Source organism: Streptomyces spinoverrucosus, assembly GCF_015712165.1.
GTDB classification, from domain to species: domain Bacteria; phylum Actinomycetota; class Actinomycetes; order Streptomycetales; family Streptomycetaceae; genus Streptomyces; species Streptomyces spinoverrucosus_A.
The window spans coordinates 852700-1083385 of the sequence record NZ_JADPZX010000001.1 but is presented as its reverse complement, the minus strand read 5'-3'; the positions used below and the strand labels follow the sequence as shown (position 1 = coordinate 1083385).

At 71.1% G+C, this 230686-nt stretch carries 193 protein-coding genes, 1 tRNA gene and 12 pseudogenes (2 of these 206 running past the window's edge); 100 read left to right on the top strand and 106 right to left on the bottom strand.

The annotated features are described in order from the left end of the window. Positions 1-446 carry the start of a thiamine pyrophosphate-requiring protein gene (locus I2W78_RS04950; RefSeq protein WP_196457289.1) on the bottom strand. 1348 nt of this gene lie to the left of the window's left edge, so 446 of the gene's 1794 nt are visible here — the first part of the coding sequence; its start codon is at positions 444-446; the stop codon falls past the left edge of the window. 245 nt (positions 447-691) lie between these two features. Here I2W78_RS04950 and I2W78_RS04945 point away from each other — a divergent pair, with 245 nt between their 5' ends. From I2W78_RS04945 to I2W78_RS04930, 4 genes are all read left to right on the top strand, one after another. After that, positions 692-1498 carry an RNA polymerase sigma factor SigF gene (locus tag I2W78_RS04945; RefSeq protein WP_196457287.1) on the top strand — a complete coding sequence of 269 codons (807 nt, stop codon included), beginning with the start codon at positions 692-694 and terminating at the stop codon, positions 1496-1498. A gap of 138 nt (positions 1499-1636) precedes the next feature. Then, on the top strand, positions 1637-2230 hold the full coding sequence (locus tag I2W78_RS04940) for a hypothetical protein (protein WP_196457285.1): 594 nt from the start codon (positions 1637-1639) through the stop codon (positions 2228-2230). Between the two features lie 135 nt (positions 2231-2365). After that, entirely contained in the window at positions 2366-3613 is a 1248-nt protein-coding gene (locus I2W78_RS04935; RefSeq protein WP_196457283.1) for an aminotransferase class I/II-fold pyridoxal phosphate-dependent enzyme, read from the top strand. Next, positions 3610-4698, top strand: a complete 1089-nt coding sequence (locus tag I2W78_RS04930; RefSeq protein ID WP_196457281.1) for an MBL fold metallo-hydrolase — start codon at positions 3610-3612, stop codon at positions 4696-4698. The genes I2W78_RS04935 and I2W78_RS04930 overlap by 4 nt, the downstream gene beginning before the upstream one ends. A gap of 55 nt (positions 4699-4753) precedes the next feature. Here the strand turns inward: I2W78_RS04930 and I2W78_RS04925 are convergent, their stop codons facing one another. Both I2W78_RS04925 and I2W78_RS04920 read right to left on the bottom strand, forming a co-directional pair. Then, positions 4754-5374 carry a DedA family protein gene (locus tag I2W78_RS04925; protein ID WP_196457279.1) on the bottom strand — a complete coding sequence of 207 codons (621 nt, stop codon included), beginning with the start codon at positions 5372-5374 and terminating at the stop codon, positions 4754-4756. Beyond that, positions 5371-6144, bottom strand: coding sequence for an MBL fold metallo-hydrolase (locus I2W78_RS04920; protein WP_196457277.1), 774 nt, complete (start codon positions 6142-6144; stop codon positions 5371-5373). Before I2W78_RS04920 ends, I2W78_RS04925 begins: the two co-directional genes overlap by 4 nt. Before the next feature lie 81 nt (positions 6145-6225). Here I2W78_RS04920 and I2W78_RS04915 point away from each other — a divergent pair, with 81 nt between their 5' ends. The 6 genes and pseudogenes from I2W78_RS04915 (at position 6226) to dnaK (ending at position 13226) form a co-directional block, all read left to right on the top strand. Continuing rightward, entirely contained in the window at positions 6226-6627 is a 402-nt protein-coding gene (locus tag I2W78_RS04915) for a hypothetical protein (RefSeq protein WP_196457275.1), read from the top strand. A 98-nt stretch (positions 6628-6725) separates the two neighbouring features. After that, complete coding sequence (locus tag I2W78_RS04910) at positions 6726-8870, top strand: phage holin family protein (protein ID WP_196457273.1); 2145 nt, start codon at positions 6726-6728, stop codon at positions 8868-8870. Positions 8871-8954: 84 nt separating this feature from the next. Further along, the gene (locus I2W78_RS04905; protein ID WP_196457271.1) at positions 8955-10355 is read left to right on the top strand and encodes an amino acid permease; all 1401 of its coding nucleotides are present in this window, start codon (positions 8955-8957) and stop codon (positions 10353-10355) included. 113 nt (positions 10356-10468) lie between these two features. Beyond that, a pseudogene (locus tag I2W78_RS04900) lies at positions 10469-10660 on the top strand (DUF2201 family putative metallopeptidase); the annotation flags it as partial. Between the two features lie 73 nt (positions 10661-10733). Beyond that, the gene (locus tag I2W78_RS04895; RefSeq protein WP_196457269.1) at positions 10734-11159 is read left to right on the top strand and encodes an OsmC family protein; all 426 of its coding nucleotides are present in this window, start codon (positions 10734-10736) and stop codon (positions 11157-11159) included. Positions 11160-11360: 201 nt separating this feature from the next. Next, positions 11361-13226 carry a molecular chaperone DnaK gene (dnaK, locus tag I2W78_RS04890; protein ID WP_196457267.1) on the top strand — a complete coding sequence of 622 codons (1866 nt, stop codon included), beginning with the start codon at positions 11361-11363 and terminating at the stop codon, positions 13224-13226. Positions 13227-13266: 40 nt separating this feature from the next. Here the strand turns inward: dnaK and I2W78_RS04885 are convergent, their stop codons facing one another. From I2W78_RS04885 to I2W78_RS04875, 3 genes are all read right to left on the bottom strand, one after another. Further along, positions 13267-14067, bottom strand: coding sequence for an SAM-dependent methyltransferase (locus I2W78_RS04885; RefSeq protein ID WP_196457265.1), 801 nt, complete (start codon positions 14065-14067; stop codon positions 13267-13269). Positions 14068-14115: 48 nt separating this feature from the next. Further along, the gene (locus I2W78_RS04880) at positions 14116-14982 is read right to left on the bottom strand and encodes a helix-turn-helix domain-containing protein (RefSeq protein WP_196457263.1); all 867 of its coding nucleotides are present in this window, start codon (positions 14980-14982) and stop codon (positions 14116-14118) included. Between the two features lie 65 nt (positions 14983-15047). Next, positions 15048-15866 carry a helix-turn-helix domain-containing protein gene (locus I2W78_RS04875; RefSeq protein WP_196457261.1) on the bottom strand — a complete coding sequence of 273 codons (819 nt, stop codon included), beginning with the start codon at positions 15864-15866 and terminating at the stop codon, positions 15048-15050. Positions 15867-16060: 194 nt separating this feature from the next. Between I2W78_RS04875 and I2W78_RS04870 the strand changes: the two genes are divergently transcribed. The 6 genes and pseudogenes from I2W78_RS04870 (at position 16061) to I2W78_RS40145 (ending at position 21404) form a co-directional block, all read left to right on the top strand. Further along, a complete protein-coding gene (locus I2W78_RS04870; protein ID WP_196457259.1) occupies positions 16061-16366 on the top strand; it encodes a 4a-hydroxytetrahydrobiopterin dehydratase in 306 nt (101 codons plus the stop codon). A gap of 7 nt (positions 16367-16373) precedes the next feature. Then, complete coding sequence (locus I2W78_RS04865) at positions 16374-17117, top strand: class I SAM-dependent methyltransferase (RefSeq protein ID WP_196457257.1); 744 nt, start codon at positions 16374-16376, stop codon at positions 17115-17117. Positions 17118-17243: 126 nt separating this feature from the next. Further along, positions 17244-17882: pseudogene (locus tag I2W78_RS04855) on the top strand (helix-turn-helix transcriptional regulator); the annotation flags it as partial. 39 nt (positions 17883-17921) lie between these two features. Further along, positions 17922-19799, top strand: coding sequence for a rhamnogalacturonan lyase (locus tag I2W78_RS04850; protein ID WP_196457253.1), 1878 nt, complete (start codon positions 17922-17924; stop codon positions 19797-19799). A gap of 408 nt (positions 19800-20207) precedes the next feature. Then, positions 20208-20726: an FG-GAP repeat domain-containing protein gene (locus tag I2W78_RS04845; protein ID WP_196464418.1), complete on the top strand. Its 519-nt coding sequence runs from the start codon at positions 20208-20210 to the stop codon at positions 20724-20726. Continuing rightward, positions 20639-21404: pseudogene (locus tag I2W78_RS40145) on the top strand (IS5 family transposase). Before I2W78_RS04845 ends, I2W78_RS40145 begins: the two are co-directional and overlap by 88 nt. An 82-nt stretch (positions 21405-21486) precedes the next feature. Here the strand turns inward: I2W78_RS40145 and I2W78_RS04835 are convergent. From I2W78_RS04835 to I2W78_RS04825, 4 genes and pseudogenes are all read right to left on the bottom strand, one after another. Continuing rightward, positions 21487-22233: a phosphotransferase family protein gene (locus I2W78_RS04835; RefSeq protein ID WP_196457251.1), complete on the bottom strand. Its 747-nt coding sequence runs from the start codon at positions 22231-22233 to the stop codon at positions 21487-21489. A 104-nt stretch (positions 22234-22337) separates the two neighbouring features. After that, a pseudogene (locus I2W78_RS40140) lies at positions 22338-22610 on the bottom strand (hypothetical protein); the annotation flags it as partial. A 95-nt stretch (positions 22611-22705) separates the two neighbouring features. Further along, positions 22706-25357 (bottom strand): cellulose binding domain-containing protein, encoded by a 2652-nt coding sequence (locus I2W78_RS04830; RefSeq protein ID WP_196457249.1) that lies wholly within the window; start codon positions 25355-25357, stop codon positions 22706-22708. A 126-nt stretch (positions 25358-25483) separates the two neighbouring features. Next, the gene (locus tag I2W78_RS04825) at positions 25484-28399 is read right to left on the bottom strand and encodes a glycoside hydrolase family 48 protein (RefSeq protein ID WP_196457247.1); all 2916 of its coding nucleotides are present in this window, start codon (positions 28397-28399) and stop codon (positions 25484-25486) included. 255 nt (positions 28400-28654) lie between these two features. On the opposite strand from I2W78_RS04825, the gene I2W78_RS04820 reads away from it, so the two are divergent. Further along, positions 28655-30148, top strand: coding sequence for a cellulase family glycosylhydrolase (locus I2W78_RS04820; protein ID WP_196457245.1), 1494 nt, complete (start codon positions 28655-28657; stop codon positions 30146-30148). 31 nt (positions 30149-30179) lie between these two features. After that, entirely contained in the window at positions 30180-31904 is a 1725-nt protein-coding gene (locus I2W78_RS04815; protein ID WP_196457243.1) for a glycoside hydrolase family 6 protein, read from the top strand. Between the two features lie 20 nt (positions 31905-31924). Here the strand turns inward: I2W78_RS04815 and I2W78_RS04810 are convergent, their stop codons facing one another. After that, a complete protein-coding gene (locus tag I2W78_RS04810) occupies positions 31925-32698 on the bottom strand; it encodes a phytanoyl-CoA dioxygenase family protein (protein ID WP_374222634.1) in 774 nt (257 codons plus the stop codon). Between the two features lie 136 nt (positions 32699-32834). On the opposite strand from I2W78_RS04810, the gene I2W78_RS04805 reads away from it, so the two are divergent. After that, positions 32835-33740 carry a methyltransferase gene (locus I2W78_RS04805; RefSeq protein ID WP_196457239.1) on the top strand — a complete coding sequence of 302 codons (906 nt, stop codon included), beginning with the start codon at positions 32835-32837 and terminating at the stop codon, positions 33738-33740. A gap of 10 nt (positions 33741-33750) precedes the next feature. Here the strand turns inward: I2W78_RS04805 and I2W78_RS40135 are convergent, their stop codons facing one another. Beyond that, complete coding sequence (locus tag I2W78_RS40135) at positions 33751-34326, bottom strand: hypothetical protein (protein WP_230885326.1); 576 nt, start codon at positions 34324-34326, stop codon at positions 33751-33753. 238 nt (positions 34327-34564) lie between these two features. After that, a pseudogene (locus I2W78_RS40130) lies at positions 34565-34948 on the bottom strand (glycosyltransferase family 39 protein); the annotation flags it as partial. Positions 34949-35168: 220 nt separating this feature from the next. Between I2W78_RS40130 and I2W78_RS04795 the strand changes: the two are divergent. After that, entirely contained in the window at positions 35169-35549 is a 381-nt protein-coding gene (locus I2W78_RS04795) for a WD40 repeat domain-containing protein (protein WP_307783598.1), read from the top strand. A gap of 129 nt (positions 35550-35678) precedes the next feature. On the opposite strand, the gene I2W78_RS04790 is transcribed toward I2W78_RS04795, so the two are convergent. The 3 genes from I2W78_RS04790 to I2W78_RS04780 all read right to left on the bottom strand — a co-directional run bounded on the left by I2W78_RS04790 (position 35679) and on the right by I2W78_RS04780 (position 39557). Beyond that, positions 35679-36515 carry an aldo/keto reductase gene (locus tag I2W78_RS04790; protein WP_196457237.1) on the bottom strand — a complete coding sequence of 279 codons (837 nt, stop codon included), beginning with the start codon at positions 36513-36515 and terminating at the stop codon, positions 35679-35681. Positions 36516-36633: 118 nt separating this feature from the next. Then, a complete protein-coding gene (locus I2W78_RS04785; protein ID WP_196457235.1) occupies positions 36634-38460 on the bottom strand; it encodes an AMP-dependent synthetase/ligase in 1827 nt (608 codons plus the stop codon). Between the two features lie 233 nt (positions 38461-38693). After that, complete coding sequence (locus tag I2W78_RS04780) at positions 38694-39557, bottom strand: LysR substrate-binding domain-containing protein (protein ID WP_196457233.1); 864 nt, start codon at positions 39555-39557, stop codon at positions 38694-38696. A 173-nt stretch (positions 39558-39730) separates the two neighbouring features. On the opposite strand from I2W78_RS04780, the gene I2W78_RS04775 reads away from it, so the two are divergent. Further along, positions 39731-40744, top strand: a complete 1014-nt coding sequence (locus tag I2W78_RS04775; protein WP_196464416.1) for a bile acid:sodium symporter family protein — start codon at positions 39731-39733, stop codon at positions 40742-40744. Here the strand turns inward: I2W78_RS04775 and I2W78_RS04770 are convergent. The 3 genes from I2W78_RS04770 to I2W78_RS04760 all read right to left on the bottom strand — a co-directional run bounded on the left by I2W78_RS04770 (position 40680) and on the right by I2W78_RS04760 (position 44731). Beyond that, positions 40680-41909 carry a DUF4185 domain-containing protein gene (locus tag I2W78_RS04770; protein ID WP_196457231.1) on the bottom strand — a complete coding sequence of 410 codons (1230 nt, stop codon included), beginning with the start codon at positions 41907-41909 and terminating at the stop codon, positions 40680-40682. The two genes, I2W78_RS04775 and I2W78_RS04770, sit on opposite strands and share 65 nt — an antisense overlap. A gap of 11 nt (positions 41910-41920) precedes the next feature. Further along, the gene (locus I2W78_RS04765; RefSeq protein ID WP_196457230.1) at positions 41921-43795 is read right to left on the bottom strand and encodes a sialidase family protein; all 1875 of its coding nucleotides are present in this window, start codon (positions 43793-43795) and stop codon (positions 41921-41923) included. 138 nt (positions 43796-43933) lie between these two features. Beyond that, positions 43934-44731, bottom strand: coding sequence for a quinone oxidoreductase family protein (locus I2W78_RS04760; protein WP_196457228.1), 798 nt, complete (start codon positions 44729-44731; stop codon positions 43934-43936). Between the two features lie 87 nt (positions 44732-44818). Here I2W78_RS04760 and I2W78_RS04755 point away from each other — a divergent pair, with 87 nt between their 5' ends. After that, positions 44819-45253 (top strand): MarR family winged helix-turn-helix transcriptional regulator, encoded by a 435-nt coding sequence (locus tag I2W78_RS04755; protein WP_196457226.1) that lies wholly within the window; start codon positions 44819-44821, stop codon positions 45251-45253. 87 nt (positions 45254-45340) lie between these two features. On the opposite strand, the gene fdhD is transcribed toward I2W78_RS04755, so the two are convergent. From fdhD to I2W78_RS04730, 5 genes are read right to left on the bottom strand one after another with little or no spacing between them, the layout of a single operon-like run. Beyond that, positions 45341-46189, bottom strand: a complete 849-nt coding sequence (fdhD, locus tag I2W78_RS04750; protein WP_196457224.1) for a formate dehydrogenase accessory sulfurtransferase FdhD — start codon at positions 46187-46189, stop codon at positions 45341-45343. Positions 46190-46196: 7 nt separating this feature from the next. Next, positions 46197-47057, bottom strand: a complete 861-nt coding sequence (locus I2W78_RS04745) for a 2Fe-2S iron-sulfur cluster-binding protein (RefSeq protein ID WP_196457222.1) — start codon at positions 47055-47057, stop codon at positions 46197-46199. Further along, positions 47054-48871, bottom strand: coding sequence for an NADH-ubiquinone oxidoreductase-F iron-sulfur binding region domain-containing protein (locus tag I2W78_RS04740; protein WP_196457220.1), 1818 nt, complete (start codon positions 48869-48871; stop codon positions 47054-47056). The genes I2W78_RS04745 and I2W78_RS04740 overlap by 4 nt, the downstream gene beginning before the upstream one ends. Positions 48872-48876: 5 nt before the next feature. Next, a complete protein-coding gene (locus tag I2W78_RS04735; protein ID WP_196457218.1) occupies positions 48877-50796 on the bottom strand; it encodes a molybdopterin oxidoreductase family protein in 1920 nt (639 codons plus the stop codon). Continuing rightward, complete coding sequence (locus I2W78_RS04730; RefSeq protein WP_196457217.1) at positions 50793-51764, bottom strand: 2-dehydropantoate 2-reductase; 972 nt, start codon at positions 51762-51764, stop codon at positions 50793-50795. The genes I2W78_RS04735 and I2W78_RS04730 overlap by 4 nt, the downstream gene beginning before the upstream one ends. Positions 51765-51967: 203 nt before the next feature. On the opposite strand from I2W78_RS04730, the gene I2W78_RS04725 reads away from it, so the two are divergent. The 4 genes from I2W78_RS04725 to I2W78_RS04715 all read left to right on the top strand — a co-directional run bounded on the left by I2W78_RS04725 (position 51968) and on the right by I2W78_RS04715 (position 55323). Next, complete coding sequence (locus I2W78_RS04725; protein WP_196457216.1) at positions 51968-53335, top strand: OFA family MFS transporter; 1368 nt, start codon at positions 51968-51970, stop codon at positions 53333-53335. Beyond that, the gene (locus I2W78_RS41040; protein ID WP_269066319.1) at positions 53304-53438 is read left to right on the top strand and encodes an MFS transporter small subunit; all 135 of its coding nucleotides are present in this window, start codon (positions 53304-53306) and stop codon (positions 53436-53438) included. Before I2W78_RS04725 ends, I2W78_RS41040 begins: the two co-directional genes overlap by 32 nt. 112 nt (positions 53439-53550) lie before the next feature. Then, entirely contained in the window at positions 53551-54489 is a 939-nt protein-coding gene (locus I2W78_RS04720; RefSeq protein ID WP_196457215.1) for a beta-ketoacyl-ACP synthase III, read from the top strand. 156 nt (positions 54490-54645) lie between these two features. Next, positions 54646-55323, top strand: coding sequence for a GntR family transcriptional regulator (locus tag I2W78_RS04715; RefSeq protein ID WP_196457214.1), 678 nt, complete (start codon positions 54646-54648; stop codon positions 55321-55323). Between the two features lie 69 nt (positions 55324-55392). Here I2W78_RS04715 and I2W78_RS04710 read toward each other — a convergent pair whose 3' ends face one another. Further along, complete coding sequence (locus I2W78_RS04710) at positions 55393-55809, bottom strand: PaaI family thioesterase (RefSeq protein WP_196457213.1); 417 nt, start codon at positions 55807-55809, stop codon at positions 55393-55395. A gap of 261 nt (positions 55810-56070) precedes the next feature. Here I2W78_RS04710 and I2W78_RS04705 point away from each other — a divergent pair, with 261 nt between their 5' ends. The 15 genes and pseudogenes from I2W78_RS04705 to I2W78_RS04635 all read left to right on the top strand — a co-directional run bounded on the left by I2W78_RS04705 (position 56071) and on the right by I2W78_RS04635 (position 76871). After that, positions 56071-57252, top strand: a complete 1182-nt coding sequence (locus I2W78_RS04705) for an ROK family transcriptional regulator (protein WP_196457212.1) — start codon at positions 56071-56073, stop codon at positions 57250-57252. 89 nt (positions 57253-57341) lie between these two features. After that, positions 57342-58859, top strand: coding sequence for a sugar ABC transporter ATP-binding protein (locus I2W78_RS04700; RefSeq protein ID WP_196457210.1), 1518 nt, complete (start codon positions 57342-57344; stop codon positions 58857-58859). Beyond that, a complete protein-coding gene (locus I2W78_RS04695; protein WP_196457208.1) occupies positions 58856-59875 on the top strand; it encodes an ABC transporter permease in 1020 nt (339 codons plus the stop codon). Before I2W78_RS04700 ends, I2W78_RS04695 begins: the two co-directional genes overlap by 4 nt. Positions 59876-59892: 17 nt before the next feature. Then, entirely contained in the window at positions 59893-60936 is a 1044-nt protein-coding gene (locus I2W78_RS04690; RefSeq protein WP_196457207.1) for a substrate-binding domain-containing protein, read from the top strand. 217 nt (positions 60937-61153) lie between these two features. Next, entirely contained in the window at positions 61154-62386 is a 1233-nt protein-coding gene (locus tag I2W78_RS04685) for a Gfo/Idh/MocA family protein (protein ID WP_374222633.1), read from the top strand. A 12-nt stretch (positions 62387-62398) separates the two neighbouring features. Then, complete coding sequence (locus tag I2W78_RS04680; RefSeq protein WP_196457206.1) at positions 62399-63397, top strand: sugar phosphate isomerase/epimerase family protein; 999 nt, start codon at positions 62399-62401, stop codon at positions 63395-63397. 284 nt (positions 63398-63681) lie between these two features. Next, positions 63682-67404 (top strand): ThuA domain-containing protein, encoded by a 3723-nt coding sequence (locus I2W78_RS04675; RefSeq protein ID WP_196457205.1) that lies wholly within the window; start codon positions 63682-63684, stop codon positions 67402-67404. An 84-nt stretch (positions 67405-67488) separates the two neighbouring features. Beyond that, positions 67489-68644, top strand: a pseudogene (locus tag I2W78_RS04670) (inositol-3-phosphate synthase); the annotation flags it as partial. 478 nt (positions 68645-69122) lie between these two features. After that, a complete protein-coding gene (locus I2W78_RS04665) occupies positions 69123-70352 on the top strand; it encodes an SCO3242 family prenyltransferase (protein ID WP_196457204.1) in 1230 nt (409 codons plus the stop codon). Then, on the top strand, positions 70349-71323 hold the full coding sequence (locus I2W78_RS04660; RefSeq protein WP_196457203.1) for a sugar phosphate isomerase/epimerase family protein: 975 nt from the start codon (positions 70349-70351) through the stop codon (positions 71321-71323). Before I2W78_RS04665 ends, I2W78_RS04660 begins: the two co-directional genes overlap by 4 nt. Then, positions 71320-72129 carry an EboA domain-containing protein gene (locus I2W78_RS04655; protein WP_374222632.1) on the top strand — a complete coding sequence of 270 codons (810 nt, stop codon included), beginning with the start codon at positions 71320-71322 and terminating at the stop codon, positions 72127-72129. The genes I2W78_RS04660 and I2W78_RS04655 overlap by 4 nt, the downstream gene beginning before the upstream one ends. Continuing rightward, positions 72129-72977: a TatD family hydrolase gene (locus I2W78_RS04650; RefSeq protein WP_196457202.1), complete on the top strand. Its 849-nt coding sequence runs from the start codon at positions 72129-72131 to the stop codon at positions 72975-72977. Before I2W78_RS04655 ends, I2W78_RS04650 begins: the two co-directional genes overlap by 1 nt. 3 nt (positions 72978-72980) lie before the next feature. Next, positions 72981-74150, top strand: coding sequence for a metabolite traffic protein EboE (eboE, locus tag I2W78_RS04645; RefSeq protein ID WP_196457201.1), 1170 nt, complete (start codon positions 72981-72983; stop codon positions 74148-74150). Continuing rightward, positions 74147-75541 (top strand): nucleotide pyrophosphatase/phosphodiesterase family protein, encoded by a 1395-nt coding sequence (locus I2W78_RS04640; RefSeq protein ID WP_196457199.1) that lies wholly within the window; start codon positions 74147-74149, stop codon positions 75539-75541. The genes eboE and I2W78_RS04640 overlap by 4 nt, the downstream gene beginning before the upstream one ends. Before the next feature lie 124 nt (positions 75542-75665). Then, a complete protein-coding gene (locus I2W78_RS04635; RefSeq protein WP_196457197.1) occupies positions 75666-76871 on the top strand; it encodes a sugar phosphate isomerase/epimerase family protein in 1206 nt (401 codons plus the stop codon). 95 nt (positions 76872-76966) lie between these two features. Here I2W78_RS04635 and I2W78_RS04630 read toward each other — a convergent pair whose 3' ends face one another. The 4 genes from I2W78_RS04630 to I2W78_RS04615 all read right to left on the bottom strand — a co-directional run bounded on the left by I2W78_RS04630 (position 76967) and on the right by I2W78_RS04615 (position 83550). Beyond that, on the bottom strand, positions 76967-78352 hold the full coding sequence (locus I2W78_RS04630; RefSeq protein ID WP_196457195.1) for an OFA family MFS transporter: 1386 nt from the start codon (positions 78350-78352) through the stop codon (positions 76967-76969). Between the two features lie 124 nt (positions 78353-78476). Further along, the gene (locus tag I2W78_RS04625; RefSeq protein ID WP_196464413.1) at positions 78477-80621 is read right to left on the bottom strand and encodes an acetate--CoA ligase family protein; all 2145 of its coding nucleotides are present in this window, start codon (positions 80619-80621) and stop codon (positions 78477-78479) included. 4 nt (positions 80622-80625) lie between these two features. Then, positions 80626-81858, bottom strand: coding sequence for a formyl-CoA transferase (gene frc, locus I2W78_RS04620; RefSeq protein WP_196457193.1), 1233 nt, complete (start codon positions 81856-81858; stop codon positions 80626-80628). A gap of 9 nt (positions 81859-81867) precedes the next feature. Continuing rightward, positions 81868-83550 (bottom strand): thiamine pyrophosphate-binding protein, encoded by a 1683-nt coding sequence (locus I2W78_RS04615; protein ID WP_196457191.1) that lies wholly within the window; start codon positions 83548-83550, stop codon positions 81868-81870. A gap of 176 nt (positions 83551-83726) precedes the next feature. Here I2W78_RS04615 and sucC point away from each other — a divergent pair, with 176 nt between their 5' ends. From sucC to I2W78_RS04595, 4 genes are all read left to right on the top strand, one after another. Continuing rightward, the gene (gene sucC, locus I2W78_RS04610) at positions 83727-84857 is read left to right on the top strand and encodes an ADP-forming succinate--CoA ligase subunit beta (protein WP_196457190.1); all 1131 of its coding nucleotides are present in this window, start codon (positions 83727-83729) and stop codon (positions 84855-84857) included. A 10-nt stretch (positions 84858-84867) separates the two neighbouring features. Further along, positions 84868-85752 (top strand): succinate--CoA ligase subunit alpha, encoded by an 885-nt coding sequence (sucD, locus tag I2W78_RS04605; protein WP_196457189.1) that lies wholly within the window; start codon positions 84868-84870, stop codon positions 85750-85752. Between the two features lie 176 nt (positions 85753-85928). Beyond that, positions 85929-87470, top strand: coding sequence for an aldehyde dehydrogenase family protein (locus tag I2W78_RS04600; protein WP_196457188.1), 1542 nt, complete (start codon positions 85929-85931; stop codon positions 87468-87470). A 168-nt stretch (positions 87471-87638) separates the two neighbouring features. After that, positions 87639-87723, top strand: a tRNA-Leu gene (locus I2W78_RS04595). Between the two features lie 210 nt (positions 87724-87933). Here I2W78_RS04595 and I2W78_RS04590 read toward each other — a convergent pair. Both I2W78_RS04590 and I2W78_RS04585 read right to left on the bottom strand, forming a co-directional pair. Further along, a complete protein-coding gene (locus I2W78_RS04590) occupies positions 87934-89586 on the bottom strand; it encodes a phosphodiester glycosidase family protein (protein ID WP_196457187.1) in 1653 nt (550 codons plus the stop codon). A gap of 452 nt (positions 89587-90038) precedes the next feature. Then, positions 90039-91109 (bottom strand): glycerophosphodiester phosphodiesterase family protein, encoded by a 1071-nt coding sequence (locus tag I2W78_RS04585; protein ID WP_196457186.1) that lies wholly within the window; start codon positions 91107-91109, stop codon positions 90039-90041. Between the two features lie 218 nt (positions 91110-91327). Here I2W78_RS04585 and I2W78_RS04580 point away from each other — a divergent pair, with 218 nt between their 5' ends. Further along, positions 91328-92053, top strand: coding sequence for a nucleotidyltransferase domain-containing protein (locus tag I2W78_RS04580; RefSeq protein ID WP_196457185.1), 726 nt, complete (start codon positions 91328-91330; stop codon positions 92051-92053). 54 nt (positions 92054-92107) lie between these two features. On the opposite strand, the gene I2W78_RS04575 is transcribed toward I2W78_RS04580, so the two are convergent. Continuing rightward, positions 92108-93919 (bottom strand): coagulation factor 5/8 type domain-containing protein, encoded by a 1812-nt coding sequence (locus I2W78_RS04575; protein ID WP_196457183.1) that lies wholly within the window; start codon positions 93917-93919, stop codon positions 92108-92110. Between the two features lie 246 nt (positions 93920-94165). On the opposite strand from I2W78_RS04575, the gene I2W78_RS04570 reads away from it, so the two are divergent. From I2W78_RS04570 to I2W78_RS04545, 6 genes are all read left to right on the top strand, one after another. Continuing rightward, the gene (locus I2W78_RS04570) at positions 94166-95485 is read left to right on the top strand and encodes an ABC transporter substrate-binding protein (protein ID WP_196457181.1); all 1320 of its coding nucleotides are present in this window, start codon (positions 94166-94168) and stop codon (positions 95483-95485) included. A gap of 5 nt (positions 95486-95490) precedes the next feature. Further along, positions 95491-96477: a carbohydrate ABC transporter permease gene (locus I2W78_RS04565; protein ID WP_196457179.1), complete on the top strand. Its 987-nt coding sequence runs from the start codon at positions 95491-95493 to the stop codon at positions 96475-96477. Positions 96478-96488: 11 nt separating this feature from the next. After that, entirely contained in the window at positions 96489-97328 is an 840-nt protein-coding gene (locus I2W78_RS04560; protein WP_196464412.1) for a carbohydrate ABC transporter permease, read from the top strand. Between the two features lie 23 nt (positions 97329-97351). Next, positions 97352-98716, top strand: coding sequence for a GH1 family beta-glucosidase (locus I2W78_RS04555; protein ID WP_307783597.1), 1365 nt, complete (start codon positions 97352-97354; stop codon positions 98714-98716). A 242-nt stretch (positions 98717-98958) separates the two neighbouring features. Next, positions 98959-99585, top strand: a complete 627-nt coding sequence (locus tag I2W78_RS04550) for a hypothetical protein (RefSeq protein ID WP_196457175.1) — start codon at positions 98959-98961, stop codon at positions 99583-99585. 187 nt (positions 99586-99772) lie between these two features. Continuing rightward, a complete protein-coding gene (locus I2W78_RS04545; protein ID WP_307783596.1) occupies positions 99773-100222 on the top strand; it encodes a Fic family protein in 450 nt (149 codons plus the stop codon). A gap of 405 nt (positions 100223-100627) precedes the next feature. Here I2W78_RS04545 and I2W78_RS04540 read toward each other — a convergent pair. The 7 genes and pseudogenes from I2W78_RS04540 to I2W78_RS04510 form a co-directional block, all read right to left on the bottom strand. Beyond that, positions 100628-101497 (bottom strand): annotated as a pseudogene (locus I2W78_RS04540) (RNA repair domain-containing protein); the annotation flags it as partial. A gap of 482 nt (positions 101498-101979) precedes the next feature. Beyond that, a complete protein-coding gene (locus tag I2W78_RS04535) occupies positions 101980-104142 on the bottom strand; it encodes a UvrD-helicase domain-containing protein (RefSeq protein WP_196457170.1) in 2163 nt (720 codons plus the stop codon). A gap of 49 nt (positions 104143-104191) precedes the next feature. After that, on the bottom strand, positions 104192-105736 hold the full coding sequence (locus I2W78_RS04530) for a serine/threonine-protein kinase (protein WP_230885851.1): 1545 nt from the start codon (positions 105734-105736) through the stop codon (positions 104192-104194). 369 nt (positions 105737-106105) lie between these two features. Then, entirely contained in the window at positions 106106-106819 is a 714-nt protein-coding gene (locus I2W78_RS04525; RefSeq protein ID WP_196457166.1) for a restriction endonuclease, read from the bottom strand. Positions 106820-106862: 43 nt separating this feature from the next. After that, positions 106863-107541 (bottom strand): annotated as a pseudogene (locus I2W78_RS41580) (restriction endonuclease). Continuing rightward, positions 107541-107753 (bottom strand): hypothetical protein, encoded by a 213-nt coding sequence (locus tag I2W78_RS04515; RefSeq protein ID WP_196457164.1) that lies wholly within the window; start codon positions 107751-107753, stop codon positions 107541-107543. Before I2W78_RS04515 ends, I2W78_RS41580 begins: the two are co-directional and overlap by 1 nt. A 476-nt stretch (positions 107754-108229) precedes the next feature. Further along, entirely contained in the window at positions 108230-108640 is a 411-nt protein-coding gene (locus tag I2W78_RS04510) for a MerR family transcriptional regulator (protein ID WP_196457162.1), read from the bottom strand. 397 nt (positions 108641-109037) lie between these two features. Here I2W78_RS04510 and I2W78_RS04505 point away from each other — a divergent pair, with 397 nt between their 5' ends. The 3 genes from I2W78_RS04505 (at position 109038) to I2W78_RS04495 (ending at position 111168) form a co-directional block, all read left to right on the top strand. Next, entirely contained in the window at positions 109038-110546 is a 1509-nt protein-coding gene (locus I2W78_RS04505; protein WP_196457160.1) for a SulP family inorganic anion transporter, read from the top strand. Between the two features lie 131 nt (positions 110547-110677). Then, a complete protein-coding gene (locus I2W78_RS04500) occupies positions 110678-110842 on the top strand; it encodes a hypothetical protein (protein ID WP_196457158.1) in 165 nt (54 codons plus the stop codon). A 29-nt stretch (positions 110843-110871) separates the two neighbouring features. After that, entirely contained in the window at positions 110872-111168 is a 297-nt protein-coding gene (locus I2W78_RS04495; protein ID WP_196457156.1) for a hypothetical protein, read from the top strand. Between the two features lie 375 nt (positions 111169-111543). Here the strand turns inward: I2W78_RS04495 and I2W78_RS04490 are convergent, their stop codons facing one another. From I2W78_RS04490 to I2W78_RS04455, 8 genes are all read right to left on the bottom strand, one after another. Next, a complete protein-coding gene (locus tag I2W78_RS04490) occupies positions 111544-112407 on the bottom strand; it encodes a cytochrome c biogenesis CcdA family protein (protein WP_196457154.1) in 864 nt (287 codons plus the stop codon). A gap of 13 nt (positions 112408-112420) precedes the next feature. After that, a complete protein-coding gene (locus I2W78_RS04485) occupies positions 112421-113005 on the bottom strand; it encodes a redoxin family protein (RefSeq protein ID WP_196457152.1) in 585 nt (194 codons plus the stop codon). Between the two features lie 88 nt (positions 113006-113093). Then, positions 113094-113810, bottom strand: a complete 717-nt coding sequence (locus tag I2W78_RS04480; RefSeq protein ID WP_230885324.1) for a Crp/Fnr family transcriptional regulator — start codon at positions 113808-113810, stop codon at positions 113094-113096. 185 nt (positions 113811-113995) lie between these two features. Beyond that, positions 113996-114481, bottom strand: coding sequence for a hypothetical protein (locus I2W78_RS04475; RefSeq protein ID WP_196457148.1), 486 nt, complete (start codon positions 114479-114481; stop codon positions 113996-113998). Between the two features lie 114 nt (positions 114482-114595). Continuing rightward, on the bottom strand, positions 114596-115387 hold the full coding sequence (locus I2W78_RS04470) for a class I SAM-dependent methyltransferase (RefSeq protein WP_196457146.1): 792 nt from the start codon (positions 115385-115387) through the stop codon (positions 114596-114598). Beyond that, on the bottom strand, positions 115384-116952 hold the full coding sequence (locus I2W78_RS04465) for a radical SAM protein (RefSeq protein ID WP_196457145.1): 1569 nt from the start codon (positions 116950-116952) through the stop codon (positions 115384-115386). The genes I2W78_RS04470 and I2W78_RS04465 overlap by 4 nt, the downstream gene beginning before the upstream one ends. Before the next feature lie 31 nt (positions 116953-116983). After that, positions 116984-117292, bottom strand: coding sequence for a hypothetical protein (locus I2W78_RS04460; RefSeq protein ID WP_196457143.1), 309 nt, complete (start codon positions 117290-117292; stop codon positions 116984-116986). After that, positions 117276-117734, bottom strand: a complete 459-nt coding sequence (locus I2W78_RS04455; protein ID WP_196457141.1) for a MauE/DoxX family redox-associated membrane protein — start codon at positions 117732-117734, stop codon at positions 117276-117278. The genes I2W78_RS04460 and I2W78_RS04455 overlap by 17 nt, the downstream gene beginning before the upstream one ends. A 114-nt stretch (positions 117735-117848) precedes the next feature. Between I2W78_RS04455 and I2W78_RS04450 the strand changes: the two genes are divergently transcribed. From I2W78_RS04450 to I2W78_RS40120, 3 genes and pseudogenes are all read left to right on the top strand, one after another. After that, positions 117849-118892 (top strand): DUF3179 domain-containing protein, encoded by a 1044-nt coding sequence (locus I2W78_RS04450; protein ID WP_307783593.1) that lies wholly within the window; start codon positions 117849-117851, stop codon positions 118890-118892. Next, a pseudogene (locus I2W78_RS40125) lies at positions 118889-119365 on the top strand (NAD-binding protein); the annotation flags it as partial. The gene I2W78_RS04450 and the pseudogene I2W78_RS40125, both read left to right, overlap by 4 nt. 115 nt (positions 119366-119480) lie before the next feature. Then, positions 119481-120068, top strand: a complete 588-nt coding sequence (locus I2W78_RS40120) for a hypothetical protein (protein WP_307783592.1) — start codon at positions 119481-119483, stop codon at positions 120066-120068. A 351-nt stretch (positions 120069-120419) separates the two neighbouring features. Here the strand turns inward: I2W78_RS40120 and I2W78_RS04440 are convergent, their stop codons facing one another. After that, positions 120420-120989: an SRPBCC family protein gene (locus I2W78_RS04440; RefSeq protein ID WP_196457139.1), complete on the bottom strand. Its 570-nt coding sequence runs from the start codon at positions 120987-120989 to the stop codon at positions 120420-120422. Between the two features lie 150 nt (positions 120990-121139). Here I2W78_RS04440 and I2W78_RS04435 point away from each other — a divergent pair, with 150 nt between their 5' ends. Next, complete coding sequence (locus I2W78_RS04435; protein ID WP_196457137.1) at positions 121140-121919, top strand: CDP-alcohol phosphatidyltransferase family protein; 780 nt, start codon at positions 121140-121142, stop codon at positions 121917-121919. On the opposite strand, the gene I2W78_RS04430 is transcribed toward I2W78_RS04435, so the two are convergent. Beyond that, the gene (locus tag I2W78_RS04430) at positions 121811-122125 is read right to left on the bottom strand and encodes a DUF427 domain-containing protein (RefSeq protein WP_196457135.1); all 315 of its coding nucleotides are present in this window, start codon (positions 122123-122125) and stop codon (positions 121811-121813) included. The two genes, I2W78_RS04435 and I2W78_RS04430, sit on opposite strands and share 109 nt — an antisense overlap. 73 nt (positions 122126-122198) lie before the next feature. Next, on the bottom strand, positions 122199-122624 hold the full coding sequence (locus I2W78_RS04425; RefSeq protein WP_196457133.1) for a heavy metal-responsive transcriptional regulator: 426 nt from the start codon (positions 122622-122624) through the stop codon (positions 122199-122201). Positions 122625-122711: 87 nt separating this feature from the next. On the opposite strand from I2W78_RS04425, the gene I2W78_RS04420 reads away from it, so the two are divergent. Then, positions 122712-123047 (top strand): thioredoxin family protein, encoded by a 336-nt coding sequence (locus I2W78_RS04420; RefSeq protein WP_196457131.1) that lies wholly within the window; start codon positions 122712-122714, stop codon positions 123045-123047. 68 nt (positions 123048-123115) lie between these two features. Here the strand turns inward: I2W78_RS04420 and I2W78_RS04415 are convergent, their stop codons facing one another. The 6 genes from I2W78_RS04415 to I2W78_RS04395 form a co-directional block, all read right to left on the bottom strand. Beyond that, positions 123116-123613, bottom strand: a complete 498-nt coding sequence (locus tag I2W78_RS04415) for a hypothetical protein (protein WP_196457129.1) — start codon at positions 123611-123613, stop codon at positions 123116-123118. Between the two features lies 1 nt (position 123614). Then, positions 123615-125792 (bottom strand): site-specific integrase, encoded by a 2178-nt coding sequence (locus I2W78_RS04410; protein ID WP_196457127.1) that lies wholly within the window; start codon positions 125790-125792, stop codon positions 123615-123617. Next, a complete protein-coding gene (locus I2W78_RS40115; protein WP_230885323.1) occupies positions 125789-125956 on the bottom strand; it encodes a hypothetical protein in 168 nt (55 codons plus the stop codon). The genes I2W78_RS04410 and I2W78_RS40115 overlap by 4 nt, the downstream gene beginning before the upstream one ends. After that, positions 125953-127068, bottom strand: a complete 1116-nt coding sequence (locus I2W78_RS04405) for a hypothetical protein (protein ID WP_230885322.1) — start codon at positions 127066-127068, stop codon at positions 125953-125955. The genes I2W78_RS40115 and I2W78_RS04405 overlap by 4 nt, the downstream gene beginning before the upstream one ends. After that, positions 127068-128453, bottom strand: a complete 1386-nt coding sequence (locus I2W78_RS04400) for a site-specific integrase (protein ID WP_196464409.1) — start codon at positions 128451-128453, stop codon at positions 127068-127070. The genes I2W78_RS04405 and I2W78_RS04400 overlap by 1 nt, the downstream gene beginning before the upstream one ends. 162 nt (positions 128454-128615) lie before the next feature. Continuing rightward, on the bottom strand, positions 128616-129059 hold the full coding sequence (locus I2W78_RS04395) for an ATP-binding protein (RefSeq protein WP_230885320.1): 444 nt from the start codon (positions 129057-129059) through the stop codon (positions 128616-128618). Positions 129060-129175: 116 nt separating this feature from the next. Here I2W78_RS04395 and I2W78_RS04390 point away from each other — a divergent pair, with 116 nt between their 5' ends. Further along, positions 129176-130033 (top strand): helix-turn-helix domain-containing protein, encoded by an 858-nt coding sequence (locus I2W78_RS04390; protein ID WP_374222716.1) that lies wholly within the window; start codon positions 129176-129178, stop codon positions 130031-130033. Further along, a complete protein-coding gene (locus I2W78_RS04385; protein WP_196457125.1) occupies positions 130030-130236 on the top strand; it encodes a DUF397 domain-containing protein in 207 nt (68 codons plus the stop codon). Before I2W78_RS04390 ends, I2W78_RS04385 begins: the two co-directional genes overlap by 4 nt. A gap of 56 nt (positions 130237-130292) precedes the next feature. Here I2W78_RS04385 and I2W78_RS04380 read toward each other — a convergent pair. After that, positions 130293-131244, bottom strand: a pseudogene (locus I2W78_RS04380) (type I restriction endonuclease subunit R); the annotation flags it as partial. A gap of 107 nt (positions 131245-131351) precedes the next feature. Here I2W78_RS04380 and I2W78_RS04375 point away from each other — a divergent pair. Continuing rightward, positions 131352-131690, top strand: a complete 339-nt coding sequence (locus I2W78_RS04375; protein ID WP_196457123.1) for a hypothetical protein — start codon at positions 131352-131354, stop codon at positions 131688-131690. Between the two features lie 90 nt (positions 131691-131780). Continuing rightward, on the top strand, positions 131781-132350 hold the full coding sequence (locus I2W78_RS04370; protein WP_230885319.1) for a hypothetical protein: 570 nt from the start codon (positions 131781-131783) through the stop codon (positions 132348-132350). A 359-nt stretch (positions 132351-132709) separates the two neighbouring features. Here I2W78_RS04370 and I2W78_RS04365 read toward each other — a convergent pair whose 3' ends face one another. Then, positions 132710-133609, bottom strand: a complete 900-nt coding sequence (locus I2W78_RS04365; protein WP_307783591.1) for a CDP-alcohol phosphatidyltransferase family protein — start codon at positions 133607-133609, stop codon at positions 132710-132712. A 109-nt stretch (positions 133610-133718) separates the two neighbouring features. Here I2W78_RS04365 and I2W78_RS04360 point away from each other — a divergent pair, with 109 nt between their 5' ends. From I2W78_RS04360 to I2W78_RS04340, 5 genes and pseudogenes are all read left to right on the top strand, one after another. Continuing rightward, positions 133719-134699, top strand: coding sequence for a zinc-dependent alcohol dehydrogenase (locus tag I2W78_RS04360; protein ID WP_196457121.1), 981 nt, complete (start codon positions 133719-133721; stop codon positions 134697-134699). 105 nt (positions 134700-134804) lie between these two features. Beyond that, the gene (locus tag I2W78_RS04355) at positions 134805-135203 is read left to right on the top strand and encodes a 6-pyruvoyl trahydropterin synthase family protein (RefSeq protein WP_196457120.1); all 399 of its coding nucleotides are present in this window, start codon (positions 134805-134807) and stop codon (positions 135201-135203) included. Positions 135204-135226: 23 nt separating this feature from the next. Continuing rightward, positions 135227-136435 (top strand): glycosyltransferase family 4 protein, encoded by a 1209-nt coding sequence (locus tag I2W78_RS04350; protein ID WP_230885842.1) that lies wholly within the window; start codon positions 135227-135229, stop codon positions 136433-136435. Beyond that, a complete protein-coding gene (locus tag I2W78_RS04345) occupies positions 136432-137457 on the top strand; it encodes a class I SAM-dependent methyltransferase (RefSeq protein WP_196457118.1) in 1026 nt (341 codons plus the stop codon). The genes I2W78_RS04350 and I2W78_RS04345 overlap by 4 nt, the downstream gene beginning before the upstream one ends. After that, a pseudogene (locus I2W78_RS04340) lies at positions 137454-138374 on the top strand (lysylphosphatidylglycerol synthase transmembrane domain-containing protein); the annotation flags it as partial. The gene I2W78_RS04345 and the pseudogene I2W78_RS04340, both read left to right, overlap by 4 nt. A gap of 68 nt (positions 138375-138442) precedes the next feature. Here I2W78_RS04340 and I2W78_RS40110 read toward each other — a convergent pair. Next, positions 138443-139195, bottom strand: a complete 753-nt coding sequence (locus I2W78_RS40110) for a creatininase family protein (protein ID WP_307783590.1) — start codon at positions 139193-139195, stop codon at positions 138443-138445. A 38-nt stretch (positions 139196-139233) separates the two neighbouring features. Between I2W78_RS40110 and ribA the strand changes: the two genes are divergently transcribed. From ribA to I2W78_RS04320, 4 genes are all read left to right on the top strand, one after another. After that, on the top strand, positions 139234-139893 hold the full coding sequence (gene ribA, locus I2W78_RS04335) for a GTP cyclohydrolase II (protein WP_196457114.1): 660 nt from the start codon (positions 139234-139236) through the stop codon (positions 139891-139893). A gap of 63 nt (positions 139894-139956) precedes the next feature. Then, entirely contained in the window at positions 139957-141102 is a 1146-nt protein-coding gene (locus I2W78_RS04330; protein WP_196457112.1) for an NAD(P)/FAD-dependent oxidoreductase, read from the top strand. Further along, positions 141099-142160, top strand: coding sequence for a saccharopine dehydrogenase (locus I2W78_RS04325; RefSeq protein ID WP_196457110.1), 1062 nt, complete (start codon positions 141099-141101; stop codon positions 142158-142160). Before I2W78_RS04330 ends, I2W78_RS04325 begins: the two co-directional genes overlap by 4 nt. Beyond that, complete coding sequence (locus I2W78_RS04320) at positions 142153-143301, top strand: saccharopine dehydrogenase family protein (protein ID WP_196457108.1); 1149 nt, start codon at positions 142153-142155, stop codon at positions 143299-143301. Before I2W78_RS04325 ends, I2W78_RS04320 begins: the two co-directional genes overlap by 8 nt. On the opposite strand, the gene I2W78_RS04315 is transcribed toward I2W78_RS04320, so the two are convergent. The 3 genes from I2W78_RS04315 to I2W78_RS04305 all read right to left on the bottom strand — a co-directional run bounded on the left by I2W78_RS04315 (position 143288) and on the right by I2W78_RS04305 (position 146503). Beyond that, positions 143288-144523, bottom strand: a complete 1236-nt coding sequence (locus tag I2W78_RS04315) for a serine hydrolase domain-containing protein (protein WP_196457106.1) — start codon at positions 144521-144523, stop codon at positions 143288-143290. The genes I2W78_RS04320 and I2W78_RS04315 overlap by 14 nt on opposite strands. Before the next feature lie 67 nt (positions 144524-144590). After that, positions 144591-145937: an MFS transporter gene (locus tag I2W78_RS04310; protein ID WP_307783588.1), complete on the bottom strand. Its 1347-nt coding sequence runs from the start codon at positions 145935-145937 to the stop codon at positions 144591-144593. Beyond that, the gene (locus I2W78_RS04305) at positions 145934-146503 is read right to left on the bottom strand and encodes a TetR/AcrR family transcriptional regulator (RefSeq protein WP_196457104.1); all 570 of its coding nucleotides are present in this window, start codon (positions 146501-146503) and stop codon (positions 145934-145936) included. Before I2W78_RS04305 ends, I2W78_RS04310 begins: the two co-directional genes overlap by 4 nt. A 112-nt stretch (positions 146504-146615) precedes the next feature. Here I2W78_RS04305 and I2W78_RS04300 point away from each other — a divergent pair, with 112 nt between their 5' ends. Then, complete coding sequence (locus I2W78_RS04300) at positions 146616-147152, top strand: hypothetical protein (RefSeq protein WP_196457102.1); 537 nt, start codon at positions 146616-146618, stop codon at positions 147150-147152. Positions 147153-147178: 26 nt separating this feature from the next. Here the strand turns inward: I2W78_RS04300 and I2W78_RS04295 are convergent, their stop codons facing one another. The 3 genes from I2W78_RS04295 to I2W78_RS04285 form a co-directional block, all read right to left on the bottom strand. Beyond that, a complete protein-coding gene (locus tag I2W78_RS04295) occupies positions 147179-148693 on the bottom strand; it encodes an MFS transporter (RefSeq protein WP_196457100.1) in 1515 nt (504 codons plus the stop codon). A gap of 183 nt (positions 148694-148876) precedes the next feature. Then, the gene (locus I2W78_RS04290; RefSeq protein WP_196457098.1) at positions 148877-150223 is read right to left on the bottom strand and encodes an MFS transporter; all 1347 of its coding nucleotides are present in this window, start codon (positions 150221-150223) and stop codon (positions 148877-148879) included. A gap of 165 nt (positions 150224-150388) precedes the next feature. Next, the gene (locus I2W78_RS04285) at positions 150389-151054 is read right to left on the bottom strand and encodes a TetR/AcrR family transcriptional regulator (protein WP_196457096.1); all 666 of its coding nucleotides are present in this window, start codon (positions 151052-151054) and stop codon (positions 150389-150391) included. Between the two features lie 144 nt (positions 151055-151198). On the opposite strand from I2W78_RS04285, the gene I2W78_RS04280 reads away from it, so the two are divergent. Beyond that, the gene (locus I2W78_RS04280) at positions 151199-152074 is read left to right on the top strand and encodes a shikimate dehydrogenase (RefSeq protein ID WP_196464403.1); all 876 of its coding nucleotides are present in this window, start codon (positions 151199-151201) and stop codon (positions 152072-152074) included. 35 nt (positions 152075-152109) lie between these two features. Beyond that, entirely contained in the window at positions 152110-153891 is a 1782-nt protein-coding gene (locus tag I2W78_RS04275; protein WP_196464402.1) for a bifunctional sugar phosphate isomerase/epimerase/4-hydroxyphenylpyruvate dioxygenase family protein, read from the top strand. Here I2W78_RS04275 and I2W78_RS04270 read toward each other — a convergent pair. From I2W78_RS04270 to tkt, 8 genes are read right to left on the bottom strand one after another with little or no spacing between them, the layout of a single operon-like run. Next, entirely contained in the window at positions 153878-155341 is a 1464-nt protein-coding gene (locus tag I2W78_RS04270) for a membrane-associated oxidoreductase (protein WP_196457094.1), read from the bottom strand. The two genes, I2W78_RS04275 and I2W78_RS04270, sit on opposite strands and share 14 nt — an antisense overlap. A 34-nt stretch (positions 155342-155375) precedes the next feature. After that, positions 155376-155975, bottom strand: a complete 600-nt coding sequence (locus I2W78_RS04265; protein ID WP_196457092.1) for a histidine phosphatase family protein — start codon at positions 155973-155975, stop codon at positions 155376-155378. 7 nt (positions 155976-155982) lie between these two features. Then, the gene (gene gnd / locus I2W78_RS04260) at positions 155983-156864 is read right to left on the bottom strand and encodes a phosphogluconate dehydrogenase (NAD(+)-dependent, decarboxylating) (RefSeq protein WP_196457090.1); all 882 of its coding nucleotides are present in this window, start codon (positions 156862-156864) and stop codon (positions 155983-155985) included. A 6-nt stretch (positions 156865-156870) separates the two neighbouring features. Next, a complete protein-coding gene (pgi, locus tag I2W78_RS04255) occupies positions 156871-158511 on the bottom strand; it encodes a glucose-6-phosphate isomerase (protein WP_196457088.1) in 1641 nt (546 codons plus the stop codon). Continuing rightward, entirely contained in the window at positions 158504-159439 is a 936-nt protein-coding gene (gene opcA, locus I2W78_RS04250) for a glucose-6-phosphate dehydrogenase assembly protein OpcA (protein ID WP_196457086.1), read from the bottom strand. Before opcA ends, pgi begins: the two co-directional genes overlap by 8 nt. Next, positions 159436-161019: a glucose-6-phosphate dehydrogenase gene (gene zwf, locus I2W78_RS04245; protein ID WP_230885317.1), complete on the bottom strand. Its 1584-nt coding sequence runs from the start codon at positions 161017-161019 to the stop codon at positions 159436-159438. Before zwf ends, opcA begins: the two co-directional genes overlap by 4 nt. Then, positions 161016-162161, bottom strand: a complete 1146-nt coding sequence (gene tal / locus I2W78_RS04240; RefSeq protein ID WP_196457084.1) for a transaldolase — start codon at positions 162159-162161, stop codon at positions 161016-161018. The genes zwf and tal overlap by 4 nt, the downstream gene beginning before the upstream one ends. A 19-nt stretch (positions 162162-162180) precedes the next feature. Continuing rightward, positions 162181-164265: a transketolase gene (tkt, locus tag I2W78_RS04235; RefSeq protein WP_196457082.1), complete on the bottom strand. Its 2085-nt coding sequence runs from the start codon at positions 164263-164265 to the stop codon at positions 162181-162183. A gap of 160 nt (positions 164266-164425) precedes the next feature. On the opposite strand from tkt, the gene I2W78_RS04230 reads away from it, so the two are divergent. Further along, positions 164426-165322 carry a helix-turn-helix domain-containing protein gene (locus I2W78_RS04230; protein ID WP_196457080.1) on the top strand — a complete coding sequence of 299 codons (897 nt, stop codon included), beginning with the start codon at positions 164426-164428 and terminating at the stop codon, positions 165320-165322. A gap of 55 nt (positions 165323-165377) precedes the next feature. Here I2W78_RS04230 and I2W78_RS04225 read toward each other — a convergent pair whose 3' ends face one another. From I2W78_RS04225 to I2W78_RS04210, 4 genes are all read right to left on the bottom strand, one after another. Continuing rightward, on the bottom strand, positions 165378-166775 hold the full coding sequence (locus tag I2W78_RS04225; protein ID WP_196457079.1) for a glycoside hydrolase family 16 protein: 1398 nt from the start codon (positions 166773-166775) through the stop codon (positions 165378-165380). Between the two features lie 358 nt (positions 166776-167133). Continuing rightward, entirely contained in the window at positions 167134-168492 is a 1359-nt protein-coding gene (locus I2W78_RS04220; protein WP_196457077.1) for an alpha/beta fold hydrolase, read from the bottom strand. Further along, a complete protein-coding gene (locus I2W78_RS04215; RefSeq protein ID WP_196457075.1) occupies positions 168489-169832 on the bottom strand; it encodes an MFS transporter in 1344 nt (447 codons plus the stop codon). The genes I2W78_RS04220 and I2W78_RS04215 overlap by 4 nt, the downstream gene beginning before the upstream one ends. A gap of 80 nt (positions 169833-169912) precedes the next feature. After that, positions 169913-170398 carry a MarR family winged helix-turn-helix transcriptional regulator gene (locus tag I2W78_RS04210; RefSeq protein ID WP_230885316.1) on the bottom strand — a complete coding sequence of 162 codons (486 nt, stop codon included), beginning with the start codon at positions 170396-170398 and terminating at the stop codon, positions 169913-169915. A 109-nt stretch (positions 170399-170507) separates the two neighbouring features. On the opposite strand from I2W78_RS04210, the pseudogene I2W78_RS04205 reads away from it, so the two are divergent. From I2W78_RS04205 to I2W78_RS04190, 4 genes and pseudogenes are all read left to right on the top strand, one after another. Continuing rightward, positions 170508-171424: pseudogene (locus I2W78_RS04205) on the top strand (SDR family NAD(P)-dependent oxidoreductase). Next, positions 171424-172299, top strand: a complete 876-nt coding sequence (locus I2W78_RS04200) for an amidohydrolase family protein (RefSeq protein ID WP_196457073.1) — start codon at positions 171424-171426, stop codon at positions 172297-172299. Before I2W78_RS04205 ends, I2W78_RS04200 begins: the two are co-directional and overlap by 1 nt. Before the next feature lie 12 nt (positions 172300-172311). Further along, positions 172312-173817: an acyl-CoA synthetase gene (locus I2W78_RS04195; protein WP_196457071.1), complete on the top strand. Its 1506-nt coding sequence runs from the start codon at positions 172312-172314 to the stop codon at positions 173815-173817. A gap of 11 nt (positions 173818-173828) precedes the next feature. Further along, positions 173829-174284, top strand: a complete 456-nt coding sequence (locus tag I2W78_RS04190) for a MaoC family dehydratase (protein ID WP_196457069.1) — start codon at positions 173829-173831, stop codon at positions 174282-174284. Positions 174285-174323: 39 nt separating this feature from the next. Here I2W78_RS04190 and I2W78_RS04185 read toward each other — a convergent pair whose 3' ends face one another. The 8 genes from I2W78_RS04185 to I2W78_RS04150 are packed head-to-tail and all read right to left on the bottom strand — an operon-like array spanning position 174324 to position 185836. Continuing rightward, on the bottom strand, positions 174324-175142 hold the full coding sequence (locus I2W78_RS04185) for a PaaX family transcriptional regulator (protein ID WP_307783587.1): 819 nt from the start codon (positions 175140-175142) through the stop codon (positions 174324-174326). Between the two features lie 44 nt (positions 175143-175186). Further along, entirely contained in the window at positions 175187-176854 is a 1668-nt protein-coding gene (locus I2W78_RS04180) for a PHP domain-containing protein (protein WP_196457067.1), read from the bottom strand. A gap of 17 nt (positions 176855-176871) precedes the next feature. Beyond that, positions 176872-178713, bottom strand: coding sequence for a LamG-like jellyroll fold domain-containing protein (locus I2W78_RS04175; RefSeq protein ID WP_196457065.1), 1842 nt, complete (start codon positions 178711-178713; stop codon positions 176872-176874). A 35-nt stretch (positions 178714-178748) separates the two neighbouring features. Next, positions 178749-181661, bottom strand: coding sequence for a glycoside hydrolase family 2 TIM barrel-domain containing protein (locus I2W78_RS04170; RefSeq protein ID WP_196457063.1), 2913 nt, complete (start codon positions 181659-181661; stop codon positions 178749-178751). Further along, positions 181658-182500 carry a carbohydrate ABC transporter permease gene (locus I2W78_RS04165; RefSeq protein WP_196457061.1) on the bottom strand — a complete coding sequence of 281 codons (843 nt, stop codon included), beginning with the start codon at positions 182498-182500 and terminating at the stop codon, positions 181658-181660. Before I2W78_RS04165 ends, I2W78_RS04170 begins: the two co-directional genes overlap by 4 nt. Positions 182501-182515: 15 nt before the next feature. Continuing rightward, positions 182516-183478, bottom strand: a complete 963-nt coding sequence (locus I2W78_RS04160; RefSeq protein ID WP_196457060.1) for a carbohydrate ABC transporter permease — start codon at positions 183476-183478, stop codon at positions 182516-182518. Next, positions 183478-184764: an extracellular solute-binding protein gene (locus tag I2W78_RS04155; RefSeq protein WP_196457058.1), complete on the bottom strand. Its 1287-nt coding sequence runs from the start codon at positions 184762-184764 to the stop codon at positions 183478-183480. The genes I2W78_RS04160 and I2W78_RS04155 overlap by 1 nt, the downstream gene beginning before the upstream one ends. Before the next feature lie 52 nt (positions 184765-184816). After that, positions 184817-185836: a carbohydrate kinase family protein gene (locus tag I2W78_RS04150; RefSeq protein WP_196457056.1), complete on the bottom strand. Its 1020-nt coding sequence runs from the start codon at positions 185834-185836 to the stop codon at positions 184817-184819. Between the two features lie 139 nt (positions 185837-185975). Here I2W78_RS04150 and I2W78_RS04145 point away from each other — a divergent pair, with 139 nt between their 5' ends. The 5 genes from I2W78_RS04145 to I2W78_RS04125 all read left to right on the top strand — a co-directional run bounded on the left by I2W78_RS04145 (position 185976) and on the right by I2W78_RS04125 (position 193451). Then, the gene (locus I2W78_RS04145; protein WP_196464398.1) at positions 185976-186740 is read left to right on the top strand and encodes a DeoR/GlpR family DNA-binding transcription regulator; all 765 of its coding nucleotides are present in this window, start codon (positions 185976-185978) and stop codon (positions 186738-186740) included. Further along, a complete protein-coding gene (locus I2W78_RS04140) occupies positions 186737-188077 on the top strand; it encodes a 6-phospho-beta-glucosidase (RefSeq protein WP_196457054.1) in 1341 nt (446 codons plus the stop codon). Before I2W78_RS04145 ends, I2W78_RS04140 begins: the two co-directional genes overlap by 4 nt. 21 nt (positions 188078-188098) lie before the next feature. Further along, complete coding sequence (locus I2W78_RS04135; protein WP_196457052.1) at positions 188099-191140, top strand: alpha-mannosidase; 3042 nt, start codon at positions 188099-188101, stop codon at positions 191138-191140. A gap of 3 nt (positions 191141-191143) precedes the next feature. Beyond that, positions 191144-192394, top strand: coding sequence for an alpha-L-fucosidase (locus I2W78_RS04130; RefSeq protein WP_196457050.1), 1251 nt, complete (start codon positions 191144-191146; stop codon positions 192392-192394). A gap of 340 nt (positions 192395-192734) precedes the next feature. Further along, the gene (locus I2W78_RS04125) at positions 192735-193451 is read left to right on the top strand and encodes a sulfotransferase family protein (protein ID WP_307783586.1); all 717 of its coding nucleotides are present in this window, start codon (positions 192735-192737) and stop codon (positions 193449-193451) included. A 116-nt stretch (positions 193452-193567) separates the two neighbouring features. Here I2W78_RS04125 and I2W78_RS04120 read toward each other — a convergent pair whose 3' ends face one another. Next, entirely contained in the window at positions 193568-194692 is a 1125-nt protein-coding gene (locus tag I2W78_RS04120; RefSeq protein WP_196457048.1) for an ATP-grasp domain-containing protein, read from the bottom strand. A gap of 296 nt (positions 194693-194988) precedes the next feature. Between I2W78_RS04120 and I2W78_RS04115 the strand changes: the two genes are divergently transcribed. Next, a complete protein-coding gene (locus I2W78_RS04115; protein ID WP_196457046.1) occupies positions 194989-195849 on the top strand; it encodes a metallophosphoesterase family protein in 861 nt (286 codons plus the stop codon). Next, on the top strand, positions 195846-196526 hold the full coding sequence (locus I2W78_RS04110; RefSeq protein ID WP_196457044.1) for a 4'-phosphopantetheinyl transferase family protein: 681 nt from the start codon (positions 195846-195848) through the stop codon (positions 196524-196526). Before I2W78_RS04115 ends, I2W78_RS04110 begins: the two co-directional genes overlap by 4 nt. Positions 196527-196549: 23 nt before the next feature. Here the strand turns inward: I2W78_RS04110 and I2W78_RS04105 are convergent, their stop codons facing one another. The 3 genes from I2W78_RS04105 to I2W78_RS04095 all read right to left on the bottom strand — a co-directional run bounded on the left by I2W78_RS04105 (position 196550) and on the right by I2W78_RS04095 (position 198147). Beyond that, positions 196550-196786: a hypothetical protein gene (locus tag I2W78_RS04105; RefSeq protein ID WP_196457042.1), complete on the bottom strand. Its 237-nt coding sequence runs from the start codon at positions 196784-196786 to the stop codon at positions 196550-196552. Positions 196787-196927: 141 nt separating this feature from the next. After that, positions 196928-197458, bottom strand: coding sequence for a toxin-antitoxin system, toxin component (locus tag I2W78_RS04100; RefSeq protein ID WP_196464397.1), 531 nt, complete (start codon positions 197456-197458; stop codon positions 196928-196930). Between the two features lie 32 nt (positions 197459-197490). Further along, positions 197491-198147: a helix-turn-helix domain-containing protein gene (locus tag I2W78_RS04095; RefSeq protein ID WP_196457040.1), complete on the bottom strand. Its 657-nt coding sequence runs from the start codon at positions 198145-198147 to the stop codon at positions 197491-197493. 238 nt (positions 198148-198385) lie between these two features. Between I2W78_RS04095 and I2W78_RS04090 the strand changes: the two genes are divergently transcribed. From I2W78_RS04090 to I2W78_RS04060, 7 genes are all read left to right on the top strand, one after another. Further along, positions 198386-199060, top strand: a complete 675-nt coding sequence (locus I2W78_RS04090; RefSeq protein ID WP_196457038.1) for an MmyB family transcriptional regulator — start codon at positions 198386-198388, stop codon at positions 199058-199060. Positions 199061-199189: 129 nt separating this feature from the next. Then, complete coding sequence (locus I2W78_RS04085; protein WP_196457036.1) at positions 199190-200188, top strand: LacI family DNA-binding transcriptional regulator; 999 nt, start codon at positions 199190-199192, stop codon at positions 200186-200188. A gap of 110 nt (positions 200189-200298) precedes the next feature. Beyond that, on the top strand, positions 200299-201648 hold the full coding sequence (locus I2W78_RS04080) for an ABC transporter substrate-binding protein (RefSeq protein WP_196457034.1): 1350 nt from the start codon (positions 200299-200301) through the stop codon (positions 201646-201648). Between the two features lie 6 nt (positions 201649-201654). Next, positions 201655-202608 carry a carbohydrate ABC transporter permease gene (locus I2W78_RS04075; protein ID WP_196457032.1) on the top strand — a complete coding sequence of 318 codons (954 nt, stop codon included), beginning with the start codon at positions 201655-201657 and terminating at the stop codon, positions 202606-202608. Beyond that, the gene (locus I2W78_RS04070; RefSeq protein ID WP_196457030.1) at positions 202605-203468 is read left to right on the top strand and encodes a carbohydrate ABC transporter permease; all 864 of its coding nucleotides are present in this window, start codon (positions 202605-202607) and stop codon (positions 203466-203468) included. Before I2W78_RS04075 ends, I2W78_RS04070 begins: the two co-directional genes overlap by 4 nt. Positions 203469-203502: 34 nt before the next feature. Continuing rightward, the gene (locus I2W78_RS04065) at positions 203503-205077 is read left to right on the top strand and encodes a glycoside hydrolase family 13 protein (RefSeq protein ID WP_196457028.1); all 1575 of its coding nucleotides are present in this window, start codon (positions 203503-203505) and stop codon (positions 205075-205077) included. 48 nt (positions 205078-205125) lie between these two features. Continuing rightward, positions 205126-207291: a discoidin domain-containing protein gene (locus I2W78_RS04060; RefSeq protein ID WP_196457026.1), complete on the top strand. Its 2166-nt coding sequence runs from the start codon at positions 205126-205128 to the stop codon at positions 207289-207291. Here the strand turns inward: I2W78_RS04060 and I2W78_RS04055 are convergent. The 4 genes from I2W78_RS04055 to I2W78_RS04040 are packed head-to-tail and all read right to left on the bottom strand — an operon-like array spanning position 207263 to position 210613. Continuing rightward, complete coding sequence (locus I2W78_RS04055; protein ID WP_196457024.1) at positions 207263-208078, bottom strand: ABC transporter ATP-binding protein; 816 nt, start codon at positions 208076-208078, stop codon at positions 207263-207265. The genes I2W78_RS04060 and I2W78_RS04055 overlap by 29 nt on opposite strands. A gap of 20 nt (positions 208079-208098) precedes the next feature. Further along, a complete protein-coding gene (locus I2W78_RS04050) occupies positions 208099-208878 on the bottom strand; it encodes an ABC transporter permease (protein WP_196457022.1) in 780 nt (259 codons plus the stop codon). After that, positions 208875-209648 carry an ABC transporter permease gene (locus I2W78_RS04045; protein ID WP_196457020.1) on the bottom strand — a complete coding sequence of 258 codons (774 nt, stop codon included), beginning with the start codon at positions 209646-209648 and terminating at the stop codon, positions 208875-208877. Before I2W78_RS04045 ends, I2W78_RS04050 begins: the two co-directional genes overlap by 4 nt. Next, on the bottom strand, positions 209645-210613 hold the full coding sequence (locus I2W78_RS04040; protein ID WP_196457018.1) for an ABC transporter substrate-binding protein: 969 nt from the start codon (positions 210611-210613) through the stop codon (positions 209645-209647). Before I2W78_RS04040 ends, I2W78_RS04045 begins: the two co-directional genes overlap by 4 nt. Before the next feature lie 167 nt (positions 210614-210780). Between I2W78_RS04040 and I2W78_RS04035 the strand changes: the two genes are divergently transcribed. Both I2W78_RS04035 and I2W78_RS04030 read left to right on the top strand, forming a co-directional pair. Beyond that, complete coding sequence (locus tag I2W78_RS04035) at positions 210781-211608, top strand: IclR family transcriptional regulator domain-containing protein (protein WP_196457016.1); 828 nt, start codon at positions 210781-210783, stop codon at positions 211606-211608. A 141-nt stretch (positions 211609-211749) separates the two neighbouring features. Then, a complete protein-coding gene (locus I2W78_RS04030) occupies positions 211750-213801 on the top strand; it encodes a phosphocholine-specific phospholipase C (RefSeq protein ID WP_196457014.1) in 2052 nt (683 codons plus the stop codon). 19 nt (positions 213802-213820) lie between these two features. On the opposite strand, the gene I2W78_RS04025 is transcribed toward I2W78_RS04030, so the two are convergent. Beyond that, positions 213821-214714, bottom strand: a complete 894-nt coding sequence (locus I2W78_RS04025) for a hypothetical protein (RefSeq protein WP_196457011.1) — start codon at positions 214712-214714, stop codon at positions 213821-213823. Beyond that, positions 214711-215505 (bottom strand): phosphatase PAP2 family protein, encoded by a 795-nt coding sequence (locus I2W78_RS04020; protein ID WP_196457009.1) that lies wholly within the window; start codon positions 215503-215505, stop codon positions 214711-214713. The genes I2W78_RS04025 and I2W78_RS04020 overlap by 4 nt, the downstream gene beginning before the upstream one ends. A 169-nt stretch (positions 215506-215674) precedes the next feature. On the opposite strand from I2W78_RS04020, the gene I2W78_RS04015 reads away from it, so the two are divergent. Then, a complete protein-coding gene (locus tag I2W78_RS04015; RefSeq protein WP_196457007.1) occupies positions 215675-216289 on the top strand; it encodes a TetR/AcrR family transcriptional regulator in 615 nt (204 codons plus the stop codon). A 146-nt stretch (positions 216290-216435) separates the two neighbouring features. On the opposite strand, the gene I2W78_RS04010 is transcribed toward I2W78_RS04015, so the two are convergent. The 3 genes from I2W78_RS04010 to I2W78_RS04000 form a co-directional block, all read right to left on the bottom strand. Continuing rightward, positions 216436-217506, bottom strand: coding sequence for a DUF2510 domain-containing protein (locus tag I2W78_RS04010; RefSeq protein WP_196457005.1), 1071 nt, complete (start codon positions 217504-217506; stop codon positions 216436-216438). Between the two features lie 85 nt (positions 217507-217591). Beyond that, positions 217592-218746, bottom strand: coding sequence for an anhydro-N-acetylmuramic acid kinase (locus I2W78_RS04005; RefSeq protein WP_196457003.1), 1155 nt, complete (start codon positions 218744-218746; stop codon positions 217592-217594). A 4-nt stretch (positions 218747-218750) separates the two neighbouring features. Further along, positions 218751-220040 carry an MFS transporter gene (locus tag I2W78_RS04000; RefSeq protein ID WP_196457001.1) on the bottom strand — a complete coding sequence of 430 codons (1290 nt, stop codon included), beginning with the start codon at positions 220038-220040 and terminating at the stop codon, positions 218751-218753. A gap of 197 nt (positions 220041-220237) precedes the next feature. Between I2W78_RS04000 and I2W78_RS03995 the strand changes: the two genes are divergently transcribed. After that, the gene (locus I2W78_RS03995; RefSeq protein ID WP_196456999.1) at positions 220238-222913 is read left to right on the top strand and encodes an ATP-binding protein; all 2676 of its coding nucleotides are present in this window, start codon (positions 220238-220240) and stop codon (positions 222911-222913) included. A 6-nt stretch (positions 222914-222919) separates the two neighbouring features. On the opposite strand, the gene I2W78_RS03990 is transcribed toward I2W78_RS03995, so the two are convergent. The 8 genes from I2W78_RS03990 to I2W78_RS03955 form a co-directional block, all read right to left on the bottom strand. Further along, the gene (locus I2W78_RS03990; RefSeq protein WP_196456997.1) at positions 222920-223711 is read right to left on the bottom strand and encodes an SDR family NAD(P)-dependent oxidoreductase; all 792 of its coding nucleotides are present in this window, start codon (positions 223709-223711) and stop codon (positions 222920-222922) included. Between the two features lie 70 nt (positions 223712-223781). Then, complete coding sequence (gene pcaDC / locus I2W78_RS03985) at positions 223782-224906, bottom strand: bifunctional 3-oxoadipate enol-lactonase/4-carboxymuconolactone decarboxylase PcaDC (protein ID WP_196456995.1); 1125 nt, start codon at positions 224904-224906, stop codon at positions 223782-223784. After that, positions 224903-226198: a 3-carboxy-cis,cis-muconate cycloisomerase gene (gene pcaB, locus I2W78_RS03980; RefSeq protein ID WP_196456994.1), complete on the bottom strand. Its 1296-nt coding sequence runs from the start codon at positions 226196-226198 to the stop codon at positions 224903-224905. Before pcaB ends, pcaDC begins: the two co-directional genes overlap by 4 nt. Continuing rightward, positions 226195-226800: a protocatechuate 3,4-dioxygenase subunit alpha gene (gene pcaG / locus I2W78_RS03975; RefSeq protein WP_196456993.1), complete on the bottom strand. Its 606-nt coding sequence runs from the start codon at positions 226798-226800 to the stop codon at positions 226195-226197. Before pcaG ends, pcaB begins: the two co-directional genes overlap by 4 nt. A 5-nt stretch (positions 226801-226805) precedes the next feature. Beyond that, positions 226806-227579 carry a protocatechuate 3,4-dioxygenase subunit beta gene (gene pcaH / locus I2W78_RS03970; protein WP_196456991.1) on the bottom strand — a complete coding sequence of 258 codons (774 nt, stop codon included), beginning with the start codon at positions 227577-227579 and terminating at the stop codon, positions 226806-226808. A 22-nt stretch (positions 227580-227601) separates the two neighbouring features. Further along, on the bottom strand, positions 227602-228804 hold the full coding sequence (locus I2W78_RS03965) for a thiolase family protein (protein ID WP_196456989.1): 1203 nt from the start codon (positions 228802-228804) through the stop codon (positions 227602-227604). Beyond that, on the bottom strand, positions 228801-229448 hold the full coding sequence (locus I2W78_RS03960; protein WP_196456987.1) for a CoA transferase subunit B: 648 nt from the start codon (positions 229446-229448) through the stop codon (positions 228801-228803). Before I2W78_RS03960 ends, I2W78_RS03965 begins: the two co-directional genes overlap by 4 nt. Continuing rightward, on the bottom strand, positions 229448-230203 hold the full coding sequence (locus I2W78_RS03955; RefSeq protein ID WP_196456985.1) for a CoA transferase subunit A: 756 nt from the start codon (positions 230201-230203) through the stop codon (positions 229448-229450). The genes I2W78_RS03960 and I2W78_RS03955 overlap by 1 nt, the downstream gene beginning before the upstream one ends. 191 nt (positions 230204-230394) lie before the next feature. Between I2W78_RS03955 and I2W78_RS03950 the strand changes: the two genes are divergently transcribed. Next, positions 230395-230686, top strand: partial view of a MarR family winged helix-turn-helix transcriptional regulator gene (locus I2W78_RS03950; RefSeq protein WP_196456983.1) — the 5' portion only. It continues 191 nt past the right edge of the window; the window shows 292 of its 483 coding nt (coding positions 1-292); the start codon lies at positions 230395-230397; its stop codon lies beyond the right edge, outside the window.

Genomic DNA, 230686 nt, shown 5'->3' with positions numbered 1-230686 from the left:
GTGCGGATCGCCCGGTCCAGCACGTTCGGCAGCTGCTCGGGCACCGTCACCGTCTCCAGGAAGTCCGAGGCGACGTCCTTGAACAGCGAGTGCAGGTCCACCTCCTGCTGGTACGAGCCGCCCATCGCCGTACGGTGCGTCTGGCCGACGATCGCCAGCACCGGCACATGGTCGAGCTTGGCGTCGTACAGCCCGTTGAGCAGGTGGATCGCGCCCGGTCCCGACGTGGCCGCGCACACCCCGAGGCGGCCGCTGAACTTGGCGTAGCCGACCGCCTGGAACGCGGACATCTCCTCGTGCCGGGACTGGATGAAGCGCGGCTGGTCCTCGGCGCGGCCCCAGGCGGCGAGCAGGCCGTTGATCCCGTCGCCGGGGTAGCCGAAGACGTGCTCCACCCCCCATTCGCGCAACCGCTGCAGAACGTGGTCGGAGACCTTGGTGCTCATGGAGTGACCTCCAGGACGTGACGACATGGGCAGCTCCCGCTACGAGTCACCCTCCGCGCAACCGGAAAACCCGGTACGGGCGTTTGCGCCCAGGGGCCCGGGGCAGGCGCGACACAGTGCTTCGGACAGGAGGCACGTCCGTGGGAGCGGCCCGACCGGCCCCGCGTGCGTCCGTCCAGGACCGTGTACGCGCTCCCACGGTGACCGTCCAACGCACAGCATTTCCAAGGGAGTTGCGACGCATCATGCGAACCGCCCCAGAGAGCGCTAAGCACCACCCCCACGACGACGCCCCCGACACCGCCGCCGCCTTCCGCCGCCTCGCCGAACTGCCCGCCGGACCAGAGCGCGACGCGCTGCGCGACGAGCTCGTCGAGGCCTGGCTGCCCATGGCGGAACGGCTGGCCGGACGGTTCCGCAGCCGGGGCGAGAACTACGAGGACCTGCGTCAGGTCGCGGCCCTCGGGCTGGTCAAGGCCGTCGACCGGTACGACCCCGCGCGCGGGCACGCGTTCGAGAGCTATGCCGTGCCCACGGTCACCGGTGAGATCAAGCGGCACTTCCGGGACCACATGTGGACGTTGCACGTGCCGCGCCGGGTGCAGGATCTGCGCAATCGGGTGCGGGTCGCCGTCCAGGAGCTGTCGGCGGGCGTACAGGGTGCCTCGGGGCGGCAGCCGAGTGTGGCCGAGATCGCCGAGCACGCCGACATGAGCGAGGAGGACGTGCGGGCCGGGCTGGAGGCGCTGGAGAGTTTCAGCGCGTTGTCGCTGGACGCGGAGCTGCCGGGCAGTGAGGACGGGTACTCGCTCGGTGACGCGCTCGGGGCGGCCGATCCGGCGCTGGACACGGTCGTGGACCGGGAGGCGGTGAAGCCTCGGCTGGCCGCGTTGCCGGAGCGGGAGCGGGCGATTCTGTACATGCGGTTCTTCCGGGACATGACGCAGAGTCGGATCGCCGAGCAGTTGGGGATCTCGCAGATGCATGTGTCGCGGTTGATCAGTCGGTCGTGTGATCGGGTGCGGGAGGAAGTGATGCGGGGGGCCGCCTGAACGGCGTTGTTCACCTGGTTGGGTGCGTGGTTCCCGCTAATGGGGTCCGGGCGCGGGCGGCTGTGGTGGTCGCGGGCTGTGATGGCTGTGGGGGGTGCGGGCCTCGTGCCCCCCTCGTCGGTCTAAGGAGCTCGTCTCATGCGCCGCAGCGCCCGTGTCCTGTCCGTGGTTGTTCTGGCGGGGGCCGCTCTGGGTGGGGCCGTGCCCCTGGCGGCGGCGGATCCGGCCGCGGAGGTGTCTCCCTCCGCCGTTCAGGCCGGCGGCACCGTCACCGTCGCCGTCGTCTGTGATCCCATCACCGGGGCCGCGCCCGAGGTGATCGACGCGACCTCCAAGGCGTTCGCCGAGGGCACGGTGAAGTTGCGGCTGGTGTTCGGGAAGGAAGACCCGGCGACCGGGCCCGCGTATCGGGGGACTGCCGTCATCGCGGCCGCCGGCCAGGACTCGGCGTGGACCGTCGACGGGACCTGCCCGGGGGCGGCCGGTGCGAAGGGGAAGGCGTGGAGCGCGACCCTCACCGCCGCGCCCGTGGCGAGCAGCGGCACGACGACGTGCGTCGAGCCGAAGCAGTGGTGCGGTGGCCCCGTGGTCGAGCACGGAGTGCACGCCGGGTCGGGCGGGGCCTTCGGCGTGTCCGTGCCCGCACTGGTCGCCGGTGGGCTGCTGATCGCGGGAGCGCTCGGTGCCGCCGGGTACCGGCTGTGGCGCAGGGACACGCCGGGGGACGCCTGAGGCGGGGCCCGGCTGGGTACGCAGAGCGCGAGAGCACGACCGGCACCGAACGACGCACCGTCCGACGACCCCACTCGGCTGCGGGGCGACTCGACACGGCACCGGCACGGCACCAGGGACTGCGCGGAGGTACGTATGCGGCGGACGGCACCGGAAGGCCACGGCCCCGTCCGCTACGGGCCGCCCCTCCCCGACGACGGACTGCCCGTGCTGCCGGAGCTGTCCGCCGTGCTTGCCGCCGCCGCGGGCCGTGCCGCCAGTGAGCCGGTGGGCGGCGGTGCCGGGCTGCTGGACGCGGCCTGCGGGTATTGGGAGCGGCGGGGGCTGGACACGGGCCCCGAGCACGTCGTGGCCGCTCCCGGGGCGCCCGCCCTGCTGCTCGCGCTGACCGCCGCGCTCGGCGGTGACGTCCTCGTGCCACGGCCCTGCGCCGCCTGGTGGGCGCCGTACGCACGCCTGCTCGGCCGGCCGGTGTTCCATGTGGCGACGCCCGCCGAGTGCGGGGGCGTACCGGATCCGTACGCCCTGCTGGAGACCGTGCGCCGGGTGCGCGCCGAGGGCGGGGATCCACGGCTGCTGGTGCTGTCGGTCGCCGACGACCCGACGGCCACGGTGGCGCCCCCCGAGCTGCTGCACGAGACCGTCGAGGCCGCCACCGGCGAGGGACTGCACCTGGTCAGCGACGAGACCTGGCGCGACACCCTGCACGCCCCGCACGACACGGTGCTGCTCAGCCCGGCCGAGATGCTGCCCGACCGGGTCACCGTCGTCACCGACCTGGCCGGGGCACTGCTGCCGCCCGGCTGGCCCGCCGCCGTCGCCCGCTTCCCCGCGGGCGAGGCCGGGAACGGGCTGCACGCGCGCGTACTGGATGTGCTCACCGCGCTCGGCGCCCGCGTCGCAGGACCGGTCGCCGCCGCGGCCGGCTACGCGCTGGGCGAGCCCGAACCGCTCGGCGGCCATGTGGACGCCGTCGTACGCCTGCACACGCGCGTGGCCGAGGCCGCGCACCACGCCGTGGTCGCCGCGGGCGCCCTCGCCCGGCCGCCGCGGGCCGGCCGGCATCTGTACGTCGACCTCGGCCCGCTGCGATCCGGGCTCGCCGCGCACGACGTGGGGGACGCTCAGGAACTGGAGGACTTCCTCGCCGCCCGGCTCGGTATGCCGGCACCGGGCGGCCACCGCTTCGGCGACGACCTGGCCGCACTGCGCGTACGGCTGTCCACGGGCCCACTGCTGGGCGGCACGGACGCCGAGCGCGCGGAATGCCTCGATTCACCCGCGCCGTTGGAACTGCCACACGTGCAACGTGCGTTGATCAACCTGAAGTCGGTCCTCGACGATCTCCGTGACGACGCTCAGCGATGGGAGCCTCCTCGATGACGCAGCAGTCCGAGTCGACCACGAGCATGCCCACCCAGGAGTCCGACGATCCGGCGTCCAGGCCGGCGGCGGCATCGGCCATGTCGCCGCTCGCGCCCCCGTTCCCCCCACTCGCCGAGCCCCGCCCGCTGGGCGAGCGGCGCGTGTGGCCCCGCACCTTCCACGACCGGCTGACCGCCCCGCTGCCCGGCATGAAGGCCCTCGCCCGGTTCGCTCGCGAGGGCGCTGTCCGACCCGGCCGCGAGGGCCTCGCCGACATCCCCCGGCTGCCGTTCGAGCCCGGCCCGCTGCCCCGCGTCGACGCCCGCACGGTCGCCGTCACCTGGGCGGGACACGCCAGTTGGGTGCTGCGTATCGGCGGGCTCACGGTGCTCACCGACCCGGTCTGGTCCCGCCGCATCCTGGGCACGCCGGCCCGGATCACGCCGGTCGGGGTCGCCTGGAGCGAACTGCCGCGGATCGACGCGGTGGTCATCAGCCACAACCACTACGACCACCTGGACGCCCCCACGTTGCGCCGGCTCCCGCGCGACACACCGATGTTCGTCCCGGCCGGTCTCGCCGCCTGGTTCCGCCGCCGCCGCTTCACCCGCGTCACCGAGCTGGACTGGTGGGAGGCGGCCGAACTGGACGGCGTCCGCTTCGACTTCGTCCCCGCCCACCACTGGTCCAAGCGCACCCTGACCGACACCTGCCGCACCCTGTGGGGCGGTTGGGTGCTGACCGACCCCGACGGCAGGCGGGTCTACTTCGCGGGCGACACGGGATACGGCCACTGGTTCACCCGCATCGGCCGCCGCTACCCCGGCATCGACCTCGCCCTGATGCCGATCGGCGCCTACGACCCACGCTGGTGGCTCAGCGACGTCCACTGCGACCCGGAGGAGGCGGTGAGGGCCGTACAGGACCTGGGTGCGCACCGGATGGCACCCATGCACTGGGCGACGTTCGTCCTGTCGGCGGAACCGGTCCTGGAACCCCTCACGCGGGTGCGGACAGCTTGGGAGAAGGCGGGCCTGGAGCGGGAGGACCTGTGGGATCTGCCGGTGGGATCCTCAAGGGTCCTGGACAGCAACGTCCCCTGAGGGGCGCGGGGAACTGCGCGCCAAGCCACGATGGACAGGCAGCCCGCGACGCACATCACCTGGCAGCCCGAACCCGCCGCCACACACTCGGCACCGCACTGATGACCAGCGTCAGCCCCACCACCGCCACCACCCCCTCCCACGGCTCCGGAAACAGCGAGCCACCCAGAATCCCGATCAGCTGATACGTCACCGCCCACGCCAGACACGCCGGCAGATTCCCCCGGGCGAACCGCCGCATCGGCCACTTCGCCAGCAGACACGCCAGCATCACCGGCAACCGCCCCGCCGGCACCAGCCGGGACAGCACCAGCACGGCGACCCCGTGCGCGGCAAGCTTCTCCTGCGCCCGCTCCAGCCGATCCTCCGGCGCCCGCGCCCGAATCGCCTCCAGCCAGCGCGACCCGTTCCTCGACTTCAGCCCGCGCCGCCCCAGCCAGTACAGCGCGGCGTCGCCGAGGAACGCCGCCAGCGACGCCGTCACGAACACCAGCGCCAGCGAGAACGGCGCCGTCTGGTGAAAGGCCACCACGGCCGCCGAACTCACCAGCGCCCCCGTCGGCACGACCGGCACCAGCGCCCCGATCAGCACCAGCAGGAACAGCGAGGGATAGCCGATCGCCTGCTGCGTGGACTCCGTCGGCACGGGCGTCGTGGCGGCCGCGAGCCAGCTCACCGGGCGACCTCCAGGCGCACACTCTCCCCGTGGCCGAGCAGATGCACCGCCACCTGCGGCGCCCACCGCGCCGCGAGGCGCACGAACTCGGCGCCGGGCCCGTGGAACTCGTGCGGGCGTACGGCGTCCATGCCGATCGGCCAGTACGTACCGAAGTGCACCGGCACCGCACTGCGCGGCGCCAGCCGGGCCAGCGCCTCGGCGGCCAGCTTCGGGTCCAGGTGCCCGTGGCCGAGGTAGGGCCCCCAGCCGCCGACCGGCAGCAGCGCCACGTCGACCGGCCCGACGTCCGCCGCCATCGTGTCGAACAGCCCGGTGTCCCCGGCGAAGTACGTGCGGGCCTCGCCCTCGATGACATAGCCGAGGGCGGGGGAGCGGTGCGGGCCGACCGGCAGCCGCCGACCGTCGTGCCGCGCGGGCACGGCCCGCACGGTCAGATCGGCCACTCGGGTGGTGTCGCCGGGGGCCATCTCGGTCACGCGTAGATGGGCGAGCCGGCGCAGCGCCGGTACGGCCCGGGGTGCGCCCCGGGGTACGAGCAGGCGCGTGCCCGGCGCGAGCCGGGCCAGCGACGGCACATGCAGGTGGTCGGCGTGCAGGTGGGAGACCAGGGCGACATCCGCGCGCCACGCGCCGGACGGGGGGAGCGCGCCGCGGCGGCGGCGCAGATGGGCGAGCCTGCGGACGAACAGGGGATCGGTGAGCACGCGTATGTTCGAGTCCGCGACCGTGCAGGTGGCGTGCCCCCACCAGGTGATCTCCACCGGCACCTTTTGCCTCCTTCACGCGACTCCCCGAAGCCTACGGGCAGGAGTAGGGTCGGCGGCGAAACCCGGAGGTGAGGGGGCGCCATGGGAGCATTGCGCGTCACGGCGATCGCCAGTCTGACGCCGCTGGAGGAACTGGACGCGGACCCCTTTCTGGTCGACTCCCGCAGCCAGCACGCGATGTGCGCGCGGTGGGCCGCGGAGCGGGGGTACGTCGTCGCCCGGCAACTGCTGGTGTGCGGGCTGCGCGCCGACCACGGCGCCCTGTGGGACGGCGTACGGCCCGGACGTGATGTCTTCGTGGCGCCGAGCCGCCGGGTGCTGGAGAGCGCCCTGTCGAACGTCGAGGAGTTCACGGCGGAGTGCGCCCGGCGGGGGGTGCGGGTCGAGACGGTGGGGCGGGCCGAGCCGTCCTACGACGCCCAGATGAAGGCGCAGGTGCATCGACGGCTGTCCATGCCGACGGCCGGGTACGACGGGCGCTGACGGTCCGTCGTACCGGGTATCCGGGGACGAATCGGTTCCGGCGCGCGTTGTGACACTGTGGACGCAGGCCCGCTCCGGCGCGGGCCGGGACGTGAGGTGTGCGGGGCGTGCTTGCAGGGCGTTGGCGGCGGGTCGTCAGCCAGGTGGGGCGGAGCGTCACGGTGTGGGCCGTCAGCACGGTCACCATGCTCGTGCTCGCCGGGATCCTGCCCGACTTCCAGTTGCAGAGCGCCGACGGCGACAGCGCCACCACCATCGCCGTGACCGCCGCGTTCGCGGCCGGCGCCTTCGGTGTGCTGTCCGCCGTGGTCTGGCCGCTGCTCGTACGGCTCCTGCTGCTGGTGCCCGCGCTGGTGCTCGGGCTGCTGGTGTTCTTCCTCAACGGCGCGCTGCTCCTCGTCGCCCTGCGCCTGAACCCCGCCGAACGCGGCGCCGTCGACCCGGAGACCGCGGTGGTGGTCGCCGCCGCGATGTCCGCCGTCGCCTCCGCGACCGGCGCCGCCCTCGCCGTCCGTGACGACGACGCCTACCGGCGTCGCCTGTACCGCCTCGCCGACCGGCGCCGCCGCGCCCTGCCGCCCGGCCCGGTGACCCCGGGCACCGTCTTCGTCCAGCTCGACGGCGTCGGGCACGACGTGCTGACGGCCGCCGTCGGCAAGGGGCTGATGCCGACCGTCGCCCGCTGGCTCGGCCACGCGGCGGCCGACGGCCACGGCGGCCCCACCCACCGCCTCACCCCCTGGCGCACCGACTGGTCCAGTCAGACCGGCGCCAGCCAGCTCGGCATCCTGCACGGCAGCACCTTCGACATCCCCGCCTTCCGCTGGTACGAGAAGGACACCCAGGAGGTGATGGTCAGCAACCGGCCGACCAGCGCCGCCGAACTCCAGCGGCGCGCCGTCGAACGCACCGGCGAGGGCGGACTGCTCACCGTCGACGGCGCCAGCCGCGGCAACCTGTTCAGCGGCGGCGCCGACGAACAGGCCCTCGTGCTGTCCATCGCCACCCGGCGGCGCAGCCGCGAGACCCGCTCCCGCGCCGGCTACTTCGCCTACTTCTCCGACCCGGCCAACGCCGTGCGCACCGCCCTGTCCTTCGTCGCCGAGGCCGGCCGCGAGATCTGCCAGTCCACGCGGGCCCGCCTGCACAAGGTCCGCCCCCGGGTCTCGCGCGGCGGCCTCTACCCGTTCGTGCGCGCCTTCGCGACCGTCGTCGAACGGGACGTCGTCGTCGCCGCGGTGATGGGCGACCTGCTCGCCGGGCGCACCGCCGTCTACGCCGACCTGGTGGCGTACGACGAGGTGGCGCACCACTCCGGGCCGATGAGCCGCGACGCCGAGAAGGTCCTCGGGCGCCTCGACCGGGCGCTCGCGCTGATCGAGAAGGTCGCCGAGCACGCCCCCCGCCCGTACCGGATCGTCGTCCTGTCCGACCACGGCCAGAGCCCCGGCGAGACCTTCCGCGCCCGCTACGGCCTCACCCTCGGCGACCTGGTCCGGGCCGGCAGCGGGCTGCCCGTGCCTCGCCGGGCCGGGCGCACCCGCAGCGGCGCGGAGGCCCGCGCGGCCGTCCGGGCCGCGCTGCGCAGGCCGGTGGAGGAGGAGCACGAGCAGCGCCGCCCGTCGCGCCGCTCGGAGCCGATCGTGCTGGCCTCCGGCAATCTCGGCCTGATCTCCTTCCCGGACGTGCGCCACCGGATGAGCAGGGAGGAGATCGACGCCCGCCACCCGGCGCTGCTGCCGACCCTCGCCAACCACCCCGGCATCGGCTTCCTCCTCGTCCGCAGCAAGGAGCACGGCGGGGTGGTGCTCGCAGCCAACGGCGCCGAGGTCCCGGTGGACGAGCTCGACGACGATCACTCCGGGCCGCTCGCCGGATTCGGGCCCGGCGCGGCGGCGGCCGTGCGCCGCACGCACTCCTTCCCGCACACCGCCGACATCATGGTCAACTCCTTCCACGACCCGGCCGACGGCGAGGTGCTCGCCTTCGAGGAGCAGATCGGCTCGCACGGCGGCCTCGGCGGCTGCCAGGGCCGTCCCTTCCTGCTGTCGCCCCTCGCCCTGTCCGCGCCGGTGGCCGACGGGGCGGAACTGGTCGGCGCGGAGGGTGTCCACCGGGTGCTGCGCCGCTGGCTGCGAGAGTGCAACGGGCCTCAGGTGCCGCTGGACGATTCCCGGCTCACGGTCCGCGACGGCACAGCTTTTACGGCGCCGGACCAGGCCACACAGGACAAAATCGTGTGATTTGGAGCGGTGCCGGGCCATGCCCGACCATATGCGCCGTCCCGGCGATCCCGGGCATCAGTTCGACGAGAGGCGCACCACCCCATGCACGTCACCGGAACCGTCCCCCAGTCGGCTCCGGCCCCGCAGGAGACCCCCGCCGCCCCCGACCCGGGGAGCAACGGCAAGCACGCCCGCCGCTTCGGGCTGCCCGTCGCCACCGCGCTGGTCATGGGCAACATCATCGGCGGCGGCATCTTCCTGCTCCCGGCCTCCGTCGCCCCCTACGGCACCGTCAGCCTGGTCGCCTTCGGCGTGCTGACCGTCGGTGCCATCGCCCTCGCCCTGGTCTTCGGGCGGCTCGCCGAGCGCGACCCGCGCACCGGCGGGCCCTACGTCTACGCCCGCGCCGCCTTCGGCGACTTCGCCGGGTTCCTCGCCGCCTGGGCCTACTGGATCACCACCTGGGTGTCCAACGCGGCGCTCGCCGTCGCCGCCGTCGGCTACCTCGACGTCCTGATCCCGGTGAACGACCACCGCTGGACCGCCTGTCTCGCCGCGCTGGTCATCCAGTGGCTGCCGGCCCTCGCCAACTTCGCGGGCACCCGCTACGTCGGTGCCGTCCAGCTGGTCTCGACCGTGCTGAAGTTCGCGCCGCTGCTGCTCGTCGCGGTCGGCGGGCTGTTCTTCTTCGACGCCGACAACCTCGGCCCGTTCCACACCGGCGACGGCAGCGCGATCGGCGCGGTCTCGGCCTCCGCCGCGATCCTGCTCTTCTCCTACCTCGGCGTCGAGTCCGCGGCCGTCAGCGCCGGGGAGGTCGAGAACCCGCGCCGCAACGTCGCACGGGCCACCGTCATCGGCACCGCGGGCGCCGCGCTGGTCTACCTGCTGGGCACGCTCGCGGTCTTCGGCACGGTCGCGCACGACGAGCTGGTGAACTCCACCGCGCCCTTCTCCGACGCCGTGAACGCCATGTTCGGCGGCGGCTGGGGCGGCTGGGCGGTCGCGCTCGCCGCGCTGGTCTCCATGACCGGCTGCCTCAACGGCTGGACGCTGCTCAGCGCCCAGACCCCGCACGCGGCCGCGAAGGACGGCCTGTTCCCGGCGGCGTTCGCCCGCAAGAAGCGCGGCGTGCCCACCTTCGGCGTCGGCGTGACGGTCGTCCTCGCCTCCCTGCTGACCGTCTACAACTACACGTTCGGCTCGGCGAAGGTCTTCGAGGTCCTGGTCCTGGTCACGACGTTCACGGCGACGGTCCCGTATCTGCTGGCGACGGCTGCCCAGTTGTTCCACCTCGTCGCGGGCCGACGGGAACTGGTCGACCGCGGACGCCTGGTCCGGGACGCGCTGGTCGCCTCAGTGGCAGCCGCCTTCTCGATGTGGCTGGTAGCGGGAGCAGGCTACGCGGCGGTGTACCAGGGAGTCCTGTTCCTGTTCGCAGGGGTACTGGTCTACGCCGTGATGACAGCAGGCCTCAAGGGGCGCGGGGAACTGCGCGAGTAACCCCCACGCACCCGCTGACGAAGAACAAAAGCTGCACCGGGAGGCGATCGTCCGTGACGAGCCGTACTGCCTGTTCCTGGACCCGCCGGATCGGCGCCTACGCACTCCCCGAGGGCTCCATCGTGCTGCAGCCCGGGATCGACCTGCTGCACCGGGCGGAGGACTTCCCGCCGGGCGCGCCGGTGCTGGTGATCACCGACGGCTGGTGCGATGTGCTGCGGGTACGGCGTGAGCACGCCTACCTGATTCCCCAAGGTGCCCGACTGCCGTTCACCGCGCGTGGACCGGTGTTCCGCGTGCGGTGAGCCGGAATGTGATCGGATAGGGGCCGAGAGCCCGGAAACGGGGTCGCATCGAGAGCATGCGAAAGGAACAACCGTGGCAACCACGCGCTCCGCACACACCGTCTGGGAAGGCAACCTGCTCGAGGGCAACGGCGTCGTCACCTTCGACTCCTCCGGCATCGGCCAGCAGCCGGTGTCGTGGCCGTCGCGCGCCGAGCAGGCGAACGGCAAGACCAGCCCCGAGGAGCTGATCGCCGCCGCCCACTCCAGCTGCTTCTCCATGGCGCTGTCGCACGGTCTGACCGGTGCCGGCAACCCGCCCACCAAGCTCGTCACCTCGGCCGACGTGACCTTCCAGCCCGGTGAGGGCATCACCGGCATCCACATCACCGTCGAGGGCACGGTCCCCGGCCTGGACAACGACGCGTTCGTCGCCGCCGCCGAGGGCGCCAAGGCCAACTGCCCGGTCAGCCAGGCACTGAAGGCCGTCCCGATCACCCTGTCGGCGAAGCTCACCTGATCCGAGCGGAACCTGACACAGGCCGTCCCTCCGGGGGCGGCCTGAACGTTGTGCGCCGTGGCGTGCCCGCCGGCGAGCCCAGAGCCGACTGACCGGGCCCTGCCCGGGTATGTACCCGTATGACCACACGGCCCCATTGACAAGAGCCCACTCAAGTTTTGTGCTGGACTTCAAGAGGCTCCCTGGCGGAAGGGGACAGCGATGGCACGCGCGGTCGGTATCGATCTCGGGACCACGAACTCGGTGGTGGCCGTTCTGGAAGGCGGCGAACCCACGGTTGTCGCCAACGCGGAGGGGGCCAGGACCACACCGTCGGTCGTGGCCTTCGCCAAGAACGGCGAGGTACTCGTCGGAGAGGTCGCCAAGCGGCAGGCCGTGACGAACGTCGAGCGCACAGCGCGCTCCGTGAAGCGGCACATGGGCGACGCGAACTGGCGGTTCCCCGAGCAGGGCTCCGTGGACGGCACCCGCTACCGGGCCCAGGAGCTGTCGGCACGGGTGTTGCAGAAGCTGAAGCGGGACGCAGAGGCGTATCTCGGCGAGGACGTCACGGACGCGGTGATCACCGTGCCCGCCTACTTCGACGACGCCCAGCGGCAGGCGACGAAGGAGGCCGGGGAGATCGCCGGCCTGAAGGTGCTGCGGATCATCAACGAGCCCACGGCCGCAGCCCTCGCCTACGGCCTCGACCGGGGCGAGGAGCAGACCGTCCTCGTCTTCGACCTCGGCGGCGGCACCTTCGACGTCTCGCTCCTCGAAATCGGCGACGGCGTGATCGAGGTCAAGGCCACCAACGGCGACACCCACCTCGGCGGCGACGACTGGGACCAGCGGATCGTCGAGCACCTCGTCAAGAAGTTCAAGGGGCAGTACGGCATCGACCTCGGCAACGACAAGATGGCGCTCCAGCGGCTCCGCGAGGGCGCCGAGAAGGCCAAGATCGAGCTGTCCAGCTCCACCGAGACGACGATCAACCTGCCCTACATCACCGCCTCCGCCGAGGGCCCCCTGCACCTCGACGAGAAGCTCACCCGCGCCCAGTTCCAGGAGCTCACCTCCGACCTCCTCGACCGCTGCAAGACCCCCTTCCACCAGGCGGTCAAGGACGCGAACATCAAGCTCTCGGCGGTCGACCACGTCATCCTCGTCGGCGGCTCCACCCGGATGCCCGCCGTCACCGACCTGGTCAAGGAACTCACCGGCAAGGACCCGCACAAGGGCGTCAACCCGGACGAGGTGGTGGCCGTCGGCGCGACCCTCCAGGCCGGTGTCATCCGCGGCGACGTCAAGGACGTGCTGCTCCTCGACGTCACCCCGCTGTCCCTGGGCATCGAGACCAAGGGCGGCATCATGACCAAGCTCATCGAACGCAACACGACCATCCCCACCCGGCGTTCGGAGATCTTCACCACGGCCGCCGACAACCAGCCCTCGGTCGGCATCCAGGTCTACCAGGGCGAACGTGAGATCGCCGCGTACAACAAGAAGCTCGGCGTCTTCGACCTCACCGGGCTGCCGCCGGCCCCACGCGGCGTCCCGCAGATCGAGGTCGCGTTCGACATCGACGCCAACGGGATCATGCACGTCTCCGCGAAGGACCTGGCCACGGGCCGCGAACAGAAGATGACCGTGACCGGCGGCTCGGCCCTCCCCAAGGACGACATCGACCGCATGATGCGGGAGGCCGAGCAGTACGCCGAGGAGGACCGCAATCGCCGCGAGGCCGCCGAGACCCGCAACCAGGCCGAACAACTCGTCTACCAGACGGAGAAGTTCCTCCGCGAGAACGAGGACAAGGTGCCGGCCGACACCAAGTCGGAGGTGGAGTCGGCGGTCACGGACCTGAAGCAGTCGCTGGAACGCAACGCCGAGACCAGCGAACTGCGCACCGGCGTCGAGAAACTCGCCACCGTCAGCCAGAAGATGGGCCAGGCCATGTACGCCCAGGCCCAGCAGACCCCCACGGAGGGCACCACCGGGGAGCGCACCGCACCGCAGGACGAGGAGGGCGTCGTAGACGCGGAGATCGTCGACGACGAGAAGGACACCAAGGGCGGAGCGGCGTAGGGCCCCGCCCGCCCGTCAGGCCCGCGTGCCCGCCAGCCGGTCAGGGCTTGCGGGCCACGCCCGCGTACACCGGCACGACTCCCTCCGCCTGCGCGGCGACATCCTCCGGCTCCGGCCGCCAGCCGTGGACGGGGATGACGCCGGGGCCGAGCAGCTCCAGCCCGTCGAAGAAGCGGAAGAACTCGGCGAGGGAGCGCGGGAAGAACGGCGTGCCGGTGCGCCGGAAATTGTCCGCGGCCTTCTCGACGGCCTCGGGGCTGAGGTCGGCAGTGACCTGGGAGACGATCAGGTGGCTGCCCGGGGCGAGCGCGTCGACGTACTGCTTCAGCAGCCCGTACACCTCGTCGTCGAGGTAGTGGGTGAGCGCGACCAGCGACAGCGCGACCGGCCGGTCGAAGTCCAGCGTCTCGCCCGCCCGCCGCAGCAGGGTGTCGAGGTCGCGTACGTCGGCGTGCGCGTAGGCGGTGGCACCCTCGGCTGAGCCGTGCAGCAGGGCCTGCGCGTGCCGGAGGACGATCGGGTCGTTGTCCGCGTACACCACCCGGGACTCCGGCGCGATGCCCTGCGCCACCTGGTGCAGGTTGGGCTCGGTGGGGATACCGGTGCCGATGTCCAGGAACTGGCGGATCCCGGCCCGGGCGACCGTGCGCACCGCCCGGTGCATGAACCGGCGGTTGGCGCGCGCCCCGCGCAGCACCGTCGGGTCCACGGCGAGGATCCTGCGGGCCAGTTCCTCGTCCACCGGGTAGTTGTCCTTGCCGCCCAGCCACCAGTCGTAGACCCGGGCCGGATGCGGTCGGCTGGTGTCGATCCGGGTGGACTCGGCGTCGGATCCGGTCATGCGGTGCGGTCTCCTCGTCGTGTGTCGGGGATGGCTCAAGGGCGTGGGTCACACGCCCCCGCGGTACTCCTGGAGGATTTTCTTGGAGCGCTGGGCCGACGCGGCGTGCGCGGTCATGTGGTCCAGCACCTCCAGGTGCGCGGAGACCTCGCTGCGGGAGTCGAGATACAGGGCGCCGGTCAGGTACTCGGTGAAGACCATGTCCGGCAGCTCAGCCTCGGCGAAGCGGAACAGGGAGAAGGGCGCGTACGTCCCCGGATGCGGGCCCCGGGCGAACTCGGCGACCTGGAGCGTGACCCGGTCGCTCTCGGCGGCCTCCAGCAGCCGGTCCAGCTGGGCGCCCATGACCTCACGGCGTGTGCTCACCGGGCGGCGCAGGACCGTCTCGTCCATGATCACCCACAGGTGCGGCGGGTCGGGCCGGCGCAGCAGCTCCTGCCGGGCCATGCGCAGGGAGACATGCCGTTCGATCATCTCCGCACCGCCGGACTGCCCGATCGTCCCGGCCTCCAGCACGGCACGGGCGTAGTCCTCCGTCTGGAGCAGTCCGGGCACGAAGTGCGGCTCGTAGGAGCGGATCAGCCGGGCGGCGCCCTCCAGGCTGACGAACAGGCTGAACCAGTCCGGCAGCACATCGCTGAACCGCTGCCACCAGCCCGGCTGGTTCGCCTCCTCGGCCAGCGCGACGAACGCCGTCACCTCGTCCTCGGGGACGCCGTAGGCGGGCAGCAGGATCTGCAGGTACGGGATCCTGAGCGCGACCTCGGCCGTCTCCATCCGCCGTACGGTCGCCGGGGCCACCCGCAGGACGCGGGCGGCCTCCTCGCGCCCCAGACCGGCTGCCTCGCGCAGCTCCTGCAGACGCTTTCCGAGAACCACCTGGCCCACGGTGGGCGCGGCCCGCCGCTCACTCACGCCACGCCTCCCCTACGCGCCGAAAGCAGCCGAAAGCATGCGAGCAGTGTGTCACGTTCCGCTTGTCAGGGCAGCAGCGAGTGAAGGTACTTGACCGTCGCCGGGTCGGCCGGAAGCAGTGTCTCGATGGCCAGTTCGGCGACGGTCACGTCCATGGGGGTGTTGAACGTGGAGATCGACGAGACGAACGACAGGGTCCGGCCCTCGTGCTCGATCCGCATCGGCAGCGCGAAGTAGGGGACGCGCTCGGCCGGTTCGTCACCGGTCGCCGACTCGGGCACCGGATACGCGGCCACCTCCTCGTACAACTCCCGCAGCGCCGCCGAGCGGTGGAGCGCGATCTGCCGCTCCATCTGGGCGAGCAGATGCGCCCGCCAGTCACGGAAGTTACGGATGCGCGGCGCCAGGCCCTCCGGGTGCAGGGTCAGCCGCATGACGTTCGGCGGCTGACCGAGCAGGGACTCCGGGAGGCCCTCCAGCAGCATGGTGACGCCCCGGTTGGCGGCCAGCACGTTGTACGTCGCGTCCAGCACCAGCGCCGGGTACGGCTCGTAGCCGCGGATCAGCCGTTCCATGCCCTCGCGCAGGGCGTCCAGCGCCGGGTCGTCCAGGGGCGTCCGCGGGTAGCGCGGGGCGTAACCGGCCGCCAGCAGCAGCGCGTTGTGCTCCCGCACGGGGATGTCCAGGTGCTCGGCCAGTTTCAGCACCATCTCCTCGCTGGGGCGGGAGCGGCCCGTCTCGACGAAGCTGATGTGCCGCGCCGAGGAGCCCGCCCGCGACGCCAGCTCCAGCTGACTGATCCGCCGCCGCTCCCGCCAGGCCCGTAGCAGCGGGCCGACGCCCTGGTCGGCGGGGGTGCCGTGCGCGGACGGGAGCGTGGTCATGCCTACGACCGTAGTCGAGGAGGGCCGATGAACGAGACGGGGTTCACGCGCCGGCTGCGCTCGCTGACGATCTCGCGGCCGAATGTGCGCGTTCCTGACCGTTCCCGATCATCGGCACCGTCCTGACCAGGGCCGCAGCCGCCCGCCTGTGGCACGCTGAACGGGTACGCGACATCCACGAAGGGAGCGACCTCATGCCCGTCGAACCGCTGTCGCAGAAGGAGATCGAGGACCGGCTGGCGGAGCTGCCCGGCTGGTCGCTCGACGGCGACCGGCTCACCCGCTCCTACCGACTCGGCTCGCACCTGGCGGCGACGGCCCTGGTCGTGCACATCGCCCAGGTCCAGGAGGAGCTCAACCACCACTCCGACCTCACCCTCGGCTACAACACCGTCACCCTCACCGTCAGCACGCACAGCGCCGGCGGCAAGGTGACGCGGATGGACTTCAAGCTCGCCGAGCGGGTGGAGGCCCTCGCCCCCGCGCACGGCGCCGGCTGAGCGCACGGTGCTGGACTACACCGACGAGGCCGAGCGGTACGACGCCTCCCGGGGCGGCGAGCCCAGGGCGGCCGCCGCCGCGGAGGGCGTGCTGAGCCTCGTACCGCGGCAGACGCGCAAGCTGCTCGACGTGGCCTGCGGCACCGGCATCGTGACCCGGCGGCTCGCGGCGGCCCGGCCCGGGACGCGGGTGACGGGCGCCGACCTGACGTACGCCATGGCACGCCATGCCGCCGCCCGCCTGCCCGGCGCCGTCGTCCTCGCCGACTGCCACCGACTGCCCTTCCGGGACGGGGAGTTCGACGCCGTCACCAGCGTGTGGCTGCTGCACCTGCTGCGACGGCCGGAGCACGTCAGGGCCGCCGTCGCCGAGTGCGCCCGCGTGCTGCGCCCCGGCGGCGTCTACGTCACGACGGTCGACAAGGCCGCCGCCCACAACGTCGGCAGTGACATCGATGCCATCCTCGCCTCCCGCCCCCGCAGCCCCGCCCTGGACACCTCGGCCGCCGTCGAGTCGTACGCCGCCGAACACGGTCTCCTGCCCGCCGGACGGGCCCGCTTCCCGGGGCGGGGCCAGGGGCGCAGCCCCCGCCGCACCATCGCCGACCTGCGCCGCGGCTGGTTCGTCACCCTCCCGCCCGGTCACCCCCTCGCCGACGACTTCGCCACCCGCCTCGCCGAACTCCCCGACCAGGACCGCCCCCGCCCGGACCCGTGGTTCACCCTGCGGGCGTTCGAGAAACCCGGGTGAAGTCCATGATCCGGTGTCGTCGCCGTAGAGCTCGCCCGCGTTGCCCCGGAACCGGCCGATCACCGGCGGAAACAGTTCGCCGCTGCTGCTGGACGACCAGTTCAGGGACCACCGGGACGTCGAGGCCTCGCCGCCGCCGGCGTACCGCTCTACGGCGACGCGGGCCACTCCGGCGGCTACCGTCTGCTGGCCGGTGACCGCACCCGGCTCACTGGACTGACGGCCGACGAGGCCGAGGCCCTCTTCCTCGCCGCCCCACCCGGCCCCGCCGCCCAGCTGGGCCTCGGCCCGGTCCTGGCCACCGCTCAGCTCAAGGTGCGCGCCGCTCTGCCGGCGGGGCGCTGGTACGTCGTCGCAGGCCCCGGACCCCGTACCTTCCGCGTCGACCAGATCCTCGAACTCGCCACGAGCGACGAGGAGTTCACCCGCCCGGACGACTTCGACCTGGCCGCGTACTGGACGGCGTACCAACGCGACTTCCACCGTGCGCTGTACCGCGCGGAGGCGGTCGTACAGCTCGCGCCCGGCACGCGGCTGGGCGGGCCGGCGGACCTGGCAGTGCGGGACAACGGCCGTGTCCAGGACGACGGCTGGACGCTCGCGACCGTGCCCATCGAGTCCGTCGACCACGCGCACGCCGAGTTCCTGCGCCTCGGCACCGGCGGCGAGGTGCCGGCGCCCGCCGAACCGCGCGACAGGATCGCCCGGACGGTCGCGGAACTGGCCCGCATCCACGGCAACTCACGGCCTCCCGGCGGCGACTGAGAGACGGAACCCGTCCGCCCGCCCCGGGAGGCATGTCACGTGACGCACCCGCACAAGCACCGCAGACGCCGCACCACCGCCGTCCTCGCCACCACGACCGCCGCCCTCACGCTGGTCGGCGGTGGACTGACCGTCCTCGGCACGGACTCCGCCGAGGCCGCCACCGCCCGTCAGGTGGAGAAGCTCGACCGGGGCGTGGTCAGCGTCCACACCGGCAGCGGCAATCTGGTCGGCTGGCGCTGGCTGGGAACCGATCCGGACAACGTCTCGTTCAACGTCTACCGCGCCGGTACGAAGGTCAACTCCACGCCGATCACCGGCTCCACCAACTTCTTCCACTCCGGCGCCCCATCCCACGCCGACTACACCGTCCGCGCGGTGGTGAACGGGGTCGAGCAGGGCGACTCCGTGCACGCCGTCCAGTTCCGCGCCGGCTACAAGGACGTGCCCCTCACCCCGCCCGCCGGCGGCACGACCCCCGACGGCGCCGCCTACACCTACGAGGCCAACGACGCCTCGGTCGCCGACCTCGACGGCGACGGCGCCCTCGACTTCGTCCTCAAGTGGCAGCCCACCAACGCCAAGGACAACTCCCAGTCCGGCTACACCGGCAACACGATCGTCGACGGCATCAAGCTCGACGGCACCCGGCTGTGGCGCATCGACCTGGGCCGCAACATTCGTTCCGGCGCGCACTACACGCAGTTCCAGGCGTACGACTACGACGGCGACGGCAGCGCCGAGGTCGCCATGAAGACCGCCGACGGCACGGTCGACGGCACGGGCAAGGCCATCGGCAGTGCGTCGGCCGACCACCGGAACCCGAGCGGATACGTGTTGTCCGGTCCCGAGTTCCTGACCATGTTCAACGGCCGGACCGGCGCGGCGATGCAGAGCGTCGACTACGTCCCGGCCCGTGGCTCGGTCTCCTCCTGGGGCGACTCCTACGGCAACCGCGTAGACCGTTTCCTCGCCGGAACCGCCTACCTGGACGGCGCCCGGCCGTCGCTGGTCATGGCACGCGGCTACTACACGCGTACCGTCATCGCCGCCTGGGACTGGCGCAACGGGTCCTTCACCCGCCGCTGGACCTTCGACACCAACTCCTCCACCAACGCGGGCAAGGGATACGACGGCCAGGGCAACCACAGCCTGTCCGTCGCGGACGTGGACGCCGACGGCCGGGACGAGATCGTGTACGGCGCGATGACCGTCGACGACAACGGCAACGGCCTGTGGACGACGAAGCTCGGCCACGGCGACGCCGGTCACGTCGGCGACCTCAACCCCGCCCGCTCGGGCCTGGAGTACTTCAAGGTCTCCGAGGACTCCTCCAAGCCCGGCTCCTGGATGGCGGACGCCCGCACCGGCCAGATCCTGTGGCAGACCGCGTCCGGCGCCGACAACGGCCGCGGTGTCTCCGCCGACGTCCACGCCGGTTCCGCGGGCGCCGAGTCCTGGTCCGCCTCGGACACCACCCTGCGCTCGGCGACCGGCGCCTCGCTCGGCCGCGAGCCGTCCAGCGTCAACTTCGTCAGCTGGTGGGACGCCGACCCGGTCCGCGAGCTCCTCGACGGCACCCGCATCGACAAGTACGGCACCTCCTCCGACACCCGCCTGCTCACCGGATCCGGCGTCTCGTCGAACAACGGCACCAAGTCCACCCCGGCCGTCTCCGGCGACATCCTGGGCGACTGGCGCGAGGAGGTCGTCTGGCGCACCAGCGACAACCGGGCGCTGCGGATCTACTCGACCCCGCACGAGACGACGACCAGGATCACCACCCTGCTGCACGACACCCAGTACCGCGTGGCCCTGGCCTGGCAAAATACTGCCTACAACCAGCCCCCGCACCCGAGCTTCTTCCTCGGCAACGGCATGGCCACGGCCCCGCGCCCCACGGTCTACACACCGTGACTTGTTGAACAAGGGAAAGTGCCCTTGAAGCTTCAACTGAAACGGCGGCTGTCTGCGTGCTGCAACCAGCCGCCGTTTTCGACCGGGGAACGCCACTAGGACCGTGTCCTACATGGTCGGTGAGCAGTTGTGCGCCTTCCTCGCCGCCCAGACCGCCCAGGCCGCCCAGTCCAGAAGGCAAAGCTCGGGCCGCTGTGCACGGGGGGCAGCTGGGGGGCTGGGCGCATTCGCACTGCCCTTGACGCACGTTCGATCGGTCGCCGCCGTCCCGTCACGCCTTTTTCTGTCGAGAGGCCTAAGAGGCGACGATGGTCAGTCGTACCACCACCCGCAGCATCGTCGCCGCGTTGGCTGTTCTCGCCGTGACCGTCGGTCGGAGCCGCCGTCCGCGGCGACTGCCAGAACTTCCTGACGAGCACTCCGCGCACCTCGCTCGGCACCGGGTGGAACCAGTACAACGCGCTCACCTCGCCCGGGGACCTGACCGGTGACAGGCGTCCCGACCTCATCGCGCGCAAGGCGTCGACCGGGGAGCTCTTCCTGTACAAGGGCACGAGCACGGGCAAGCTGTCGGCGCGGATCCGGATCGCGGCGAACTGGTCGGGCTACAAGAAGATCGTGGGCGTCGGCGACATCACCGGCGACGGCCGAGCCGACTTCCTCGCCCAGGACCGCTCCAACACCCTCTGGCGGTACGCCGGCAACGGCTCCGGCGGCTTCACGTCCCGCGTGAAGGTGGCCTCCGACTGGGGCACGTCGTACAACACCGTCCTCGGCCCCGGCGACATCACCGGCGACGGAAAGGCGGACTTCGTCTCCCGCGACACCTCCGGCAACCTGTGGCGCAACAACGGCACCGGCTCGGGAACGTTCGGCCCCCGCACGAAGATCGCCTCGGGGTGGCAGGTGTACAAGGGCGTGTTCTGACAGGCGTCCCCGCCGAACATCGCCGCCTCGAGCAGTTCCTGCGTCTGCGCGATCCAGTCCTGCCCTTGCATGAGTCTTACGACTCCCAGAACGAGGCCGGGGTCTGGCAGCGGCTGCACGAGCTGCTGCTCTCCGAGCTGCGGGCCGCGGACCTGCTGGGCCTCTCCCGCTCCGCGGTCGACTCCAGCCACATCCGCGCGATGAAGGGCGGGCCCGCCACTGGACCGTCCCCAGCGGACCGAGGCAAGGCCGGCAGCAAGCACCACCTGATCGTCGAGGCGCACGGCATCCCGCTCGCCGCGATCACCACCGGCGGCAACCGCAACGACGTCACCCAACTGATCCCGCTTGTCCCAGGCCGTCCCGCCGATCCGCGGCAAGCGCGGTCAGCCACTGCGCCGCCCGAAGCACCTGTATGCCGACCGCGGCTACGACCACGAGGTCTGCCGGGACAAGGTCCGTCGGTTCCAGATCACCCCGCACCTCGCCCGGCGTGGCACCGGGCACGGCTCCGGCCTGGGGGTGTACCGCTGGGTCGTGGAAGGAGCGATCGCGCTGCTGCATTGGTTCCGCCGCCTGCGCATCCGCTGAGAGATCCGCGACGACATCCACCACGCGTTCGTCACCCTCGGCTGCGCCGTCATCTGCCGGCGACGTCTGCGCACCGCACTCTGTTGAGAGTATGGGCGGGCGATCGCCCAGGGGATGGCCTTCGCGATGCGTCACAACGCATTCGCAGCAGTTCCGGGCCCGCGCAGCCTCACATGCGGGATCTCAGCACGTCGACCTCGCAACCCGGCGCGAACGCGTCGAAACCGTGCTCGACCAGCCAGCGAACCGCCAGCAGGCTTCGCAACGACCACCACGCGTGGATCACGTCGAGGTCGACGTCAGTGCCATAGCCGGCGATGACGTCGTCAAGGTGCTCCTCATGTCCGAGCGTGAACGTGGCGAGGTCGTACAAGGCATCGCCCTGGCCCGCCTCGGACCAGTCGATGATGCCCGTGACCTCGTCGCCGTCGACGAAGACATGCTCGAGATGCAGGTCGCCGTGCGTGAACGCCGGAGTCCACGGCCGGAGCGCGGCCTCGGCGACCTGGCGGTTGCGGGTGACCAGGTCCGCGGGCAGCACGCCGTTCGTCACAAGCCGCTCGCATTCGTCGTCGAGTTCTGCGACCAGCGCGACGATGCTCCGGCCGGCCCGGCCGGGCCGGGGCGGCAGCGGCGCGTCGTGCAGCTTCCGGATGGCGGCGCCCGCCGCGGCCCACGCCGCCGACGATCCGGTCGACGGCCCGCCGAGGCGTCCAAGCGTCGTCCCCGGGAGGGCGGCGATCGCGAGCACGGGCGGCTTGCGCCACAGGACCTCCGGGGTCGGGACGGGCGCGAGGGACATCGCCTCGACCTCGACGTCGATGCGCGCCTGATCGGGGTCCACCTTCAGAAACACATCGCCGACGCGCAGAATCGCGCGCTCGGAATGGGCGAAGACGACTTTGACCTCATCCATGGGCGACCAGTATCCCGGGGATGATCGCCGACGTCGCCGGGTTTCTCACGTGCGATTACGCGCTGACCGCGTCCCGCCGACCTCGCGGCTTCGTGGGTGAAGCCCGCCTCATGGGTAAAGCTGATCTCGCCGGCGCTCAGGACCGATCCTCCACCTGCACAGGCCACATGCTCGCTTCGTCGCGGAGCCAGCCGGAGCACGCCGTCCGTGCCGAGAACAAAGGTGAACGGCTCGACCAGCTCCGCCGCCGATCGCTCAGCGACCCAACTGTCGAAGTCAGCCGCAGAGCCGATCCGGCAGCCGCCGCTGCCAGGCCGGACCGCGGTTTTCAGGTCGACCGGTCCCACGTACCGATAATTCCGCCCCCGCACGCTCACGGTGAGCCAACCTAGATGTCTTTGTGCAATCGATCTCAGTCACGCGGCGATCCTACGGAGGGCGCGCACCGTCCCCGGCACACGCCCTCGCTCGGTCAACTCACCGTGCAGGTCCGCTCGCCGACCTTGAAGGAAGCCGGTTTCGCGTTCGTTCCCGACCAGCCCCCGGTGAAGCCGAAGCTCACCGATGAGCCCGCCGCCACGGTGCCGTTCCAGCCGACGTTCTTCGCCGTGACCGCCGAACCGGACTGCGTGGGCTCGGCGTTCCACATCTGGGAGACCGTCTGCCCGTTCGGGAACGTCCAGTTCAGCGACCAGCCGTTCCACGCGGTCGTCCCCGTGTTGCTGAGCTGCACGTCCGCCTGGAAACCGCCCGACCACTGGTTGGTGATCTTGTACGTCACCGCGCAGGCGCCGGTCGGCGTGGGACCGGGACCGGGATCGGTGCCACCGCCTGAGTCGGAGGTGTCGCCGTAGATGATCCCGCGCCCGTTGGTCGCCACGTACACCCGGCCGTAGACCCGCGGGTCACCGGTGATCGCCGCTCCCGTCCAGCCCCACTGATGGGCGTCGTCGTTGATCCGGGTCCAGGTCGCGCCCTGGTCGGTCGAGCGGAAGATGCCGCGCACACCGCCGATCTTCGCGCTGGTGTAGAGCGTCTGGTACGAGGCCCCGGGCGCCGCCTTGCCGAAGCCGACGGTGTCGGCCTGCTCGACGTTCGGCAGCTTGGTGAAGCTCGCCCCACCATTCGTGGACCGCCACAGCCCGTACGCCCCGTCCGGCGCCCCGCCCGCCAGCCAGATGTCGCCCTTGGCGCCGGGCAACGCCTTGAAGCGGACGCTGTCCCCGCTGGGCAGACCACTGGCTGCGGACGCCGTGAAGGTCGCGCCGCCGTCCGTGCTGACGTAGAACTTCCCGGAACTGAAGCCGTAGAACACCTTCGGGTCCACCCGGTCGGACTCGACGATCGCGCCCGCCGGGATGCCGTTGGACGCGGCCCAGGACGAGCCGAAACCCGTCGCGTAGTGCACGCCGGTGCCGTCGGGGCTCCACACGAACCGGCTCCCGTCGGCCGCCGCCGCGACCGTACCGCCCCCGCTCACGCCCGAAGGATCGGTCCCGGCGAACCAGTTGGCCCCGTTGTCCGTCGAGAAGGCGACGTGCGGCCCGGAGTCCAGATTGCCGACCCGCACGACCGTGTTCGGATTGCTCTCGGCGAAGTCCAGGCTGGTCGTCGAGGTGAAGTTGGGGGAGGTGTACATCATCGGCGGGACCTTGGTGAGGTCCGTGTGCCGGAAGCCGCCGACGTCACCGAGGGCGCTGAGCAGCGGGGCGCCCGACGAGGGCGAGGCGAGGTCGAGGACGGCCGTCTCCTCCAGGCCCCGCACCATCGGCCTGATGCCGAACGTGCCGCCACTGTCCCAGTTCGTGAGGTCCTCGGTGCCGTAGACGGTGGCGCCGGTGCCGTACATCATGCGGTCGGAGTCGAACGGGTCGATCTCCAGCGCCTCGGTCATCCAGCCGAGCTTCGGCGTCTGCTCCGGCGGCGAGGGGTTCGCGCCCCAGGTCAGCCACGGGGAGGACGTGACGTCCATCGTGTAGCGGTTCGAGCGGTTGGGGTACGACGTGTAGTCCCAGGCCCTGGTCCAGGTGCCGCCGCTGTCGGTGGAGCGGAAGATCTGGGTGTCCGGCCACCAGGAGCTGTACGCCGTCGCCATCACCGTGCCCGGGTTCTGCCGGTCGACGGTCAGACCGCTGAAGCCGTAGTAGGTATCGGCCTCCGCGACCGGACTGATGTCCGTCCACGCACCGCTTGCCGTCGCGTACCGCCACAGCCGGCCCTTGCCGCCGTCGTACGGCCCGCCCTTGTCGCTGTAAGCCAGATACAGATAGCCGTTCTCGGCGTCCAGGACGCCCTTGTGCGCGAGATACCCGGTCGGCTGACCGGCGAGCCGCTGCCAGGTCGCGCCCGCGTCCGTCGAGCGGTACACGGCGTTGTCCTTGTCGGCGACACCGACATAGACGGTCCGGGTGGCGCTCCCCGCCGTACCGGTCGACTCGTCGAAGGTGACCCACACGATGCCCTGGTTGTCGGAGGCGTACCCGCTGGTGTCACTCGGATCCTGCACATAGTTCCCAGGGTTGGGAAAGCTCGTCACCTGCGACCAGCTCACCCCCGAGTCCGTCGACCGCCACAACCCCTTGCCGCTGGGCGCGCCCAGATACAGCACGCTGTTCCGATTGGGGTCGACCGCGAGTCGCTCGCCCATGCCCCGCCCCGGCATATTGCCGCCCAGCTTGAACGGCAGGTCGCTCCTCTGCCAGCTGGCACCCCGATCCGAGGACCGCAGCACCGCCCCGTTCCCGGGATCCCAGCTGTTCGTATACGTACCGACCGCCGCGTACACCTTGTCCGGATCGACGGAGTCGGACGCGAGACTCACCACGCCCGTGTGCCCCCAGTGGTCCCAGCCGACGTGATCCAGCAGCGGGGCCCAGGTCTTCGACGACTCGACCCAGCGATAGGCGCCGCCGATGTCAGTACGGGCGTAGGCCAGGTTCTTCTCGGTCCGGTTGAACACGATGCCGGGGACGAACCCACCACCGTCGATACGGGCGTTCTTCCAGGTGTAAGTGTCGGCGGCGATGGCGACCTTTTCACTGCCGGCCGCGACCACGGGCGGCGCGCCCGCGAGCAACCCGGCCGCAAGCGCAAGCACGGCCGTAAGAATGCGGGTTCTTCGCACGATGGGTCCCTTCTTCAAAAGGGGTGGGGAACAACGCCCTTAAGGGGCGCGGGGAACTGCGCGACCAGCCACAAAAAACCCGCAGTCGCCGTACACCCCGCGCCCCCCAGAACGTTCTGCGAACCGCTACTCCAGCAACTCCGCATAAGAGCCCATGGCCAACGCAATGTCCGCCTGAGCCCAGAACCGGTGGTACGTGAACGAGGGCGCCGCACCACCCGCCAGATAACTCTCGATCTTCGACCACGCAGGATCGTCCTCGTAGAACGACCTGATCGAAGCGAACGTCGACGACGAGTTGATCGCGTCCCCGTTCGGCATCACGCCGCTCCACCCGCTCGGCACGTACACGGCGTCGTCGAACCGGTTGTAGTCGGCCCGAGTCTCCGGCACGGCGATGCCGAGCGCGTCCTGGTGGTTGCCCCACATACCGTCGAGCAGTGCCTTCGCCGTGGCCGCCGCCTCGCTGTCACCGGACCGGTCGGCGTAGTACGTCAGCGTCTTGGCATACGCGGCCGCCACACCGACATCGTTGGTGTAGTCGGCGACGGTGACGTGCAGCCCGTTGTTGGCGCCGGGGCTGGACGGATTCCACGTGTCCGGCTGCCCCGACCACCGAAGCGTCGACGGAATCAGGTACGTGCCGTCCGGATTGACGGTCGTCTCGGACAGCGCCCAGTCGACCCACTTGTCGAGGACCGCCTTGGCCTGCGCGTTCCCCGTCTGCTGGTACAGCTCGGCGACCCGCTCCATGGACCACGCCTGGAAGCCGAACCACTGGTTGGACGGCGGGTCGTGGTACACGGGCTTCTCGTCGTAGTACATGCCGTAGAACGTCGACTTCCCGGACGGCGGAGTCCCGTACCGCCCCTGCCAACTGTTCGTCGCCCCACCGGCGATCGCACCCTCCGCCGACTGCAGCCAGCGGTAGAACTCCAGCTGCCGGTCCATCGACTTGGCCCAGTCCGCCGCGCCCGTCGCCGACTTGGGCTTCAGGTCGGGATACGCGCTGAGCGCATACGCGGCCATCGGGTTCTGGTAGCCGCCGTGCGCGTGGCTGGAGCCGATCCGCCAGGCCCACCCCGCCGAGGTGTCGGTGGCGCCGCCCCAGGCGTAGTACCAGGACAGCAGATAGTGCGAGGAGTCCTTCCCCGTACCCGCCGGGCAGGCCGACGCCCCCACACAGTTGCCGATCTTCTTGAAGTACTTGTCGTACATGGCGTAGCGCAGGTAGTCGCCCATCTTCGCGGCCTTGGCGAGGGTCCCCGCCACCGCGGCGCCCTGCCCCTGCTGCTCGGCCCACAGGTCCGCCCAGTACGCCGCCTGTACCGCACGCGCGTCGGCATCCGGGGCGTTGGTGAACTTCCACTGCCTGGCGTAGGAGGCGTCGCCGGTGAACAGGTCCAGGTAGCCGTTCGGGCCGCCGTACTTGAAGGCGTCGCAGGTCGGCTGGGGGACGGTCTCCCACACCGACTCCTGTGGGCCCCGCTGGAAGGTGTTGATGTACGACGGCCCGGTGTCCGCCGGGCCCGCCTCGCACTTGCCGGGCGAGTTGCCGTACCCGTACACGTTGTCGACGTCCTGCAGCCAGTGCATGCCGTAGACGTCGTCGGTGCCGTACGCGCTCTTCAGCTCGGCGGCGATGGGGTCCTGACCGACGGAGACGCCCGTGTCGAGCCGGGCCGGGTACTGGCTCGGCAGATCGTGCTCGGGCGCGTAGGTGGCCGGCTTGGACGGCGTGTAGAAGGAGTTGTTCGGCTGGTCGACGTGGGTGGGGATCATGTACTTCTCCATCAGATCCCAGGCGCCGTTGAAACGCGACCAGTCGCCCGTCACCTTGCCGTACATGGCCTGCAGCCACAGCAGGTAGCTGTACGCCTCCGACGTGGTCTCATGGCCGTGGTCCGGCGCCTCGACGATCAGTGTCTCCACCGAGTGGTAAGGGATGCCCTCGGGGGAGAAGTAGCCGTTCGCCGGGTTGGTGATCTTCCCGTAGAGCTCCAGGAAGCGGGCGTCGTACTCCTTGGCCGCGGCGATCTGCGTGGCCGTGACCGTGGCCTTGCCGTGTCCGGGCGCCGTCGACTCGAAGGTGGCCGCGCCGGTGCCGGAGGAGTCGGCGCTGATGGTCACCTTCTGTGCCGTGTTCCAGTTCGCCGGCGTGAAGGTGAGCGAGGCGCCGCCGGTCACCGACAGGCCGGTGTTCCCGCCGGTCCGCGCGGTCGTGACGGTGACACTCGACGACGGCTGGGTCGACAGCTTCACGTCGAACGTCGCCGACTGGCCCTGACGGACGGGCAGTTGGGCCGGGGCGGCCACCACGGCCGGTCCCGAGGCGATCGTGATGCCGACCGGCGTCGACGACGCCGACGCGCCCAGGCTGTCGTACGCCTTGGCCACCAGCGAATGACCGCCCACGGTCAAACTGGCGGCCGAGAGCGAGTACGGCGAGGTGGTGTCCGTGCCGAGCAGGGTGGTGTCGTCGTAGAACTCCACCTTGGTGATGGTGGCGTTGTCGGCCGCGGCGGCGGTGGCCGCGAGCGGGACCGCGCTGCCCTGCGTGTAGACCGCGCCCGGCGCGGGGCTGGTCAGCACCGTGATGGGCGGCTGGTGCGCGCCCGTGCAGGGGGTGCCGTTGATCGCGAACGAGCCGGGGGCGGCGTTGCCGCCGCTGTAGGTGAACTGCGCGCCGGTGGATACGGCCGCGCCGGTGGCGATCGTGCCGTTGTACGACGCGTTCCGCACGGTGATCGACTGGCCGGACTGGGACCAGGTGCCGTTCCAGCCGTTCGTCAGCTGCTGGTTGCCCGCGTAGGAGTACGTCAGGGTCCAGCCGTCGATCGGGTCCGTGCCCCGGTTGGTGATCGTGAGGTCGGCCGTGAAGCCGGAGCCCCAGTCATTGGTCTTGTAGTCGACGCCGCACTGAACCGCCGCCGCGTGCGCGGGAGTCGGATTCGCCGCCAGCATCGACAAGGGGACCGCGAGTGCGGCCACGACGGCCGTCCATAACCGCCGCGCCGCACGGCGTCTGTTTCTGGGGGGCATGTGCTGGTTCCTCCTTGCCGGTTCGGGGAGAAGTCAAGGCTTGAACCAGTGGGAGCGCTCCCATAGTGGGGACGGGGTGAAGAGGGGTCAAGGTGCTTGAAGAGTCGAAAAGATTCGACGGGCAGCCGTTGAGGAAAAGTCAGCGACGCCCCTGTTCTTTACCGTCACTTGGCGCTACCTTCGGCCACACCAGTGGGAGCGATTCCATCAGTCGACGCGTCCGTCACGACGCGCCCGAACTGCAAGGAGTCGCTCATGCGACACCCCCCGCGTTCAGCTCTTTTACTCGCCGGTGCCGCCGCGCTCGCCCTCGTGGGCACCGCGGTCGCACCGGTCGTCACGGCGTCCGGGGCCGGCCCGGCCTGTGTCGTGGAGTACTCCGTCACCGGCCAGTGGGACACCGGCTTCCAGGGCGGCGTGCGCATCACCAACAACTCGGCCGCGCTGACCGGCTGGACCCTCACCTTCGACTTCGCCGGCGGCCAGAAGGTCAGCCAGGGCTGGAACGCCAAGTGGTCCCAGTCCGGTACGACGGTCACCGCCACCAACGAGAGCTGGAACGGCTCGCTGGCCACCGGCGCGAGCGTCAGCGCCGGGTTCCTCGCCTCCTGGTCCGGGAACAACGCCGTACCGACGTCGTTCAAGCTCAACGGCACGACCTGCAACGTCGACAGCGAGCCCACCCCGACGCCCACCGACCCGACGGATCCGACCGATCCACCGGAGCCGGGCGACGGGCCGCCCGCGCTGCGGGTGTCCGGGAACAAGCTGGTGGACGCGGCCGGCACCACCCGGCGGCTGCTCGGCGTGAACCGGTCCGGCGGCGAGTTCGCCTGCGTGCAGGGCTATGGCATCTGGGACGGCCCGGTCGACGACGCGTCCGTCAAGGCGATCGCCGACTGGAACGCCAACACGGTGCGCATCCCGCTCAACGAGGAGTGCTGGCTCGGCACCTCCAACATCAAGCCCGAGTACGCCGGCGCGAACTACATCAACGCCGTCAAGGACCTGGTGGCCAGGGTGAAGGCGCACGGCATGACGCCGATGCTCGAACTGCACTGGTCCTGGGGCCAGTACACCGGCAACTCGGCCGGCTGCGCCGACGTGCACGCCACCTGCCAGAAGCCGATGCCCAACATGGAGTACACCCCGTCCTTCTGGACCTCGGTGGCGAACACCTTCAAGGACGACCCGACCGTCGTCTTCGACCTGTTCAACGAGCCCTATCCGGACCGTGCCACCGCCACGGCCGCCCAGGCCTGGACCTGCTGGCGCGACGGCGGCACCTGCCCCGGCATCGGCTACGAGGTCGCCGGCATGCAGGACCTGATCGACGCGATCCGCGCCACCGGCGCGCGCAACGTCATCCTGGCCGGCGGGCTCGCCTACTCCAACGACCTGAGCCAGTGGCTGACGTACAAGCCCACCGACCCGACGGGCAATCTCGCCGCCGCCTGGCACGTCTACAACTTCAACGCCTGCGCGAACGAGAGCTGCTGGGACAGCACGCTCGCGCCGGTCGCCGCGCAAGTTCCGCTGGTCGCGGGCGAGATCGGCGAGAACTCCTGCGCGCACTCCTTCGTCGACCGCGTCATGGCGTGGTTCGACGCCCGCGCACTCTCCTACCTCGGCTGGACCTGGAACACCTGGAACTGCTCCTCCGGTCCGGCCCTGATCAGCAGTTACGACGGGACTCCCACGTCGTACGGAATCGGGCTGCGTGATCACCTGCGCGCCCTGGACGGATAACCCACCTGTGAGAGATGAGGAACCCGCACTCATGAGCCGTACCAGAACGAGAACGGCACTGCTCGCCGCGCTGGCGCTCGTGGCCGGTGCGACCGGGACCGCCATCGCGGCGGTGCCCGGCGACGCAGGCGTTGCCGCCGTCCCCTGCACCGTCGACTACACGGTGCAGAACCAGTGGGACACCGGCTTCACCGCCTCCGTCACGGTCACCAACAACAACGCCGCCAAGTCCGCTTGGTCGGTGCAGTGGTCGTACGCCGGCAACCAGCGGATCACCAGCGCCTGGAACGCCAAGGTCACCCAGAGCGGGACCGCCGTCACGGCCGCCAACGAGAGCTACAACGGGACGCTGGCGACCGGCGGTTCGGTGAGCTTCGGCTTCAACGGCACCTACAGCGGCAGCAACGCCCTGCCCACCACCTTCACCCTCGACGGTGTGACCTGCAACGTCGACGACGGCGGCGGCGGCCCGACCGACCCGCCGGACCCCGGGGGCCCGGGCGGGCGGGTCGACAACCCGTACGCCGGCGCCAAGGTGTACGTGAACCCCGAATGGTCCGCGAAGGCCGCCGCCGAGCCGGGCGGCAGCCGCATCTCCAACCAGCCGACCGGGGTGTGGCTGGACCGGATCGCCGCGATCAACGGCGTGAACGGCGGCATGGGCCTGCGCGCTCACCTCGACGAGGCGCTGCGCCAGAAGGGCTCCGACGAGCTGGTCGTGCAGCTGGTCATCTACAACCTGCCCGGCCGTGACTGCGCGGCCCTCGCCTCCAACGGCGAGCTTGGCCCGACGGAGCTCGACCGGTACAAGGCCGAGTACATCGATCCGATCGCCGCGATCCTCGCCGACCCGAAGTACGCCTCGCTGCGGATCGTCACGACCGTCGAGATCGACTCGCTGCCGAACCTCGTCACCAACACCGGCAGCCGCCCGACGGCGACCCCGCAGTGCGATGTCATGAAGGCCAACGGCAACTACGTCAAGGGCGTCGGCTACGCCCTGAACAAGCTCGGCGACGTGCCCAACGTCTACAACTACGTCGACGCCGGCCACCACGGCTGGATCGGCTGGGACGACAACTTCGGCGCCTCGGCCAACACCTTCAAGGAGGCGGCGACCGCCGAAGGCGCCACGGTGGGCGACGTGCACGGGTTCATCACCAACACGGCGAACTACAGCGCCCTGAAGGAGAACAACTTCACCATCAACGACAACGTCGCGGGCAAGTCGGTCCGCGAGTCGAAGTGGGTGGACTGGAACCGCTACGTCGACGAGCTGTCGTTCGCGCAGGCCTTCCGCAACCAACTGGTCTCGGTCGGCTTCAACTCCTCCATCGGCATGCTGATCGACACCTCCCGCAACGGCTGGGGCGGCAGCGCACGGCCCGCCGGCCCGGGCGCGACGACCACCGTGGACACCTACGTCGACGGCGGCCGCTACGACCGCCGGATCCACATCGGCAACTGGTGCAACCAGTCCGGTGCCGGGCTCGGCGAACGCCCGCAGGCCGCTCCCGCCGCCGGGATCGACGCCTACGTGTGGATGAAGCCGCCGGGTGAGTCCGACGGGGCCAGCCGGGAGATCCCGAACGACGAGGGCAAGGGCTTCGACCGGATGTGCGACCCGACCTACACGGGCAACCCGCGCAACGGCAACAACATGTCCGGTGCCCTGCCGGACGCGCCGCTGTCCGGGCACTGGTTCTCCGCGCAGTTCCGGCAGCTGATGGCCAACGCCTACCCGCCGCTGTCCTGAACCGATCCGGTCCGCCGGGGTCAGGCCTCGCGAGGCTCCAGACCCCGGCGGATCGCGAACTCCACCGCCGAGTAGTCCCCGTCGGGCCGCTCCAACCGGAGCTGCTCGGCGGGGAGCAGCGGCGGCTGCGCCATGAAACGCGGGCGCGTGCCGTGATGCGGCTGGGCGGCATGGACCAGGAACGGATGACAGAGGTAGACGTCACCGGGACGGCCGGTGGCGTATGCGAGCGGGCGGCGCTCGGAGGCCGCGTCCACCTTCGGGCCGAGCTCCATGAAGGAGGCGCCTTCCTCGCCGTAGGGCTGAAGGACCGGCGGTACGTCGAGATGCGAGCCGACCCTGATCCTGGTGGGGGCGTCCGCCTCGCTCACCTCGCTGAACAGGAACAGCATCAGCAGGGCCCGGTCCCTCGATCGCAGGTTGGTGTGGGGGAGCGTGGCGCCCTCCGGGGCGTAGCTGCCCTCGATGTGCCAGCCCGCGTCGTCCGGCTCCTCCTCGTGCGGGAACCGCAGCGGGAAGCTGCCCAGCGAGTAGCGCGACGTCCAGCGGTCCGCGCCGACCAGCGCGTCGAACGCCTCGTGCAGCACAGGCGTGTTGACCGCGGCGGCGAACGGCCCCTGCGCCATGTCGTACACCCAGTGCACGGGGTCCTTCCAGGTGCCGGGGTCGGCGGGGTCGTACCCCGTCTCCCGCCACAGCAGCCGCGCGCAGTGCTCGGCGACGCGGGGCGGGAAGGCGCCCTCGATCTTCACGAACCCGTCCTCGAGGAAGCGCTCCACCATCTCGTCGTCCATGGGGTCATCGTGGGGGAGTGGGCCGGTTCCGGGCATCCGATTTTCCACGGCCCGCGTTTTGCCGCTTCGGCAACGTCTCTTGCACCGTCCCCGTGCGCCGTCGCACGCTGGCGGCACACGGAGGAGAGGCTGACCCATGGCGCACGACCACCACCACGCCCACCAGCAGGAGCACCGGCACGGTCACCACCACGACCACGCCGAGATCGACTGGACCGAGATGGCCCCGCTGCTGGAGGCGGGCGCGGAGCTGTACTCGTCCCTGTACGAGCGGGCCCTGGCCTGGCTGGCGAAGCAGCAGACCGACCCGGGCTTGGTCGTCGACGCGGGCAGCGGACCCGGCGTCGTGTCCTGTCTGCTCGCCGAGACCTTCCCGGGCGCCCGGATCGTCGCCGTCGACGGCTCCGAGCCGCTCCTCGCCCGGGCCCGCGACCGCGCCGCCCGCCTCGGCCTCGCCGACCGGTTCAGCACCCTCGCCGGTGAGCTGCCCGACGTGCTCGGCGACCTCGACTACCCCGCCGACCTGCTCTGGGCCAGCCGCAGCCTGCACCACCTCGGCGACCAGCGCGCCGCCCTCGCCGCGTTCGCCGAGCGGCTGGCACCCGGCGGCACGCTGGCGATCATGGAGGGCGGCCTGCCCACGCGGTTCCTGCCGCGCGACATCGGCATCGGCCGCCCGGGGCTCCAGGCCCGGCTGAACGCGATCGAGGAGGAGTGGTTCACCGAGATGCGCGCGGGGCTGCCCGGCACGGTCGACGAGACGGAGGACTGGCCGGCGCTGCTGACCGCCGCCGGCCTGACCCACACACGCACCCGCAGCTTCCTGCTCGACCTGCCCGCCCCGGCCCCCGAAAGGGCCCGCGCCTACATCGCCGCCACCCTCACCCGCACCCGCGACGCCCTCGCCGAACGCCTCGACACCACCGACCGCGACACCCTCGACCGCCTCCTCGACCCCGACGACAAGGCGAGCGTCCACCACCGCCCGGACCTCTTCCTGCTGGCGGCGCAGACGGTGCACACCGCGACCAGGGCGCTGTAGGCGCCTTGCCTCAGCAGCGACCCGGGCGCGCGTACACCGCGATCCGTGCCCCCTGCACCTGCCAGGCCCGGCACTCCTCGAAGTACGCGTCCAGCACCCGCCGTTTGACCAGCTCCGCCTCGGTCCGGTCCAGCGGCTGCCCGGGCGGGTCGCCGACGGCGACGATGCGCGGCGTCGCCAGCATCCGGGCCCGCACGACGTGCGCGGGCACCTCGGTGCCGTACAGCGTGTGCGAGGCGGCCGGGGTGCGGTCCAGGGCGATGTCCCGCAGCGCGCGCACGGCCGCCGGGTCCGACAGCGACCACACCCTCCGTCGCCCCGGCAGATAGAGGACGCCGTCGGCGTCGCGCCCGGCCTCGCGCACCGCCTGTGCGATGGCGGTGAGGTCGTCGAGGCGGCTGGCCGGCGTGCGCAGATGCACCGAGTAGGGCAGCAGCGCGAGGACGGCGGCCGCGGCGGCGAGCAGCGCGGCGGCCCGGGCCCGCCCCAGCCGGTCCAGGGCGGCGCCGACCAGCAGGGCGGTGCCCGCGTGGCCGTAGAGCACGTAGCGGTCCACGTACAGCGGCTTGACCAGTGACACCAGCATCAGCAGCCAGCGCGGGCAGCACCAGCAGCGCCAACGCCGGCACCGGCAGTCGTATCGGCCCACGACCTCCGCGCAGTAGTACGGCGCAGCACACGCCGAGCACGGTCACCCCGGCGAAGCTCGCGACGGCACCGACCTCGAGGTCGCCGATCCACGCCACTTGGGCCGACTGGCCCGCGCTGAACACGGCGAGCGGCGCGACCGCCGCGCAGACCGGCACGGCGGCCCGCAGCCAGGCCCGGCGCCGCGCGACCGGCACCGCCACGGCGTGCGCGACCAGGGCCAGTACGGCGAACTCGTGCAGCAGGCACGCGCCCAGCACGACCGCCCCGTACCCGGCCCAGGCCCGGCGTGTTCCGGTCGCCACGGCCCGGACGAGGAGGTAGGTCGCCCAGATCACCAGCGCGCACACCAGCGCGTACGAACGCCCCTCCTGCGCGTACCGCTGCACCGGCGGCAGCAACGCGAACACCACCCCGGACAGCAGCCCGGCGCGCGGACCCGCGAGGCGGTGGCCGAGCAGCGCCAGCGTGCCACAGGCCGCGGCGGCCGCCAGCACCGACGGCAGCCGGAGCACCAGCAGCGGATCCGCGTCGCCGAAGAGCCGGAACAGGCCGTGCATCAGCAGGTAGTGCAGGCCGTGCACGGCGTCCGCCCGGGCAAGCGTCGCCCACAGCTCCGGCAGGGTTCGCCGGGCCATGTCGTACGTGACCGCCTCGTCCCGCCACGTGCTGCCGCCACGCCGTACGCCCCACAGCCCCAGGGCGAGGGAAACGGCGACGGGGACGAGGACGACGGCGTGTCCGCGCGGACGGGGCGGGGGCTCGTGAACCGGTACGCGTGTGACGGGCCTTGAGGACTGGATCGCCGTCCTGCGGGCGGTCGACCCGGCGATCGACGGGCCGGTCCTGGCGTTCTCGGCGGACGGCGCGCTGCTCGCCGTGAGCGGGTCCGACGGATCGGTACGGGTGTGGGAGACGGCGGCACCGGGGCTGCCGGCCGCTGTGCTGCCGGTCGGGGACGGGCCCGTGCTGCGGCTGGAGTTCAGCGGGAGCGGTGGCCGGTTGAGCATCGCCACACCCCATCTGGCCGCCCGGCCACGGGAGATGAGGCCCGACCGGGCCGCCGACGCCCTGTGCGCCCGGGCGGGCGGCGGGCTCACCGAGGCCGAGTGGCGGAGGTATGTGCCGTCCGTGCCGTACCGGGACGTCTGCGGACCTTGACGTGGACCTGAACCTGAACCTGGACATGGACCTGGACACGGACCTGGACCTGGCACGCATGCGAACGCCCCGGGACCGCTGTGGATCCCGGGGCGCCCTCGAAGGACCTTCAGGTGTACGACCTTGAGGTCAGCCCATCTCGAACGTGGCCGGGTCCGGGCCGAGGCGGCGGTCCTCGTTCAGGGCGCTGATCGCCGCGAGGTCCTCGGTGTCCAGGCTGAAGTCGAAGACGTCGATGTTCTCCTTGATCCGGGACGGCGTCACGGACTTGGGGATCACCACGTTGCCGAGCTGGAGGTGCCAGCGCAGCACGACCTGGGCGGGCGTGCGGTTGTGCTTCTGGGCGATGGCGACGATCGCCGGGACTTCCAGCAGGCCCTTGCCCGAGCCCAGCGGCGACCAGGCCTCGGTGGCGATGCCCTGCTCCGCGTGGAACTCCCGGGCGGCGTGCTGCTGCAGGTGCGGGTGCAGCTCGATCTGGTTGACGGCCGGGATGACGGACGTCTCGGCGATCAGCCGCTCAAGGTGCTCCGTCAGGAAGTTGGAGACGCCGATCGCCTTGATCCGGCCGTCGGAGTGCAGCTTCTCGAACGCCTTGTAGGTGTCGACGTACTTGCCCTTCGCCGGGCTCGGCCAGTGGATCAGGTACAGGTCCACGTAGTCCAGGCCGAGCTTGTCGAGGGAGACGTCGAAGGCGCGGAGGGTGGAGTCGTACCCCTGGTCGCTGTTCCAGAGCTTGGTGGTGACGAAAAGCTCCTCGCGCGGGACTCCGGACGCGGCGATGGCCTTGCCGGTGCCCTCTTCGTTGCCGTAGATCGCCGCTGTGTCGATGCTGCGGTACCCGGCCTCCAGCGCCGTGGCGACCGCCCGCTCCGCCTCGTCGTCCGGCACCTGCCACACGCCGAAGCCCAGCTGGGGCATCTCGACGCCGTTGTTGAGGATGATCGGGGGGACCTTGCTGCTCACGAGCTCTTGATCCTTCGCTTGTCGTCAGGTGGTACTCCTATCGTCAACGATCACGGGCCCGGATGCATTCCTGACCGGAAAATGGGCCGGAAGCGGCCTTACGTCCGGTACAGCGGCCTTACGTCCGGTACAGCGCCTCGACCTCCTGGGCGTAGGCGTTCTCGATCGCCTTCCGCTTCAGCTTCAGCGACGGCGTGAGCAGCCCGTGCTCCTCGGTGAACGGCTGCGCCAGGATGCGGAAGGTGCGGATCGACTCGGCCTGGGAGACGAGCGTGTTCGCGGCGACCACCGCCCTGCGTACCTCGGTCTCCAGGTCCGGGTCGCGCACCAGCTCGGCGGGGGTGAGCCGGGGCTTCTTGCGCATCTGGAGCCAGTGCTCGACGGCCTCCTGGTCGAGCGTGACCAGGGCGGCGACGTACGGGCGGTCGTTGCCGACCAGGATGCACTGGGCGACCAGCGGGTGGTCCCGTACGCGTTCCTCCAGGAGCCCCGGAGCCACGCTCTTGCCGCCCGACGTGACCAGGATCTCCTTCTTGCGGCCGGTGATGGTGAGGTAGCCGTCCTCGTCGAGGGAGCCCAGGTCGCCGGTGGCCAGCCAGCCGTCGTGCAGGGTCTCGTCGGTGGCCTTGGGGTTGTTGAGGTAGCCCTGGAAAACGTTGCCGCCGCGCAGCCAGATCTCGCCGTCGTCGGCGATGTGCACGGCGACACCGGGGATGGGCTGCCCGACCGTGCCGTAGCGGGTGCGCTCGGGCGGGTTGGCCGTCGCGGCCGCCGTGGACTCGGTCAGGCCGTACCCCTCGTAGATCTGCACGCCCGCGCCCGCGAAGAACAGGCCGAGCCGCCGGTCCATCGCCGAGCCGCCGGACATGGCGTGCCGGACCCGGCCACCCATCGCCTCGCGCACCTTGGAGTAGACGAGCTTGTCGAACAGCTGGTGCTGCATGCGCAGCGCGGTCGACGGGCCGGGCCCGACGCCCCACGCCTTCGCCTCCACCGCGTCCGCGTACCGCACGGCGATGTCCACGGCCTTCCCGAAGGGCCCCGCCTTGCCCTCCCGCTCGGCCTTGCGCCGGGCCGCGTTGAAGACCTTCTCGAAGATGTACGGCACGGCCAGGAAGAAGGTCGGTTTGAAGGCGGCCAGGTCGGGCAGCAGGGCGGCCGCGTTGAGCTGCGGCTGGTGGCCGAAGCGCACCTTGCCGCGGATCGCGGCCACCTCCACCATCCGGCCGAACACGTGCGCGAGCGGCAGGAAGAGCAGGGTCGCCGCCTCGTCGCCCTTCTTCGAGTGGAACACCGGCTCCCAGCGCTCGATGACGGTGTCCGCCTCGTACATGAAGTTGCCGTGCGAGATGACACAGCCCTTGGGCCGGCCGGTCGTCCCTGAGGTGTAGATGACGGTCGCCACCGTGTCCGGAGTGACCGCCTTGCGGTGCCGGTGCACCACCTCGTCGTCGAGGTGGGCGCCGGCGTCGTACAGCTCCTGGACCGCGCCCGCGTCCAGCTGCCACAGCCGGCGCAGCCTCGGCAGCCGGTCGATGACGGTGGCGATGGTCATCGAGTGGTCCTCGTGCTCCACGATCGCGGCCGTCACCTCCGCGTCGTACAGCATCCAGTAGCACTGCTCGGCCGAGGAGGTCGGGTAGATGGGCACCACCTGGGCGCCGATCGTCCACAGCGCGAAGTCGAACAGCGTCCACTCGTAGCGGGTGCGGGACATGATGGCGACCCGGTCGCCGAACCGGATGCCCTCGGCGAGCAGGCCCTTGGCGAGGGCGAGCACCTCGTCGCGGAACTCGGCGCTGGTCACGTCCCGCCAGCGCCCGGCGTCGTCCTTGCGGCCGAGCGCGATGTGCAGGGGGTCGTCCTGGGCGTGCTCGAAGACGACGTCGGCCAGACCGCCCACCGGGGGTGCCAACGCCAACGGAGGATTGCTGAACTCGCGCAAACCCGTTCCCCGCTCTCTGTGACGGTTCCCTGTGACGCCCGCACAGGCCGTGAAAGCTACCCCACGGCCCGTCGTGACGGGAGGGGTGCGAAAGCGGAGCGGCGCTCAGGTACGCGCTGGTCAGCCGTGGAAAATGCGTGCACATGGGGAAGGGTCGGACAGATTCCTGACGGTGGAGTAAGTTTCGGCGGCGTAATCTCCACCGAATCTGTACGACGCGGTCGCCGGCGTGGTCAGCGCCGGTGCAGCCGGTCGCCCGCCGCCAGGATCGCCGCCGCCAAAGCGTCCGCCGGGCCCTGGGCCCCGGTGCGGCGGCGGCCGTGGACCAGGACGAAGTCGACCTTGCCGAGTTCGGGGAGGCCGAAGCGGTCCGGGACGCGGATCAGACCCGGGGGGACGAAGCCCCGGGAGTGGGCCATCACGCCGAGGCCCGCGCGGGCGGCGGCGACGAGGCCGTTGAGGCTGCCGCTGGTGCAGGCGATGCGCCACTCGCGGCCCTGGCGTTCGAGGGCCTCCAGGGCGAGGGCGCGAGTGATCCCCGGTGGCGGATAGACGATCAGCGGGACCGGGCGGTCGGGGTCGAGGCGGAGGCGTTCCGCGCCGATCCACACCAGTCGGTCGTGCCAGACCAGTTCGCCGCGCGGGTCCTCGGGGCGCCGTTTCGCCAGGACCAGGTCCAGCTTTCCGGCGGCCAGGTGTTCGTGCAGGGTGCCGGACAGCTCGACCGTGAGCTCCAGGTCGACCTCCGGGTGGTCGTGGCGGAAGCCCTCCAGGATCTCCGGGAGCCGGGTCAGCACGAAGTCCTCCGAGGCGCCGAAGCGGAGCCGGCCGCGCAGCCGGGTGCCGGCGAAGAACGCCGTGGCCTGCTCGTGCACCGCCAGGATCCGGCGCGCGAAACCCAGCATCGCTTCGCCGTCCTCCGTCAGCTCCACGGAGTGCGTGTCCCGGCTGAACAGCTGGCGTCCGGTGACGTCCTCCAGCCGCCGTACGTGCTGGCTGACCGTCGACTGGCGCAGCCCGAGCCGCCGCGCGGCCTGCGTGAAGCTCAGCGTCTGGGCGACGGCCAGGAACGTGCGCAGGTGGGAGGGGTCGTACACACGGGCAGGTTATCGCGATCCGTGATGACAGTCAGAGTGGTATGCCGGATTCACGATCGGCGGGTGAGGGCGCAAGATGGAGCGGGGACCCGTGAGCCCGTACCGGCCCTCAGATCCAAGCCTCATGTTCAAGCAAGTGGAGCACCGTGAAACGCCTGCGCCCGCCGTCCTGGATGCCGATCGACCCGTACATCCTGCTGTTGCTCGGGACGGTGGGCCTCGCGGCGCTCCTCCCGGCCCGGGGTACGGCCGCCGACGTGGCCTCCGGCGCCTCCACCGCGGCGATCGCCTTCCTCTTCTTCCTCTACGGCGCCCGCCTGTCCACCCGCGAGGCGCTGGACGGACTCAGGCACTGGCGGCTCCACGTCACCGTCCTGGCCTGCACCTTCGTCGTCTTCCCGCTGCTCGGACTGGCCGCCCGCGGACTGGTCCCGGTGTTCCTGACCCACTCCCTGTGGGCCGGCCTGCTCTTCCTCACCCTGGTCCCGTCGACCATCCAGTCGTCGATCGCGTTCACCTCGATCGCCCGCGGCAACGTGCCCGCCGCGATCTGCGCCGGCTCCTTCTCCTCCCTCGCGGGCATCGTCATCACCCCGCTGCTCGCCGCGTCGCTGCTGGGCAGCGGTGCGGGCGGGTTCAACGCCGACTCGATCATCAAGATCGTGCTGCAACTGCTGGTGCCGTTCCTCGCCGGGCAGCTGCTGCGGCGCTGGATCGGCGGTTTCGTCGCCCGCCACAAGAAGGGCCTCGGATACGTCGACCGAGGCTCGATCCTCCTCGTCGTGTACACCGCGTTCAGCGAGGGCATGGTCCACGGCGTCTGGCACCAGGTCAGCCCCGTCCGGCTGGCCGGGCTGCTCGCCGTGGAGGCGGTGCTGCTCGCCGTGATGCTCGCCCTGACCTGGTACGGCGCCAAGGCACTCGGTTTCAACCGGGAGGACCGCATCGCCATCCAGTTCGCCGGGTCGAAGAAGTCGCTGGCCTCCGGCCTGCCGATGGCGAGTGTGCTGTTCGGCGCGCAGGCCTCGCTGGCCGTGCTGCCGCTGATGCTCTTCCACCAGATGCAGCTGATGGTGTGCGCGGTGATCGCCAAGCGCCGCTCCCACGACCCGCGCGAAGAGGTCACTCGGCCGGCTTCAGCCTCAGGGTCACGAACCGCGGTCGGTACAGGGTCACGTTCCGGCTGACTGCCGCCGCCGCACCCGTCGTCTCCCCCAGCCAGTTGACGTCGTAGCTGAGGACCAGGCGCCCGTCGCCGCCCACGTCCGGGTGCGCCTGCGGGTTGTACGCGGCGACCCCGCCCGACGGCAGCGGCGGGCTGAAGCCGCGTGTCGGCCCGTGCCAGGGCCCGGTGGGCGAGCACGCCCAGTACGACGTCACCGTGCTCAGCCCGGCGGCACCCGCCGCCATCGTGAACAGCACGTACGTGTCCCCGTCCCGCACCACCGAGAACGCGCTGCCCACCCCGGTGCGCCGCTCGTCGCCGAGCACCGCGGCCGGACGGGTGCCGGTGACCCACGCAGAGCCGTTCCAGTACTCCCAGGCGGCCGGATCCGCGAGCCCGCCGTCCGGCACCCGCGCCACATACGCCGACGAGGCCGGGCGGGACACGGCCTGCCCGTCGTCGCCGCCGAAGACGTACGTCCAGCCGTCCTCGGCCACCAGCGTCGTACCGAACAGCACCCGCCGGGACGGATCCGGCACCGACCGCTGGTCGAACACCTTGGTGACGGACTCGACCCGCAGCTGCGGCAGGGAGAGCGTGGCGACCTCGGTGGCGAGCGGGACGCCGTAGATCCACGGCGACTGGCCGGCCGCGCGTGTCCACAGCAGCACCCGCACGACCTGCTCCGACGAGCCGGGCGCGCGTGGCTCGACCCGGGCCGCGACGGGCCAGCGCCACTGCCCGGCCGCCGGGTCGGGGAAGAGGGGTGCGGGGAGCGTCGTGCGCAGGCGGCCCCCGGACATCACCACCGCCGAGTTGCGCACCATCGGGGCGGTGGCATCGCGCCAGGCGTACGACTCGCCGGACGGGTTGGGCGGGGGGTGCACGGGGCCGAGGAAGGTGTCGGAGAACAGCCACAGCACCCGGCCGTCCGGCAGCTTCAGCGAGTGCGTGCCGTCGCCGCCGGTCCAGTCGTCGGTGCGGCCGGCGTCGTCGCCGTAGCGGGCGAACTCGCCGGTGAGCGCGTGAGCGGCCGACCAGGAGGCGACCTTACGGCTCGTGCACGCGCCGCCGCCCTCCCCCTCGCCGTCCGGGAGTGCGGAGAGCAGCACGGCTGCGAGAACCAGGGTCAGCAGCAGTCCGACCCCGGTTCCCGCGCGCTGTCGTGCTCGTCGATCGTCGGGCACGCTCCGGGACGTTAGCGGGCGGCGGTCACCTGGTCCATGGGGAGCCACAGGACGTTGTTGAAGGAGGGGCCGGTGTGGGTGCGGCGGACCTGGTCGATCTCCTCGTCGGACAGGGCACTGTCCCAGACGCGGACCTCGTCGATCGCGCCGGTGAAGAAGGCCCGGCTGTCCATGCGCTGGCCGATGTGCACCCCGAACGGCGAGTTGCGGCTCACCGAGCCGGGCACGTCCTCGGTGCTGACCGGGGTGCCGTCGAGGAAGAGGGTCAGCTGTCCGTCGCCGCGGCGCAGCGCGAGGTGGTGCCACTGGCCGTCGTTGTGGGCGCCGGTCGTCTGCACGGCGGCCGTGTTGACGGTCCGGACGCCCTCCCGGGTGGTGATCAGCCCGCGCACGCGGTTGCTCGCGGGCTCGGCGCGCAGCCACACCTGCGGCTGGCTGGTGCCCACCCCGCCCATCCACAGCAGCGGCTGCTCACCACTGGTGGCGGTGTAGCGGAACCACAGGGAGGCGGTGAAGTCCTCGCTGCCGAGCAGGAGTTCGTCGCGATACGGCAGGCGTACGGCGTCGTCGACGCCGTCGAAGGTGACGGCGCTGTTGAGCACGCCGGCGGTGGTCGAGGCACCGCCCAGGACGTTGGCCTCGGGGGCGAGCAGGGCACGGTCGGGCGTGGTCGGGTCGGCGCCGCGGCGGGGCTTGAGCCACTCCTCGTTGAAGCGGGCGAAGCGGATCTCGTCGCGGGCGTCGGCCACGCCGCCCTCGTACATCAGGCCGACGGTGCTGTCGGAGATGTTCACCAGGTCGGAGTAGCCGGACCAGTCGCCGCTGACGACGGTGCCGCGGTCCACGCTGTCCCAGGTCTCGCCGTCGTCGTAGGAGGAGCGGATCATCATGGTCCGGCGGCGGTCGGGGTCGCCGGGGCAGGACAGCAGGATGCGGTCGCCGAGGCGCAGCGTGGCGCCCTGGACCTGGGGGGCGTAGAGGTCGGGGATGGCCTCGAAGGGGGCCGCGAAGCTCTCGCCGCCGTCGCGGCTGACGGCCTGGGATCGGTGGCCGATGTCGGTGCCCTCCTGTTCGCGGCCGCTGACCAGGATCGTGCCGTCGGAGCGCTCGGTCATGGAGATCTCGGAGGGCTTCTGACGGAAACTGCCGTCGGCCGCGAGCGCCCAGGAGTCGGTGGCGCCGACCCGCCACGTGGTGCCGCCGTCGTCGCTGAGGATGAGCGCGGCGTGGTTCGCGGTGACCCGGTTGCCGTCCCAGCTCTCGGTGTTGACGCCGAACACCAGCCGGCCGGCGTTGCTGCCCTGGGTGAGCTGGATGCCGTGCACGGGGCCGGTGGCGTACCAGGAGTTCCAGTGCGAGGGCAGGATCTGCGGGCTGAGGTCACGGGGGGTGGACCAGGTGACGCCGTCGTCGTCGCTGTACTGCAGATGGGGGGTGCGGTCGCAGGGGACGTCGCAGTGCTCGCTGTCGGCACGGCCCGTGTTGTACGTCTCCGCCAGCAGGACCCGGCCGGTCTCCCGGTCGACGACCGGGGTCGGGTTGCCGTGGGTGTCACCGGCGCCGTCGTTGACGACCTGCAACGGGCCCCAGGTGCGGCCGCCGTCGGTGGAGCGCTTCAGCACGATGTCGATGTCGGTGGCGTCCCCGCAGTTGAGGACCCGTCCCTCGGCGAACGCGAGCAGTGTGTTCTTGGTGGTCTGCACGACCGTCGGAATCCGGAAGCAGGCGTAGCCCGGGTCCTGCGAGGCCTTGAACAGGATCTGCTCCTCGAACAGCGGTGCGGCCGAGGCGGGTTGGGCTCGGGCGGGGCCCGGTAGGGCGGCGGCTGTCAGGACGACGCCCGCGGTGAGGGTGGTTCTCAGACGTGCGCGGAGTCTTGACGGCATGAAAGGCCCTTCATTTGTCTGAACATCTGGACATCCCACGTCCAACCTATGCGCGACAGACGGTAGTTGGCCGCAGCGACACACCGCAAGCAGCGTGCAGGGGCAACGGAGGTGGTTCCCAGGTTGCCTGACGTGTTGTCAGGGGAGCAGTACGACCTTCCCGAGGTCGCTCCGCGACTCGATCGCCTCGTGCGCCTTCGCCGCGTCCTCCAGCGCGAACTTCCCGTGCACGGCGGGCCTCGGCTCACCGCCGGTGAACAGCCGCCACAGCTCCCGGCGCCACGAGCCTCCCCCCGGTGCGAGCGCGGCCAGGGCAGGGGTGAGCAACTCGCCGCCGACGGCGTCGAGGGCGTAGTCGACGGGCTCGCCCCAGCCGTCGTCGCCGTAACCGACGACCGCGTCGGCCCCGAGGGAGCGGACGAAGTCGGCCTTGGCCGGGGTGGAGACCGCACCCACCACCCGGGCCGCGCCGCGCCGTCGCGCGAGTTGGACGGCCGGATGGCCGACGCCGCTCGCCGCCGCCGTCACCAGGGCGGCCTCGCCCGGCTCGGGCCGGGCCGCGTCGAGGGCGCCGAGGGCGACCAGGCCGCCGCGGACCAGTGCGACGGCGTCGACGGCCGAGGCGTCGTCGGGTATCGGGGAGGCCATGGCCTCGTGCAGGAGCGCGAAGTCGGCGTAACCGTGGCCGAAGCAGAGGCCGGTCACCCGATCGCCGGTACGGAAACGGGTGACGCCCGCCCCGGCCGCCACCACCTCCCCGGCGACCTCGCCGCCGAGCGGGACCGGCTCGGCGGCCTCGGTGACCTTGCGGACCACGGGGAGGGTGACCCCGACGGCCTCGCATCGCACGAGGAGCTCGCCGGGGGCCGGTTCCGGTACGGGTGCCTCCTCCAGGAGGAGGGGGTCGCCGGGGGAGTCGTACCGGACGCGGCGCATCGATCGGACCTCCATGAGTTCGTTGGGGGCCCCAACGATAAATCAGGTCATGGGGAAAACCAACGAATTACGCACTAGGCTGGATCCATGGCCGAAGCACCACTCTCCGCGATCCACCGGCTGCCCAGCTGGATCCTCGGCCGTGCCGCGGCCCGCGGGCGCGCCCTGGTCGCTCAGGCGCTGGCCGCGGAGGGCATGAGGATGTGGCACCACGTGGTGCTGGTCGCCGTCCGGGACCTCGGCCCGATCGCGCAGGCCGACCTCGGCCGGAGCGTCGGGCTCGACCCCAAGGACGTGGTCGGCGTCCTCAACGACCTGCAATCGGCCGGCCACGTCGTACGCGAACCCGATCCGAAGGACCGCCGCAAGAACGCCGTGTCCCTCACCGAGGAGGGCGCACGGCTGCTGAAGCGCTGCGAGAAGGCGGCATGCGAGGCGAACGACGCCTTGCTCGCCCCGCTCACGGCGGCCGAACGCCGCCAGTTCATGGACCTGTTGGGCAGGATCTCCGGTACGGAGTGACGCCCGGCGGGGGCTGAGGCGGGACCCCTGCGGCGCAGGGGGCGCTCCCCGCCGGTCGGGGCCCCGCCGCCGTGCCGCGGGGGACCGTCAGCCCTGGGCGGCCGCGGTCCGCAGAGCGACCCGGTCCTCGCCCGCGTACACGTTCATGGAGCTGCCCCGCAGGAAGCCCACCAGGGTCAGCCCGGTCTCGTGGGCCAGGTCCACCGCCAGCGACGAGGGCGCCGAGACCGCCGCCAGCATCGGGATGCCCGCCATCACGGCCTTCTGCGCCAGCTCGAAGGAGGCCCGGCCGGACACCAGCAGAATCGTCCGGGTCAGGGGCAGGTCGCCGTTCTGCAGGGCGCGGCCGACCAGCTTGTCGACGGCGTTGTGCCGGCCCACGTCCTCCCGTATGTCCAGCAGCTCGCCGTCCTCCGTGAACAGCGCCGCCGCGTGCAGCCCCCCGGTCCGGTCGAAGACCCGCTGGGCCGCGCGGAGCCGGTCGGGGAGGCTCGCGAGCAGCTCGGGCTCCACCCGGACCGGGGGAGTGTCGGCGATGGGCCAGCGGGCCGTCGTGCGCACCGCGTCCAGGCTGGCCTTGCCGCACAGCCCGCAGGACGAGGTCGTGTAGACGTTGCGTTCGAGGGTGATGTCGGGGATCGCGACCCCGGCGGCCGTCTTCACGTCCACCACGTTGTACGTGTTCGAGCCGTCCACGGTGGCGCCCGCGCAGTAGACGATGTTCTGCAGATCCTGCCGCTCGGCGAGCACCCCCTCGCTCACCAGGAACCCCGCCGCGAGCGCGAAGTCGTCGCCGGGGGTGCGCATGGTGATCGCGAGCGGCTTGCCGTTCAGCCGGATCTCCAGGGGTTCCTCGGCGACGAGCGTGTCCGGGCGGGTGGAGACCGCGCCGTCCCGGATGCGGATCACCTTGCGTCGTTCCGTGACTCGTCCCATGTCCTGCTCAGCCCCGGTTCTGTACGTGCTGGTAGCCGAAACGGCCCTTGATGCAGAGGTTGCCGTGGGTCACCGGGTTGTCGTGCGGCGAGGTGACCTTGACGATCTCATTGTCCTGCACGTGGAGCGTGAGGTTGCAGCCCACTCCGCAGTAGGCACACACCGTCGTCGTCTCCGTCTGCTTCGACTCGTCCCACGTACCCGCCTCCCGCATGTCGAACTCCGACTTGAACGACAGAGCGCCCGTCGGACAGACCTCGATGCAGTTGCCGCAGTACACGCACGCCGAGTCGGTGAGCGGGGCGTCGTGCTCGACCGCGATCCGGGCGTCGAAACCCCGGCCTGCGACCGAGATCGCGAAGGTGTTCTGCCACTGGTCGCCACAGGCGTCGACGCACTTGTAACAGAGGATGCACTTGTCGTAGTCGCGGACGTAGAGGTCGTTGTCGATCCTGGGTTCCTCGTTGAGGCGGGCGGCCTCGGGGCCGAAGCGGTCCGGTTTGGCCTCGTACTCCTTGATCCACCCGGCGACCTGGGGTGTGGTCGACAGGTCGACCGAGGAGGCGAGCAGCTCCAGGACGAGCTTGCGGCTGTGCCGGGCGCGTTCCGTTTCCGTGTGGACGGTCATGCCCGGTTCCGCCCTGCGGGAGCAGGCCGGGACCAGGGTGCGGGAGCCCTCCACCTCGACCACGCAGACCCGGCAGGCGTTCTTCGGGGTGAGGGTGTCGCCGTGGCAGAGGGTGGGGACGTCCTTTCCGGCGGCCCGGCAGGCGTCGAGGATGGTCGAGCCCTCCGGGACCCTGGCCTCCTGCCCGTCGATCGTGAACTCGACCAGCCGGCGCGGCACTCCCAGCGGTATCGCGGTCATTCGTACGCTCCCAGACGGTCGATGGCGGATTCCACGGCGTTCCAGGCGGTCTGTCCCAGACCGCAGATCGAGGCGTCCCGCATCGCGCGGCCGACGTCCCTGAGCAGCGCGATGTCGTCCGCGGCAGCGGCACCGGTGCGCGCCACGATCCGGTGCAGCGCCTCCTCCTGCCGCACGGTGCCGACCCGGCACGGCACGCACTGCCCGCACGACTCGTCACGGAAGAACTCGGCGATGCGCAGCAGCAGCCGGGGCAGCGGCACGGTGTCGTCGAAGGCCATCACGACGCCCGAGCCGAGCGTCGTGCCGGCCTCGCGGGTGCCCTCGAAGGTGAGCGGGATGTCCCTCTCGTCGGGCCGTACGAAGCCGCCCGCCGCGCCGCCGAGCAGGACCGCGCGCAGGCGCTCGCGCACACCCGCCAGCTCCAGCAGCTCACCCAGCGTCGCGCCGAACGGCAGCTCGTAGATTCCCGGCCGCTCCACGCTCCCGGACACGCAGAACAGCTTCGGACCGGTGGACCGCTCCGTCCCGATCGCCGCGTACGCGGGTGCGCCCATGGTCAGGATCGGCAGCACGTTGACCAGGGTCTCCACGTTGTTCTCGACCGTCGGCTTGCCGAACAGGCCCTTCTCCACCGGGAAGGGCGGCTTCGAGCGTGGCTCGCCCCGGTAGCCCTCGATGGAGTTGAACAGCGCCGTCTCCTCGCCGCAGATGTACGCCCCCGCGCCCCGCCGGATCTCGATGTCGAAGGCGTAGCCCTGCCCCAGGACGTCGTCGCCGAGCAGGCCGCGCGCGCGTGCCTGGGCGATGGCGTGTTCCAGGCGGTGCAGGGCGCGCGGGTACTCGCCGCGCAGGTAGAGATAGCCCTGGTGGGCACCGGTGGCATACGCCGCGATGGTCATGGACTCGATCAGCGCGTACGGGTCGCCCTCCATGAGCACCCGGTCCTTGAAGGTGCCCGGCTCGGACTCGTCGGCGTTGCAGACGACGTAGTGCGGGTGGTCGGGCTGGGACGCCGTGGCCTGCCACTTGCGGCCGGTGGGGAAGGCGGCGCCGCCACGCCCGACCAGGCCGGAGTCGGTGACCTCGCGGATGACTCCGGCGGGGCCGAGTTCGAAGGCCCGGCGCAGGGCCGTGTAGCCGCCGTGGGCGCGGTAGTCGTCGAGGCTGAGCGGATCCACCACGCCGACGCGACGCAGGAGGATCAGGTCGTCGCCGCCCGCCTGGGGGACCGCCATCGCCGCCGGGGGCTCCTCGGGCGCGGAGTCCGGCGCGGTCGCGGCGAGGACGGCTCCTTCGACGGTCGCCGGTGCCGAGACCGCCGTACGCACCGGATCCCCGGCCCTGATCGCCAGCGCGGCCGGGGCGCGTTCGCACAGGCCGAGGCAGGGGCTGCGCTCGACGTGGACGCCGGGGCCGAGCCGGGCCTCGATCCCGGCGCACAGCTCCGGCGCCCCGGCGGCCGCGCACGCCAGGTCCGTGCACACGTGGAGCACGGTCGCGGGCCGGGGCTTCACCGAGAACATCGCGTAGAAGGTGGCCACCCCGTACGCCTCCGCCGGCGGCACGGTCAGCCGCCGGCACAGGTAGTCCAGGGCGCCCTCGCTGATCCAGCCCACCCGGTCGTTGATCGCGTGCAGCCCCGGCAACAGCAGGTCGCGGCGGTCCCGGGCCTCGCGCCCGCCGCGCGCCCAGCGCAGGTCCGCGTCGGAGCGGTCGGCGCCCTCCCAGGAGGACTCCGGCGGGCCGAGCAGGGCGTCGACGGCCGCCCGTTCGTCGTCCGTCGGTTTGCTGTCGCCGAAGTGCAGGTCCACTTACGTCACCTCACGATGGTCGCGACGGGGAGCTTCTCGATCCGGATCGCCGACGCCTTGAACTCCGCCGTGCCCGCGATCGGGCAGTTCGCCTCGATCGTCAGCTGGTTGGTGTCCACCTCGTCGGGAAAGTGCATGGTCATGAAGGCGAGGCCGGGCCGCAGCGCTGGGTCGACCCACACGGGCGCGACCACGGACCCCCGCCGGGAGGTCACCTGCACCTCCTCGCCCACCACGACCCCGTACCGCTCGGCGTCCTCCGGGCACAGCTCGACGTACTCGCCGCGCCTGAGCGGGGAGGCGAAACTGCCGCTCTGCACACCGGTGTTGTAGGAGTCGAGCCGGCGACCGGTGGTGAGCCGGATCGGGTACTGGTCGTCGGTGAGGTCGACGGGCGGGTCGTGCTGGACGAGCCCGAAGGGCGCGAGCCGGCCACGCCTCGCCGGGTCCGACTCCCACAACCGGCCGTGCAGATAGGTGGGTTCGAGCCGGTCGGTGCTCGGGCACGGCCACTGGATGCCCTGGCGCTCCTCCAGGCGGTCGTACGTCATCCCGTAGTGGTCCGGCGAGACCGAGCGCAGCTCGTTCCAGACGGCCTCGGCGTCGGCGTACTTCCAGTCGTGGCCGAGGCGTGCCGCCAGCTCGCAGATGATGTCGATGTCCTCGCGGGCCTCGCCGGGCGGGGTGACGGCCTTGCGCACCCGCTGCACGCGCCGCTCGCTGTTGGTGGTCGTGCCGTCGGTCTCGGCCCATCCGGCGGTCGCGGGCAGCACGACGTCCGCCAGTTCGGCGGTCTTCGTCAGGAAGATGTCCTGTACGACGAGGAAGTCGAGGGCCTTCAGCCGCCGTATCGCCTGTTCGCTGTCCGCCTCCGACTGGGCGGGGTTCTCGCCGATGCAGTAGACGGCCTTGAGGGTGCCCTCCTCCATCGCCTCGAACATCTCCGTGAGGTTCAGTCCGTAGTGCGGCTGGATGACGGTGTCCCAGGCCGACTCGAACTTCAGCCGGGTGTCCGCGTCGAGGATGTCCTGGAAGCCCGGCAGGCGGTTGGGGATCGCGCCCATGTCGCCGCCGCCCTGCACGTTGTTCTGGCCGCGCAGCGGCTGCAGGCCGGAGCCGTAGCGGCCGACGTGGCCGGTCAGCAGGGACAGGTTGATGAGCGCGCGGACGTTGTCGGTGCCGTTGTGGTGCTCGGTGATGCCGAGGGTCCAGCACAGCTGGGCGCGTTCGGCGCGGGCGAAGGCGTGGGCCAGGTCCCTGATGGCGGCGGCCGGTACGCCCGTCACCTTCTCGGCGAGCGACAGCGTCCACGGCTCGACGAGCGCCTTGTACTCCTCGAAGCCGGTGGTGGCCCGTTCGATGAACGCCTCGTTGGCGAGCCCCGCGTGGATGATCTCGCGGCCGATCGCGTGTGCCATCGGGATGTCGGTGCCGACGTCGATGCCGAGCCAGCTCTCCGCCCACTCGGCGGTGGAGGTGCGGCGCGGATCGACGGCGTACATCCGGGCGCCGTTCCTGATCCCCCTCAGCACGTGCTGGAAGAAGATCGGGTGGGCGAAGCGGGCGTTGGAACCCCACATCACGATGACGTCGGTGTGCTCGATCTCCTCGTACGACGAGGTACCGCCGCCGGAGCCGAACGCGGCGGACAGGCCCGCGACACTCGGGGCGTGGCAGGTGCGGTTGCAGGAGTCGACGTTGTTGGTGCCCATGACCACGCGGGCGAACTTCTGGGCGACGTAGTTCATCTCGTTGGTCGCGCGGGCGCAGGAGAACATGCCGAACGCGTCTCGGTTGCGCTCCAGACCCCGGGCGGCCCGGTCCAGGGCCTCCTGCCAGGTCGCCGGGCGGAACGGCTCGTCGCGTGAGTCCCTGACGAGGGGGTGGGTCAGCCTGGTGTAGGTCTTCGGTTCGCGTTTCCTCATGCGGCGCTCCTCAGCGCGAGCAGGTCCGAGATGGCGTGCACGGTGCGCAGGGTGGGCACGTCGACGCCGGTGATCTCCGCCAACTCGACGACCGCCGCGAGCAGCACGTCGAGTTCGAGCGGTTTGCCGCGCTCCAGGTCCTGGAGCGTGGAGGTGCGGTGGTCGCCGACCTTTTCGGCGCCGGCGAGGCGGCGTTCGATGGAGACGCCGACCTCGCAGCCGAGGGCCTCGGCGACGGCGAGCGTCTCGGTCATCATGATCTCGATGACCTTGCGGGTGCCGCCGTGCAGGCACATCTGGCGCATGGTCGCGCGGGACAGCGCACTGATCGGGTTGAAGGAGATGTTGCCGAGCAGCTTCAGCCAGATGTCGTTGCGCAGGTGCGGTTCGACCGGGCACTTCAGGCCGCCGGCCAGCATCGCCTCGCTGAAGGCCGAGCACCTGACGGAGACGCTGCGGTCCGGCTCGCCGATGGAGAACCGGGTGCCTTCCAGGTGCCGTACGACGCCCGGGCCTTCGAGTTCGGTGGCCGCGTAGACGACGCAGCCGATGGCCCGGTCGGGCGCGAGCACCGCACTGACCGCGCCGTCGGGGTCCACGCTCTCGATGCGGTGGCCGTCGTAGGGGCCGCCGTGGCGGTGGAAGTACCACCACGGGATGCCGTTCTGGGCGGCGATCACCGCCGTGGTGTCGTGCAGCAGTGGCTTGATCAGCGGCCCGCACGCCGCGTACGAGTTGGCCTTCAGGCCCAGGAAGACATAGTCCACCGGGCCGACTTCGGCCGGGTCGTCGGTGGCGTGGGGGTGCGCGGTGAAGTCGCCGCGCGGGCTGAGGACCCGTACTCCGTGCCGCCTCATGGCCGCGAGATGCGGTCCACGGGCGATGAGGTGCACTTCGGCTCCCGCGCGGTGGAGCGCGGCACCGACGTAGGCGCCGATCGCACCGGCGCCGAGGACTGCGACTTTCACTTCGGAACACTCCGTTCGGTCGAGGGAGTACCGCGGAGGTGACGCCGTACGGCTTATGTCGACGAAATATTGTCTACAGTATGGAGGTTGGGCCGACAAGGGTCCGTGCGATGACCGTTCGGCGCAAGTTGAATACCGCTCATCGCATACGGTCGACGCGCCGTCTTTCCAACTCCCTTGATCCTTCCTACCGTCCCGGACTCATGAGTGGTCCCCCCGTCGCACCCCCCGGCTGGAGCCGCTGGCTGGTGCCGCCCGCCGCGCTCTCCGTACATCTCTCCATCGGGCAGGCCTACGCCTGGAGCGTGTTCAAGCCGCCCCTCGAATCCGCGCTCGGTCTCAGCGGCACCCAGAGCGCGCTGCCCTTCCAACTCGGCATCGTCATGCTCGGCCTGTCCGCCGCGTTCGGCGGCACGCTCGTGGAGCGCAGGGGGCCGCGATGGGCGATGACCGTGGCGCTGGTGTGCTTCTCGTCGGGCTTCCTGCTGTCCGCGCTGGGCGCGGCGACGGAGCAGTACTGGCTGATCGTCCTCGGCTACGGCTTCGTCGGCGGGATCGGCCTCGGCATCGGCTACATCTCGCCGGTCTCCACTTTGATCAAGTGGTTCCCGGACCGGCCCGGCATGGCCACCGGCATCGCCATCATGGGCTTCGGCGGCGGCGCGCTGATCGCCTCGCCGTGGAGCGCCCAGATGCTGGAGTCCTTCGGCTCCGACAGCTCCGGAATCGCACTCGCCTTCCTGGTCCACGGACTGTCGTACGCCGTCTTCATGTTGCTGGGCGTGCTGTTGGTTCGGGTGCCCGCAGGCGCCCCGGGGGCGCGGGGCAGTGTTGAGTCTGCGGCTACCGCCGCGGGGGCGCGACCGGCACCCACCGGCCCGCAGGTGTCCGCGAACCAGGCGATCCGCACACCCCAGTTCTGGTGCCTGTGGATCGTGCTCTGCATGAACGTGACCGCCGGCATCGGCATCCTCGAGAAGGCCGCCCCGATGATCACGGACTTCTTCGCGGACACCTCGACACCGGTCTCCGTGACGGCGGCCGCCGGGTTCGTCGCGCTGCTCTCGGCGGCGAACATGGCGGGCCGCATCGCCTGGTCGTCGACGTCCGACCTGGTCGGACGCAAGAACATCTACCGCGTGTACCTGGGCGTGGGCGCGTTGATGTACCTGCTCATCGCCCTGTTCGGCGACTCGTCCAAGCCGCTGTTCATCCTGTGCGCACTGGTGATCCTCTCCTTCTACGGCGGCGGCTTCGCGACGATTCCGGCGTATCTGAAGGACCTCTTCGGCACCTACCAGGTCGGCGCGATCCACGGGCGGCTGCTCACCGCCTGGTCCACGGCCGGCGTGCTCGGGCCGCTGATCGTCAACTGGATCGCCGACCGGCAGGAGGAGGCCGGCCAGCACGGCGCGTCCCTGTACGGGCTGTCGTTCACCATCATGATCGGGCTGCTGGTCGTCGGCTTCGTCGCCAACGAACTCGTCCGCCCCGTCCACCCCCGTCACCATGTCCCCGCCCCCCGTCAGGAGGCCGTCGATGTCGAACGACAACAGCCGGAGTCGGCCTGACCGGCGCCCGCTGATCGTGTTCGCCTGGCTGTGGGTGGGCACGCCGCTCGCGTACGGCCTGTACGAACTCGTACAAAAGGCGACACAGCTGTTCACCGGGTGAGGGAATCCGACAACCCCGGCATCCCTTTCCTGTGTCTTTGCCTGCACTGTTACTCGTGAGTCGCTGACCAGACTGGTGGGTCCCGCATCCGGCAGCAACGAGGGGACCACCCATGAACGGCTCGCGCATCGCCGCCATCGGCCACTATCAGCCCGCCAAGGTGCTCACCAACGAGGACCTGGCGGGCATGGTCGACACCAGCGACGAGTGGATCAGAACCCGGGTCGGCATCCGCACCCGGCACATCGCCGGCCCCGACGAACCGGTGGACGAGCTGGCCGCGCACGCCGCCGCCAAGGCACTCGCGGCCGCCGGGCTGGCCCCGGCGGACATCGACCTGGTCCTCGTCGCCACCTCGACGGCGGTCGACCGCTCCCCGAACATGGCCGCCCGGGTCGCGGCACGGCTCGGCGTCCCACGCCCCGCCGCGATGGACATCAACGTGGTGTGCGCCGGTTTCACCCACGCCCTGGCCACCGCCGACCACACCGTACGGGCCGGCGCGGCGAGCCGGGCGCTGGTCATCGGCGCCGACAAGATGTCCGACGTCACCGACTGGACCGACCGGACGACCTGCGTGCTCGTCGGCGACGGAGCGGGGGCCGCCGTCGTGGAGGCCTCGGACGAACCGGAGGTGGGGCCGGTGCTCTGGGGGTCGGTGCCGGACATGGGACACGCGGTGCGGATCGAGGGCGAGCCCGCGCGGTTCGCGCAGGAGGGGCAGAGCGTCTACCGGTGGGCGACCACCCAGCTGCCGCCGCTCGCCCGGCAGGCCTGCGAGCGTGCCGGGTACGCGCCGGAGGACCTCGCCGCGGTGGTGCTGCACCAGGCCAACCTGCGGATCATCGAGCCGCTCGCCGAGAAGCTGGGCGCCGTCAACGCGGTCATCGCCCGCGATGTCGCCGAGTCCGGTAACACCTCTGCGGCCAGCATTCCGCTCGCGTTCTCCAAGCTGGTGGAGCAGGGGGCGATTTCGACCGGGGATCCCGTGCTGCTGTTCGGGTTCGGCGGGAACCTGTCGTACGCCGGTCAGGTCGTCCGCTGTCCGTGAGGGTGTGACGAGGTCAACTCCCCGATTCGGTAGCCATTGTGCACCGTAGACTGTAGACAAAAGGCAATTGATACTGTCTTTCCCAGGGCTTTACGGCTCCAAGGGTTGCTCTGGCATTGACATCTGCTGTGCACGGCCCTGCCAGGAGGGGGACCGATGTTGTCGACAGGACTGCCGCAAGGTGCGGTGCCCAAGCTCGAACGTCCCGGCCCGCTGCGCGACCGCGTCTACGAGGCGCTGCTCGAACTCATCACCACCCGCGCCCTCCAGCCCGGCCAGCACCTGGTCGAGAGCGAACTCGCCGGGCACCTCGGCGTCTCCCGGCAGCCGGTGCGCGAGGCGTTGCAGCGGCTGAACACCGAGGGGTGGGTCGATCTGCGGCCGGCGCAGGGCGCGTTCGTGCACGAGCCGACCGAGGAGGAGGCCGACCAGCTCCTGACGGTCCGTACGCTGCTGGAGGCCGAGGCCGCCCGGCTCGCCGCCGCCAACGCGGGCAGCGCCGGCGTCACCGCCCTTGAGGAGCTGTGCGCGGAGGGTGAGCGCGCGGTCGCCGCCGACGACGTGGACGGCGCGGTCGCGCTCAACGCCCGCTTCCACGCGAAGGTCATGGAGCTGGCGGGCAACGCCGTCCTCGCCGAACTCGCCGCGCAGGTGGACCGCCGGGTCCGCTGGTACTACACGCCGGTCGCCCGGCAGCGGGGCAAGCAGTCCTGGATCGAACACCGCGAGCTGATCGCCGCGATCACGGCGCGGGACGAGCGGCGGGCCACGGAGATCATGCGGGGCCACACCGAGCACACACGCAAGTCGTACCACGCACGTCCGCGTACCTAGAGCCGGTCGTTCGGATCATGTCGGCGTCGCGGGGCCCGGCACGCGACGCCGATCGTCGTGCGGGCGTTCTCATGTGCCGCCCAGCACCGCCTGCGTCTGAGTGGTCCGCCCCACCGCACGCCCCTGCTCGTCCCGCACCCGCGTCTCCACGACGACGAAGGACCGCCCCACATGCAGCGGGCGCGCCTCCGCGCGGACGGTGCCGGAGCGCACCGCACGGAAGAAGTGGGTGCCCGACTCCACCGTCGACGTGGCCGCACCCGGCGGCAGGTTGAGGAAGGCGCACACCGCGCCCGCCGTGTCCGCGAGGGTCATCAGCGCACCCCCGTGCAGCACACCGCCCGCCGTGCACAGCCGCGGCGCCCAGGCGAGGCCGGCCACCACCCGTTCCGGCGTCGCCTCCTCCAGGCTCATCCCCAGCTCCTCGGCGAAGGGGAGCGCGGCCAGCAGGGCGTTCGGGCTGGTCGTGCCGGCGTCGTCGGTCATGGGGGGAGCACCTCCGGGGGTGGGAGTCCGAACGGTCACCACCCTGCGCCAATACCGCCCGCAGGTCGATTACCCGCGAGGTAATACCCCTGGTCACTGAGCGTGAGCGCGGCCTCGCCACCCTCTCTTTGTCCTGTCAGTGGAAAAAGTCTGCGGCAATTCCTGCGCACCTTCTTCCCACTCCCGGCAGCCGCTGCTACTTTCCCCTCGAAAGCCGGACAGCGATGGCCGATTCGAGGCGGGGAGGGGCTCGTGAGACGTATGACCGCACGACCCGCGAACGCCCACCAGGCCAGGCTGCTGAAGCTGTTGCGCGACGGCGGGCCCAACTCCCGGGCCCAGCTGGGCGATCAGGTCGACCTCTCGCGGTCCAAGCTGGCCGTGGAGGTGGACCGGCTCCTGGAGACGGGCCTGATCGTCGCCGACGGCCTCGCCGCCTCTCGCGGCGGCCGACGCTCGCACAACATCCGGCTCGCACCGAACCTGCGCTTCCTCGGCGTCGACATCGGCGCGACCTCCATCGACGTCGCGGTCACCAACGCGGAGCTGGAGATCCTGGGGCACATCACCCAGCCGATGGAGGTGCGCGAAGGTCCCGTCGCGGTCTTCGAGCAAGTGCTGTCCATGGCCGCCAAGTTGCGGGCCTCAGGGCTCGCGGAGGGCTTCGACGGCGCCGGCATCGGCGTCCCGGGCCCCGTCCGCTTCCCGGAGGGCGTCCCCGTGGCGCCGCCGATCATGCCCGGCTGGGACGGCTTCCCCGTGCGGGAGGCGCTCAGTCAGGAACTCGGCTGCCCGGTCATGGTCGACAACGACGTGAACCTGATGGCGATGGGGGAGATGCACGCGGGCGTCGCCCGCTCCGTGGGCGACTTCCTCTGCGTCAAGATCGGCACGGGCATCGGCTGCGGCATCGTCGTCGGCGGCGCGGTCCACCGCGGCACGACGGGTTCCGCGGGCGACATCGGGCACATCCAGGCCGTGCCCGACGGACGTCCGTGCGCCTGCGGCAACCGGGGCTGCCTGGAAGCCCACTTCAGCGGCGCGGCCCTCGCCCGGGACGCGTTGGAGGCCGCCCAGCAAGGGCAGTCGGCCGAACTCGCGACCCGGCTGGAGACGAACGGCAGCCTCACCGCCGTCGACGTCGCCGCCGCGGCCGCCGCGGGCGACGCCACCGCCCTCGAACTGATCCGTGAGGGCGGCAACCGCACCGGCCAGGTCATCGCCGGCCTGGTCAGCTTCTTCAACCCCGGCCTGGTGGTGATCGGCGGCGGGGTGACCGGCCTCGGCCACAACCTGCTCGCCGCCATCCGCACCCAGGTCTACCGCCAGTCGCTGCCGCTGGCGACCGGCAACCTGCCCATCGTCCTGGGCGAGCTGGGCCCCACCGCCGGAGTCATCGGCGCGGCCCGGCTGATCAGCGACCACTTGTTCTCACCCGCGTAAACCTCTCGCAGTTACGGCACCACCAGCACCCCCTCCCTGCTCTGCCCTGCCCTGACACCGGCCCGCACGCCAGCCAAGGGGAACCAACCATGGCACCAGAACCACCGCTGCTCAGCATGTCCGGCATCACCAAGTCGTTCCCCGGCGTCCGCGCCCTGGACGGCGTCGACCTCGACGTCCAGGCCGGTGAAGTGCACTGTCTGCTCGGCCAGAACGGCGCCGGGAAGTCCACCCTCATCAAGGTCCTGGCCGGTGCCCACCAGCCCGACACCGGCACCATCAACTGGCGCGGCGAACCGGTCACCCTGCGCTCGCCGATCGCCGCCATGCGCCTCGGCATCGCCACCATCTACCAGGAACTCGACCTGGTGGAGCACCTGTCGGTCGCCGAGAACGTTCACCTCGGCCATGAACCCACGGCCGCCGGCTTCGTCGTACGACGCGGGACGGCGAAGGAGTCGACTGCCCTGCTGCTGAAGAGACTTGGGCATCCGGAGATCGACCCCGGGCGTCTCGTCGGCGAGCTGTCGGCCGCCCAGCAGCAGATCGTCTCCATGGCCCGCGCGCTCTCCCACGAGGTACGGCTGATCGTGATGGACGAGCCGTCCGCCGCCCTCGACCCGGACGAGGTCGACAACCTCTTCCGGATCGTCGGCGACCTCACCGCCGACGGCGTCGCCGTCGTCTACATCTCGCACCGCCTGGAGGAGATCCGCCGGATCGGCGACCGGGTGACCGTACTGAAGGACGGCCGGGCCGTGGCGGGCGGACTGCCCGCGAAGTCGACGCCGACGCGTGAGGTCGTGGCGCTGATGACCGGCCGGAACGTGGAGTACGTCTTCCCCGAACGGCCCGCCTCCCCGGTGCGCGGGGAGCCGCTGCTGCACGTGCGGGGACTGGCTCGGAACGGCGAGTTCGAGCCGTTCGACCTGACCGTGCGCCCCGGCGAGATCGTCGGCCTCGCGGGACTCGTCGGCTCCGGGCGCTCCGAGATCCTGGAGACCATCTACGGCGCCCGCAAGCCCGCCGCCGGCCAGGTCCTCGTCGACGGGCGGCCGTTGAAGCCCGGCAGCGTGCGCGCCGCCGTCCGCGCCGGACTCGGGCTCGCCCCCGAGGAGCGCAAGGCGCAGGCCCTGCTGATGCTGGAGTCGGTCACCCGTAACGTCTCGGTCTCCTCCATGTCCCGCTTCTCGAAGGCGGGCTGGATCGACCGGGCCGCCGAACTGGGCGCCGCGCGCTCCGCCACCCGCGAGCTGTCCCTGCGGCCCGACAACCCGTCCGCGCCGATCCGCACCCTCTCCGGCGGCAACCAGCAGAAGGCCGTCCTCGCCCGCTGGCTGCTGCGCGGCTGCCGGGTCCTGCTGCTCGACGAGCCGACCCGGGGCGTCGACGTCGGCGCCCGCGCCGAGCTCTACGCGGTCGTCCGGCGCCTCGCGAACGAGGGCCTCGCGGTGCTGCTGGTCTCCAGCGAGGTGCCCGAGGTGCTGGGCCTCGCCGACCGCGTTCTGGTACTGCGCGAGGGCCGGGTCGTACACACCGCGCCCGCCCATGAGCTGGACGAACACCGCGTACTCGACCTCGTGATGGAAGGAAGCCCGGCGTCATGACGCAGCCCGTCTCCCCGCCGCGGGACAGCGCCGACAAGGCGCCGTCGGCCGTTCAACCCCCTGCCTGGCGCGGCATGCTGTTCCGCGCCGACGTCCGCACCCTGTCCCTGCTCGGCGTGCTCGCCGCCCTCGTCGTCATCGGCGGCATCACCAAGCCCGACGAGTTCCTCGACACCCGCAACCTCCAACTCGTCCTCACCCAGGCCTCCGTGATCGGCGTCGTCACCGTCGGCATGACCTTCGTCATCATCTCCGGCGGCATCGACCTCTCCGTCGGCGCGATCGTCGCGCTCGCCTCCGTGTGGGCGACCACCGTCGCCACCCAGGACTTCGGTTTCGGCGGCATCCTCTTCACCTCGGTGCTCGTCGGCGTCGGCTGCGGCCTGGTCAACGGACTGCTCATCGCCTACGGCGGGATGGTCCCGTTCATCGCCACCCTCGCCATGCTGGCCTCGGCGCGCGGACTGGCGTTGCAGATCACGGACGGCAGGACGCAGATCGTCACGGTGCCCTCCGTCCTCGACCTCGGCGAGCGCGACGCGTACGTGCTCGGCATCCCGCCGCTCGTCCTCGTCTTCGCGGTCGTCACGATCATCGGCTGGCTGCTGCTGAACCGCACCACCTTCGGCCGCCGCACCGTCGCCGTCGGCGGCAACGCGGAGGCGGCCCGGCTGGCGGGCATCGACGTACGCCGGCAGCGGCTGTATCTGTACCTGCTCTCCGGGCTGTGCTGCGGCATCGCCGCCTTCCTGCTGATCATCCTGTCCGGCTCCGGCCAGAACACCAACGGCAACCTCTACGAACTCGACGCCATCGCCGCCGCGATCATCGGCGGCACCCTGCTCAGCGGCGGCCGCGGCACCATCGTCGGCTCCGTGCTCGGCGTCCTGATCTTCACCACGATCACCAACATCTTCGCCCTGAACAACCTGCAGAGCGACGTCCAGCAGATCGCCAAGGGCGCGATCATCGTCGCCGCCGTGCTGGTCCAGCGCCGTACCGCGAGCACGACCTGAGGAAAGGGTTCACCGCCATGCCGCAGCAACTCACCAGCCGCAGAGGACTGCTCTTCGGGACCGCCGCCGTCTCGGCCGGTGCCCTCCTCACCGGGTGCACCAGCAACGAGCCCAAGGAGAAGGAGCAGGCCGCCGACAACCAGCCGGCCGCCGACGACCAGCCCGGCAAGCAGGTCACCATCGGCTTCGCCGGTCCGCAGGCCGACCACGGCTGGCTCAACGCGATCAACGAGAACGCCAAGAGCCGCGCCGAGAAGTACCAGGACGTGACGCTGGAGATCACCGAGGGCTCCAACGACACCGCCGCGCAGATCGGCCAGATCGAGACCCTGATCAACAAGAAGGTCGACGTCCTGGTCATCCTGCCCGCCGACGGCAAGGCCCTCACCCAGGTGGGGCTCAAGGCGATGCGGGCGGGCATCCCGGTGATCAACCTGGACCGGATCTTCAACACCCCGCAGGCGTACCGCTGCTGGATCGGCGGCGACAACTACGGCATGGGCCTCAACGCCGGTCACTACATCGGTGAGAAGCTCAAGGGCACGTCCGACGCCCGGGTCATCGAACTGGCCGGACTGGACAACCTGGAACTGACCAGGCAGCGCACCCAGGGCTTCGACGACGCGCTGAAGAACTACCCCAACATCCGCAAGGTGGCCCGCCAGGCCGCCGACTTCACCGTCGAGTCCGGGCAGGCCAAGATGGCCCAGCTGCTCCAGGCGCAGTCGCAGTTCGACGCGCTGTGGAACCACGACGACGACCAGGGCGTCGGCGCGCTGCGCGCCATCGAGCAGGCCGGGCGCGACGACTTCCTGATGGTCGGCGGCGCGGGCGCGCTCTCCGCCTTCCAGGCCATCAAGCAGGACGACGGCGTGCTGAAGGCGACCGTCCTCTACCCGCCCACCATGGCCGCCTCCGCCATCGACCTCGCCCGCGCCCTCGGCCAGGGCAAGGGCGTCGGCGGCCTCGCCGAGTACGAGATCCCGGCGTCGCTCACGCTCTACTCGGCCGTCGTCGACAAGACCAACGTCGACCAGTACATGTCCACCGGCTTCGAGTAAGGGGCTGCGCCTCTCGGATCCCGATCCGAGCCGAGGCCCAAGGGGCGCGGGGCTGTGCCTGACATGCGGCTCCGCCGCGTGGACGCGAGAAGCCACGACGGCGCCGCAGACCGTGGACGGCTGAACGCGGCACTTCGCGGCGTGCCACACCCCCGCCCCCTTCGCGGCACGGCCCCCCAACCCCCCACAGCGCACCGACGACGAGGAGGACCTCTTCATGGGACAGCCGCAGCAGCCCGAAGCCGACAGCGGCGCCGGGACGCCGACACCCGGCGCCGTCGACAAGCCGCCGCTGCGCATCGGCATGGTCGGCTACGCCTTCATGGGCGCCGCCCACTCCCAGGGCTGGCGCACCGTGGGCCGCGTCTTCGACCTGCCCCGGCAGCCGGTGCTCGCCGCGATCTGCGGGCGGGACGAGACGGCCGTGCGCGCGGCGGCCGACCGGCACGGCTGGGCGGCGGCCGAGACCGACTGGCGGGCGCTGATCGCCCGGGACGACATCGACCTGGTGGACATCTGCACACCCGGCGACAGCCACGCCGAGATCGCGCTCGCCGCGCTGGCCGCCGGCAAGCACGTCCTGTGCGAGAAGCCCCTCGCGAACACCGTCGAGGAGGCCGCGACGATGACGGCGGCCGCCGAATCCGCCTACGAGCGTGGCCAGTTGGCCATGGTCGGCTTCAACTACCGCCGGGTGCCCGCCACCGCGCTGGCCCGGCGGATGGTCGCCGAGGGCCGCGTCGGCACCCTGCGGCACGTCAGGGTGTCGTACCTCCAGGACTGGCTGGTCGACCCGCAGGCCCCGCTGACCTGGCGGCTGCGCAAGGAACTGGCCGGCTCCGGCTCGCTCGGCGACCTCGGGGCGCACATCGTGGACCTGGCGCAGTACCTGGCGGGGGAGCAGCTCGCGGGGGTCTCGGCGCTCACGGAGACCTTCGTCCGGGAGCGGCCGCTCGCCGGTGCCGCGCGCGGACTGGGCGCCGTCTCGGCCGACGGCACCGGACAGGTCACCGTCGACGACGCCGCCCTGTTCACCGCCCGCTTCACCTCCGGCGCCCTCGCCTCCTTCGAGGCCACCCGGTACGCCACCGGCCGCAAGAACGCCCTGCGCATCGAACTCAACGGTGAGCGCGGCTCGCTCGCCTTCGACCTGGAGCGGCTCAACGAGCTCTGGTACCACGACGGCACCGAGCCCGACACCCACTCCGGCTTCCGCCGCATCCTCGTCACCGAACCCGACCACCCCTACCTGGAGGCCTGGTGGCCGCCCGGGCACGGCCTCGGCTACGAGCACAGCTTCGTCCACCAGGCCCGCGACCTGGTCCACGCGGTCGCCGAGGGCCGCCGCCCCGAACCCTCCTTCGCCGAGGGGCTGCAGGTGCAGCGCGTCCTCGCGGCGGTGGAGGAGAGCGCCGAGAAGAACTCCGTCTACACCCCGATCGCGGTCTGAGGAGGCCCGGCAATGCCCCGCACCTTCACGCTCTTCACCGGCCAGTGGGCCGACCTGCCCCTCGAAGAGGTCTGCCGCCTCGCCCGCGACTTCGGCTACGACGGCCTGGAACTCGCCTGCTGGGGCGACCACTTCGAGGTCGACAAGGCACTGAGCGACCCCGGCTACATCGCGTCCAGGCACCAGCTCCTCGACAAGTACGGCCTGAAGTGCTGGGCCATCTCCAACCATCTCGTCGGCCAGGCCGTCTGCGACGCCATCATCGACGAGCGGCACCAGGCCATCCTGCCGGGGCGGATCTGGGGCGACGGCGACGCGGAAGGCGTACGACAGCGGGCCGCCGCCGAGATCAAGGACACCGCGCGCGCCGCGGCCGCCTTCGGCGTCGACACCGTCATCGGCTTCACCGGCTCCGCCATCTGGCACCTGGTCGCGATGTTCCCGCCCGCCCCCGAGTCGATGATCGAACGCGGCTACGAGGACTTCGCCGAGCGCTGGAACCCGATCCTGGACGTCTTCGACGCGGAGGGCGTGCGGTTCGCGCACGAGGTGCATCCGAGCGAGATCGCCTACGACTACTGGACCACCCAACGCGCCCTGGAGGCGGTCGGCCACCGTCCCGCCTTCGGGCTGAACTTCGACCCGTCGCACTTCGTCTGGCAGGACCTCGACCCGGTCGGCTTCCTGTGGGACTTCCGCGACCGGATCTACCACGTCGACTGCAAGGAGGCCCGCAAGCGCCTCGACGGCCGCAACGGCCGCCTCGGCTCACACCTGCCCTGGGGCGACCCACGGCGCGGCTGGGACTTCGTCTCCGCGGGGCACGGCGACGTCCCCTGGGAGGACGTCTTCCGGATGCTGCGCTCCATCGACTACCAGGGGCCCATCTCCGTCGAGTGGGAGGACGCCGGCATGGACCGGCTCCAGGGCGCCCCCGAGGCCCTGACCCGCCTTAAGGCGTTCGACTTCGAACCGCCCAGCGCGTCCTTCGACGCCGCGTTCAACAGCTGAACCACGCACCCGGCGGCAGGTCGGGGACGGGGACCGGCAGCACCGCCGATCCCCCCTCCGACCTGCCCGTATCCTGCTTTGTCCTGTGCTGGGAGAAAGTTCAACCGAGTCTGACGCAAGGGGTGTTCGCCCCGCACGGACGCGGTTACCGTCCCTGAAGTGTTCAGGACACACAGGGAAGTGTTCATGGCACACCCACCTCCGGGGTGACGGCGCACCCCGGCGCCCGCACCGCACGCCTTCGCACCCATCCAGTACGGCCCACCCGTTCCCGGAGGGACTTCGTGCACAGAACCAGACTCCGAAGCACCCGCACCCCGAGGCGTCCCAGGCTTCGCACCCCCCTCGCCCTGTTCACCGGCCTGCTCCTGGCCGTGGGCGCCCCGGCCACTCTCGCCGGCGCCCACCCCGGCCACCCGGAGCACGACGAACCGGCCGCCGCCGAGGGGCAGTTCCAGCAGGTCCCGCTCGCCAAGGGCGAGCCCGAGACGGGCGAGCCGATGTCGCTCGCCGTGCTCCCGGACCGCAGCGTGCTGCACACTTCGCGCGACGGCACACTGCGCCTCACCGACCAGGGCGGCGTCACCAAGGTCGCCGGCAAGATCCCCGTCTACAGCCACGACGAGGAGGGCCTGCAGGGCGTCGGCATCGACCCGGACTTCAAGAACAACCGGGCGATCTACCTCTACTACGCCCCGCCGCTCGACACCCCCGCCGGCGACGCCCCGGAGACCGGCACCGCCGCGGACTTCGAGAAGTTCGAGGGCGTCAACCGCCTCTCCCGCTTCGTCCTCAACGCCAACGGCACGCTGGACATGGCCAGCGAGAAGAAGGTCATCGACGTCGCGGCCTCCCGGGGCACCTGCTGCCACGTCGGCGGCGACATCGACTTCGACGCGGACGGCAACCTCTACCTGTCGACCGGCGACGACACCAACCCCTTCGCCTCCGACGGCTACACGCCGATCGACGACCGCGAGAACCGCAACCCCGCCTTCGACGCCCGCCGCAGCTCCGCCAACACCAACGACCTGCGCGGCAAGATCCTCCGTATCAAGGTCGCCGAGGACGGCTCGTACACCATCCCGGAGGGCAACCTCTTCGCCCCGGGCACGGAGAAGACCCGCCCCGAGATCTACGCGATGGGCTTCCGCAACCCGTTCCGGATGAGCGTCGACAAGCCCACCGGCACCGTGTACGTGGGTGACTACGGCCCCGACGCCGGAGCCGCCGACCCGAAGCGGGGGCCGGCCGGACAGGTCGAGTTCGCGAAGGTGACCGAGGCCGGCAACTTCGGCTGGCCCTTCTGCACGGGCAACAACGACGCCTACCTCGACTACGACTTCGCCACCAAGGAGTCCGGCGCGAAGTTCGACTGCGCCGCCCCGAAGAACACCTCGCCGCACAACACCGGCCTGGTCGACCTGCCGCCCGCGCAGGCCGCCTGGATCCCGTACGACGGCGGCTCGGTGCCCGAGTTCGGCACCGGCTCGGAGTCCCCGATGGCCGGCCCGGTCTACCGCTACGACCCCGACCTCGACTCCAAGGTGAAGTTCCCCGAGGCCTACGACGGCGACTTCTTCGCGGGTGAGTTCGGCCGCCGCTGGATCAAGCGGATCGAGCAGAACGCCGACGGCTCCGTCGCGAAGATCAACGACTTCCCGTGGACCGGCACCCAGATCATGGACATGGAGTTCGGCCCCGACGGCGCGCTCTACGTCCTCGACTACGGCGTCTCCTGGTTCCAGGGCGACGAGCACTCCGCGCTGTACCGGATCGAGAACGCCGAGGACGGCTTCTCCCCGATCGCCGAGGTCAGCGCCGACAGGACGTCCGGCGCGGCCGGTCTGAAGGTCAAGTTCACCGGCGCCGCCAAGGACGCCGACTCCCCGGACCTCACCTACAGCTGGGACTTCGGCGACGGCACCCAGGGCGAGGGCCTCAACCCCACCCACAAGTACAAGAAGGTCGGCACCTACACCGCCACCTTCACCGCCAAGGACCCCGAGGGCAACACGGGCAACGCCAGCGTCCGGATCGTGGTCGGCAACACCGAGCCCAAGGTGCGGATCGACGTCCCGGGCAACGGCAGCCTGGCCGCCTTCGGCGAGCCCGTCCCGTTCAAGGTGACCGTCACCGACCCCGAGGAGACGATCGACTGCTCCAAGGTCAAGGTCGTCTACAGCCTCGGCCACGACTCCCACGCCCACGAGCTGACCAGCGAAATGGGTTGTGAGGGCACCCTGAAGCCGCCGCCCGGTGACGGCGGTCACGACCCCAACGCCAACATCTACGGCGTCGTCGGCGCCAGCTACACCGACGGCGGGGCGAACGGCCAGGAGGCCCTGACCGGCACCGCCCGCACCGTGCTCCAGCCGCTGCACCGCCAGGGCGAGCACTTCACGAAGCAGCAGGGCGTCTCGGTCATCGACAAGACCGGCGCCAACGGCGGCAAGACCGTCGGCGACATCAACGACGGCGACTGGATCTCCTTCACCCCCTACCGGTTCGACGGGCAGAAGAAGATGACCGTGCGGGCCTCCTCCGGCGGCGCGGGCGGCTTCATCGAGCTGCGCACCGGCTCGCCCGACGGACCGCTGCACGGCTCGGCCTACATCCCGCCGACCGGCAGCTGGGAGACCTTCCAGAACGTCGACGTACCGCTGCGGGCGCTGCCGAAGAAGACCACGGAGATCTACCTGGTCTTCAAGGGCGGCGACGGCGCGCTGTACGACGTGGACGACTTCGAGTTCTCCAAGGAGCCGTTCAAGGGCGGCAAGAAGGTCCTGGTCTTCTCCAAGACCGCCGGCTTCCGGCACGACTCCATCCCGGCCGGCATCGCCGCCCTGAAGGAGCTCGGCGCCCCGGCCGGCATCACGGTCGACGCGACCGAGGAGGCCCGGCAGTTCACCACGACCAACCTCGCCAAGTACGACGCGGTGGCCTTCCTGTCCACGACGGGCGACGTGCTGAACGCCGAGCAGCAGAAGGCGTTCGAGAACTACGTGGCGGGTGGCGGCGGCTACATGGGCATCCACGCGGCCGCCGACACCGAGTACGACTGGGAGTTCTACGGCGGCCTCGTCGGCGCCTACTTCGCCTCGCACCCGGCCACCCAGAAGGCCACCGTGCGCGTCGAGGACCACGACCACCCGTCCACCGCGCACCTGGGCGACGCCTGGGAGCGCACCGACGAGTGGTACGACTACCGCACCAACCCGCGCGAGCAGGTCAAGGTCCTCGCCACCCTCGACGAGACGACGTACCAGGGCGGCACGATGAAGGGCGACCACCCGATCGCCTGGTGTCAGAACTACGGCGGCGGCCGGTCCTTCTACACCGGCCTCGGTCACACCAAGGAGTCCTACGCCGAGGAGGCCTTCCGGGCCCATCTGCTCGGCGGTCTGCAGTACGCCACCGGCCAGGTCAAGGCGGACTGCAAGCCGAGCAAGGACTACCGGAAGATCTTCAACGGCCAGACCCTGGAGGGCTGGAAGCAGGCCGGACCCGGCAAGTTCGTCGTCAAGGACGGCGCCATGGAGTCCGAAGGCGGCATGGGCCTGCTGTGGTACCAGGCCAAGGAGCTGAAGTCGTACTCCCTGAAGCTCGACTGGAAGATGCAGGGCGACGACAACTCCGGAATCTTCGTGGGCTTCCCCGCCTCCGACGACCCCTGGTCCGCCGTGAACAAGGGCTACGAGATCCAGATCGACGCGACGGACGCACCCGACCGTACGACGGGCGCGATCTACTCCTTCAAGTCGGCCAACATCAAGGCCCGTGACCAGGTTCTGCGGCCGCCCGGCCAGTGGAACTCCTACGAGATCAAGGTCCAGGGCGAACGCCTTCAGGTGTTCCTCAACGGAGTCAAGATCAACGACTTCACCAACAAGGACCCCCAGCGGAGCCTGACCGACGGTCACATCGGCCTCCAGAACCATGGCGCCGACGACCAGGTCTCCTTCCGCAACATCCAGTTGAAGGAACTGCCCGTCACGGGTAACTGAACGGCGGCGGGCGGGGGACGCCGGACCCCCGCCCGCCGTCTTTGTCCCACCCCAGGGTTTCGCGCACCGACCAGGAGGCTGCCCATGTCCGCGTCCGCGTCCCTCTCCCGACCGCGTGTGGGGGTGTGGCTGATCGGAGCCCGAGGCTCCGTCGCCACCACCGTCGTCACGGGGTGCGCCGCCGTCACCGCGGGACTGCACCCACCCACCGGCATGGTGACCGAGACCCCGGCGTTCACCGACAGCGGCCTGCCCGCGCTGTCCGACCTCGTCTTCGGCGGGCACGACACCGTCGACTGCCCGCTGCCGAAACGCGCCGAGGCCCTGACCGCGGGCGGAGTCGTCCCGCCGGGCGTCGCCACCGCCGTCGCGGCCGAACTCGCCGCCGCCGACCGGGAGATCAGGCCCGGCGGCCCCACCCCGGGCGACACCCGCAGCGAGGCCGAACTGATCACGGCCTTCGCCGACGACATACGCGACTTCGTACGCCGTCATGAGCTGGAGCGCGCGGTGGTGGTGAACGTCGCCTCCACCGAACCCGCGTCCCAGGGGCCCGACTCCCCGCTCCCTGCCAGCACGCTGTACGCGCTGGCGGCCCTGCGCGCGGGCTGCCCCTACGTCAACTTCACCCCCTCCGAGGGCATGCATCACCCCGTGGCCGCCCGAGAGGCCGAGCGGAGCGGCCTGCCGTACGCCGGCCGGGACGGCAAGACCGGACAGACGCTGCTGCGGGCCGTGCTGGGCCCGATGTTCGCGCAACGTGCCCTGACCGTCCGCGCCTGGTCCGGCACCAACCTGCTGGGCGGCGGCGACGGCGCGTCTCTCGCCGACCCGGCCGCAGCTGCCGCGAAGAACGCCGGCAAGGAACGCGTCCTCGCCGACACTCTCGGCACCGTTCCCGAGGGCGAGGTGCACATCGACGACGTCCCTGCCCTCGGGGACTGGAAGACGGCCTGGGACCACATCGCCTTCGACGGCTTCCTCGGCACGCGCATGATCCTCCAGACCATCTGGCAGGGCTGCGACTCGGCCCTGGCGGCACCCCTGGTCCTGGACCTGGCCCGCCTCACCGCCCGCGCCCACGAGGCCGGCCTGACCGGCCCACTCGACGAACTGGGCTTCTACTTCAAGGACCCGGTGGGGGACGGACCGGCGGGCCTGGCGGAGCAGTACGCGGCGCTGGGCCGGTTGGCGGGGCGGCTTCGGGGGGCGGGTGAGGGTGCTGATGTTGGCACGGGTGCTGGTGCCGGTGCCGGTGCCGGTGCCGGTGTCGGTGTTGATGTCGGTGTCGGTGCTGGAGTCGGTGTTGGTGCCAGTGCGGAGACGGGTGGTGTCGGCGCGGAGGCGGTCGCCGGGGCGGAGGTGGGGGAGGGCCCGATTGGTGCCGGTGTCGCCGCCCGTGCGGATGCGGGGCAGGGGGCAGGTGGTACTGGTGCGGAGACGCGTGGTGTCGGCGGCGCGGAAGCGGTAGCCGGAGCGGTCACTGGTGGTGCCGGAGGGGATGCGGTCGCCGGGGCGGACACTGGTGGTGCCGGAGGGGATGCGGACACCAGTGGTGCCGGAGCGGACACCAGTGGTGCCGGAGCGGACACCAGTGGTGCCGGAGCGGACACCAGTGGTGCTGGAGCGGAGATTGGTGGCGCCGGAGGGGATGCGGTCGCCGGGGCGGAGGCGTCCGCGCCACAGGCCCAGGGCGGGGCACCCCGGGGAGTGCGGCGATGAGCCGCAGCCGCGCCTGGGCCGAACTCCTGCGGCTTCCCGCCCTGTTCACCGTCCCGGGCGACGCCCTGAGCGGCGCCGTCGCCACCGGCGCCCGCCCCAACACCCGCACCGCCCTCGCCATCGGTTCCTCCCTGTGTCTCTACGAGGCCGGCATGGCCCTCAACGACTGGGCGGACCGCGAGGAGGACGCCGCCGAGCGCCCCGAGCGCCCTCTCCCCTCCGGCCGCATCCGGCCGTCCTCCGCCCTGACGGCGGCCTGCGCCCTGACCGCGGCCGGGCTCGCCCTGGCCGCTCGGGCCGGCCGCCCGGCCCTGGCCGTGGCCACGCCCCTGGCCGCCACCGTCTGGGCGTACGACCTCGCCCTGAAGCACACGCCCGCCGGCCCGGTGGCCATGGCCGCCGCCCGCGGCCTCGACCACCTCCTCGGCGCCGCCGCGACGACCGGCCGCCCGGTCGAGGCGCTGCCCTCCGCCGCCCTCCTCGGCACCCACACCCTCGCGGTGACGGCGGTCTCCCGCCGGGAAACCCAGGGCGGCTCGGCCCTGGCACCCCTAGCCGCACTCACCGCGACGGCCGCCCTCGCCCGCCTCGTGGCACGGGGCGCGCGGGGCACGAAGGAATCCACGTCGACCAGCACCGGCAGCGGCGTCGGTAGCTTCGGCACCGGCTGGACCGGCTTCGGCAGCAGCGGCGCCGGCAGCACCGGCACCGGCTGGACCGGCTTCGGCTGGACCGGCCCTGGCAGGCCCGGCGCCGACAGGACCGGCACCGGCAGCAGCGGCAGCACCGGCGCCCGCAGGACCGGCACGGGCAGCAGGGGCACCGGCTGGACCGGCTTCGGCTGGACCGGCACCGGCGCCAGCAGGACCAGCATCGACAGCAGCGACGTCGGCAACACCGGCGCCGGCAGCACCAGCATGGGCAGCAGCGGCGTCGGCAGGACCGGCACCGGCACCCGCCGCACCGGCACCGGCCTCACCCTCGACGGTGTCCTCCGCATCGCCCTGGCCACCGCCTACGCCGCCACCGCCGGTCGTCCCTACACCCACGCCGCGCTCAACCCCTCACCCCCACTCACCCAGCGAGCCGTCGGCGGCGGCATCCGCGCCACCATCCCCCTCCAAGCCGCCCTGGCCGCCCGCGCCGGAGCCGGCCTCACCGCCCTGGCGATCGCCGCACTCGCCCCGATCGGACGGAAGTACGCGAGGAAGGTGAGCATCACGTGAGCCCTCGGCCCCACCCGGCGCAGGACCCCGGCGAACCGGCCTCCCCCCACACCCCCCTCCGCTTCGGCTACGGCACCAACGGCCTCGCCGACCTCCGGCTCGACGACGCCCTCGCCCTGCTGGCAGACCTCGGCTACGACGGAGTCGGCCTGACCCTCGACCACATGCACCTCGACCCCCTCGCCCCGGACCTGTCCGCCCGCACCCGTCGAGTCGCGCAACGGCTCAGCGCGCTCGGGCTGACGGTCACCGTGGAGACGGGCGCCCGCTACGTGCTCGACGCGCGCCGCAAACACGGCCCCTCCCTCCTGGACCCGGAGCCGGACGACCGGGCCCGCCGCGTCGACCTGCTGCTGCGCGCCGTCCGGGTCGCCGCCGACCTCGGCGCCCACGCCGTGCACTGCTTCAGCGGCACCCTCCCGCCCGGCACGGACGAGGACACGGCGTGGAAACGCCTGGCCGACAGCCTCGCCCCGGTCCTGGACGCCGCAGCCGCCGCCGGCATCCCGCTCGCCGTCGAACCCGAGCCCGGCCACCTCCTCGCCACCCTCGCCGACTTCCACCGTCTGCGCCGCACCCTCGGCGACCCCGACCTCCTCGGTCTCACCCTCGACATCGGCCACTGCCAGTGCCTCGAACCCCTCCCTCCGGCCGACTGCGTACGCGCCGCCGCACCCTGGCTTCGCCACGTCCAGATCGAGGACATGCGCCGCGGCGTGCACGAACACCTCCCCTTCGGCGAGGGAGAGATCGACTTCCCGCCCGTCCTGGCGGCCCTCGCCGCCACCGGCTACCAGGGCCTGACCGTCGTCGAACTGCCCCGCCACTCCCACGCGGGCCCTCACCACGCCGCACTCTCCCTCCCGTTCCTCCGCACCGCCGCGCCACCCAACGGGCCGGTCCCACCCCCGACTCCGCCCGTCGCACCCCTCGGCGTGCCCTCCGCCACCCCTGAAGGGAGCACCCCGTGAAGCACCCCCACGCCACCCCGGCGACCCCGGCGCCGAGATCCGACGACGCGCCGACGCCCACCGAGGCGGACGACAACACGACCGTCACGAACGCGGCCACGGACAGCAACGCCACCACACCCATCACGCCGTCAGAACCCCCCAACCCTGCCCACACCCCGCCCGAGTCCCTCCACGCCCACCTCAACACCCACCTCCCCGGAGCCGCCCGCGCCTGGCTCGACCAGGCCCTCGCCGAGGCCGCCGCCCACCCCGGCACGCACGGCCCCATCTCCGTGTGGGAACTGCGCATCGCCGAGGCGGGCCGCCGCTGCGGGGACGAGTACGTCGACGCCGCCCGCGTGCTGATCCTCCGCGCCGCCGGTGCCGACCCGGCCGCGCTCAGCCGCGTCTACCGCCAGGGCACCTCCGCCGAGCGCCGCGCCGTCCTGTGCGTGCTGCCGCACCTGGTGCCCGGCCCGGACGCCCTCCCGCTGATCGAGGACGCCCTGCGCACCAACGACACCCGGCTCCTCGCCGCCGCCGTCGGCCCGTACGCCGCCCGGCACCTCGACCCGCACAACTGGCGCCACGCCGTACTGAAGTGCCTGTTCACCGGCGTCCCCGTCGACAACGTGGCCGATCTGCGGCGCCGCGCCCGCGCCGACGCCGAACTGGCCCGCATGCTCGGCGACTACGCCGCCGAACGCACCGCCGCGGGCCGTCCCGTACCCGAGGACCTGCACCGCGTCCTGGCCCTGACCGACTCCGCACCGGCACCGCACGGTGCGGACGGATCGGACACCCCCCACGGCAAGGAGTCCTGATGCGCATCTTCGACCCCCACATCCACATGACGTCCAGGACCACCGACGACTACGAGGCCATGCACGCCGCCGGTGTCCGGGCCGTCGTCGAACCCGCCTTCTGGCTGGGCCAGCCCCGCACCGCGCCCGCCACCTTCTTCGACTACTTCGACTCCCTCCTCGGCTGGGAACCCTTCCGCGCCGCCCAGTACGGCATCGCCCACCACTGCACGATCGCCCTGAACCCCAAGGAGGCGAACGACCCGCGCTGCCGTCCCGTCCTCGACGAACTGCCCCGGTATCTCGTCAAGGACCAGGTCGTCGCCGTCGGCGAGATCGGCTACGACTCGATGACCCCCGCCGAGGACACCGCCCTCGCCGCCCAGCTCCAGCTCGCCGCCGACCACGAGCTGCCCGCACTCGTGCACACCCCCCACCGCGACAAGCTGGCCGGCCTGCGCCGCACCCTCGACCTCGTGCGGGAGTCCGCCCTGCCCGCGGACCGTGTCCTGCTCGACCACCTCAACGAGACCACCGTCAAGGAGGCCAAGGACAGCGGCGGCTGGCTGGGCTTCTCGGTCTATCCGGACACCAAGATGGACGAGGACCGGATGGTCGCGATCCTGCGCACCTACGGGACCGAGCAGGTCCTGGTGAACTCCGCCGCGGACTGGGGGCGCAGCGACCCCCTGAAAACCCGCAAGGTCGGCGATCTGATGCTCGCCGAGGGCTTCACCGAGGACGACGTCGACCAGGTGCTGTGGCGCAACCCCGTGGCGTTCTACGGGCTCAGCGGCCGGCTGAACCTCGACATCGCCGCGACCGACGCCACCCACGAAGGCAACTCCATCCTGCGCGGCGGGGAGTGAGCCATGCGCTTCCGCCACCCCGACGGCTCCACGGTGCACCTCGCCTACTGCACCAACGTCCACCCCGCCGAAACCCTCGACGGTGTCCTCGCCCAGCTCCGCGACCACTGCGAACCCGTCCGCCGCCGCCTCGGCCGCGACCGGCTCGGCATCGGCCTGTGGCTCGCCAGGGACGCCGCCCACGCCCTCGTCACCGACCCGTCCGCGCTGCGCACCCTGCGCTCCGAACTCGACCGGCGGGGCCTCGAAGTAGTCACCCTCAACGGCTTCCCCTATGAGGGCTTCGGCGCCGAAGAGGTCAAGTACCGCGTGTACAAGCCGGACTGGGCCGACCCGGAACGCCTCGCCCACACCACCGCCCTCGCCCGCGTCCTCGCCGGACTCCTCCCCGACGACGTCACCGAGGGCAGCGTCTCCACCCTCCCACTCGCCTGGCGCACCGCCCAGGACGCGGAAAGAGCCGAAGCCGCCCACACCGCGCTGCGCACCCTCGGCGAACGCCTCGACGCCCTCCAGGAACTGACCGGCCGCTCCATCCGCGTCGGCCTGGAGCCGGAGCCCGGCTGCGTCGTCGAGACCACCGGCGACGCCATCGCCCCGCTGACCGCGATCCACCACGACCGCATCGGCATCTGCGTCGACACCTGCCACCTCGCCACCTCCTTCGAAGACCCGCACACCGCCCTGGACGCCCTCACCCGGGCCGGAGTGCCCATCGTCAAATCCCAGCTCTCCGCCGCACTGCACGCCGAACACCCCCATCTCCCCGAAGTCCGCGACGCCCTCGCCGCCTTCGACGAACCCCGCTTCCTGCACCAGACCCGCACCGTCACCACCGCGGGCCTCCGCGGCACCGACGACCTCGGCGCGGCCCTCAAGGACGACGTCCTGCCCGACGCCTCGCCCTGGCGCGCCCACTTCCACGTCCCGCTGCACGCGGCCCCCGCCGCGCCCCTCACCTCCACGCTCGACGTACTCAAGACCGCCCTGGCCCGCCTCGTCGGCGGCCCCGGTCCGCTCACCCACCACCTGGAGGTCGAGACCTACACCTGGCAGGCCCTCCCACCGGAGCTGCGGCCCCGCGCCCGCACGCAGCTCACGGACGGCATCGCGGCCGAACTCACCCTCGCCCGCGACCTGCTGACGGACCTCGGACTCAAGGAGCTGCCGTGAACGCCCCCGACACAGCGCGCCCCACCCCGCTCCTCGTCCTCGACGTCGTGGGCCTCACCCCCCGTCTCCTCGACCACATGCCGCACCTGAAGACGCTCGCCCAGTCCGGCTCCCACGCCCCACTGGGCACCGTCCTGCCCGCCGTCACCTGCGCCGCCCAGTCCACGTTCCTGACCGGCACCATGCCGTCCGAGCACGGGATCGTCGGCAACGGGTGGTACTTCCGGGAACTCGGCGACGTCCTGCTGTGGCGCCAGCACAACGGCCTGGTCGCCGGCGACAAGCTCTGGGACGCCGCCCGCCGCGCCCACCCCGGCTACACGGTCGCCAATATCTGCTGGTGGTACGCCATGGGCGCCGACACCGACATCACTGTCACCCCCCGTCCTATCTACTACGCCGACGGCCGCAAGGAACCCGACTGCTACACCCGACCGCCGGACCTCCACGACGAACTCACCGAAAAGCTCGGCACCTTCCCGCTGTTCCACTTCTGGGGCCCGGGCGCGGACCTCGTCTCCAGCCGGTGGATCATCGCCGCGACCCGCCACATCCTCCGCACCCGGCACCCCGACCTGGCCCTCTGCTACCTCCCTCACCTCGACTACGACCTGCAACGCTTCGGCCCCGACGACCCGCGCTCCCTGAAGGCGGCCGCCGACCTGGACTCGGCCATGGCCCCACTGCTGGCCGACGCCCGCGCCGAGGGCCGTACCGTCGTCGTGCTCTCCGAGTACGGCATCACCCGCGTGAGCCGGCCCGTCGACATCAACCGCGCACTGCGCCGCGCGGGCCTGCTGGAGGTGCACACACAGGACGGCATGGAGTACCTCGACCCGATGGCGTCCCGCGCCTTCGCCGTCGCCGACCACCAGATCGCCCATGTCTACGTGCGCCGCCCCGAGGACCTGGACGCCGCCCGCGCCGCGCTCGACGGGCTGCCCGGGATCGAGCAACTCCTCGACGACGAGGGCAAGAAGGCCCACCACCTCGACCATCCGCGGGCCGGCGAGCTCGTCGCCGTCGCGGAGCCGGACGCCTGGTTCACGTACTACTACTGGCTCGACGACGCCCACGCGCCCGACTTCGCGCAGCTCGTCGAGATCCACCGCAAACCCGGCTACGACCCGGTCGAACTCTTCATGGATCCCCTCGACCCCTACGTCAAGGTCAAGGCGGCCACCGCACTGGCCCGCAAGAAACTCGGCATGCGCTACCGCATGGCGGTCGTGCCGCTGGATCCCTCACCTATTCGCGGCAGCCACGGCCGCCTTCCCGTGAGCGACGACGACGGTCCGCTCCTCATCTGCTCCACCCCCCGCGCAGTCGGCGGCCGTGTGGCGGCCACCGATGTGAAACAACTCCTGCTCCAGCTCGCCGGACTCGACTGACACGCCGCCACGGACGACACGGACGCGTCACGAGATCCGACTACTGAGAGTGAAACACACGGCACTGACAACGGCCGATCCCGGCGGCACCGGAACCGGCCACGACCGAGAAGGCAGGCCATTCGTGACCCCGTATTCCGATCCCTCCCGCACCAAAGCCGCCACCGTCTCCGCCGCCGACGCCCCCGACGAGGGACTGCGCCGCACCCTCGGCGTGGACCGGCGCCGTTTCCTCAGCACCTGCACCGCCGTGGCGGCCGGAGCCGTCGCGGCCCCGGTCTTCGGCGCCTCCCCCGCCCTGGCCCAGGACCGCGGCAGAGACCACGACCACGGCCACGGGCACGGCGGGCAGGTCCTCGTCCCGCCGCACAAGCGCGGCATCATCCTCTACACCGTCCGTGACGCCACCGCACGCGACCCGCTCTCCACCGACCTGCCCTCCGGCTTCCGCGAGGTGTTCAAGCAGTTGGCCCGCCACGGCTACCGCCAGGTGGAGTTCGCGGGCTACCGCCAGCACGCCAACGCACCCGGCGGCGCCGACCTGGAAACCGTCCAGGGCGCCAAGCTGCTGCGCTGCTGGCTCGACGACTACGGTCTGCGCGCCCAGGGCAACCACGGCTTCATCCCGCCGTCCTGGCCGCTGACCACGGCGGACCTCGACACCTTCAAGCAGCGCCTTGAGATCGCCAACATCATCGGCATGGACCACATGGGCACCGGCGGCGACCCCACCGGCAGCTCCTACCGCGCCGACTGGGACGTGGCCGCCGACAAGTGGAACGCCCTCGGCGAGATCGCCCGCCGCGAGGGCATCAAGCTCTACACCCACAACCACGACAGCGCCTACGGCTTCCTGCTCGACGGCGGCCCGCTGGACGACCAGGGCCGGCCGACCCGCAGCTCGGGCATCCGGAAGCTGGAGTACTTCCTCAAAGTCACCGACCCGAGGGTCGTCTGGCTGGAGATGGACATCTTCTGGGCGCACGTCGCCCAGTACAAGTTCCACACCTACACCGCCCACGACGGCTCCACCCGCAGGAACGTCTTCGACCCGGCCGGCCTGGTCGCCCGCAACAACAGGCGTTACCCGCTGTTCCACGCCAAGGACGGCGTCGTCAGCACCACCAACGGCATGGGCTACGAGATGGTGCCCTTCGGGACCGGAGTCATCGACTACACGACGTTCTTCTCCCGGGTCGGGGAGCGGAACTACCACAACCCGATGGTCGAGGACGACAACTCCCCGAGCGCCACCGACCCCGCGCAGTCGCTGCGGGAGGCCAAGATCAGCTACGACAACATGGCGGCCCTGCGCAAGCGGCGCCGCTGATCCACCACGCGATCGGGCGGCCCTTCCCCACCGTGGGGAAGGGCCGCCCGGTCCGTTCGCGGTGCTTCGTGCGGCCTCGCGGGCCACGTGTCACGTCAGGCCGTCTCCTCGCCCAGGGGTTGCGGGTTGGGGGTGATGCGCTTGTTCTTGGGCCGTCCCGGCGGGCTGAGGAACAGCGCCACGAAACCGGCGAAGAACGAGATGCAGCCGGCCAGGATGAAGGCGCCGTTCAGGCCCCAGGCCGACACGACGACGATTCCCATGCCGGAGCCGAGGCCCGACACCAGCTTGGAGCTGTACACCATGCCGTAGTTGGTCGCGTTGTTGTTCTCCCCGAAGTAGTCCGCGGTCATGGCCGCGAACATCGGGAAGATGGCGCCGCCACCGAAGCCGGAGACCGCGGAGAAGAACAGGAACAGCGGCAGGTTCTTGAGCTCGGCCGACCAGATGATGCCGAACTGGGCGAGGCCCAGGATGACACAGACGTACAGCAGGCACTGCTTGCGTCCGTACAGGTCGGAGAGCCAGCCGATGACGCCGCGTCCGGTGCCGTTGACGATCGCCTTGAGTGACATGGCGGTGGCCACGATTCCGGCCGCGAATCCCGCGTGCTCGCCGATCTCCACCTGGAAGGCGATACCGAAGATGTTCACGCCTGAGGTGCAGGCGAGACAGAACCACATGAGCGCCACCCGGCCGGTCTTCCAGGCCTCCAGGGGGCTGTACTGGTGGACGGCCGGCGGGTTCTTCTCCAGGGAACGGCGTGCGCGGGGGTCGTCCGGCGGGTTGAGCGGGTCGATCTTGGCGGGCCACCAGTTCTTCGGCGGGTCCTGGAAGAAGAAGCCGGCGACGGCGACGGTCAGCGCGAGGAAGCAGCCGACCGAGACCAGGATGACCTTGAAGTTGGAGATGTCCATCACGGTCGAGAACAGGAAGACGAAGGGCACCGAGCCGTAGGCGAAACCGCCGTTGACGAAGCCGGTCTTGCCACCCTTCCGCTCCGGATACCACTTGCCGACCATGTTCACGCAGGTGGCGTACACCATGCCCGCGCCCATACCGCTGAACATACCGAAGCCGACGAAGGCGAGTATGACGTGCGGCGCGTAGGCCAGTGACAGGTAGCCCATCAGCGTGCCTGCCGCGCCCAGCATCATCGCCCAGCGCGCGGGCAGCTTGCCGGTCTCACGCAGCCGTCCCGCCGGGAAGGCCACCGCGGCCTGGAAGAACACCCAGACGGTCAGCATCCAGAAGATGCTGCCCTCGGACCAGTGATGGGCCTGGTGGATCGTCTCCTCGGCGGACGCGAACGCGTACTCCGCGGAGGAGATGCCCATCATGCCCACCCAGGGCAGGATCACCATCCACTTGCGCTTGCGCCCCATGATGTCGATGTCGGACTCGCCGACCCGGTAGACGCGTCCGTTCCTGTCGGTCACCTCGCGGTAGGTCACCGATGTTGGCAGATCGGTCGTTGTCATGTCGTGTTGCACCCCTTTGCGTCGAAAGATCTGGCCAGCGCCCCCTGTCCAATGCCTTTCGTGCGCGCGCGGGTCCCGGGGCCGGCCGACGCGCACCGTCGGCCGGCTCCCCCCTCACCTCACGTCATGAACCGCCCCCCAACAGGCCCGCCGCCCGTGCCCACCGGTACTTCGCGCCCAGCACCGCCACCGGCTTCTCCGTCGTGTACGGGTACGCCACGACGCCCCGCTCGTACAGGTACTGGCACGCCTCCTCGACCTCGACGTCGCCCGCGAGCGACGCCACCACGGGCTTCTCGATCCCGCGCTCCCGGAACTCGGCCACCACGCGCGCGGTGAGCTCGGCGAAGACCATGGGAGGGGTCACGATGGTGTGCCAGTAGCCGAGGACGAGCGCATGGATGCGCGGGTCCTCCAGCCCCAGCCGGATCGTCGCCTCGTACGTCGAGGGAGGCTCGCCCCCGGTGATGTCCACCGGGTTGCCCGCCGCCCCGAAGGGCGGGATGAACTTCCGGAACGCCTCGTCCAGATCCGGCGGTATCTCCATCAGGGACAGGCCGTTGTCGGTCACCGCGTCGGACAGCAGGACACCGCTGCCGCCGGCCCCCGTGATGATCACGACGTTGTCGCCCTTGGGGGTGGGCAGCACCGGCAACCCGCGCGCGTACTCCAGCATGTCGTTCAGCCCGGGCGCCCGGATGACCCCGGCCTGCCTCAGGATGTCGTCGTACACCGCGTCGTCGCCCGCCAGGGCCCCGGTGTGCGAGCCGGCGGCCTTCGCGCCCGCCGCCGTACGGCCCGCCTTCAGCACCACCACCGGCTTCTTCGGCACGGTCTCCCGCGCCGCCTCCACGAAGGCACGGCCGTCCTTGAGGTCCTCCAGGTGCATGGCGATGCACTCGGTGTGCGGGTCCTCGCCGAACCAGGTCAGCAGGTCGTCCTCGTCCAGGTCCGACTTGTTGCCGAGGCCCACGATCGCCGACACACCCGTCTTCGTGGTCCGGGCGAAGCCCAGGATGGCCATCCCGATGCCGCCCGACTGCGAGGTCAGCGCGACCCCGCCCTTGACGTCGTAGGGCGTGCAGAACGTGGCGCACAGGTCCTGCCAGGTGGAGTAGTAGCCGTAGATGTTCGGGCCGAGCAGCCGGGTGCCGTGCCGTTCGGCGATCTCCACGATCTCGTCCTGGAGTTCGTGCTCGCCGGTCTCCGCGAACCCGGAGGGGATCAGTACGGCGTTCGGGATTCCCTTGCGCCCCACCTCCTCCAGCGCCGCGGCGACGAACTTGGCGGGAATGGCGAACACGGCCACATCCACCTCACCGGGAACGTCCGTGACACTCTTGTACGCCTTGCGGCCCAGAATGTCATCGGCCTTGGGGTTCACCGGGTGGATCTCCCCGGAGAAACCACCGTCGATGAGATTGCGCATCACCGAATTGCCGATCTTGCCCTGCTCGTTGGAGGCGCCGATCACGGCGACCGAACGCGGCTGCATCAACCGGCGCATGGAGGCGAGGATCTCCTCGCGCCCGTAGCGGCGGCGCTGCTTCACCGGCGCCTCGGACAGGATCACCCGGATGTCGGCGGCGGTCGCGCCCTCGGGGGTGGCGATCACCGGGTTGAGGTCCACCTCGGCGATCTCCGGGAAGTCCGTGACGAGTTGGGACACCCGGCGGATCTGCTCGGCGATCGCCCACCGGTCCACGCCCGCCGCGCCGCGCACCCCGCGCAGGATCTCCGCCGACCGGATCGAGTCCAGCATGGACAGCGCCTCGTCGGCGTCCACGGGCGCGAGCCGGAAGGTGACGTCCTTGAGGACCTCGACGAGCACCCCGCCGAGCCCGAAGGCCACCACCTTCCCGAACGTCGGATCGGTCACCGCGCCGACGATGACCTCCTGCCCCTTGGGGAGCAGTTCCTGCACCTGTACGCCCTCGATGCGGGCGTTCGCGTCGTACGCGCGCGCGTTGTCGACGATCGTGTGGAACGCGGCCCGTACGTCGGCGGCGCCCTCGACACCGACGATCACCCCGCCGGCGTCGGTCTTGTGCAGGATGTCCGGCGAGACGATCTTCATGACGACCGGCCCGCCGAAGCGCGCCGCGTACGCCACCGCCTCGTCGACGTCCGTCGCGAGTTCCTCGCCGGGTACGGCGATCCCGTACGCGTCCGCGATCACCTTGCCCTCGGGAGCGGTGAGCGCCGTACGCCCCTCGGCCCGGACGGCATCGAGGAGCGTGCGCACCCTCCGCACCCGGTCTTCGGCCATCACGTCAGATCACTCCGTTCGACTTGAGCAGGCGCAGCTCCTCGTCGCCGAGGCCGAGCTCGCCGACGTAGACCGCTTCGTTGTGCTCGCCCAGCAGCGGTGAACTGGTCACTTCCACGGGGGAGTCGGACAGCTTCAGGGGGCTGCCCACGGTGACGAACTCGCCGCGCTCGGGGTGCGGCACCCGGACGACCATCTCGTTGGCGGCCAGCGAGGCGTCCTCGATGATCTCCCTGGTGGACAGGATGGGCCCGCACGGGATGTTGTGGGCGTTGAGCTTCTCCAGCACCTCCCACTTGGGCAGGGTCGAGGACCACTCCTCGATGAGCTGGAACATCTTGTTGAGCTTGGGCAGCCGGGCCTCCGGCGTCGACCACTCGGGGTCGTCGGCCAGTTCGGGCCGGCCGATGAGCTCGCTGATCGGCTGCCAGCCGACGGGCTGCACGATGACGTACACGTAGTCGTTCGGGCCGCCCGGCGCGCACTTGACCGCCCAGCCGGGCTGGCCGCCGCCGGACGCGTTCCCGGACCTGGGAACCTCGTCGCCGAAGTCCTCGTTGGGATATTCAGCGAGCGGGCCGTGTGCCAGGCGCTGCTGATCGCGCAGCTTCACCCGGCAGAGGTTGAGCACAGCGTGCTGCATGGCCACGTTCACCCGCTGCCCGCGCCCGGTGCGCTCCCGCTGGTACAGAGCGGCGAGGATGCCCGCCACGGTGTGTACGCCTGTCCCCGAGTCCCCGATCTGGGCCCCCGTCGCCAGCGGCGGCCCGTCCTCGAAACCGGTGGTCGACATCGACCCGCCCATGGCCTGCGCGACGACCTCGTACGCCTTGAAGTTGGTGTACGGGCCTTCGCCGAACCCCTTGATGGAGGCATAGACGATACGCGGATTGATCTCCTGGATGCGGTCCCAGGTGAACCCCATGCGGTCGATCGCGCCCGGTCCGAAGTTCTCGACCATGACGTCGGAGCGCCGGATCAGCTCGGTGAGAAGCTCCTTGCCGCGCTCGGTCTTGGTGTTGAGGGTGATGCTCCGCTTGTTGCAGTTGAGCATCGTGAAGTAGAGGGAGTCGACGTCCGGGAGGTCGCGCAACTGCTTGCGCGTGATGTCACCGGTCGGCGCCTCCAGCTTGACGACGTCCGCGCCGAGCCAGGCGAGGAGCTGGGTCGCGGAGGGCCCGGACTGGACATGGGTCATGTCCAGGACGCGGATGCCTTCGAGAGCCTGTGCGGTCACCGGGTCACCTCACTTGTACATGGTCTGGTTCATGGTTCCGGGGGCGTACGCGTCCGGGTCGACCCAGACGTTGATCAGCGACGGCTTGCCCGACTCGCGGGCGCGCCGCAGCGCCGGGCCGATGTCGGCGGGGTCACGGACCTCCTCGCCGTAACCGCCCAGCATCTGCGCGAACTTGTCGTAGTGGACGTCGCCGAGGGTGTTGCCGACCCGCTCGCGTTCCTTGCCGTACTTGGCGGCCTGGCCGTAGCGGATCTGGTTCATGGAGGAGTTGTTGCCGACGATGCCGACGAAGGGGAGGTTGTAGCGGACGAGGGTTTCGAAGTCCCAGCCGGTGAGCGAGAACGCGCCGTCGCCGAAGAGCGCGACGACCTCCTTGTCCGGGCGCGCCTGCTTGGCCGCGAGCACGAACGGCACCCCGACGCCGAGCGTGCCCAGCGGGCCCGGGTCCATCCAGTGACCCGGTGACTTGGGCTGCACGACCTGACCGGAGAAGGTGACGATGTCGCCGCCGTCGCCGATGTAGATCGAGTCCTCGGTGAGGAAGTCGTTGATCTCGCTGACCAGCCGGTACGGGTGGATCGGTGAGGCGTCCGAGCGCAGTTGCGGCAGTCGCTTCTCCAGCGCGGTCTGCTCGGCGGCGCGCAGCTCGTCGAGCCACTCCTTGCGCTTCGACGCGCCCCCGTTGACGCGCCCGGAGGCGGCCTCGGTCACCGACTTCAGCACGAGTCCCGCGTCGCCGACGATGCCGAGGTCGATGTCGCGGTTCTTGCCGACGGTGCGGTAGTCGAGGTCGATCTGCACGACGGTCGCGTTGGCCGACAGCCGCTTGCCGTAGCCCATGCGGAAGTCGAAGGGCGTGCCGACGATGACGATGACGTCGGCGTTGGAGAAGGCGTAGCGCCGCGACAGCTGGAAGTGGTGCGGGTCGCCGGGCGCGAGGGTGCCGCGGCCGGCGCCGTTCATGTACGCCGGGATGTTCAGTGTGCGGACCAGTTCGATGGCCGCCTCGGTGCCGCGGGTCGTCCACACCTGGCTGCCCAGCAGGATCGCGGGCTTCTCGGCGTGCACGAGCAGGTCGGCGAGCTTCTCGATCGCCTCGGGGTCGCCGGCCGAGCGGGTCGAGGCGCGGTAGGCGCCGGGCTTCGGCACGCGCGCCTTGTCGACCGGCACCTTGGCGTCGAGGACGTCGCGCGGGATCTCCAGGAAGGAGGGGCCGGGCGCGCCGTGGTAGCACTCGCGGAACGCCATCGACACCATGTCCGCCGCGCGTGCCGTGTCCGGCACGGCCGCCGCGAACTTGGTGATCGGCGTCATCATGTCGACGTGCGGCAGGTCCTGCAGGGACCCCATCTTGTGCTGGGTGAGTGCCCCCTGACCGCCGATCAGCAGCATCGGGGACTCCGCGCGGAAGGCGTTGGCGACGCCGGTGACGGCGTCGGTCGTCCCCGGGCCCGCGGTGACGACCGCGCAGCCGGGCTTGCCGGTGATCCGCGCGTAACCGTCGGCGGCGTGGGCGGCGACCTGTTCGTGACGGACGTCGACGACTTCGATGCCCTCGTCGACGCAACCGTCGTAGATGTCGATGATGTGGCCGCCGCACAGGGTGTAGATGCGGTCTACCCCCTCGGCCTTGAGGGCCTTGGCGACGAGGTGACCGCCGGAGATGACGTCCTGGGTGTCGTCGGGCATGGCGAAGTCCTGTCCCTTCCTAGGGGGTTGGAACGCTCTCGCAGTACATTGCATACAGTCGACGAATACTGTATGAAGCTTGTTATCCCGCATCCGGTCGGTGGTGTCCAGGGGGCGTGCGGCAGTTTTCGGGAGTCTCGGGGTCGCCCCGGAAGACTCAGTAGTCAGGAGCCGAGATGGACCTGTACGAACACCAGGCAAGGGAACTCTTCGAGGAACACGGCATCTTGGTGCCGAGGGCCGAGGTCACCGACTCGCCCAAGGAGGCGCGTGAGATAGCCCGCCGGCTCGGCGGTCGTGTCGTCGTCAAGGCGCAGGTCAAGACGGGCGGCCGGGGCAAGGCGGGCGGCGTGAAGCTCGCCGCCGACCCGGCCGCCGCCGAGCTGACGGCACGCCAGATCCTCGGCATGGACATCAAGGGCCACACGGTCGGCAAGGTGATGCTGGCGCAACCCGTCGACATAGAGACCGAGTTCTATGTCTCCTATGTCCTCGACCGCGCGGCCGGCGGCTTTCTCGCGATCGCCTCCGCGGAGGGCGGCATGGACATCGAGGAGGTAGCCGCGAGCAGGCCCGAGGCCGTGGCTCGCATCCCCATCGATCCCGCCGAGGGCGTCACCTCGGCGAAGGCGGGCCGGATCGCCGAGGCGGCCGGACTGCCCCCGCAGACGGTCGACGTGCTGGTACGGCTGTGGGAGGTGCTGGTCCGCGAGGACGCCCTGCTCGTCGAGGTCAACCCGCTGGTGCGCACCGCACAGGGGCAGATCCTCGCTCTCGACGGCAAGGTCACCCTGGACGACAACGCCCGCTTCCGGCAGACGCGTTGGGGCGCAGACAGCGCGGAGCACGACGACCCGCTGGAGGCGGTGGCCGCCGCACGCGGCCTCAACTACGTCAAGCTCGACGGCGAGGTCGGCATCATCGGCAACGGCGCCGGACTCGTCATGTCGACGCTCGACGTCGTCGCGGGCTGCGGCGCCCGACCCGCCAACTTCCTCGACATCGGCGGCGGAGCCTCCGCCCAGATCATGGCCGACGGCCTGTCCGTCATCCTCTCCGACCCGGCCGTGAAGTCGGTCTTCGTCAACGTCTTCGGCGGCATCACGGCATGCGACGCGGTCGCCGACGGCATCGTGCAGGCGCTGGACACCGTCCGGCTGACCAAACCCCTGGTCGTCCGGCTCGACGGCAACAACGCCGCACGCGGCCGCGCGATCCTCGACGAACGCGCGCATCCCCTGGTCCAGCAGGCCACCACCATGGACGGCGCCGCCCGCACGGCCGCCGAGCTCGCCAACGCCGCCTAAGGAGACGGACATGGCCATCTACCTCACCAAGGAGAGCAAGGTCCTCGTCCAGGGCATGACCGGCGGCGAGGGCATGAAGCACACCCGGCGCATGCTCGCCGCCGGCACCAACGTCGTCGGCGGCGTCAACCCGCGCAAGGCGGGCCGCACCGTCGACTTCGACGACCGAGCGGTGCCCGTCTTCGGCTCGGTGGGCGACGGCATGGCGGCGACCGGAGCCGACGTGACCGTCGTCTTCGTGCCGCCCGCCTTCGCCAAGCAGGCGGTCGTCGAGGCCGCCGACGCCGGCATCGGCCTCGCCGTCGTCATCACCGAGGGCATCCCGGTCCACGACTCCGTCGCCTTCACGGCGTACGCGAAACAGAAGGGCACCCGGATCATCGGCCCCAACTGTCCCGGCCTGATCACCCCCGGCCAGTCCAACGCGGGCATCATCCCGGCCGACATCGCCAAGCCCGGCCGGATCGGACTGGTGTCGAAGTCCGGCACGCTGACGTACCAACTGATGTACGAGCTCCGCGACATCGGCTTCTCGACCTGCGTCGGCATCGGCGGCGACCCGGTCGTCGGCACCACCCACATCGACTGCCTGGCCGCCTTCCAGGACGACCCCGACACCGAACTGATCGTGCTGATCGGCGAGATCGGCGGCGACGCGGAGGAACGGGCCGCCGCGTACATCCGCGAGCACGTCACCAAGCCGGTCGTCGGCTACATCGCCGGTTTCACCGCCCCCGAGGGCAAGACGATGGGGCACGCCGGCGCCATCGTCTCCGGCTCGTCCGGCACGGCACAGGCGAAGAAGGAAGCACTGGAGGCGGTCGGCGTGCGGGTGGGGAGCACACCGACCGAGACCGCCCGCCTGGTGCCGGCCGCGCTGGAAGCCGGTAAGTGACGTCACTCATAGTCGCCGACCGGTGACTGTCGCGCTTGTTGACGCGTCAGTAGCTTCATTCGTACGACGATTTCGACCGACGATTTCGACGACGCCGCGCACAGCAGTGCGAGCCGTGCGCGGCGTCGGGCCATGCACCTCCCGCCCCGACTGTGCACCGAGAGCGGAGCTCACCAATGGCACCCACCCTCACCCTGAAATCCGGCACCACCTGGGCCGACGCCTGGCAGCGCTGCCTCGCCGTCGCCCCCGAGGCGTTCCGGGACGACCGCGTCCTCAACCACTGGAACGCCACCTGGCAGGCGGACGGCCGTGCCCTCCCCGCCACCACCCCCGTCGACGGCACCCCCATAGCGGGCCCGCCGCGCCTGGACCGCGCCACCGCCCAGCAGGCCGTCCGCGCCTCACTCGACCAGCACCGCGCCTGGCGGCACCTCCCCCTCGACGAACGCCGCGCCCGGGTCGCCGCCACCCTCGACGCGCTCAGCGAGCACCGCGAACTGCTCGCGCTGCTGCTCGTCTGGGAGATCGGCAAGCCGTGGCGGCTCGCACAGGCGGACGTGGACCGCGCCATCGACGGAGTGCGCTGGTACGTCGACGGCATCGACCCGATGCTCGCCGGGCGGGCCCCGCTGGACGGGCCGGTGTCCAACATCGCGAGCTGGAACTACCCGATGAGCGTGCTCGTTCACGCAATGCTGGTACAGGCACTGGCAGGCAACGCGGTCATCGCCAAGACCCCGACCGACGGCGGTGTCGCCTGTCTGACCCTGGCCTGTGCGCTCGCCGCCCGCGAGGGACTGCCCGTCACCCTCGTCAGCGGCAGCGGAGGCGAGCTGTCCGAGGCGCTGGTACGGGCGCCGGAGATCGGCTGCGTCTCCTTCGTCGGCGGCCGCGACACCGGCGCCGCGGTGGCCACGGCCGTCGCCGACCTCGGCAAGCGGCACATCCTCGAACAGGAAGGACTCAACACCTGGGGCATCTGGAACTACTCGGACTGGGACGCGCTCACGGCGGTCGTGCCCAAGCTCTTCGACTACGGCAAACAGCGCTGCACGGCCTACCCGCGCTTCGTCGTCCAGCGCGCGCTGTTCGACGAGTTCCTGTCGGCGTACCTCCCGGCGGTCCGCACGCTCACGGTCGGCCACCCGCTCGCCGTCGAGAAACGCGACGACCCCTACCCGGCGCTGGACTTCGGCCCGTTGATCAACGCCGCCAAGGCCAAGGAGCTCAACGACCAGGTGGCCGAGGCAGTCGACCGCGGCGCCGTCCCGCTGCACCGCGGCAAGCTGAGCGACGCCCGCTTCCTGCCCGGCCAGGACACCTCGGCGTACGTCCAGCCGGTCACGCTGCTCAACCCGCCGCCGTCCTCCCCGCTGCACCACGCGGAACCCTTCGGCCCGGTCGACACCATCGTCCTGGTCGACACCGAGGCCGAGCTGCTCGCCGCGATGAACGCGTCCAACGGCGCGCTCGTCGCCACGCTCTCCACGGACGACCGGGCGACGTACGAACGGCTCGCCCCGCAGATCCGCGCCTTCAAGACCGGCCACGGCACGCCACGCTCCCGCGGCGACCGCGAGGAGCTCTTCGGCGGGTTCGGCGCGTCCTGGCGGGGTGCGTTCGTCGGCGGCGAGCTGCTGGTGCGGGCGGTGACACAGGGCCCGGCGGGGGAGCGGCTGCCGGGGAACTTCCCGGAGTACCACCTGATGCCGTAGGGAGGCCCGGCTTCCGACCGATCGTGCCCAGGAGTAACCCTCTGGGCACGATCGGTCATCTTTCCTTGTGCAGTCAGGGCGGAAACGCAGGTGAAGGGCACTCCGAAACCTTGGTATTGTTGTCTCTGTCGCCGCGCGGAACATCTCCTGCAAGGCGGCAGACACCTCGTCCGGGTGGCGGAATGGCAGACGCGCTAGCTTGAGGTGCTAGTGCCCTTTATCGGGCGTGGGGGTTCAAGTCCCCCCTCGGACACAGATCAGATCATCGACATGGTGGTCGGGAGAGATCCCGACCACCATTTTTGCGTGGCCCAGATGTGTGGGACCCCGCGTCGACATCCCTCACCCTGGCGGAGGCCCGTGTCCTGCCTTCACGCGTGCCGGACTCGGGCCTCCCAGGAGCCGGCGCCACGCGGTCGCGGGGTCAGCGGCTTCACGTACGGGACGTGATTGCGTCTTTCCGCTAGCGGGCCGACTCGGGCAGGACGACGAGCGCGTCGGCGGCCGCACGTTCGCCGGTGGGGTCGCTGGGCAGGCCCTGTGGCGCGTTGCGCACGACCATCGCCGTGGAGCCGCCGCCGTCCAGGTTGAGCGCGTTCACCGCGCCCAGGCTGCGCATGACCGCGGCGGTCTCGGTGATCGACAGCCCGGCGCTGTGGCCGGGGTGGCGGCCGTCGACGGTGAGCAGGACAACGCGCCCGTCCCGGGTGACTCCGGCGGCGGTACGCGGATTTCGGCGCAGGTACCAGCCGTTGTAGATGGCGGCGCGGTCCGCGCCCCGGACGTCCTCGGGGCTCCATCCGTCACGGACCGGGTCGAGGACCGTGGTGCCGTTGCGCAGCAGCAGCGGACCCCCGTTGACGACGGACGTCTTCGCGGTGAGCGGCAGCGGGGTCCCCTTCTCGGCGTCCACCACCGTGCTGCGCACCGACATCCGGGCACCGATCCGGGCGTGGGCCCGCAGCCATTGGGCTCCCGTCCCGGTGCCCTGGAGCACGGTGCCGCGCGCGGGGACGGAACCGCCTCGGCCGGCCCGCAGTGCGGTCACCCGTCCGCCGGCGTCGAGGGTGACCTGGTATCCGGGGCCCTGCGGAGCGGTGGCGCCGAACCTGGCGGTGACGGCCACGAGTTCGTCGGCGTTGCCGCAGGTGTAGTCGTGCGCCGGGTGGGAGAAGGGGGTGGCGTTCCCGGCGCCGCCGCAGTTCACGATCAGGCCGGACTGCCGGTTGAGGCCGGTCACCTCGCGGGTGGCGCCGTCCGCCGCACGGACCGTGATTCTGGTCCTGAGCCGGCGTACCGAGGTGCCCTGCCCGGAGTCGCCGGGCACGACCAGGGCGGGCCGCCCGTTCACGGCCTCCGAGACGAGGGAGCCGCCGATCACCGAGATGCCGGCGGGATCGCCGTCGGTGCCCGCCACCCAGTTGCCGGGAGTCGTGTGAGCGCCACCGGTGACGAAATAGCCGCCGTTGACCGCGGCGAGGGCGCCGGTGCGACGCGCCACCGAGCTCGTCGTCTCGCGGCCCGGCACGATTCCGTCGGTCAGCTCCGACCGCAGACTGCCGCGGAACCGCGCAGGGTCGACGACGAGCACGTCCAGGGACCAGGGACCCGTCGTGGCGTGCCCGTCCTCGCCGCTGTGCTGGACGCTGCCGCCGGCCAGCCCGCGGGCCGCTAGCTCGTTCCTGACCCGGTCGGCGGCGGCCTGGTCGGAGTACCGGCCCACCCGCACCATCCAGCCGAGCGGCCGGTCGCGCGGCCCCCGGGGATCCGGCCCGGCGGTGCGGTCACGCCGCGGCTGGTACCCGGCGGCGCGGACCTTGCCCTCCAGCTCGGCGGCCTCCGTCTCGCTCGTGGCGAGGCCGATCGTGACGGTCCAGAAGTCGTTCGCCGACGGCTGGCCGCGCTCGATCGCGATGTGTGTCACACCCGGAGCGATCTGCCGGGAGGTGCGGGTCTCCGTCAGGATGGCGGGTCCCAGCGGCAGCTTCCCTGCGGCCGCCACGTCGGTCGGCCGCGCGGTCGGCTCGGTCTCCACGCTCGCGGCGATTGTGACGGCGACCACGAAGGCGGTCGTAGCCCCGCCGAACAACCAGCGCCGTGCCGTTCGGAACTGCATGGGGCATGCCCTTTCAGGTGGGAGTCGGCTGCGACTGTGCATGCCACACATGTCGCGAAGCCAACGGCCCACCCGACGCCCATCGGCTAGGGGGTTGCCGTATGCATACGACAGCGCCGCGCGCACGGCTCGTGGGCTCTTCCCCCACCCTCGGGCCCGTGGTCGGCGTCGCGGCGCTGGTCATCGGCCATGATCGGCTGCGGCGACATCATGCCATACGGCGATCAGGAGGCCGCGTCCGGAGCGGGGCAGCCCTCCCCGTGCTCTCACGAGCGCCGACCCCTCAGGTCGTCCCCCAGCCCGATCCGTGCCACGACGGGCAGGCCCCGCAGGGTCCCGTCCGTCGGCGGTGACGATACGCGGCAGCAGGGTGACGGTCTCATCGGGCGGCAGGGTGACCTGGTGCTGACCCTGCCCCGGAGGGGACGGCACGGTGCTCCGCCCCCGGTACGTCAGAGGCGTGGGAAGTACGGCTTCGGCAGTCGCATCCCGCGGTCGGCCATGATCTGGCGGACGCGGTCGGGGTAGTTGGTGATGATGCCGTCGACGCCCATGTCCATCAGCGCCTCCACCGTGGCCGGGTCGTCGCAGGTCCACGGGACGACCTTCAGGCCCCGGGCGTGCGCCTCGTCGATCATCGTGCGGTCCGGGTAGAAGCGGAATCCCGGGTCGCCGATCTTGCCGTTCTGCGGGAAGCCGTAGTTGGGGGAGAGGGCCCTGACGCCGGGGACGGTCGCGGCGGCCTTCACGAAGTCGCCGTCGTAGTCGTCGGCGTCGATGCCGCCGAGCCACGGGGAGGCGCCGGGCTTGCCGACCTGGAGGAAGTCGTAGTTGGTCAGGGCGACCAGCGGCCATCTCGGCGCCAGCTTGTGCATCGCCTTCAGCGCACCCCAGTCGAAGGACTGGACGGTGACCTGGCGCTCCAGGCCCGAGGCGCGGATCTCCTCGAACACCCGGCGCACGAACAGCTCACGCGGCGCGGTCTGCTCGGGCGCGCCCGCCTCGACCTTCGTCTCGATGTTGAGCGTGACCTGCCGGGCCTTGTAACGCTTGACCAGGTTCAGCACGTCGCGGAGCTCGACCATCCGGGCGCCCTCGATCCGCTCCTGCTCGGGGTGCCCCGGAAGCTGCTGATAGCCGCAGTCCATCGTCCTGATCTGCGCCAGCGTCAGGTCCTTGATGTACTTGCCGACGTACGGGTACATCGGGTCGCCCGGCACCACCGGCGCCGTGTCCCGGCACTTCTGCGCGCTGACCTGCCGGTCGTGCGTCACGACGACCTTGCGGTCCTTGGTGACCTGGGTGTCCAGCTCCAGCGTGGACACCCCCAGCCGCAGCGCCTTGCCGAACCCTTCCAGGGTGCTCTCGGTCGTCATACCGAGGCCGCCGCGGTGGGCCTGCAGGTCGAAGCGCGCCTTGTGGGAGAACGCGCCGGGACCGTCCGTCGGTGTCGCGTGGGCGGCCGTCGGGACGGCGAGCACCGGCACCAGGGTCAGGCCGGCGAGGACATGTCTTGCGGACATCGAAACCTCACTCGTTCGTATCGGGACGATCCCAGGACGCTAGTTCGACACCGGGGCGCACCCGAAGACCTGGATGTGATGCGGCTGTGAACGCTGGCGGAACCCGAGGGGCACGCCACCCCGGAAAATGACAGGCCGTCCGCCCGCCGGACGCTGCATCATGACGGTCCGCCGCCCTTCGCACCAACGGGCGCGCGTTCGAACAACGGGGGGCTCCAGTGACCGTCACCAACATCCTGCTGTCCGGCGTCGTCGGCTCGACCGCGTACGGACTCGCCCGCGAGGGCTCCGACGTGGACCGGCTCGGCCTGTTCGCCGCCCCCACCGAAGCCCTGCACGGCCTGCACGGCCCGAAGGAGTCCCACGTCACCACGGCACCCGACCGCACCCTGCACGAGGCGGCGAAGTGGTGCCGCCTCGCCCTCGGCGGCAACCCCACCGTCACGGAACTCGTCTGGCTGCCCGAGGAGTTGTACGAGGTGAGGACGCCCCTAGGCGACGAGCTGATCGGCATCCGCTCGTCCTTCCTCAGCGCCCGCCGGGTCCGCGACGCCTATCTCGGCTACGCCACGCAGCAGTTCCGCAAGCTCGTCGGCCGGGGCGACGGCTCGTTCTCCGCGGACACCCGGCGGCGCACCGCCAAGCACGCCCGCCACCTCAAGCGGCTGTGCACCCAGGGCTACGAGCTGTACACGACAGGTCGGCTGACGATCCGGGTCGACGACCCCGGCAGCTACCACGCCTTCGGCGAACAGGTCGCCGCCGACCCGTCGGCAGCGCTGCCGCTGCTGCGCCACTTCGAGGCGGCCTTCGACGAGACACGCGGCGCGCTGCCCGAACAGCCCGACGAGAGGGCCGCCGAGGCATGGCTGCGGCGGGTCCGGCAGCACTTCTACACACCGGAGGCGGTGCCGGCGGGGTACGCATCGGCGCAGGCCCGGTAGCGTCACCGGCGGCCCCGTCCTCACCGGGGCGGGGCCGCCGTCGTCGTTCACCGCTCAGGGATACGACACGACCGTCGACGGCACCGTCGACGTCCCCGATGTCGGTGCCCCGGTGTCGTTGATGACGTGCGCGTACTGGCCGTTGCCGCCGAGGGAGACGACCAGCAGGTGGTGGAAGCGCACGCCCGGGCGGACGGGGGCGGCGAAGCCGTGGTGCTGCACGATCGTCGGGTCGACGTTGTAGTAGCAGTAGCTGCCCAGGCCCCAGCCCTCGTGCTCGGTGACGTTGTCGCCGACGCGGTAGGCGGCGAAGCCCCGGAGGGGGCCGTTCTGGATGGCGGCCTGGTTCGGGGCGTCGTACGCCTTCTCGTTCTGGAAGAAGATCGTGCGGCCGCGCTGCCCGAACCACTGCACGTCGTACTTGTTGAAGTGCTCCACGAACAGTCCCGTGGCCAGTACGTCGTCGCCGTTGACGACCAGGCCGTAGTCGGCTCGGTTGGTCTCCCAGCCGACGCCCTCGCCGTGGTCGGCGCGCCAGATCCAGGTGTGGTCGATGATCGTGTGCCGGCTGTTGACGACCATGCTGGTGGTGGCCTTGCCGGGGCCCGCGCCGCCGATGCGGATGAAGACGTCCTGGACGGTGGTCGGGTTGGCCGAGTGGTCGCGCGAGGAGCCGTTCGGGCCGATCTCCACCAGGGTGGGGGAGTTGACCGGCCCGGCGTCGACCAGGAAACCGGCCAGACGCACACCGTCGACGTCGGCGACCTTCAGCGCGGTGACGCCGTTGTCCGGGATGATCGTCGCGTAGCCGAGGCCCAGGACGACCGTGTCCGCCCGGTTCACCTGGATGGGCTGGTCGACGTGGTAGATGCCGGGCGTCAGCAACAGGTGCAGGCCTTGCGCGAGCGCCTGGTTGAGGGTGGCCGCGGAGACGCCCGGCTTGGCGACGTAGAACTGGGTCAGCGGGAGCGAGGTGCCGCGCGGCGTGCCGTTGCCCCACGTCACGCCGCGGGCGTTGGTGCGCTTCTCCGGCAGGAAGACGCGGTACTCGCTGCCGCTCAGGTACAAAAACGGCTTCTCTCGGGAGATCGGTGTGGTGTCGAGGGTGGTGTACGGCGGGTTCGGGAAGCTCTGGGCGGGGGCACCCTCGACGCCGGAGAACACCATGTTCCACACGGCGTTGAGCCAGCTGCCGACCGCGCTGTCGCGGGTGTACCACTGCTGCTGGGAGTACGGGCCGACCTGGCCGTCGACGCGGCTGTCGGCGATGTAGCCGCCGCTCGCCCAGCCGTAGCCGGTGGGGGCGAGGTTGAGCCCGCCGCGCACGTGTATCCGGCGGAACGGGGCAGCCTGGGACACCGCCCAGCGGTTGGTGCCGTTCACCGGCACGAGGGCGAGGTTCTCCGCCGAGCGCCAGAAGTTCTGCGTGGCGTTGCCGTTGAACCAGCCGGCGTCGACCGTGACATCGCCGTTGATCGTCGTGTCGTCGGGGGACAGGCCGAGGCCCGCGATGGAGGTGTAGAAGCCGAGCTGGGCGTTGAGGCCGTGGTAGGTGCCGGGCTTGAACAGCAGGGCGTAGCGGCCGGTGCCGAACTGGGCGGACTCCTGCTGCCGGAAGACCTCGTCGAGTCTGGCCTGGATGCCGGGGGTGGAGGGGTCGAAGACGAGGACGTTCGGGCCGAGGTCGCCGCCGCCGGGGAGGGCGCGGGGGGACTTGCGGGTGGTGCCGTGTGCCGGGGCGGTGGCGGACGCGGAGGTGGCGAGGCCGGCCAGCACGGGGGCGGCGGCAGCGGCGCCGAGTACCGACCTGCGGGCGACTCCGGAGCGTCCTGAACGGCCGGGCGATGCATGCGCGTTGGATGGCATGGGGCGGCTCTCCTGGTTCAGGAAGTGAACGGTGGGCGTACGGGGAGCGCTCTCTCGCCGGTGAATGCTTCAACTGTCCGAACTTGCCCGTCAAGGGGCGCGACAGAGTTCGACAAGTGGTGTTCAAACCCTTGACGTACCTCACGCGCGAGGTTTAACTCACGTCCTAAATTAAGACATGAGGGCCTTCGCCGGTCCTTGGCCGGTCCTTCCCTCGAGGCCTCCCCTGAAGGGACACCAGGAGCCATGCGCAGCACCCGAGCCGCGGCCACAGGCGCCGTCATTTTGTCACTCGCCCTTGCGGCCACGGCCTGCGGAGGCGGTTCGGCGACGGGCGGCGGCGGGTCCAACGACTCGCCGAAGACGCTCACTTACTGGGCCTCCAACCAGGGCGCCAGCATCGAGGCCGACAAGAAGGTCCTCCAGCCCGAGCTCGACAAGTTCGAGCAGCAGACCGGGATCAAGGTGGAGCTGGAGGTCGTCCCCTGGTCGGACCTGCTGAACCGGATCCTGACGGCCACCACCTCCGGGCAGGGCCCCGACGTCCTGAACATAGGCAACACCTGGAGCGCCTCGCTCCAGTCGACGGGCGCGCTGCTGCCGTGGGACGAGAAGAACTTCGAGAAGATCGGCGGCCGGGACCGCTTCGTCGAATCGGCGCTGGGCTCGACGGGCGTCCAGGGCCAGGACCCGGCGGCCGTACCGCTGTACTCGATGGCGTACGCCCTCTACTACAACAAGAAGATCTTCGCCGAAGCCGGCGTCTCCGAACCTCCCGCCACGTGGGACGAGTTGGTCGCCGCCGGAGAGAAGATCAAGGCCGACGGCAAGCAGGTGCTGGGCGCCGAGGGCGCCAACGTCGCCGAGAACATCCACCACGTCTACGTCTTCGCCAAGCAGCACGGCGCCGACTTCTTCACCGCCGACGGCAAGCCCGACTTCACCTCCGACGGCGCGGTCGAGGCGGTCAAGCAGTACGTCGACCTGATGGCGAAGGACGAGGTCATCCCGCCGGGCAACGCCGAGTACGCGCAGAACCAGTCCGTCAGCGACTTCGCCAAGGGCCGTACCGCGATGCTGCTGTGGCAGTCGGCGTCCGCCAACCTCAAATCCCAGGGCATGAGCGAGGACGACTACGGCATCGCGCCCGTGCCCGTCCAGTCCGGCACCCCGGGCAGCGGCAAGCAGGTCAACTCGATGGTCGCCGGGATCAACCTGGCCGTCTTCAAGAACACCGACAACCTCGACGGCGCCACCGAGTTCGTCAAGTTCATGACCAGCGACGAGGAACAGAAGATGCTCAACAAGGCCTACAGCTCCATCCCGCCGGTCGAGGCCGCCCAGTCCGACCCCGCGTTCGACACCCCGGCCAACGCGGTCCTCAAGGACACCCTCGCGCAGAGCGCCGTAGCGCTGCCGCAGGTCCCGGACGAGTCGCAGTTCGAGACGGCGGTCGGTACGGCCGTGAAGGACCTGTTCGCCGAGGCGGCCGCCGGACGCCCGGTCACCACACAGTCGGTGAAGGCGGCGCTGGAGAAGGCCCAGCAGCAGATGCCGGCGAAGTGAGCCCGATGACGACGACCACCGCACCGCCCAAGGCCGTGCGCAGAACATCCCCCGGGGCGGCGGACGGCCACTCCCGCCGCCCCGGGCGGATCCGCCGCATCGGACTTCCCTACCTGCTCCTCCTGCCCGCCCTGCTCCTCGAACTCCTGGTCCACCTGCTGCCGATGGTGATCGGCATCGCGATGAGCTTCAAGGAGCTCACGCAGTTCTACATCCGCGACTGGACCACGGCCCCCTGGTCCGGCCTCGCCAACTACACGATGGCGGTGGACTTCAACGCCCCCGTCGGCAGGGCCCTGCTCCACTCCTTCCTCGTCACCTGCGCGTTCACCGTGCTGTCGGTCGGCCTGTGCTGGCTGATCGGCACGGCGGCGGCGGTGTACATGCAGGACACCTTCCGGGGTCGTGGCCTGCTGCGGGCGCTGTTCCTCGTCCCGTACGCCCTGCCGGTGTACGCGGCCGTCATCACCTGGGTGTTCATGTTCCAGCACGACAACGGCCTGGTGAACCACGTCCTGCACGAGCAGCTCGGCCTCACCGACAAGCCGTCCTTCTGGCTGATCGGCGACAACAGTTTCTACGCGCTGCTGACCGTGTCGGTCTGGAAGGGCTGGCCGTTCGCCTTCCTCATCGTCATGGCCGGACTGCAGAACATCCCCAGGGAGCTGTACGAGGCCGCCGCGCTCGACGGCGCCGGCCTGTGGCAGCAGCTGCGCCGCATCACCCTGCCGTCGCTGCGGCCGGTCAACCAGGTGCTGGTCCTGGTCCTGTTCCTGTGGACCTTCAACGACTTCAACACGCCGTACGTCCTGTTCGGCCAGGGCGCTCCCGAGGCCGCCGACCTCATCTCCGTGCACATCTACCAGGCGTCCTTCGTGACCTGGAACTTCGGCACCGGCTCGGCGATGTCCGTCCTGCTGCTGCTCTTCCTGCTGGTCGTGACGGGCGGATACCTGCTGCTCACCTCGCGCGGACGGAAGGGTGCCGCATGACCAGGTCCCCGATGGCCCCGCCGCGTTCCTTCCTGTGGTCCCGGCGGATCTTCCTCACCCTGCTCACCGGGTTCGTGCTGGTGCCGGTGTACGTGATGATCTCCAGCTCGCTGAAGCCGCTGGCGGACGTCACGGGCGAGTTCCACTGGCTGCCGAGCGAGCTGACGATCCGCCCGTACATCGACATCTGGTCGACGGTCCCGCTGGCGAAGTACTTCGTCAACTCCCTCGTCGTCGCGGGCGCGGCGACGATCTGCTCGGTGGTGATCGCGGTCTTCTCCGCCTACGCCGTCAGCCGCTACGACTTCCGTGGCAAGCGCGTCTTCACGGTCACCGTGCTGTCGACGCAGATGTTCCCCGGCATCCTCTTCCTCCTCCCGCTGTTCCTCCTCTACGTCAACATCGGCAACGCCACCGGGATCGCCCTGTTCGGCTCGCGCGGCGGCCTGATCCTGACGTATCTGACCTTCTCGCTGCCGTTCTCGATCTGGATGCTGATCGGCTACTTCGAGTCGGTGCCACGGGATCTGGACGAGGCGGCGCTGGTGGACGGCTGCGGTCCGCTCGGCGCACTGTTCCGCGTCGTCGTACCGGCCGCGATCCCCGGGATCGTCGCGGTCGCCGTCTACGCCTTCATGACGGCTTGGGGTGAAGTGCTGTTCGCCTCCGTGATGACCAACGACACCACCCGCACCCTCGCCGTCGGCCTCCAGGGCTACTCCACGCTCAACGACGTGTACTGGAACCAGATCATGGCCGCCTCGCTGGTCGTCAGCGTGCCCGTGGTCGCCGGCTTCCTGCTCCTGCAGCGCTATCTCGTCACCGGACTGACGGCGGGTGCCGTCAAGTGACCGACACCTTCGAAGGGACTTCCGTGTCCGAACGCATCGACCTCGCCGCACTCCCGCACGACTTCCTGTGGGGCACCGCCACAGCGGCGTACCAGATCGAGGGAGCCGTGGCGGAGGACGGCCGTGCACCGTCGATCTGGGACACCTTCGCGCACACCCCCGGCAAGATCGACAACGACGACCACGGCGACGTCGCCTGCGACCACTACCACCGCTGGCGCGAGGACATCGACCTGATGCGCCAACTGGGCACGAACGCCTACCGGTTGTCGATCGCATGGCCGAGGGTCGTACCGGGCGGGGACGGCCCGGCGAACCCCAAAGGCCTCGACTTCTACGACGAGCTGATCGACGGTCTGCTCGCGGCGGGCATCACCCCCTCCGTCACCCTCTACCACTGGGACCTGCCGCAGGCGCTCCAGGACCGGGGCGGCTGGCCCGAGCGGACCACCGCCGAACACTTCGCGGCGTACGCCTCCATCGTCGCGGAACGCCTGGGCGACCGCGTCAGCCACTGGGCCACCCTCAACGAGCCCCTGTGCTCGGCGTGGATCGGCCACCTGGAAGGCAAGATGGCCCCCGGCCTCACCGACCTGACGGCCGCCGTCCGGGCCTCGTACCACCTGCTGCTGGGCCACGGGCTCGCTGCGCAGGCGATCCGCGCGGCCAGTGCGGGCGCGCAGGTCGGCATCGTCAACAACCTCTCGACGATCCACGCCGCGTCGGACCGCGCGGAGGACGTGGCGGCGGCCCGCCGTATGGACGGCCACACCAACCGCTGGTGGCTGGACCCGGTGCACGGCCGCGGCTTCCCGGCGGACATGCGCGAGGTGTACGGCGTCGACCTCCCGGAGCAGCCGGGCGACCTGGCGGTCATCGGGGGCGAGCTGGACTGGTTCGGCCTGAACTACTACTTCCCGCAGACGGTCGCCGACGACCCCACCGCCCCGGCCCCGCACGTCCGCACCGTCCGCCGCCCCGGCGTCCCGCGCACCGGCATGGACTGGGAGGTCGACGCGAGCGGCATCGAGGCGCTGCTGCTGCGCCTGACCTCCGAATACGGCGTGCGCAAGCTGTACGTCACGGAGAACGGCTCCGCCTATCCGGACGTCGTCCGCCCGGACGGGACGATCGACGACCCGGAGCGCCAGGCCTATCTGGAACAGCACCTGGCGGCGTGCGCGTCGGCGGCCCGCAAGGGCGCCCCGCTGGCGGGGTACTTCGCCTGGTCGCTGCTGGACAACTTCGAGTGGGCGTACGGCTACGCCAAGCGGTTCGGGCTGGTCCATGTCGACTACGCCACCCAGGTCCGCACGATCAAGGGTTCCGGCCACCGGTACGCGGAGATCGTCCGCGATCACCGGGGCCGGGTACGCAAGGCCGCCTAAGGGCCCGACGGGCCGTACGACCCCGTGGTGGGCGCGGATCGGGGAGTCCGCGTCCACCACGGCTGCTCGCGTTTGCGCTGGGAGGTGGCGTTCCAGCAATCTGGAGGACCTCCCCGACCGGGTCGTGCCGGTCGTGCCGTCCTCCTGACAGGGCGAGGGGAGGCCAGCGAGGTCTTCGTCGACAAAACGCAGACGCACCGATGCCAGGAGTAGCCATCAGTTCCGATTGGTACCCCACGTCGATGACGTGGCAGGACGTCGACCCCACCACCCATCCGTTCAATCCCGCCAAGGCACTCGATGTGGTGCGTGACGTGGTGTCCTCGCAGGACCCCGAGTCGGGACGACCACGGGGGCTGTGGTCAACCAATTCGATTGCCAGCGGCCTTGCCGAGTACTACGGCTCCTGGGCCTTCGGTTGGTACCACGCGGTGGAGGAATCCCCCTATTCCGGGGCGATCATCAGAGATCTTCCAGTCAGCGGTCTCGGCGCCCACGACCTGGAGCAGCAGGCGCAGCGGTACACCAGCGCACTGCTCCAATGGCGCGCGTGGCTGGAGGAACTCGCCGCCTTCTTCGCGCAGTTCGCTCCGGGTCCGGACACCGACGAGGAAGAGGTACGGCGGCTGCGCGAGCGTGCTGTCGCGCCTCTCGTGACGCTTGTCGTCGAGCGCACCGGGGCCGGTGAACTGTGGCGTGGTGCGTGCGCGCAGGCGCTCGCGTGGTACCTGGAGTCGACCGGCATGTCCGCCGGGGAAGCGGAGGACTTGGCGGACGAAGTGGTGGACTCCGCGTTCGAGAGCTGGGTCGCCCCCGATGAGGAGGCGGTCAGCCGTGCCAGGGAGAGCATGGGAAAGCGCGGTGCGTGACGATCTCCAGAACTGGCTCGGGGTACGCTCGCAGATCGCGTGGGAGCAGGCGTCCGAGGAACTGGTCGGCCCCATCCGGGGCCGGTGCGACGGGATCGACGTGGCCGCAGGCGCTCGCGACGAGCCGGGTGATACGGCACGTGGAGAACGCTTGCGGGCAGCTTGGCGATCGGTCCGGGAGGACGCCGTGGCCAAGCGCTCCCTCGGCTTCGATCTCATGGCCGGGTGGCAGAAGCTGGTCCTCGGCCGTCCGGACGTCTCGTTCCGGACTCTCCCTGCCTTCTCCAAGGGGGGACGCGAACGGTACGGCCTGCATGCCGGTACCCGTGAGCGGTTCGAGGAATGCCTGGCGCAGGCCAAGGCCGCCGGTACGGACGTCCCTCTTCCCGCCCGCGCCGCCCGCGCCTACCTGGATGTGTGCTTCTTTCACCCGTTCGACGACGGCAACGGGCGCGCGGCCCTGCTCACGATGGCGTTTGTCCTGGCACGCGAGGACGTGTTCCTGGACGAGGTCGGCCCGGTGCAAGTACCGAGGTATGCGGATGATCCGGTGGGCGCACTCTCATTGGCCCGCCTGATCCACATCCTGGCCACGGCAACGGCACACCGCCGCCAGGTACGCACCCCGTACCCGTGAAGGACACAGAGACACCGGATAGCGCCGCCGGGCGCCGGCGTTCGTTGTACCAAGACCTCGTTTGAGACGTCCTGGGTGTCACGTGCCGAGCCGGTCGGCAGGGTGCTGCTGCAGGCGATGATGCTGGCCGGCCGCGTCATCGAGACCGACCAGGGTCAACGGCCCACCGGCTTTCCCGAGGGAGTCATGTGGAGGTGGCTTCGGGGCGCGTCGAACACGTTGGGCTTGCCGGTGCTGTTCTTGCCCGCGATGCACGTGAACGGTCCGAGTCGACGGCGGCCCTCCCGTACGACGCGGGCGGGGGCGCCACTCAGGCGGCCCTTTGCCTCACCTGTCGGTGATCACGGAGAGCCAGGCCGTGTCCTCGGCGCCCGGCGCACCGGGGCCTGGGTCGGGCAGCCGGCGCATCTCGCCCGTGCCGAGAGCGACCGTTGCCCGCGGCCGCATCGGCCCGTCGCCCCTGCGCGAGAGCAGGACGAGCTCCCAGACCGTCGCCGTCATGGGGTCGAGCCGCGCGGCACAGTCGGCGGCGACCCGCTGCGCATCCCGGGCCCGGCCCAGGGACAGATGCGGTGTGAAGCCCTTGGCGCGGGCACGACAGCGTGGGAACCGTTGCAGCAGAGCGCGGTACATACCCGCCCACGGCGTCGCCCCGGCCGCCGCAGGGTCCAGCCACACGGTGAAGTACGCCCGGTGCCGGAAGGTGCGCACCCCGTCCAGCCTGGCCGTGAAGACCGGAGTCTCGGTCGCCGCCGCGGCCAGCAGTGGGGCCGCCTGCTCGAAGTCGGACTCGGGCACGAAGCCGAAGAGCAGATTGACGTGCGGCGGCCAGCGGCGGATCTGCGGATCGTGATCTCGACGGATGTCCTGGATCGGCGGCCACAGCTCCGCGGGCGGAATCCAGGCCACCGCCGTGCGGGCCGTCGGGGATACGTCCAGGACGCCGGCGGGCTCGCTCCTGCCGGGCCTTGGGTCCGCTTCCACACTGAAATGGTCTGATTCGCGCCGGTGCTCCGGGGGGAGCGCATCACCCCGCACTCGGCCGGCGTCCGACGTGTCTATGCAGTCCACACCCGTGGCCCGGTCCCAGACCACCTCACCGTCTGCCTCGATGAACACCACCCTGTGCCAGGGGATGTCGCCTCCGGGCACGAAGGAAGGCAGCGGGATGCGCTTGGGGGCGTCCCCGCGCTGGCTGATCCCCAGCACGAAACGGGTCGGGTCGAAGCGCGGGTCCCAGAGGACCTGGTGATAGATCTCGTCGCTGGTCCGCATCACGCCTCCTCTCCCTCCAGGATGCGGCCGTTCATGTCCCCGACGGTCGCGTCGGGGCACCCGAGCTGAACGAAAAGCAGCTGCGCAAGGCCCTGGCGATGTACCGCGACCTGGCGATCGACCGGCATGAGACGTTGATCCTCCGGGAGCGCATCAAGGGCCTGTCGAGCAACCTGTCCGCCTACGACGCCCAGCACGGCCCTGGCTGAGAGCCTGGGCGTGCCGATGATCACCAGTGATGCCAGGATCGGCAAGAGTGGCGCAGAGCGCTGTGAGATCGAGACATTCGGGGCATATCCCTGACGATCGTGTCATCCGCTCCCAGGAGTCGGCTTGTGATCCGGCTCTGGGCGCTACTGCTCGTCGCCGTCCGCCTCGGCGGCGTAATTGATCACCAGGGCTGCTTCCGGAGGCGTAGGTGGTGGTGCAGTCGGGGGCGGGGCACTGTCCCTGGCTGGATGATGCGGCGAGGGTGGTCTTGATTACGCAGACGCTTCGTTGACGCCCGCCTCCACCAGGAACGGGCTGCGCTTGCCGGACCAGGAGACATAGAGGCTGTCGCGCGCCCTGGTGCAGGCCACGAACAGCAGGCAGCGTTCGGCCATCATGTCCGTCTCGTGCTGTTTGGGGTCCACGTCGGGCGGCGTCACCGCTTTGGGGAACGGCAGTGCCTCCTCGGTGACGCCGATGACGGCGACGCAACGGAACTCGAGCCCCTTGAACGAGTGCATGGTCCCGACCCGCACGGTCGTCGCTTCGCCCTCGGCGTCCGCGGCACGCAGCGGTGTGGCGGGGACGCCGAGGGCCTTCAGATGCGCCACCGCCTTCGCGCACGTCTTGTTGAACCGGGTGCTGACCCCGATCTCCCCGGCGCCGACGCCCGCGTCCATCCACGCCCGTACCTGGGTGACGAGCGCGTCCAGTTCGGCCTCCTCGGTCGCCGCGGCGTGCACGGCGGGGCCGTCGCCGTGGAGGGCGGAGCGGTATCCGAGCAGGGTGTCGTTGCGGTTCTCGTCCTCCAGCTGGGCGATGGGGCGGCCGACGAGCAGCGCCGTGGACCAGCGCAGGATTTCCTGGGTGCTGCGGTAGTTCTTGCGGAGCTTCACCGACCGCCCGGTCACTTTGATCCCGAGCGACTTCAGGGACACCTTCGAGTCGTAGATGCGCTGATGCGGGTCGCCCGCGATGAACAGGTCGTCCGGGCGGGCGGGAACGGCCGCGCGCAGCAGACGCCACTGCGCCGGGTGCAGGTCCTGCGCCTCGTCCACCACGACATGCCGGTACTCCGGGCCCTTCTCCTCCAGGAGCCGGGCCGCCTCCGAGCACGTTTGCAGCCAGGTGCGTACCCCGTCCTCTGCCAGTCCGGCCGTGAACCGCTCCACCGTTTCCCACACCAGGGGCCGCTCGGCCTGGGGCAGCTGGCTCCCGCGGCCACGCCGGTCCGCCGCCTCGTACTCGGCCAGGGCCCTGATGTCCTGGGCGAGGATGACGTGCCGGTACTCCTGCGCCAGGAACTGCGCGCTGCCGGTGAAGCCCGTCGCCTTGGCGGCCTTCGCCCAGCGGCTCTCCTCCTCGTTGTTCATCAGCGGCCGCAGGGCCACCGCGCCCGGCGCCTCGGCGACGACCCGGCTCGCGAAGCCGTCCACCGTCGAGATGTGCACCCGCTCGCGCAGCTCCGGGTCCTCCACCAGGGACTCCAGTCCCGAACGGAGCGCGTAGACGAGGGCGTTGGTGTAGGTGGTGAGGAGGATGCGGTCGCCGTCGCGCAGGTGCCCGAGCAGGTGCTTGACCCGATGCAGGGCGACGACGGTCTTGCCGGTGCCAGGCCCGCCCGTGACCTGCGCGGGACCCGAGTACGACGCCCGGTAGGCCACCTTGCGCTGACAGGGATGCAGGAAGACCCGCCAGGCCGCGAAGGGCTTCTCCAGGATGTCCTGCAGTTCCTCGGAGGCCGTGACCAACGCGATGCGCGCCCGACTGTGCCGGATCGCAGTCTCGTAGTCCTGCCTGTCCACGGGCTGCGCCGACGCCTGCAGCGCGGGCGCCACGATGTCCTGCCAGACCTCCTCCACCGTGCAGCCCGCGGCGAGGTACTGCAGTACCTCCCGCTGGTCCTGGGGCAGCAGTGGTGCGAAGACCTCCAGTTGTTCCTGGTCGACCAGCGACCGGGCCTGTCGTAGCGTCTCGTCGTCGATGCCGAGCGCCTTCAAGTCCCCGTCGGAGAACTTCGCGAAGAGCCGCTCCTTCGGCGAGGCCTGAGCCACCCGCTCGTACGCCGGCGTGATCTCGTCCAGGGTCGCCGCGTCCCGGATCTCGACGGCCCGGGTCACCTCGTTGATGCTGGACTTCTGCTTCTTCGCCCACGCGATGGCCTTGTCGTGCTGCATGACCCGCAACAGGACGAAGGTGTCCCCGGAGGGCGGGGCCAGAACCACACCGCGCCAGAACTGGTCGATGCGGATGGTCCGTATCTGCTTGTCCTTCGCGTTCGTCAGGCTCTCCAGCTTCAGCCCCGGGTCCTTGAAGAGCTGATCGAGAGTGAGCCGGTTGAACTTCTCCCAGGCGTCGAGAACGCCCTTCCTGACCGGCGGCTGGAGCTTGGGGAGTTCGGCGAAGAAGCCGATGTCGAAGGCGAGCTGCGGCATGCGTGGATCCTAGTGTCCGGTCGGGCGTCGGTGCGGGCGAACAAGCAGGTCAGGGCGAGGAAGGCGGGACGTCACCGTCGAGATCCAGCCGGATCACGGCCAGGGTCTCGGCCACCTCGGTGGTAAGTTCGTCGTCAGGGCCGAACACCAGACACAGATCCGCGTGCAGCGGGTCCAGGACGTCGAAGGCGTCCGCCGCCCGCCCCTGCGCGAGCAGCAGCATGCCGATGTCGCGGCGCAGTTCCACGGCGTTCTCGCTCACGTCGCCGTCGACGGAACGGACGGCATCGAGGACGTGGTGCAGCCCCGCCAGCGCCTCGGTCACCTGCCCCAGTTCCCCGCGGCAGCGGGCCGCCTGCGCCCGGCTGTCCAGCGCCTCCTCGCTGCTCGGGCCGCTCACGCGCGCGTAGGCGTCGGCGAGCGCCTCGAACTCCGGCAGCGCGGCCCGGTGGTCACCCGCCAGCTGACGGCTGACCGCCCGGCGCATCCGCAGCCCGAGGACCGCCTTGCTCTCCGAGCCGAGAGCACGCGCGGCCGGCTCGATCATCTCGCCCGCCACCTCGGCGGCCTGCGCGTACCGCTCCTCCTCCAGCAGGGCGCGGTAGTGGGCGTGCACGTCGAGGATCTGCTCCCTCAGTGCCTCCCGCTCGGCCGCGGGGACGGCAGGTGGTGCGTCCGGCCCGGCGGGGGATGCGGCGGGCCGCGCGCTCGCGGAACCGGCGCGCGAGCGGGGCGCATAGGGGCGGCGGAAGATCCCGGTCGGATCCGGCACCCCGGCGGGCCCCGCCTCCTCCGGTACGGACTCCTCGCCGGTCACCGGCAGGAACGGCCGCAACCGCTCGTACACCTCCTGCACGTCCGCCGGACGCGCCTCGGGCGCCTTGCGGAGCAGGTGCAGGACGAGTTCCTCCAGCGCCGCCGGTACGTCGGCACGCAGCTGCCGCAGCGGCGTCGGTGCCGCGTTGACGTGCTGCATCATCAGCTGCCACTCGCTGTCCCCGCCGAACAGCGGCCGTCCGCAGAGCAGTTCGTGCAGCACGCAGCCCAGCGCGTACAGATCGGTGCGCGGCGTGACCCGTCCGCCACGCACCTGTTCCGGCGCCATGTACTGGTGCGTCCCGATCGGACTGCCCGTCACGGTCAGCTTGGTGACGTCCGTCCGCAGGATCGCCGCGATGCCGAAGTCCAGCACCTTCACCGTGCCGTCGCGAGCGACGAGGATGTTGCCCGGCTTCAGGTCACGGTGGACGACGGGCACGTCGTGCGCGTACGACAGCACGGTCGCGACCTGCGCGGCCACCGCCACCGCCCAGTTGAGGGGCAGGGGCTGGTCCGGGTGCACGTACGCGGTCAGCGGCACGCCGTCGACCAGCTCCATCACCAGGAACAGCTGCTCGTACGACTCGTCCAGATCGGCGTCGTACACCTGCGGCACGCCCGGGTGCTGGATCCGCGCGGTGATCCGTGCCTCGCGTTTGAACCGCTTCTCAAGTTCTTGCGCCAGGTGCGGTGACGTGACGGCCTGCGGGCGGATGAGCTTCACGGCGACCGGCCGGTCCAGTACGGCGTCGTAGCCGCGCCACACGTCCCCCATGCCGCCGTGGCTGAACTGCTCCAGCAGCTCGCAGCGTCCCGCGATCCGCCGTGGTTCCGGCACCTGGCCCCCGCCCCGTCGAGTGTCCGAAAGGTCTTCGATGTGGTTGGGGATCAGTCTCGTGGGTGGGTTTTCGTGAGTCCAGCCGGGGCGCGCGTGTACTACGTCATCAGGACAGGCCGGTGAGCAGGTTTGTCTCCGCAGAGACCGTGTCCCCCGCAGGCCGTGTCGCTTTACTCGGCGGTCGACGACGTCGGACGTGTCGGGTTGCGGTAGCGCATCGTGTTGCCATCCCTGTCCGGTCCTATGAGGAAGGACACACTACCGCTGGGGTGGATGGCCAAGCCTTCCAGCTTGCTGGACCAGCAGTCACTGCGTTGTGCTCTGGATGCCGAGGACGTCGTACAGATGCTGGCCGTGGGCCCATTCCTTCAGCTCGGAACGGCCCATGAGGAAGAGCTGGTGGTGCTGGGCGAACTTGATGACCGGTTCGGTGAAGCCATTGAGGGCGATCATGATCGGGAGGTCGGCTCCATGGTGCGGGCGGGCTGTGCCGTTGAACTTCTGCACGTGGCCTGACCCGACCGGGTTGGCGTACTGCTTGCACTGGATGATCAGCAGGCGGCCTTCCTGGTCGTTGGCGGTGACGTCGACTCCGAGGTCACCGGCGCCGCCGACCCGGCGGGGACCCAGGAACCCGTCACGGGCGAGGAGATCGGTGCATGCCTGCTCGAACCCCGTGGCGCTCATCGAGGAGAGCTGCTTCATCTTGAAAGTCAGCACGTCCGGGTCGGGATCACCGTCTGATGGTGCGACGAACGCGTCGTCCGGGCCGACGTAGTTGTGGGTGCCGAAGAAGAACGACAGGAGCTTGCCGGCCAGTAGGAGCACGGCCAGTGCACCGACCGCGATCAGCCCGGACCACCACGGGTGATCTGCGATCAGGTTCCACAGGTCTACGGTGATCCACCGGCTGACGTCTTCGGTGAGCCACTGCCACAGCATCTTGCCGACGGCCAGCGCGAGGACCGCGTACAGCAGGAACTTCAACGTTGGGTCGAGTGACCCGTCTTCGTCGAACACCACACCCCCAGATGTGTCGGACGGCGGTCAGTGAGCCGGTTGGTCAGGCCGCGCGCTTGAATCGGCTCGCGCGGGAGCGCGGGGGTAACCCGAGGAGTTCATGCAGGGCGGCGCCGCTTTCGGCCCAGCGCCGGAGCTTTTCCCCGTCGACCCAATGGACACCGTGCCGGTCGCCCCACGCCTTGGCGTCGCGGGTGAAGGACCCGTTGGTGACGACGACTGCGTGATCGGCTTTATGGGCCGGGCCGGCGGTCCCTTTCACTGCGTACATCACCGACGACCCCACCTTCCCGCCGACGCGAGTGTGCTTGGCCTGTACGACGATGCGACATCGGTGGCGATGGTCGCCCATGACGTCGGCGGCCTGGTCACCGCCACCGCCCACGCGGCGGGCCGGCCAGCCGTCGCGGACCAGGAGGTCTCGTAACGCGTGCTCGAACTGCCGGTCGTCCATGGAGTCAAGCTCGGCCAGGGCGATCCGCAACGTGGCCAGCCGTTCGGCATCGCGTCGGTGCCGACGCGATGCCCACGATCCGGCAGGCCCCAAGAGCGGACGCCAGGAGGGCGACGGCCACTACGAACGGCCACACGTCCTCGAGCGCTGCGGCGGTCGCAGCGGCCATCCGGATGGCCAGCACTACGACGGCCAGGGCCACGACCAGCGCCGAGATGGTCTCTGCGGCGCCGCGCGGGCGGCGCACCTGCCACCGCTTGCGCGTCATCAGCGGCTGGCCGGAGTGGAGGCGGCGGGCTGCGGAGCTGCGGGCGGCGTCGTGGAGGCCGCCTCGCCGAACCCGAACACCTGCCCCCATAACCAGACGCCGGCCAGTAGGCCGGCGATCATCCAGCCGCTCATCCGCTTCGCGCTGCGCGGCTTCGGGTTACGGCGGATGTGTCCGTGCACGTAATGGAACCCGTCCGGAATGTTCGGCATGCTGTTCCCTCCCGTCGGTGAGCCACTGGCGCGGCTCGTCCCTCAGATTGGTGTAGCAGCGGCCACTGACAGGAATTGATGGATCATCACGGTGCTGACCTTGGCCAGACCGCCATCAAGCCACGTGTGTCACTCGGCCTCCCGGCCCGCGGGTCTCGGAGCCTGAGCTGCTGACCTCGACGGACAGGCTCCTCAGCTGCTCTGCCGTCCGCGCCGCAGTGGCTCGAACCCTACGAGCTGCAGCAGCCTAGGTGGCGCTCACCTGCGGAAATGCTCCTGGACTCGCGAGACAGGAGTCCTGGGAGTGAATGGCAAAAAGCTGCGGGAGCGCACACCTTGCCGCAAATGCGCCTGTGCCACCCCTGAGCCGCTTCTTCGCGGTGCCCACGTGCGGCTTCGGAGGGGGCTGCCGTGGCTGGACTCCGCCGTCGAGACCGAAGGCAGGGGCAAGGGCGGGTTCTGTCGGCGCCCGGCGATCAGGTACGGGCCGACTGGCTCTCGGGCAGCCGTGCGCGGAGCGTGGCGGCGAAGTCCTCGGCGCGGGCGAGTTGGATCCGCAGCTTCTCTACCTGCTCGGCTGCGGCCTTCTCGTACTCGCGCACGCGTTCCAGAAGCGCCTCGCGCTCGTCCGGGCCGGGCTCACCGCCGGCGTCGAGGCGGTCGGTGGCGTCCAGCAGGTCGCGCATCTGGTCCAGGGTGAAGCCGAGCGGCTTCATCCGGCGGATGACCATGAGGCGGGCGACGTCATTCTCGGTGTAGAGGCGGAAGCCCCCCTGAGAGCGTGCGGAGGGGACGACCAACCCGGTCTCCTCGTAGTGCCGGATGGTGCGCAGGGACAGCTCGGTGCGCGCGGCGACCTCGCCGATCTGCATGTGCTTGCCGTCCACGTCCCCGCTCCTGGCCTTATCCGTCACAGCGGTCGCCCCGGCCGGGACCCGCCAATGCCTACTCTAACGTTAGGGTAGAGTTGCTGATGGTGGAGCGGCGCACCGCTGCTCCACCAGTTGTCGTGTCGGGGCCGATGCCGCCCCCGGCGAAGTTCTGATTCTTGCAGGAGAGACGCGTGCGCGAGCCCATGACGCCCGGCGCCGCCGCCTGCCCGCCGTGACGCTTCGCCCCCGAATGTGAGCCTGGCGACCTCGCGCCTGCCTGCTCCGTTCCCTCTGGTCTTCCGGCTCCGCGCTGACGGGGCCGTCCGCGGGGTGCCGGCCCGGCCCCTCCGCGTCCTCCCGCACGCCCCTGGCTGCCGCAGGGTGTGCCCGAGCACGACAGGTTCCTGAACTCTTGTCTTCCGCTACCGCTGTTTCCCAGGCCGCGCGCCTGCGCGGCCTGAAGCCCGACTGGCTGACCGATCCGAAGGTCTGGCGCACCGAGGTCCTCGCGGGCCTGGTCGTCGCCCTGGCGCTGATCCCCGAGGCGATCTCCTTCTCGATCATCGCCGGCGTCGATCCTGCGGTCGGTCTGTTCGCCTCCTTCACCATGGCCGTCGTCATCTCCGTCGTCGGCGGACGCCGAGCGATGATCTCTGCCGCCACTGGGGCCATCGCCCTCGTCGTCGCCCCGCTCAACCGAGAGCACGGCCTGGGATACCTGGTTGCCGCGGTCATCCTGGCCGGCGTCTTCCAGGTCATCCTGGGCGCACTCGGGGTGGCGAAGCTGATGCGGTTCATCCCCCGCAGCGTGATGGTCGGTTTCGTCAACGCCCTCGCCATCCTGATCTTCATGGCCCAGGTCCCCGAGATGACCGACGTGCCCTGGGCGGTGTATCCGCTGATCATCGGCGGTCTGGCGCTGATGGTGTTCTTCCCGAAGATCACCACGGTGATCCCCGCCCCGCTCGTGTCCATCGTCATCCTGACCGTCATCACCGTCGGTGCGGCCATCGCGGTACCGACGGTGGGCGACAAGGGCGCCCTGCCGTCCTCCCTGCCCGTGCCGGGTCTGCCCGACGTGCCGTTCACGATGGACACCCTCACGACGATCGCCCCGTACGCGTTCGCGATGGCGCTGGTCGGCCTGATGGAGTCGCTGATGACCGCGAAGCTGGTCGACGACATCACCGACACCCACTCGAACAAGACCCGCGAGTCCATCGGCCAGGGCATCGCCAACATCGTCACTGGCTTCTTCGGCGGCATGGGCGGCTGCGCCATGATCGGCCAGACGATGATCAACGTGAAGGTCTCCGGCGCCCGCACCCGCCTGTCGACCTTCCTGGCGGGCGTCTTCCTGATGGTGCTGTGCATCGTGTTCGGCCCGGTCGTCTCCGACATCCCCATGGCCGCCCTGGTCGCCGTCATGATCATGGTGTCGTTCGCGACCTTCGACTGGCACTCGATCCAGCCCAAGACGCTCAAGCGGATGCCCGCAGGCGAGATCGCCGTCATGGTGATCACCGTCGCGTGTGTCGTGGCCACCCACAACCTTGCCGTCGGCGTCGTCGCCGGCTCGATCACGGCCATGGTCATCTTCGCCAAGCGCGTCGCCCACCTCGCCGAAGTCACCGCCGTGGTCGACCCCGACGGCATGACAGTCGTGTACCGGGTCACCGGCGAGCTGTTCTTCGCCTCCTCCAACGACCTGGTGGGCCAGTTCGACTACGCGGGCGATCCGGACAAGGTCGTCATCGACCTGTCTGCCGCACACATCTGGGACGCCTCCTCCGTCGCCGCCCTCGACGCCATCGAGACCAAATACGCCCAGCGCGGCAAGACCGTGGAGATCACCGGCCTGAACGACCCCAGTGCCCACCTGCACGGCAAGCTCAGCGGCGAACTCGCCGCCAGCCACTGACCGCCACCGAGTCCAGCAGTCACCGGCCTCCTGCCCCACGGCGGGAGGCTGATGGCAGTCTCGGGACCCTAACGGCACCCGCCGCCCCTGACCACCGTTCGAGTTCACCCGATCCGAAGGGAAGAAGCAGCGTGTCCGAACACCGCATCGGGACCGTCCTGGCGACTGCAGGAGCGGTGCTGTCCCTGTCAGGGGCGGCCATGTACGTCCTGCCCGGCCCTGGCCTGCCCGTCCTGGTCACCGGGCTTGCCGCCCTGACCACCGGACTCGTCATGACCGCCGCCACCCGCCGCTGAACCACCCGCACAGGAAGACCACGACGCCCGTGATCTGGCACTGGACCGGACTTGCCGTCTGCTCCCTCACCCTGCTCCCGGCCGCGCTGGCCCTGATCACCGGGCGCGTGCCGCAACGCCTGCACTCCCGGCTCGCCCCGATGCGCCCGCGCGGGTGGGCCCTGCTGGCCCTCTACATGGCCGCGCCGCTCAACGCGGTGCCGCGGCTGGCCGGCGCCTCACCCGGGCTCATCATGGCCGCGACCACCGTCGCCGGAGTCCTGGCCGTCACGGGATCGTTGGTTGCGGCCGTCGCGGCGCACCGGGCCTTGAGGGCCACCGGGTGAGCGGGGCGACGCGCCGACGGCGCGCGATCGCCTCCGTCGTCCTGTGGTGGGGTGGGCTCACGCTGCTGCTGTGGCTGGGGAGCCGGGCCGCAGACCAGCCCACGGACCTTGCGCGGTGCGCGGCATCGGCGGTGCTGCTGGTCGCGGTGGGAGAGGCCGGCGACTGGCTGCGCCGCCGGTGGCGTGCGTACCGCCGGAGTCGGTCAACGCGCCTGCCACCCGCATGACGGTCCGGCAGCCGGAGCCGAGACGGGAGGAGCCGGGCCGGTCAGAGGCGACTGGATCTGGTTTTCCCAGCACGTCCGGCATGAGGGTCGCCAGCATGGCCTCTGCGGCAGGGAGGGAGGAGATCCTCCTCGTGTCCGGGGCCTTTGATCATGGTTGGAAGCCGGTGTGCCGGCTCGTGCGCTTGCGTCGCCGGATGACAAGTGTGGCGAGCAGCAGGAGCGCGAAGATTGCGGCGATCGCGGCGGGTCCCGCGGTGTCCAGGGTGTCGGCAACGGTTCGCTGGATGCTGGCCGCCGTGTCGATGACGGGGTCGGTGGTGGTGGGGTTGCGCAGGGCGCGTATCTCGTACCAGCCGTAGTAGGCGACGTAGGCGCCGACCAGGAGGAGCAGGCCGCCGCCGAGCCGGGGGGCGATCGCGCCGAGGCGGCGCAGGCGAGTGACGGCGGTGGTGCGGGTGAGGGCGACGGTCAGGGACGCGGCGCCGACGATCAGGCCCATCCCGGCGGCGTAGGCGGCGAACAGGGCGATGCCTTCGCCGGTGGAGCCGCTGCGGAAGGCGGAGACGACGATGGCGAGGAACGGGGCGATGGTGCAGCCGAGGGAGGCGGTGGCGTACGCCGCGCCGAACAGCGCCATGGAAGGCAGGGAACGGGTCACCTTCGGTGCGCGCCGGAGTTTCGGGGCCATGCTGGGCAGTTGCCGGCCCGCGAGCAGCCAGGCTCCGGCGGCGGCTAGCAGCAGGCCGAAGGCGATGGTGAACCAGGGCAGGTGCTGCTGGACCTGCCCGGCGACGGGCTGGATGGCGAGGCCGAAGACGGCGAAGAGGGCAGCGAAACCGGCGGTCATGGCGGTGGTGGCGGCCAGGGCACGGCCGACGGCGACGGTGCGGCTGGGGGTGTCGTCGCCGAGGACGAGCAGGGAGAGGTAGGCGGGGAGCAGGGCGAAGCCGCACGGGTTGACGGCGGCGAGCATGCCGGCGCCGAGCGCGAGTGCGAGGGGGAGGTCGGCCATGGCGGTGTCGTGCTCAGCCGGTGAGTCCGGCGACCTTGTCGGCGAGCCCCTTGCCGCCAGGCAGGACGCCTTCGTAGACGGTCTTGCCGGTCTTGTCGAGGATCACGTAGTGGCTCTGCTGGGTGACCTCGAACCGCTTCCACACCTCACCGTTCTCGTCGGACACGTGGGGGAAGGAGCCGGTGCCCGTGTCGGCGACGAAGTCGCGCATGGCGGCGTTCTTGTCGAGGCCGGCGACGCCGACGACGTTCACCTTGCCCGCGTTGTCGGCGGCGACCTTCGCGGTCTCGGCTGCCTGCCCCTTGCAGGTGGGGCACCACGGCGCCCAGAACCACAGCACCGTCGGCTTGCCCGCGAGCATCTTCGCGTCGAACGGCTTGCCGTCCACGGTGGTTGCGGAGAAGTTCAGCACCTTCGGCACCTGCGCCCCCTCCGCCCCGCTGCCGTTCGAGGCCGCCGGCTGAGCGGGGGATGACGCCTCCGACGTGGGGGCAGCACCCGCGCCGCTGCCGGACGTGGAGCCTTCGCCGGATCCGCATGCCGTGAGGGTGAGGAGGGCAGCGGCCAGGGTGGCCGGGAGGAGGGTGCGGGCGCGCAACGAGGACTCCTGTGGGTCGGTGGTGGTGGCGAAAGTAGTTGCTGGGAGCTCGGGCGGGCAGCGGATCGCTGCTTACGGTTCGGTGACGTCAGCCCGCGGCGTCCTTGAGCCGTTCGGGGTCGAGGACGGTGATGCGTCCGCGGGCCAGGCGGAGCAGGCCGTGGTCGGCGTAGTCGCGCAGGACCTTGGTGCAGGTCTCGCGGGAGGTGCCGGCGAGCGCGGCGAGCTGTTCGTGGGTCAGAGCGATCTGCGGGTGGCGTCCGACCGGCCGCAGGGGTCCGGCCGGGGGCTGGGCACTGGTGAGGGTGGTCAGCGTGGTGGCGATGCGCTGGGCGACGGTCTTGAAGACGCTGTCGGACAGCCGCTGTTCGAGGTCGGCGAGTCGGCGGCCGAGGATCGCGGTGATCCGGGCGGCGATCCGGGCGTCCGAGAGCAGGAACTTGTGGACGTCCGTGCGGCTCATGACGCAGACGACGGTGTCGTCGAGGGCTTCGGCGTAGTTGTCGTACATGTGCTGCCCGAGCAGGACCATCTCGCCGAAGATGGTGCCCGGAGAGATGATCGCGGTCGTCAGCGCGCGGCCGTCGGCGGAGACCCTGAAGACGCGGACCCGGCCCTTCTTGAGGATGAAGAGCACCTCGGAGGGCTGGGTGGGCGAGTAGAGGATCTCGCCCGCGTGGTAGGTCTTCATTGGTGCCGCGGCGGCGATGGCTTCCATCTCCGCTTCGTTCAGGTCGCAGAAGATGTCGACCTCGGCCAGGCACCAGGTCCGCTCGGCGTCGTCGTCCGATGTGGCGTGGTTCATGTGGTGCGTTTCCTCGCGTCGTCCCGGGGCCCATGGTGGAGGTGCGGCGCCCCATGCCGGGCTGGCCAGCGCCTCTGCGTTGTTGGCCAGACAGTAGGGCACTGCCGCGCCGTCGATGGTTATGCGGCGTGGCGCCGCACCCGGTGGGGCGGTGGGGCCGGGTGGTGACGCGGGAGCTTCGCGGTTCATCGGCGGGCCGGGCTGGTGTGCTTGCCCATCGTTTGGGCGATGGACGCGAAGGTGGCGCCGGCGAGGAGGCCGAAGACGAGGTGGGCGCCGAGGCTGGAGGCGGTGACGTCGTTCCACTCGAAGACGGGCATGCCCATGTTGGCGGGCATGATCCACAGCGCGCCGAGAGTCCACCACACCGCGCCGTAGGCGAGGCCGAGGACGACGGCGGGGGCGATGCGCTGGGCGAACTGCCCCAGTACCACGCCGAAGGTGGTGCCGGCGAAGGTGGCGATCCCGAGGTGGATCAGCCAGCCGGCGAAGGCGTTGGTGGAGCCGAGGAGCCCGGCGACCATGGTGATCATGGCGGTGTCCATCATCGGTCGGGACACCGACATCCAGATGCCCATCCCGATGCCGCCGACGAGCCCGGCCGCGGCACCCCACATCGCGTACATCGGGATCGCGGCTGTCTTCGGGGATGCCTGCACGGTGGTGGCCATGGTGATCGTCCTCCCTGTTGCGGTGACTTCCGTTCTCGTCGCTGACGCTAGGACGCAGGGCACATGCAGGTATGTGAGGGCGCTTACGTACCCGGCGGTAGATCGCCGGGTACGTCAGGGTGCTGACTTCACGGCGGTCAGCAGGGCGTAGCCGAGTACGCCGTCGGTGACGGCGGCGCGGGCCGCGTCCAGGATGCCCGGGGCCGCGGTCAGGTCGACGCCGGCGTCGGCGAGCCGGGCCGGGGCGGTGATGCGGAGCAGGTCCAGGCGGGCCTGGACCTGGTCGATCATGCGGATCATCGCCTCGTCGTGGCGTTCAGTGGTGAGGGTGCGCAGCCCGGCAGCGGCGAGGACCTTGGCGTAGTCGTCGAGCGGGCGGGCGTCGGCGATGCAGGCGATGCGGGCGGTCAGCCCGCGCAGTTCGGGCGGGAGGCGGTCGGTGTCGGCGGTGACGTCGGTGATGCCGAGGCGTCCGCCGGGTTTCAGGACGCGGGCGACTTCGGCTGCGGCCCTGGGCTTGTCGGGGAAGGTGCACAGCGCGCACTCGGACACCACCGCGTCGAAGACCTCGTTGTCGTAGGGCAGGTGCTCGGCGTCGCCGGTGGTGAAGGCGGCCCGGTCGGCCAGCCCTGCGGCTTCGGCGGCTCCCTGGGCGAGGGCGGTGTTGGCGGGCGCGTAGTCGATGCCGTCCGCTCGCACCCCGTAAGCGCCGGCGAGCAGGAGCGCGGTGGTGCCGCGGCCCGAGGCGACGTCGAGGACCCGCCCGCCGGGAGTGAGCGCGAGCCGGTCGGCGAGGCGGCGGGTCAGGGCGATGCCGCCGGGGTGGTAGGAGTCCCCGAGCAGTAGCGCGACGATGTCCTTGGAGTACGCGTCCGCGCAGCAGGACTTGATCTCCTCGTGGTTCACGGCCGGCGCTCCTCGCTCTGGGTGCGGGTGGTCTTCGAGCCGTACGGGGTCGTCGTCAGCCGGCCCGCGAGGGGCAGCGCGTTCGGGGCGACCGGGGCGACGGGGACACCGGACATCTGCTCGCGGACCTGTTCGCGGTAGCCGACGGAGTTGTACGCGCAGAAGGGGATCAGGCGTCCGTCGGGGGTGATCTCCTCGACGCAGCACTTCATCAGCTGCTTGACGTTGAGGGTGTAGGGGTCCTGGAAGTCCTGCACGACGATCATGAACGCCTTGTCGTTCAGCTGCTTGACGGTCTCGGGCAGGTCGATGCCGCAGGCGTCCGCGCAGTCCAGGGCCTCGGCGGTCGCACGGAGCTTGTCCTCGGTCGTCTCGGTCCCCATGAACGCGGAGGCCGACCACAGTTTCTCCAGGGCCTCGCGGATGCCGGCGTCGGGCATGACGCGGTTGGTGACGTAGTCGAGGTAGTCCTCCACGTTCAGCAGCCGCGGGATGGGCACGACGGTGCGGTTGCCCGGTTCGCCGTCCACCAGGAGGTAGGTGATGGAGCGGCAGGTGGGGAAGCAGCACGGTACGGGGAAGAAGTCGCCCTTCTGGAACCAGTCGGGCCGTTGTTCGTTGATCAGCCGGATGACGTCCGGGTTGGTGAGCCGGTTCAGCGGGTCGAACTCCACGTGCCGGCCGGAGTGGGTGACCGGCTGGAAGGCGACGGACCGTACGGCTGGGTGGTCGATGCCGTACTCGATGATCGCCCCGAGCTCGTGCTCGTTCAGGCCCCGCTCGATGGCCGCGACGAGGGTGACGGTCAGCCCGACTTGCGCGCAGTTGTCCAGGGCCCGTTGCTTGAACGTGCGCAGGTCCCGGCCCCGGATCTCCAGATGGGTGCGCTCGTCGAAGCCGTCGAACTGGAGATAGACGTTCACCGAGTGGCCCGGCACCTGGTTGCGTTTGCCGATTTCGGCGACGAAGTTCTTGTCGGTGGCCAGGCGGATGCCGTTGGTGTTGAGGTTGACGTTCTTGATCGGCCGGGCCTGGGCGAGGTCGATGAAGTCGAGGATGTGCTTGTGGATGGTGGGCTCGCCTCCGGAGAACATCACCACCTCCGCCTCGCCCTCGGAGGCGACGAAGGCGTCGAGCATCCGCTCGCACTGCTCATGGGTGATGGAGTAGCCGTCGCTCTGGTGCCCGGAGTCGGCGAAGCAGATCGGGCAGTCCAGGTTGCAGCCGGTGTTGACCTCGATGATGCCCAGGCAGGCGTGCTGCTTGTGCTCCGGGCACAGGCCGCAGTCGAGCGGGCAGCCGTCCTTCACCTCGGTCTGGAACGTCAGGGGGATCGTGCCGGGCTTGTTGAAGCGCGCCGAGGACAGGTACTCCTCCGCGTCCCCGTACACCAGCGCCTCGAACTCGCCGTGGTCGCGGCAGCGTTTGCGCAGGTACACCTTGTCCGCGCGGATGTTGACCTGCGCGTCGATGGGTGTCTTGCACAGCGGACAGATGGACTTGGTGAACTCCACGAACACCTCGTCCCGGTCCGCCTTGCGCCTCGGCGCCGGTGTCTGCGTCATCGTAGAACTCCCTCTTCCCTGGGGGATTGGTTCAGCGGACGTCGCCGTCCGGATCGGCTTCTTCGTGTGGCTGGGGACCTGCGGGGACGGTCGTGCAGCACTCCTCCGGCCCGGCGCCCCGGCGACGACGCGCTCGGCAGCGCAGGGCATAGCCGGCGCCGGCGAGCAGCACGACCGCACCGACGGTGATCAGCCACCAGTTGGCCATGGCACCTCCGACGGCGCCGAGTGCTCCACCGGCCACGAGCAGCGGGCCCGCGCAGCACACCACCATCAGCAGGCCGGCACCCACGATTGCCGCGAGGCCGCGGGGACCGGACCGTTCACGGGATGCGGACATCACCTCTCGCCTCCTCCCCTTCGTGGGAGGGCAGCGGGGCGGGCGACCGGTGGGCGGAGCGGATCAGGATGCCCGCGTAGAGCAGCGTCAGGGCGTCCTGCAGCAGCACGAACCAGCTCAGCCGCTGCGTGAGGTAGAGGCCGAAGCAGCCGCAGTTGTCCACCGCCAGGCCCCGCGCGTACGCCTGCACGGCCAGCACCGTCCACACCACCGATACACCCGTGTACACCCACACCGGCGCCAGGGCCTTCGACCGCGGGCGGGCCAGGAACCAGACGCCGGCCACCAGCTCGCCCGCGATCAGTGCCACGGCCAGCGCGGTCGCGGCGGCGCCGTCCACCAGCCCGTACGCGGCCAGAATCCCGGGCATGTGCCCGAAGGAGGCGAGCTGGCCGATCGCCATCGCCGTGTACACCGTCCCGAGCACGATCCGCAGCACCATGATCCGACCGTAGGCCGCCACGGAGGGCGAGAACTGTAAGCGCGCTCACCGAAGCGCCGCCCGACACAGGGCACGATCGGCAGTACGAATCCCATCGGGTTCGGGAGGTGCCACGTGACCGGCCAGAACGATCGGAAACCCCCTCGCCTGTCGCGGCGACAGATACTCAAGGGCGGGGCCGTGGTCTGCGCCACCAGCCTGGTGCTCGCGGGCGGGGCAATCCTCGGCGGGAAACTGGCCTCAGACGGGCCCTCCGACCCGGTGACGGCCGTACAGCCGGGCCAGGACCCGTCACTGGAGGCGCTCGCCGGAGCCGCCGTGTCCGGCGGGCCCGGCAAGGACGGCATCCCCTCCATCGACAAGCCCCGGTTCATCCCTGCGAGCAAGGCCGGCTTCCTCGACGACGACGATCCGGTCTTCGGCCTGGAGTACCAAGGTGAGGTGAGGGCGTACCCGCAGCTGGTGCTGGTGTGGCACGAGATCGTCAACGACACCGTCGGCGGCGAGCCCCTCGCGGTCACCTACTGCCCGCTGACCGGCACAGTCATCGCCTTCTCCGCCCCGCCCGGCGTCCAGGACCTGACGTTCGGCACCACCGGCAAGCTCGTCAACTCCAACCTGCTGATGTACGACCGGCAGACCGGCTCCGAGTGGCCCCAGCTGCTCGGGCAGGCGGTCAGCGGCCCGCTCAAGGGCACGAAGCTGGACACCGTCCCGCTGGTGTGGACCACGTGGAAGCAGTGGCGAACCGCGCACCCCGACACCAAGGTGCTGTCCACGGACACCGGGGCGCTGCGCAGTTACGGCAGCGACCCGTACGGCTCCTACGACTCCTACCCGGACCGCGGCGGCTACTACGCCAAGGGCCGGCCGATCTTCCCCGTCCTCGCCACCAGCGACCGGCTCGCCGACAAGGACGTCGTCATCGGCGTCCGCGTCGGCAAGGAGCGCCTGGCCATCGACAAGGACCTCGTCCGCACGCACCGGACCGTGCGCGCCGAGGTAGGCGGCACGCGGGTGGAGGCCCGCTGGGACGACCGTCTCGGCACCGTCCACGTCGTCCAGAAGACATCGGAAGGGTGGGAGCCGGCGGACTTCCTCGACTCGATGTGGTTCGCCTGGTACGCGTTCTACCCGGGCGGCCAGGTGCGGACATGAGCAGGCTGCTCACCTTGCTCGCCAGGACGGGTGACGCCTGGGACGCCACCGTTGTCGCGATCAGGACCACGCCAGGGCGGGTGCGTGCCGCCCTCGCTGTACGCCGCAACCGCAGGACCGGGCTGATCGCCGCGAGCCTGACCCTGCTGGTGTACCTGTTCTCCATCGGGGACCTCGCCGTTTCGGCCTCCGGCCACTTCACCGGCGCACCCGTGTTCCGGACCGCCCCCGGACAACTGCTTCAGGTCCGCGCGCCGTATCTGTTCGAGCCGGTCCTCGCCTGGCACCCCACCAGCCACCTCGCCATCCTCCTCAGCCCGGTCAACCTGTTGCTCGGCGGCGGCGCGATCGGCGTGGAGCTGGCGCAGGCGTTCGCCCGCTTCGGCACCGCGGTGACCGTCGTGGAGGCGATGCAGCGGCTGCTGCCCGCAGAAGAACCCGAAGCCGGTGCGCTGCTGGCCGAGGTACTGGCTGAGGAAGGCGTCACCGTACGCACCGGAGCACGCGCCACCGGAGTCCGGCACGTCGATTCACGCCTTCCGGCTCACCCTGGAAAACAGGGAGGAGATCGCCGGGCAGCACCTGCTGGTGGCCACCGGACGCCGACCCCAGCTGGCCGGGCTCGGCCTGGAGACCATCGGCCTCGACCCCCACGCCCGCGCCCTGGCCGTGGACGGGCAGATGCGAGCCGCACAGGGCGTGTGGGGTGTCGGCGACGTCACCGGCCGAGGACTGTTCACCCATGTGGCGATGTACCAGGCCGAGATCGCTGTCCGCGACATCCCCGGCCGGCCCGGACCGGACGCCGACTCCCAGGCCCTGCCCCGCGTCACCTTCACCGACCCCGAGGTCGGCTCCGTGGGCCTGACCGAGCACGCCGCCCGCGAGCAGGGCCTGCGCGTACGGACAGGCACCGCGCGGGTGCCGTCCTCGGCACGCGGCTGGATCCACAAGGCCGGCAACCAGGGCCTGGTCAAACTCGTCGAGGACATCGACCGCGGCGTCCTGGTCGGGGCCACCTCCGCCGGCCCGGCGGGTGGTGAAGTCCTCTACGGCCTGGCCCTCGCCGTGCAGAGCGAGATTCCCGTCGAGCGGCTGCGCCACATGATGTTCGCCTACCCCACCTTCCACCGCACCGTGGAAGACGCCCTGGCCGACCTCGGCCATGGCGACTGACCGCCCAGCACGGACGCACCACAGCGGGGCGGCCGACCCCGCGCCCGGCGGGTCAACGGTGGGGAGGAGGCAGCCAGCAGAACACCGCCCGCGTGAGCGCCCTGGTCAGCCAGTCGCCCACTCGATCACGCACCCGCACCGGACCCCGGGCACCGCGGGAGGCGGCCAGCCCCTCAGGCGCCGGCGCGCCGCCCGGCGCCGGCCTCAACTCATGCTGCGTCCCGGCCCGCCGGGCCGGCCCGCTCGGCCGCGTCACCATGTCTCATCGCCGCCTTCCCTCTCGGTGCGAACAGATACGCCGCCCGCACTCCACCGCGTCCGTCAGCCCGCCGTGCGGTACTGGCGAGCCGCTCACCTCAGAGTCGAGCGCCGCTCTGCCTCTTGCCGGACCGTGCCCAGGGAGGCCGCGACGGTCGCTTCCCACCGGGGGGCGACCAGGCCGCCCCACCACTGTCCGGCCCGCCACAGATCCGTGGCGAGCTCGCCCTCGTAGACCAGCCGCGTACCGGACTCGCGCTCGGTGAGGGTGAAGGATTCGGTGACCGCCGGGACGGGCCCGCGCACCAGGCGGAAGTCGACCCTTTCTGGGCGGGTGAACCGCACCGTCTCCACCGTCGTCGCCGTCAGCCGTCCGCCCGCGACCGGGGTGCGATGGGCGGCGAGCACCATGTCGCTGCCCTGTTCCAGCACCGTGACCTTCTCGCGCATCGCTCGGGTGGCCCTGCCCAGATACGGCTGGGCGATGACGTCGAGCACCACCTCACGCGGCGCCGCGATGTCGACGGTTTGCGGTCCCAGCGGCCGTGTGCGCCGCCCGACTCCCACATCCAGGGGCAGTGCCCCGGTCACCAGCCCCAGATACCCGGCCGCCGCGCCTACGCCCGCTACGGTCACCGCTCCCAGAGCACCGATCCACGCCATTGCCCGACCTCTCCACGCGTGTCTGTCCCCGTCTCACCTAACGACGCTAGGCCGGGCATGCACGCAGATCAGTGAGCGCGCTCACCGTTCTCCCGGCGCGTCGGCCCCTACCCTGATCGCCATAGCCGTCGTGGTGGAGGACCAAGGAACGTGGAGCCTGTTTCCGAGATGGCCGGCAGTCGTGCCGCGACGAACGCGCTGCTGGCCGGTCTGCGCGGGGACAACCTCTCTCCGGCCGCCGTCGTGAGCTTCCTCGGCCAGGCCGCACACCGGTCGCTGCTCCAGGCCGCCCGCCGCCCCCGAGCGTTGGCCGAGCTCACCGCCCTGCACGGCGTCCTGTACCGGATGGCGCGGGGCAGGCGGCCAGGGCGGCGCTGGGTGGCCGCCAGCTGGGTCCTCGCCGCCTCGCACCTGGGGCTGCTGGAGCACCGCACCCACCTGACCACCGCAGACGTCCTGACGCTGCTGCGCGCCAACCTCCCCGCCCTGCCCGGCGGAACCGGCCGCGCCTCCGGCGTCCTGGCGGTCGGCCTCGATCTCGCCGACGGGCGCCTTGCCCGTCATCAGGGCACGGCCTCTCCCTTCGGCGACTACGCCGACACCTTCGCCGACGCCGCGTTCTGGACATGGCTCACCCTGCGCCACGAACCCAGCGCCGCAGTACGGGCGGCGGCCATCGCCGCCTGGGCGCTGCCCGTCGTCACCGTCACCGGCCTCGCACTGCGCCGCGGCGCCATGCCCGAGCGGCCCCGACCCGTCCTGCTGCGCCCGGCCGCCGCCCTTCAGGCCGTCGTCGCCCTCCGGCACCTGACCCGCCTCGGTCACTGCCCGCCGTCTGCCGACGCCTCCGGCGTGCCCTCGACCCGTACGCCCTGCCAGAACGCCACATGGTTCTTGATCTTCCGGGCCAGAGGGCTGGGCTTGGGGTAGTACCAGGCGGCATCCGGATTCGTCAGCCCGTCGACCTCGAGGCTGTAGTAGCGGGCTACTCCCTTCCAGAAGCACAGCGACCTGGTCCTGCTCGGCGTGAGGTACTGCCGGTGCAGCGACTCGGGCGGGAAGTAGTGGTTGCCCTCGACGATCACCGTGCGCGGAGCCTCCGCGATCACCGTTCCGTTCCACACCGCACGCAGCATGGCCTGCTCCTCTACCTGAACGGGACCGGTATGTCCCGGGAGCCCTCACGCTAGGCGGGCCCGGCCCGACGGTTCAGTGAGGACGCTCACCAACCGCGCTGCCCGCCCCGGTGAGGATGCGGCACACCTCGACGTCGGTGCAGCCGGCCGGATCGGTCGCGGCGGCCCGCTCCGCAAGCCCCCGCAGCACCGCCCTGGTGGCGCGCAGCTCGGCCAGGCGCCGGTCGATGTCCTCAAGGTGCGCCGCGACGAGTGCCGTGACATGGGCGCAGGGAGAGGCGCCGGCATCACGCAGAGCGAGCACGGAGCGGATCTCGGCCAGGCTCAGCCCCGCGCCTTGGGCGTCACGGATGAACGCAAGCCGCTGCACCGTCTGCTGCGGGTAGTCGCGATAGCCGCCCGCGGTGCGGGGCGGGGCGGGCAGCAGCCCGGCCTGCTCGTAGAACCGGAGGGTCTTCGCCGTCACCCCGCTGACGGCAGCAAGGTCACCGATGCGCATACCTCCAGGCTAGCCCTTGACCTTCCAGCGCACTGGAAGGTTTACCGTCCACACATCAGGAAGAGCCAGGTCAGGAAGGGGTCCGCCATGAACCGCTCCGAGACTGAGGCGTCGCGCCTTACGGTGCTGACCGTGCCCGACTGCCCGAACGCCCCGCTCATCCGCGAGCGCATCACCGAGGCTCTCCAGGGCCGGGCCGTGCCGGTGGAATGGGTCGAGGTCCGTGACGCGGACGAGGCTGTCAGGCTAGGGATGTCGGGCTCGCCCACCCTCCTGCTGGACGGAGCCGACCCGTTCGCAGCGGAGGAACTCCAAGCGGGCCTGTCCTGTCGGCTCTACCGCCATGCCGACGGCACGACCGAGGGTGCACCGGCCACTGCGGACCTGCACCGAGTCCTGACTGAGAGCGGTGTGCTGCCCTGACCGCGGTCCCGGCACACCTGGCAGATGGCCCATCGCAATGACCGGGATCCGCGCATACGGCCCGGAGTTCAGCTACATGACCCGTAGGGGGCAGATCCTCTTTGAGCCCGGGGAAGTGCCCGCAGATTCGACGGTGCGGCCAGGGCCTCCCGAAGCCGTTGAATCTCCATCTGCTGCGCGGCGATCTGGGACAGCGCTCGCTGCTTGAACTCACCGAGCTCGGCAAGTTGCTCCTGCCGCCCGGCGAGCCGGTCCTTCAACCCGACTACCTGACTCTTGAGGCGTTCGACCTGGGCGGCTCGTGGGTCGGTCATGGCGCCGGCCTCGCGCAGTGCTGCCAGGCGGCGCTCGAACTCCTCGGCCAGGTGCTGGTACGGACCGGGCCGCGGTGAGCCGTCGCGGTTCCTCTTGGGATAGAAGCCGGTGCGGGCGACCCCGGCCTGGGTCGCGAGGGTCTTGATGTCGCACTTGCCGCCCGGGGGAACGTCACCGGCCAGGAGCTGTTCCATGACCTGCCGAATGGCCCTCTCGTTGTTCCGCCGGGTCTCGTCGCTGATGCGGGCCATGTCAGGCCCCCGTTCCGCAGTGGGCGTCGATCTCGGCCAGCACCCGTTCATCGCGGGCGAGTTCCGCACTCAGGCGCGTCTTCTCCGTCCGCTGTGCGCGTCCGATGGTGGCGATGAAGACCTTCTTACTCTCGACGCTGGCCGCCCATACCGGGCGGTGCCCGGCATGGTGGGTGGCCTGGGGGCACCGCGCGGAATCGCACATGCTGATCAAAGGCTCTGTCGCCCCGCAGGCGCGGGCCCCTGCGAGCTTGAGGCACAGCGCCTTGGACGGATCGAGGAACCAGCAATAGTTCGCCGGCCCCAGATGCAGAGACTTGGCCCGCTTGGCGAGGAGATTCGTCACCTCCTGGTCGCTGCGCTTGACGTTTGGCGCCCCAGAGAAATCCAGCTGCTCGTCGACGAACGCGAAGAAGTCCAGGAGATCTCCGGCACCAGGCCCCGAGGGCCGGATACCATTCTGGTAGTCGTGGAATGCGTCGAGGGCGACGCGCATCTTATGCTCGCGCTCCTCTTGGCCGAACTCGGCCATCAGCACCGACTGGGCCCCACCGGGGCGGTCCGCGTAGCCCTCGGTCATGACCACCGAGATGTGCTTGAGATGGATCTTGGCGGCCAGCAGACCACCGGGCCGGTGCGCCATTTCCACCGCGAGGGTTCTGCGTAGCATCCGCAGACTGACCGGCACCTCGGGGATCGGAGCCAGCCCAAGGCGACGGCCGTCTGGGCCATTGACCCAGGTCAGGAACCATTCGTACGGGGTGAAGAAGGAGAGCGACTTGAACAGGTGACCGTCGTTCTTCACCGGATCGGCGAGCGAGGCGGCCACGCCGGCGGTGTCGTACGCCTGCTTGATGGTCACCCACTGATCGTGTTCACCACCCAGCTTCCGGCCCTTGATGACCTTGCCCTTCAGGCGGTAGCGGACGCGGCCCTCGCCGAGCTGTTCGGGAGGCAGGCGGCAGTCGTGGGTCAGCTCGGCCAGTTCGCTCTTGCGCATTCCGGTCAGTGCGGCGAGCGCGATGAGGCAGGCTGTGCGGGCCCGGGAGAGCTGCAGCCGGGCCTCGGTGGTGTTCATCGGCAAAGTCCAGGGGACACTGCCCCGGCCGTCCGCGCGTTCGACCAGGGCGGCCGCCCGGCCCCAGCGTTTGGACAGGCCGACTTCCCTGACGGCCTTCTCCAGGTGGCCGCGCAGTGTGGGCAGCCACGTGTAGTGGAAGGCACGCCGTCCGGTCTCGTGGGCGAGGGAGATCAGGTTCACCCGCAGCAGCGGATCGTCCGGATCCCAGCCGTCCGCCAGCCGCTCGGCTACGACGTGATCGAGGGCGACATCGAACGGGTCGCCCTCCCGGATGTGGCCGTCGATGGCCCGGACGACCTCGACCTTCCAGCTCGGACGCCCGCTGTTGCGGCCCGGCCGGTTCGGCGTCATCTCCCGCAGCTGTTGCTGGAGTCCCACGACGTGCGGCGCCAGTACCTCCACCACGTACAGGGCCGCCGACACGAGCGGCTGGAACACGTCGTTGCTCAGCGGTGGCGTTGTGTTGCCCGTCCTACGGACCATCCCGGCAACCGAGTACGCCGTGCGTCGCCCCCATGGACGGAAGCCCGGCACGTAGCCGCCGGTGGAGAACAATTCGGTGTAGTAGCCCAATTCCTGGATAACCGCCACGACGTCCATGCGGTAGCCGGGACTGCTGTCGCGGATCACGACGCCGTGCTTGTCCCGTACCTTTTTGCGAAGTTCCAGGTAGGCGGCGCAGTGCTGCTGGGTTACCTCCCCGAGACGGTCGACGCCCTGTTCGGTGAGCCAGTTGAGCCAGCCGGTGAGCACGGTCAGCCGCCCGTGCACCGTGGCTATCTGCACGGGTGTGCGGTAGGCGTGGGCAAGTTCCCGCACAGCGTGGTGGTCCGGTGCGAGCCGGGCGAAGATGAACTCCTTTGCGAGTTCCCTCCACTGGGGATTGAGGATCTCGTTGAAGGACAAGATCCGCGCGTACCGCGCAAGGTACCGCGGCAGCCCGATGACACCGGTGAAGTCCCAGACCGCGTCATCGAAGCAAGGACGCGGGCCCGCGCCGCAGACCGGCAGACCTGCCGCAGCGCACACGTCCTCACCCCGAAACACAGAACGCGGAAAGGCAGCCGCGAGGCCCGTGGGCCGGGGCAGGGTGGTCATACGGTGTGCTCCTCAGGTCGCAGTGGAAGCTCCACATCGGAGCCGGTGACCTCGACAGCAGCTGCCCGCAGCGCGTGCTCGGAGAAGTACCGGCCGGGAGTCAGGATCTCGTCGAGACGGTGGGCGTACGGGCCGAAGACGGGGATGAACTCGGCGGTGGTCATCTGCTGCCACTGGCGGGAGAAGAACGCCCGTAGCCGCAGCAGGTTCGGCAGATGGCGGGGAGCGAACAAGGCCAGCGGACTACGGACAGCCGGGTGGCCGGCTTGGCCAGCCATCGTTCTCCCGCCCACGTGCCGCTCGGCGTGAAACGCACCCAGAGCTCGGGACGCAACCCCTCGGGCGCGAATCGGCGGGCCACCGCAGAGTGATCGAGCCACTGTTCCAGAAGGCGAGTGGCCTGACGTGACAGAGCAAGGCTCTCCGCCGCCGTGCGACCCTTCACGTAGCTGAGGAAGATCTTCTCGTCACCCGCCCACTCGATGTCGGTAAGTCCCAGGTCCGCGATCCCGTCCGGCACGATGCCGGTGTAGGCGCCGAACAGCAGCTGATAGGCGATGATCACGTCCAGGGGCGGGATCAGCGGATCCAGCACCGCGCGAAGTCCGGCGCCGTATCTCTGCCGGAAGGGGAACGAGCCGCTCTCTGCCATCTCCTTGACAAGCGCGTCGGGCCCGTTGTGAACCACCAGCCAGTGATGGGCAGTGCGCTCACGGAGCGAAGCCCCCGGCCCGTCAGCCGACGAAGCCTGCTCACGGGCCGCGCAGAACGCGCGATAGGCGCCATCGATCTCGACCCGGCAGGTACGGATGAGCCGAGCCCATTCGGCCTCGCTGTACGGCTGGTGCGAGCTGTACCGCTCGCCCGTGTTGAACAGCCGGCCATCGACGAACGCGCGCACATCCGGCGCCAGAATCTGATCCTGGTCATCCGCGCAGCGCAACATCGCCCGCAGCGCGCTCTCCTGGGAGGACCGCACCCCCTGCCGCCAGTACCGGGCGAGAAGCGCGCGCGTCAGGTCGCAAGCCCCGCCGGAGAACCCGAACTCGACCAGCCAGTCGGTGAAGCCGCGGACGGCCGTGAGGTACAGGTCGAAGCCGCCCGCGCTGTCGACTTGCCCGTGCGGATGTACAAGATCCGTAGCACCCTCCAGCAGGGTGCGCGCCAGCTCCGGGAGCTCCACTGGCCGCAGCACGCGCAGGCGACGGCGGTATTCCGACCCGTCGCTGAAGATGCAGTGCACACCCAGTGGGTCCAGGGTGACGGTGGCCGGCATCAGAGCACCGCCGGCTCGTCGTCGAACTCGGTCCCGAGCTCCAGCTCGACGTCCTCGTCCAGCAGTCCGTACTTATTGCAGACCCGCCGGTACAGGGAAGTGAACAGGCGCAGTACGTCCAGGCGGTGCAGGTACGATTCCGTGGTCAGCGAGCTGGTATGTCCGAGCAGATCGCGCAGAATCAGCAGCGGCTCCTGCGTCCGCAGGTAGTGCGCCAGGGCGGCATCGTCATCGGTGTCGCGGACCTGCCGAGCGGCCTGCTCGTACCAGCCGCGCATCAGTCGCGCCATGGTCGCCATCGCCATGGTGTGACGCAACCGGTGCGGGCTGACATGCGGGAAGCGCGGCTCGTATCGCTCGCGGATGCGGTCGGAGGTCCTGGCGAAGACCGTGGACCATCCAGTGAAGGGGCGTCCCTGGCCCCACACCGACAGCAGCATCGAGCCTCCCTCCGGGGCGACCAGACGCCGCCGCTCGGCAGGGCCGAGTGAGCTCCACCGCACACGGACCCCGTTAACGCGTCCGCCGCGCTCGTCGGCGTCAGTCACGAACAGCGGCTCTCCCCAGCGGGCCGGCGGACGCCACGACGATCCGAACGTCGCCGCTGCCCGGTCGAGGGCGATGTAGGAGTGCAGTTCAGCCAGCGAGTCGTAATCGATCCACGACTCGCGGTACTTGCTTCCCTTGGTGATACCGGACGGGACTGGGAACGACACAGGCACCGCAGTCCGTCGCGAGGGGAGCAGTGGCACTTCGCAGGCCAGCAGGTACGTGTACTCCTGGCTTCGCAGACCGCTGGAGACGATCAACCGGCCGACCGCTGAGTTCCGGGCCAACTCCCGCCCCCGGTACCTCGGATCCCGCTCCCCGTCAGGATCCAACCCCGCCAACGCCTTGAGGAAGATGTCCGTGAAGTCGTCGTCGAGATACTTGATCGTCACATGAGGCTTCGCCTGGCGCCGCCGCGACTGGTTGACCCGCCCGCGACGGACTTGCCCCTTGAAAGCCCAGACCGCCTGCCGGTATGTGAACGGCTCGGAGTCCGCGTACTCCTCGTCCTTCGCCCACTTGTAGAACCCGGCCAGGATCCCCATGTTCTGGTTCCACGTGGACGCTTCGAAGCGGTGCTTGATGGGGCCCTGGGCCCGATACACGGAGTACGCGCTCAATGCTGCCTTCAGGCGACGCCGCGTGTCGAAAAGGACGACCCCGCGCCCTGATATGAACTCCAGCCACTCTCGCACCGTACGCACGTAGTAGGGCCACGAGTTCGGCGATGGGCATCCATTCGCTGGCAGCTCGCAGGCCCAGCAGTTGATCACGGTGGTCGGGCGGACGCCGTCGCTGTCTTCGAAGAGGAGGTCGTCGTCGAACAGCAACGGCATCCCCTCCGGGATCGCCGGCCTGAACGCGAGCCCCCAGGACTCCCAGCCCGCTGATGAGTACGTCGATTGGTGCATGGCCGATGAGTATCAATGCAACCCGGCGGACTGCAACAAGCAAACAAGCAGGTCAGGTGTGGTGCCAGACGGAAAGCAACACTGTCGTTAAGCGGGAACAACGGTGCACTCCGCCCAGACGGTCTTGCCGGGCCCGCCCTCGGCGCGGGGTGAAGAGCCCCAGCGGTCGGCCAGCGCCTCGACGAGGAGCAGCCCGCGTCCGCTGTCGCCGTCTGGAGGCGTGGTGACGGGGAGGTGGGGTAGGCGTTCACCGCGGGTGTCGGTGACCTCGATCCGTACGGTGCCGGTGGTCGGGTCGGCGGCGAAGAGGACGTGGAAGTCGCGGCCGGCGACGTGCCCATGCCGTACGGCGTTGGCGCACAGCTCCGACGCGATGAGTGTGACGACATCGTGCGCGTCGCTGCCGTACGGGATGCCCCAGGCGTCGAGGCGGTGCCCGCACAGGCGCCGGGCCAGGCGGGCGCCGCGCGGGGTCGAGCTGAAGCGCATCGCGAACTGGTGCACCGTGAGGGGGGATTGTGTTGCGGTCATGTACTCACGGTGGCGTTCTGTGGCCTAGCGTGACCAGCGGTGACGCGCTGACGCCGATCTTTCGTACGGGGCGGGCGCGGGTGCTGTACGTGGCGGTACGGGGAGAGGCGCGAGGGGTGACCGTGCGGGAAGAGGAAACCAGCCAGGGGCAAGGACGCCGTAGGCCGGAGGATGAGCCGGGGACGGGAGTTGTGACGGCCTTCGGACGGCAGTTGAAGTTGCTCCGGCTGAGGGCGGGGCTGGAACGTCCCGAGTTCGGCAAGCGGCTCGGATACTCGGCGGACACCGTGGCGTCCATCGAGCAGGGAAGGCGGATTCCGCAGCCTCGGTTCATCGACAAGGCGGATGAGGTGCTGGGGGCAGGGGGATTGCTGACGGCCCTGAAGGAGGAAATGGGGAGAGCTCAGTACCCGGCCTTCTTCAGGGACATGGCTCGACTGGAGGCGAGTGCGGTCGGCCTGTGCGTCTATGCCACTCATGCTGTGCCGGGCTTGTTGCAGACGGAGGACTACGCTCGGGCCGTCTTCCAGATGCAGCGCCCGCTACTGGAGGACGACGTCATCGAGCAGCGTCTGGCGGCACGGTTGATGCGACAGGACATCTTCACGCGTCGCCCGGCCCCGCTACTGAGCTTCATCATCGAAGAAGTTGTGTTGCGTAAACCCATCGGCGGACGGGGAACACTTCGCGGGCAGTCGGAGCAGATCTTACTCGTGGGACAGAATCGCAACGTGGAGATTCAGGTGATGCCGACCGACCGAGAGGACCATGCAGGCCTGGGCGGCCCGTTCACCTTGATCGACAACGCCGATGGGCGACGCCTCGCGTACACCGAGGTCCAGGACGACAGCCGTCTGTACACCGACTCCGGAAAGGTCCGTGAGCTTGAGGCCCGGTATGGCATTCTCCGGTCACAGGCGCTCACTCCCTGTGAGTCGCTGGCCTTCATTGAGGAACTACTGGGAGAAAAATGACCGTTCAGCCCACCGAGCCGACCGTGCCGGAGTCGGCCTGGTTCAAGAGCAGTTACAGCAGTGGCGGGGGCGGGGAGTGCGTTGAGGTTGCCACGACCCCCGAAGTTGTCCTCGTCCGGGACTCGAAGCGACCAGAAGGGGAGCGGCTGGCTGTCGGGGTCGATGCTTGGGCCGGGTTCGTGCGGATGGCCGCCGGGCGCTGAACCGGCGGACGTACGGATGGGGCCCGGTGCGCGCGTCGCACCGGGCCCCGAGGGTGTCAGAGCTCGTCCAGCCCCTCCTCCCGGCGGATCATCCGCCAGGCCGCGCGTCGGGCGCTGCGGTCGAGGTTGGACTTGAAGTCCCGGTCGGTGCCGAAGTAGCGCTTGCCGAGGGTGTCGATCGTGGAGACGTGATCCATCATGTTCTCTTCGAACTTCTTGTCGAAGACGATGCCGAAGTTCTCCTCGTCGTTGACGAGGGCGGCGGCCCGAACCTTCGGGTCCTCCTTGGTGGCGTTGAAGGCCGGGAGGACGTCCTCCTCGGTGAACTCCGTGCCGAACTTGACGTTGAACTTATCGACCAGCTCGGACAGCAGTGACGTCTCGGCGTCCTTCGCACCGCCCACCTCGTCGCCGAAGCCCTTGAGTTCGGCGGGTCCTTCGGGGCTGAGCGACACGTCGTGCTCACCGGTCTTCTCGACGCGCAGGTGGCTGAGATCCACCTCGCCTATGTCGACTCCGCCGTCCGCCAGGCGGGGGAGGCGGTTGAGCAGGTGGCGCCCGTAGAGGTACAGGCGCTCCAACTCGGCGTCCTGATACGGAACGATCTGCGCGAGGAAGCCGTACTTGCGGACGTAGTCGTTGAGGTTGGCCCGGAACTCCTCGGCCGTCTCGACGTCGTCCTCCTCCTCGCTCTCGGAGGGCGGTGAAGCGGGTGACAGCGGGGGACAGGAGCCGGTACAGCTCAGCGTGCAGCTTCTCCCACTTGGACTGGGAGCCGCCTGCCTTCTTCTCCGCCTCGATGTACGCGGCGACGAACTCGTCCATGTCTTGCTCCGAGATGACCGGGGCGGACATGACGCGGCTCTGGGCCGTGTAGAGGAGGTTCGGGTCGGAGGGCAGGGTGTGCGCCTCCTCGAAGTACGGGCGGAAGGCGTCCTGTATGTCCTCGGCCTCGTTGACGAAGTCCAGGACGGCGAGGTCGGCCTGGGACTTGCGTTCGGCGGTGCGTCGTCACCACGCTGTACGGGCGCAACGGCCTCCAGCGGTCCGCCGAGTCGGTCCACGAGGACGAACTGCCGACGGGGTACCGGTCCGAGCAGGTGCAGGCGGCCGTCGTGCCGATCCTCGGGCAGCTGATCGCCCGTCACGCCCGCGACTTCACCGAGCGCGGCGCCATCACCGCGCCCGCCGTCCTCGCCGGTATCGGTATCGCCGTCCACCACACCATGCCGTGGAGCGACCCGGCGTCCGCCTTCCGCACGGACGACCTGGGCCGGCTCCTCGACGACATCCGCTGGGAGCGGGACGCGAAGTACTGGGACGGAGTCGCCGCCAAGGCCGGCACCTCCGGACGCCTGAACTTCAGCGGCGGGGTCAAGGACTCCGGGGGCCGGGTCGCCGAGGCGATCCTCTACCCGGCCACCGAGGCGGGCCGGAAGATTCGCGGCCTCTGAGTGCCGGCGCACGACCAGGGGCATCCCCTCACGTCAGCACGTCGCCCACATCGCGGCGCACCGCACGCGTCAGGAAACGGAGTACCGACCATGTCCTTCCAGCAGCCTTCCCCGACCCCCGACCACGGAGCGCATGGCCCCTTCGGGCTCGGCGGGCCCACCGGCCCGATGCAGCCCGCTCGCAGCCGCAGACGGTGGCTGAAGTACGGGGCGGTCGGCCTGGTTTCCCTGATCGTCGGAGTCGGCATCGGCAACAGCAGCGGCTCGGCGCAGGCTGGTAAAGAAGCCGCCGGTCCCAAGGCCGAGCCCCGACCCACGGTCACCGTCACCGAGACCGTCCAAGCCGCCGCCCCCGAGCCCGCCCCTACCGTCACCGAGACGGTGACCGCCAAGCCGAAGGAGACTCAGGAGCCCGGACCGGCGACCAGCTTCTCCGGCGAGGGCGAGTACCTGGTCGGCGAGGACATCAAGGCCGGCACCTACAGGACAGCCGGGCCGGAGGACGAGCTCGGCTGCTACTGGGAGCGGGCCAAGGACGCCAGCGGCGAGTTCGGCTCCATCATCGCCAACAACAACCTCAACGGGCCGGGACGGGTGACGCTCAACAACGGGGAGTACTTCAAGACCAACCGGTGCCAGGAGTGGAAGAGGGCCGGCTGACGTTCGGCGTCGGGTGTGGTGACGAGCATCACCACAACCAGGCAGGGGTCCGCGAAGTCCGGGCGGCGGTCGCGGAGCCCTGCAGAGGGAACCCGTCCCGACCCCCTTGTGCGATCCGATGACCGCGTCGATGCCATCAACGCGGAACTCATGCGAGCCGAAGCCGATGTCCGACAGGGGCATTGATCAGTGGATTCCGCTTACTGCGTGGCGATGTGCAGGTGCGAGCCGGTGAACCGTCGCGGGGGCGCTGCCCCGCCGTTGTAGTGCGGCCGCGGAGTTGCTGCCGCGCCGGCGTCACCGGGCATGGACTGGCGTCGCGCCGCTCCTGAGCAGGCCGTGCCGCCGGCGACCGGGCTTCACCCGGCGACCGGCTCAAGCACCCGCCCGGCCTTCGCCTGCTTGGCACGTCCAGTACGCCCGGCCTTCGCCCCTTCGGCCCGCCCGGCCTTCGCCGCTGCGGGAGCCGTTTCAACGACCGCCTCGGCCGCCCCCTCGGCCGCCGTCTCACACACCGCCCCCGCAGCCGCCTCGCCCGCCCCCCGCCCCCGCGACGTCCGCCCAAGCCACAGCACGTCCCGTCCGAAAGACCACACCAGCAACCCCAACGCCAGCCCCACCACCGCCGCGTTCGCCCCCCACGGCAGCAGTTCCGCCCCCGCCACCAGCAGGAAAACACCCTGCAGCGCGGCGACCGTCTTGCGTGCCGTGCTCGGCGGCAGCGGGGCGTTCAGCCACGGCAGGAAACGGGCCGCGGCGACGAACACGTACCGCATGCCGCCGATCAGCAGCACCCACGGCCCCAGCGACATCGACACGTACACACTCAGGACGAGGATCAAGAACGCGTCGACCTCCATGTCGAACCGCGCCCCGAGCGCCGACGACGTACCCGTGCGCCGCGCGACCTTGCCGTCCACCCCGTCGAGGATCAGCGCCACCGCGGTCAGGCCGACCAGCAGTGTGACCGGCGGCGTGCTCTCGAAGGAGTCGGCGACCAGCGCCGTCACCCCGCCGACCAGGGTGGCCCGGCCGAGGGTGACCCGGTTGGCCGGGCCGAACGACCGCAGTCCCGACCGGTGCAGGGCCCGCGAGAGCACCGCCCAGGTGGCGATCGCGAAGGCGAGGCCGGTCAGCCAGCCCGCCGGTCCCATGCCGATCGCCGATCCGAGCAGAGCCAGCAACAGGATCTGCACGCCCGCGCCCACCGCGGTCTCCTGCTGGACCAGCCTCGCGTCATACGTGTTGTTCAGGGCCACCGCACATTCCTCCGGCCAGGTGACAGAGTCGATCAACGCCGCGTACCGTGCGCGGCCTGTGCACACCTCGGTACGTGCACCACCTGCCGATCGTTCAGGAGAAACGCCGATGACTCGCACGGCACACGCGTTCTGGCTCAGCTCCCCGGGGCACGGCGAGCTGCGGGACGTCGAGCTTGCGGACCCCGCCGAGGACGAGGTCCTGGTGCGCACGCTCTTCTCCGGCGTCAGCCGCGGCACGGAGACGCTGGTCTTCCGGGGCGGCGTGCCGCGCAGTCAGCACATGGCCATGCGGGCGCCGTTCCAGGAGGGCGACTTCCCGGGGCCGGTGAAGTACGGCTACCTCAACGTCGGCGTGGTCGAGGAGGGACCGGCGGACCTGGTGGGCCGTACCGTCTTCTGCCTGTATCCCCATCAGACCCGGTACGTCGTCCCCGCAGCCGCCGTGACACCGGTGCCGGAGCACGTGCCCGCCGCCCGCGCCGTACTCGCCGGCACCGTGGAGACCGCCGTCAACGCGCTGTGGGACGCGGCACCGCTGGTCGGCGACCGGATCGCCGTGGTCGGCGGCGGCATGGTCGGCTGCTCGGTGGCCGCGCTGCTGGCCCGCTTCCCGGGCGTGCGCGTGCAGTTGGTGGACGCCGACCCGGCGCGGGCCGAGGTCGCCGAGGCGCTCGGCGTCGGCTTCGCCGCACCCGCCGACGCGCTCGGCGAGTGCGACCTCGTCGTGCACGCCAGCGCGACCGAACAGGGCCTCGCCCGGTCACTGGAACTCCTCGCCGCCGAGGGCACGGTGATCGAGCTGAGCTGGTACGGCGACCGGCGCGTCGCCCTCCCGCTGGGCGAGGCCTTCCACTCCCGGCGCCTGACCATCCGCAGCAGCCAGGTCGGCACCGTCTCCCCGGCCCGCCCCGGCCGCACGTACGCCGACCGGCTCGCCCTCGCCCTCGACCTGCTCGCCGACCCGGCGCTCGACGCGCTCGTCACCGGCGAGTGCGCCTTCGAGGAACTCCCGGACGTGCTGCCCCGCCTCGCCTCCGGGGAGATCCCGGCGCTCTGCCACCGGGTCCGGTACGCGGACGACGCGTGACCTGAAACCGCCTGACCTCAGAAAAGACGTAAGAGCCGCTGAACAAGGGAAGGACAGGAGCCGTACTACTCGGCATCCATGCCCCGCACCTGGAGGGTCGTTTCGTTGTTCAGTGTCACCGTCCGCGATCACATCATGATCGCCCACAGCTTCCGCGGCGAGGTGTTCGGGCCCGCGCAGCGCCTGCACGGAGCGACGTTCCTGGTCGACGCCACCTTCCGGCGGGAACAGCTGGACGACGACAACATCGTCGTCGATATCGGACTGGCAACGCAGGAACTGGGCGCCGTCGTCAGCGAGTTGAACTACCGCAACCTGGACAACGAGCCCGACTTCGCCGGGATCAACACCTCCACCGAGTTCCTGGCGAAGGTCATCGCCGACCGGCTCGCCGAGCGCGTGCACAAGGGCGCGCTGGGGGAGGGGGCCAAGGGGCTCGCGGGCATCTCCGTCACCCTGCACGAGTCGCACGTCGCCTGGGCCAGTTACGAGCGTGCCCTGTGACCGACACGACCTTGAACCCGCACCTGAACCCGACCGTGAAGAAGGCCGCCAAGACGGCCGCCAGGACGGCCGTGGAGAAGCTCACCTACGTGCCCGCCCAGGCGGCGGCCCTCAGGAACGGCGAGATCATCCCCATGTCCCTGCGTACGGTGCACTTCGTCATGCCGGGCGGCGTGGACGACCCGGCCACGCCCAGCGGCGGCAACGCCTACGACCGCCGGGTCTGTCTCGACCTGCCCGGCTTCGGCTGGCGCGTCCACAAGCAACTGGTGGACGGCTCCTGGCCGCGCCCGGGTGGCGCCGCGCGTACGGAACTCGCGCGCACGCTGCGGGATCTGCCGGACGGCGCGGTGGTGCTGCTCGACGGGCTGGTCGCCTGCGGCGTACCGGAGATCGTCGTCCCCGAGGCCGAACGGCTGCGGCTCGCCGTCCTGGTACACCTGCCGCTCGGCGACGAGACGGGACTCGACCCGGCGGTGGCCGCCGACCTGGACGCCAGGGAACGTGCCGTCCTGCGGGCCGTCGGCGCGGTGATCGCCACCAGCGACTGGGCGGTGCGCAGACTCGTCTCCCACCACGGCCTCGCCCCCGACCGCGTCCATGTCGCCGCGCCCGGCGCCGACATCGCGCCCCTCGCCCCCGGCACCGACGGCGTCTCCCGCCTGCTGTGCGTCGCCGCCGTCACCCCGCGCAAGGGCCAGCACCGGCTGGTCGAGGCGCTCGCCGGGGTGACCGACCTGCCGTGGAGCTGCGTGTGCGTCGGCGGGCTCGGCCAGGACCCGGAGTACGTCGCTCACCTGCGCGACCTGATCAGGAAGTACGGCCTGCGGGACCGCATCCACCTCGCGGGCCCCCAGTCCGGCGCCGAACTCGACGCCAGCTACGCCGCCGCCGACCTCATGGTCCTCGCCTCCTACGCCGAGACCTACGGCATGGCCGTCACCGAGGCACTCGCGCGCGGCATCCCGGTGCTGGCCACGGACGTCGGCGGCGTCCCCGAGGCGGTCGGCCGCGCTCCCGACGGCGGCGTCCCCGGCATCCTCGTCCCGCCGGAGGACCCCGCCGCGCTCGCCGCCGAACTGCGGCACTGGTTCGGCGAGGCGGACGTACGCCGCCGCCTGAAGTCCGCCGCCCGCGGCCGCCGCGCCGCACTCGGCGGCTGGGCCACCACCGCCAAACACCTGGCCGGCGTCCTGAGCCGGCTCCCCAACGAACCCCGGAGGGCGGCATGAACGGAACCTCGACGGCTGCGCAGGACACGGGGAACGCCGGGGGGATCCCCGCGCAGCCCGGGCCGAGGACCACGGAGAACGACGGCGCCGCGTCCCCCGACGAGGCCGCGCTCCCCGGTGCCGGCCCCTCCTCCCTCCGCCCCGGCGAGCGGCCCACCCTGCGGCTGCGCGACTCCGAACCCGGTGACGAGCAGCCCCGGTACGCCCCCGAGTGGCTGGAGCTGCGGGAGGGGGCCGACGCCGCCGCGCGGGCGCACGAGTTGCTCGATCCGTTGCGGATCCGGCTGGCCAACCTGCCCGGACGAGCAGGCGGGTTCGTCGTGCACGACCTCGGGTGCGGCACCGGGTCGATGGGGCGGTGGCTCGCGCCCCGGCTCGACGGGGCCCAGCACTGGATCCTGCACGACCGGGACCCCTACCTCCTGCACTTCGCCGCCGTCGCGTCCCCGCGCTCCGCCGCCGACGGCAGCCGCGTCACCGTCGAGACGCGGCGCGGCGACGTCGCCCGCCTCACCCCGGACGCCCTCGCCGGCGCCTCCCTGGTGACCGCCTCCGCACTGCTCGACGTCCTCACCCGCGAGGAGGTCGACACACTCGCCGCCGCCTGCGCCGGCACCGGCTGCCCGGCGCTGCTGACGCTCTCCGTCGCCGGCCGCGTCGACCTCACCCCGGAGCACCCGCTCGACGCGGAGATCACCGAGGCGTTCAACGCCCACCAGCGCCGCACCGGACTGCTCGGACCGGACGCGGTCACGGCGACGTGCGAGGCGTTCGCCGCACACGGCGCGACCGTCCACGTACAGCCCAGCCCGTGGCGGCTCGGCCCCGACGAGGCCGAGCTGACCGCACAGTGGCTGCGCGGCTGGGTCGGCGCCGCCGTCGAACAGCGGCCGGAACTGGCGGCGCCGGCCGAGAAGTACCTGGCCGCCCGTCTGGCCGCCTGCGCGGCGGGCGAGTTGCGCGTCACCGTCCACCACAGCGACCTGCTCGCGCTGGCCCGCCCGACGGGCGCGGCGTCATGAGCGCGCCGACGGTGAGCGCCCCCACGACGACAGCGGCGGCCTACGTCCCCACCCGCCCGCGCCTCACCGCCCGTGCCCTGCGCACCCACCTGGGCACCCTCGCCGGTGTCGCCATCCTCGCCGTCCTGCTGTGGCGCATGGGCACCGGCGTCTTCCTGGACGGGCTGCGCCGGATCGACGCCCCCACGCTCCTCGCGGCCCTCGGCATCGGCCTGCTCACCACCGCGTTCAGCGCCTGGCGTTGGCAGCTGGTGGCACGCAGCCTGCACATCCGGCTGCCCCTGGGACCGGCGCTGGCCGACTACTACCGCGCCCTGTTCCTCAACGCCGCCCTCCCCGGCGGCGTCCTCGGCGACGTGCACCGGGCGGTACGGCACGGGCAGAGCGCCGGTGACCTCGGCCGGGGCGTCCGCTCGGTCGTCCTCGAACGGACCGCCGGTCAGGTCGTGCTGGCCGTGGTCGGGGTGGGAGTCCTGCTGACCGTGCCGTCCCCGGTGCTCGGCGAGACCCGGCACATCGCCCTGCTGCTGGTGTTCGCCGCGGCCGGCGCCCTCGCGATCGGCCTCGCCCTGCGCATGAACCGCACGCCCGCCGCCCGACGGCGCCGCGCCCTGATCGACGAGGCCCGCGAGGCCCTGCTGTCCCGCCGCAACGGGCCCGGCGTCATCGGCTCGTCCGTCGTGGTCCTCGCGGGATATGTGGCGATGTTCGTGCTCGCGGCCCGGGTCACCGGCACCACCGCCTCGCTCACCGTCCTGCTGCCGCTCGCGGTGCTCGCCCTGCTGGCGATGAGCGTGCCGCTCAACGTCGGCGGATGGGGGCCGAGGGAGGGCGTCACCGCCTGGGCGTTCGGCGCCGCCGGGCTGGGCGCGGGCAACGGCCTGGCCGTCGCGGTGGTCTACGGCGTACTGAGCCTCGCGGCAAGCCTGCCCGGCGTCCTGGTCCTCGTGGCCCGCTGGTACACGGGCCTCAGGACCGGCCACGGCTACTCCGACGTGAGCAGCGAGAAATACGCCCCGAACGACTCCGCGAGACTCGCCAGCAACACCTTCCCCTTTTCCGCATCCCCCAGCGAAGGACGGCCGATGACCCCCGAATCGGTATAGGCGGACATACCCAGGCTGAGCAGATGACGTCGGTCGTCCGCGACGAAATCGGCCCTCTCGTGGCCGGGCCCGACCAATTCCGGATGAGTGTGCAGAAGGATGGAGGTCTCGATTTCCCCCGCGTGCATGTCGGTGAGCAGCGAGGTCCGTACCCCGGCCCGCTCCCGCGCCGTCTCCCAGTCCTCCGCGGCCGGGAACAACGCCATTCGCTCACCGCGCGCGGAGGATTCCTGAACGACGTTTCCCAGGACATAGTTTCCGCCGTGGCCGTTGACGAGGACCAGGGCCTCGACACCCGACCGGCGGAGCGACTCGGCAATGTCCCGTACCACCGCGTGAAGGGTCACCGAGGAAATGCTGACGGTCCCCGGCCAGGCCGCGTGCTCGTGCGAGCAGGAGATCGTCACCGGAGGAAGGAGGTGCACCGGGTACATGTCGGCGATCTCCCGCGCGACGGCGCAGGCGACGAGCGTGTCGGTCGCCAACGGAAGGAACGGACCGTGCTGTTCGAAACTCCCCACGGGAAGGACGGCGACCTGCCGTGAGACATCGGCGCCCCGCGTCCGTACGTCTTCCGTAGTGTCCGCCGGCAGCAGACCGTGTGCCGCCGACCGTATACCCGAACCACTCATCGTTTCACGGCCTTTCGTCTCTGCTTAGGAACCAGATCATGACAGAAAAAATCGGCGTACTCGGCACGAAGCCACCGCAGCGCACCGGCGTGGAACGTGTGGTCAGTTCCCCCCTGCCCACGGTGTACGGGCAATTCCAGGCGGTCGGCTATCTCGACCACGACCGCGGTGACGAACAGGTCGCGCTGGTCTACGGCGACATCGGCACCGAGGACGTCCTGACCAGGCTGCACTCCGAGTGTCTGACCGGCGACGCCTTCGGCTCCCAGCACTGCGAGTGCGGCGACCAGCTGGCCTCCGCGCTGCGCGCCGTCGTCGCCGAAGGACGCGGCATCGTCGTCTACCTGAGAGGGCACGAGGGCCGCGGCATCGGCCTGCTCGCCAAGCTGCGCGCGATGGCGCTCCAGGCGGAGGGCCTGGACACCGTCGAGGCGAACCTCGCCCTCGGCCTGCCGGTGGACGCCCGCGACTACGGCGTCGCCGCGCGCATCCTGCAGGACCTGGGGGTGCGCTCGGTCCGCCTGATGTCCAACAACCCGCGCAAGCGGGAGGCGCTGCTGGAGCACGGCATCAAGGTCGCCGAGCAGGTCCCGCTGCTGATACCGCCGTGCGAGAACAACATCACCTATCTGCGGACCAAGCGGGAGCGACTGGATCACCATCTGCCCCATCTGGATGCCGTGGCGCACTGGTCCTGACCGGGTTGCGGGCGGTGTGCTGGTAGCAGACAGGTGTGACCGCCCCCGGGAGGAGCCGTGCACGTGATCCGTGAGGCATCCGTCGTCGTCATCGGCGGCGGCGTGATGGGCACCAGCATCGCCTGCCACCTCGCCCGCGCCGGTGTCCCCGACGTCGTCGTGGTCGAGCGGGACGAACTCGCCTCCGGCTCCACTTCGAAGGCGGCCGGCGGGGTGCGGGCGCAGTTCTCGGACGAGCTGAACATCCAGCTCGGCGCGCGCAGCCTGGAGGCGTTCGGCCGCTTCGAGGAGGACACCGGGTACGACATCGGCCTGCACCGGGTCGGGTACCTCTTCCTGCTGTCGACGCCGGAGGAGGTCGCCGCGTTCGAGGCGGGCGTGCGGCTGCAGAACGATCTCGGGGTGCCCAGTCGGCTGACCGACCCGGCCGAGGCCCGACGTCTGTCGCCGCTGATCACCACCGACGGGCTGCTGGCCGCCGCCTTCTCGCCCGACGACGGCCACTGCACCCCCGAGGCCGTCGTCCACGGCTACGCGGCCACCGCCCGCCGCCACGGGGCGACGATCCTGCGGCACTGCGAGGCCACCGGCATCGAACTGCGCGGCGACACCATCACCGCCGTCATGACCAGCCGGGGCCGGATCGCCACCGACACGGTGATCTGCGCGGCCGGCGCCTGGTCGCGGCAGGTCGCCGCGACGGTCGGCGTCGACCTGCCGGTGGAGCCGCTGCGCCGCCAGATCGCGGTCACCGAACCGGTCCCCGGACTCCCCCCGTCCCTCCCCATGACCATCGACTTCACCACCAGCCTCTACTTCCACACCGAGGGCCCCGGCCTGCTCGTCGGCATGTCCGACCCGGACGAGACACTCGGCTTCGCCACCGACACCCACGACCGCTGGATCCCCGCCCTGTGCGAGGCCATGGCCCGGCGCGCCCCCGCCCTGCTGGACCTGCGCCGCACCGGCGGCTGGGCGGGCCTGTACGAGAACACCCCGGACCACAACGCCCTGATCGGCGAGGCCGCTTCACCGTCCCGCTTCCTGTACGCGACCGGCTTCTCCGGCCATGGCTTCCTCCAGGGCCCGGCCGTCGGCGAGGTCGTCCGCGACCTGTACCTCGGCCGCGTACCCTTCGTGGACGTCCGCCCCCTGAGCGCCGACCGCTTCGCGGCCGACGCCCCGCGCCCGGAGGCCAACCTCGTATGACCGAGCTGCACCTGTGGCTGCGCCACGAGACCCGCCCCACCGAACGCCGCACGCCGATCGTGCCCTCCGACGCCGCCCGGCTGATCGCGAGCGGGGTCGCCGTCACCGTCGAGGAGTCACCCCAACGGGTCTTCCCCGTCGAGGAGTACGAGGCGGCCGGCTGCCGCGTCACGGCCGCCGGCTCCTGGGTGTCGGCGCCGCCGGACGCCGTGATCCTCGGTCTGAAGGAACTCCCCGAGCAGCCGCACGCGCTGACCCACCGGCACATCTACTTCGGCCACGCCTACAAGAGCCAGCCCGGCGCTGCCGAGCTGCTGCACCGCTTCACCGCGGGCGGCGGCACCCTGCTGGACCTGGAGTACCTGGTCGACGACCACGGCCGCCGCCTGGCCGCCTTCGGCTTCTGGGCCGGTTACCTCGGCGCCGCCCTCGCCGTACTCCAGCACCGGGGCCGGCTCGCCGCGCCCCTGGCCCCCACGCACAAGGACGAGCTGGACGAGACCCTGCGCCCCGCCGCCGGGGACGCGGACTTCACCGCACTCGTCATCGGCGCCCTGGGCCGCAGCGGCCGGGGCGCGCGCCTCGCCTTCCACACGGCCGCCGTCGAGCCCACCTGCTGGGACCTCGCCGAGACCCGCGCCCTGGACCGGCGGGCGCTGCTCGACCACGACGTCCTGGTCAACGCCGTGCTCGCCACCACCCCGGTCCCGCCGTTCCTGCGCGAGCAGGACCTCGACGGCCCCACCCGGCGGCTGCGCACGGTCTGCGACGTCACCTGTGACGTCGGCTCACCGCTCAACGTCCTGCCGGTCTACGACCGCGTCACCGACTGGTCCGACCCCGTACGGCGGCTGCGCAAGGAGCCCGGGCTCGACCTGATCGCCATCGACAACCTGCCGTCGCTGCTGCCGAAGGAGTCCAGCACCGACTTCTCGGCCGCCCTCACGCCCCAGCTGCTCGACTTCCACACGGGCGGGCCGTGGGGGCGCTGCCGGGAACGGTTCCTCGCGGCGATCCGCGAACTGGCCATCGTAGAAGGGGAGCCCCGAGGTGACTGACGAGCGCGTTCCCGCGAGCGGCACCGTCCACTGGGTCGGCGCCGGACTGTCCACCGGCAGCGGACTGGCCATGCTGTGCGACACCGCCGAGCGGGTACGGCTGTGGCACCGCACGGAGGACCGCGCCGCCGAGGCCCTGGCCCGGCTGGGCCTCACCGGCCGCGCCGAGCCCCGCGCGTACACGCTCCCCGCGCTCACCGCCGAACTGGCGCCCGGCGACACCGTCGTGTCGATGCTGCCCGCGCCCGAACACGCCGGGCTGCTCGGGGCCTGCGTCGCGCGGGGCGCCCATTTCGCCTGCTCCAGCTATGTGTCCGAAGCGGTGCTGGAGCAGGTGTCCGCCGCCGCGCGGGCCGGGCTGGTCGTGCTCACCGAGGCGGGCCTCGACCCGGGTATCGACCACCTCTTCGCGCACAGCCTCGTCGCCCGGGCGCGCGCGGCGATCGGCGACACGACCCCGGCCTCGTACCGGCTGACCTCGTACTGCGGGGGCGTCCCTGCCGTGCCGAACGACTTCCGGTACCGCTTCAGCTGGGCGCCCGCGGGGGTCCTGGGCGCCCTCCGCTCGCCCGCCCGTTACATCGAGGACGGCGTGGAGACCGTGGCGGAGCGGCCGTGGGAGGTGACGCGGCCGCATGTCGTCGGCGGCGAGACCTTCGAGGTCTATCCGAACCGGGACAGCGTGCCGTTCATCGCCCAGTACGAGCTGCCGCCCGCGTGGACGCCGCGGACCTTCGTGCGGGGGACGCTGCGGCTGGAGGGCTGGCTGAAGGCGTGGGCGGAGGTGTTCGAGGAGCTGGAGCGCGGTGACGACGACCGGATCGGGGCGCTGGCGCGGGAGTTGGCGCAGCGGTACCCGACCACGGACGCCGACCGGGACCGGGTCGTGCTCGCCGTGTCGCTCCAGGTGCGGGGCGCGGAGGGACTGACCTGGTCCGGCGGCTACCTCCTCGACCGGGTGGGGGACGAGGAGGAGAGCGCGATGGCCCGGTGCGTGTCCCGCCCGCTGGCCGTGGGTGTGCGGCACATCCTGGACGGCTCGCTGCCGCCGGGCCTCAGCCGTGCGGCCGGGACGGCGGCACGCTCCGAGGAGTGGCTCGACGAACTCGAGCGCGAGGGTGTCCCGTTCACTCGTCCTTGATCGCCTCGTGGACCAGTTGCTTGAGGTCCCGGAACATCGTGTGCGAGGTCCGCGGCCGTACCTGCGTCATGAACTGGACCGTCAGATCCCGGCCCGGGTCGACCCAGAACGTCGTGGTCGCCACCCCGCTCCAGCCGAAGGCGCCGAGCCCCGTCGGCGCCAGGGTGCGGGCCGGGTCGATCACCACGGAGACGCCGAGCCCGAAGCCGACGCCGTCGTTGCCGGGCTCGTCGTGGGCCGGGCGGCTGCCGAAGGAGCGCAGATCGGCGCCGCCGGGCAGCTGGTTGGTGGTCATCATGTCCACCGTCCCGGGGGCGAGCAGCCGCACGCCGTCGAGTTCGCCACGGCGGCGCAGCAACTCCATGAAGCGGTGCATGTCGTACGCGCTCGCCACCATGCCGCCGCTGCCCGACAGGAACCGCGGCCGCCCGCGCAGCGGCAGTCCGGGGATCGGCTCGATCCCGGTGCCGTCCTCCTTCTCGCCGTACATCTCGGCGAGCCGGAACGCCTGTTCGTCGCTGACCTCGAATCCGGCGTCCGGCATCCCCAGCGGCCCGAAGATCCGCTCCGCGAGGTGCACGTCGAGCGGCTGCCCGGACACCACCTCGATCACCCGGCCGAGGACATTGCTGGCGACCGAGTAGTTCCACTGTGTGCCCGGCTCGAACTGCAGCGGCAGGCTCGCGTACACGTCGATCGTCTCGGCCAGGTTCGCGCCCGGCGCCACCGACGACTCCAGACCCGCCTCGCGGTAGAGGGCGTCGACGGGATGGGTGTGGTAGAAGCCGAAGGTCAGACCCGAGGTGTGGGTCATCAGATGCCGGACCAGTATCGGCCCGTCGGCCGGGCGGGACCGGGTGTCCGCCCCGGAGCCGCTCTCGTAGACCCGCGCGTCCGCGAAGGCCGGCAGATGGCGGGCGACCGGGTCGTCCAGCGACAGCCGTCCCTCCTCCACCAGCATCAGCGCGGCGACCGAGGTGACGGGCTTGGTCATCGAGTAGATCCGCCACAGCGTGTCGGGCTCGACGGGCAGTCCGGCGGCGATGTCGCGTCGGCCGTGTACGGCGAGGTGCGCGACCCGGCCGCCGCGTGCGACGGACACGAGGTAGCCGGGCAGCCGGCCCTCGTCCACGCACTGGGCGAAGTGCTGGTCGAGCCGGTCCAGCGCCTTCCCGTCCAGCCCCACCTCGCCCGGCTCCACCTCTTGTCGCAGCAGTGCCATCGCTCCACCTCCGCTTTCGTTCGTCGAGGTGCGATCGGAGATACCCCCGCCCACGCGCCCTCAGACCTCATCGTCGCGCAGGAATACGGAAAGGGTCGGCAGGATGATCGTGACGTGCCCGAGGCGCGATCCCCGACTCCGCGCGGCCCGGCAGCAGGAGCGCCGCCACCGCACCGGCCAGGGCGAATCCGGCGAGAACGAGCAGCGGCGCCCGGCCCGCGCCCATGAGCGTCGTGGCCACCGCCACGCCGAGCACCGGCCCGACGTTCATCGCCGTCTGCTGCAGCCCGCCGGCCACGCCCGCCGACTCCACAGGTGCCTGCCGTACGACGACATGGGTCGCCGCCACCATCACCGTGCCGAACCCGGCCCCGAGCAACGCGAAACCGACGGCGAGGGGCAGCGGGCGGGCGGCGGGAGCGAGCACGAGGACGCCGAGGGCGAGGACGGTCATCGCCGCCACGGTCGTACGACGGGCGCCCGCCCGGCGCAGCAGCACCGCGCACACGGGCGCCGCCGCCACCATCAGCACCGCGAGCGGCAGGCTGAGCAGGGCGCTGCGCAGCGGGTCGAGGCCGAGGGCGCGCTGCAGGAGGTACGTGCCGACGAACAGCGTGCCCGACAGGGCCGCGGACGCGGCCGTGAGCACCCCGAGCGCGGCGGCGACGGGGACCGAGCCGATGACGTCCGCCGGTACGAGGGGCTGTGCGGTACGGCGTTCATGGCCGGCGAACGCCACGGCGGCGAGGGCCGCCACGACCCACGTCAAGGGCGTCCCTGTGACCAGGGCGTGCACCAGGCAGGCCAGCGTCAGCGCGAGCAGCAGGGCGCCCGGGAGGTCCAACCGGACGGCCGGCGTGCGCTGTTCCGGGCGGCTCCCCTTCAGGGCGAGCACGCCGAGGACCAGCGCGGGCACGACATTGAGGAAGAACACCGCCCGCCAGCCGAAGGAGTGCACCAGCGCCCCGCCGACGACCGGTCCCGCGGCGGCCGCGAGCCCGATGGCGGCGGTCCGCACGGCGAGCGGCGTCCGCAGCCGGTCCGGCGGGAACGTGGCGCGCAGCATGCCGAGCGTGGCGGGCTGGAGCAGCGCGCCGAACACGCCCTGCGCGATGCGCAGCCCGATCACCCAGCCGACGTCGGCCGCCACCCCGATCCCGGCCGACGTGGCGCCGAAGCCGAGCAGGCCGACGGCGAACAGACGCCGGTGGCCGTACCGGTCGCCGAGGCGCCCGGCGAACACCAGCAGGGCGGCCACCGCGATCAGATAACCAGTGCTGGTCCACTGGACCTGCGCGAAGGACGCGTCCAGTTCCCGTTGCAGGGTGGGCTGCGCGATGGTGAGTACGGTGCCGTCGAGCGCGACGACCACGGCACCGACCACACTGCCCGTCATGGCCAGTCGGCGGTTCACCGCTCGCCCTCGGGGCCGAGGTGGGCGTCGAGGGCGGTGTGCAGGAGCGGGGTGAAGTCGTCGGCGCCGGTGGCGAGTTGGAGGCTGCCCCAGGTCCACAGCTGGGCGACGCCGTGGAGCTGCGCCCAGAGGGCGCCGGCGACGGCCCGGGCGTCGGCGTCGGGGCGGACCTGGCCGACCAGCTCCACCAGGACGCCGAACAGGGGGAGGCTGGTGGCCCGCAGACCCAAGTGACCGCTCTCCAGCAGGTCGTGGCGGAACATCAGCTCGTACATACCGGGGTTTTCCAGCGCGAACTCCAGGTATGCGGAGGCCAGTTGCGTGAGCCGGGTGCGCGGGTCGCCGGACGCCGTCGCCGTACGGTCGGCCAGTTCGGCGAAGCCGCGTCGCGCGATGGCCGACAGAAGTTCCAGGTGGGTGGGGAAGTAGCGGCGCGGGGCGCCGTGCGAGACGCCGGCCCGGCGGGCGATCTCGCGCAGGGTGAGCGCCTGGGCGCCCTCGCGGGTCACCAGGTCGACACCGACGTCAATCAGGCGGGCGCGCAGGCCGGTCTCGGATTCATGCATAGACAGTGTCTACCAAGCGGAGGTAGACACTGTCTACTCCTGCGCAACGCGGCGGGCGGGTGGGTACTCGGTGGGGCGAGCCGAGGCAACGCTCGGCGGAAGAGAGAGCCGCATGAACCACCAGCCGCGTTCGGACAGGCCTCCCACGGAGGCTCCCAGCTCTGGCCGTGCCGCCTTGCTGGGCATCTATCTCAACGACCACCTGGCAGGCGCCACCGCGGGTACCGACCGGGCTCGCGCACTGGCAGGAGCACTCCGGGGGTCGCCGTCGGGACCGACCCTGCGCACCCTCGCGCAGGAGATCACCGAGGACCGGGCGAGCCTGCTCGCGATCATGGACGCCCTCGACATCCCGGTGCGGCACTACAAGGTGTCCCTTGCCTGGGCGGCCGAGAAGGTCGGGCGGCTGAAGAGCAACGGGCGCCTGGTGGGGCGTTCACCGCTGACCTCGCTGGTGGAGCTGGAGATCCTGCGGCTGGGCGTGCTGGGCAAGGCCGCCGCCTGGCAGACGCTCCGCCTGCTGGCGGAGTCCGACGACCGCCTCGACGCGCGGCTGCTGGACGAGTTGCTGGAGCGGGCCGACCGCCAGCAGGCCACCCTGGAGGAACTGCGTCGACGTCAGACCACGGAGACTTTCCGGGCGGCGTGAGCCGAGGTGCCTCGGATCGGCGCCCCTCAACTCTGGCGGGCGTGCGTGTGGCTGTGCGCGATCTCGTCGGGGCAGCCCCGTCCGTCGGCCTCGCGGTCGCACAGCCAGTCGCGCACGGCCAGCGCGAGCGCCCCCAGCATCGGCAGGATGCCGCAGCCGACGGCGAGCGTGACGGCGGACCGGTAGTGGGCCTGGTCGCCGCCCCCGAGGGCCAGGTAGAAGAGGCCGGGCAGCGTGGCCGTGCCCAGGGCGGCGCCCAGTCGCTGACCCGTCTGCAGGGCTCCTCCCGCGGCGCCCGCCATCCGCACCGGCACGTCCCGCAGGGTCATGGTGATGTTCGGCGAGATGACACAGCCGCTGCCGATACCGCCGAGGAGCAGCGCCGGCGTCTGGAGCCACACCGCGATGGCGCCGGGCGCCCAGTGGAGGATGGCGACGGTCCCTCCCAGGCCCACGACGACGGCGGCCAGCCCGCACACCGTCAACAGCCGTCCCAGCCGCTCCACCAGCCGTCCGGCCACCGCCGCGGCCACGGCGGAGCCGATGGCGAAGGGTGTCACGGCGAGCCCGGAACCCAGCGGTGAGTAACCCAGCCCGTTCTGGAAGAACAGCGCGAACACCAGCCACACCCCGCTGAAGCCCACGAAGTACAGCGTGGCGATGGTGGCGCCCGTGACGTACCCGGGCGTCGACGTGGCCAGCCGGGGATCGAGGAGCGGCTGGCCGTGCCGGGCGGCGACACGCCGTTCCCAGCGGGCGAAGGCCACGAAGAGCGCCGCGCTGACGGCGAACAGCCACCACAGCGTGCGGACACCGCCCGCTTCCGCCAGCACCAGCGGAAGCATCAGAGCCAGTACCCCCGCGCCGAGCAGCGCGACGCCGGGCAGGTCCAGCCGCTGACGCTTGGCGGGCCCCGTCCTGGGCAGCAGGCGCAGGCCGAGCACCAGCGCGACCACACCGACCGGCACGTTGACGTAGAAGATCCAGCGCCAGCCCCCGGGGCCGTCCGCGAGGGTCAGGATCAGTCCGCCCACCACCGGGCCGACGGCGCTGGAGATACCGACCGTGGCACCGAACAGACCGAAGGCCCGGCCCCGCTCGGCGCCCCGGAACAACTGCTGGATGAGTGCCGAGTTCTGCGGTGCCAGGCAGCCCGCGCACAGGCCCTGAAGGAGGCGGGCCACGACGAGCGGCACGATGGACGGAGCGGCCCCCGCGCAGGCGCTGCACGCCACGAAGCCGCCGAGCGAGATCAGGAAGATGCGGCGCCGGCCGATCGTGTCACCGACGCGGCCCGCCGTGACCAGGACCAGGGCGAAGGTGAGGGCGTAGCCGGAGACGACCCACTGGATCGCGGGGGCCGACGCGTGCAGGTCGCGCTGGATGGACGGCAGCGCGACCGCGACGATCGTGACGTCGAGCAGACTCATGAAGCCGGCCACCAACGTGACCCACAGCGCCCTCCATCGCCTCGGATCGGCCTCGCCGCCCGTCCCTGCCGACGGTCCGTCGCCGCTCTCCGGCCCCGCCTGCGCTCGCATCGCCGCTCCCTACTGCCGCTGCCCGCCGCGTATTCGGTGCCGACGTGCGGGTTTCCAGACTGCGGGTCGCACACACGGCCCACGGACCGCGGATCGGCCAGGTGGCCGTACCGGGCCGTACCCCGGCGGGCAGGCCCGAGCCCCCGGAGCCATGGCGGCATCCGGGGGCCCGGGCCGTGCGGGTCAGACAGCCACCGTCTCCGGCTGGGCCGAGTCGTGGGCCTTCCGCACGCCCAGGTCCTCGGTCGGCACCCTGTGCGTCTCGCGGGCCGACAGCGCGGCGATGACCGGCGGGACGCACAGGGCCGCGGTGAACAGGGCCACCGACGACCAGTCGTCGCCGTCCGGCCCGGCGATCTGCGCGGCGAAGGTGACCGCGAAACCGGCGACCGCGAAGCCGATCTGCGTGCCGATCGCCATACCGGACAGCCGGACGCGGGTGGAGAACATCTCGCCGTAGAAGGCGGGCCACACCCCGTTCGCGGCGCTGTAGACGACACCGAAGGCGAGGATGCCCAGCAGCAGGGTCAGCGGGTAGGAGCCGGTGGAGATCGACCACAGGTACAGGAACATCGTCACCGCGCTGCCGGCCGCGCCGACCAGAAACACCGGGCGGCGGCCGATGCGGTCCGAAAGCGTCGCCCACAGCGGGATCGCGGCGAGCGCGACGAGGTTGGCGAGGGCACCCACCCACAGCATCGACGAGCGGCTCATGCCGACCGCGTCGCTGGTGGCGTACGACAGCGCCCACACCGTGAAGATCGTGCTGACCGAGGCGATCAGCGCACCCGCGACCACCCGCAGGACGTCCGCCCAGTGCTCCCGCAGCAGCACCGCCAGCGGCAGCTTCACGACCCCCTCGGTGGCGGCCTGCTGCTCGAACGCGGGGGTCTCCTCCAGCTTGCGGCGGATGACATAGCCGACGACCGCGACGGCGACGCTCAGCCAGAACGGCACCCGCCAGCCCCAGGACATCAGGTGCTCCTCGGGCAGCGCGGCGACCGGGATGAAGACCAGCGTGGCCAGCAACTGGCCGCCCTGGGTGCCGCTGAGGGTGAAGCTGGTGAAGAAGCCCCGCCGGTTCGGTGGCGCGTGTTCCAGCGTCATGGAGTTGGCGCTGGCCTGCTCGCCGGCCGCCGAGATGCCCTGCAGTACGCGGCACAGGACCAGCAGCACGGGGGCGAGCGTGCCGACCTGGTCGCGGGTGGGCAGACAGCCGATGAGGAAGGTCGACACGCCCATCAGCATCAGCGTGAAGACCATGATCTTCTTACGGCCCAGCCGGTCGCCGTAGTGGCCGAGGAAGAGCGCGCCGATCGGGCGGGCCGCGTACGCGACGCCGAAGGTCGCCAGCGACAGCAGGGTCGCCGTGGCCGGGTCGGACTCGTCGAAGAAGACCTCGGGGAAGATCAGCGCGGCCGCGCTGCCGTAGATGAAGAAGTCGTAGTACTCCAGGGCGCTGCCGATCCAGGCGGCGGTGGCGGCTTTCTTCGGCTGCCCGGGCGGCGCGGCGGGGGCGGGGACGGACACGGCGGCTCCTTTGAGGGAACTCCAACGTAGGTGGAGTGAGCGGCGGGGGGAAGGGCCGGATCTTCGGCTAATTAACCCACTGGATAGTTAGTCCCGGTGCCAAGGGATGTTGCGCGCGCGTTTCCCCGCTGTCAAGAGGTCGTGCCGTACGAGAATGCGCGACCGTCAGTCCGCCGCGCGGTCCGCCGTGAGGTAGGCGATCACCATGTCGCCGAGCATCGTGCGGTAGTGCGCGCGCTGCGCGGGGTCCACCAGGTCGCGGCCGAACAGGGCGCCGAAGGTGTGCCGGTTGGCCACCCGGAAGAAGCAGAACGAGCTGATCATCGCGTGCAGGTCGACCGCGTCCACGTCGGCGGTGAACAGACCCGACTTCTGCCCCTGCTCCAGGATCCGGCGGATCACCTCCAGCGCCGGTGAGCCGATCTTGCCGAGTTTCTCGGAGGCCGCGATGTGCTCGGCGCCGTGGATGTTCTCGATGCTGACCAGGCGGATGAAGTCGGGGTGCGCCTCGTGGTGGTCGAAGGTCAGCTCGGCCAGTCGCCGGATGGCCGCGACCGGGTCCAGGTGCTCGACGTCCAGCTCCTGTTCGGCCTCGCGGATCACGCCGTACGCCCGCTCCAGCACGGCCGTGAACAGCTGCTCCTTGCCGCCGAAGTAGTAGTAGATCATCCGCTTGGTGGTGCGGGTGCGGGCGGCGATCTCGTCGACCCGGGCGCCGTCGTAGCCGGCCCGGGCGAACTCCTGTGTCGCCACGTCGAGGATCTCGGCCTGGGTGCGGGCGGCGTCACGGATGCGCCCGTTCGGTCGTGCCGGTTCGTCGACGCTGGTCATCGGGTTCCTTCGGGCGATGGGCAGGTGCCGAGATTGTAGAGCTCTCGCCAGGAAGCCGGTCCGGGACTCTTCCCCTGCTCGGCATCGCCTGCTATGACTAACGTACTAGTTCGTACATTAGTCGTGGAGAGCTGGAGGTCCGTGGTGGCCAAGGACTCGTATCTCGTCGGACTGATCGGTTCCGGCATCGGACCCTCACTCAGTCCGGCCCTGCACGAGCGGGAGGCCGACCGCCAGGGGCTGCGCTACCTGTACCGGCTGATCGACATCGACACCCTCGGCGTGCCACCGGAGGCGGTCGGCGACCTGGTGCGGGCCGCCCGGGACCTGGGCTTCGACGGGCTCAACATCACCCACCCCTGCAAGCAGCTCGTCATCGGACACCTCGACGCGCTCGCCCCGCAGGCCGAGGCGCTCGGCGCGGTCAACACCGTGGTCTTCGAGGACGGCCGGGCCGTCGGTCACAACACCGACGTCACCGGCTTCGCCGCCTCCTTCGCCCGCGGCCTGCCCGACGCCCCGCTGGAGCAGGTCGTGCAGCTCGGCGCCGGCGGAGCGGGCGCGGCCGTCGCGCACGCCACGCTCACCCTCGGCGCCGAGCGGGTCACCCTCGTCGACGCGCAGCCCGAGCGGGCCGCCGCCCTCGCCGGCTCGCTGAACCGGCACTTCGGCGAAGGCCGCGCCACCACGGCCATCCCGGCCGACCTGCCCGGCCTGCTGAAGCGGGCCGACGGCCTCGTCCACGCCACCCCCACCGGCATGGCCGCCCACCCCGGCCTGCCCCTCCCCGCCGAGCTGCTGCACCCGGGACTGTGGGTCGCCGAGGTGGTCTACCGCCCACTGGAGACCGAACTGCTGCGCACCGCACGCGCGATCGGCTGCGCCGCTCTGGACGGGGGCGGGATGGCCGTCTTCCAGGCCGCGGACGCGTTCCGCCTGTTCACCGGGCGGGAACCCGACAGCGTGCGGATGCTGGCGGACATCGCCGAGCTGGCGGACACCGTTCCGGCCGGGAAATAGGAGGTGCCGACATGCCCCGGACATCAGGTGCCGACCTGCGGACCTCCATCGCCACCGTCTCCCTCAGCGGATCCCTCACCGAGAAGCTCACGGCCGCCTCCCGAGCCGGCTTCGACGGCGTCGAGATCTTCGAGAACGACCTGCTCGCCAGCCCCCTCACCCCCGAGGAGATCCGCGCCCGCTGCGCCGACCTCGGCCTGCGGATCGACCTCTACCAGCCGATGCGGGACATCGAGGCCGTACCGGCGGACGAGTTCGCCCGCAATCTGCGCCGCGCCCGGCACAAGTTCGAGCTGATGCGCAGGCTTGGCGCCGACACCGTCCTCGTCTGCTCCAGCGTCTCCCCGCTCGCCGTGGACGACGACGCCCTCGCCGCCGAGCAACTGAGCCGACTCGCCGACCTGGCCCAGGACTTCGGCATCCGCGTCGCCTACGAGGCGCTCGCCTGGGGACGGCACGTCAACACGTACGACCACGCCTGGCGCGTCGTCGAGACCGCCGACCACCCGGCCCTCGGCACCTGCCTGGACAGCTTCCACATCCTCTCCCGGGGGTCCGACCCCAAGGGCATCGAGGAGATCCCCGGCGCGAAGATCTTCTTCCTCCAGCTCGCCGACGCCCCGCTGCTCGCGATGGACGTCCTGCGGTGGAGCCGCCACTACCGCTGCTTCCCCGGCCAGGGCGACTTCGACGTCGCCGGGCTCCTCGCCCATGTGCTGCGCACCGGATACGCCGGTCCGCTCTCCCTCGAAGTCTTCAACGACGTCTTCCGCCAGGCCGAGGCCGGCCCGACCGCCGTCGACGCGCGCCGCTCCCTGCTGGTGCTCCAGGAGGCCGTCGGCGCGGCCGAACTGCCCGCCCCCGTCGTCCCCACCGGCGTCGCCTTCGCCGAACTGGTCACCCCCGACACCGAGCCCGTCTCCGCGCTGCTCGCCGCCCTCGGTTTCGCCCGCGCCGCACGCCACCGCACCAAGCCGGTCGACCTCTGGCAGCAGGGCGAGGCCCGGATCCTGGTCAACACCGGACCCGCCGTCCGCCGCGGCGGCACCCAGCTCGCCGCGATCGGCCTGCGGTCACCCGACCCGGCGGCCGCGGCCGAACGCGCCGAGGCGCTCCTCGCCCCCGTGCTGCCCCGCCGCCGTGGCCCGCGGGACGCGCCACTGGACGCGGTCGCCGCGCCCGACGGCACGGAACTGTTCTTCTGCGGCTCCGACCACTGGCGCGCCGACTTCGCACACCTCGCCCACACGCCCGCAGCGACCGACGTGCGTCATATCGACCATCTGGCGCTCACCCAGCCCTGGCACCACTTCGACGAGGCGACCCTCTTCCACCGCAGCGTGCTCGGCCTGCACGCGCAGGAGAGCGTCGATGTCGCCGACCCCTACGGCCTGCTGCGCAGCCGCGCCGTCACCAACGCCGACGGCAGCGTCCGGATCGCGCTCACCGTCGGCGCGGCACCCACCGACGACACGGTCCGCGCCCAGCACATCGCGCTGGCCACCGACGACGTGGTCGCCGCCGCCCGCCGCTTCCGGGCGGGCGGGGGCCGCCTCCTGCCCGTCCCCGCGAACTACTACGACGACCTCGCGGCCCGGTACGAGCTGACGGACGAGGAACTGGCGACGTACCGCGACCTCGGCATCCTCTACGACCGGGACGCGCACGGCGTCTTCCGCCACTGCTACACACGGACCGTCGGCCGGGTCTTCTTCGAGCTGGTCCAGCGTGACGGCGGCTACCGCGGCTACGGCGCCCGGAACGCCCCGGTGCGGCTGGCCGCACAGCACGCGGTGCGGGCGGTCACTGGCGGCTGATCATCCGGGTCACACCGGCGGCGACGGTCGTGGCCAGGATCCAGCCGGTCAGGACGAGGACGTAGGCCAGCGCCTGATACCAGCCCTCCGGGGCGAACGCGGGTTCCTGGCCGAAGGAGATCACCGGCAGCAGCAGGTCGAGCGTGTAGAACACCGGGTTGAAGTCGGGCGCCTCCGACGGCTTCAGCGCGGGCGGGTGGTGCAGGGCGTACACCACCGAGCCCACGCAGAGCAGCGACAGCAGCCAGCCGGCCGCCCGCAGTGGGCGGTAGCCGTAGCCGACGGTGGCGTCCTGGAGGTGGCCCCACAGCCGGCCGATCCAGGGCAGCGTGGTGCGGTGGCGGCGCTGTTTGGCGAGCTGGACCAGGCGGGCGGCACGGTCGTCGCCGATGCGCTGGTAGGAGGCGGTCAACTGCTCGTAGGCGTGCGGGACATAGCCGTCGCCGTCCCGCTCCACCATGGGCAGGCGGCGTTCGGCGGGCTCGTGCGGGGTGAGGGAGGTGTAGGTGAGGCTGTTGAGCAGGACCCGGTCCGGCAGCATCTCCGGCTCCAGGAACAGCACTTCGAGCTGGGCCCGCCGCAGGTTGAGCGTGCCCTCCAGCGGCGGTCCCTTGCGCAGCCAGAGTTCGCCGATCGTGCTGCTGCTCGCCCGCAGCGCCGACTCGCCGGGGTTGGACAGTTGGGAGTACGACAGGTCGAGGCGCCCCGCGATCCGGGCGCCGCGCAGTCCGATCCAGCCCCGCACGCGCGCGTGCCGCACCAGGACATGGCCGCCGACGCTGAGCGTCTCCGCGTCGAGGGCGCCCAGTTCGAGATGGCTGAGCTGCGCCTCGTTGAGGTTGACCGTCCCGCCGACGTCGGCGCCGTTGAGCCGTATCTGCCCCTCGACGCGCAGCCCGGGCGCCCACAGGTCGTCGCCGACCGTCACCTGGTTGAGCTGGAGCGCGGGTTCCGAGGCGTCCGGTGCGCTGATCTCCGCGCCCTCCAGGTACAGGCTCCCGGCGATCTGCGCCCCGCCGAGGCGTACCATTCCACGGAACCGGGCGCGCGTCATGCGCAGGACGCCGTCCACATGCACGGCGTGCGAGACCAGCCCGGGCAGCACGGACTCGCTGAGGTTCAGCTCGCGCAGCCGGCAGCCGTACAGGCGCGGCACCTCGTCGAAGTAGCAGTGCCGCAGCCGGGCGGGGTGGTCGAATGTGGCGTACTGGAGATCGAGCATCCCCGTGACGCGGGCGCCCGCGAGGTTGAGCGAGGCTGTCTCGCCGTCCTCCTGCGGGCCGTTGAGGAGCAGCGACCGCAGAACAGCCGCCCGGACGGTCCGGTCCGGTCCCCAGTCCGCCCCCGCTGCCGCGTCGTCGTCCTCGGGGGTACGGAAGTCCACGGCCTCCCCGCGCGGAAAGGCCCGCCACACCCGTAGTTCGGCCGGTGTCAGATCGTTGATCTCCATCGCGGGCGACTCTGACCCGGCCGAACCACAGGTGTCAACTCAGCGTCAGCGGCCGTACGTTCCACTCCGCGACGACCGGCCGGCCGTGCTCCGTCGACAACCGGCTCACCGTGCCCGTCGCCAGCTGGAACAACCGCCCGTCGGCGGGTGCCAGCCCGAGCCGACGGGCCGTCAGGACGCGCAGGAAGTGGGCGTGCGCCACCAGGATCACATCCCCGTCGGCGAGCGCGTCCCCGACCCGGGCGAGGACCCGGTCGGCGCGGGCGCCGACCTCGGCCGGTGACTCGCCCGGATGCCCCTCCGCGCCCGGCGGCACCCCGTCCGTCCACAGGTTCCAGTCGGGACGGGTGCGGTGGATCTCGCGAGTGGTGACCCCCTCGTAGCCACCGTAATTCCATTCATGGAGGTCGGGGTCGGGTATGACCCCGGTCAGGCCCGCCAGTTCGGCGGTGCGGATCGCACGTCCCAGCGGGCTGGTCAGCGCGAGAGCGAAGGTCCGGCCGGTCAGGAGCGGAGCGAGGGACTTGGCCTGTTCCTCACCGTGCCCGGTCAGGGGCAGGTCGGTGAAGCTGGTGTGCTGTCCCGTGACGCTCCACTCCGTCTCACCGTGCCGGAGCAGCAGCAGATCACCCACGGCCCGCCTACTTGTCCGCCGACTCGACGGCGTGCCCGCCGAACTGGTTGCGCAGCGCGGCGACCATCTTCATCTGCGGCGAGTCGTCCTGCCGGGAGGCGAACCGCGCGAAGAGCGAGGCCGTGATCGCGGGCAGCGGCACGGCGTTGTCGATCGCCGCCTCCACCGTCCAGCGGCCCTCACCGGAGTCCTCCGCGTACCCGCGCAGCTTGTGCAGGTGCTCGTCCGCGTCGAGGGCGTGGACCGCGAGGTCCAGCAGCCAGGAGCGGATGACGGTGCCCTCCTGCCAGGAGCGGAAGACCTCGCGGACGTTGTCCACCGAGTCGACCTTCTCCAGCAGCTCCCAGCCCTCGGCGTAGGCCTGCATCATGGCGTACTCGATGCCGTTGTGGACCATCTTCGCGAAGTGCCCGGCACCCACCTTGCCCGCGTGGACGTAGCCGTAGGGGCCCTCCGGCTTGAGGGCGTCGAAGATCGGCTTCAGGGGATCGACGTGCTCCTTCTCGCCGCCGACCATCAGCGCGTAGCCGTTCTCCAGGCCCCACACGCCGCCCGAGACGCCCGCGTCGACGAACCGGATGCCGTGCTTGCCGAGTTCCTCGGCGTGCTGCTCGTCGTCCGTCCAGCGGGAGTTGCCGCCGTCGATGACGGTGTCGCCCGGCTTGAGCACGCTCGCCAGCTGGTCGATGACGCTCTGGGTGACGGCGCCTGCCGGGACCATGACCCACACCACGCGCGGCGCGGCGAGCCGGTCGGCGAGCTCGACCAGGTTCTTCACATCGGAGAGTTCGGGATTGGTGTCGTACCCGACGACCTCGTGGCCGGCGTTGCGCAGGCGCTCGCGCATGTTGCCGCCCATCTTGCCGAGACCAACAAGACCGATCTGCATGTCAGCTCACTTCCTCAGTTCGCGGTAGGCGGCCACCAGCGCGGCCGTGGAGGGGTCGAGACCGGGGACCTCGGCGCCCTCGGTCAGGGCGGGTTCGATGCGCTTGGCGAGGACCTTGCCGAGTTCCACGCCCCACTGGTCGAAGGAGTCGATGTTCCACACGGCGCCCTGGACGAAGACCTTGTGCTCGTAGAGGGCGATCAGCTGGCCGAGCACCGACGGGGTCAGCTCGCGGGCGAGGATCGTGGTCGTCGGGTGGTTGCCGCGGAACGTGCGGTGCGGCACCTGCTCCTCGGCGACGCCCTCCGCGCGCACCTCGTCGGCCGTCCTGCCGAAGGCGAGCGCCTGGCCCTGCGCGAACAGGTTGGCCATCAGCAGGTCGTGCTGCGCCTTGAGCCGGTCGTCCAGCTCGTCGACGGGGCGGGCGAAGCCGATCAGGTCGGCCGGGATCAGCTTGGTGCCCTGGTGGATCAGCTGGTAGTAGGCGTGCTGCCCGTTGGTGCCGGGCGTGCCCCACACCACCGGCCCGGTCTGCCACTCCACCGGCCGGCCCGCGCGGTCCACCGACTTGCCGTTGGACTCCATGTCCAGCTGCTGGAGGTACGCGGTGAACTTCGACAGGTAGTGGCTGTACGGCAGCACCGCGTGCGACTGGGCGTCGAAGAAGTCGCCGTACCAGATGCCCAGAAGGCCGAGGACGAGAGGGGCGTTGGACTCGGCGGGGGCGGTGCGGAAGTGCTCGTCGACGATCCGGAAGCCGTCCAGCAGCTCCCGGAAGTTCGCCGGGCCGATCGCGATCATCAGGGACAGGCCGATCGCCGAGTCCATCGAGTAGCGGCCGCCCACCCAGTCCCAGAACTCGAACATGTTCTCCGGGTCGATGCCGAACTCGGCGACCTTCCCGGCGTTGGTGGACAGCGCGACGAAGTGCTTGGCGACCGCCTTGTCCTCCCCGCCGAGGCCGTTCAGCAGCCAGGACCGCGCCGAGGTGGCGTTGGTGATCGTCTCGATCGTCGTGAACGTCTTGGACGCGACGATGAACAGGGTCTCCGCCGGGTCGAGGTCGCGCGTCGCCTCGTGGAGGTCGGCGCCGTCCACGTTGGACACGAAACGGACCGTCAGGTCCCGTGCGGTGTAGGGCGCCAGCGCCTCGTACGCCATCGCCGGACCGAGGTCCGAGCCGCCGATGCCGATGTTGACGACGTTGCGGATCCGCTTGCCGGTGTGGCCGGTCCACTCGCCGGAGCGGACGCGGTCGGCGAAGGCGCTCATCTTTTCGAGGACGGCGTGCACCTTGGGTACGACGTTCTCGCCGTCGACCTCGATCACCGCGTCCCGGGGCGCGCGCAGCGCGGTGTGCAGGACGGCGCGGTCCTCGGTGAGGTTGACGCGCTCGCCGCGGAACATGGCGTCGCGCAGCCCGAACACGTCGGTGGCGGTGGCCAGTTCCTGCAGCATGGCCAGGGTCTCGTCGGTGACCAGATGCTTGGAGTAGTCGATACGCAGATCGCCGACGGTGACGACGTACCGCTCCGCGCGGGCCGGGTCCGCCGCGAACAGCTCACGCAGATGCGCCTTCCACTGGGCGCGGTGATCCTCCAGCGCGGTCCACTCGGGCCGCCGCGTGAGCAGAGGGATGTCAGACATGAGCGGGGGTCTCCTCGTTGCCCTCGCCCCGCAGGGCGACGGCGTACATCTCGTCCGCGTCGAGGCGCCTGAGCTCCTCGGCGATGAGTTCGGAGGTGGGGCGCACCTTCAGCGCGAGGGTGCGCGGCGGCTGGCCCGGCAGGGACAGCGTGGCCAGCGGGCCCTCGGGCCGGTCGATGACGATCTCGCCGTTCTCCGTGCCCAGCCGGACGCCGGTCACGACCGGGCCCGCGGTCTCCACCCGGTCGACCGCGACGTGCAGCCGGGCCTCCAGCCAGCGGGCCAGCAGCTCGGCGCTGGGGTTCTCGGCCTCGCTCTCCACGGCCGCCGAGGTGATCCGCAGCCTGGCCTGGTCCAGGGCCGCCGCCAGCATCGAGCGCCAGGGCGTCAGACGCGTCCAGGCGAGGTCGGTGTCGCCGGGCGCGTAGGACCGGGCGCGGGCCTGAAGCGCGGTCAGCGGCGCCTCGACGGCGTACATGTCGGTGATCCGGCGCTGGGCGAGCGCCCCCAGCGGGTCCTTGGCGGGCACGTCGGGCGCGTCCACCGGCCACCACACGACGACCGGCGCGTCCGGCAGCAGCAGCGGCAGCACCACGGAGTCGGCGTGGTCGGACACCTCGCCGTAGGTGCGCAGCACGACCGTCTCGCCGGTGCCGGCGTCGGCGCCCACCCGGACCTCGGCGTCCAGGCGGGACTGCTGGCGGTCGCGCGGGGTGCGGGCGTGCCGCTTGATGACGACCAGGGTGCGCGAGGGGTGCTCGTGCGAGGCCTCCTCGGCCGCCTTGATCGAGTCGTAGGCGTTCTCCTCGTCCGTGACGATGACCATCGTCAGGACCATGCCCACGGCGGGCGTGCCGATGGCGCGGCGACCCTGCACCAACGCCTTGTTGATCTTGCTTGCCGTGGTGTCGGTCAGGTCGATCTTCATGGCCTGCGCCAGCTCCGTCCGTCTCGTGCGAGCATCTCGTCGGCTTCCGCCGGACCCCAGCTGCCCGCGACGTACCGCGCGGGCCTGCCGTCTGCGGCCCAGTACTCCTCGATCGGGTCGAGGATCTTCCAGGACTCTTCCACTTCCTGGTGACGGGGGAACAAATTGGCGTCACCCAGGAGGACGTCCAGGATGAGCCGCTCGTACGCCTCCGGGCTGGACTCCGTGAAGGACTCGCCGTACGCGAAGTCCATCGTCACGTCCCGGATCTCCATCGACGTGCCCGGCACCTTCGAACCGAAGCGGACCGTCATGCCCTCGTCCGGCTGGACGCGGATCACGATCGCGTTCTTGCCGAGCTCCTCGGTGGCCGTGGAGTCGAAGGGGGAGTGCGGCGCCCGCTGGAAGACCACCGCGATCTCCGTGACCCGGCGGCCCAGCCGCTTGCCGGTGCGCAGGTAGAAGGGGACGCCCGCCCAGCGGCGGTTGTCGACGTTCAGCTTGATCGCCGCGTAGGTGTCGGTGGTGGACGCCGGGTCGATGCCGTCCTCCTCCAGATAGCCGCGCACCTTCTCGCCGCCCTGCCAGGCGGCCGTGTACTGGGCGCGCACGGTGTGCCGGCCGAGGTCGTCGGGCAGCTGCACCGCCTTCAGCACCTTCAGCTTCTCCATCAGCAGCGAGGACGCGTCGAAGGAGGCGGGTTCCTCCATCGCGGTGAGCGCCATCAGCTGCAGGAGGTGGTTCTGGATGACGTCACGGGCCGAGCCGATCCCGTCGTAGTAACCCGCCCGGCCGCCGATGCCGATGTCCTCGGCCATGGTGATCTGCACATGGTCGACGTAGGACCGGTTCCAGATCGGTTCGAACATCTGGTTGGCGAAGCGGAGCGCCAGGATGTTCTGGACGGTCTCCTTGCCGAGGTAGTGGTCGATCCGGAACACCTGCTCCGGGTCGAACACGTCGTGCACGATCGCGTTGAGCTCCTGGGCCGACCTCAGGTCGTGGCCGAACGGCTTCTCGATCACGGCGCGCCGCCAGGAGCCCTCCGGCGCGTCGGTCAGCCCGTGCTTCTTCAGCTGCTGGACGACCTTCGGGAAGAACTTCGGCGGCACCGAGAGGTAGAAGGCGTAGTTGCCGCTGGTGCCCCGGGAGGCGTCCAGGTCGTCGACGGCGGTGCGCAGCTGCTTGAACGCCTCGTCGTCGTCGAAGTCGCCGGGGATGAACCGCATGCCCTCGGCGAGCTGCTGCCAGACCTCCTCACGGAACGGCGTCCGCGCGTGCTCGCGCACCGCGTCCCGCACGACCTGCGCGAAGTCCTGGTCCGCCCAGTCCCGGCGGGCGAACCCGACCAGCGAGAAGCCCGGCGGCAGCAGGCCCCGGTTGGCCAGGTCGTAGACGGCCGGCATCAGCTTCTTGCGGGACAGGTCGCCGGTGACGCCGAAGATGACCAGCCCGGACGGGCCGGCGACCCGGGGCAGGCGGCGGTCCCGGACGTCACGCAGCGGGTTGGTCCAGTCGGGGGAGGGGGCGGCCGACGCCTCCTCGGTGGCCCGCTCCCGTGTGGTCTCTTCCGTGCTCATTCCCCGTCAACTCCCTTGCCGGTCAGCGACTTCGTCACGGCATCCAGCAGTTCCTGCCACGCCACCTCGAACTTCGCGACGCCCTCGTCCTCCAGCTGCCGCACCACCTCGTCGTACGAGATCCCCAGCCGCTCCACGGCGGCCAGATCGGCCCGCGCCTGCGCGTAGCCGCCGCTCACCGTGTCGCCGTGGATGTTCCCGTGGTCGGCGGTGGCGTTCAGCGTGGCCTCCGGCATCGTGTTGACCGTGCCGGGGGCGACCAGGTCCTCCACATACAGGGTGTCCTTGTACGCCGGGTCCTTCACGCCGGTCGACGCCCACAGCGGGCGCTGCTTGTTCGCCCGCGACCCGGCCAGGACGGTCCACCGGTCACTGGAGAACACCTCCTCGTACGCCGCGTAGGCCAGCCGAGCGTTGGCGAGCGCCGCCCGGCCCTTCAGCGCCAGCGCCTCCTTCGTGCCCAGCACCGTCAGCCGCTTGTCGATCTCGGAGTCGACGCGGGAGACGAAGAAGGACGCCACGGAGTGGATGCCGGCCAGGTCGATGCCCGCCGCCCGCGCCTGCTCCAGGCCCGCCTGGTAGGCGTCCATGACCTCCCGGTAGCGCTCCAGCGAGAAGATCAGCGTGACGTTGACGCTGATACCGGCGCCGATCACCTCGGTGATCGCCGGCAGGCCCGCCTTCGTCGCCGGAATCTTGATCATCACGTTGGGCCGGTCGACGAGCCAGGCGAGCTGCCGGGCCTCGGCGACCGTGGCCGCCGTTCGGTGGGCGAGACGCGGGTCGACCTCGATGGAGACCCGGCCGTCCCGGCCGCCCGTGGCGTCGTACACCGGCCGCAGGATGTCCGCGGCGGCCCGGACGTCGGCGGTGGTCATCATGCGCACGGCCTCGTCGACCGTGACGCCCCGTACGGCGAGGTCGGCGAGCTGCTCCTCGTACCCCTCGCCGGAGCCGATGGCGGCCTGGAAGATGGACGGGTTGGTGGTGACGCCGACGACATGCCTGGTCCGGACGAGTTCGGCGAGGTTGCCGGACGTGATCCGGTCGCGTGACAGGTCGTCCAGCCAGATCGACACGCCCTCGTCGGACAGGCGCTTGAGTGCTCCCGCGGTGGCGGATGCTTCGGTCACAGTGATCATCTTCTTTCTGGCGATCGGATCAACCACGCGCGGCAGCCAGCGATTCCTTGGCGGCTGCGACGACGTTCTCGGCGGTGAAGCCGAACTCTGCGAACAGGGTCTTCGCGTCGGCGGAGGCCCCGAAGTGTTCGAGGGAGACGATGCGTCCTGCGTCACCTACGAAGCGGTACCACGTCAGGCCCACCCCCGCCTCGACAGCGACACGCGCCTTCACGGACGGCGGAAGCACCCGCTCCCGGTACTCGCGGGGCTGCTCCTCGAACCACTCCACGGACGGCATCGACACCACCCGGGTCGGCACACCGGCCTCCTGGAGCCGTTCGCGCGCCTCCACGGCCAGCCGCACCTCGGAGCCGGTGGCGATGAGGACGACCTGGGGCGTGCCGCCCTCGGCCTCGAACATGACGTAACCGCCGCGCGCCGCGTCCTCGTTCGGCTCGTACGTCGGTACGCCCTGCCGGGTGAGGGCGAGGCCGTGCGGGGCCGGGTTCGTGGTGTGCCGGCGGAGGATCTCGGCCCAGGCGATCGCGGTCTCGTTGGCGTCGGCAGGCCGGACGACGTTCAGCCCCGGTATGGCCCGCAGGGCGGCGAGGTGCTCGACGGGCTGGTGGGTCGGCCCGTCCTCGCCGAGGCCGATGGAGTCGTGCGTCCACACGTACGTCACCGGCAGCTGCATCAGCGCGGACATGCGCACGGCGTTGCGCATGTAGTCGGAGAACACCAGGAACGTGCCGCCGTAGACGCGCGTGTTGCCGTGCAGGGCGATGCCGTTCAGCTCGGCGGCCATCGAGAACTCGCGGATGCCGAAGTGGATCGTACGGCCGTACGGGTCGGCCTCCGGCAGCGGATTGCCCTCGGGCAGGAAGGACGAGGTCTTGTCGATGGTGGTGTTGTTCGAGCCGGCCAGGTCCGCGGAGCCGCCCCACAGCTCGGGGATCACCGGGCCGAGCGCCTGGAGCACCTTGCCGGACGCGGCACGCGTGGCGACCGCCTTGCCGGCCTCGAAGACCGGGATCCTCTCCTCCCAGCCGGTGGGCAGCTCACCCTTGCTGACGCGGTCGAACGCGGCGGCCCGCTCGGGATCGGCGTTCCGCCAGGCGGCGATCCGCTTGTCCCAGGCGGCGTGCGCCTCGGCGCCCCGGTCGAGGGCCCGGCGGGTGTGGGCGAGCACCTCGTCGGCGACCTCGAAGGTGCGCTCCGGGTCGAAGCCCAGCACCCGCTTGGTGGCCGCGACCTCGTCCTCGCCCAGCGCCGAGCCGTGCGAGGCATCGGTGTTGCGGGCGTTCGGCGCGGGCCAGGCGATGATCGTGCGCATCGCGACGATGGAGGGCCGCTGGGTCTCGGCCCGCGCCGCCTTCAGCGCCGCGTACAGCGCGTGGACGTCGATGTCGCCGTTCTCGGCGGGCTCGATCCGCTGGGTGTGCCAGCCGTAGGCCTCGTACCGCTTCAGCACGTCCTCGGAGAACGCGGTCGCGGTGTCGCCCTCGATGGAGATGTGGTTGTCGTCGTAGAGGAAGACGAGGTTGCCGAGCCTCTGATGGCCCGCCAGGGACGAGGCCTCGGCGGAGACGCCCTCCTGAAGGTCGCCGTCGGAGACGATCGCCCAGATGGTGTGGTCGAACGGCGAGGTGCCCTCGGGGGCGTCCGGGTCGAACAGGCCGCGCTCGTAACGGGCGGCCATCGCCATGCCGACGGCGTTGGCGACGCCCTGCCCGAGCGGTCCGGTCGTGGTCTCGACGCCCGCGGTGTGCCCGTACTCGGGGTGGCCCGGGGTCTTCGACCCGTGCGTGCGGAAGGCCTTCAGGTCGTCGAGGCCCAGCTCGTACCCGGCGAGGTAGAGCTGGGTGTAGAGGGTGAGCGAGGTGTGGCCGGGGGAGAGGACGAAGCGGTCGCGGCCGGTCCACTCCGGGTCGGCCGGGTCGTGTCGCATCAACTTCTGAAAGATCGTGTACGCCGCCGGGGCGAGGCTCATCGCGGTGCCGGGGTGGCCGTTCCCGACCTTCTGTACGGCATCGGCCGCCAGCAGGCGGACGGTGTCGACGGCACGCCGGTCGAGGTCGGTCCACTCGAAACTGCCGCCACCGTCGGGTGTCTGCGTGCTCATCTGTAGGCAGTCCTCTTCAAAAGGTCATTGAAACCAGCGTTCTGGCTGGTCGGACGCGTTCGACCTTAAAAGTCTGACTTTTTCGCCGGAAGGTTGGGGTGTGCCAGCCTGTGGTGAAAGTGGGACACGCCCACGCACGTCGCGGCGACACGAGAAGGACATGGCGGACAGAACTATCCAAGGTGGTGGCAGGGGGGACGGCATCCGGACGTTCGCCTTCCCGGTCGAGCTCAGCGTCTGTGGCGTCGGCATGCAGGTCGGCCCGATGGACCCGGAGCACGTGTGGCACTCCGACGCTCCGCTGGACCGCTTCCACCGCATCGACTTCCATCTCGTGATGGTCTTCAGCGGCGGACCCGTACGGCACATGATCGACTTCACCGAGTACGAGGCGAGGGCCGGCGACGTGCTGTGGATCCGCCCGGGACAGGTGCACCGCTTCACGGCCACGAGCGAGTACCGCGGAACCGTCCTGATCATGCAGCCCGGCTTCCTCCCCCGGGCCACCGTCGAGGCCACCGGCCTGTACCGCTACGACCTGCCGTCCCTGCTCCATCCCGACGCCGCCCAGCTCGCGGCCCTGCGCGCCTCGCTGACCCATCTGCGAAGCGAGTACGAGGACGCGGCGACGCTCCCCCTGAGCCTGCACACCGCCGTGCTGCGCCACTCCCTCAGCGCGTTCCTGCTCCGCCTGGCCCACCTGGCGGCCAGTTCGGCGGCAGCGGCCGGGCGGCAGACGGACACGACCTTCACGCTGTTCCGGGACGCGGTCGAGCGGGACTTCGCCACCAACCACAGCGTCAGCGCCTACGCCGACGCCCTCGGCTACTCCCGCCGCACCCTCGTCCGGGCGGTACGCGCCGCCACCGGCGACACCCCCAAGGCCTTCATCGACAAACGCGTCGTCCTGGAGGCAAAACGCCTCCTCGCCCACACCGACCTGCCCATCGGCCGCGTCGGCGCGGCGGTCGGTTTCCCGGACGCGGCCAACTTCTCCAAGTTCTTCCACCAGCACACGGACATGACGCCGGCGGCGTTCCGCGCGGAGCTGCGGTAACGCCGAAAGGGGCTCCACGCGCGCGTGGAGCCCCCGCAGAAGGTCGGCGGGCCGCTCAGCGGCCGAAGTTGAACCAGTTCACGTTGACGAAGTCGGCCGGCTGGCCGCTGGTGAAGGTCAGATAGACGTCGTGGGTGCCGGTGACGGCGGAGATGTTGGCCGGGACCGTGCGCCAGGACTGCCAGCCGCCGGTGTTGCCGATCGCGAAACTCCCGATGGGCGCGTTGCCACGGCTGTCCAGGCGCACCTCGACCAGCCCGCTCACGCCCGACCCGGCGCCGCTCGCGACCCGGGCGTAGAACTGCCTGGCCGGTGTGGAGCCGAAGTTGACGCCCCGGTAGAGCGTCCAGTCACCGCCCGCGAGGGCACCGATGTTCTGGCCGCCGCCCGTGTCCGAGGTCCCCTCGGTCATCGTGCCGGACTGCCCGTCGTGCGACTCGGCCTGGATGGCGCTGTAGGCGTCCCGGTTGCCGGTCGGCGGAGGTGTGGTACCGCTCCCACCGGCCGACAGCACCTGGACGTAGTCGACGACCATCGAGTGACCGGGCACCGTGGCCGCGTCCGGGCCGCCGCCGAAGGCGTCCACGAAGCCGCCGCCCATCGCCACGTTCAGGATGATGAAGAAGCCGTGGTCGGTGGCGTTCGTCCAGGTGGTCGGGTCGACCTGGCTCTCCCGCACGGTGTGGAAGTGGGTGCTGTCGACGTAGAAGCGGATCTCCTCGACGTCGGTCGAGCGGTCCCACTCCATGCGGTACGTGTGGAAGCCGGACTGGCAGGTGGCGCCGGGGCAGGCGGTGGAACCGCCGATGCCCGTGGTCTCGTTGCAGGGGCCGCCGGGTGAGGTGCCGCAGTGCATCGTCGCCCAGACGGTGTTGAGGCCCTGGACGTTCTCCAGGATGTCCAGTTCGCCGACGGCGGGCCAGTTCCAGTAGTTGCCGCGGTACGGGGCGCCCAGCATCCAGAAGGCGGGCCAGTAGCCGCGGGCGGCGGCACCGGTGACGTTCGGCATTTGGATGCGCGCCTCGACGCGCAGCTTGCCGCCGGCCGGGGGCTGGAAGTCGGTGCGGTTGGTCTCGATGCGGCCCGACGTCCAGTTGCCGGACGCGTCGCGGCGCGGGGTGATACGGAGGTTGCCGCTGCCGTCGAGGGAGACGTTGCTGGTGCTGTTCGTCATCGTCTCGATCTCGCCGGTGCCCCAGTTGGCGGGGCCGCCCGGGTAGCCCTTGCCGGTCGCGTACTGCCAGTTGGCCGTGTTGACGCCGGAACCGGCGGCGCCGTCGAAGTCGTCGACGAAGACCTGCGTCCAGCCGGACGGGGGCGGCGGTGCGGCCGCGGTCGCCGTCGGCTGCACGGCCGTGGCGGCGAGCGCGGCGAGGCCCAGCGTGCTCAGGACGGCGACGAGGGCCCGCCGGTAGGGCCGGCGTCTGCCGGGGGTGCCGGAGGTTTCGCTCATGGGATGCCTCTCGGTACGGAGTGGTGGGGGTGCGCGGGTGCCTGTCGGAGAGCGTCCGTGGGGGTTTGTGAGAGCGCTCTCAGACAGGGGGTGCGCGGCCAATGTGCTCCCGGGCACCACGGCCGTCAAGAGGTGCAACCGAGAAAGTCCTTGCCGGGCAGGGGAGTTCAAGTGCTGAAGGCGGACCTGCTCGGCAACTCCGCCCGGCGGGTCGAGTCGGGCCCCGTCCCGCGCGGGCCGGGCTAGCGTGCGTGCCATCGGACGGTGCGTCGGAGGCGTGAGGGGGACGTGCTCGGCGACGCCGTTGGTCCGGCGGCGTCGCCGATGTGCCGCACGGCACCGGTGGCGTGGAGGGGCGTCACCGGTGGCGGCCGTCCCACGGACGCGCGAGGTCGTACGGCCGTGGATACGACGTCGGCCGGTACGTCACGTACCGCGGCCGCTCCGTCGGCTCCTCCTGCCGGGCACGGGTGTTGAGCGCGTCCGCCGAGGCGTCCCAGTGGCCCGTGGTCAGGCGGTGCTCCAGTGTGTGCAGGGCGGCGAGCATCTCGCCGGTGGTGAAGGTGCAGTGGCCGGGGCCGTCGACGTACGCCTGGGCGAGGCGGCGGTCGGGGCCGGTGGCCCGGCGGTAGGCGCTCTCGGCCTGCACCGGGATCAGGGCGTCGCCGGTGGTGTGGATGTTGAGCTGCGGGTCGGTCAGCCGCCCGCTGAAGACGCTGGTCCGACGCATCCACCGTACGGCCTCGGGGTCGGCGGAGACGCGAGGTGCGCGGTTCAGTGCCGCGAGGTCGGCGCGCAGGGACGCGCCCGCCTTCTTGTACAGCTCGGTGACCTCCTTGTGGAGCGGCGAGCGGCGCAGCATCGACGTGTAGTCGACGCCGGTGTTCCACGACGGGTTGCCGCCCGCCCGTCGCTCGGCCTCCTGCCGCCAGCTGAAGGCGGGCAGCTGGAGGAGCCCGGTGACGGCGGTGTACTGGTTGGCCTGTTGGGCGTCCCAGTCGGTCGGCCCCGGTTTCGGCTGGGCGGGGTCGTTGTGACCGGGGATGTTGTGCAGGGCGGCGGCGAGGGCGATCCGGGCCCTGCCCTCCGGGGTCTGCTGGGCGGCGGTGACCTTGGCGGTGAGGGCCTGCGCGGCGTTCTGTGCGGCCGCCTGGTCGGTGAATCCGGTGAGCGGGATGTCCGCCCCGGGGGCCAGCAGCGTTCTGAGCGCGAACACCGGGTCCAGCGTGCTGTTCCAGTTGGCGATCCCGCCCTGCACCAGCCCGCACATCGACAGCGAGCCGTCGAACCGGTCCGGGTACCGCTCGGCGAGGGTCGTGGTGACCAGACCGCCGTAGGAGGTGCCCCAGGCGAGGGCGCGCCGGGCGGTGCCGAAGCGGGACGTGAACAGGTCCAGGGTGGCCAGTTGGTCGGGGACGGCGTCCGTGACCGCCCAGCCGGTGGTGGCGTACGAGGAGCCGATGAGGGCGTAGCCGTCGGCCAGGAGCTCGTCCCTGGTCGCGGAACTGGGGGCGTTCTGGGCGGGGTTGGGCCAGTCGGCGGCGCGGTAGCCGTGGCTGTAGAGGAGGACGGTGCCGTTCCAGTCGGCGGGCACGTCCATCAGGTATGTGGCACCTGACGGGAGTTGTCCCTCGATGTGCGTGTCCGTGGCTGCCTGTGCGGGGAGTGCGGTCACCGCGCACAGGGACACGGCCAGCAGGGCGATACGGGTCCTCAACGGGGCGTTCCTTCCGGGGTCGGCGCGGCGGCCGGGGCGGTGGGGGATTCCAGCGCGTCGGCGTGCGTCTCGCGCAGCCGCCACACCGTGAGCGCGGTGATCGCCGCGCCGCCGCACAGCAGCAGCGACAGGGGCGCGCTGCCGCCGTCGGACGCGGCGAGCAGGCTGCCGGCGATCAGCGGCGAGAACCCGGCGCCGACGAGGGTGGCCGCCTGATAGCCGAGGGAGGCGCCGGTGTAGCGGACGCGGGTGCCGAACATCTCGGTGAACAGCGCGCCCAGCGGCCCGTACATCGTGGACTGGGCGACACCGTGACCCAGTGCCAGGGCGAGGATCAGCAGGCCGGGGGAGCCGGAGTCGACCAGCGCGAGCACCGGGAAGGCGAGCGCGGCCGAGGCGACGGCGCCGGTGAGCACCACCGGACGGCGGCCGACCCGGTCCGACAGCGCCGAGGCCAGCGGCAGCACCAGCAGCGCCACGCAGGAGGCGACGGTCACCGCGGTGAGCACCTGCGGCCGGCTGTAGCCCTGCTGGACGGCGTACGAGATCATGAACCCGGTCAGCAGTGACTGGGCCGTGAACGCGCCGATGCCGACGCCCGCCGCCTGGAGGACCGGCTTGGGGCGGCGCAGCACCTCCACGACCGGCGGCCGGTCCACCGGGGCCCGCTCGGCCTCGGCGAACAGCGGGCTCTCGGTGACCTTCAGCCGGACGAACAGGCCGACCGCCAGCAGCGCGATGCTGAGCAGGAACGGCACCCGCCAGCCCCAGGTGCGGAACTGCTCGTCGGGCAGTGTGGAGACGAGGGTGACCACGCCCGCGGAGAGCACCGAGCCGAGCGGGGCGCCGAGCATGGTGAAGCTGGACCACAGGCCGCGCCGGGAGCCGTGGGCGCGTTCGGCGTGCTCGACGACCATCAGGGTCGCGCCGCCCCACTCGCCGCCGATCGCGATGCCCTGCACCAGGCGCAGGGTGACGAGCAGGACCGGCGCCCACACGCCGATCGTGTCGTAGGTCGGCAGCAGGCCGATGAGGAAGCTGCCGCAGCCCATCAGGACCATGGTCAGCAGCATCATCGACTTGCGGCCGACCCGGTCGCCGAAGTGGCCGAAGACGATGCCGCCCAGCGGCCGGGCCACATACCCGGCGGCGAAGGTGCCGAAGGCGGCGATGGTGCCGACCGCCGGGTCGGCGTCGGGGAAGAACAGATCGCCGAAGACGAGCGCGGCGACGGTGCCGTAGACGAGGAAGTCGTAGAACTCGACGGCGGTGCCGAGCAATCCGGAGAGGGCTACTCGGCGCAACTGCCGGGAGTTTTCGGGGAGATGGGATGGCTGCACGGTGGGCTCCCTGGGGGACGGTGCCGATGCCTCCGTGAAGTTAGGCACTGACCGTGCAGCCGTCAATCATTTGCACAACATCAATCCAGTCCGTCCTCGGCGATCCGCAGCAGCAGGGCCTGGAGCGTCTCGCGCTCGCTCGCGTCGAGCGGCTGGAGGAGTTCGTTGGTCACCTTCAGGCCCGCCTCGTCGGTGTCGCGCAGGAAGGCGCGGCCGGCCTCGGCGAGGACGACGATCCGGCTGCGGCGGTCGTCGGGGGAGGGGCGGCGCTCGGCGAAGCCCGCCTTCTCCAGGTCGTCCACCAGGCCGACGATCGCGCTCGGGTCGTAGCCGAGGCGGGTGCTCAGCTCGCGCTGGAGGGCGCCCTCGCAGGTGGCGAGGAAGCGCAGCACCGCGTAATGGCGCAGGCGCAGTCCGGACTCCTGGAGGCAGGAGTTGAACAGCTGCCCGGAGCGCAGGCCCAGCCGGTAGAGCAGATAGCCGGTGTCCGCGTGCAGTGCACGCATCCACGGCTCGTTCGCGTCGATCGGGGTCGTCGCCTTCGTGGACCCAGTGTTTGCCTTCATGGCCCCAGTCTTTCGCAGCCTGGCGGTCGGGAACAACTATTGACGTCACCAATTATTGCTCTTAACTTCGATCTCGAAGCCGCACCCCATGCGAAGGGACCACCCACCCGTGCCCAGCATCGATCTCACCGGCAAGGCCGCCGTCGTCACCGGCAGCGGCCGGGGCCTCGGCCTCGCCTACGCGCACGCCCTCGCCGCCCACGGCGCCTCGGTGGTCGTCAACGACATCGACGAGGCCGTGGCCGAGGCGGCCGTGAAATCCATCACCGAGGCGGGCGGCACCGCCGTGGCCGAGGTGGTCGCGGTCGGCACGTCCGAGGCCGCCGACCGGCTCGTCGGGCGCGCGGTCGAGGAGTTCGGCCGGCTCGACGTCCTGGTCACCAACGCGGGCATCCTGCGCGACAAGGTGCTGTGGAAGATGACCGACGACGACTTCGACGCCGTCATCACCACCCACCTCAAGGGCACCTTCACCTGCGCCCGAGCCGCCGCCGTCCGGATGCGCGAGCAGGGCGAGGGCGGCAGCCTGATCCTGGTCGGCTCCCCGGCCGGGCAGCGGGGCAACTTCGGGCAGACCAACTACGCCGCCGCGAAAGCCGGTATCGCCGCCATGGCCCGTACCTGGTCGATGGAGCTGGGCCGGGCGAACATCACCGTCAACGCGATCGTGCCGGTCGCCGCGACCGCGATGACCGAGACCATCCCCGCCTTCGCCCCGTACATCGAGGCCATGAGGAACGGCGAGCCGCTCCCGGACTTCCTCCGCAAGGGCGAGGGCTTCGGCACCCCGAGGACTGCGCGGCCCTCGTCCCGTTCCTCGCGTCCGAGCAGGCGCGCGGGGTGACCGGTCAGTGCATCGGCATCGGTGGTGACAAGGTGGCACTCTGGTCGCATCCGCAGGAGATCAGGGCGGCATACGCCGACGGCGGCTGGACGCCGGACAGCCTGGCCGACGCGTGGGCCACCTCGGTGGGCGCCGAACTCCAGACGGTCGGTATCCCGGCGCCGCAGCTCCCGGAGGCGTGATGGACATCAGTGAACTGGTCGCCATCGACGTCCACACCCACGCGGAGGTGTCCGCCAAGGGCCACTCCTCCCTGGACGACGACCTGCACGACGCCTCCTCCGCCTACTTCAAGGTCGAGGGCAAGCGGAAGCCGACGCTTCAGGAGACGGCGGCGTACTACCGCGAGCGGAGGATGGCCGCCGTGATCTTCACGGTGGACGCCGAGTCCGCCACCGGCACGCGCCCGGTCCCCAACGAGGAGGTCGCCGAGGCGGCCGCCGCCAACGCGGACGTCCTCATCCCCTTCGCGTCCATCGACCCCTTCCGGGGAAAGGCGGGCGTGCGGCAGGCGCGGCGCCTGGTCGAGGAGTACGGGGTGAAGGGCTTCAAGTTCCACCCCAGCATCCAGGGCTTCTTCCCCAACGACCGCTCGGTGGCGTACGACCTGTACGAGGTCATCGAGGAGACCGGCACGATCGCCCTGTTCCACACCGGCCAGACCGGCATCGGCGCGGGCGTGCCCGGCGGGGGCGGGATCCGGCTGAAGTACTCGAACCCGCTGCACGTGGACGACGTGGCCGCCGACTTCCCGCACCTGAAGATCATCCTGGCGCACCCGTCGTTCCCCTGGCAGGACGAGGCGCTGGCCGTCGCCACGCACAAGCCGGGCGTGCACATCGACCTGTCCGGCTGGTCGCCGAAGTACTTCCCGCCGCAACTGGTGCAGTACGCCAACACGCTGCTGAAGGACAAGGTCCTCTTCGGCTCCGACTTCCCCGTCCTCACCCCCGACCGCTGGCTCGCCGACTTCGCGAAGCTGTCGATCAAGGACGAGGTCAGGCCGAGGATCCTCAAGGAGAACGCCGCCCGCCTGCTCGGGCTGACGAAACCGTAAAGGGGCGCCCCGATGCGCAACGAGGGACTGGGGTCCTGGCCCGCACGCCGGGCCCGCAAGACACCCCACCGCACCGCCCTGATCCACGGCGAGACGCCGACCGACTACCGCACGCTGTACGTACGCGTCACCCGCCTCGCCCACGCCCTGCGCGCCCGGGGCGTGCGGCGCGGCGACCGGATCGCCTACCTCGGCCCGAACCACCCCTCCTTCCTGGAGACGCTGTTCGCGGCGGGCACGCTCGGCGCGGTCTTCGTCCCGCTCAACATCCGCCTCGCCGGCCCCGAGATCGCCTACCAGCTCGCGGACTCCGGCGCGAAGGCGCTCGTCTACGGTCCGGGGCACGCCGGGCTCGTCGCCGGGCTGCCCGGCAGCATCGACGTACGGACGTACGTCGAGGTCGGCCCCGAGTACGAGGCCGCGCTCGCCGAGGCGGCCGGGGAGCCGATCGACGAACCGGTCGGCGCCGACGACACCTGCATCATCATGTACACCTCGGGAACGACCGGCCGCCCCAAGGGCGCGATGCTCACCCACGGCAACCTGACCTGGAACGCGATCAACGTCCTGGTCGACACCGACCTGATCGCCGACGAACGCGCCCTGGTCTGCGCCCCGTTGTTCCACACCGCCGGGCTGAACATGCTGACCCTGCCGGTGCTGCTCAAGGGCGGCACCTGCGTGCTGGTCGAGGCGTTCGACCCGGCGGCCACCTTCGACCTGATCGAACGGCACCGGATCACCTTCATGTTCGGGGTGCCGACGATGTTCGACCAGGTGGCCCGGCACCCGCGCTGGCCGGACGCCGACCTGTCGTCCCTGCGGATCCTGACCTGCGGCGGCTCCCCGGTCCCGACCCCGCTGATCGCGGCGTACCAGGAGCGCGGCCTGACCTTCCTCCAGGGCTACGGCATGACGGAGGCCGCGCCCGGCACGCTCTTCCTCGACGCCGAACACGCCGTCAGCAAGGCCGGTTCGGCGGGTGTGCCGCACTTCTTCAGCGACGTCCGGGTGGTACGGCCCGACCTCGCGCCGGTGGACGCCGGCGAGGTGGGCGAGGTCGTGGTGCGCGGGCCGCACGTCATGCCCGGTTACTGGGGGCTGCCCGAGGAGACGGCCGCGTCCTTCGCGGACGGCTGGTTCCGCAGCGGCGACGCCGCCCAGGTCGACGAGGACGGTTACGTGTTCATCGTCGACCGCATCAAGGACATGATCATCTCCGGTGGGGAGAACATCTACCCCGCCGAGATCGAGGACCAGCTCCTCGCCCACCCGGACATAGTCGAGTGCGCGGTGATCGGCGTACCGGACGACAAGTGGGGCGAGGTGCCGCGCGCGGTCGTCGTGCCGCGCGAGGGCGCCGCGCTCGACCCCGACGAGGTGCTGGCGTCCCTGGCCGGACGTCTCGCCAAGTACAAGATCCCCAAGTCGGTGGTGATCGCGGCGGAACTGCCGCGCACCGCCTCCGGAAAGCTCCTGAAGTCCCGGGTCCGCAAGACCTACGGCAACTCCCAGTGAAGGACAGCAGCATGAGCATCACCGTCAACGGCCTCGACGAACTGAAGAAGCTCGCCGGCGGCGACCTGGGCACCAGTGAGTGGATCGAGGTCACCCAGGAGCGGATCGACACCTTCGCCGACGCGACCGGCGACCACCAGTGGATCCACGTGGACCCCGAACGCGCCAAGGACGGCCCCTTCGGCGCCCCCATCGCGCACGGCTACCTCACCCTCTCCCTCTTCATCCCCCTGTTCACCGAGCTGCTCGACGTCCAGGGCGTCACCACCAAGGTCAACTACGGCCTGAACAAGGTGCGCTTCCCGGCGCCGGTGAAGGTCGGCTCGCGGATCCGGCTGGCCGGGAAGCTGGCGGAGGTCGAGGAGGTGCCGGGCGGGGTGCAGATCACCGTCGACGGCACGATCGAGATCGAGGGCGCCGCCAAGCCGGCGGCGGTCCTGCAGAGCCTGTCCCGCTTCTACGCATGATCGCCGGGGCGGGCGACGCCCGTGGCACCCCATGCGGCGCTACCGAACCGCCACAACGTCGAGCAGCCTCCCCGCGGCCTCCTCGGCCAACGGAGTCAACCGCTCATACACGGCCCGGAACACCCTCTCCGCCCGCTCCGCGGGCCACCCGTCGGGCAAATGCTCGACCGGCAGCCGAGGATCCCGCCGAATGATCCGCAACCACTCGGTCTGCAACACCAGCCGCCGAGCCAAGGCCTCGTCCGGCTCCGGCACCTCCGTCTCCCACGGCCGCCGGCGTCGTACGAACGCCTCGTAGCGGGCCGCCAGTTCGGTCAGCTCCCAGGTCTCCTCGATCATCGCGCCGATGTCCGTGCCGGTGTCGGCGTGCGCCCGGAACACCTTCACATGGGCGGCCAGGCCCAGCTCGGCGACCAGCTCGGACACGTCCACCTCGCCGGGCGCGATCCACAGCCCGCCGAACAGCGGGCCGAAACCGCTCCAGGTGAGTTTCGAGCGCAGATCGTGGCGCCGGCGCTGCCAGGACTCGGGCAGCGAGAAGCCGAGCAGGGTCCAGCTGCCGTCCCACTGGCGGTTGACGGCGCCGGTCTGCCAGATGCGCCGCTCGCCGTCGCGCAGCACGGCCGCCGAGTGCTCGGTCAGCCCGAAGTACATCCGGCGGCCCTCACGCTGGCGGCGCAGCAGACCGCGCTGCACCATCCGGGTCAGCGTCGAACGCGTCGCCTGCTCGCCCACGCCGGCGCGGGCGAAGACGTCGATGACGCTGCCCGAGTACACGCACACGTCCCGGCCGAGCACCTGGTCGCCCAGGAACGTCAGCATCAGGGACTGGGGCCGCAGCGACTCTTCCGTGGTCACGCGGCCCACCGTACGCCCTGTCGATCAGTCGACGGGGGGTGGGTTCACCGCGCTCCCGTCACATCGACGAAGAGGGGGTTCGAGTAGAACCACGTGTCCGCCCACGGGTCGCCGTCGCCCGGCGCGTGGGTGAGCGGCCCGTGCGGGTCGACGGAGGCACCGAGGTAGCCGGCGCCGTGCCGCTTGCCGTCGCTGCCGCGCAGTCGGACGTAGAACGACTCGTCCCCGGCGGTGAGCGGAATACGCAGCGTGTACGTCCCCCTGCGGCCACCCACGTCCCGGGTGTGCACGACCCTGGTGTCGGGGGCGCGCCAGCTGTCCCGGTCGGCGGCCGGGCCGCGCATCGCGCCCCGGATGACGTCGACGTGCGCCAACTCGGGCAGGATCCCGGCGGAGTTGGGGCGCGAGGCGGTCGTCACGGTGACGTACAGCGTGAGCCGCTCGCCCTTGCGGACCCGCAGCCGGCCGCCGAGCGTCACGCCCCGGGAGTCGTCGCGGTCGCGGCGGAGGCGCACCTCCAGGCCGTCGAGCAGGTGGCCGTGGTCCACCCAGACGCGGCCCGCGCGCAGGCCCGCCATCACCGCGCCGTAGCCGTAGCGGGTGACGCCCACGTGGGTGCGGCTGAACTGGCCGGGCCAGAAGTCGCTGCCGGGCTGCGGGGTGTCGGTGTTCACCGGGTCGGGCAGCCTGCCGGTGTTGTCGAAGTTCTGCCCCGGCTGCCAGTCGCCGTTCTTCCAGGTGTCGAAGACGATCCGGTGGGCGTCGGAGTTGGTGGTGACCGAGAACGGCTTGCCCTCGGAGAGCATCGCGTCCCACAGGCCGCCCACCGTCGCGGTCGCCCAGTCGAAGCCGCCGTACGTCAGATACGCGTCCGCCGGGTAGCCGGGCCAGGACTGCGCGGACGGCTTGTTCTCGTACTCGCCGCGGATCGAGTTCGTACCGCGCAGGCCGGGGATCGCCGCGCCCTGGGCGCCGGGCGCGCCCTCCATGCCGATCATGATCTCGGGGGCGGCGTCCCGCCAGGCGCGCATCTCGTGCGGGGAGTCGATGCCGAGGCGCATCGGGTGGTTGGCGAGCACGAGCACGTCGTCGACGTAGCCGGTGCGGCGCTGCTCGGCCAGCCACTGGATCGCCTTGACCGCGTGCTCCTCGTTGCGGGCCGTGTCGGCGTGGCCGGGGGAGCCCTCGGACCGGCCGAGCAGCTTGCCGTCGTAGGCGCGCTCGAAGCGGGTGAGCAGGTCGACCTCGTTGGGGCCGGGCGCGGTGAAGACCGTGCAGTGCTCGGCGGCCGGGATGTACCACTCCAGGCCCTGGAAGATCAGCCGCCGTGGGTTCTCGGCGCGGGCCCTGCGGATCTCCTCGTGCTCCAGCGCGGCGCCGAAGTCGGCGTGCCCGAAGTTGGCGTGCTCGGTGAACACCATCCAGTCCAGGCCGTACCTGGCGCCCGCCTTGGCCAGCTGGGAGAAGGTGTACTTCGCGTCGTGGCTGTAGACGGTGTGGATGTGGTGGTCGCCCACCAGGTAGGCCAGGCGGGGGTCGCTGCCGCCGAGGTGGCGCTCACCGGCGGCCACGGGGGAGGCGGACCCCAGGGCGAAGGTCGTGCCGAACAGGCCTGCGGTGGCCAGGAGCTGGCGCCGGGACAGGCCCTGCGCGTCGAGGTCGGCGGGCGGGACGGACGGGTCGGCCCACTCGGGGAGCTGCTGCTCGGTCATCGGGTTCCTCAAGGAGGTCAGTGGTTCATGAACTGGGTGACGGGCAGGGCGCGTTCGACGATCCGGACGTCACCGAGCCATCCGTTGTGGATCTGGTCGATCCGGCCCCCGTACTCGTAGCCGCCGAGCAGCCAGGGCAGCCCGAGCGAGGTGAGTCCGACCGAGCGGAGGGTGGGATTGCGCACGACGGGGCAGCCCTCGACGTACATCGTGGTGTGCCGCCCGTCGTTGACGACGGCCACGTGCCACCAGGTCTCCCGGCCCGTCTCGTGGCCCCAGTTGGTGGCGATGCCCTGCTGGTTGACCGGCCGCACGGCCCACTGCGGGCCGGGCCCGTCGGACAGCGACAGCGTGGCGAGCGGCTCCTCCGGGTCGCCCTCTGTCTTGCCCGCGGCACCACCAGTGCCGGTTCGGCTCACCAGCCCGCCCCAGGCGTTGCGCGACGCGGACCAGGTGCTCGGCACCTTGTAGAAGGCCTCGACGGTGTAACCGCGCTCGAAGGTCGCCGAGTTGAGCGGCGCCCCGTCCACCGTGCGCAGATACGCGCCCACCAGCGGCGACTTGTCCCCGCGGAACCGCAGGCTGCCGTGCCCCGGCTGGTCCGGGTGGTGGTCGGCCGACCAGGCGAGGGTGCCGTCGCCCACCCGGACGACGGTCAGGTCGTTGCCCCGCCCGGACAGGTCGCGGACCGTGCCGTCCACGGCCGCGCCCTCGCCGTGCCCGTCGAAGCGCCAGTACGCGACCGTGCCCCGCACCAGCAGCTCCGAGGCCGGTCGCGCGGGCCGGGCGGGCACCGGGGCGAAGCCCGCGAAACGCCGCTCGAAGTCGATCGCCACGGAGAAACGGTCCTCCGGACCGGTCAGTTCGAGCTCCTGCCGCTCCAGCGCGTTCAGCCCCTTCGCCGCCCGGCCCAGGATCCACGGGGAGATCGTCTCCACGTCGATGGTGTTCCGGTCCAGGTCGAAACGGTAGAGGCGGATCATCGCCGCGCCGCCGTAGTAGCGGTTCTGGTAGTTCGTCAGGTGCAGGTGTACGTCGTTCCCGGCGGCGTTCTTCCGGGTGGCGCGGGCGGCGGGCCAGTAGTGGCCGTTGAGGGTGAGGAAGATCTGGTCGTGGTCCTCGATCAGCTGGTCCCAGAGCTTCTGCCCGTACGAGGAGAGCGCGTCGTCGCCGTACACCAGTTCGTGCGTGGTGAGGATGACGGGGGCCTTCGGGTGCCGGGCGATGACCTCCTTCGCCCAGGCGAATCCTTTCGCCGACAGCCGCCAGTCCAGGGCGAGCACCAGCCACTCCCGCCCGGCCGCCTCGAAGAGGTGGAAGGTGTTGTAGCCGTCGGGCGAGGCACCGCCGAAGGTGTCCTTGCCCTCGAAGCGGTCCGGCCCGAAGGCGTCCAGGAACGGGGTCGGCCCGCGCTGGTCGTCCGTCGACGAGCGGACGTCGTGGTTGCCGGCCGGCACGCTGTAGCCGACGCCGTACCGGTCGAGGATCCGGAACGCCCTGCTCGCCGCCTCGACCTCGGCCGTGGTGCCGTTCTCGGTGAGGTCGCCCAGGTGGGACAGGAAGACGATGTTCTCCTCGCGGCCCTGCTCCAGCAGGTAGCGCAGCGAGGCCTCGATCGGCTTCGGGTCGATGCTGGGGCCGTCGAACAGGTACTGCGTGTCGGGCATCACGACGAACGTGAAGCGCCGGCTCTCCGGATCCGGCCGCCACCTGCCCTGCCCGGCGGCCTCGGCGGCGGTGGCCGGGAGCGCGACCCCGGCGGTGGCGGCGGCGCCGATCAGCGCGGTGGCGCGCAGGAAGTTGCGTCTGCCGGCGTCGGCCTGCGGGGATTCCTGCTGCTGGTCATGCGAAGTACACACTGGGGCTCCGTAGAAGGGGGAAGGGGAGCGGGGGTTCAGAGAACGCGCAGGATCCAGCCCCAGCGGTGGGTGCCGGTCGGGACGAGGTACGCCGGTGAGGTGTCGGGCCCGCAGGAGGCGGTGCCCAGGCCGCGGTGGGCGGCGTCGATGTGCACGACGCAGCCGGCGCGCGGGACGAGTTCGTCGTGGTGGGCGGCCGCGGCGAGGTCCGCGGCCCGGTAGCGGGTGACGGAGATCTGGCTGGGCCGCCCCAGCTCCACCGCGAGTCCGGTGGCGTCCGGCGCGGACAGCGTGAAGTGCCGTACGCCGTGCCGGCCGCCGCTCTCCTGTGGCCGCAGATACGGGGTGAACAGCTCGTCGACGGGGAGTGCGTGATGGCCGACGGGCGCGCCCGCGCTGCGGTCCGGGTACGACTCCCAGGGACCCTGCCCGAACCACTCCAGCAGGTTGAGCCCGGCCACCGTCTCGAACACCGACCCGACCCGGGCCACGTCGTCCATCGTCTCGGGCAGCTGTGCCGACTCCTCGACGCGGATGCCGCCCTCGACGGCCGTGAACACCTGCTCGTGCCGGACGACCCCGCCCTCGCAGGCGTACTCGGCGAGCACGCCGACGCTCGCACGCGCCCGGCGTACGGCGACCAGTCTGCGGACGGGCGCGTCCAGCCCCCACTCCCGCCAGCGGTCCGCCATACCGCCCAGTTCGTCGTTGTCGGTGGGCGCCCGCCACAGCGACAGCGTGGGGGCGGCGATGAGCAGGGGGTGGACCAGCAGTCCGTCGGCGTCGACCTCGACGGTCCGGTCGGCCACCGGGAGGGTCCGCCGCACAGGAGTCGCCCTGAGACGCACCTGCGGCAGGCACACCACCGTGCCGCGCGGCGCCCACGGCTCGTCCCGCGCGGTCATCACCTTCAGCGTCAGCCAGGCCTCGCCCTCGCCCTCCGGCAGCTCGAACGGCAACGGCACCGCCGCCGACTCACCGGGACGCAGATCGGGCAGCTCGGCCGGGGCGGTCAGTGTCCGGCCGTCCGCGAGGGACAGCCGCCACTCGGCGGTCAGCCAGTCCAGGCCCCGGAAGTGCTGGTGGTTGACGACGACCGGCCCCTCGTGCCTCAGGCACTCCAGCCGCACCGGCGCCGCGATCTCCCGGTGCTCGTACAGCACCGGCTTGGGCGTCCGGTCCGGAAAGACCACACCGTCCGCGATGAAGGCGCCGTCGTGGGGCACCTCGCCGAAGTCGCCGCCGTACGCCCAGCGGTGGCCGGGCCCGGCGACGCCACGCTCGTACAGCCCGGCGCCCGCGCGCCCGGCCGGTCTTCCGTCGCTCACGCGCTGGAGAATGCCGTGGTCCCAGAACTCCCAGATGAAGCCACCCTGAAGACCCGGGGTGGCCTCGATGGCGGCCCAGTGGTCGGCCAGCGTGCCGTTGCTGTTTCCCATGGCGTGCGAGTACTCGCACTGGATCAGCGGTTTCGTCTGTTTCCCGGACAGCGCGTGGGCGACGCACTCCTCGATCGGCGCGTACATCGGGCAGGCGATGTCGGAGGCCACGTCCGGATCCGCCCAGCCCCGCTTGGCCGCGCCCTCGTACTGCACCGGCCGCGTCGGATCGTGCCGCCGCACCCAGCCGGCCGCCGCGTCGTGGTTCGCGCCGTAGTCGGACTCGTTGCCCAGCGACCAGATGATGACCGACGGGTGGTTCTTGTCGCGGAGGACCATCCGCGAGACGCGGTCCACGAAGGCGTTCAGATAGCGCGGGTCGTCGGCGATCTCGTGGGCGTGGTCGTGCGACTCGATGTCCGCTTCGTCGACGACGTAGAAGCCGAGCTCGTCGGCCAGGTCGTACAGGGCGGGGTCGTTCGGGTAGTGGGCGGTGCGGATCGCGTTGAAGCCGAAGCGCTTCAGCAGCACCAGGTCCGCGCGCATGTCGTCGTACGACACCGTGCGCCCGGTCAGCGGATGGAAGTCGTGCCGGTTCACGCCCCGGATGAACACCCGCTCGCCGTTGATCAGCAGGTCCCGGCCGACGATCTCGACGTCACGGAAGCCGACGCGGTGGTACGAGGTGTCGGCGACCGTTCCGTCGGGTCGGTGCAGCCGGACGGTCAGGCCGTAGAGCTCGGGTGTCTCGGCGGTCCAGGTGCGCACGTCGGGCACGGTGGCGCGCAGGCGGGCCTCGCCGAGGAAGTCGGAGACGCGCTCGTCGTCGGCGTTGGCCCGGTCGAACTCCGTGTCCTGGGTGAGGAGTTGCCCGTCCAGGTCGCCGCTGACGTACCAGCCCTGGGGGAGCGGGCCGCGTACCGCACAGTCCACCCGCAGTTCACCACCGCGCCGCGCCCGCACGGTCACGTCCGCCAGACGCAGCGGGTCCGTGGCGTACAGCAGCACCGACCGCGTGATCCCGCCGTGCCACCACTGGTCCTGGTCCTCGATGTGCGAGGCGTCCGACCACTTGACCACGGTCAGTCGGACCACGGCGGGGAAGCCGGGACGCACGACCCCCGTCAGATCGAACTCGGCCGCCAGATGCGAGTCCTTGGAGATCCCCACCGGCCGCCCGTCCACCTGCACGAGCAGTACGCTCTCGGCCGCCCCCACCTGGAGCACGATCCGCTGCCCCGCCCACTCCTGCGGTACGTCCACCGCCCGCTCGTACACCCCGGTGGGGTTGGCGGCGGGTACGTGCGGCGGGAACTCGGGGAACGGCATCCGGACGTTGGTGTACCCCGGCAGGTCGTCCGTGTCCTGGAGCGTCCAGGCGCCGGGAACGTACGACGATCCCCACGCGTCGCCAACCGGTGTGTCCGGCGAGGGCAGCAGCTGGAAGCGCCACTCGCCGTCCAGGGAGACGGCCTGGTGACGCCGGTCCACGGCCGACATCGGCAGCCGCCCCCAGGAGGTCACCTCGGGTGCCTCCCAGGGGCGGAGCCAGGCGAAGGGTGCGGTCATCCGCGGACGGCCCCCTTGGCGAGGTCGCCGATGATCTGCCGGGCGCCGATCGCGAAGACGATCAGCAGCGGGACGAGGGCGAGCAGCGCGCCGGTCATCACCATGCCGTAGTCGGTGGTGCCGTGGTTGCCGTTCAGCTGGGAGAGGGCGACCTGGAGGGTCACGTTGTCCGGGTTGGTGAGGGCGATCAGGGGCCAGGCGTAGTCGTTCCACTGGGCCATGAACGTGAAGATGCCGAGGAAGGCCAGGCCCGGGCGGACCACCGGGAGCGCCACATGCCAGTACTGGCGCAGGAAGCCCGCGCCGTCCAGCTTCGAGGCGTCCAGCAGTTCGTCGTGGATCGCGCCCTTCATGTACTGGCGCATCCAGAAGATGCCGAACGCGTTGGCCGCCGCCGGGACGATCAGGGCGGTCATCGAGCCGATCCAGCCGATCTTCGCCATGATCACGAACTGCGGGATGGCCGCCAGCTGCGCCGGCACCATGAAGATGGCCATCAGCAGCCCGAACAGCAGCCGCCGTCCCGGGAACTCGAACTTCGCGAAGACGAAGGCCGCCAGCGAGTCGAAGAACAGCACCAGCACGGTCACCGAGACGGCGACCAGCAGCGAGTTGAGCATCGACCCGAAGAAGTCGATGTTGTCGAACAGATGGCGGACGTTCTCCAGGAAGTGCGGGCCGGGCAGCAGCTTCGGCGGGTAGGAGAAGATCTCGGTCGACGTGTGCGTCGACATGATCACGGCCCAGTAGAAGGGGAAGGCCGACAGCAGCAGGCCGAGGACGAGGACCGCGTGGAGCGCGATGCCCCGGCGCCGGGAGCCCTTGATGGTGGATGCCATGGTGGTCCGGCCTCCCTATGCTTCGCCCCGGCGCCGCACCAGGCGCCAGTTGATGATCGAGAAGAGGACGACGACGAGGAAGATGCCCCACGCCACGGCGGCGCCGTAGCCGAAGTCGTTGTTGTCGAAGGTCTGCTGGAAGAAGTAGAGGACCATGGTCCGGCCGGCGTGGTCGGGGCCGCCGGAGAACGTCGACTCGTTGGCCGTGGTCTGGAGCAGCACCTGGGGCTCGGCGAAGCTCTGCAGTCCGGTGACCGTCGAGACGACCAGCACGAACAGCAGCACCGGCCGCATCAGCGGCAGCGTCACCCGGAAGAACGTCTGCACGGGACCGGCGCCGTCGATGCGCGCCGCCTCGTACAGGTCGCTGGGGATGGTCTGGAGACCGGCGAGGAAGATAATCGCGTTGTAGCCGGTCCACTGCCAGGTCATCAGCGTGGCGATGGCGACCTTGATGCCCCACGGCGTGTTCAGCCACGCCACCTGGTCCAGGCCGACGGCCTGCAACAGGGCGTTCATCAGGCCGAAGTTGGTGGAGAAGACGGAACCGAAGATGATCGCGACCGCGACGATCGAGGTGACGTTCGGCAGGAAGTACGCGAAGCGATAGACGTTCTTGAAACGCACCGCCGAGTTGAGCATCACGGCCGCCACCATGGCGATGAAGATCATGGGGAAGGTCGCCAGTGCCCAGATGACGATCGTGTTCCCGATCGACTGCCAGAAGTCGCTGTCGGTCAGCAGGTACTGGTACTGCGCCAGGCCCGCCCACTCCATCGAGCCCAGACCGTCCCAGCGGTGGAAGGACAGGTAGAGCGAGAAGCCGACGGGGATCAGGCCGAAGGCGAGGAAGAGGAGATAGAAGGGGGAGATCGCGGCGTAGAGGTGCCAGTGCTTGCGGAAGCCGGTCCGGGGCTTCGCGGCGGGCGTGTCCGCCAAGGCCGCCGGGGGCTTCTCCACTGCGGGGAGGGTGGCCATCAGCGGCTCACCCCCAGGTGGTCCGCGATACGCCGGCACTTGCTCATGGCGTCACTCCAGGCCTTCTCCGGGTCCTTGCCGAGGACACCGACGTTCTTGATCTCGTCCCGGATCGGCTGCCCGAGTGCGACGTCGTACGGGCTGTTGTAGGCGACCGGGATCTTCTCGGCGGCCGGGCCGTAGACGTCCATCGTGATCTGGTCGCCGAAGAACGGGTCCGGCTCGCGCAGCTTCTTCATCCCGTACGAGGCGGGGGTGGACGGGAAGAGCCCGGCCTCGACGAACCCCTGCGCCTGGTTGTCGGCGTTGAGCATCCAGGCGATGATCTCGAAGGCCCGCTCCGGCTCCCGGCACGCCTTGGTGATCGACAGGAACGAGCCGCCGACGTTCGAGGGACCGCCGGGGCAGTCGGCGACCCGCCAGTTGCCCTCGGTCTTCGGATACTGCAGCTTGAGGTCGCCGGCCGCCCAGGAGGCGTTGAGCTGGCTGGGCAGGTGGCCCTTCTCGGTGGCCGAGATCGAGTCGGGCGTGCCCGTCACGATGTTCGACACGATCCCGCGACGCTTGGCCTCCACGGCCCGGTCCCAGCAGGTGCGGACGTGCTCGCCGTCGCCGATGAAGTGACGGTCCCTGTCCACGAACCGCGTGGTGCCCTGGCCGATCGACATCTCGAAGACGCTGCCGACGTCGGTGAGGATGTACGTTCCCGGTATCCGCTTCTTCAGTTGCTCGCCCGCCGCGAAGAACTTCTCCCAGGTGTCCATCTCGCGGGAGACGTCGTCGGGCTCGGACGGCAGTCCGGCCTTGTCGTAGACGGCGGGCTGGTAGTACTGCACGACCGGTCCCACGTCGATCGGGAACCCGATGAGGCTGCCGTCCGGGGCGACCGCCTGCTGCCACTTCCAGTCCAGGTACTGGCCCTTGAGCTTGTCGGCGCCGAGCGTGCGCAGGTCCACGAACTGGTCGGCGTTGGGCAGGTAGGAGGCCATGTCCTCGCCCTTGAGCCCCGCGATGTCGGGGATGTGGGCACGGCCGGCCATGGTGGTGATCAGCTTGGGCCGGTAGTAGCCGCCGATCTGCTGGGCCTTGAGGGTGACGACGTCGTCGTAGCGGGCCCTGGCCTCCTTGACGACGGTGTCGCTCAGACCGCCGCTCCAGTACCACAGGACCATGTTCCGGCCGGTCGAACCGGTCGGAACGGCGCAGCCGGACGCCAGGCCGCCGAGCGCCGTGGCGGCCGTACCGGCCAGGCCCGCGCGCAGCAGGCCTCTTCGTGAGAGCCGCACAGCTCCCACCGCCTTTCGGATCTGTTCGGGACTTCGCAGTGGAAACGGAGAGTCAGTACTGCCGCGCGGGTGGGGTCACCGGGGCGTACGTCACCGGCGGCCCGGGATCCGCCGGAAGCCGGTCGGCCAGGAAGCCGTACGCCTGTCGCAGGTCGGGGTCGGTCAGCGAGCGCCACCACTGGTCGACGCCGTACCAGCCGGGGGCCGCCAGCGCCCCGCCGTGGTGCCGTACGGAGAGCCCCGCCGCCAGCACCGCGAACCGCAGCCGCTCGGCCAGCGGCCAGCCGCCCAGCGAGGCCGCGACGAAGCTCGCCCCGAAGACGTCCCCGGCACCGGTGGCGTCCAGGACCTCGACGTCCAGGGCGGGCACCTCCGCGTACTCGCCCGTGGTCTGGTCGACGGCGACCGCGCCGTCACCGCCCCGGGTCACCACGGCCACCGGCACCAGTTCGGACAGGACGCCCAGGGCCGCGACCGCGCTGTCGGTGCGGGTGTAGGCCATGGCCTCGGCCTCGTTGGGGAGGAAGGCATGGCAGAGGGACAGCTGGTCGAGGAGGTCGGTCGACCAGCGCTGGGTGGGGTCCCAGCCGACGTCGGCGTAGATCCGGGTGCCGTTCGCGACGGCCTTGGCGAGCCAGTCGTGCGGCTCGGCCTCGATGTGCACGAGGGCGGTGATCGCCTCGGGCGGGTCGCCCATGAGTACGTCCTGGGAGTACGGCGGTTCCTGGCCGTGGGTGACGAGGGCCCGGTCGTGACCGTGGGCGAGCGAGACGGTGACCGGGGTGTGCCAGCCGTCCGCCGTACGGGAGAGCGTGAGGTCGACGCCCTCCTGACCGGCGAGGACGTCACGGAGGTACGCGCCGTAGAAGTCGTCGCCGAAGACAGTGGCGAGGGACGTCGACAGTCCGAACCGGGAGGCGGCAACCGCCAGGTTGGCGATCCCGCCCGGGCCGCAGCCCATGCCGGACGTCCAGATCTCCTCGCCCGGCGTCGGCGGCCTGCCCAGACCCGTGAGGACGAGGTCGTAGAAGAGCAGCCCGGTCAGCAGCACATCGGGCCGTTGATCGTCCACGCGCACATCCTCTCGCTCAAAAGTCGTCAACTTCGCTGACGGGAGTTGACGGGAATCGTGCGCCGCTCCGAGGGTTTGGTCAATACCCGAGCAGAAGTGAGCATGGAAATGATTGCGAATGACGAGTACTGTTCACGGCGTGCTGGCAGAACGACGACACCAACTCATCCTGCGCGCCCTGCGCTCCGGCGGCCCCGCCGCCGTGACCGACCTCTCCGAGCAACTCGGCGTGAGCCCCGCCACCATCCGCCGTGACCTGGTGAAACTGGAGGAGGACGGACTGCTCACCCGGGTGCACGGCGGCGCCGTGGCCGAGGAGGGCGACCAGCCCTTCGCCGAGGTTGCCGAGGTCCGCGTGCCCGAGAAGGACGCCATAGCCGCGCACGCGGCCGCGATGATCGAGGACGGTCAGTCGGTGCTGCTCGACATCGGCACCACCGCCTACCGGCTGGCCCGCCAGCTGCACGGCCGCCGGCTCACCGTGATCACCAGCAACCTGGTGGTCTACGAGGAACTCGCCGACGACGAGGGCATCGAACTGGTGCTGCTCGGCGGCATGGTCCGCCGCGAGTACCGCTCCCTGGTCGGGTTCCTCACCGAGGACAACCTGCGCCAGCTGCACGCCGACTGGCTCTTCCTCGGCACCAGCGGGGTGCGGCCGGGCGGGCAGGTGATGGACACGACCGTCGTCGAGGTGCCGGTCAAGCGGGCCATGATCAGGGCCGGTGAAAAGGTCGTACTGCTCGCGGACGCGGCGAAGTTCCCGGGTACGGGTATGGCGAAGGTCTGCGGTCCCGAGGACCTGGACGTGGTGGTGACGAACGCGCCGGTGAACGCGGCGACGCGGGCCTCCCTGGAGGAGGCCGGTGTCGAGGTGGTCGTGGCAGGAAAGGTACGAGCGTGAGGCTGACGATTCTGGGCGGCGGCGGATTCCGGGTGCCGCTCGTGTACGGGGCGCTCCTCGGGGACCACGCCGAGGGCCGGGTCACCCATGTCGTGCTGCACGACCTGGACCCCCGTCGTCTGGACGCGGTCACGCGAGTACTGGCGGAACAAGCCGCCGGTGTCCCCGACGCGCCCGAGGTCACCGCCACCACCGACCTCGACGAGGCCCTGCGCGGCGCCGACTTCGTCTTCTCCGCGATCCGCGTCGGCGGCCTGGAGGGCAGGGCGAACGACGAGCGGGTCGCGCTCGCCGAGGGCGTCCTCGGCCAGGAGACGGTCGGCGCGGGCGGCATCGCCTACGGCCTGCGCACGGTCCCGGTCGCCGTCGACATCGCCCGGCGCGTCGCCCGCCTCGCCCCCGACGCCTGGGTCATCAACTTCACCAACCCCGCCGGACTGGTCACCGAGGCCATGTCCCGCCACCTCGGCGACCGCGTCATCGGCATCTGCGACTCGCCGGTCGGCCTGGGCCGCCGTATCGCCCGCGTGCTCGGCGTGAAGAACCCGGCACAGGCGTGGATCGACTACGTCGGCCTCAACCACCTCGGCTGGGTGCGCGGCCTGCGCGTCGCCGGCCGCGACGAACTGCCACGCCTGCTCGCCGACCCCGAGCTGCTCGGCTCCTTCGAGGAGGGCAAGCTCTTCGGCGTCGACTGGCTGCGATCGCTGGGCGCGATCCCCAACGAGTACCTGCACTACTACTACTTCAACCGCGAGGCCGTCCGCGCCTACCAGGAGGCCGAGCGGACGCGCGGCGCCTTCCTCCGTGACCAACAGGCCCGTTTCTACGAGGAGATGCGCGACCCGGACGCCCCCGCGCTGCGGGCCTGGGACGCCACCCGCGCCGAACGCGAGGCCACCTACATGGCCGAGAACCGTGAGACCGCCGGCGCCGGCGAACGCGACGCCGACGACCTGTCCGGCGGCTACGAGAAGGTGGCGCTGGCGTTGATGCGGGCCATCGCCCGCGACGAGCGCACGACCCTGATCCTCAACGTCCGCAACCGCAGCACCCTGTCGGTCCTCGACTCCGACGCCGTCATCGAGGTCCCGTGCCTCGTCGACGCCAACGGCGCCCACCCGGTCGCCGTCGACCCGCTGCCCGGCCACGCCACCGGCCTGGTCTGCTCGGTCAAGGCCGTCGAGCGCGAGGTACTGTCCGCCGCCGAGTCCGGCTCCCGCAGGACGGCCGTGAAGGCCTTCGCGCTGCACCCGCTGGTCGACTCGGTCAACGTCGCCCGGCGGCTCGTCGACGGCTACACGGCCGTCCACCCCGGCCTCTCGTACCTCACGTAGCGCCCCGAGGAGGGCAGTTCCATGCACGACGAACGCCGCCGGATCGAGGAGCGCGTCGAGCGCGTCCACCACCAGCGCGTCAAGCCCGCGATCTACGCCGCCACCGTCCCGCTCACGGTCGAGTCCTGGCAGGCACCGGGCGAGCCGGTCCCGTTCGCCCAGGCCGCCGAGGCCCCGTACGAGCCGTTCGCCATGGACACCCCGTGGGGGCCGCCCTGGGGCACCACCTGGTTCCGCATGCGCGGACATGTCCCCGCCGGCTGGGCCGGCCGGCGCGTCGAGGCGGTCATCGACCTCGGCTTCGTCGGCGACTGGCCCGGCAACCAGGCCGAGGCCCTGGTCCACCGCGCCGACGGCACCCCGCTCAAGGCGGTCAACCCGCAGAACCAGTACGTCCCGATCGCCCACCCGGCCGCAGGCGGGGAGTCGGTCGACTACCTGGTCGAGGCGGCCTCGAACCCCGACATCCTGGCGAACGACTTCGCCGGGCCGACTCCCCTGGGAGACGTGCGCACCGCCGGGGACAAGCCCCTCTACACCTTCCGCCGCGCCGACCTCGCGATCCTCGACGAGGAGGTCTGGCACCTCTCCCTCGACCTTCAGGTGCTGCGTGAACTGATGCTGGAGCTGGGCGAGCACGACCCGCGCCGCCACGAGATCATGCACGCCCTGGACCGGGCGATGGACGCCCTGGACCTGGACGACATCTCCGGTACGGCGGCCGACGCCCGCACGGTCCTTTGCCCCGTCCTCGCCAAGCCCGCGCACGCCAGCGCGCACACCCTCTCCGCCGTCGGCCACGCGCACATCGACTCCGCGTGGCTGTGGCCGATCCGCGAGACCAAGCGGAAGACCTCCCGCACCTTCTCCAACGTCACGGCGCTCGCCGAGGAGTACGACGAGTTCGTCTTCGCCTGCTCGCAGGCCCAGCAGTACGAGTGGGTGCGCGACAACTACCCGCAGGTGTGGGAGCGGATCAAGAAGGCGGTCGCCGACGGCAGCTGGGCCCCGGTCGGCGGCATGTGGGTGGAGGCCGACGGCAACCTGCCCGGCGGTGAGGCCATGGCCCGCCAGCTGATCCACGGCAAGCGCTTCTTCATGGAGCACTTCGGCATCGAGACCAAGGGCGTGTGGCTGCCCGACTCCTTCGGCTACACCGCCGCCTACCCGCAACTCGCCAAGCTCGCGGGCAACGAGTGGTTCCTCACCCAGAAGATCTCCTGGAACCAGACCAACAAGTTCCCGCACCACACCTTCTGGTGGGAGGGCATCGACGGCACCCGCATCTTCACCCACTTCCCGCCCGTCGACACCTACAACGCCGAGTTCTCCGGCAAGGAGATGGCTCACGCCGTCCGCAACTACCAGGACAAGGGCCGCGGTACGACGTCCCTGGCGCCCTTCGGTCACGGCGACGGCGGCGGCGGTCCCACCCGCGAGATGCTGGAACGCGCCCGGCGCCTGGCCGACCTGGAAGGCTCGGCGAAGGTCCGGATCGAACACCCGGACGCCTTCTTCGCCGCCGCCCGCGCGGAGTACCCGGACGCCCCGGTCTGGGCCGGCGAGCTCTACCTGGAGCTGCACCGCGCCACGTACACCACCCAGGCCCGCACCAAGCAGGGCAACCGCCGCAGCGAACACCGGCTGCGCGAGGCGGAGTTGTGGGCGACCACGGCGGCCCTCCACGCGCCCGGCTACTCCTACCCGTACGAGCGGCTCGACCGGCTGTGGAAGACGGTCCTGCTCCACCAGTTCCACGACATCCTGCCGGGCTCGTCGATCGCCTGGGTGCACCGCGAGGCGGAGGCGGAGTACGCGCGGGTGGCGCGGGAGCTGGAGACGCTGACACGGGAGGCCGTCGCGGCCCTGGGCGCGGGGGAGGGGCGGGCGTTCAACACCAGTCCGTTCGAGCGGACCGAGGTGGTGCGCACGGCCGAGGGCGAGACCAGGTACGTGAGCGTCCCGGGGAGCGGCAGCGCGCCCCTCGTCGGGGTGGAACCCCCGCAGCCCGTGACCGTCACCGACCGCACCCTCGACAACGGCCTGGTCCGCGTCGAACTCGCCGACGACGGCACCCTCGCCTCCGTCCGCGACCTGCGCGCGGGCCGCGAGGTCCTCGCCGGACCGGGCAACCTGCTCCGCCTCCACACGGATCTGCCCAACTACTGGGACGCCTGGGACATCGACAAGCACTACAAGAACCGCTACACCGACCTGCTGGACGCCGAGTCCGTCACCGTCGTGGAGCAGGACCCCCTGCTGGGCGCCCTGAGGGTCGAACGCTCCTTCGGCCGGGGTTCGCGGATCACCCAGACGATCACCCTCCGCTCCGGCAGCCCCCGCATCGACATCGAGACCGAGATCGACTGGCACGAGGCCGAGAAGATCCTCAAGGCGGCCTTCCCGGTGGACCTGCGCGCACCCCACTCCTCCGCCGAGATCCAGTTCGGACACGTCCAGCGCCCCACGCACACCAACACCAGCTGGGAGTCGGCCCGCTTCGAGGTCTCCGGCCACCGCTGGGTGCACATCGGCGAACCCGGTTACGGCGTCGCGGTCCTCAACGACTCGACATACGGCCACGACGTCTCCCGCACGGTCCGCGAGGACGGCGGTACGACCACCACCGTCGCCCTCAGCCTGGTGCGCGCCCCGCGCGTCCCGGACCCGGAGGCGGACCAGGGCCGCCACCGCTTCACCTACGCGCTGCTGCCCGGAGCGACCGTCGAGGACGCCGTCGCCGAGGGCTACGCCCTCAACCTCCCGCTGCGCGTCGCGGACTCGGCGGGCGCCCCCGAGCCCGTCGTCTCCGTGGCCGGCGCGGGCGTGACCGTCGAGGCGGTGAAGCTCGCCGACGACCGGTCCGGCGACGTCGTCGTACGGCTCTACGAGTCCCGCGGCGGCCGCGCCACCGGCGTCCTGCGCCCCGGCTTCCCGCTCGCGGACGCTCAGGTCACCGACCTTCTGGAACGCCCGCTCGGGGAAGCGGACGTCGACGCCGGAGCCGTGCGCGTCGAGCTGCGGCCCTTCCAGATCCTGACCCTGCGCCTGCGGAGGAGCTGAACCGTGCCCATGCAGCAGTGGTTCACCGACGCCAAGCTGGGGATCTTCGTCCACTGGGGCATCTACGCCGTGGACGGCGTCCAGGAGTCCTGGTCGTTCTACGACGACATCGTGCCGTACGACCGGTACATGTCCCAGCTGGACCGCTTCACGGCGTCCCGCTACGACCCGCGCGCCTGGGCGAAGCTCTTCGCGAGCGCCGGTGCCCGGTACGCCGTACTGACCAGCCGCCACCACGACGGCGTCGCCCTGTGGGACACCGCCCACGGCGACCTGAACGTGGGCCGCGACCTGATCGCCGGATACGCCGACGCCCTGCGCGAGCAGGGCCTCAAGGTCGGCCTCTACTACTCGCACTCCGACTGGAGCCACCCCGACTACGCCTCCACGCGCAAGCCGGGCCGGCCACCGGAGCTGGAGGACAACCGCTACTCGGAATGCCCGGCCGAGGACGAGGACCTGGAGGCCTGGGAGCGCTTCCTCGCCTACCGCGACGGCCAGCTCCGCGAACTCACCTCGCGCTACCGGCCCGACCTGATGTGGTTCGACGGCGAGTGGGACCGCAGCGAGGAGCAGTGGCGCATCCGCGAGCTCGCCGCGCTGATCCGCTCCGAGGTGCCGGACGTCGTCTTCAACGCCCGCATGCTCAGCCAGGGCGACTACGCCACACCCGAACAGGGTGCCCCAGTGGTCCCGCCCGAGGGCCCCTGGGAGCTGTGCCTGACGATCAACGACTCGTGGGGGCACCAGCACCACGACCACCACCACAAGTCGGTCGCCCAGCTGGTCCGCTACTTCACCGAGACCGTCGGCGGCGGTGGCAACCTGCTGCTCGGCGTCGGCCCCCGCGAGGACGGCACCATCCCCGTCGAACAGGCCGAACGGCTGGAGGGGCTCGGCGCCTGGATCGGCAGGCACGCGGAGGCCGTGTACGGCACCGTGCGGGGCCTGCCCGCCGGGCATCACTACGGCCCGAGCACCCTCGCCCCGGACCGCCGCACGCTGTACCTGACCCTCTTCGACGCCCCGCGCGCCGAGATCAACGTGCGCGGCCTGCTCAGCCGGGTGCGTCGGGTGACGGTCCTCGGCGCCGGCACCGAGCTGTCCCACCACGTCACCGGCGGACTCCACGAGACACCGGGCGTGCTCTGGATCGAGCCGCCTACCCAGGCCGACCTCGACCCGCACGCCACCGTGCTCGCCGTCGAACTGGACGGCGAACTGGAGCTGTACCGCGGACAGGGCCGGTTCTGACCCCGATCGCCGAGCAGGTTGACAGGAACTCGTAGGAAGTTTTAAGGAAGTGGAAAAGCGCCAGGTCACGGGCGGAAAACGGCCAACCGTGGCCCCGGCTCTTTGCCCTTTGGACACCTGGAGTTCGCCTAATGCCCGTGACATTCGGAGCCCAGGCGCAAGAGAGAGGTGTCACGGTGCGAGACCCGCGTATGTCTTCGATCGGCAAGGGGCTGAGGCGTCGAGGGAGGCTGATGATCCAGGCGGTGAGCCCACCGCGCCGGACCCTGAGCGCCATACCCTCGCCGCGGACCGCCGGGCAGGACAAGTCGTCGTACATCGCCCCGCGCGCCCCCGACTGGTGGACTCGCCGGTCTTCGTGCTCTCCTCGGTGCGCTCCGGCTCGACCCTCCTGCGGGTCCTGCTCAACAGCCACAGCCGCGTCCGCGCCCCGCACGAGATGCACCTGCGCACGGTCCACGTGCAGCTCACCCGCGACTTCACCGCGGCCGCCATGCGGGAACTCCAGCTCGACAAGCAGGAGCTGGAGCACGTCCTGTGGGACCGCATCCTGCACCTGGAGCTGACCCGCAGCGGCAAGGACGTCATCGTCGACAAGACGCCGCCCAACACCCTCATCTGGCCCCGGCTGCAGCGATGTTGGCCGAACGCCCGCTACATACTCCTGCTCCGCCACCCGGGCGCGATCATCGCCTCCCTGACCGACCGCCGCCAGGATCCCGACCTTGAGGCCATCCACGACGAGGTGCTCGGGTACGCCGAGAAGCTGGAGGAGGCGCGCCGGCACCTCGACGGCGCGCACGTGATCACGTACGAGGAACTCACCGCCGAGCCGGAGAAGACGACGCGCGGCGTGTGCGAGTACCTCGGCGTCGAGTGGGAGAGCGGCATGCTCGACTACGGCAACCGCGACCACGGCACGTTCCGCCCCCAGCTCGGCGACTGGAGCAACACCATCAAGTCGGGCCGCATCCAGCCCGCCCGAACAGCCGACCCGACGTCCGAACTCCCCCCGCGCTTGGCGGAGTTGGCAAAGGCGTGGGGCTACCCGACCTAGCCACTCAAGGGACCGAAGCCGGGACGCCGGGTCATCAGGGGCGCGGGGCTGTGTAAATGTGCGGCTCCGCCGCGTGGGCGCGACCAGCTCCCGCAAACCCGCACCCGGCACCCACCCTAAAGCGGCAGCACCTCCGCCGCAGACTGCACCGGCGCCGACTCCGCAACGGCCGTCGGCAACACCGCAGCCTCCGCCTCCACCCGCTGCGCGGGAACGGACACCGCCCGCACCGGCCGCGGAGCAGCCACAACCGTGTAGTCCTGTCCGAGAAACGGCGGCTCGATCACCCCAGGATCATCGCCGAGCGCCAACCGCACCGCAGCCCACGGCGCGTTCACCCCGCACAGCGACAGCTGATGCAACCCACCGGCCGGACGCGCGTTGACATCCATCAGGACCGGCCGCTCACCGAACATCCGGAACTGGATGTTGGACAGATAGTGCAGCCCGAACCCCTCCGCGATCCGCCGCGCCGGCTCCACGACCTGCTCGTGCAGCGTGAACCCGCGCCGACGCCCGCTCTTCGTCCGCCCGACGGCCAGCCGGACCACGTTGTCGCGCCCGGTGAGGCAGTCGACGGACACCTCCGGCTGCTCCAGCCGCGGCATCACCAGCCAGTCCACCGGCTCCTCGGTCTGCCGCAGCGCCTCGAGCACCAGGTCGAGCTGCACATACGGCGTCGGGAACCCGTTGAGGTGCAGCATCGAGAAAGGGGCGCGCGTGATCACGCGGAAGCCCACCCCGCCCGCACCGGACGCCGGCTTGAAGCAGGCCTTGTGCCCGCCCGCCTCCAACTCCTCGACGGCCGCCAGGAGTTCGTCCGCGCCGCGCACCCGCCACCACGGCGGCACGGGCACGCCGATCGCCTGCACCGCCTCGTAGGCGATCACCTTGTCCTGGAAGACGGCCACGGCCTCCGGCGGCGGCGCCAGCAGCGCCGTACCCACCGCCTCGAACTCGGCGCGGTGCGCCACGATCGCCGCCTGGTGCAGACGCGGCACGAACACGTCGATCGAACGCCTGGCGCACACGTTCAGGGCGAACTCGACGTACGCGGCGGGGGACAGGCCCTCGGGCTCCAGGTCGGCTGTGTCGGCGGCGGCGAGGACGGGCGAGTCGGGGTCGCCGTGGGTGGCATGGATCTCGACGGCCCGGTCGCTGGGATTTCTCCGCAGCTGATCCATGAAGAACACGTTCTCCGCGTACGTGCGGTTGAGCCAGACGCGTACGCGAGAGACCATGCAGGCCGCCTTTCACGGTTCGCGGGCACGGCGGAGCGGGGCCGGCCCGGCCTGGGGGTGGATGAGGGGACACCAAACCGCCCCTGAGTGAAGGGAGGTTCGAGGCGGTGGTGTTGGGGCGATCATACGGCTTCACGAGCCCGCCGCGTGCAACATGCGGGTTACGGAATTTCCGATCACACCCACCCCTGGCGGGGGTTCCTGATATCCCCCCACTACACTCCGGTCGTCCTTGCCGACCATGGTGCGCATGTGCTCTCGTGGTCACGACCATGTGATCGTGGAAGGGGCTACAGGTGACATCGACGGCCGGTGGTGCCGGACAGCTGCTGGCCATCAGTGACCTGCACATCGGGTACGCGGAGAACCGCGAGCTGGTCGAGAGGATGCGCCCCGGGACCGATGACGACTGGCTGCTGGTGGCCGGGGACGTGGCGGAGAGCGTGGCCAGTGTGCGCTGGGCGCTCGAAACCCTCGCGGGCCGCTTCCGCAAGGTGATCTGGGCCCCCGGCAACCACGAGCTGTGGACCCACCCGTCCGACTCCGTCACCCTGCGTGGCGTCGCCCGCTACGAGCACCTGGTCGAGATGTGCCGTGAGCTGGGCGTGACGACACCCGAGGACCCGTACCCGGTGTGGGAGGGCCCCGGCGGCCCGGTGGCCGTGGCCCCGCTGTTCCTGCTGTACGACTACTCCTTCCTGCCGGCCGGCTGTACGACCAAGGACGAGGGACTGGCGTACGCGCACTCGACCGGGATCGTGTGCAGCGACGAGGCCCTGCTGCACCCCGACCCCTATCCCACGCGCGAGGCCTGGTGCCGGGCGCGGGTCGCGGAGACCGAGCGGCGGCTCGCCGAGATCCCGGAGGACCTGCCGACCGTGCTGGTCAACCACTACCCGCTGGACCGTCACCCGACCGAGGTCCTGTGGTACCCGGAGTTCGCCATGTGGTGCGGTACGCGGCTGACGGCCGACTGGCACCGCCGGTTCCGGGTCGAGACGATGGTGTACGGCCATCTGCACATCCCGCGGACCACCTGGCACGAGGGCGTCCGCTTCGAGGAGGTGTCGGTGGGCTATCCGCGTGAGTGGCGCAAGCGCAAGGAGCCGCCGGGCCGGCTGCGCCGCATTCTGCCGAGGGAGGACGCGACGCCGTGATCGAGGAACTGCTGCCCGACTCGGTGGTGTCCGTGGAGGTGCACGGCGACGACGGCACCGAGCCCGCGCCGCTGTACCCGCAGGAGGAGGCGGTCGTCGCCCGGGCGGTCGCCAAACGGCGGCGCGAGTTCGCCCTCGTACGCGCCTGTGCCCGCCGTGCCATGGAGAAGCTCGGCGTGCCCCCGCAGGCCGTCCTGCCCGGCGAGCGCGGCGCACCCGGCTGGCCGGCCGGGCTGGTCGGCAGCATGACCCACTGCGAGGGCTACGCCGCCGCCGCGCTGGTCCGCGCCACCGACCTGGCGTCCCTCGGCATCGACGCCGAACCGCACGCGCCGCTTCCGGAGGGCGTGCTGGAGGCCGTGGCCCTGCCGAGCGAGCAGGACCGGTTGCGTCGGCTGACCGCCCGCCATCCGGGCGTCCACTGGGAGCGCCTGCTGTTCAGCGCCAAGGAGTCCGTCTACAAGGCGTGGTTCCCGCTCACCCGGAAGTGGCTGGACTTCTCCGAGGCCGACATAGAGTTCGTCGTCGGCCCCGACGGGGCGCCGCACGGCCGTTTCCACGCCGAGCTTCTCGTCCCCGGTCCCCTGGTCGGCGGCCGCCGCATCGGCTCCTTCGACGGCCGCTGGACGGTCCAGCGGGGGCTGGTGGCGACGTCGGTGACGGTGCCGCACGCCTGACGGCGTGCGGCCGTCGTCCGCCCTCAGTACTCCGGGCACCAGCTCTGCAGCAGGCGGAAGAACTCCTCCTCATTGCCCGTCAGACCCGCTTCCGCCAAGGCCTGTTCCGCCTCGGCGAGGACGGCGGGCGGGACGACGGGTGGTCGACATGCGTCCGGCGGGCCGGCCGCGGTGTCGAACGCCGCTCGTACGGTGTGCAGCAGGCGCAGATAGGCCTGCACGGCGGTGCGTTCCCGGTCGGTCAGTACGGCAGTGGGCATCGGTCGGCTCTCCCGGCCTCGTCGTCGCAACACGCGCCCGGACGGCACGTACGCCCCCACATTCGACGGCGCACTCCCAGCTTGCCGTCCACCACTGACAATCCGCCTCGACCGCGACCCGGTTCGCCCGCTCAGCGCAACCTAGTGCTGCGGCCCGACGTAGCCCAACGACGCCTCGATCCGCCCCGCCAGATGATCGCGCTGCACCGGCCCTCGAAGCGCCGAACCGGCGAGCCAGGTACGGCACTTGCTGGCGAGCAGCAGTCCGAAGCGCTCCGCCTCCTTCTCGTCGGCGAGGTCGAAGCGGGTGCGGGCGGCGACCTTCAGGACGGTCGCCTGGAGGTCGGCGTTGTCGTCGAGTAAGCGGGCCGCGACGGCGGCGCCCTCGACGTGATGGCTGCAGTGCCCGGCCTTCATGTGCCACAACTCGTGCCCCAGGATCACCAACTGGTGGTCGGGGGCGGTGCGTTCCTCGATGACCACGAGGTCCTGGTCGGCCATGTCCAGCCACAGCCCGCTGGCCGTGCCGACCGGGAAGGCGGCCGTACGGAAGTGGACGGGGCGGCCACGGCGTCTACTCATCGCGTCGCACAGCGCGGCGTACAGGTCGGCGGGCCGCGCCGGCGCGGGCAGGGTCAGCTCCGCGACCAGTTCGCCGCACAGACGGCGCATTTCCTTACCGATGCCCACAGTTCTCTCCCGGATCACGACTCGGGCCGCTTGACGCTCTCCAGGAGCATGTCCAGCCACTCGGCGACCTTGTCGCGGTGCTGGTCGGTGGGAAGTTGGGCGGCCCGCCAGGCGATCCCGCGCACGCCGTGGTCCTGGAGCAGCCGCTCCAGCGGGTCGTCGGCCGCGGCGGCCGCCTCCCGCTCCCGGTCGGCGAGCTTCTGCAGCAGTTCCTGCTCGGTGCGCTGGAGCGTGTCCGCGAGCGCCTCGGGGTCCTCGGCCGTGAGGAAGCCGGCGCGCACCCGGAAGAAACGCTGGATGGCGTCGCAGTGCTCCATGGTGGGCCGCCGGTCGCCGTTGATGAGGGCGCCCGCCTGTTGCCGCGACATCCCGGCGCCGTCGGCGATCTCCTGCTGGGTGTACTTGCGTCCGGTGGGTTTCAGCCGGGTGCGGCGCAGCAGGTCAAGGCGTTGCAGAAACCGTGCCTGCACATCGGGCTCGCCCGCCGGGCGGCCGCGCAGCAGGTCCCTGACCACAGGCTCGGGAACACCGCAGGCCACCGAGAGCCGGGCGGTGTCGAAGACCTCCGCGTGCGGCACGCCGAGCCGGTCGGCGAGCGCGGTGACGCGGGCGATCACGGCCGGCAGGGTGGCCGTCGCCGCGGCGCCGGGAACCTCGTAGCCATCCGTCACCGACAGGTCTCCTACGTCTCTCACGTACTTCTCGTCTCACGTACTTCTCGCGAGTGGTTGCCGTGAACTTCCCGGAGAGTAGCGGGTGCTTCGAACTCACATCCAGGTCTCGCCACAACTGTGGCCAATTTCAGCCGTCAACGGGCATGAAATGCCACGATAGTTGACACAGCAAGCTTCGGGGCAGCAGGATCAAGGCGCCGCGTGAAGGCCCATAGGCAAGAGGGGTGACCTCCCGATGGCACAGCAGGCAGGAGGGCAGCGGTCCGCGTTGCGGTCCGTCCCCGAGGATCCCGAGGCCCGGTCGTATCTCCAGGACTACGCCACCTTCATGGAGGCCGTGCCCTTTCCGTCCCTCGTCGTCGACCACCGCTGGGACGTCGTCCTGGCCAACAGCGCGTTCGCGTCGCTCTTCCGCGGGATCGCGCCGCACCCGACGGCCATGCCGGGTGACAACTTCCTGAGGTTCGTACTGTTCCACCCGGACGCCTCCAGTGTGCTCGGCGAGCACGAGTCGCGCTGGTGCCTGCCGATGCTGGCGCACTTCGCCGCCGCTCTGGAGCTGCACGGCCACGACCACGCCTTGCAGGCCATCCGCCGGGAGATCGCGCAGGACCCCATCATGGAGGCCGCCTACCGGCACGGGCTGCCGCACTGGGTGCGCGCGGTCGGCGAGGCGGCCGTCGAGCACGACGGGGCGGTCCGTCCGCTGCTGCACCCCGACCCGCGCTGGGGCGCCACCGACTGCCGGATCGTCGCCGAGACCCCGAAGACCATGCAGGACATGGGCTGCACCCGGCTCACGATGGTGCTGCGCGAGCCGCGCCGGCCCACGCCCGCCCCGCGCCGCCGGTCCCGCGACCGCCGTACCGCGAGCCATCTCACGGTGGTGCCCACCACCCCCGAGGCCTGACCGGGCACCGTCGGCGTTCAGGTCGCCGACGGCGCCACGGTCGGGCCGGGGGTCGCCCACGCCGAGCAGGGGTCGACGTCACGTCCTTGAACGCAAGCGACTTGCGTCGCTTGCGCTACTCTTGCGCGCATGACACGACGACTTGCGGAAGTGGCGAAGAAGGTCGGGGTCAGTGAGGCCACGGTCAGCCGGGTGCTGAACGGCAAGCCCGGGGTCTCCCAAGCCACCCGGCAGGCCGTGCTGTCCGCGCTCGACGTGCTCGGCTACGAGCGCCCCACCCAGCTGCGCGGCGAACGCGCCCGCCTGGTCGGCCTGGTCCTGCCCGAGCTGCAGAACCCCATCTTCCCGGCGTTCGCCGAGGTCATCGGCGGCGCGCTCGCCCAGCTCGGGCTGACCCCGGTGCTGTGCACGCAGACCAAGGGCGGTGTCTCCGAGGCCGACTACGTGGCCCTGCTGCTGCAACAGCAGGTCTCCGGCGTCGTCTTCGCCGGCGGTCTGTACGCCCAGGCCGACGCCCCGCACGACCACTACCGGCTGCTCGCCGAGCGCAACATCCCGGTCGTGCTGGTCAACGCCGCCATCGAGCACCTCGGCTTCCCCGGCGTCTCCTGCGACGACGCGGTCGCCGTGGAGCAGGCCTGGCGGCATCTGGCCTCCCTCGGCCACGAGCGGATCGGTCTGGTCCTCGGTCCCGGCGACCACATGCCGTCGGCGCGCAAGCTGGCCGCCGCCCGGGCGGTCGCCGGGGACCTGCCCGACGAGCACGTGGCGCGGGCCATCTTCTCCATCGAGGGCGGCCACGCCGCCGCCTCCCGACTGATCGACCGCGGCGTCACCGGCTTCATCTGCGCCAGCGACCCCCTCGCGCTCGGCGTCGTACGCGCCGCCCGCCGCAAGGGACTCGACGTACCGTCACGGATCTCCGTCGTCGGCTACGACGACTCCGCGCTGATGAACTGCACCGAGCCCCCGCTGACCACCGTCCGCCAGCCCATCGAGTCCATGGGCCGGGCGGTCGTGGAACTGCTGAACGCGCAGATCGGCGGCAGTGCCGTGGCGGCCGAGGAGCTGCTGTTCGAGCCGGAGTTGGTGGTGCGGGGATCCACCGCGCAGGCACCTCGCCGCTGAGATCCACTGTTCTGTCGAATAATTTCAAATTCTGCGCGACATCTTGCGGCGCGATGTCGTCGGTGCTTGAGTGTGCGGCGCCCACCGCTCCTGCCCAAAGGGGTCCACCGATGAGAAGCACCGGGTTCCGCCGCACCCTCCTGACGCTCGTGGCGTGTTCCTCCCTCGCCCTGACCGCCTGCGGATCGAACGACGAGGACGACTCGGCGAGCGGGAAGACCCGCATCACCGTCAACTGCATGCCGCCCAAGAGCGCCAAGGTCGACCGGCAGTTCTTCGAGGAGGACATCGCCTCCTTCGAGAAGGCCAACCCGGACATCGACGTCGTCCCGCACGACGCGTTCCCCTGCCAGGACCCCAAGACGTTCGACGCCAAGCTCGCCGGCGGGCAGATGGAGGACGTGTTCTACACGTACTTCACCGACGCCAAGCACGTCGTGGACATCAACCAGGCGGCCGATCTCACGTCGTACGTCAAGGAGTTGAAGAGCTACGAGACCATCCAGCAGCAGCTGCGCGACATCTACACCGTCGACGGCAAGGTCTACGGCATCCCGCGCACCGGCTACTCGATGGGCCTGATCTACAACCGCGAACTCTTCGAGAAGGCCGGCCTCGACCCCGACCAGCCGCCGACGACCTGGGACGAGGTGCGGGAAGCCGCCAAGAAGATCGCCGCTCTCGGCAACGGCACCGTCGGCTACGCCGACTACAGCGCCCAGAACCAGGGCGGCTGGCACTTCACCGCCGAGCTGTACTCCCAGGGCGGAGACGTCGTCAGCGCCGACGGCAAGAAGGCCACCGTCGACACCCCCGAGGGGCGGGCCGTCCTGCAGACCCTGCACGACATGCGGTGGACGGACGACTCGATGGGCAGCAAGCAACTGCTCGTCATCAACGACGCCCAGCAGATGATGGGCTCCGGCAAGCTCGGCATGTACCTCGCCGCCCCCGACAACATCCCCATCCTGGTCAAGGAGAAGGGCGCCGAGTACGCGGACATCGCCATCGCGCCCATGCCCGGCGGCAAGGCCACCCTCATCGGCGGCGACGGCTACATGTTCAACAAGAAGGCGAGCCCCGAGCAGATCCGGGCCGGCCTGAAGTGGCTCGACCACATGTTCCTCACCCCCGGCGACGGCTTCCTCGGCGACTACGTCCGCGCCAAGAAGAACGACGCGCCGGTCGGCCTGCCCGAACCGCGCCTGTTCAGCGGCGCAGCCGACGACAAGGACCAGCAGGTCAAGGAGGCCAACGCCAACGTGCCGGTGGAGAACTACCAGGCGTTCCTCGACGGCAACCAGAGCCTGGAGATGAAGATCGAGCCGCCGAACGCCCAGCAGATCTACTCCGTCCTCGACGGTGTGGTCTCGGCCGTCCTCACCAAGGAGGACGCCGACATCGACCAGCTCCTCAAGGACGCCTCCGGCAAGATCGACGGCATCCTGGCCCGGGGCTGACCCGCGATGACCAAGACGGCTCAGCGGCGGACCGTGGAGAAGGTCACGGTCCGCCCGGTGCGGGCGAAGCCTCCCGAACGAGGTGCCGGGCGTCGCCTACCGGACCAGCTGCGCGCCTACGCCTTCCTGCTCGGCGGCCTCGTCTGCTTCGGCCTGTTCTCCTGGTACCCGGCGCTCCGCGCCATCGTGATCGCCTTCCAGAAGTACACGCCGGGCGCCCCGCCCGAGTGGGTCGGCACCGCCAACTTCACCCGCGTCCTCGACGACCCGGAGTTCGCCGCCGCCTGGCGCAACACCCTCACCTTCACCCTGCTCGCCCTGCTGATCGGCTTCGCGATCCCCTTCGTGCTGGCGCTGGTCCTCAACGAACTCCGGCACGCCAAGGCCTTCTTCCGGGTGGTCGTCTACCTCCCGGTGATGATCCCGCCGGTGGTCAGCGCCCTGCTGTGGAAGTGGTTCTACGACCCCGGCACCGGCCTCGCCAACGAGGTGCTGCGCTTTCTGCACCTGCCCACGTCGAACTGGTCCAACGGCGCCGACACCGCCCTGGTCTCCCTCGTCATCGTCGCCACCTGGGCCAACATGGGCGGCACGGTCCTGATCTACCTGGCCGCCCTGCAGTCCATCCCCGGCGAGCTGTACGAGGCGGCCGAGCTGGACGGCGCGAACCTGCTGCAACGCGTACGGCACGTCACGATCCCGCAGACCCGGTTCGTGATCCTGATGCTGATGCTCCTGCAGATCATCGCCACCATGCAGGTCTTCACCGAGCCGTTCGTCATCACCGGCGGCGGCCCGGAGAACGCCACGGTCACCGTCCTGTACCTCATCTACAAGTACGCCTTCCTCTACAACGACTTCGGCGGCGCCTGCGCCCTCAGCGTGATGCTGCTCGTCTTCCTCGGCATCTTCTCCGCGATCTATCTGCGGCTCACCCGCTCCGAAGGGGAGGACGCATGAGCAGCACCCGCACCCTTGTCTCCCCGGCCGCCCTGGCCCGCCCGCGCGGCCGTGCCGTCTACTGGACGGTCTTCACCTCCGTTGTGCTGCTCTTCGCGCTCGCCTTCCTGTTCCCCGTGTACTGGATGGCGACCGGCGCGATGAAGTCGCCCGACGAGGTGGCGCAGACCCCGCCCACCCTCGTCCCGAAGGAGTGGCACCTCCGCGGCTACACCGACGCCTGGGACCTGATGCAGCTGCCGACCCACCTGTGGAACACGGTGGTCCAGGCGGCCGGCGCCTGGCTGTTCCAGCTGGTGCTGTGCACGGCCGCCGCCTACGCCCTGTCCAAGCTGAGGCCGGTGTTCGGAAAGGTGATCCTCGGCGGCATCCTCGCCACGCTCATGGTCCCGGCCCAGGCCCTCGTCGTACCGAAGTACCTGACGGTCGCCGATCTGGGCCTGCTCAACGACCCCCTCGCCATCTGGCTGCCGGCGGTCGCCAACGCCTTCAACCTCTACCTCCTGAAGCGGTTCTTCGACCAGATCCCGCGTGATGTGCTGGAGGCCGCCGAGATCGACGGCGCCGGGAAGCTGCGCACCCTGTGGTCGATCGTGCTGCCCATGTCGCGGCCGGTGCTCGGCGTCGTGTCGATCTTCGCGCTGGTCGCGGTCTGGCAGGACTTCCTGTGGCCGTTGATGGTCTTCTCGGACACCGACAAGCAGCCGATCAGCGTGGCACTCGTGCAGTTGTCGCAGAACATCCAGCTGACCGTGCTCATCGCCGCGATGGTGATCGCCAGCATCCCGATGGTCGCGATGTTCCTGATCTTCCAGCGCCACATCATCGCCGGAATCAGCGCGGGCAGCACGAAGGGCTGACACCGCCCCTCACCGACACAGAAAGGCAGGCACAGTGGGACAGCCCACCCATGCCCTCACGCAGACCGACTGGTGGCGGACGGCCGTCATCTACCAGGTGTACGTCCGCAGCTTCGCGGACGGCGACGGCGACGGCACCGGCGACCTCGCGGGCGTCCGCGCCCGCCTGCCGTACCTCGCCGACCTCGGCGTGGACGCGCTGTGGTTCACGCCCTGGTACCTGTCACCGCTGAAGGACGGCGGCTACGACGTCGCCGACTACCGAGCCATCGACCCGGCCTTCGGCACCCTCGCCGAGGCGGAGAAGCTGATCGCCGAGGCCCGCGAACTGGGCATCCGCACGATCGTCGACATCGTGCCGAACCATGTGTCCGACCAGCACGTCTGGTTCCGGGCGGCGCTGCGGGGCGGCCCGGAGCGGGAACTGTTCCACTTCCGCGAAGGCCGGGGTGAGCTGCCGCCGAACGACTGGCGGTCCGAGTTCGGCGGACCCGCCTGGACCCGGCTGCCCGACGGCGACTGGTACCTCCACCTCTTCGCCCCCGAGCAGCCCGACCTCAACTGGTCCCACCCGGCCGTCCGCCAGGAACACGAGGACATCCTGCGGTTCTGGTTCGAGCGCGGAGTCGCCGGCGTTCGTATCGACTCCGCGGCCCTCCTCGTCAAGGACCCCCGGCTGCCGGACTTCGTTGAGGGCCGCGACCCGCACCCGTACGTCGACCGCGACGAACTCCACGACGTCTACCGCTCCTGGCGGCGGATCGCCGACGAGCACGGCGGCATCTTCGTCGGCGAGGTCTGGCTCCCCGACACCGAACGCTTCGCCCGCTATCTGCGCCCCGACGAACTCCACACCGCCTTCAACTTCTCCTTCCTCTCCTGCCCCTGGGACGCCGACCGCCTGCGCACCTCGATCGACGAGACGCTCGCCGAGCACGCACCGGTCGGCGCGCCCGCCACCTGGGTGCTGTGCAACCACGACGTGACCCGCACGGTCACCCGCTACGGCCGCGAGGACACCGCCTTCGACTTCGCCACCAAGGCCTTCGGCACCCCCACCGACCTCGCCCTCGGCACCCGCCGCGCCCGCGCCGCCGCCCTGCTCTCGCTGGCGCTGCCCGGCGCGGTCTACGTCTACCAGGGCGAGGAACTGGGCCTGCCCGAGGCCGACATCCCGCGCGACCGCATCGAGGACCCGATGCACTTCCGCTCCGGCGGCACCGACCCGGGCCGGGACGGCTGCCGGGTGCCGCTGCCGTGGGTCGCCGACGCGCCGCACGCGGGGTTCGGCGGAGAGCCGTGGCTGCCCCAGCCCGCTGACTGGGCGTCGTACGCCGCCGACCGTCAGGCCCAGGACCCGGCCTCGATGCTCGGCCTCTACCGCCACGCGATCCGTCTCCGCCCCGTCTTCGGCGACGGCCCCCTGACCTGGCTGCCCGCCCCGGACGGCGTCCTCGCCTTCACCCGCGCGGACGGCGTGACGTGCCTGGTGAACCTCGCCGACACCCCCGCCGACCTGCCCGCGCACACAGAACTTCTGCTCGGCAGCGGCCCGTTGGACGACCAGGGCCGACTGCCGAAGGACACCGCGGTGTGGCTGCGTACCTGACACCGCGAGGCGCTATCCCCGTCACCCCCAACACGAAGGGATCAGCACATGCACAGGCACACGCTCAGATCATCGGCCGTCGCGACGACCGTCGCCCTGGCCGCCGGCATGCTCGTCGCCCTCGGCGCACCCACCGCCCACGCCGCCGCGGGCGCCACCCTGCCCTTCACGTCCGTCGAGGCCGAGTCCGCCACCACCACCGGCGCGAAGATCGGCCCCGACTACACCCAGGGCACCCTCGCCTCGGAGGCCTCCGGCCGCCAGGCGGTACGCCTCACCGCCGGCCAGCGCGTCGAGTTCACCGTGCCCCGCGCGGCCAACGCCGTGAACGTCGCCTACAGCGTCCCCGACGGCCAGTCCGGCACGCTGAACGTCTACGTCAACGGCACCAGGCTGGCGAAGACCATCGCCGTCACGTCCAAGTACTCGTACGTCGACACCCCCTGGATCCCGGGCGCGAGGACCCACCACTTCTACGACAACGCCCGGCTGCTGCTCGGCCAGAACGTGCAGGCCGGCGACAAGGTGGCGTTCGAGGCGACCGGCACGCAGGTCACCGTCGACGTCGCCGACTTCGAGCAGGCCGCCGGGCCCGTCGGCCAGCCCGCCGGGTCGGTCTCCGTCGTCTCGCACGGCGCCGACCCGACCGGTCAGGGCGACTCCACCCAGGCCTTCCGCAACGCCATCGCCGCCGCACAGGGCGGGGTGGTGTGGATCCCGCCGGGTGAGTACCGGCTGACCTCGTCCCTGAACGGCGTACAGAACGTCACCCTCCAGGGCGCCGGTCACTGGCACTCGGTCGTGCGCACCTCCCGCTTCATCGACCAGTCCAGCAGCTCCGGCAACGTGCACATCAAGAACTTCGCCGTCATCGGCGAGGTGACCGAGCGCGTCGACTCCAACCCGGACAACTTCGTCAACGGGTCGCTGGGCCCGAACAGTTCGGTCTCCGGCATGTGGCTGCAGCACCTCAAGGTCGGCCTGTGGCTGATGGGCAACAACGACAACCTGGTCGTCGAGAACAGCCGCTTCCTCGACATGACCGCCGACGGCCTCAACCTCAACGGCAACGCGCGCGGGGTCAAGGTCCGCAACAACTTCCTGCGCAACCAGGGCGACGACGCCCTCGCCATGTGGTCGCTGCACTCGCCCGACACCAACAGCAGCTTCGAGAACAACACGATCACCCAGCCGAACCTCGCCAACGGCATCGCGATCTACGGCGGCACCGACATCACCGTCAGCAACAACCTGATCTCCGACACCAACGCCCTCGGCAGCGGCATCGCGATCTCCAACCAGAAGTTCCTCGACCCCTTCCACCCGCTGGCCGGCACGATCACGGTCGACGGCAACACGCTCGTGCGCACGGGCGCGATGAACCCCAACTGGAACCACCCGATGAGCGCGCTGCGCGTCGACTCGTACGACAGCGCCATCGAGGCGAACGTCCGGATCACCAACACGACGATCACCGACAGCCCCTACAGCGCCTTCGAGTTCGTCTCGGGCAGTGGGCGCGGCTTCGCCGCGAAGAACGTCACCGTGGACGGCGCCACCGTCCGCAACACCGGCACGGTCGTCGTCCAGGCCGAGACCCAGGGCGCCGCCACCTTCCGCAACGTCACCGCCACCGGCGTCGGCGCCGCGGGCATCTACAACTGCCCCTACCCGACCGGTTCCGGCACCTTCACCCTCACCGACGGCGGCGGCAACTCGGGCTGGAGCAGCACCTGGTCGGACTGCTCGACCTGGCCCCAGCCCGGCCAGGGCAACCCGGACCCCGACCCCACCCGCAACCTCGCCCTGGGCCGCCAGGCCACCGCGACCGGCCACCAGGACGTGTACACGGCGGGCAAGGCGGTCGACGGCGACGCGAACAGCTACTGGGAGTCGGCGAACCACGCCTTCCCGCAGGCCCTGACCGTCGACCTCGGCTCCCCGCAGGCCGTCCGCCGACTCGTCCTGAAGCTGCCGCCCTCCCCGGCCTGGGGCGCCCGTACCCAGACCTTCTCCGTGCAGGGCAGCACCGACGGCTCGTCCTACTCCACGGTGGTCGGCTCCCAGGGCCACCGCTTCGACCCGGCGACCGGCAACACGGTCACCGTCTCGCTGCCCAGCGGCACGAACCTGCGCTATCTGCGGCTGCACGTGACCGCCAACACCGGCTGGCCGGCGGGCCAGTTCAGTGAGGTGGAGGCGTATCTGTCCTAGCCTCCCTCTTGGCCACGGACACCCCGCGCTTCGCCGCCTGCACCTGCTCGTACACATGGGTGCGCAGGTCGGCGAAGCGCGGGGACACCCGTGTGCGCACCTGGTCGCGCGCGTCCGGCAGATCGACCTTCAGCTGCTCCTGTACGACGGTGGGGGAGGCGGACAGCACGAGCACCCGTTGACCGAGGTACACGGCCTCGTCGATGTCGTGGGTGACGAACAGGATCGTCATCCCGCGCTCCCGCCACAGCCGCCGCACCAGATCCTCCAGGTCGGCCCGGGTCTGCGCGTCCACCGCCGCGAACGGCTCGTCCATCAGCAGCACGTCCGGCTCGTACGCCAGCGCCCGGGCGATGGCCACCCGCTGCTGCATACCGCCGGACAACTGCCAGGGATACGCCCCGGCGGCCTCCGTGAGCCCGACCGAGTCGAGCGCGTCCGCGACCAGTGCGCGACGATCCCGCTTGCTCAAGCCCTTCTGTTTCAACGGCAGTTCGACGTTCTCACCGACCCGCATCCAGGGGAACAGGCTCCGCCCGTACTCCTGGAACACGAACGCCATCCCGGGCGGCGGCCCGCTCACCGCCCGTCCCGCCAGCCGCACCTGGCCGGCCGTCGGCGTGAGCAGCCCGCCCACGCACTTCAGCAGGGTCGTCTTGCCGCAGCCGGACGGGCCGACGAGGCAGACCAGTTCACCGGCCTCGACGGTGAAGGTGAGGTCGCGCACCGCCTCCACGCGCCGTCCGGACCCCTCGTACACCTTCTTCAGTCCGCGTACGTCGAGCATGGTCCGCCCTTTCGGATGGGTCACCGGGACCGCCGGGAGGATGCGCGCAGCCCGTGGTACCAGCCGAGCGCCCGCCGCTCGACCAATCGGAAGACCACGGAGAGCAGAAAGCCGAGCAGCCCGAGAAGCAGGATCCCGGTCCACATGTCGGGGATCGCGAAGCCGCGCTGGAACTGCACGATGGTGAAGCCGAGCCCGTTGCTCGCGGCGAACATCTCGCTGATGACCATGAGGATGATCCCGACGGACAGCGCCTGCCGCAGTCCCGCGAAGATCTGCGGGCTCGCCGAGCGCAGCACCACGTGCCGCAGCCGGGCCACGCCCGTGATGCCGTACGAGCGGGCCGTCTGAGCCGTCACCGCGTCCACCGCCCGCACGCCCTCGACGGTGTTGAGCAGGACCGGCCAGACACAGCCGCTCGCGATGACCGCGACCTTCATGATGTCGCCGATACCCGCGAACAGCATGATGACCGGCACGAGCACGGGTGGCGGGACCGCCCGCAGAAACTCCAGGACCGGCTCGCACACCGCCCGCACCCACGGGGACGACCCGATCAGCGTGCCCAGCGCCACGCCCACCACGGCCGCCGTCGCGTACCCGCCCGCCAGCCGCAGCAGGCTGGGCAGCACGTCGGCCCGCAGCCGCTCGCCGGTCCACACGTCAGGAAACGCCTGAAGGATCGTCCGCAGCGGCGGCCAGTACACGTTCGTACTCCCGGCGGAGGCCAGCCACCACACCGTGACGAGTACGGCGGGCAGGGCGACCACCAGGACGAGACGCGGCAGGACGCGGCTCACACCGTCACCTCCCCGCGCACCGACTGGTGCCAGGCCAGCGCCCGCCGCTCCACCGTCCGCGCGCCCACGTTGATCAGCAGCCCGAGCAGACCCGTGACCACGATCAGCGCGTACATCTCTGGCACCGCCTGCGAGGTCTGCGCGACCGCGATGCGCGCGCCCAGACCCGGGGCGCCGATGACGAGTTCGGCGGTGAGGGCGAGGATCAGCGCGACGGCCGCGGCCAGTCGCACGCCGGTCATGACGTACGGCAGCGCGCTCGGCCACAGCACGTGCCGGATGCGGGCCCAGGTGCCGAGACCGTACGACCGTGCCGTCTCGTCGGCGACGGGGTCGACGTCCTGGACGCCGTACAGGACCTGGATCAGTACCTGCCAGAACGCGGCGTACACGACGAGGAGGAGGACCGAGCGGAGCTCCGTGCCGTAGAGCAGGACGGCGAGCGGGATCAGCGCCACGGACGGGATCGGGCGCAGGAACTCGATCGTCGAGGCCGTCGCCTCGCGCAGATACGGCACGATCGAGAGCACCACCCCGGCCAGGATTCCGGCGCCCACCGCGATCGCGAGGCCGAGCGCCCAGCCGGTGAGGGTGTCGCCGAGGGCCGTCCAGAAGGTGCCCTCCGCGAGCTCCGCGCCGAGGGCGTCGGCGATGCGGCTGGTGGGCGGGAAGTAGGCGTCCTCGACCAGGCCTAGGCGCGGCACCGCCTCGCCCAGGGCGAGGAAGGCCGCGAGCCCGGCCGCGCCCAGTGCGGCGTTCGTGGCCCTCACGGCAGCAGCTTGTCCAGGTCAGGGGTGGACTTGAACAGGCCGTCGGCCTGGCCGAGCTTCATCAGCGCCTCGATGGAGGCGCGGTTCGGCTCCGCCGGCCACTTCGGCAGGGTCACCTGCTCCAGCACGTCCGGCGGGATCTTGGTGTACGTGGTGACGATCTCGCGGACCTCCTGCGGGTGGGAGTCGGCGTACGCGAGGGACTCGGCGGTGGCGTCCTGGAACTTCTTCACGACCTGAGGGTTCTGCTGCGCGTACCGCGTCGAGGTGAAGTACATGGCGATGGTGAGGTCCGGCGCCACGTCGATGAACGGCGAGGTGATCTCGCGGCCGCCCTGGCTCTTGACGGTGGCGAGCGCCGGTTCGACGACCATGGCGGCGTCGATCCGCCCGCCGTCGAGGGCGGCCGGCATCTGGTCGAAGGCCAGCTCGACGAACTCCACCTGGTCCGGGTCGCCGCCCGCCTTGGTGACCGAGGCCCGCACGGCGGTCTCGTTGATGTTCTTCAGCGTGTTGATGGCGACCTTCCTGCCCTGAAGGTCCTTCGCCGTCCTGATGTCGCTGTCCTGCTGCACGGTGATGGCGCCGAAGTCCTTGCCCCGCACGCCGGTCGAGGCGATGCCGTTGACGACGGCCTGGACGGGCACGTTCGTGGACTGGGCGATCATCAGCGAGGTCATGTTGGAGAACCCGAACTGGAACTGGCCGCTGACCACTCCGGGCACGATCGCGGCGCCGCCCTGTGCCGGGCTCATCTCCAGTTTCAGGCCGTGCTTGGCGAAGATGCCCCGCTGCTGGCCGAGGTAGAGCGGGGCCACGTCGACGATGGGGATCAGCCCCACCTTGACCGTGGTGATGCCGCCGGAGCCGGAACTCCCGGGCGACGCGGAGTCGTCGGAGGCGCCGCAGGCCGCCGTGACGAGCAGCAGGGCACCGGCGATGAGACCGGCGAGTGGACGACGCATGGCTCCTCCTGTACGGGCAACGCACGGGCAACGGTGTTCCGACAGGCTGTGCGCACAGCGCACAGTGGTGCTCATTCGGTACTCAGCCGGAAAGTAGAACCACCACGACCGTCGGGTCAATGCCCTTGTCGTACAAGGTTGTTGACAATCCATCACGGGAGGCGACCATGTCCGCCGCAGTCCGCGCACCGCACTTCGTGAGGTCCTTCGAACGCGGCCTCGCGGTGATCCGCTCCTTCGACGCCGAGCATCCCGCCCGCACCCTCAGCGAGGTCGCCCGTGCCTGCGGACTCACCCGCGCCGCCGCCCGCCGGCTGCTGCTGACCCTGGTCGACCTCGGCTACGTCCACACCGACGGCCGCCTCTTCCGGCTCACCCCACGGGTGCTGGAACTCGGCTACTCCTACCTCGCCGGGCTCACCCTGCCGCAGCTCGCCACCCCGCATCTGGAGCGGCTCGTCGCCGAACTGCGGGAGTCGTCCTCGCTGTGCGTGCTGGACGGTGACGAGGTGGTGTACGTGGCGCGGGTCCCGGCCCGCCGGATCATGTCCGAGACGATCACCGTGGGGACCCGTTTCCCGGCGCACGTCACCTCGGTGGGCCGGGTGATCGTCGCGCATCTGCCCGAGGAGGAGCTCGACGCCCGGCTGGCCCGCGCCGAGCTGCGTCCGCTGACCGGCCGCACGATCACCTCGCCGGACGCCCTGCGCGCCGAACTGCGCCGGGTGCGCCGGCAGGGCTACGCGCTCGTCGACCAGGAACTGGAGGAAGGGCTGCGCTCGGTGGCCGCGCCGGTGCGCGACCGGGACGGGACGGTCGTCGCCGCCGTGAACATCGCCGTGCACGCCGGCCGTACGTCGGTCGCCTCCGTACGCCGGGATCTGCTGCCACATCTGCGGGCCACGGTGGCCCGGATCGAGGCCGACCTGCGCGGCACCCGGGAGGCCCGTGCCGTTTCGCCACATGACGCCCGGAATGACGGAGACACTCCCTGACGCACCCCGCGTACTCACGACTTTCACAAGGGCGCCATCAGACCCTTCCCTGACGTTTGGTGCTCTTGGAACACTCCTTCCGCGCGCATTCCGTCATCACCCGGCCGGTAGAACTCCCTCAGGACGAGAGGTCCCTCACTCATGCCCGAAGTCAACCGGCGCAAGTTCCTCCAGATCGCGGGGGCCACCACGGCCTTCACCGCCCTGGCGAGCAGCATCGAGCGGGCCGCCGCACTGCCGGCCAACCACCGCAAGGGGACGATCGAGGACGTCGAGCACATCGTCGTCCTGATGCAGGAGAACCGTTCCTTTGACCACTACTTCGGCAGGCTGCGCGGCGTCCGCGGCTTCGGGGACCCGCGCCCCGTGACGCTCGACAACGGCAAGTCGATCTGGCACCAGGCGGACGGCGGCAAGGAAGTGCTGCCCTTCCACCCGGACGCCGACGACCTCGGTATGCAGTTCCTGGAGGGCCTGCCGCACGGCTGGAACGACGGCCAGCAGGCCTACAACGGGGGCAAGTACGACAAGTGGCTGCCCGCCAAGGGCACCACGACCATGGCGTACCTGACCCGCGAGGACATCCCGTTCCACTACGCCCTCGCCGACACCTTCACGGTGTGCGACGCCTACCACTGCTCGTTCATCGGCTCCACCGACCCGAACCGCTACTACATGTGGTCCGGCTACACGGGCAACGACGGCAAGGGCGGCGGCCCGGTCCTCGGCAACGACGAGCTGGGCTACGACTGGACGACGTACCCCGAGCGTCTGGAGCAGGCCGGCATCTCCTGGAAGATCTACCAGGACATCGGCGACGGCCTGGACGCGGCCGGCTCGTGGGGCTGGATCAACGACGCCTACCGCGGCAACTACGGCGACAACTCGCTGCTGTACTTCAACAAGTACCGGAACGCCAAGCCCGGCGACCCCTGGTACGACAAGGCCCGCACCGGCACCGACGTCAAGAACGGCGACGGCTACTTCGACCAGCTCCTGGCGGACGTCAAGGCCGACCGGCTGCCGCAGATCTCCTGGATCGCCGCCCCCGAGGCCTTCACCGAGCACTCCAACTGGCCGACGAACTACGGCGCCTGGTACATCGCCAAGGTCCTGGACGCGCTCACCTCCAACCCCGAGGTGTGGGCGAAGACGGCCCTGTTCATCACGTACGACGAGAACGACGGCTTCTTCGACCACGTGGTGCCGCCGCTGCCGCCGAAGTCCGCCGCGCAGGGCAAGTCCACGGTCGACGTCTCCCTGGACCTCTACCCGGGCGACAGCAAGCGCCCAGCCGGCCCCTACGGTCTCGGCCCGCGCGTGCCGATGCTGGTCGTCTCGCCGTGGAGCAAGGGCGGTTACGTCTGCTCCGAGACCCTCGACCACACCTCGATCGTCCGCTTCATGGAGCGCCGCTTCGGCGTCGAGGAGCCGAACATCTCGCCCTGGCGGCGCGCCATCTGCGGTGACCTGACGTCGGCGTTCGACTTCTCCCGCAAGGACACCAAGCCGACCGCGCTGCCCGACACCGACGCCTACGAGCCGCCGGACCGCGAGCGCCACCCCGACTACCGGCCGACGCCGCCGGCCGACCCGGACATGCCGAAGCAGGAGCGGGGCCTGCGCCGGGCCCGCCCGCTGAAGTACGCCCCGCTGGTCGACGGTGCGGTGGACGCGGCCACCGGGAAGTTCACGCTGACCTTCGCCTCCGGCGCCAAGGCCGGTGCCGCGTTCCTGGTCACCTCCGGCAACCGCACCGACGGGCCCTGGCAGTACACCACCGAGGCCGGCAAGAGCATCTCCGACACCTGGAACTCGGCGTACTCCAAGGGCTCCTACGACCTGACCGTGCACGGCCCCAACGGCTTCGTGCGCGCCTTCAAGGGCGCGAACAAGGTGGCCGGCCCGGAGGTCACCGCCCGGCACTTCGGTGACGACGTCGTGCTCACCTTCACCAACACCGGCTCCGGCACCGCGCAGCTGAAGCTGGCCAACGGCTACACGGGCCGCACGAAGACCCTGAAGGTGCGCCCCGGTTCGACGGTCAAGCACGTCGTCGACCTGTCGGCGAGCCGCCGCTGGTACGACGTGACGGTCACGTCCGACGCCGACCCGGCGTTCCTGCGGCGCTTCGCGGGACACGTCGAGAACGGGCGCCCGGGTGTGAGCGACCCGGCGATCATCACGGAGTAGCCGCCGTTCGCAGCGGCGCTCACAGTGGCGTCAGGTGCCCCGGCCGCGGTTGCCGGGGCACCAGCGTTTCCGGGCCGGGCATCGCCGGGCGGTCGTCCGGTGCCGTCCGGGACAGCAGCACCACGCCCCACGACGCCAGCAGCGCCCCCGCGAGCGCCACCAGTACGCCCGCCACGCCGCCCTGGAGCCGTTCGCCCAGCAGGGAGAGCCCGATCACCGCGGCCGCCACCGGGTTGCTCAGCGTCACCACCGCCAGCGGGCCGCCGAGCCCGCCCCGGTAGGCGGTCTGGGACAGCAGCAGGCCGCCGGTCGCGAACACCGCGACCAGCAGCGCCACACCGACGACCTGGGCGCTGAGCAGCGGCCCCGAGTCGTCCGTCGCGGCCACCGTCACCGTCTGGGTGAGGGCGGAGCCGACCCCCGAGGCGACCCCGGACGCGGTGGCGTGCCGCAGGCCGGGCCGGGCGCCTGGCCAGGCCAGCGCGCCGATCAGCACCGACGCCGATCCCGCGACGGCCAGCGCCTCGCTCACGCCGAGCACGTCGTCGGGCGCGGGCCCGGACGCCATGACCAGCAGCGCGCCCAACCCGACCAGGGTGAAGGCGGTGCCCCGCCACTCCACTGCGCTGACCCGCCGCCCCGCGAGCCGTGCCCCCATCGGCACCGCCGCGACCAGCGTCAGCGCCCCCAGCGGCTGCACCACCGTGAGCGGGCCGTACTTCAGGGCGACGACGTGCAGCAGCGCGCCGGAGGCGTTCAGTGCCACCGACACCCACCACGCCGCCCTGCCCAGCAGCCGCAGCACCCCCGAGCCGGAGGAGCGGGCGGCGAGCCGTTCCTGGGCGACGGCGGCGGCCGCGTAGGCGACGGCGGAGAACAGCGACAGCACCACGGCGAGCACGGTCGCGCTCATCGGCCGGCCTCCACGAGCGCGGGCGCCTTCGGCCGTACGACGTGCCGGGCGTCGTCCGTGGGTCTCGGTGCCGTCCGGTGCGGGGGACGGACCACTGCCAGCGCGCCGCCGAGCAGCGCTCCCGCCACGATCGCGTCGAGCCAGAAGTGGTTCGCCGTGCCCACGATCACCAGCAGGGTCAGCAGCGGGTGCAGCAGCCACAGCCACCGCCACCGTGACCGGGTGGCGACGATCATTCCGATCGCCACCATCAGAGCCCAGCCGAAGTGCAGCGAGGGCATCGCCGCGAACTGGTTGGACAGGGTGTCGGTGTCCGGCGACCCGTACACCGACGGCCCGTACACCCGCCCGGTGTCCACCAGCCCCGTCGCCGCGAGCATCCGCGGCGGCGCGAGCGGGAACGTCAGATGCAGCACCAGCGCGGCCGCGGTGACCGCGGCGAGCACCCGGCGGGCCCAGACGTAGTGGCCCGGGCGCCGCAGGTACAGCCAGACGAGGAGGGCCGCGGTCGCCGGGAAGTGGACGGTGGCGTAGTAGGCGTTCGCCAGGCGCACCAGGGTGTCGCCGTGCAGCAGCAGGGACTGCACCGCGCCCTCGCCCGGGAGATGGAGGGCTCGTTCGAGGTCCCACACCCGGTGTGCGTTGCGGAAGGCCTCGCGGGTGTGGTCGGTCGCCAGCAGCCGGCCGAACTTGTAGACGAGGAAGAGTCCCGCGACCAGCAGGAACTCCCGTACGAGAGGAGGCCGCGCTATCGCGGCGTCCTCATCGGCAGGCTCGGTGCGGGCATTCATCCCCCGGCCCCTTCGCTGACGGTGGTGCAAAGTTCTCATCGATACGGTGTCGTACCGATACGTCAGTGTACCGATACGGCCGAGTACCGGTACACTGACGTATCGATTGCGTGAGACACACTGGACTGCGGGCCTCCTGGCCGCAGAACGGGAACGAGGAGACGGACCGATGACCTCGCAGGCCGCGGACCGACCGGACACGGTCGGCGCCTCGCGCCGCTCCAAGCTGACCCGCGAGCGTGAGCAGGAGTTCTTCGACGCGGTGATCGAGCAGATCCGCCAGTGCGGCTACGACGCCGTGACCATGGACGGCGTCGCCACCAGCACGCGGTGCAGCAAGTCCACGCTGTACCGGCAGTGGAAGACCAAGCCCCAGTTCGTGGCGGCGGCTCTGCGCTCCCGGCGCCGGGTGGGCTTCGCCGGCATCGACACCGGCTCACTGGCCGAGGATCTGCGGCAGGCCGCGCGGACGGTGGGGGAGTGGTCCGGCCGGGACCACCGGCTCGTCCAGGCGCTCGGCCACGCGGTCATGGAGGACAAGGAGCTGGCGCAGGCGCTGCGCGAGGCGCTCGTCGAACCGGAGATCGCCGCGATCGAGGAGATCCTGCGTCGAGGGGTGGAGCGCGGGGAGATCGCCGCCGACCATCCGGCGCTGCCGTACGTGGCCGCGCAGATGTTCGGCGTGCTGCGGGTACGGCCCATCCTGGAGGGCCGGGACGCCGACCCGGACTATCTGCTGACGTTCGTGGAGGCCGCCGTACTGCCGGCGCTCGACCTCGAGTGAAGACCCAGGCCGCGTCGTCCAAGGGATAACGGGACGACCGGCCTGCTCGCGCCGCACCGTGGGGACGGGGGCGGCGCACCCCGACCGGGTGGGGTACCTCTGGAGCGGAGGGGTACCCCACCCGGCCGAACACCACCGTGCGTCATTCAGACGCTCTGCCCGTTGCCCCCGCCGGACGACGCCTTGATGCCCTTGGTGATGTCGTCGAGGAGGGACACCTTCTGGTCGGCGTCGATGCCGAAGCGGACCACGACCAGCTGCTGGGAGTCGGCGGGCGAGGGGAAGACGAGCGACTCGACCAGGCCGTCGGCGCCCTTGCTGGTGATCGCCTTCCAGCGGACCAGGTAGCCCTTCTGCCCGGCCACGGTCACCGCCTTGGACGCCAGCACCTCGTGCGAGGTGATCTTCCCGTAGCTGTTGCCGCCGTACGACTCCTCGGCGTTCGCCTCGATGTCCGCCTTCGCGACCTCCTCCGGCGTGTCGCCCTTGGTGCCCAGCACCAGGGCCGGCGCCGAGTACGCGCCGCCCTTCGTGCACGACTTGGACGTGTCGCCGGGGCAGTCGTAGCTGTCGTCGGACGTCATCTGCGCGCCCACGCTGAAGGACTGGCCGGTCCAGCCCTCCGGCACGGGCAGGCTGATCCCGTTCACCGGGTCGGACAGCGTGCCGCCGCCCTCGACCTCCGGCGCCTGCGACCCCTCGGGCGCCGGGGACTCCCCGCCGCCGGAGCCGCCCGAGTCGCCGAACGGCCCGTCCTGCCCGCCGCCGGGACCGCCGTCCTGCCCGCCCGACCCCTGCTGCTGCGAGTCGGCGCGGCTCGCACCGACGCCGTCGTCCTTCGTCAGCGCGTACACGCCGATGCCGATGCTGGCGAGGACCGCGGCCGCCACCGCGACCGCTGTCCCGGTCCGCAGGGCACGCCGCCGCCCGCCCGGCGGCTGGACCGGATACCCGGGATACCCCGGATGACCTGGAAACGCCTGGTACCCCGGATGCCCAGGAGCCGTCGGTCCTTCCGGACGGGCGGGAAACGCCGACTGCGTCTGCTGCGCGTCGGCGGCCGGTGGAGGCCCCGCCGGGGGATCCCAGCCCGCGGCCGACCCCGCCGGACGGGTCTGGTCCGTCCATGCCTTGCCGTCCCACCAGCGCACGGTGGCGGGACCGTCACTTGTCTGCCCGGGGTCGGGGTACCACCCGGGAGGAGTCTCCTGCGTCATGCCCCCACCGTATGAGGCCTCGGTGAAAGCGGGATGAGAGGGTTCCGTCCCGCAGGGCACCCGAACCGCAGAGGTTGACGCCCGGTCATTCCAGCACCAGCCGCACCGGCCCCTCCCGGACGGCCGCAGGAAGCGGCAGCCCGTCCCGCCCCGGCGTCACCGACCCCAGCACACTCGGATGCCGGGCCCCCGTGCTCGCCGGGACCGTGCCGGGCAGCCCGTGCGCCGTCAGGAACCCCAGCACCGCGAACGCGTACGCCTCCTTCGCGTCCGACGGCAGCCCGAGCTCGTCGGAGCGGCGCACGGCCACGCCCGGCAGCTGCCCTGCGAGCATCCGCATCAGCACCGGATTGCGGGTGCCGCCACCGGACGCGATGACCTCCGTGGCGCCCACCGTGCGCACGGCGTCGGCGACCGTGCGCGCGGTGAGGTGAGTGAGCGTCGCGATCACGTCCTCGGCGGGCAGCGTGCCGACCCCGGCCAGCGCCTCGTGCAGATAGCCGACGTGGAACAGCTCCTTGCCGGTCGTCTTGGGCGCGGGCCGCGCGTAGTAGGGCTCCGCCAGCAGCCGCTCCAGCAGCTCCGGACGGATACGGCCGCCGGCGGCCAGGGCGCCGTCCACGTCGTACGCCAGCCGTCCGCCGCTGAAACCGTGGGCTGCCGCGTCGATGAGCGCGCACCCCGGCCCGGTGTCGAAGGCCGTCCCGTCGGTTGCGGTGAGATTGGCGATGCCGCCGAGGTTGAGGGCGACCGGTGTGCCCGGGCGGCCGCGCAGCCACAGCAGGTCGACCAGGCTCACCAGAGGTGCGCCCTGCCCCCCGGCGGCGATGTCCCGGGGCCGGAAGTCGGCGACCACGGGCAGTCCGGTCGCCTCGGCGATCCACGCGGGCTGCCCGAGCTGCAGGGTGCCGCGCACCCGGCCGTCGTCGACCCAGTGGTACACCGTCTGCCCGTGCGAGGCCACCAACTCCGCCCGCCCGTCGCACAGTTCACGATCGGCTCGCACGGTCGCCGCCGCGAAGGCCTGCCCGATCCGGGTGTCGAGCCGGCACACCTGGGCCAGCGACGTGGTCCCCGGCGGCAGCGCCGCCGCGAGCGCCGCCCGCAGTTCGTCGTCGTACCGCTCGCTCACCATGCCGAGCGGCTTCAGCACGAGGCTGTCACCGACGAGGCTCAGCTCGGCCGCCGCCGCGTCGATGGCGTCGTACGACGTGCCGGACATCAGCCCGATGACCCGCATCCGATCAACTCGCCTTCCTCGAAGTGCCCTTCGCCGGGAGCGTGGCGAGGGCCAGCACGCTGACCGCGCAGGTGGCCGCCGCGTAGTACGCGGGGATGTCCACGTCGCCGGTCCGCTCGATCGTCTCCGTGATGATGAGCCCGGCACAGCCCGAGAACACCGCATTGGACAGGGCGTAGGCGAGTCCCAGACCGGTGTAGCGCACGGTCGTCGGGAACATCTCCGACAGCATCGCCGGGCCCGGCCCCGCCATCAGCCCCACGACCGCGCCCGCGGCGAACACGGCCAGGCCCTTGACGGCGGTGGCGGTGCCCGGGTCCTGGAGCAGGTTCAGCAGCGGTACCGCCAGGACCACCACCAGCAGCGCCCCGGTCAGCATCACGGCCCGCCGCCCCACCCGGTCGCTGAGCAGCCCCGCCGGGATGATCGTCACCGCGAAGCCCAGGTTGGCCAGCACGGTGGCGACCAGCGCCTGCTGGAAGCTCGCGTCGAGGCTGTTCTGCAGGTAGGACGGCAGCACGACCAGGAAGGTGTACCCGGCCGCCGCCCAGCCCATGATCCGTCCGGCGCCCAGCGCGATGGCCCGCACGACCTCACGCGCGGGCGGCCGCTGAAGCTCCCCCTGCTGGCTGAACGCCGGTGTCTCCTCCAGCCGCAGCCTCAGCCACAGCGCGCCCAGCCCCATCGGCAGCGTCAGCAGGAACGGCAGCCGCCAGCCCCAGTCGCCCAGCTGATCCTCCGTCAGCACGGTGGCCAGCAGCGCTGCCGCACCCGCCCCGCCGAGCAGCCCCAGCGCGACGGTGAACGACTGCCACGAGCCGTACAGCCCGCGCTTGCCCGGCGGCGCGAACTCGGTCATCACCGACACCGCGCCACCGAACTCACCGCCCGCCGAGAGGCCCTGAAGAACCCTCAGGAAGGTGAGCAGCCAGGGTGCGAGAGCCCCCACCGTCTCGTACGTCGGCAGCGCCCCGATCAGCGTGGTCGCGCCCGTCATCAGTCCGATCACCAGGATCAGCACCGGACGCCGGCCGATCCGGTCGCCCAGCCGTCCGAACAGGGCCGCCCCGACGGGCCGGAAGAAGAACGCCAGGGCGAAGGAGGCGTACGTCTTCACCAGCGCCTCGACCTCGCTGCCGCCCTCGGGCGTGAAGAAGCGGGCCGCGATGACGGTGGCGAAGTAGCCGTAGACGCCGAACTCGTACCACTCGATGAAGTTGCCCACCGAGCCCGCGACCAGCGCCCTGCGGGACCGCTCCGGTCTGGTACCGGCCACCTTCGCTGGCGCGTTCATCGCGTGCCTCCTGTCCGGTCGCCGCTGTTGGACGCGATTTAGGAAAATTAGCGTCAGTTCATGGGGTGTTGACTGTCAATAACTTTCACGAGGCCGTCACCCGTGGCGGCAACACTGCCCCGACCACCCACCGCCGGACCTGCCGTGGGGCTACGCTCGCCCTGTACGTCGTTCGGGCGACTTGGGGAGGTAGCGGGATGACGGAGGTACCGCCTGCGGCGGGCGCCTCGGCTTTCCTGTGGGAGCGCGACACGGAGGTCGCCGCGGTCGTCGAGGCGATCGACGCCCTGTGCGCGGACCGCTCGTCGACGGGCGGACTGCTGGTGTTCCGGGGCGAGGCCGGACTCGGCAAGACCGCGCTGCTCGCCGAGACCCGCCGGCTGGCCGAGGAACGCGGCTGCACGGTGTGGTCCGCACGCGGCGGCGAGACCCTCAGGTCCGTCCCCTTCAACGTCGTACGCCAACTGCTGCAACCCGCCCTCGTCTCCCTGCTGCCCGAGGAGGCCCGGGAGTACCTGGGCGACTGGTACGACATCGCCGGCCCCGCCCTCGGCATCGCGGACCCCGGCGGGCGGCGGGCCGACCCGCAGGGCGTGTGCGACGGGCTCGTCGCCGCCGTGCGCCGGCTGGCCAAGCGGGACTGGCCACTGGTGCTGCTGATCGACGACGCGCACTGGGCCGACCAGGAGACACTGCACTGGCTCGCCGCGTTCGCCGAGCGGCTGCACGACCTGTCCGTGCTGGTCGTGGTGGCCCGCAGGCCCGGCGAAGTGACCGGTGAGAGCGCCCGCCACCTCGACGCGATCGCCGCCGCCGCGGGCGGCCCGGAGACCACGCTGAGCGCCCTCACCCCGGACGCCACCGCGGGCCTCACCCGCGCGACCGTCGGCCCGCACGCCGACGCCCCGTTCTGCCGCGAGGTCTGGGCCGTCACCGGAGGCAACCCCTACGAGACCGTCGAACTCCTCGCCAAGGTCCAGGACAGTGAGCTGGAGCCGACCGAGCCGTCGGCCGGTGAACTGCGCGCCCTGAACCGCTCGGCGCGCGGCGGCGGACTCGTCGCCCGCCTCGAAGGGCTCGGCATCGACGCGACCCGGTTCGCCTGGGCGGCCGCCATCCTCGGCACCGGCATCTCCGTCGGCCTGGTCGCCCGGCTCACCGCCATGCGCCCCGAACAGGCCCTGCGCTGCGCCGAGTTACTGTGCACGGCCCGGATCCTCACCGCCCCCGACCCGGCGGGCGCACCGGCCGGCGGCGACATGGAGTTCGTCCACCCACTGATCGCCACCGCCGTCTACAACTCCATCCCCGACGCCCTGCGCACCGCCATGCACGGCATCGCCGCGCAGATCGTCACCGACTCCGGCCGTGGCGCCGCGGCCGCCTCCCGGCATCTGCTCCAGGTCCACCCGGACGACGACGCCGAACTCGTCGACCAGCTGCGCGAGGCCGCCCGCGAACACCTCGCCGTCGGCGCCCCCGACGCCGCCCGCCGCTGCCTGGAGCGCGCCCTGAAGGAACCGCCCCGGCCCGACGTGCACGCGCGCGTGCTCTACGAACTCGGCTGCGCCACCCTGCTCACCGCGCCCGCCCGGACCATCGACCACCTCCAGAGCGCGCTCGCCATGCCCGGCCTCGACGGCCCCGCCCGCGTCGACGCCGTCTTCCGCCTCTCCCAGGCCCTGCTCCACAACGACCAGCTGGAACAGGCCGTCCGCACGGTCGAGGCCGAGGCCGCCCGGCACGAGGAGGGGCCCGCCCGGATGCGGCTGCGGGCCGTGCAGTACATGTGGGAGGGCATCTACGCCGGTGAGGCGTCCAGCCCCGGACGCTCCGAGCGGCTCGCCGACCTCGCCCGCACCTGCACCGGCCGCGACAACTCCGAGCGCGCGCTGCTCATCCTGCGCGGCTTCGACGCCATGACCCACGGCGAGAACGCCGAGGAGGTCGTCGAGGTGTGCGACCGCGCCCTCGTCAACGGCCGGCTCGCCCCCGGCCTCGGCTGGACCGACACCGAGTGGGGCATAGAACTGCTGATGATGCTCGGCAGCTCCTACGCCTACGCCGACCGCCTCGACCGCGCCGAGAACCTGTTCGCCGACGCCCTGCGCACCTACACCACGGCCGGCTGGAGCGGCGGCCACCTCGCCCTCGCCAACGCCTTCCTCGGCCTCGCCTTCCGCAGGCAGGGCCGCCTGAAGGACGCCGAGACCGTCCTGCGCGCATCCCTGCGCCTCGCCGAACGGGTCGGCCGTGGACTGCCCCTGTACTGGTCGGCGACCTGCGGACTGGTCGACACCCTGCTCGCCCGCGGGCATGTGCAGCAGGCCTGGACGATCGCCGAGCGGTACGGCTTCGCCCCGCCCTACCCGTCCACGATCGTCCTCCCCGACACCCGCTCGGTACGCGGCCGGCTGCTGCTCGCCGTGGGCCGGACCGAGGACGGGATCAACGAACTGGAGGCCGCCGAGAAGGCCGCCGCCGCGCGCGGTGGTCACAACCCGGTGCTGGCCCCGTGGACCATCGACCTGACCGGTGCCCTCGCCACCCAGGACCCGACCCGCGCCGCCCGGCTCGCCGCCGACGCCCGTCGCCAGGCCGAGCGGTTCGGCACCGACACCGCCATCGGCGAGGCCCTGCGCTGCGCCGCCCGCCTGGAGACCGGCCAGCGCAAGGTGCGCCTGGCCGCCCAGGCGGTCACCTACCTGGAGGCCTCGCCCTGCCAGTACGAGCACGCCGCCGCCCGTATCGAGTACGGGCTCGCCGCCCGCTCCACCACCGAACTCAACCGGGGCCTGACGCTGGCCCGTTCCTGCGGGGCGGACGGGCTGGCCCGGCAGGCGAGGGAGGGGCTGGCGGAGCTGGAGGCGTAGGGCCTGTCACATGCTGAGCAACTGGTCGGTGACCGCCGCCAGCCGCTTGCGCGCCTGCGGGTCGTACGCCGTCTCGTGCGCCCGGGCCGCGGTGGTGCCGTCGAAGTAGCCGCCGGATCCCATGTCCCGGGTGGCCAGGGCCAGGACTCCGGGTGCGCCGTCGGCGACCGAGTTCCACGGGGTGATCCCGCCCTCGCGGACCATCGCCGTGTCCATGAAGGTCGCCGGGTGCAGCACGTTCACCGCGACGCCGGTGCCCGCCAGCTCCTCGGCGAGGGTGAGCGTCCACGCGGCCAGCGCGAACTTGCTGCGGCAGTACGCCGAGAAGCCCTCGTAGCCGCGGGCGAACTCGGGGTCGCCGAAGTCGAGCGGTTCCTGACCGGCCGAGCCGACGTTCACGATCCGGGCGGGCGCGTTCGCGCGGAGCACCGGCAGCAGGGCACGGGTGAGCGTGACCGGCGCGAGATAGTTCACCGCGAGGCGCAGCTCGTGCCCGTCGGCGCTCAGCTCACGCCCCGCCTCGCGCGGACCGCTGCCCACTCCGGCGTTGTTGACCAGCACGTCCAGCTCGGGATGGGCCTCGGCGACCCGCGCGCCCAGCTCGCGCACCTCGGCCAGCGAGGCCAGATCGGCGACGAACCCCTCGGCCGCGCCCTCGGTCCGCAGCTCGGCGACGAGCCGTTCGGTACGGCCCGGATCGCGGCCGTGCGCGAGGACGCGGTGCCCGGAACGCACCAGCTCGAAGGCGACGAACCGGCCGAGCCCCGAGGTGGCGCCGGTGATCAGAACAGTGGACATACCTCCACCCTAGGCACGCCGTCCACCCCGCTACGAGGTGCTGCTGAGGCTACGACCAGCAGGGTCACCCTCAGGGCCGGTCGCCGTCGTCCTCCTCCGCCAGCACCCGCCGGGCCGCGGCGAACGCCGAGTTCGCCGCCGGCACCCCGCAGTACACCGCCGTCTGCAGCAGCACCGCCCCGATCTCCTCGGGCGTGAGTCCGTTGCGCCGCGCCGCCCGGACGTGCATGGCCAGCTCCTCGTAGTGGCCGTGCGCCACCAGCGCGGTCAGCGTGATCATGCTGCGTTCGCGGCGGGAGAGCGTCGGGTCGGTCCAGATCTCGCCCCATGCGTAGCGCGAGATGAAGTCCTGGAAGCGTGCGGTGAAGGGGGTCTGCCGCGCCTGCGCCCGGTCGACGTGCGGGTCGCCCAGCACCTCACGCCGTACCTTCATGCCGCGCCGGGCGGGCCCGTCCAGGTGCGCCCGCAGAGCCGTGAGTACCGCCTCGGGGCACTGCGCGGGCGCCAGATGGGAGGCGCCGGGAATCTCCACCAGGGTCGCCCCCGGCACGGCGTCCGCGATCTGACGCAGATGCGCGGGCGGCGTCGCCGGGTCCTCACGGCCCGCGATCAGCAGCGTCGGCGCGGAGATCTCCGCGAGCCGCTCCCGCAGGTCGAACGCGGCGAGCGCGTCACAGCAGGCCGCGTACGCCTCCGGGTCGGCGTCCCGGTGGTCCCGCACCAGCCGGGGCACGGTGAACCCGGGCGTGAACCAGCGGGCGTCCGCGCCCTCGGCGAGCGCGGCGAGCCCCTCGCGCCGCACCAGCGCGGCCCGGTCCTGCCACGGCTTCGCCCCGTTGAAGTGGGCCGACGAGCAGATCACCGCGAGGGACGACACCCGCTGAGGGTGATGCACGGCGAGGTGCAGCCCCACCGCACCGCCCAGCGACACCCCCGCGTACGCGAACCGGTCCACGCCCAGCGAGTCGGCGAGCGCGAGCACCAGGTCGGCGAGGTCACCGACGGTGGCGCCCGCCGCGATCAGTTCCGCCGCCGAGCCGCCGTGCCCCGGCAGGTCCCAGCGGATCACCCGGTGGCTGACGGACAGCTCGGGCGCGACCTGGTCCCACAGGGCGTACGAGGTGCCCAGCGAGGGCCCGAGGAGCAGCGGGGGCGCGGAGGCGGCCCCTTCGGCACGGTGGTTGAGCAGCTTCAACGTCGCTCCAGAGCACGATCGACAAGAGTTCCGGCGGAGCCGGTGTAGTGGGCGGGATCGAGGTCGACGTCCCGCAGTTCCGGCGCCTCGGCCAAGGGGTGCCCCTCGGCGGCCAGTCGGGTGAGCAGCTCCTTGGCCCGGGACCGGCCCAGCACGGGCGCGAGTTCGGCCGACAGCCGCTCCGAGACGATCAACCCCTCGGTGAGATCCAGGTGTTCGCGCATGGTCTCCGGTCGGACCCGGAGCCCGTCGGCCAGTTCGGCGGCGTCCCGGGCGGCTCCGCCGGCCAGCCGCAGCAGCTCCCGGAGCGGCTCCCACTCGGCATGCCAGGCCCCGGCCGGCCGCTCGTCCTCCGCGACCAGCGAGGCGTACAGCGTGGCGGCGAGCTGCGGCGCCCGCCGGGCCGCGGCGGCGATCAGGGTGGACCGTACGGGATTGGCCTTGTGCGGCATCGCTGACGAACCCCCGCCACTGCGCTCGGCGACCTCGGCGATCTCGGTCCGGGACAGGGTGAGGACATCGGCGGCCATCTTGCCGAGCGCCCCGACCGTCACCGCCAGACACCCGGCGAGGTCCGCGAGGGGGGTCCGCAGCGTGTGCCAGGGCAGGTCCAGCGGCTGCAGGCCGAGTTCATGGGCGTACGCCGCCGACAGAGCGGTGGGATCACTCGCGCCGTACGCCCCGAACGCCGCCAACGTCCCGGCCGCACCGCCGAGTTGGGCGGGCAGCACGTCCCGTACGGCCGCCACCCGGTCCCGCGCGTCCAGCGCCAGGGACCGCCAGCCGGCCGCCTTCAGGCCGAACGTCGTCGGTACGGCGTGCTGGGTGAGCGTGCGGCCCGGCATCGGCGTGTCGCGGTGCTCGGCGGCCAGCCGGGCCAGCGCCCGCTCGGTGCGGGCGAGGTCGGCCAGGATCAGGTTCAGGGTGCGCGCGGCGACCAGCATGGTCGCCGTGTCCATGATGTCCTGGCTGGTCGCACCCCGATGGACGTACGGCCCGTACTCCGTACCGACCGCCTTCGTCAGATCGGCGACCAGCGGGATGACCGGATTGCCGCCGCCACGGGCGCGCTCCGCCAGGGACCGTACGTCGTACCGGCCGGCGTCGGCCGCCTCGGTGACCGCCGTGGCCGCCTCGGCCGGGGCCAGCCCGAGTGCGGCCTGCGCGCGGGTCAGGGCCGCCTCCGCGTCGAGCAGGGCCTGCAGGTAGGCGGTGTCGCTCGTCGCGGACGCGGCGGGGGAGCCTGCCCACCCGGGGGCGAGCAGGCCGGTGTCGGGAACCGCAGAAGTCACTGGAACTCCAGGAAGACCGTCTCGCCTTCGCCCTGAAGGCGGATGTCGAAACGGTAGGTGCCCTCGCGCTCGGCATGTGCGACCAGCGTGTCGCGGCGTGCCTCCGCCAGCCGGGACAGCAGCGGGTCCGCGGCCAGCGCGGCCTCGTCGCCCGGCAGATAGATCCGCGTGAACAGGTGCACCAGCAGTCCGCGTGCGAAGACGCACACACTGAGGTACGGGGCGCTGCTCCCGCGCGCGCCCGGGCGGAGCGTACGGGCGTACCAGTGGCCGCTCGCGTCCGTCTGGACGCGCCCCCAGCCGGTGAACTCGACGCCGCCCCGGCCGAGGAAGCCGCCGGACGCCGGGTCGCGGCGCATCGAGCCGTCCACCTGGGGCAGCCTGCCCTCCGGGTCCGGGCCCCACAGCTCCACGAAGGCGTCGGGCAGCGGCGCGCCCTCGCCGTCGGTGATGTGTCCGTGCAGGGTGATCGTGTCCGGGTGCCCGGCGGGCGCGATGTCCTCGCCGCCGGGGAAGGGCAGCGCGTACCCGTAGAACGGGCCCACCGTGTGCGACGGGGTGGGCAGCACGTTCTCCGGGCTGCTGGTGTCGATCTTCGTCATGGGGGTCAGCGTCCCTCTTCCATCCAGGTGGCGTGCGGGCCGTCGAGCACGATGTCCCAGTGGTAGCCCAGCGAGAACTCCGGCACCGACAGGCCGTGGTCGTAGGTGGCGACCAGCCGCTGCCGGGCGGCGTCGTCCGTCACGGACTGCAGGATCGGGTCGTACGCGAAGAGCGGGTCGTTGGGGAAGTACATCTGCGTCACCAGCCGCTGCGTGAACGCCGTACCGAAGACCGAGAAGTGGATGTGTGCCGGGCGCCAGGCGCCCACGTGGTTGCGCCACGGGTAGGGGCCGGGCTGGACGGTGGTGAACCTGTAGCAGCCGTCGGCGTCGGTGAGGGTGCGGCCCACGCCGGTGAAGTTGGGGTCCAGCGGGGCGTCGTGCTGCTCGCGCTGGTGGGCGTAGCGCCCGGCCGAGTTGGCCTGCCAGATCTCGACGAGCTGACCGCGGATCGGCCGCCCGGCGCGGTCCAGCAGGCGGCCGGAGACGGTGATGCGCTCACCGATCGGCTCACCGGTGTGCTGCCGGGTCAGATCGTTGTCGATCTCGGTGATGTCCCGCTCGCCGAAGGCGGGGGAGGCGAGCTCCACCAGCTCCGGGTCCCGGGCCACGTCGATCGCGACCAGCGGCTGCTTCGGGTGCCGCAGCAGCGAGGACCGGTACGGGGCGTAGTCCCGGCGCGGGTGGTGCTCGACGGGCCCGCCGTCGGCGACGCGCTTCTCGTAGGCCGCGTGCTCGGCCGCTATCTCCTGGTCGATGTCGTGCTGAGTGAGAGCCATGACAGTTCCTACCGTTCGAGTCCTACCGTTCGAGGACGAGGGCGAGGCCCTGGCCCACACCGATGCAGAGGGTGGCGACGCCGGTGCCGGCGCCCATGCGGGCGAGCTGGTGGGCGACCGTGCCGGCGAGGCGGGCGCCGGACGCGCCGAGGGGGTGGCCGAGGGCGATGGCGCCGCCCCGCGGGTTGAGGATCGCCGGGTCGAACTCGGGCCACTCGGCGACGCAGCCGAGCACCTGGGCGGCGAAGGCCTCGTTCAGCTCCAGGACCGACAGGTCGTCGAAGCCCTTGCCCGCCTTGGCGAGGGCCCGGTTCACGGCCTCGACGGGAGCGAGGCCGAAGTAGTGCGGGTCGAGGGCGTTCACGCCGGTCGCCGAAACGCGGGCGAGGGGCTCGCGGCCGGTGGCCTTCAGCCCTTCCTCGTCCACGAGCAGCAGGGCGGCGGCGCCGTCGTTGAGCGGTGAGGCGTTGCCCGCGGTGACCGTGCCGTCGTCCGTGCGGAACGACGGCTTGAGCCTGGCCATCGCCTCCAGGGAGGCGTCCGGGCGTACGCACTCGTCGGCGGCGAAGACCAACGGGTCGCCCTTGCGCTGCGGGACGGTCACGCGGGCGAGTTCGGCCTCGAAGAGGCCCTGGCGCTGGGCCTCGGCGGCCTTGTGGTGGCTGTGCAGGGCGAACTCGTCCTGCTGCTCGCGGGTGATCTTGTGCTTGTCGGCGATCAGCTCCGCGCTCTCACCGAGCGGGACGGTCCACTGCGGGTCCATCCTCGGGTTGACCATGCGCCAGCCCAGCGTGGTGGAGTACAGCTCGGTGTGGGCGGCCGGGAAGGGCTTGTCGTTCTTCGGCAGCACATAGGGCGCCCGGGTCATCGACTCCACCCCACCGGCCACGGCGACGGAGGCGTCCCCGCACGCGATGGCGCGGGCCGCCTGGATCACCGCCTCCAGGCCGGAGGCGCACAGCCGGTTCACCGTCACGCCGGGCACGGAGGTGGGCAGGCCGGCGAGCAGGGCGGCCATGCGGGCGACGTTGCGGTTCTCCTCGCCGGCGCCGTTGGCGTTGCCGAAGTAGACGTCCTCGATCCGGGACGGGTCCAACGCCGGGGTACGGGCGAGGAGTTCGCGGATGGCGTGGGCGGCCAGGTCGTCCGGGCGGACGGCGGCCAGGCCGCCGTTGTAACGGCCGATCGGCGTGCGGACGGCGTCGACGACGTAGACGTCCCTCATGACTGCGCCTCCTCGCCGACGCGCACCTTGGCGGCGGTCCTGGCGATGATCTCCTCGGCGGTGACACCCGGCGCGCACTCGGTCAGCACCAGCCCGCCGTCGGTGACGTCGAGGACGCCGAGGTCGGTGATGACCCGGTTCACACACGCCTTGCCCGTGAGCGGAAGCGTGCACTCGTCGAGGATCTTCGGGCTGCCGTCCTTGGCGGTGTGGGTCATCACGACGATGACGGTACGGGCGCCGTGCACCAGGTCCATCGCCCCGCCGATGCCGGTGACCAGCTTGCCCGGGATGGCCCAGTTCGCCAGATCGCCGCCGGCTGAGACCTGCATCGCGCCCAGCACGGCGACATCGATGTGCCCGCCGCGGATCATCCCGAAGGACAGCGCCGAGTCGAAGAAGGACGCGCCCGGCAGGACCGTGACGGTCTCCTTGCCCGCGTTGATCAGGTCCGGGTCGATCTGCTCCTCACTCGGGTAGGGGCCGGTGCCGAGGATGCCGTTCTCCGACTCCAGCACCACCTCGACGCCGGGCGGGAGGTGATTGGGGATCAGGGTCGGCAGGCCGATGCCCAGATTGACGTACTGCCCGTCCGTCAGCTCGCGCGCGGCCCGCGCGGCCATCTCCTCGCGTGTCCAGGCCATCAGTTGCTCACCGTCCGCCGCTCGATCCGCTTGTCGGTCGCCTGTTCCGGGGTCAGGGCCAGCACCCGCTGGACGAAGATGCCGGGCAGATGCACGGCGTCCGGATCGATGTCACCCGGCTCGACCAGCTCCTCCACCTCCGCGATCGTCACCCGGCCGGCCATCGCCGCAAGGGGGTTGAAGTTGCGGGCGGACTTGTTGAAGACCAGGTTGCCGTGCCGGTCGCCCCTGGCGGCGCGCACGAGCGCGAAGTCGGTGCGGACGCCGTGCTCCAGCACGTACTCCACGCCGTCGAACTCCCGTACCTCCTTGGGCGGTGAGGCGAGAGCGACCCCGCCCTGAGCGTCGTACCGCCACGGCAGTCCGCCCTCGGCGACCTGCGTGCCCACTCCGGCCGGCGTGTAGAAGGCGGGGATCCCGGCCCCGCCCGCCCGCAGCCGCTCGGCCAGCGTGCCCTGCGGGATCAGCTCCAGCTCCAGCTCCCCGGCCAGGTACTGGCGGGCGAACTCCTTGTTGGCGCCGATGTAGGAGCCGGTCACCCGGGCGATCCGCCCGGCCGCGAGGAGCACCGCCAGGCCGGACTCCATCGCCCCGCAGTTGTTCGACACCACCGACAGGCCGCCGACGCCCCGCTCGTGGAGCGCCTCGATCAGTACGTTCGGGACACCGCTCAGCCCGAAGCCGCCCACCGCGAGCGACGCGCCGTCGCCCACATCGGCCACCGCCTCCAGGGCCGTGGCGACCACCTTGTCCATCCGAGAAGCCCCATCTCTCCCGAGGGCATTTACTCAGGGCACTGAGTAATGCAGTGAAGTTTTCTTCACGCTGCCACTCTCTGCTTGTGCCCGTCAAGACCTCGGGCTGCCAACCTGGACACCCGCGACAGGGCCGAGCCGCCGGAGGTATCGTTCAGTGCACTGACACAACCAGGACCTCGGGAGCGGACATGGCGGCGGTGGATCTCACCAACCATCCCGGGCATCTCGCCCGGCGGCTCCAGCAGGCACACCACCTGCTGTGGAACGCGATGGTGTCCGAGGAGATCACCTCACCGCAGTTCGCCGTGCTCAACGCGCTCGTCGACGAGCCGGGACTGGACCAGCGCACGGTGGGGGAGCGGGTCGGGCTCGACCGGTCCACCGTCGCCGAGGTGATCAGCAGGCTCGGCCGCCGGGGACTGCTGCACAAGGTCCGCGACCCGCACGACGGCCGCCGCTTCCTGCTGCGCCTGACCGAGG

Excerpts from the sequence above, each read along its gene's own strand:
- I2W78_RS04755 (WP_196457226.1), top strand. The coding sequence starts at position 44,819 with ATGGCCGAAGCACCACTCTCCGCGATCCACCGGCTGCCCAGCTGGATC.
- I2W78_RS04935 (WP_196457283.1), top strand. The coding sequence starts at position 2,366 with ATGCGGCGGACGGCACCGGAAGGCCACGGCCCCGTCCGCTACGGGCCG.
- I2W78_RS04085 (WP_196457036.1), top strand. The coding sequence starts at position 199,190 with ATGACACGACGACTTGCGGAAGTGGCGAAGAAGGTCGGGGTCAGTGAG.
- I2W78_RS04870 (WP_196457259.1), top strand. The coding sequence starts at position 16,061 with ATGCCCGTCGAACCGCTGTCGCAGAAGGAGATCGAGGACCGGCTGGCG.
- I2W78_RS04195 (WP_196457071.1), top strand. The coding sequence starts at position 172,312 with ATGCGCAACGAGGGACTGGGGTCCTGGCCCGCACGCCGGGCCCGCAAG.
- dnaK (WP_196457267.1), top strand. The coding sequence starts at position 11,361 with ATGGCACGCGCGGTCGGTATCGATCTCGGGACCACGAACTCGGTGGTG.
- I2W78_RS04690 (WP_196457207.1), top strand. The coding sequence starts at position 59,893 with ATGCCGCAGCAACTCACCAGCCGCAGAGGACTGCTCTTCGGGACCGCC.
- I2W78_RS04100 (WP_196464397.1), bottom strand. The coding sequence starts at position 197,458 with ATGCGCCGTCTGTGCGGCGAACTGGTCGCGGAGCTGACCCTGCCCGCG.
- I2W78_RS03965 (WP_196456989.1), bottom strand. The coding sequence starts at position 228,804 with ATGAGGGACGTCTACGTCGTCGACGCCGTCCGCACGCCGATCGGCCGT.
- I2W78_RS04560 (WP_196464412.1), top strand. The coding sequence starts at position 96,489 with ATGGCCCCGCCGCGTTCCTTCCTGTGGTCCCGGCGGATCTTCCTCACC.
- I2W78_RS04600 (WP_196457188.1), top strand. The coding sequence starts at position 85,929 with ATGGCACCCACCCTCACCCTGAAATCCGGCACCACCTGGGCCGACGCC.
- I2W78_RS04695 (WP_196457208.1), top strand. The coding sequence starts at position 58,856 with ATGACGCAGCCCGTCTCCCCGCCGCGGGACAGCGCCGACAAGGCGCCG.
- I2W78_RS04710 (WP_196457213.1), bottom strand. The coding sequence starts at position 55,809 with ATGACCGACGACGCCGGCACGACCAGCCCGAACGCCCTGCTGGCCGCG.
- I2W78_RS04105 (WP_196457042.1), bottom strand. The coding sequence starts at position 196,786 with ATGCCCACTGCCGTACTGACCGACCGGGAACGCACCGCCGTGCAGGCC.
- I2W78_RS04230 (WP_196457080.1), top strand. The coding sequence starts at position 164,426 with ATGGCGGACAGAACTATCCAAGGTGGTGGCAGGGGGGACGGCATCCGG.
- opcA (WP_196457086.1), bottom strand. The coding sequence starts at position 159,439 with ATGAAGATCGACCTGACCGACACCACGGCAAGCAAGATCAACAAGGCG.
- I2W78_RS04700 (WP_196457210.1), top strand. The coding sequence starts at position 57,342 with ATGGCACCAGAACCACCGCTGCTCAGCATGTCCGGCATCACCAAGTCG.
- I2W78_RS04180 (WP_196457067.1), bottom strand. The coding sequence starts at position 176,854 with ATGACCGAGCAGCAGCTCCCCGAGTGGGCCGACCCGTCCGTCCCGCCC.
- I2W78_RS04905 (WP_196457271.1), top strand. The coding sequence starts at position 8,955 with ATGCACGTCACCGGAACCGTCCCCCAGTCGGCTCCGGCCCCGCAGGAG.
- I2W78_RS04430 (WP_196457135.1), bottom strand. The coding sequence starts at position 122,125 with ATGCTGCGTGCGGTGTGGAACGGAACGGTGATCGCGGAGGCTCCGCGC.
- tal (WP_196457084.1), bottom strand. The coding sequence starts at position 162,161 with ATGATCACTGTGACCGAAGCATCCGCCACCGCGGGAGCACTCAAGCGC.
- I2W78_RS04715 (WP_196457214.1), top strand. The coding sequence starts at position 54,646 with ATGTTGTCGACAGGACTGCCGCAAGGTGCGGTGCCCAAGCTCGAACGT.
- I2W78_RS04515 (WP_196457164.1), bottom strand. The coding sequence starts at position 107,753 with ATGCCGAACATTCCGGACGGGTTCCATTACGTGCACGGACACATCCGC.
- I2W78_RS04685 (WP_374222633.1), top strand. The coding sequence starts at position 61,154 with ATGGGACAGCCGCAGCAGCCCGAAGCCGACAGCGGCGCCGGGACGCCG.
- pgi (WP_196457088.1), bottom strand. The coding sequence starts at position 158,511 with ATGTCTGACATCCCTCTGCTCACGCGGCGGCCCGAGTGGACCGCGCTG.
- I2W78_RS04440 (WP_196457139.1), bottom strand. The coding sequence starts at position 120,989 with ATGGCGTGGATCGGTGCTCTGGGAGCGGTGACCGTAGCGGGCGTAGGC.
- I2W78_RS04165 (WP_196457061.1), bottom strand. The coding sequence starts at position 182,500 with ATGGCATCCACCATCAAGGGCTCCCGGCGCCGGGGCATCGCGCTCCAC.
- I2W78_RS04625 (WP_196464413.1), bottom strand. The coding sequence starts at position 80,621 with ATGGCCGAAGACCGGGTGCGGAGGGTGCGCACGCTCCTCGATGCCGTC.
- I2W78_RS04585 (WP_196457186.1), bottom strand. The coding sequence starts at position 91,109 with ATGTCCGCAAGACATGTCCTCGCCGGCCTGACCCTGGTGCCGGTGCTC.
- tkt (WP_196457082.1), bottom strand. The coding sequence starts at position 164,265 with ATGAGCACGCAGACACCCGACGGTGGCGGCAGTTTCGAGTGGACCGAC.
- sucC (WP_196457190.1), top strand. The coding sequence starts at position 83,727 with ATGGACCTGTACGAACACCAGGCAAGGGAACTCTTCGAGGAACACGGC.
- I2W78_RS04015 (WP_196457007.1), top strand. The coding sequence starts at position 215,675 with ATGACCTCGCAGGCCGCGGACCGACCGGACACGGTCGGCGCCTCGCGC.
- I2W78_RS40135 (WP_230885326.1), bottom strand. The coding sequence starts at position 34,326 with ATGCTGGTGTCACTGGTCAAGCCGCTGTACGTGGACCGCTACGTGCTC.
- I2W78_RS04090 (WP_196457038.1), top strand. The coding sequence starts at position 198,386 with ATGGCACAGCAGGCAGGAGGGCAGCGGTCCGCGTTGCGGTCCGTCCCC.
- I2W78_RS04120 (WP_196457048.1), bottom strand. The coding sequence starts at position 194,692 with ATGGTCTCTCGCGTACGCGTCTGGCTCAACCGCACGTACGCGGAGAAC.
- I2W78_RS04200 (WP_196457073.1), top strand. The coding sequence starts at position 171,424 with ATGGACATCAGTGAACTGGTCGCCATCGACGTCCACACCCACGCGGAG.
- I2W78_RS04395 (WP_230885320.1), bottom strand. The coding sequence starts at position 129,059 with ATGACCGCAACACAATCCCCCCTCACGGTGCACCAGTTCGCGATGCGC.
- I2W78_RS04775 (WP_196464416.1), top strand. The coding sequence starts at position 39,731 with ATGCCGATCGACCCGTACATCCTGCTGTTGCTCGGGACGGTGGGCCTC.
- I2W78_RS04305 (WP_196457104.1), bottom strand. The coding sequence starts at position 146,503 with ATGCATGAATCCGAGACCGGCCTGCGCGCCCGCCTGATTGACGTCGGT.
- I2W78_RS04040 (WP_196457018.1), bottom strand. The coding sequence starts at position 210,613 with ATGCGTCGTCCACTCGCCGGTCTCATCGCCGGTGCCCTGCTGCTCGTC.
- I2W78_RS04360 (WP_196457121.1), top strand. The coding sequence starts at position 133,719 with ATGACTCGCACGGCACACGCGTTCTGGCTCAGCTCCCCGGGGCACGGC.
- I2W78_RS04385 (WP_196457125.1), top strand. The coding sequence starts at position 130,030 with ATGACCGTTCAGCCCACCGAGCCGACCGTGCCGGAGTCGGCCTGGTTC.
- I2W78_RS04295 (WP_196457100.1), bottom strand. The coding sequence starts at position 148,693 with ATGCGAGCGCAGGCGGGGCCGGAGAGCGGCGACGGACCGTCGGCAGGG.
- I2W78_RS04035 (WP_196457016.1), top strand. The coding sequence starts at position 210,781 with ATGTCCGCCGCAGTCCGCGCACCGCACTTCGTGAGGTCCTTCGAACGC.
- I2W78_RS04210 (WP_230885316.1), bottom strand. The coding sequence starts at position 170,398 with ATGAAGGCAAACACTGGGTCCACGAAGGCGACGACCCCGATCGACGCG.
- I2W78_RS04945 (WP_196457287.1), top strand. The coding sequence starts at position 692 with ATGCGAACCGCCCCAGAGAGCGCTAAGCACCACCCCCACGACGACGCC.
- I2W78_RS04405 (WP_230885322.1), bottom strand. The coding sequence starts at position 127,068 with ATGCCGGCCACCGTCACCCTGGACCCACTGGGTGTGCACTGCATCTTC.
- I2W78_RS04005 (WP_196457003.1), bottom strand. The coding sequence starts at position 218,746 with ATGCGGGTCATCGGGCTGATGTCCGGCACGTCGTACGACGCCATCGAC.
- I2W78_RS04415 (WP_196457129.1), bottom strand. The coding sequence starts at position 123,613 with ATGGCCCGCATCAGCGACGAGACCCGGCGGAACAACGAGAGGGCCATT.
- I2W78_RS04940 (WP_196457285.1), top strand. The coding sequence starts at position 1,637 with ATGCGCCGCAGCGCCCGTGTCCTGTCCGTGGTTGTTCTGGCGGGGGCC.
- I2W78_RS04810 (WP_374222634.1), bottom strand. The coding sequence starts at position 32,698 with ATGGACGACGAGATGGTGGAGCGCTTCCTCGAGGACGGGTTCGTGAAG.
- I2W78_RS03955 (WP_196456985.1), bottom strand. The coding sequence starts at position 230,203 with ATGGACAAGGTGGTCGCCACGGCCCTGGAGGCGGTGGCCGATGTGGGC.
- I2W78_RS04135 (WP_196457052.1), top strand. The coding sequence starts at position 188,099 with ATGCACGACGAACGCCGCCGGATCGAGGAGCGCGTCGAGCGCGTCCAC.
- I2W78_RS04420 (WP_196457131.1), top strand. The coding sequence starts at position 122,712 with ATGAACCGCTCCGAGACTGAGGCGTCGCGCCTTACGGTGCTGACCGTG.
- I2W78_RS04400 (WP_196464409.1), bottom strand. The coding sequence starts at position 128,453 with ATGCCGTTGCTGTTCGACGACGACCTCCTCTTCGAAGACAGCGACGGC.
- I2W78_RS04030 (WP_196457014.1), top strand. The coding sequence starts at position 211,750 with ATGCCCGAAGTCAACCGGCGCAAGTTCCTCCAGATCGCGGGGGCCACC.
- I2W78_RS04490 (WP_196457154.1), bottom strand. The coding sequence starts at position 112,407 with ATGGCCGACCTCCCCCTCGCACTCGCGCTCGGCGCCGGCATGCTCGCC.
- I2W78_RS04820 (WP_196457245.1), top strand. The coding sequence starts at position 28,655 with ATGCGACACCCCCCGCGTTCAGCTCTTTTACTCGCCGGTGCCGCCGCG.
- I2W78_RS40115 (WP_230885323.1), bottom strand. The coding sequence starts at position 125,956 with ATGACCACCGCCGAGTTCATCCCCGTCTTCGGCCCGTACGCCCACCGT.
- I2W78_RS04370 (WP_230885319.1), top strand. The coding sequence starts at position 131,781 with ATGTCCTTCCAGCAGCCTTCCCCGACCCCCGACCACGGAGCGCATGGC.
- I2W78_RS04530 (WP_230885851.1), bottom strand. The coding sequence starts at position 105,736 with ATGGGGGACGTGTGGCGCGGCTACGACGCCGTACTGGACCGGCCGGTC.
- I2W78_RS04060 (WP_196457026.1), top strand. The coding sequence starts at position 205,126 with ATGCACAGGCACACGCTCAGATCATCGGCCGTCGCGACGACCGTCGCC.
- I2W78_RS04475 (WP_196457148.1), bottom strand. The coding sequence starts at position 114,481 with ATGGCCACCACCGTGCAGGCATCCCCGAAGACAGCCGCGATCCCGATG.
- I2W78_RS04615 (WP_196457191.1), bottom strand. The coding sequence starts at position 83,550 with ATGCCCGACGACACCCAGGACGTCATCTCCGGCGGTCACCTCGTCGCC.
- I2W78_RS04425 (WP_196457133.1), bottom strand. The coding sequence starts at position 122,624 with ATGCGCATCGGTGACCTTGCTGCCGTCAGCGGGGTGACGGCGAAGACC.
- I2W78_RS04720 (WP_196457215.1), top strand. The coding sequence starts at position 53,551 with ATGAACGGCTCGCGCATCGCCGCCATCGGCCACTATCAGCCCGCCAAG.
- I2W78_RS04680 (WP_196457206.1), top strand. The coding sequence starts at position 62,399 with ATGCCCCGCACCTTCACGCTCTTCACCGGCCAGTGGGCCGACCTGCCC.
- I2W78_RS04480 (WP_230885324.1), bottom strand. The coding sequence starts at position 113,810 with ATGAACCACGCCACATCGGACGACGACGCCGAGCGGACCTGGTGCCTG.
- I2W78_RS04020 (WP_196457009.1), bottom strand. The coding sequence starts at position 215,505 with ATGAATGCCCGCACCGAGCCTGCCGATGAGGACGCCGCGATAGCGCGG.
- I2W78_RS04575 (WP_196457183.1), bottom strand. The coding sequence starts at position 93,919 with ATGCCATCCAACGCGCATGCATCGCCCGGCCGTTCAGGACGCTCCGGA.
- zwf (WP_230885317.1), bottom strand. The coding sequence starts at position 161,019 with ATGAGCACGGAAGAGACCACACGGGAGCGGGCCACCGAGGAGGCGTCG.
- sucD (WP_196457189.1), top strand. The coding sequence starts at position 84,868 with ATGGCCATCTACCTCACCAAGGAGAGCAAGGTCCTCGTCCAGGGCATG.
- I2W78_RS04665 (WP_196457204.1), top strand. The coding sequence starts at position 69,123 with ATGAGCCGCAGCCGCGCCTGGGCCGAACTCCTGCGGCTTCCCGCCCTG.
- gnd (WP_196457090.1), bottom strand. The coding sequence starts at position 156,864 with ATGCAGATCGGTCTTGTTGGTCTCGGCAAGATGGGCGGCAACATGCGC.
- I2W78_RS04805 (WP_196457239.1), top strand. The coding sequence starts at position 32,835 with ATGGCGCACGACCACCACCACGCCCACCAGCAGGAGCACCGGCACGGT.
- I2W78_RS04835 (WP_196457251.1), bottom strand. The coding sequence starts at position 22,233 with ATGGATGAGGTCAAAGTCGTCTTCGCCCATTCCGAGCGCGCGATTCTG.
- I2W78_RS04270 (WP_196457094.1), bottom strand. The coding sequence starts at position 155,341 with ATGGAGATCAACGATCTGACACCGGCCGAACTACGGGTGTGGCGGGCC.
- I2W78_RS04170 (WP_196457063.1), bottom strand. The coding sequence starts at position 181,661 with ATGACCGCACCCTTCGCCTGGCTCCGCCCCTGGGAGGCACCCGAGGTG.
- I2W78_RS04455 (WP_196457141.1), bottom strand. The coding sequence starts at position 117,734 with ATGGTGCTGCGGATCGTGCTCGGGACGGTGTACACGGCGATGGCGATC.
- pcaG (WP_196456993.1), bottom strand. The coding sequence starts at position 226,800 with ATGACGAAGATCGACACCAGCAGCCCGGAGAACGTGCTGCCCACCCCG.
- I2W78_RS03995 (WP_196456999.1), top strand. The coding sequence starts at position 220,238 with ATGACGGAGGTACCGCCTGCGGCGGGCGCCTCGGCTTTCCTGTGGGAG.
- I2W78_RS04570 (WP_196457181.1), top strand. The coding sequence starts at position 94,166 with ATGCGCAGCACCCGAGCCGCGGCCACAGGCGCCGTCATTTTGTCACTC.
- I2W78_RS04160 (WP_196457060.1), bottom strand. The coding sequence starts at position 183,478 with ATGGCCACCCTCCCCGCAGTGGAGAAGCCCCCGGCGGCCTTGGCGGAC.
- I2W78_RS04745 (WP_196457222.1), bottom strand. The coding sequence starts at position 47,057 with ATGACCGCGATACCGCTGGGAGTGCCGCGCCGGCTGGTCGAGTTCACG.
- ribA (WP_196457114.1), top strand. The coding sequence starts at position 139,234 with ATGACAGAAAAAATCGGCGTACTCGGCACGAAGCCACCGCAGCGCACC.
- I2W78_RS04915 (WP_196457275.1), top strand. The coding sequence starts at position 6,226 with ATGGGAGCATTGCGCGTCACGGCGATCGCCAGTCTGACGCCGCTGGAG.
- I2W78_RS04315 (WP_196457106.1), bottom strand. The coding sequence starts at position 144,523 with ATGGCACTGCTGCGACAAGAGGTGGAGCCGGGCGAGGTGGGGCTGGAC.
- I2W78_RS04345 (WP_196457118.1), top strand. The coding sequence starts at position 136,432 with ATGAACGGAACCTCGACGGCTGCGCAGGACACGGGGAACGCCGGGGGG.
- I2W78_RS04630 (WP_196457195.1), bottom strand. The coding sequence starts at position 78,352 with ATGACAACGACCGATCTGCCAACATCGGTGACCTACCGCGAGGTGACC.
- I2W78_RS04875 (WP_196457261.1), bottom strand. The coding sequence starts at position 15,866 with ATGACCACGCTCCCGTCCGCGCACGGCACCCCCGCCGACCAGGGCGTC.
- fdhD (WP_196457224.1), bottom strand. The coding sequence starts at position 46,189 with ATGGGACGAGTCACGGAACGACGCAAGGTGATCCGCATCCGGGACGGC.
- I2W78_RS04010 (WP_196457005.1), bottom strand. The coding sequence starts at position 217,506 with ATGACGCAGGAGACTCCTCCCGGGTGGTACCCCGACCCCGGGCAGACA.
- I2W78_RS04225 (WP_196457079.1), bottom strand. The coding sequence starts at position 166,775 with ATGAGCGAAACCTCCGGCACCCCCGGCAGACGCCGGCCCTACCGGCGG.
- I2W78_RS04550 (WP_196457175.1), top strand. The coding sequence starts at position 98,959 with ATGACGTGGCAGGACGTCGACCCCACCACCCATCCGTTCAATCCCGCC.
- I2W78_RS03990 (WP_196456997.1), bottom strand. The coding sequence starts at position 223,711 with ATGTCCACTGTTCTGATCACCGGCGCCACCTCGGGGCTCGGCCGGTTC.
- I2W78_RS04930 (WP_196457281.1), top strand. The coding sequence starts at position 3,610 with ATGACGCAGCAGTCCGAGTCGACCACGAGCATGCCCACCCAGGAGTCC.
- I2W78_RS04410 (WP_196457127.1), bottom strand. The coding sequence starts at position 125,792 with ATGACCACCCTGCCCCGGCCCACGGGCCTCGCGGCTGCCTTTCCGCGT.
- I2W78_RS04735 (WP_196457218.1), bottom strand. The coding sequence starts at position 50,796 with ATGAGGAAACGCGAACCGAAGACCTACACCAGGCTGACCCACCCCCTC.
- I2W78_RS04465 (WP_196457145.1), bottom strand. The coding sequence starts at position 116,952 with ATGACGCAGACACCGGCGCCGAGGCGCAAGGCGGACCGGGACGAGGTG.
- I2W78_RS04885 (WP_196457265.1), bottom strand. The coding sequence starts at position 14,067 with ATGACCGGATCCGACGCCGAGTCCACCCGGATCGACACCAGCCGACCG.
- I2W78_RS04025 (WP_196457011.1), bottom strand. The coding sequence starts at position 214,714 with ATGAGCGCGACCGTGCTCGCCGTGGTGCTGTCGCTGTTCTCCGCCGTC.
- I2W78_RS04460 (WP_196457143.1), bottom strand. The coding sequence starts at position 117,292 with ATGTCCGCATCCCGTGAACGGTCCGGTCCCCGCGGCCTCGCGGCAATC.
- I2W78_RS04815 (WP_196457243.1), top strand. The coding sequence starts at position 30,180 with ATGAGCCGTACCAGAACGAGAACGGCACTGCTCGCCGCGCTGGCGCTC.
- I2W78_RS04080 (WP_196457034.1), top strand. The coding sequence starts at position 200,299 with ATGAGAAGCACCGGGTTCCGCCGCACCCTCCTGACGCTCGTGGCGTGT.
- I2W78_RS04055 (WP_196457024.1), bottom strand. The coding sequence starts at position 208,078 with ATGCTCGACGTACGCGGACTGAAGAAGGTGTACGAGGGGTCCGGACGG.
- I2W78_RS04765 (WP_196457230.1), bottom strand. The coding sequence starts at position 43,795 with ATGCCGTCAAGACTCCGCGCACGTCTGAGAACCACCCTCACCGCGGGC.
- I2W78_RS04725 (WP_196457216.1), top strand. The coding sequence starts at position 51,968 with ATGAGTGGTCCCCCCGTCGCACCCCCCGGCTGGAGCCGCTGGCTGGTG.
- I2W78_RS04285 (WP_196457096.1), bottom strand. The coding sequence starts at position 151,054 with ATGACCAGCGTCGACGAACCGGCACGACCGAACGGGCGCATCCGTGAC.
- I2W78_RS04325 (WP_196457110.1), top strand. The coding sequence starts at position 141,099 with ATGACCGAGCTGCACCTGTGGCTGCGCCACGAGACCCGCCCCACCGAA.
- I2W78_RS04075 (WP_196457032.1), top strand. The coding sequence starts at position 201,655 with ATGACCAAGACGGCTCAGCGGCGGACCGTGGAGAAGGTCACGGTCCGC.
- I2W78_RS04535 (WP_196457170.1), bottom strand. The coding sequence starts at position 104,142 with ATGCCGCAGCTCGCCTTCGACATCGGCTTCTTCGCCGAACTCCCCAAG.
- pcaH (WP_196456991.1), bottom strand. The coding sequence starts at position 227,579 with ATGGCTCTCACTCAGCACGACATCGACCAGGAGATAGCGGCCGAGCAC.
- I2W78_RS04070 (WP_196457030.1), top strand. The coding sequence starts at position 202,605 with ATGAGCAGCACCCGCACCCTTGTCTCCCCGGCCGCCCTGGCCCGCCCG.
- I2W78_RS04190 (WP_196457069.1), top strand. The coding sequence starts at position 173,829 with ATGAGCATCACCGTCAACGGCCTCGACGAACTGAAGAAGCTCGCCGGC.
- I2W78_RS04705 (WP_196457212.1), top strand. The coding sequence starts at position 56,071 with ATGACCGCACGACCCGCGAACGCCCACCAGGCCAGGCTGCTGAAGCTG.
- I2W78_RS04300 (WP_196457102.1), top strand. The coding sequence starts at position 146,616 with ATGAACCACCAGCCGCGTTCGGACAGGCCTCCCACGGAGGCTCCCAGC.
- I2W78_RS41040 (WP_269066319.1), top strand. The coding sequence starts at position 53,304 with ATGTCGAACGACAACAGCCGGAGTCGGCCTGACCGGCGCCCGCTGATC.
- I2W78_RS04565 (WP_196457179.1), top strand. The coding sequence starts at position 95,491 with ATGACGACGACCACCGCACCGCCCAAGGCCGTGCGCAGAACATCCCCC.
- I2W78_RS04650 (WP_196457202.1), top strand. The coding sequence starts at position 72,129 with ATGCGCATCTTCGACCCCCACATCCACATGACGTCCAGGACCACCGAC.
- I2W78_RS03960 (WP_196456987.1), bottom strand. The coding sequence starts at position 229,448 with ATGGCCTGGACACGCGAGGAGATGGCCGCGCGGGCCGCGCGCGAGCTG.
- I2W78_RS40110 (WP_307783590.1), bottom strand. The coding sequence starts at position 139,195 with ATGAGTGGTTCGGGTATACGGTCGGCGGCACACGGTCTGCTGCCGGCG.
- I2W78_RS04590 (WP_196457187.1), bottom strand. The coding sequence starts at position 89,586 with ATGCAGTTCCGAACGGCACGGCGCTGGTTGTTCGGCGGGGCTACGACC.
- I2W78_RS04000 (WP_196457001.1), bottom strand. The coding sequence starts at position 220,040 with ATGAACGCGCCAGCGAAGGTGGCCGGTACCAGACCGGAGCGGTCCCGC.
- I2W78_RS04760 (WP_196457228.1), bottom strand. The coding sequence starts at position 44,731 with ATGCGCCGCGTCCGGTACGACTCCCCCGGCGACCCCCTCCTCCTGGAG.
- eboE (WP_196457201.1), top strand. The coding sequence starts at position 72,981 with ATGCGCTTCCGCCACCCCGACGGCTCCACGGTGCACCTCGCCTACTGC.
- I2W78_RS04825 (WP_196457247.1), bottom strand. The coding sequence starts at position 28,399 with ATGCCCCCCAGAAACAGACGCCGTGCGGCGCGGCGGTTATGGACGGCC.